Below are 223,507 nucleotides of genomic sequence, written 5' to 3'. Positions count from 1 at the left end.
ACGGCCGTCATCCGGCCGGCGCCCGAGGCACGGGACCAGAGCACGGCGGAATCGGAGGTGACGTCGCCGGTGGCGATGCCGCTGGGTAGGGTGAGCCGGTTGCGGACCAGCGCGACGCCGGCGGGAGACTGGGTGGCTGCCGAAGCGTTGGCGGCGGGAACGGAGGCCAGCGCGGCGGCGAGGACGGAACTCTTGACGACGGTGCGGCGGGAAACCCCGGCCTGGGAAGATTCGCTCATGACCTCAGGTTTTCCCCGGCCGGCACACAGACTCCGACGCCTCGGTGAACGGGCGGTATACGACGCGCAAATTCCCCCGCGATGCGCCAAGCCGCGGCCGCACCCCGAATATCGCCGCGCCAGGGAATCTGCGCGTCACCACCGACTTGGCGCAGCGCACCTCTCCCCGAGGCCCGGGGCACCCCGCCCTATGGCTTCGCGAAGTCGCCGATCCGGCCCTCCCGCAGTGCCGCGCCTACGGCTGCGATGCCCCCGTAGTCGGGAAACAGCACGGACTGCCCGGCCACGAAACCGGAGCCCGCCGTCGGCAGCGTCATGGTGCCGATGGCGTTCACGTCAAGGTTCCGCAGGCTGTAGGCCAGGATGGCGGCCTGGACGGGGTCGAAGGCCTTGTCCACGGTGAGGCAGCAGGAGGCGAAATCGACCAGGGACCGCACCGCGTTCACGTCGTTGAGGGCACCGCCTGCGGTGAGGCGGGCCAGGATGGCGCGGAGCATGATCTGCTGGTCGCGGACGCGCTGGAAGTCGCCGTCGGCGAAGGCGTAGCGCTCGCGGGAAAACTCCAGCGCCGCCTGCCCGTCAAGGTGGTTCATACCGGCGGGGAAGACGTGCTGGGTCTCAATGCTGGACTGGAACGGGATGGGCACGTTGACGTCGATGCCGCCCAGGCCGTCCACCAGGATCTTGAACCCGCCGAAGTCCAGCATCAGGGTGTGGTCGATGGTGATCCCCAGCAGCTGCTGCACGGTGGCAGTCTCCATGTCGATGCCGCCATACTGCAGGGCGGCGTTGATCTTGGCGGCCCCGTAGCCGGGGATGTCCACCCAGTTGTCACGGTTGATGGAGATGAGGTAGAGGTTCCGCCGGTCGGCGGGGACGTGGACCACCATGAGGGAGTCCGCCCGCTGGTCCTGGGCTTCGCCGGTGGCTGCCGTATGGGCGGCGGCGTCGCGTGCCGGGGTGCCGCCGCGGATGTCACTGCCGATGACCAGGATGTTCATCGGGGCTGCAGGCAGGTCCGGGATAGGGGCAGGCGAGGGTGGGGGAGCAGGAGCAGGAGCGGGCGGGGGCGTTTCAGAGGGAGTCGGTGTAGGCGTTTCGCTGGGCGACTGTGTCTGGGTGGCCGCCGGCTGCGCTTCCTGGCCGGCGCGGTTCAGGCTGAAGATCGCGATTCCGGCCGCTACAACCAACGCCACCGCCACCAACACCGCGATCCAGCGGCGGCGGCCCAGGGCAACCAGCCAGGCGGGCCGGTGGGCGGATTGGCCGGCGGGCTGCGAACCGGAGTTGCCGGGACCGCCGGGGCCGGATGGATCAGAACCGCCTGGGATGCTCATGACGCCTCCACCTCACTGTGACTGGTGGGATCAGTGTCCGTCCGGCAGGGCCTCATTGGCTACATAGTTGTCCAAACTGTCACCTGCCGGCGCGTCGCCGGCTTGCGGCAGTGGGATCCGGGGTCCGCCGTTCCTTGTGTCCTACAGCTGGGCGGCGTCGGGGCTCACTGGTGCGTTCAGGCGGGCGTGGCGCAGGATGGAGACGATCGCGGGGGCCAGCTGGTCCTCCATCTCACGGTAGACCTCGGGCGAGCGGCGGTATGGGTCCACGATGTCATTTTCTGCGGGGTCGGCCGGAAGCGAGAGGTGCCGCACCCCGGCGGCCCGGGCGGGCAACCCCCGCCAAAAGGCGGCGTTGGCAGCAAGCCGGGACTCGTCGTCGGGCGCTGCTTCCTGGGGAGGCCCGGCTGGCTGGGTGTCAGCTTCGGCGGCCCGCTGGTCCAGGACGTTGAGCATCCGGGCGAACTCGCGGATGGTGAAGGTCCGCTTGAGCAGGGAGGCGTCCAGCTGCAGGACCTCGCCGCGGTGCCCGGAGGTCATGGTGAGCACCAGATCCACACCGCGCAGGATCTTGGGGGTGAGCTGCCGGGCAGCGAAGCCTTCGGGATTCCCGCCGAAGGTCCGCACGATGTCCGCCGAGATGGGCTGCATGGGCTGGCCCACCAGGGCGCGGGTGCCGGCACTGGAGACTTCGAAACCGCCGGGCACTACTTGGTCAAGCCCCGCCTGCAGCAGCCGTTCGGCCACGGGCGACCGGCAGATGTTGCCGGTGCAGACGGTCAGGATTCGTACTGGTGCGGAAGTGTCCAAGGAGATGTTCTCTTTTCCCAGCTGGCGGCGGATCCGTTCGGGCCCGTGCCTTTCAACTTAACACGCGACGGTGCGGCGGCGGCTCCCGGACCGGGTGCCGCCGCCGCACCGTTCACGTTTCCCGCCGGGCCGGCGGGCTGTCCCATGGCTAGAGCGAGGCCAGCAGCTGCTTCATCTGCGTGATCTCCGCCTGCTGCGCGTCCACGATCTCGTGGCCCAGCTTCACGGCTTCAGGTGACTTGCCGGCGCTGATCTCCTGCTGGGCCATGTCGATGGCGCCCTCGTGATGGCCGATCATCTGCTGCAGGAACAGCCGCGCAGCCTCGGCGCCGGTGGCGGACTTGAGCTTGTCGATGCCGGCGTCGTCCACCATGCCGGTCATGCCGTGGCCGGTGTGGTCGCTCATCGCGGCGGGCACGTTCCAGCCTTGGAGCCAGCCTGTCATCTGCTCGATCTCGGGGGCCTGGGCCGCCTTGATTTTGGTTGCCAGGGCGGTCACCTCTGCTGGAATGTCCTGCTTGTCCAGGATGATGCCGCTCATCTCCACCGCCTGTGCGTGGTGCGGGATCATCATCTGGGCAAACATGATGTCGGCCTGGTTATGGTTGGCATCCGCGGCGGGGCTCATGCCGGCGCCGGGCATGGTGCTGGACATCGGGCTGGCGCTGCCGTGGTCCATGGGCATGCTGTTGCCGGATCCGGCATTGGCTGCGCATCCTGCGAGGCCGAGCGAGGCAGCCAGGGCAGCAGCAATGGACAGGGTCTTGATGGTGGTGTTCATGGTTGTCTTTCAGGGAAGTAAATGGACGGGGCCGTAATGGGGTGGCTCGGTCCGGTTTACGTCCGGCTGATCGACAGGTCGCAGGGGGTGGGGCTGGGCGGCAGATAGCTGTAGCCGGCGCCGCGCTTGCCGGCGGCGGCCGGTACAGGCAGGTTGGCCAGGGATGCGTGGGGTGGGGAAATGGTGACCGGGCCGCTGGGCGCCGTGGGGACGCAGGGCGCCCCCGGTTCCTGGGCGGCCGGGCAGGAACCGCCGCAGCCGGCGGACCCAAGGACCGGTTCGTCCAGGGCAGGGTCCGGGGCCCGGGCTGTGGCATGGTGGCCTGCGTGGACGGCATGGACATCACCGGCAGAATGCGCGACGGCGGTGTGCCCGGCGATTGCCCCTCCGGACATTGATGCGTGGGAGGAATGCCCGGAGGTGAGCACGTGCATGCCCAGCAGCCCCGCGATGACGGCCAGAGTAGCTGCCAGCAGACAGGCGCGGCGAAGGAGGGACGCCACGGCGCGGGTGGTCACGGCGTCCCTCCTTTCACTGGGCCTGGCTGTCACTCGGCCTGGAATAATCAACGGACCTCGGACGGGTTCAGTTTCAGCCGCCGAAGGAGCTGGGCGTTCAGTGCCACCACAACGGTGGACGCAGACATCAGCACAGCACCCGCCGCGGGCGACAGCACCACACCGGCGAACGCCAGGACACCGGCGGCCAGCGGCACGGACAGGACGTTGTAACCGGTGGCCCACACCAGGTTCTGCCACATCTTCCGGTAGCTGGCCCGGGACAGGTCCACCATGGACAGCACGGCCCGTGGGTCGTTTCCCGCCAACACCACGCCGGCGGATTCCACTGCCACGTCGGTGCCGGCGCCGATGGCGATCCCCACCTCGGCGCGGGCCAGCGCGGGGGAGTCGTTGACGCCGTCGCCCACCATGGCCACCTTCAACCCGCGGCCCTGCAGCTCGGCCACTTTCTTGTCCTTGTCCGCGGGCAGGACCTCGGCGAACACTTCGTCGATGTCCAGGTCCGCGGCCACGGCCTGCGCCACCTGGTGCGCGTCGCCGGTTACCATGGCCACCTTGACGCCCCGCCGCTGCAGGGCTGACACGGCCTGCCGCGACTCCGGCCGCACCGCATCCTCCATGCTGACGGCACCCAGGACGTTGCCGTCGTCGACAACGTGGAGCACGGCGGCTCCGCGGTCCATCCACGCTTTGGTGCTCCCCGCCAGAGAAGCAGGTTCGACGACGCCGAGCTCGCGCAGCAGTGCCGGCCCGCCCACGTGCACCGTACGGCCGTCGACGCCGGCCCGGACGCCGCGGCCCGTCAGGGAGGTGAAGCCGGTGGCCTGAGGCAGCACCAGGTTCCGTGCCTTGGCAGCGCGCACGATGGCCCGCGCCACGGGGTGCTCACTGTCGGACTCCACGGCGGCGGCGAGGGCCAGCACCGTGTCGGCATCCGCTCCTTCAGCCACGGCGACGTCCTTCAGCTCCGGCTCGCCCGTGGTCAGGGTGCCGGTTTTGTCGAACAGGACCACGTCGATGGTGCGCATCCGCTCCAGCGCCATCCGGTTCTTGATCAGGACGCCGGCCCGCGCCGCCTGCTCCGTGGAGATGGCGATCACCAGCGGGATGGCGAGGCCAAGCGCGTGCGGGCAGGCGATGACCAGTACGGTGACGGTCCGGGTGACGGCGTCGGGAACGCTTCCCATCAGCGTCCAGGCGATGAAGGTCAGGACGCCGGCGCCGGCGGCAAAGTAGAAGAGGAAGGCTGCTGCACGGTCCGCCAGGGCCTGTGCGCGGGACGATGAAGCCTGTGCTTCCTCCACCAGCCGCTGGATCCCGGCCAGGGCGGTCTGGTCGCCCACGGCCGTGACCCGGACGCGGACGCTGCTGTCCGTGGCCACGGTTCCGGCCACCACGGGATCGCCCGCGCCGCGAGCCACGGTCTTGGATTCACCGGTGATCATGGACTCGTCGAACTCGGCCTGCCCGTCCACTACGTTGCCGTCAGCAGGCATGCGGGCGCCCGGACGGACCAGGACCAGGTCCCCGGGGTTGAGCTCGGAGACGGGGACGGTCTCGGTGCCGCTGTCATTGATGCGCTCGGCTTCGTCCGGCAGCAGCGCGGCGAGGGCATCAAGGGCGCCCTGCGCGGAACCAAGGGCGCGCATTTCGATCCAGTGCCCCAGCAGCATGATGGCCACCAGCAGGGCCAGCTCCCACCAGAAGTCCAGGTCGAAGCCACCGATTCCCAGGCTGGTGACCCATGACGCGGCGAAGGCCACCGTGATGGCCATGGCGATCAGCAGCATCATTCCGGGCGTACGGTCCTTGAGCTCCTGCAGGCCGCCCTTGAGGAACGGCTGTCCGCCGTACAGGAAAATTACGGTGCCCAGGACCGGGGGGATCCAGGCGGACCCGGGGAACTCGGGCGGCATGTAGCCCAGGAGGTGGGCCATCATGGGGCTGAAGTAGACCACGGGAATGGACAGGGCCAGCGTCAGCCAAAACCTGTTCTTGAACATGGCCGTGCTGTGCCCCGCGTGCTGGCCGTGGGTGTGGACCGTGTGGTCGTCGTCGTGCTGGCCGTGGCCGCCGTGCTGCGGGTGCCCGGTGTGTTCGGTATGCCCCGCGCTGTGTGCCGGGGGCTCCGTCAGCGTCCGGCTGGGCGGCTGGTGGTGGTCATGCCCGCCGCCCTGGTGGTGTACGTCGGGGTGGTCCTGCATATCGTGTTGATCCTGCATGGTTCCTCCTTGGAGGCAATCGCTGCCCGGCTCGACCCGGGGCTGCGGAAAATGTTCAGGCCGCGCGCGGGGCGCGGTCCATCTCAGGCCAGGACGTAACCGGCGTCAGCCACAGCGCGGCGGACGTCGGCTTCGGGTACCGGGCCTGTGACGGCAAGCCGGGAGCGGCCGCCAGGCACCAGGTCAACCGAGGCTGCGGTCACGCCCGGGAGAGCGGATACAGCAGTTTCGACAGACCGGACGCAGTGCCCGCAGGTCATGCCCTCCACCGCAAAGTCGCGGTGGGTGGAGGCATCGGCGTCGGCAATTCCGACGGCGGCGGGAGACTCCTGCGGGTCGGCTGCACGGAGGGTGCTGGCCGGCTCGGCTGGGGCGCAGCAGCTGCAGCCGGAAGATGCGAGGGGGAGTTGGGGGCGGTTCCCGCTGTTCATGTCAGTTCCAATCCGTTGAGGGAATCAAGGGGTGCTGGGGTTGAACGGCTGTGAAAGGCTGGTGCGGGTGCGCCGGCCGGGACATACCACTTCACTGACAACACCGCCAATATACCCCCTAGGGGTATCAAGGTCAAGCACTCTAACGCATCTCCACCGGGACTACCATGGGACCTCCCGCACTACCTTCTGTTGCGCAAGGAGACCATACTTGAAGGAGCGAGGACAGAGCCGGCCCGCTGGGGGCTGGCCATTGCGGGAGGTGCCCTGTGACGGAGCTCAGCGATCTGTACACGTATTCGAGTGCCCTCGGAGACAGCGAAAGCGATGCCGGGATCTTCAGGGTGGACTTGGAGCCTGCCGGTCCAACCTTCCAGTGGTCGGACGGGATGTTCCGGCTGCACGGTTACCAGCGCGGCGAGGTTGTGCCCACGCTGGAGCTGATCTTCGCCCACAAGCATCCCGACGACAGGGAACAGTGCGAGGAAATTGTGGGGCACGTTTCCACCACCGGCGGCTTCTTCTGCATGTATCACCGGATTGTGGACGCCCATGGGAAGACGCGGCGCGTGCTGACTGCCGGCGAGGCGGTCCTTGGTGACGACGGATCAGTGGTGGCGCTCGAGGGCGTGACGGTGGACCTCAGCCGCACGCTGCAGCGCGAAACCGAACAGACGGCGCGGGACGCCGTCGCGGGCGCTACGGCAACCCGGACCGTGATCGATCAGGCCCGCGGGATCCTCATGGGCCAGCTGAAACTCGGCTCCGATGACGCGTTCCAGATGCTGGTGAGCACCAGCAGCCACCGGAACGTCAAGCTGGTGGTGGTGGCGGCGGAACTGGTGCAGCTGGCCAACTCCCCGGAGGCCCGGATCTACCTGGACCGCGCGGTGCGGGCCATCCAAGTGCACGGCGCGGCGGACCACGCGGGAGGCCGCCGCGCCGGCTAGTGGTGCTCCACCCAGCACGCAAGGATGGTGGTGGAGAGTTGGTAGGCCAGGGCGTTGCGGCTCAGGGCGTCGGGACCGACCGCGGCCGGAAGCGCTGACGCGTCCACCTTCAGCACAAAGTTGTCCTTTTGGAACACGGCAGAGCCGGCTGCGGTTTCGTAGGCGGGGAAGCCCAGGTTGGCCAGACCCTCAATAGGCGTGACACCCGTGGCGAGGGCCTGCATGGCATCAAAGTAGGTCCGCGCCTTGGCCTGGTCAGGAGCTTCCTGCACGGAAATTGTCAGTGCGCCCTCCGGCAGGTGGTAGGTGCAGGTGAAAGTGCTGTTGGCCCAGTTGCTGACGGTGTGCGGTTTCTGCTTGAGGGACAGGATGGTGGTCAACCGGTCCATTGGCTCGTCCCCGCACACCATTTTCGCCGCTTCGCTCGGGGCTGCCGGACCGGCCTGCGGGGCGGCCGGGTCGGTGCCGTGGTGCCCGGCATGCCCGGCATTCGGGGTTTCCACGCTGGCGGCAGGGGACGCGGCCGGAGGGGCATCGCCGGTGGATCCTGCCGCCGCCGCACAACCGGAGAGCGCCAGGGACAGCGCCAGGGGCGCCAGCAGGGAAACGCGGTTCTTCATGGCCATCCGTCCTGGCCGCCCCGGTTGAGGCGACCGTTGTGTACTGTCCAATTAGGCTTTGAGCTTGGCGAAGACAACGTAGTTGTCATCGAAGAGGCCGGTGGCGGCGTCGTAGCCGTCGCAAGTAATCAGCCTCAATTCCGAACCGGGCGTGTTTCCGTAGACCTCCACGGTGGGGAAGTTGTCCTTGCCGTAAACGGCGCCCCGTTCAACAACGAAGGTGGCCGTACTGCCGTCCGCCCGTGTCACCTTGACCTCGGCTCCGGGTGTGAGGGTGCGGAGGTCGGCGAAGACCCCCTTGTGGCCGCCGAGGGCGTTCACATGGCCCAGCAGCACGGCGGGACCGCGCTCCCCAGGAGTGGGCGAGCCGTTGTACCAGCTGGCGGGGGCACCGTTGCCGGTATCCTCCGGAACCTCCAACGATCCGTTGGCACGCAGGCCAAGGCTCAGCAGTTCCGTGCGGAGGCCAATCACGGCAATGTCCAGGACGGCCGGTTCGGATCGGGGCAAGACCGGCGGTTCGGCCGCGGTTGGGGCGGTTGCCGCAGCCGGGCTGGAAGGCGAGGGTGTCTGCGGGTGGGCCGCCGCAGCGGACGGCGTTGGGGCGCTGGAGGAGGCGGTGGCAGTGGCAGCCGCAGGGCCGGCGTCGGACGTTCCTGGCGTGGTGCCGCACCCCGCCAGGGTGAGCAGGAGCAGAAGCCCGGCAGCCGCAGGGGCCCGAAGGCTCCTGCGGCTGCCGGAGTTCAGGAAGGACATGACAGGGTCAGCCGGACTCAGGCTGCAGAACCGGAACTGCGGCGACGAACCAGGTAGGCACCGCCCGCGGCTGCTGCCAGGACCAAGCCACCGCCCAAAGCGAGGACGCCGGAGTCGGTTCCGCCGGCCTGCTGGGCAACGCCGGTGTCAGCGCCACCGGCAGGCATCTTCATTTGGCCAGCCTTCAGCGTCCCGCACAATGCAGGGGAGGTGGCAGCGAGCGGGAGGCTCGGGACCAGGTCGGATTTGGCGGCCTGGGCGGCCGGGCTGAGGGTGGCGGGATCCAGCCCGTGGACAACCACGACGGCGGTACCGGCTTCCAGGGCGGCCTTGGTGTCGGCGTTGAGCTCGAAGGTGCGGTCAACGGTGTAGCTGGCTCCCTGGCCGGCCAGCTTGAGGTCCAGGCCGGCAGCAGGACTGGTGTCACCGCTGGTGGAGAGGGTGGTCACGATCCCGCCATAACTGGGCGCGCCCTCGGTGGTGGAAACCACTCCGTCACCGTCCTTGTCCGCCGACGGTGCGGGGCAGACGCCCTGGGCGCCGCCGTGGATGTGCTGGACGTGCGGGTAGGGGGCGTTGTTGAAGGTGGGAGCCAAGCCGGAGACCTTCAGGACGGCGTGCGCCTGGTTGCCGGTGACATCCACTGTGACAGTGCCCGAGGCCGAGCTGCCGTTGATCTGGGAAAGGGTGGACTGGTAGGTGTGGTCGGCTGCGGAGGCGGGACCGCCTGAGAGGGCCAGGGCGCCCAGGGCCAGGGTGGGAACCGCGAGGAAACGAAGTGTCTTGTTCATCGGAAAGCATTCTCCTCATGCGAGTGACGTAATGTCCCAGATGAGGGACATCAATGATTCGGTGCCACCAATACAGCCGGATGGGTATTTTTGTGAATTGCCCCACAAAATTTGTAAAGGCCCCCGGGGAGACGCGTTTGGGAGGGGGCGGCGCCGCCCGTAAAATAGACGAAGGTGCGCCGGGAAGTCTGGTCGGCATGACATTGTCGAACCCGGATTTAAGGACGCCTGCATGAATTCCAGCACGCCCGCCCCCAAGAAAAACTCGTTCTTCGGCTCCACGGTCTTCTCACGCGGCAGCTATGCGGAAGCGCTGCGCATCGGGGAGATCCTTCGCAAGGAAACGGTAGGCGGCGCCCTCCTGGTCATCGCCGCCGTCATCGCCCTCATCTGGGCCAACTCCCCGGCGTCGGACAGCTACTTTGCGCTCCGGGACTTCAAGGTGGGCTATGAGCCGTGGCACCTGGAACTGAGCCTGGGGGCGTGGGCGGCGGACGGCCTGCTGGCCATCTTCTTCTTCCTGGTCGGCCTGGAACTCAAGCGCGAGTTCGTGGCCGGTGACCTGCGCCAGATCAGCAAATCGATCGTTCCCGTGGCGGCCGCCGTAGGAGGCGTGGCGGTCCCGGCGGTGATCTACGCCGTCGTCAACCTTGCCAGCCCGGAGACGCTGCGCGGGTGGGCCATCCCCACCGCAACCGACATCGCGTTTGCCGTGGCCGTCCTGGCCATCATCGGCTCCCACCTGCCCAGCGCCCTGCGGATCTTCCTGCTGACGCTGGCTGTTGTGGACGACCTGATCGCCATCACCATCATCGCGTTCTTCTACTCCAGCGACATCCAGGTGGTGCCGCTGCTCCTGGCGCTCATCCCGCTGGCCCTTTACGCTTTCCTGGCGCAGAAGTTCCGCCGGTTCTTCGGCCTCCACGCGGCGGCCGCCTGGCTGCTCCTGCTTCCCCTGGGCGCCGTGACGTGGGCGCTGGTGCATGCGTCCGGCATCCACGCCACGGTGGCCGGTGTTTTGCTGGGCTTCGCCATTCCGGTGATCCGGTCTCAAGCATCCGGCGGACCCGAAGCCGGCCCCGGGCTGGCCGAGATCTTCGAGCACCGGTTCCGGCCCATTTCAGCCGGCGTGGCAGTACCCGTCTTCGCGTTCTTCTCCGCAGGTGTGGCCGTGGGCGGCTGGGCGGGCCTTGGCTCCGCCCTGACGGATCCCGTGGCGCTGGGCATCATCCTTGGCCTGGTCCTGGGCAAGCCGATCGGCATCCTGGCCACCACGTGGATCCTGACCAAAGCCACCAGGGCCACCCTGGACAGCTCCTTCAAATGGATCGACGTGTTCGGCGTTGCGCTGCTGGCAGGCATCGGCTTTACCGTGTCCCTGTTGGTGGCAGAACTCAGCTTCGGCAACGGCAGCGTGCACGACGACCACGCCAAGGTGGGCATCCTGGCCGCGTCACTGATCGCCGCACTGCTGGCAACGGCCGTGCTGCGCACGCGCAACCGCCAGTACCGGCTCGCCGAAGAGCTTGAGAAAGTCGATACGGACCACGACGGCGTCCCTGACGTCTACCAGGACCGCGCCTAAGCACTCTCCGCTAGGCGGTGGCGAGCGGCGCGGCCGGAGGCTCCGGTTTGGCTGGGACTTCCAGCTGGACCGGAGCCGGATCCACGTGGCGGATCTCCAGTGCCTCGGGGTCCAGCAGCTTCCGGGTGCCGGTCCGGGCATCCAGGATCCAGAAGAGTTCCAGGGCCGTGACGACGCCGGTAACCTTACCCTTGTGGAAGAGCCTGCCCCGGTGCCACGCCTCGATCTGGTCGCCAACGCGAAGCTGGGCCGTACGTACTCCTTGTGCCTCCATAATGGGCTGCCTCCTGCTGTTGTATCCCCGTAAGCACAGCCTGCCGGGGAGACATTGCCGGAGTGTTTCCGCAGGGTGATTTTTCTGTGTCGCCTGTGACGGATGGTGTTCAGTCGTCCATTGGGAAGGCGACGGCTTCGCCCACCACCCGCAGGCACAGCTCCATGCCGGGCCGGGCGATCGAGGCGTTCCAGTGCCGGATGGTGATTACTTCGCCGCCGCCGGGGTAGCGGTGGTCGGCGTGCTCCGCCACTTCCTTGGGCACGTTCAGCTTCAGCCGCACGGTGGTTTCGGGGCCGAAGTAATCCGTGTCCACCACCACGCCGCGGATGGGGCCGTCCTCGGCTATGCGGATTTGTTCCGGCCGCAGCATCAGCTGCACCCGGCCCTGGGCCGGTGGCCGGCGGACGGGGATGCCGCCCAACGAACAGGTGGCCAGGGAGCCCTCCAGCCAGGCGTCCAGGATGACGGCGTCGCCCAGGAACTCTGCGGTGGCCCGGTCCGCGGGGCGGGTGTACACCACGAAGGGATTGCCGATCTGCGCCAGCTTGCCGCCGCGCATCACGGCCACCTGGTCCGCGAAGGACAAAGCCTCGGCCTGGTCATGGGTGACCAGGATGGTGGTGACGCCGGCCTCGGCCAGGACCTTGGCCACGGCGCGGCGGGTGGCCACGCGCAGGCCCGCGTCCAGGGCGGAGAACGGCTCGTCCAGGAGCATCAGTTCGGGTTCGCGGGCAAGGGCCCGGGCCAGGGCAACGCGCTGTTGCTGTCCACCGGAGAGCTGGTGCGGCCGGCGCTTGGCCATGGAGGGATCCAGCGACACCATTTCCAGCAGCTCCGCCACCCGGGCGTTCACGGCGCGGCGTCCGCCGTCGAGCCTGGCCGGATTCAGGCCGAAGGCTATGTTCTGGCCGACGTTCAGGTGCGGGAACAGGGCGCCGTCCTGCGCCACGTAGCCGATCTGCCGCTTATGCGCCGGAAGCCACGCGCCGTCGCCGGCCACGGTGGTGCCGTTGAGCGAGATGGTGCCCGTGTCCGGGTGCTCGAACCCTGCGATCAGGCGCAGGAGGGTGGTCTTGCCGGAACCGGACGGACCCACGATCGCGGTGGTCCCGCCCTTGGCCACGGACAGGTTGACGCCCCTGAGGACCGCCTGGGATCCGAAGTTCTTGGTGACGTCCGTGATCTGCAGGTGGCTGTTGGTGGTGGCTGCCACCGAAGGGGCCACCCGAGGCTCTGGCAGCCTGCGGGTTGATGGTGCTGTCACTGTCCGGCTACTTTCTTGGACTGTTGGAAGAGGAGATAGGTCATGGGGGCGGAAAGCAGGATCATCAACAGCGCGTAAGGCGCGGCGCCGGCGTAGTCGATTTCGCTGCTCTTGCTCCAAAACTCCGTGGCAAGCGTCTTTGTCCCGTTAGGGGAGAGGAGCAAGGTGGCGGTGAGTTCGTTGGCAATGGCAAGGAACACCAGGGCAGCCCCGCCGGCGGCGGCCGGCGCGGTGAGCCGCAGGGTGACGCGGATGAACGCCAGAAGCGGCGGCTTGCCCAGCGCCTGGGCTGCCTCATCGAGTTCCTTGGGAGCCTGCGCCAGTCCCGCCCGCAGGTTCACCAAGGCGCGCGGGAGGAACAGGAGCACGTAGGCTGCCACCAGCACGCCGGCCGTCTGGTAGATCCCGGGCACCAGACGGATGCTGACGGTCACGAAGGCCAGGGCCACCACGATGCCGGGCATGGAACTGGTGACGTAGTTGGACAGTTCCAGGGACTTGCTGAACCAGCCGGGCTTCCGGACCGCCAGGTAGGCCATGGGGAAGGCAACCACGATGGTGGCCGCGGCGCCGGCCAGCCCGTACCCGAAGGTGGCAAAAAGCGCGGGAAGGAACTCGGCGGCGGTCCATACGTCGGCGCCGCCGGCCACGATCCACTTGAGCACGTAGTACAGGGGGAGGCCGAACGCCAGCGCCGTGAGTGCCAGCAGGAAGACCTGGCCCGGGACCTGGTAGGCGTGCAGGGGGAGGCGCAGCGCCCTGGCCTGCACGCCGGAGCCGATCCTGGCGTACCGGGCGGTGCCGCGGCTGCGGACCTCCGCCAGCAGCAGGAGCAGGCAGAAGAACACCAGCACGCTGGCCAGCATGTTCCCGGCGGCGCCGTTGAACGTGGACCGGTACTGGGTCATGATCGCCGTGGTGAAGGTATCGAAGCGGATCATGGCGAACGCGCCGTATTCGGCGAGCAGGTGCAGCCCCACCAGCAGCGCGCCGCCCGTGAGGGCGATCCGCAACTGGGGGAGCACCACCCGGAAGAAGGCGCGCCAGGCGCCCAGCCCCAATGCGGCTGCGGACTGTTCGATGGCCGGGTCCAGCCGGCTGAGGGTCGCGGCCGCCGGAATGTACACCAGCGGGAAGTAGGACAGGGTGGAGATCAGGATCCCCGAGCCCAGGCCGCCCAGCGACGGGATGGCAGACACCCACGCGTAGCTGTTCACGAACGCCGGGACGGCCAGTGGCGCGGCCAGCAGGACCGCCCAGATCCGGCGCCCGCGGAGGTTGGTCCGTTCCACCAGCCACGCCCCCGCCACACCAAGCAGCAGGCACAGCGGGATGGTGGCGGCCATGAGGAGCAGAGTGTTCATGAGCAGTTCGCCCACGCGGGGCCGCAGGATGAGGCCGACGGCGGTGTCCCACCCGGTTGCCACCGTCATGTAGGCCACGTACCCCAGCGGGACGAGGGAGAAGAGGGCGATCAGCACCGCCAGGACGGACACTGCGGAAACGCCGAAAGGCGGGCGGGGGCTGTTGCCCCGGCCCGCCGTCGTCGTGCTCCGCCTGGGGGGAGCCGATAGATCGGAGGTCACGGAATTAGAGTAGTCCGGCCTGGGTCATCAGATCGCTGACCTTCTGGGAGTTGAGCTTTGCGGCGTCCACCTTGGGGGCCTGCAGGTCCTTGATGGGAACCAGCTTGTCGTTGGCGGGCACGTCGGAGCCGATGGCGTACTCGAAGGACGTACCGTTCTTCAGGACTTCCTGGCCCTTCTTGCCCGTGATGAACTTCAGGAACGCCTGCGCAGCGGCAGCATTCTTGGAGGACTTGAGCACGCCGCCGCCGGAGACTGACAGGAACGCGCCCGGGTCCTGATTCTTGAAGTAGTACGGCGTGACGTTGTTGGAGTTCTCGCCGGTCTTGGCCTGGTCTCCGTAGTAGTAGTAGTGGTAGATCAGGGCGGCATCCACTTCACCGGCGTTGACGGCCTTCATGGCCGTGCTGTTGCCTTTATAGGCCTTGGAGTTGTCCTTCATGGCCTTCAGCCAATCCTCCGTGGCGGATTCGCCCTTGAGTTCCAGCAGGGCCGAGACGATGGCCTGGAAGTCGGCGCCGGTGGGCGAGGCAGCCCAGCGGCCCTTCCACTCCGGGCTGGCCAGGTCAAGCATGGACTTGGGCAGCTTGTCCTCGGTGACCTTGGACTTGTTGTAGACCAGCACGGTGGAGCGGGCCGCGATGCCCGTCCACTTCCCGGTGGACGGGGAGAACTCGGCAGGGACCTGGTCCAGGGTGTCCTTGTTGACATCGGCGAACAGGCCGGCGTTCTCCACCTGCGTCATCGCGGGGGAGTTCTCGGTCAGGAACACATCCGCGGGGGAGGCCTGGCCTTCCTGGATGATCTGGTTGGACATTTCCGTGTCATCGCCCTGGCGGAGGGTCACCTTGATGCCGGTTTCGGCGGTGAAGGCGTCCACCCATTCCTTGGTGAGGCTTTCGTGCTGGGCGTTGTAGACAGTGATCTCGCCGGAGGGTGCGCCGCCGGAGGCGGAGGAGCCGTTGCCTGCGGGGGTGCCGCCGCCGCAGGCGGTCAGGCCAAGAGCTGCGGTGGCGGCGAGTGCGATTCCTGCCAGCGCGCTGTTGCGGATCTTCATTGAGGCTGCTTTCGGTGGGGAAAAAGTCTGCTTGAACCTAAAGTCCTATTAGGAAACATGAATGTTGCCTATGTCTGAAAACTGTAGGGTAGGCAAACCTAAGCTCCAAGCCGAAAGGCGCTTTAAGTGACGAGGTTCACATCAATTACGAAACTGTGGCGTGACGTAATTCCCTGGGTCAGCGCCGGCTGCGCAGGGCCCGCAGCACTGCGGCCGCCCCAAGCATACTGAGGCCGGGAGCGCCAGGACCGTTGCCGGGCTGGAACTGAACACCCTGGCCGATGGCGTGTTCCATGACGGCATATGGGTGCTGATGGCTGCGGCGCCGGTCCTGGCCATCCGGGCCCGGAGGAACGGAACCCTGTCGCCAGGCTGCACCTTCCACCCTTGCCCTTGATCCGCGACGCGGAAGCTGGCCTGCGCTGCGCAAAAACATCTCCGCTGCCCGGATTTGGACAGCGCCGATGCCTATGTGCCTCGGGAAGTAATTGGCGCGTCGAAAAGAAATTGCCGCGACGACAAAGAACGGCGCCAACTCCCTGTCGGGTGCCGGTGCCGTTCTTTGATGGGTGGCCAGGGGCCTACTTGTTCGGGTTGGGATCGTGGAGGTCATGCTCGCCGATATCGGCGGCGCCCAGGAGGCCTTCCGCCGGGGCGTTCTCCGACGGATGCAGCCGGACGCTCAGCTCGGGGTGGTGCAGGTCCAGGGCGGGACGCTCCGAACGGATCCGGGGGAGCGAGCTGAAGTTGTGGCGCGGCGGCGGGCAGGACGTGGCCCATTCCAGCGAAGCGCCGAAGCCCCAGGGGTCGTCCACCGTGACCTTCTTTCCCGCACGCCAGGTGATGAACACATTCCAGAAGAACGGGATCAGGGAGGCGCCCAGCAGGTAGGAACCGATGGTGGAGAACTGGTTCATGAAGGTGAAGTTGTCCTCCGGCATGTAGTCCGCGTACCGCCGGGGCATGCCCAGGACACCCAGCCAGTGCTGGATCAGGAACGTGGCGTGGAAGCCAAGGAAGAGCATCCAGAAGTGGATCTTGCCCAGGCGTTCGTTGAGCATGGTGCCGGTGAACTTGGGCCACCAGAAGTAGAACCCGGCGAACATGGCGAACACCACCGTGCCGAACACCACGTAGTGGAAATGCGCCACCACGAAGTAGGTGTCCGATACGTGGAAGTCCAGCGGCGGGGACGCCAGGATGATGCCGGTCAGGCCGCCGAAGAGGAATGTGGCCAGGAACCCCATGCTCCACAGCATGGGCGTCTCGAACGTCAGCGATCCGCCCCACATGGTGCCGATCCAGTTGAAGAACTTCACGCCGGTGGGCACTGCGATGAGCATGGTCATGAAGGCGAAGAACGGCAGGAAGATGGCACCTGTGACGTACATATGGTGCGCCCACACGGTCACCGACAGGGCGGCGATGGCGATCGTGGCGTACACGATGCCCTTGTAGCCGAACAGCGGTTTGCGGCTGAAGACCGGGAAGATTTCCGAGACGATCCCAAAGAACGGCAGCGCGATGATGTACACCTCGGGGTGGCCGAAGAACCAGAACAGGTGCTGCCACAGGATGGCGCCGCCGTTGGCGGGATCGAAAATGTGCGCGCCGAACTTGCGGTCCGCGCCCAGGGCGAACAGTGCGGCGGCCAGCGGCGGGAAAGCCATGAGCACGAGGATGGCCGTGACCAGCGTGTTCCACGTGAAGATGGGCATCCGCCACATGGTCAGGCCCGGCGCCCGCATGCAGATGATGGTGGTGATGAAGTTGACCGAGCCCAGGATGGTGCCGAAGCCGGACAGCGCCAGGCCGAAGACCCACAGGTCACCGCCGATGCCGGGGGTGAACGTGGTGTTGGACAGCGGCGCGTAGGCGAACCAGCCGAAGGACGCCGCGCCCTGCGGTGTGATGAAGCCGGAAACGGCAATGGTGGAGCCGAACAGGAAGAACCAGAACGCCAGGGCGTTCAGGCGCGGGAAGGCAACGTCAGGGGCGCCGATCTGCAGCGGCATGATGACGTTGGCGAATCCGGCGAACAGCGGGGTGGCGAACATCAGCAGCATGATGGTGCCGTGCATGGTGAACAGCTGGTTGTACTGCTCTTTGGTCTGCAGGATCTGCATGCCGGGCTCGAACAGTTCGGCGCGGATCAGCAGTGCCATCACGCCGCCCGCACAGAAGAACACGAAGGACGAGATCAGGTACATGTAGCCGATGGTCTTGTGGTCAGTGGAGGTGATCCAGTTGACCACAATGGTGCCTTTGGGGCGCCGGACCACAGCCGGCGCCGCCGTGGCGGCCGTTCCACCCATTCTCTGGCCTGTGGTGGTCATTACGGTGCCGTCCTTTACTCTGCTGGTTCCAAAGCCTGCGGTGCCGGTGCCGATTGTGGCTGCCGGTCAAAATCGTTGCCCAGGCTTCCGGTGTTGCCCTTGGCCTTCAGGTCGGCCATGTGGGTGTCATACTCCTGCTGGCTCACCACCCGGACCTTGAAGAGCATCTCGGAGTGGTATTCACCGCACAGCTCCGCGCACTTGCCCATGTATTCGCCCGTGCGGGTGGGGGTGATGCTGATATAGGGGTTGTACTGTTCGTGGCCCGGGTAAAGGTCGCGCTTCTGCAGGAAGTCCACCACCCAGAAGGAATGCTGCACATCACGTGACTGGAGGTGCAGCTCCACCTTCTTGCCGACGGGCAGGTACAGCGTGGGCAGCCGGTCCGGGGCGCCGTAGTCGCCGTTCAGGTGGGCCTGCTGTCCGGCGTCCTCGTGGACCTGTTCCTTGACGTAGTTGAAATCCCACGACCACTGCTTGCCGAAGACGTCGATCACCACATCCGGGTCGGGGTAGCGTGCATCAATGGCGCGCTGGTCCCGGTCCGTGAACACGAACAGGACGCCGATGACAATCAGCGGAACCGCGAGGTAGAACACCTCGAGCGGAAGGTTGTAGCTCAGCTGGGCCGGGAAGCCCACTGTGTTCTTCCTGCGCCGGTACGCCACGATGACCCAGATCATCAGGCCCCAGGTAATGATGCCCACGATCAGCGCGGCGATCCAGGAGTTAACCCACAGGTCAGTGATGAGCGGCGTCTTGTCTGTGGTGTCCCGGGGGCCTGGAAGGAAGCCGCGGGTGACTTCGGCGGAGCAGGAGGCCAGTGCCGGCAGGGTCAAGAGGCCCGCGGCCAGTCCTGCGAAGCGCCGCGTTCTCTGGTTCGTGAACGTTTTTTTACCCACTTGTGGTCCCTCCGGCACGTTCCAGAAGCCCAACTGCATGAGCCCACCGCACCAGCAAAAAGCCCGGTGGGTTGTGTGCCCAACCCTACGCGGGGAGGATGCTGATGGGAAGGGTTCGGACTGCGTCGGCCAACGCGGGCGAGGAGCCGGGACTGATTGTGGCACGCCTAAGCCGGGACCGGCTGGCCCGGGTGCGCGCGCAGGTGCCGGTGCTCGAAAACCGCCGCTACGCCGTCGTACCTCTCCCTGACGCAAAGCGTTGAGCGAACCGGGCGCTGAGCGAGCCGGACGCGCGGCTGCCGGCGAAAGTTACCGGCTGCCCGCCCAGACCGATGCTGCCCCGGAGTGGCCTGTTGCGATGCTTTGGTACACCAGGAAGAATCCCGCCAGGACGCCCAGCACCGAGGTGGCGGGAAGCAGCCACCGCGCTTCCAGGAGACCGCGGAGGCCATGGAAGGCGGGGCGGCGGGTCAGGATCCCTGGGAAGGCTGCCACGATTTGTGCAGCCACCACCACCAGGAAAAACGCGGCGACGAAGCGCAGGAAGCTTCCCTGTTCGGCGTGCTCCTGGATCAGTTCTGAGACCGGCTGTGCCTTCTCCAGCTGTTCCCCGGCTTCCGCCGTAAGGACGGAGAGCGGGACCAGGACCAGGGCCAGGATCCCCAGCGGCCAGGCCAGGTAGCGCCTGGAGCGCCGGAGCAGCGCGAAGACTACGGCTGCGAGCCCGGCCAGCGGCGCCAGGACCACCACGCCGTGGATCAGCAGGATGTGGGCGGGAAGGCCTGCGATCTCCATCAGGCGATCCCGGTGGTGCCCAGCAGGCTGCCCACGGCAAACGTGAAAGCCATGGCGAGCGCGCCGCCCACCACCAGACGGATAGTGGCCTTGCGCTTGGAGCTTCCGCCGATCTTGGCGCTGATGGTGCCGGTCAGGGCCAGTGCCAGGATCACGGCAACGAAGGTGACCGGGATGCGCGCCTGTTCAGGCGGGAAGATGATGGCCAGCATCGGCAGGATCGCGCCGACGGTGAAGGCGATTGCGGAGGCGAAGGCGGCGTGCCAGGGGCTCACCACTTCCTCTTCGTCAATGTTCAGCTCGGCGGCCAGGTGGGCCTTCAGCGGGTCCTTTGCCGTCAGCTCCTCGGCAACCGTGCGGGCCGTGGCCTCGCTGAGTCCCTTGGCCTGGTAGATCCCGGCAAGTTCTTCCAGTTCGCCTTCGGGATCGTCCCGCAGCTCCTGGCGTTCCTTTTCAATCAGCGCCCGCTGGCTGTCACTCTGGCTGCTCACGGAAACGTATTCGCCCAGGGCCATGGACACCGCACCGCCCACCACCGCGGCAGTGCCTGCCACCAGGATGGGCGCAAGGTCGTTGGTGACGCCCGCGACGCCCACCACTGTTGCGGCGACGGAGACGATGCCGTCATTGGCACCGAGGACGCCGGCGCGCAGCCAGTTGAGGCGTGCTGCCACGCTGCTGTCGTGGGGTTCGCGGCTCAGCTTGAGAGTTTCAGACATGCTGGCAGTAAAGCACTGCACGGAAGCCCACGCCACGAAGGTTTGCATCCCCTAACCGCGTGGCGTGCCAGCAGGGCGCTGGTCAGCAGCAGCACCAGCTGCCAGCCGGGGATGAGGTACCCGTTTTCCTGCACTAAACCGCGGCCCGGGACCGCGGTGCTTTCAGCGGCGCCGGCTCAGGCCGGTTCAGGAGCGTCCTGGTCCGGTACCTCGATCTGGAACCCGCAGGCGCAGCGCAGCACCCTGGTGGCCAGGTACACGCCAAGGGCTTCCGGCAGTTGGCCAGAGGTGCCGTGGATGGTGCGCATTTCGGCGCCGCTGGCAGCCATGACCTGGCCGCAATGGATGTAGTGGCCGCCGCGGACCAGGACGTCGGGGGCGCGCCGGCGCCCGGAATGGACGCCCATCAGGCGACGGCGGGGTAGCTGCTGAGGATGTAATCGGCCGCCGCGGGGCCGGTCATCCGCAACCGGGAGTTCCGGACATCCACGCCGCAGCGCAGCATTCCGGCGCGGAAAGCCTGGTCCGGCTTCCGCGTCAGGCCGTGCAGCGCTGCCCAGCTAACGTACAGGCCATAGAGGCAGTCGGGACCCAAGGGGCGGTCACTGGAGGGTTCGGAGGTGGTTGCTTCGTGGAGGAATTGCTGGAACTGCGAGGACGCCATTGCGTTTCTTTTCCGCTTCTGCATAAATGCCACCGGTGGACTACAGCAGCTGCTCTTACCGGGCTTTGCAGAAGATCCGGGGAGAACGGGCCATGATTCCCGTCACAGTTTCCAATCTACGCGCGGGTAGGGAGGAAGTACAGCCGGGCAGCACAGCTGCACCCCTTCCCACGGATTGATAAGGCTGCTTATCATATTGTTTCCTTTCGACGGCAGATATGGAGAACAACGAATGAATGGTTCACTCCTGCACAGGGAACTGCCGTTTCCCGACCATGGGGCGGGGACCCGGCAGCCGTCCTCCGTCCCCGGACCGCCGGTGAACCCACCGTCCCAGGGCGATCCCACCAACCCGGCACAACCCCGCAAATGACCGGCGGAACGGGCAGGGACATGCAGGACACCCAGGGCGCCGGCGGCAGTCACGACGGCGCCCCGGACCTTCGTGCCTTTGTCCGTTCCAGGGAGGCGGAGCTGGAGCGGCGGCTGGCTGAGTGGGTGCGGATCCCGGGCATCCTGGGCGCTGCCGAACACAGTCAGGACCTGCTCGGGTCGGCCAACTGGCTGGCCGGCGAATTCCGCGAAGTGGGCTTCCCCGTGGTGGAGGTGCTGCCCACGGGGGAGTCCCACACGGTATATGCGGAGTGGTGCCAGGCTCCGGGAGCACCCACCGTGCTGGTCTACAGCCACCACGATGTCCGGGCTGTCCGGCCGGAGAACTGGGCGCTCACGGCACCGTTCGAACCCGTACTCCGCGAGGGCCGGCTGTACGGCAGGGGCAGTTCGGACGCCAAGGGCCAGATCCTGGCGCATCTCGAAGCTGTCCGCGCCCATCTGGCCGCCAGCGAGACCGGCGCCGGCGGGACCGATACCAGTCCAGACACGGTCGCCGGCCCGGACCCTGCCCCCAAGGTCAACCTGAAGTTCCTGGTGGAGGGGGAGGAGGAAGGCGGCTCGCCGAACCTGGCCAAACTGCTGGAGGACCACGTGGACCGGTTCGCCGCGGACCTGGTCCTGTTCTCCGACACTCTCCTCTGGGACGCCGCGCATCCCGCCGTCTGCGTGAGCCTGCGCGGCATGTTGAGCGCGCACCTGGAGGTGTACGGGCCGGAGCGCGACGTGCACAGTGGCGCCGTGTCCGGGAATGCACCCAACCCCGCTTTCGAGCTCGGCCGGCTGCTGGGACTCATGCACGACCAGGACGGCAGGGTTGCCGTCCCCGGATTCTATGACGACGTGGCGCCCCTTCCCGCCGACCTCCGCAACGCCCTCAAGGACCTGCCCTTCAGCGAGGAGGACTGGCTGGCCCGCTCCGAAACCGGTGCCATCACCGGTGAGAAGGGGTATACGGTGCTGGAGCGGCTGTGGCTGCGGCCCGCCGTCGAGGTCACCTCCATCATTGCCGGGGACCCGCTGGGCGTATCCCGTGCCGCCGTCCCGGCCGTTGCCTCCGCGGACCTCAGTTTCCGCACGGTTCCCGGCCAGCGGGCGGAGAAAATCGCCGGGCAGCTGCAGGAGTGGGTGGCCGCCACCATCGGGGACGCCTACAGCTTCAGCCTGATCCCGGACCTGGAAACAGCCCAGGAACCCTACCGCACGCCGGACCACCCCGCCGTCGCCGCGCTTGAAAAGGCCATGGCGGCGGGCTTCCGAGCCGACCGGACCGGCCGCATGGGCAACGCCGGCGGCGGCCCCGCCGAACTGCTCAGCCGGACCCTGGCCGCACCGGTGCTGTTCTTTGGCACCGGCCTGGTGGAGGATCACTGGCACGACAGCGACGAGAGCGCCGGCCTTGACGTCCTGATGAACGGGGCAGTCACGCTGGCCTGCTTCTGGGAGGCACTTGCAACGAAGCAAGGGATAGGGGACGACGACGATGGACACTTACGGCAATGACGGCACCGGCGGTGCGGGCGCGGGCAGGCGGACGTTCGGGATCGAAGAAGAGCTGCTGCTGGTAGACCCCGGCACCGGGGAAGCCGTACCGCTGGCGGGCGCCCTCCTGGACCTGTACGTGCGTCCGCTGGAGGTTGCGTCCGGGCCCGTCCTGACAGCCGAATTCCAGCAGGAAATGATCGAGGTGGTCACGCCGCCGCACGCCACCCTGGCAAGCCTCGAGCAGGACATCATCGCCGGCCGGGCCATCGCCCGCCAGGCCGCCGAGGACGTCGGTGTCAGGGTGGCTGCGCTGGGCACCTCGCCGCTGCCCGCCGACCCGCATCCGGTGCAGCTCCGGAGATTCCGGGCCATGGCCGAGGAGTACGGGCTGACGGCCAGGGAACAGCTCACCTGCGGATGCCACATCCACGTCTCGGTGGAGTCACCCGAGGAAGCCGTGGCCGTGCTGGACCGGATGCGCAACTGGCTGCCGGTACTCATCGCGCTCAGCGCCAACTCCCCGTTCTGGCATGGGGTAGACACCGGTTACGCCAGCTACCGCTCGCAGGTGTGGAACCGCTGGCCGTCCGCTGGGCCGCTGGAAATCCTGGGCAGCCCGGACGCTTACCACCAGCTGGTGCATGACATGGTGAGCACCGGCGTGGCCCTGGACGAGGGCATGATCTACTTCGACGCCCGCCTCTCGCGGCACTATCCCACGGTGGAGATCCGCCTGGCCGATGTGTGCCTCCGGCCGGGGAACACCGTCCTCCTCGCCGGCCTGGCCAGGGCGCTGGTGGAAACCGCCGCACGGGAATGGCGGGAGGGGATCGAGCCCGTGGCCGTCCCGTCGGCGCTGCTCCGGCTGGCGGCCTGGAAAGCCAGCCGGTGGGGCCTCCGGGGTGAGCTGCTGGATCCGCACACGCACCGCCCGGCGCCCGCACTCGGCGTCGTGAATTCCCTGCTGCACCACATTCATGGGGCGCTGAAGGACATGGGGGACCTGCACCGGGTGGAGGACCTGGTGGACCGGCTGCTTGCCGAGGGCACCGGCGCGGTCCGCCAGAAGGAGGTGTTGCACCGCACCGGGGACCTGGAACGCGTGGTGGAGGACGCTGCCAACTGCACCGTTTCCACGTCCTAGCCAAGGCCGGAGAAGCAGTCAGTACGTCGTCGCGTTGGGCAGGATCAGCGGCGGCAGCGGTGCCTGGTTGAAGTCGAAGGCCTTGGCAAGGTCGCCCAGTTGCGGGTTGTTCTCCCGGACATCGGGCCTGGCGTCCGGCCGTCCGTCCGTGGCGGGGTCGATGCGCTCGCCGCCCAGGAAGTCGTCCTCGATGAACTTGAAGTAGGCGTCGTGGCTGAGCACCTGGTGGTCGATGAACCCCTTCTTCGCATAGGGGCTGATCACCAGGCCTGGGACGCGCAGCCCGTAGCCGTTGTTGTCCACCACCGGCGGGGTCTCGTGGTCATAGAACCCGCCCCAGTCATCCCAGCTGAGGAAGATGGCGGTGCTGTCCCAGTCCGGGCCGCTCATCACCGCATTGATCAGCCCGGCCACGTAGGCCTGCCCGGTGCTGATCTTTGCCGGGGCGTGCTCGCTGACTTTGTCGGTGGGCGCCACCCAGGTGACGGCGGGCAGCGTGCCGTTCCTGGCGGCGTCGTAGAAACCGCTCAGCGGCTTGATGTTGCCCTGCTCGCCGTCCTCTTTCACGGTGTCGAAGTACAGCAGCGGGTTCCACAGGCCGGGGGTTTTGGCGTCCTGCTTCACGGGGTCGCAGGTGGCGGCGTCGTTGCGGCAGTCGGGTTCGGTGCCGTTGAACACGTAGTAGGCCCAGGGCACCTGGTGCTTGTGCAGCAGGAATGTCAGGTCCGTCCAGGCGTAGTCCGGCAGTTCCAGCTTCTTGGCGGCCTCGGTGAGCTTCTTCTTCAGGCCATCGGACACGGGGGCCGCATCCACCGCAGCCTGGCAGACGGCGTAGGAATCGGTGGGCTTGCAGCTGGTGCCGATGATCTGGTCAATTTGGGCGGCGAGGCCCGGGTCGATGCCGGCGGCTTCCAGCGCCTCCCGGCACGGGTCCAGGTCCATCCCGGCCTGGCACTTGCCGATCAGGGTGTCCTTGATGATCTGCGGCTCGGGTTCGGGGTCCGGGTCCTGCAGCGCATCTACGCATGACGACGGGTCCCCGGCCTTGCTGCACTTGGCTGACCATTCGGAGACCAGGTACAGGTGCGCCGGCAGGCTCCAGGAGGCGGCGGAGGCGAACAGATGGTCCTGGAGCGTGAAATTCTGCGCATAGGCCCAGTAGTTGGGCAGGTCCCGCCCGTCGTGGTAGCCCATGACGTCGGTGGGCATGGTGTTGCTGTACTGGCATTTGGTGCTGGTGGCGCCGCAGCCGGACAGGCCCTTCTCCGCCTGGGCCACGAACCCGTCCATGGCTCCGCCGTTGATGTCAGCGGTGGCGTCGGCGTGGCTGTGCGGGCCGCCGGCGTTGCTGTCCGCCGAGTTGTAGAAGGGCCTGGCGCAGCTGCCGTCCGCGGGGTCCGGGACGCACACCGTGGGTTTGCCGTCCTTCATGGGGATCCCGTCGGCTCCGGGATAGGTGCCGAAGTAGCTATCGAAGGACCTGTTTTCCTGGGTGATGATCACCACGTGCTTGATTTTCGAGATCCCTGCGGGGGCGCCGGTGGCTGGAGTGCCAACAGGTGCCTGGTCCGCCGGCGGTGCCGCGGGCGCGTTTGCGGCCGGCTCCTGCGCCGGCGCCATGCCTCGGAACGCGGTGGGAAGGACGACGGCGAGGATCACCAAAGCCAGCACTGCGGCACCTGCCAGCAGGGCCCGGCGTCGTCCGTTCTGCAAAAGCCGCACGTCAGGATTCCTTCCGGTAGACGTCGTCGCCGAAGGTCCTGACGCCGGGGTCGCCGGCAAGGCCGAGGCGGGGGAGGTGGAAGAAGTCCTCGATGCTGGCCAGCAGGCTGTAGTGGTTGTAGGCCCGGTCCGATGAGGCCCCAGCCTTGCCGAACGGGGACAGGACCAGCGCACCCACCTTGCCGCCCGCCGTGCCGCCGGCCGGAACAGCGCTGGCCGGTTCGGACGGTCCGGTCGAGTCGCCCTCCGCCTCATCGAAGGTGATCACCATCATGCCGTCCTGCTTGTACGCCGGGGACGACAGGATGGCCGGCACCTGCTCCTTGAGCCAGGCGTCCGCCGTCCCCAGGCCGCCCTCGGAGCCGTCGGCGCAGGTGCCGTCGTGCCCGTCATGGCACAGGTTGGGCGTGATGTAGGCAAGGTTCGGGGTGGTGTCGATGGATTTCAGGTCGTCCTTGAGGGCGGAGAAGTTGACCACGTTCCGGGCGCAGTCCGGGGAGGAGGTGATGGAACGGAAGTACATGAAGGGGTTGTGGTGCGTGGAGTATTGCTCTTCCGGGGTGGCCTTGATGTGGTTGTCGCCCTCGCCCAGGACCGGATGCTCGCACGGCTGCTGCATGTCCTCCATGTAGCCCTTCCAGGTTTTGCCCTGCGCGGCCAGCTGCCCGGCCACGGTCTGGGTGTCCTCCGGGTAGACGCAGCCGTCGCCCTGCAGCGTGCCGTCCGGGTCGGTGCCCGTGGCGTTGAACTCGGTGTAGGTATGGCAGTCCAGCACCGTGCTGTCGTTGGGCCGCTGGCCGGAGATCTGGGCCAGGTAGTTGGGCAATGAGTTGTGCGCTATGCCGTAGTAGTTCTTCAGCAGCACGCCCTTCTTCCGCAGTGTCCCGGAGAGGTACGGCGCGGGGGAGTTGTCACCCCAGACGCTGTCATACCCCTTGTTTTCCAGGTTGATCACGAAGATGTGCTGGGGTGTGCCGGCGGGCTTTGCGGCGTTTGCAGCGGAGCTTGGGGGCAGCGTGGGAGTTGCCGATGCGCTTGGGGAAGGCGAGGCAGCGCCGGAGGGGGTGGCAGTGCCGGACGGCGTGGCGGTTTGCGGAGCCGGGGCCGGCGTAGGCGCCTGGCAGGCCACCAGCGCGGACAGGAGCAGGGCCAGCAGGGGCAGCAAGGTGGGGAAACGACGCCGCACGGCAGCGGAGGAACGGACTGATCTTCTGTTCACGGGCGGCCTCCGCAGTCTGTTATTCACTTGCGCCCCAGCGTTGCGGCCACTCTTGCACACCGGAACCGCGTTTTGCAGGGGCAATTGCTGTGAGTTGGCAGTGAATCGGAGGTGAAGACCCTGCCTGCCCTGCCCTAGGTCTTTCTGCCCTACACCCGGAACAGTGGCAGGCGTTGACTTAAATCGCGGGAAACAAAGGCCCGCGGGGTGGAAGCGCACAGGGCGCAGCCGCCCCACACAGAAAGGAAAAGTCAGTGAAGAAGTGGTATCGGTGGCAGGACTACGTAACGGTTGCCGCCGGACTCTTTACCGCGGTGGCGGTCCTGTTCACGCGGCAGCAAAGCATGTCCACCACCCTCATGCTCGTCTTTGGCGGGCTCCTGGTGGTCAGCGGCATCATCAACCTGGCCATGCCGGGAACTCCGGCCATGGAATACGTGCAGGCCATCCTCGCAGCAGGACTGGTCCTCTCGCCATGGCTCGGAACGTACACGGGAGCGACGGGGGCTGCCTGGACGTCATGGATCGCAGGGGCAGTGGCACTGGTGGTAACAGCGGTGGCCATTAAGCCCAGCACCGACGTCCGCCGGACCTACCGCGTCTCGCATTAGTAAAAGGAATCCGCCATGACTGAGGTGCTGCGGTACGAAGTGGGATCCGGGACGGTGCTCGTTGAAGCGGCCGACGACAGCTACGGCGTGGACCGGCCGGCACGGAACGAGCAGGGAATCCTGGATACGGGCAGGCGCCTGGAAGATGCACTCGCCAGCGTCCGCCCGGCCGCCCGCGCAGCACTGGAGGCCATGGCGGAACTTACCCCCGAACAGATCGAAATCGAATTCGGCGTGAAACTCGCGGGGGACGCAGGGGCGGTGATCGCCAAGAGCAGTTCCGACGCCCACTTTGTCCTCCGCATGTCCTGGGCCCCTGCCGCGGCAGCGGCGCCCGGGGAAGAAATCATGCATGGCGGGTGACAGCTATGGTTGCGTTTCATGACAGGCCCGACGCCGGGCGGCGGCTGGGCAAACGGCTTGCAGGCCTGCGCGGACGGGACGTGGTGGTGCTGGGCCTGCCCCGCGGCGGTGTCCCGGTGGCGTTCGAGGTAGCCAAGGCCCTCGAAGCTCCGCTGGACGTCATTGTGGTGCGGAAGCTGGGGGTTCCGTTCCAGCCCGAAGTGGCCATGGGGGCCATCGGGGAGGGCGGGGTCCGCGTCCTGGATCCACGCACCATTTCCATGGCACGGGTTTCCCAGGAGGACCTGCAGCAGGTGGAACGGCAGGAACGCGCACTGCTGGAAAGCAGGGTGGCGCGGTTCCGGCAGGGACGCCCGCGCATCAACCTCGCCGGCCGCACGGTGATCATCGTGGATGACGGCATCGCCACCGGGTCCACCGCCAGGGCAGCCTGCCAGGTGGCCCGGCACCTAGGCGCGGCGAAAGTGATCCTTGCCGTTCCGGTGGCACCCGCCCGCGCCATCGTGGAGCTGAAGGAACCGGACGACGTCGTCTGCCTGCTCTCTCCCCAGGACTTCCAGGCCGTGGGCTACTACTACCACGACTTCTCGCCCACGGAGGATGGCGAGGTGGTGCAGCTGCTGGACGCCGCCGCCCTCCCGGCCCGCCACCGTACCGAGGAAGGCGGGGACGGCAGCCTGGAACAGGATGTGGAAATCCCGGCAGGACGGGTGGTGCTGCGCGGCAGCCTGTACCTTCCGGCCAGGTGCGACGGGACCGTTCTCTTCGCGCACGGCAGCGGCAGCAGCCGGCACAGCCCTCGCAACCGCTTCGTCGCCTCCGTGCTGCACGGGGCCGGCCTGGGCACCCTGCTCCTTGACCTGCTGACTCCGGAGGAAGAGGTCAACCGGGCCAACGTGTTCGACATCGGCCTGCTGGCGCACCGACTTTCCTCCGCAACCCATTGGCTGGAGGCCAGGCACGACGGCTCCGCCGGCCGGATCGGCTACTTCGGGGCCAGCACCGGTGCAGGTGCCGCGCTGTGGGCCGCCGCAGAGCCCGGGGCCCAGGTTGAAGCCGTGGTCTCCCGGGGTGGACGGCCGGACCTGGCCGGCCCGCGGCTGGCCGCCGTGAAGGCACCCACCCTCCTGATCGTCGGCGGTGCGGACACCCAGGTGCTGGCCCTCAACCGCCAGGCCATGGCCCAGATGCAGGCCCCCACCCGGCTGGAGATCGTCCCGGGCGCCACCCACTTGTTCGAAGAGCCCGGCGCCCTGGCCATGGCCGCCACCCTTGCCGCGGACTGGTTCCGGCAGTACCTCCTGCCCGCGCCGGTGGGGCGGTCCATGCCGGAGGCCAGGAATGAACGCTGACGGCCGATGGGCGGAGCGGGCGGCGGAACGGGCGGCTGAAACCGGCCAGATCCGCCGCCTTGCCCACCCCCTGGCCACAGCAGACGACCTTGAACCCCTGGTCCGCCTCGCTGCCCCCGCCAGGTTCGTGTGCCTGGGCGAGGCATCGCACGGCACCCGGGAGTACTACCACTGGCGGGCGCGGCTCAGCCGGCGGCTGATCGAGGAGTACGGTTTCACGTGGATCGGCGTGGAAGGGGACTGGCCGGACTGCTGGCGGATCAACCGCTGGGTCAGGGGAGAGGCCGGCCAGGACATGGATGCCCGCCGGCTGTTGTCCGGCTTTGAGCGCTGGCCCACGTGGATGTGGGCCAACCAGGAGGTGGCCGGGTTCCTCACCTGGCTGCGTGACTGGAACCTGGACCTTCCCGCACACCAGCGCACGGGCTTCTACGGCCTGGATGTCTACTCCCTGTGGGATTCGCTCCGGGAAATCTTCACCTGGCTGGAGGCCAACGCCGAGGAAGCCCTCCCGGCGGCACTGCAGGCCTGGCACTGCTTCATCCCGTACCGCGAGGACCCCCAGCGGTATGCCTTGAGCAGCCGGCTGGTGCCGCAGTCCTGCGAGGCGGACGTTGTAGCGCTGCTGGCTGAGGTCCGGCGGCGGACGCTGGGCCGGATGCAGGACGATCCCGCTGCCTTCGACGCCATCCAAAACGCCATCGTGGCCACCAACGCCGAGCGCTACTACCGGACCATGGTGCGCGGCGACCAGCAGTCCTGGAACATCCGGGATCACCACATGAGCGACACCATCGACCGGGTTGCGCGCCACCACGGACCGGCATCCAAGGGGCTGGTGTGGGCGCACAACACGCACGTGGGTGATGCCCGGGCCACGGACATGGCGCACGACGGCATGGTCAACATTGGGCAGCTGGTCCGCCAGCGGCACCCCGGGGAAGTGGTGCTGGCGGGCTTCGCGTCCTACGCCGGCTCCGTCACCGCCGCGGAGTCATGGGGCTCGCCGGAGTGGGTGATGGATGTTCCGGCCGCCGTGCACGGGAGCCATGAGGACCTCCTGAACGAGGCGCTGGGGGAACCGTCCGTCCTGGTGTTCGGGGCCGACAGGACGGGCCCCTGGCTCACGTCCTGGCGTGGACACCGCGCCATCGGGGTGGTGTACAACCCGCACCGGGAACGGGGCAATTACGTTCCCACGCGAATGGGGGAACGCTACGACGCCCTGTTCTGGCATCCCCGGACCGAGGCGCTCCGGCCGCTGCACCACGAGTACCAGCCCGGTGAACCCGAACTCGAAACCGAGCCCACGGGGTTCTAGCCATAAAGGAGCAGCATGACCACCGGAGTTGAAGGTTCCACGCGCTGGGCCGCCATCACCAAGGACGTGGCTGCCTTCCCGGTGCCACCGAACATGCCGGATTACGATGCCGCCCGGAACGATTTCACCTGGGACCAGGCGCGCCAGGCGCTGTCCGGGTTGCCCGGCGGCCGGGGGCTTAACATCGCGTACGAGGCCGTGGACCGCCACGTGGCAGAAGGCCGCGGCGACAGGGAGGCGCTGCGTTTCGTCAAGGCCGACGGCGGCACCCGGTCCTTAAGCTACGGGCACCTTGCGGAGCTCTCCGGAAGGTTCGCTGCAGTGCTGCAGGGCCTGGGCGTGGGGCGCGGCGAGCGGGTCTTCTCATTGCTGGGCCGCAGTCCGGATCTGTATGTCGCCGTCCTGGGCACCTTCAAGAACGGCAGCGTCTTTTGCCCGCTCTTTTCCGCCTTTGGCCCCGAGCCGGTGCGGCAGCGGCTGCACTTGGGTACCGGCAGGGCACTGGTGACCACCAGGGCGCTGTACCGCAAAAAGGTGGCGCCGGTGCGGGACGCCCTGCCCGAACTCCGCCACGTCCTGCTGGTGGACGCGGACGGCCGGCCGGAACCGGGGACCCTGGACCTGGCCGCACTTTTGGCCCAGGTTGACCCCATCGAGGAGATCGCGGACACGCAGCCCGCGGACATGGCCCTGCTGCACTTCACCAGCGGCACCACGGGCACGCCGAAGGGAGCCATCCACGTCCACGACGCCGTCGCCGCCCACTACGCCACCGGCCGCTTCGCGCTGGACCTGCACCCGGACGATATCTACTGGTGCACCGCGGATCCCGGCTGGGTGACCGGCATGTCCTACGGCATCATCGCGCCGCTGGTGCACGGGGTCACCGCCATCGTGGACCAGGAGGAGTTGGACGCCGACCGCTGGTACCGGATCCTTGCGGAGCAGCACGTCACCGTCTGGTACACCGCGCCCACGGCCCTGCGGATGCTCATGAAGGCCGGTGGCGAACGGGCTGCCGGTCATGACCTCTCCGCACTGCGCTTCATAGCCAGTGTGGGGGAGCCGCTGAACCCGGAGGCGGTGGTGTGGGGCCAGGATGTGCTGGGCCTGCCGGTGCATGACAACTGGTGGCAGACCGAGACCGGCGGGATCATGATTGCCAACTATCCGGCCATGGACATTCGGCCCGGCTCCATGGGCAGGCCGTTGCCCGGCATCGAGGCTGCCCTGGTGGCCCGCGACGCCGACGGCAAAGCCATCATCAAGGACGGCCAGGCCGTCCTCGTCGAAGAGCCGGACACCATGGGGGAGCTGGCGCTGCGCCCCGGCTGGCCCTCGATGTTCCGCGGCTACCTCAACGAGGAGGAGCGGTACCGGCGCTGCTTCGCCGGCGGCTGGTACCTCACCGGGGACCTGGCAAAGCGCGACGGCGACGGCTACTTCTGGTTCGTTGGCCGCGGCGACGACGTGATCAAGTCCTCCGGCCACCTGATCGGCCCCTTCGAGGTGGAAAGCTGCCTCATGGAACACCCGGCCGTGGCAGAAGCAGGGGTGATCGGCGTGCCGGATCCGGTGGCCGGGGAAGTGGTGAAGGCCTTCGTGGAACTCAGGGCCGGCCACGAACCCAGCGAGGAGCTGCAGCTGGACATCATCGGCTTCGCCCGGAGACGCCTGGGCGCCGCCGTCGCGCCCAGGCTGCTGGACTTCACCGCCACCTTGCCCAAGACCCGCAGCGGCAAGATTCTGCGCCGGCTCCTGAAAGCACGGGAACTGGGGCTGCCGGAAGGCGACACGTCCACGCTGGAATCCCCGGCGGGACCGGCAGCTACCCTGAAGGACCTGCCATGACCACCCTCAGGAACCAGGGCGTTCCGGATGCGGGGCACGCGATGCACCTCCTGCGGCAGATGCTGCGGGTGCGCCGCCTCGAGGAGAAATGCATCGAGCTGTACAGCGCGGCCAAGATCCGCGGGTTCCTGCACGTCTACATCGGCGAGGAAGCCGTGGCGGCCGGGGTGATGGAGACCCTGGCGCCGGAGGACGCCGTGGTGGCCACGTACCGCGAACACGGGCATGCCCTGCTGCGCGGTGTCTCCGCCGGTGCCATCCTTGCCGAGATGTACGGCCACGCCGAGGGCTGCTGCCGTGGGCGCGGCGGTTCCATGCACCTCTTCGACGCCGCCACCCGCTTCTACGGCGGCAACGCCATCGTGGCCGGCGGACTGCCGCTGGCCGTCGGCCTGGCGCTCGCGGACCGGATGGCCGGGCGCCAGCAGGTTACCGTCTGCTTCTTCGGCGAGGGCGCCGTTGCAGAAGGGGAGTTCCACGAGAGCATGAACCTGGCCGCGCTGTGGCAGCTGCCGGTGCTGTTCTGCTGCGAAAACAACCTCTACGCCATGGGAACCGCGCTGGGGCGCTCCGAATCGCAGACCGACATCGCGCTCAAGGCGGCGGCCTACGAAATACCGGCGTGGGCGGTGGACGGCATGGACGTGCTGGCCGTGGAGGAAGCCGCCCGGCGCGCGGTGGACGCGGTGCGGTCCGGCGGCGGCCCGCACTTCCTGGAACTGCGCACCTACCGCTTCCGCGCCCACTCCATGTTCGATCCCGAGCTCTACCGGGAGAAGTCCGAGGTGGCGCAGTGGATGGAACGGGACCCCATCAGCCTGCTGCAGGGCGCCATGCAGGCCGCCGGGCAGCTGCCGGACGATGAGTGGGCAGATCTGCAGGCGGACGTGGACGCGGAGATCAGCACCGCCGTCGGATTCGCCGAAAACGGGACGCCGGAACCGGTGTCCGAGCTTGCGCGGTTCGTGTACAGCGACCGGGCGGATGACGGAAGCGACGGCGGCACGGCAGGAAGCGGAGAAGGGTCAAGGAAAGGCGGGGCGGCAGGATGAAAACCACGTACCGGGAAGCCATGCGCGCGGCCCTCCGCGACGCGATGCAGCGCGATGAACGCGTGTTCCTGATGGGTGAGGACGTGGGCCGGTACGGCGGCAGCTTCGCCGTCAGCCTGGGCCTGCTGGAGGAATTCGGACCGGAGCGGATCCGCGATACCCCGCTCTCCGAATCCGGGTTCGTGGGTGCAGGCATCGGCGCGGCGTTGGGCGGCATGCGGCCCGTCGTCGAAATCATGACGGTCAACTTCAGCCTGCTGGCGCTGGACCAGATCATCAACAATGCCGCCACCCTGCTGCACATGTCCGGCGGCCAGTTCAACGTTCCCATCGTCATCCGGATGACCACCGGCGCGGGCCGGCAGCTGGGTGCCCAGCACTCGCACAGCCTGGAGGGCTGGTACGCGCACATCCCCGGGCTGCGGATCCTGGCCCCGGCCACCCTGGCGGACGCCCGCGGCATGCTGTGGACCGCACTGCAGGACCCGGACCCGGTGCTGATTTTCGAGCACGGCTCGCTGTACAACGTGGCCGGCGAGCTCGACGAGGACGCCGGGGCCGTCGGCATCGACAAGGCGGCGCTCCTGCGGCAGGCGGACGGAAGCGCGGACACGGTCACCCTCATCACCTACGGCGGCACGCTGCCCCTGGTGCTGGAGGCCGCGGACCAGCTGGCCGGCGAGGGTATCGGGACTGACGTGGTGGACCTGCGCACCCTCCGCCCGCTGGACACGCACACCCTCCTGGACAGTGTGGCCAGGACGCACCGGGCCGTGGTGGTGGACGAGGGGTGGCGCAGCGGCAGCATCTCTGCGGAGATCGCCGCCCGGATCAGCGAGCAGGCGTTCTTCGACCTGGACGCGCCGGTGGAGCGGGTGTGCAGCGAGGAGGTGCCCGTCCCGTACGCCAAGCACCTGGAGCAGGCGGCGCTGCCGTCGGTGGAGCGGGTCATGGCGGCCGCACGAAGGGCCGTGGGCGCCGGTGGCTGAGTTCCGGATGCCGTCCCTGGGCGCGGACATGGAGCACGGCAAGGTGGTGGAATGGCTGGTCAAGCCCGGGGACTATGTCCACAAGGGCGACCTGGTGGCGGCGGTGGACACGGACAAGACCGTGATGGACATCGAGTCCTTCCAGGAAGGTGTGGTGGCCGAATTCCTGGTGGACATCGGCGACACCGTGGACGTGGGCACCCCCATCGCCCGGATCACCGCCACCCCCGCCGAACTCCCGCAACCCCCGCTCACTTCCGGCCCCCTTTCCCCCGACGCCCGCTCACCTTTGGAAGCCCGGGAGCCAACGCCCGCTCCCCCCGGTACCGAGGCCGGGCACCCGGAGCCGGCCGCCAAGGCCGCCCCGCCGGTCCGGCACCTTGCGCACACGCTGGGGGTCGACGTCGGACGCATCACCGGGAGCGGGCCCGGCGGCGAGGTGGTGCGGGCCGACGTCGAACGCGCCGCGGCTGCGTCCGTCACCCCAGCGGCGCCAGAAGAACCCCCCACGCCTGAGGTGCCGGAGGCCCCGGCGCCCGCCGAAGCCAGGAGGGTCCGGTCATCGCCGCTGGCGCGGCGGCTGGCGGCCGAACTGGGCGTGAACCTGCAGGGCGTCAACGGGACCGGTCCCGGCGGTGCGGTGACGGAGGACGACGTCCTCTCCGCGGTCCCGCCCAGGGGACGGCCACCCCGCGAACAAATGGCGGAAAAGCCGTCGGAAGCACCGCCGTCGGAAGCCCAACTCCCGGAACCCACGCACGAAGCCGCGGAAGAGGCGCCACAGCGGAAACGCCCGACGGCGACCGGCGGCAAGGCGGAGAGCCTGCGGCAGGCGGTCGGCGCACTGATGTCCCGGTCCAAGAAGGAGATCCCGCACTACTATCTGTCCACCACGCTGGACCTGGCGGCTGCGATGGCCTGGATGCGGGCGGCGAACCAGCAGCGGCCGGTGACGTCGCGGCTGGTGCCGTCCGCCCTGCTGCTAAAGGCCACCGCGCTCGCGGCCAAGGAGGTGCCGGACATGAACGGCTTCTTCAGTAAGGGCGCGTTCCATCCCAGCAGTGAGGTGCACCTGGGCGTCGCCGTGGCGTTGCGGCACGGCGGGCTGGTGGCCCCGGCCCTGCACGACGCCGACACCCTCAGCCTGGACGAACTCATGGACCAGCTGCGCGACCTGGTCAGCCGGGCCAGGGCGGGCCGGCTGCAGCGGGCGGAGATGGCCGATCCCACCATCACGGTGACCAACCTGGGGGATCTGGGCGTCGAAAGCGTGTACGGGGTGATCTATCCGCCGCAGGTGGCCATGGTGGGGTTCGGGAAAGTCCTGGAGCAGCCGTGGGCGCACAACGGGATGCTCGGCATTCGGCACGCCGCCATCGCCACCCTCTCCGCTGACCACCGGGTGAGCGACGGGCTGCGCGGAGGCCGGTTCCTGGCCCGCATCGACGAACTGCTGCAGGCGCCGGAAAACCTGTGAAAGCTGCAAGCGAGGAGGAACGGTGAACGACCAGGCTGCGCGCCAGGCGGTGGAGGCGGCGATCGGGAAAGTAGCGCCCGACGTCGAGCCCGAAGACCTGGAGGGCGGCGCAAGGCTGCGCCAGGACCTGGAACTGGACTCGCTGGATTTCCTCCGCCTGGTGGAGGTCATCGCGGAAACCACCGGCGTGGACATTCCGGAGGCCGACTATCCTGCGGTGGCCACCGTGGACGGGCTGGTCACCTACGTCGCTGCACGCGGGTGACGCTGCGGTGGGAACCCCGGTGAAAGACCGCGGGCAGGACCCGGTGAAGCCACGGCGGCGACGGCGCTGGCCGCGCCGCCTGGGGATCGCGGCGCTGGTTGTCCTTGGGCTGGTCCTCGTTTCCACCGTTGCCAACCTGCTCCTGGAGCAGCGGGAGAAGGCAACCACGGCGCCCTACGGCGAGCGGGTGGCGGTGGCCGGCGGATCCCTGAATGTGGTCAGGGGCGGGAACGACGGCGGGACGGCCCAGGGCCAGCCCATTATCCTCCTCAGTGGGCTGGGGACCGCGGCCCCCGGACTGGACTTCGCGCCCTTGATCCGCGAGCTCAAGGGCTTAGACGTCATTGTGGTGGAAGGGTTTGGGTACGGCTACAGCGACATGGAGGCCAGTGCCCGGACCAACGAGCACATCAGCAACGAGCTGCACGAGGTGCTGGCCAAGCTCCAGGTCCGGCAGCCCTACATCCTGGCGGGCCATTCCATTGCCGGGTTCTACCTGCTGGATTACGCCAATCGGTACCGCTCAGAGGTTTCCGCGGTAGTGGGCATCGATGCCACCATTCCCAAGCCCGGCGACGGGCCCGTGGCGGAGCCGCAGCCGGGCATCAACTGGATCAAGCTGGTGGCAGCCACCGGGTTGGTCCGCATGGTTGCAGCGGTGGCCCCGGGCCTCGTGGACCCGGACAGCACCGCCTATACGGATGAGGAGCTGCATCGGATGCGCACCATGATGCTGTGGAACATCGGCAATCCTGCCGTGGCGGATGAAACTGCCCGCATCGCGAACAACGCCGCCGCCCTTAGGGGCGTCACCTATCCCGACGACCTGCCAGTCCTGGCCTTTGTTGCCGACGAAAAGAATGACAGGACTGCCACCAAGACCGCCGCCGCGGAGAACCTGCTGAAGAATGTCACCCGGCACCAGGTCCTGCCGCTGGAAGGCGGGCACTACCTGCACTGGACGCAGGCTCAGCGGATGGCAGAGGAGATCCGGCGGTTCGTTGCGCCGGCGGGCTGATTTACGCCCACTGCGCCTGTACCGCAGACGGCGGGCTGATTCGACGGGCAGGAGTGGCTTAAAATGCCTCCATGGAACGTGACGATGCGAGTAATTTCGAGCAGTTGCACGATCTTGTTGCCGACATGGACGACATCAGGGGACTCCTGGAGGGCATCACCGGTATCGCTGCGGCGGCAATGACCAGGACCGCGGGTACGCAGGTCGAATGTGCCGTCACCCTTTACCGGAGAAGGCGGCCCCCCACCATCGCGGGCAGCGATGATGAGGCAATCCTGCTGGACGGCCATGAGCAGCGCCTGGCAGACGGGCCATGTACTGATGCGCTGGAGAGCGGGGAACCTGCCCTCCTGGATGCCCCATCCGATGCACGGTGGCCGGCCTTCCGGAAGGAATTGGAAGCCACGAGCTTTGACAGCGTCCTTGGCGTTCCGCTCGATTTGGGCAGCGAAGCGTCGGCAGCCTTGAACTTCTTTGCCGCGGGTGCCGGAGTGTTCACCGGGGAAGTCTCGAAGGATGCCGGGGAGTTCGCCCAGGTAGCCGCCCGTGCGCTTCGGCTGGGGCTGAGGATTGCCGGGGCGGAACTGAAGGCAGTTGACCTTGAGGCAGCAATGAGCCACCGGACTGCCATAGACATGGCGCGGGGCATCATCATGGCCCAGAGCCGCTGCTCCGGAGAGGAAGCCTTCAATTTGCTCCGCGACGTCTCAAGCAGGCGCAACGAAAAGCTGTACGACGTCGCCCGCTCGGTCGTTGCCGGTATCGACGGCTCTGCCACAAGCACCTTCTTCGAGTCCTGAGCCTGCCCCTACCGCAGTGCGTGGTCGTTGCCGCGCATCCGGACGGCAACCACGACGCCGGACGCTGCGGTGAGAACCGCGACGGCGGCGATGGCTGTGGGGATGCCGTAGAGGTCGGCGAGGACACCGGACAGCAGGGCACCCACGGCGAATCCGCCGTCGCGCCATAGCCGGTACACACCCACGGAGCGGGCCCGCCAGGCCGGGTGGGCCACGTCGCCGATCGCGGCGAGCAGGGTGGGATAGACCAACGCGGTACCAAGGCCAAGGACGACGGCGGCGGCGAGCCAGGGCCCAAAGCCGTGCGCTGAGGCGATGATCCCCAGGGCGGCGGCCTGGACCAGCATCCCGGCGGCGATGAACCACTTGCGCCCCCACCGGTCGGACGCGGCGCCGGTGACGAGTTGGGCAGCGCCCCAGGCGGCGGGGTAGGCGGCGGCCAGGATGCCGATCTGGCCAAGGCTCAGCCCGGCACCTGCGAACAGGACAGGGAAGAGCCCCCAGGCCAGGCCGTCGTTGAGGTTGTTCACCAGGCCGGCCTGGCTTGCTGCGGAAAGTGAGCGGTCCTTGAAGCTGGTGAGGGCGAAGACCTGGCCGGTGGTGAGGCCGGCATGGGTATTGCCCTGGCTGCTGACGTGCTGGGAGGCCTCGGTCCTGGCGTGGTGGTGGGTTTCCTTGACGGCCAGGACCGTCAGTCCCAGGCCGAGGGCAATGTACGCGGCGCCCAGCAGGAAGGGGGCGGGGCGCAGGCCGAAAGCGGTGGCCAGGTAGCCGCTGGCCAATGCCGTGACGGCCACGCCAAGGTAGCCCGCGGCCTCGTTGAAGCCCATGGCCAGGCCGCGCTGCTTTGGCCCCACCAGGTCCATTTTCATGATTACTGCCGTGGACCAGGTGAGGCCCTGGCTGATCCCGAGCAGCACATTGGCCGCTACGATCCAGCCCCACGACGGGCCGAAGATGAGCATGAGCGGCACCGGTACCGCTGCCAGCCAGCCGGCGATGAGGACCGGTTTGCGGCCGTACCGGTCGGAGAGTGTGCCGGCGAAGTAGTTCATCGCGGCCTTGGACAGGCCGAAGGCCAGGATGTAGGTCAGCGCGCCGGTGTAGAGGTCGAGGTGGAATTCCTGCGAGGCCAGCAGGGGCAGGACCGTGCGCTCCTGGCCCAGGGTGCCGCCTACCAGCGCGTTGACGGCCACCAGCAGCATGAACTGCGCCAGGTTCTGCCGCAGGCCCAGCGCCGCGGCGGGCAAACCGGGGATGTGGAGGGCGGGTGTTCTGCCGCGCATTGCGGGTGCTCCGTTCGGTTGATGGCAAAAAAGTGGCCCGGGCGTGTGGGGGCACGCCCGGGCCGGGTCCGGATGCGCTGGGGACGCAACCAGACCGGAACCCGGGCAGGAGGGGGGTCCTGCCCGGGTGGTCTTCGGTGGGTTGGCTAGACGGCGGGAACGCTGTTCTGCTTGGCGTTCCAGGCGGCGTAGCTGCCGTCGAGTTCCACGACGTCGTACCCGGCACGGCGCAGGGCGCTGGCCGCTACGGAGTTCCGTACGCCGGACTGGCAGTAGGACACGATGGTGCCGCCGGTCGGCAGCTCATCGAGGTGCCACATGACGCGGCCGCCGCTGAGCTGGTAGGAGCCCGGGACGTGCCCGGCCTTGTGCTCGGTCTTGTTGCGGACGTCCAGGACCATGGCGGCGTCGAAGCCCTCGAGGTCCTCGGGCTGGATCAGCTTGGGGGTGAAGGTGGGCAGTCCCTCGATGCTGGTCAGGTAGCCTGCCACGTTGTCGATGCCCACGCGGACCAGGTGGTCCCACATGTCCTGCGCCTGCTCCTGGTCCTTGGCCAGGAGCACCAGCGGGTTCTTGTCCGTTTCCGGGTTGACCACCCAGGCGCCGTAGCTGGCAACGGACTTGCCGGCCGGAACGTTCAGGGAGCCGACGACGGTGCCTTCGTGGACCTCGGAGTTGGAGCGGGTGTCGATGAAGGTCAGGGTGTCTTCCGCCAGGCCTTCAGCCACGAGGGCGGTTTCCAGTTCCTGCAGCGGTGCACGCTCGCCCATGACGTCGGGGCCTACGCGGTTTTCGCGCTTCATGCGACCGAAGTAGGCGTGGGCGTCGGGCTGGCCGTCGAGGAGTTCGTCGATGAAGCCCTGTTCGTCGTTGGCGGCGAGGTAGGGGCCCCACCAGGCGTAGAGGCGTTCGTAGCCGACGGTGGAGGACGGGATGGCACCCAGGGCCTTGCCGCAGGCGCTGCCGGCGCCGTGGGCGGGGTGGACCTGGACGTAGTCCGGCAGGGTGAGGAACTTGTCGCGCAGGCTGGCGAACAGCTGCTTGGCGCCCTCGAAGCGGGTGTCGACGCCGCCGGCGGCTTCATCCAGCAGGTCCGGGCGCCCCAGGTCGCCGGAGAAGACAAAGTCCCCGGAGAGCAGGTAGCCGGGCTTGTCGCTGAACGCGCCGTCGGTGACCAGGAAGGACAGGTGCTCGGGGGTGTGGCCCGGGGTGTGCACTGCCTTGATGCTGATGTTGCCCAAGGCGATGGTGTCGCCGTTGTAGAGCCGCTCGCCGTCGAACTCGTACTGCCAGTCCGGGCCGCCTTCGCCGGAGACGTAGATCTTGGCACCGGTGGCGGCGGCCAGCTCGCGGGTGCCGGAGAGGTAGTCGGCGTGGATGTGGGTCTCGGTGACGGCCACGATCTTCATGCCGTTCTTCGCGGCCAGGTCCTGGTAGACGGCGATGTCGCGGCGGCCGTCCACCACGATCGCTTCACCCTTGGCCTGGCAGCCGATCAGGTAGCTGGCCTGGGCGAGGTCTTCGTCGTAAATGCGCTCGATAAGCATGTGGTGCTCTCCTTCGGTTTGAAAGGGGATTGGGGGTTTGTTCTGCATCCAGTATAGATACCCCCGGGGGTATACTGCAAGTGGGCTGCGGCCTAGGTGGTTTCCCTGTGGAATGGCCTGCGGAAGCGGTGCAGGATTCCTGCCGCCATACCGGATTTGGGTGCTGGAGGCTGATCTTCGGGGGGTGGTTGATAGCTGACTGGGTGGCCTGCCCGGTACCACTCGGTGATCCCGCCGGCCACGTTGACCACGGTGTATCCGCGGTCGGTGAGGATCCGTGCGGCCTGGCTGCTGCGTTTTCCTGACCCGCACATCAGGTGGATCGTGTTGTTTGGCAGGTCGCTAAGCCGGGAGGCCAGCTCGTCCAGGGGAATGTTCAGGCATCCCGGGACGTGCGCGGTGGCGTGCTCCTCCCGGCTCCGGACGTCCACCAGTGTGGCCCGGGGCCACACCGCGGCGAGTTCGTCCGCCGTGATGCTGCGAAACGTTCGCTGGTCCGGCATGGACTTAGGCGTGCTGGTGTCCGGCTTCAGCCCGAAGCTTGTCCATGTCCAGGTTCTTCACAGCCTGGATGACCTCCTCGAGGCCGGTGGCGTTGAGGGCTCCGGGCTGGGAGAAGACCAGGGTCTTGTCCTTGAAGGCCATCAGTGTGGGGATCGAGGTGATGTTTGCCGCGGCGGCCAGTGCCTGTTCGGCTTCGGTGTCCACCTTGGCGAAGGTGATTTCCGGGTGCCGTTCTGCGGCGGCGCCGTAGGTGGGGGCGAACATGCGGCAGGGGCCGCACCAGGCTGCCCAGAAGTCGACGAAGACAATGCTGTTGTCTTCCAGGGTCTGGGCGAAGGATTGCTGGGTGATGTCGATGGTTGCCATGGTCTGTCGTGTCCTTTCGGGCGGAAGTTTGGTGGGTGTCCCTGTGGGGGCCTAGGTGGTGGGGAGTCCGGCGCGGGTCCAGGCGGTCATGCCGCCGGCCATGGTGTCTGCCTTGTAGCCAACGCCGTTGAGGGCATCGGCGACGGCGGCGCTGCGGTTGCCGCTGCGGCAGACGGCGATCACGGGGACGGCCGGGTCAAGCTCGCCCAGGCGGGCCTGCAGTTGGCCCATCGGGATGTGCAGGGCGCCGGGGATCATGCCCTCGGCGACTTCAAAGTCCTCGCGGACGTCCAGGATGCGCGCCGTGGAGCGGCGCTGGTCGGTCTCGGTGATGGTGATTTCAGCCATGGGGGTTCTCCTTTGAAATGGGTTGCGGCTGGTGGGGTGGGGTTGGACTAGCGGACGGCTTCGCCGGCCTGGCGCCAGGCGGCCATGCCGCCGCGCACCGAGTAGGCGTCATATCCCTTGGCGGCCAGGAGCCTGGCTGCCGAGGCGGAGCGGACGCCGGAGGCGCAGACGGCAATCACCGGGCGGGCCTTTTGGATGCCGGCAGTGCTGGTCTGCAGCCGATCCAGGGGAACGTGTTTGGCCTGGGGTGCGCGGCCGGTGCGCCACTCCTGGGCGGACCTCACATCGATCAGCGTGGCGCCGGAGCCCAGGAGTTCCTTGGCCTGCGCCACGGAGATCGTCTTGTAGGGCTTGCTAAAGGCCTTCTTGAATGAGTCGAGAAGTCCCATGGTGTTCTCCTGTTGGTAAGGGTCAGGCGGTGACCGTGCCGGCGGTGACCCACGCCGCGACGGCGAAGATGAGTACCGCGAATGAGATGCGGATGTGCTTGTCGTGCAGGCGGCGGGCCAGCCGGGCGGCGAATACGGAACCCAGGATGGCCGGTACCGCGAATGCCAGGGTGGTAGCCCAGTCGATGGTGTAGCCGGCCGCGTGCGCGCTGAACCCGGCGGCCGAGTTGATGACGATGATCGCCAGGGAGGTTCCCACGGCCTGCTTCATCCGCAGGCCCAGGAAGATGGTGAGCGCGGGGGTGATCAGGAAGCCGCCGCCCACGCCGAGCAGTCCGGTGAGGAACCCGACCAGCAGTCCGACGCCTACGGCCTTCGGGGCGCAGGACCGGAAGGCCCGGTTTGGTCCAACGCTGCAGGATCCCTCGGTTTCCCGGGGCTTTTTGAGCATCCGGATGCCCGCCACCACCATGATCACGGCGAATGCGAGCATCAGGATGTTGGGATCCAGCAGCTTGCCCACGGCCGCCCCGGCCCAGGCAGCCGGGATGCCGGCGGCACCCACCAGGGCGATCACGGGCCAGTTCAGGCCCTCCCGGAGGCGGGGGAGCAGGGCCGCCAGTGAGGAGATGCCCACCACCAGCAGTGAGGTCGGGATGGCCTGGGCGGGGCTCATGCCCACGCCGTACACCAGCGCTGGAACGGCGATGATTGACCCGCCGCCGCCCACTACGCCCAGTACGACGCCGACGACGAGCCCCAGTCCCAGGGCCGCGATCATGCCGCAGCGCCCTTTTCAGCCGTCTGCACGGGAAGCTGCAGGATGGCGCTTTCGCGGGTGGGTTCCTTGGCGGCCTTGTTCCACGGCATGACGGACAGGGCCTTGCCCATGGCACAGGTGTTGGTCGCGGCCGAGAAGGTCAGCCCGGTGCCGATGGCACCTGCCAGCATGCGGACCTTGGGGGAGACGAACTTGCCGCCGGCCAGGCCAAGCATCACCAGGGAGCCGGCGGCCAGGCGGACCTGCCGTTCCAGGTCCCAGCGGTCCTTGCCCTTGACTACGTCGCCGCCGGCGGCAGCGAAGCCGGGAACTCCGCCGGTGAGGACGTAGGCGGTGTCCAGGCCAACGGTGGCCATGCGCTGGCGGGCCTGCTCGGCGCGGACGCCGGACTGGCAGACCAGGACAACGCGGCTGCCCAGCCGGGCAGCGAGTTCATCGGTGTGCTCGGAGAGCAGGGGCAGCGGAACGTTGTAGGAGCCGCGGATGTGCATGGACTCGAACTCTGCGGCAGAGCGAACGTCGATCACCACGAGGTCCTGGTGCTCCTTGATCCAGGACTGGAGTGCTTCGGGGGCGAGTGCGGTGACGGCGGTTGCTTTGGAAGGGGAAGTCATAAGTGGCCTCTCGGAAGGGGTCGGGTGGATACCCCACCGAGTATTACAGATACCCCCGGGGGTAGTCAAAACACCCTCAGGGGTATACAGTTAAGGCCAAGCCCCTCATCAATGGAGACCCCTAATGGAACTGAACCCCACCGAACTCACGCCCGTGATCAACCGCCTCAAGCGTGCCCAGGGCCAGCTCGCCGCCGTCACCCGGATGCTCGAGGAAGGCCGCGACTGCAAGGACGTCGTCACCCAGCTGGCTGCCGTATCCAAGGCCCTCGACCGCGCAGGCTTCGCCATCATCGCCACCGGGCTGGAGCAGTGCATCGTCCAGAAGGACGAAACCATGGACCGGAAGGACCTGGAGAAGCTTTTCCTCTCCCTGGCATAAGTCAACGCCCCATCAGCGGACCGGCAGCAACCTCAAGGAGCATCATGACCTACACCCTGGCCACCACCGTCTCCCTTCCCTGGGCCGAAGCCGTGGAACGCACCCGCGAAGCCCTTGCCGCGCAGGGGTTCGGAATCCTGACGGAAATCAACGTCCGGTCCACCTTCGAAGCCAAGCTTGGCGCTGAAGCCGCGGACGCCGTCGGGGATTACGTCATCCTTGGTGCCTGCAACCCGGCCCTTGCCAGCCGGGCCCTGGCCGCCGAACCGGAAATGGGTGCCCTGCTGCCCTGCAACGTCGTGGTGCGACGCAACAGCTCGGCGGACGCGACCATCGTGGAGGCGATCGATCCTCAGACCATGGTGCAGCTCAGCAGCGCACCTTCCGTCAAAGAAGTGGCGGATGACGCCGGCACCCGCCTGCGCAAGGCCCTTGCCAGTTTGAGTGGCGCAACGGAGTAGGCGCTCCGCACCTGAAGCCACAACGCTGGGCCCCGCCGTAACGGCGGGGCCCAGCGTTTCTTGCTTTAAAAGCCGTGGGCTGTCTCCCAGCCCTCAGCCCAATGACGCGGGGAGGTCGGCGCAGGCCTGCTCGCAGCGGCGGCCAGCCGTAGTCCCGGCAGTACCCATGTGATCTATTGCTAAGTAGACTGACTATTTTGGTCGCGAAAATCAAGGGAGCCCCGCTGATGTCCACCCTGTCCGCTCTTGCCCTCGTCTGCACCCTCACACCCTCCCCGGAACCGTCCAGCAGTGAACTGATGGCCCAGCACATCCTTGACGAATTGGAAGGCCATGGGGTCGCCACCGAGTCACTGCGCATCGTGGACCATGACGTGAAGCGCGGCGTGCAGGTGGACATGGGCAACGGCGACGAATGGCCCGCAATCCACGAAAAGATCTTGGCCGCGGACATCCTGGTCCTCTCCACCCCCATCTGGATGGGCCACCCCTGCAGCGTTGCCCAGCAGGTCATGGAGCGGCTGGACGCCGACCTGGCAGAAACGGACGACGACGGCCGGCCGGTCATGTACGGCAAGGTCGCCACGGTTGCCGTGGTGGGAAACGAGGATGGGGCCCACAAGACCATCGCCGACATGATGCAGGGATTGAACGACGTCGGCTTCACCCTTCCGGCCCAGGGCGGCACGTACTGGGTGGGGGAGGCCATGCAGACCGTGGACTTCAAGGACCTTGAGAAGGTGCCGGACCCGGTGGCTTCCACCAACGCGGGGCTTGCCCGCAATGCCGTGCACCTGGCCAGGTTCCTGCGGTCCAACCAGTACCCGGCCAAGTAGCAGGCAGCCCAGCGCTGGGGCTGCCTGTCCGAACAGGAAAGGAACATCATGTCCGAACCATTGGTCATCGTTTTTGACGTCAACGAGACCCTCTCCGACATGGCCCCGCTGGGCGAGGCATTCGCCCAGGTTGGTGCGCCCCGCGGATTGGCCAAACTCTGGTTCGCCACGCTCCTGCGCGACGGCTTCGCCCTCACCGCCAGTGGGGGCAGGGAATCCTTCGCCACCATCGGCGCCGATGCCCTCCGCACCCTGCTGGGAGCCGAAGGAGTCTCCGGGAACCTGGACACCGCTGTCGAACGCGTCATGGCTGCCATGCAGAACCTCTCCCTTCACCCGGACGTCCCGGACGGCATCCGCGCCCTCGCCGCAGCCGGGCACCGGCTGGTCACCCTGACCAACGGCGCCGCCGCCAACACGGACAAACTGCTGGTTGCCGGCGGCGTCAGGGACAAATTCGAGCAGCTTCTCTCCGTGGAGGGTGCCCCTGCCTGGAAGCCGGCCAGGCCCGCATACGATTACGCGGCAACGGCGGCGGGAACCGCTCCTTCGGGAATGCTGCTGGTGGCCGTGCACCCCTGGGACATCCATGGGGCAGCCAAAGCCGGTATGCGGACCGCGTGGATCAACCGGACCGGTGCCCGCTACCCCTCCTATTTCCAGTCCCCGGACATCACCATCCCGGCCCTCACCGGGCTGCCCGCGGTGCTCGCCGCGTAAACGGCAGGGCCTCGCAGTTACCGTCATCCCCACCCCAGAAAACGGAGACCAACTTATGGCCCAGCCCGTTGACCGCCGCACCGTTGACGTGGACGGCGTCCCGCTGTCCTACCTCGCCGCGGGGAATGAGTCCGCCCCGCCGCTGATCCTGCTGCACGGCACCTTCTGGAGCCGTGTGTGGCAGCCCGTCCTGCCGGCGCTCGGTGAACACAGCCGCTGCTACGCGCTGGACTTTCCGGGCTTCGGCCGGAGCGGGGGAGAACTGGACGTAGAGCAGGCCACAGTCCCGGCACTGGCGCGGACCGTGCTCAGGGCTGCGGATGCCCTGGGCATAGGCGGGTTTGACGTTGCGGCCCACGACATCGGCGGCGGCGTGGCCCAGCAGCTCGCGGCCACCAGCGGGAGGGTGCGGAAGATGGTGCTGATGAACGCGGTCATGTTCGACTCGTGGCCGGTTCCCGCCGTCGAGCGTTTCCGGGATCCCGACGTGCGGGCAAACACCACGGAAGAGGACCTCCTCGCCGCCCGCCGCAAGTCCACCCAGGGCTGCGCCATCCGCACCTTGGGCGAGGAGGAACTGGCGGACTACCTTTCACCCTGGCAGTCTCCGGCCCGCGCGCGTTCCTGGATGGCCATGGCGGCAGCCGCCGATCCGCGCTACACGCTGGACCTGGTGCCGGCCCTCAAGGAAGCTGCCATCCCCACCCGCCTGGTGTGGGGCCGGGACGACGACTTCCAGAAGATCGGGTTTGCCCGCAGGTACGTGGAAGAGATCGCCAACGCGGACCTGGTGGAGGTGAACGGCAAGCACATCCCCACCGAAGATTCACCGGATGCCGTTGCCAAAGCGATGGTGGAGCACCTGGCGACGGGACGGTAGGTATCGCCTGGCCCGGGCCTGCGGAGCCACAAGTGCAGCTGGCGGTCCCCGGCGGAGTGCCTGTAGTCTCTGTTCACGGTGATGGATCCCGCCGGAACACTTCGCAGGACGCTGTGTTCGAACCGCCCCCTGGCTGATGGTTCCTACCTTTGCTGATACGAAGGTAGGCGAGCCATGCCCGCATCCCGGCCCGGTTTTCCTGCCCCATGCGACAGGAGCGCACATGAGTGACCCGGAGACACCGTCCAACCCTTCGAGCAAAAGCAATGCTTTCCATCCGCGGAAGCTGAGCGGGCCGGTGCTGATGGGGGTTGTCCCGGGCCAGCCGCTGGCCGTGGCACACCGCGCCGCGGAACTGGCCTACAGCCTGGGCGTGAAACTGATCTGCGCCTACGTTGACGTCACCACCTACCTCGCCGAGGAACCCGACGGGCGGGTCGAGGCGCTGCCGATCGACCCCGACGGTATTGACGATGACATCGAAGGCATCAGCGCCGGCCTCTCCGGGCACCTCGCGGACGCCCTTCGCGGGGCGGGGATCGACTGCTCCTTCGTGACCCTGGCCGGGGACCCCGCCAGGGCGCTGGGACGGCTGGCGGAATCCACGGACGCCTCGGTCATCGTCGTCGGTACCCGCGAACGCGGGTTTGGCGCCCGCTTCGAGGAACTCCTGGTCGGCTCCGTCGCCGTCCACCTCACGCACCGCCAGCACCGCCCCGTCCTGGTGGTCCCGCTCGCCCCCCACACCAAGCACCACCCGAAGGAGGGCCGATGACGGAACCGCGCATTCCCGGGACCCCAGCATCGTCCCGCACCCCGGAGGCACCTGCAGGGGAGGAGGATCTACTTCCGGCAGGCAGTGGCACGGGGGATCAATCCGCCGCGGATATCGACCCCGATGCGGGGACCCTCGGGGAAGTCCGTGCCCATCGCCCGGTCCACCTGCATCCCGGATATGTGCTGGTGGTGATCGCCGGGGGCGTGTTTGGCGCCCTGGCCCGCTACGGGCTCAGCATGCTGTTGCCCGCACCGGGCGGATGGCCGCTGCCCACCCTCGTCATCAACCTGGCCGGGGCCCTCCTGCTCGGTGCCCTGCTCGAAGCGCTGGTGCGCCGCGGCCCCGATGCAGGAACGCGCAGGATCATCCGCCTGCTCGCCGGGACCGGGTTCATGGGGGCGTTCACCACCTACAGCACGCTCGCCCTGGAAACCAACACCCTCCTGGGCGCCGGACGGGTCGCCGACGGGCTGCTCTACCTCGCTGCCACCCTGATCGGCGGGGCCGGGGCAACAGTGGCAGGAATCTGGTTGGCCGCCGGCCGCCACGCCCGGGCAACCACACGGCAGACCGCCCGGCAGGAGGCGGGCCGGTGAATCCGCTGGTTATTGTCCTGCTGGGTTTGGCCGGCGGCTTGGGCGCCGGGACCCGCTTCGTCGTGGACGGCCTTGTCCGCTCCAAACTGCGCACCGCCCTGCCGGTCGGGACCATCGCCATCAACCTCACCGGGTCCTTCCTCCTGGGCCTGGTCGCGGGGGCCGTCATCGCCCATGCCGCACCCGTGGAGCTGCAGGCCATTGCCGGAACCGGGTTCCTGGGCGGCTACACCACCTTCAGCACCGCCAGTTTCGAAACCGTCCGGCTCATCCAGTCCGGCCGCACCGGCCTGGCCCTGCTCAACGGAATCGGGACTGCGGCAGCGGCTGTGGGCGCCGCTGCGGCTGGCCTCGCCCTGGCCAGTCTGTTGTAGGCAACGGCGGCAGGTCACCCGGCAGCTTTACCGGGCGGCGTCCAACAGCACCGCCCGGCGGTGGCTTTCCAACTGGACCACGTCCCGGGCAAAGGAAAAGGCGAGCAGGCCGAGGGCCAGGGCCGGCGCGGCAACTGCCGCAGCCGGAGGCATCCCGGGGAGCAGCGCCACCAGCAATGCAAACGGCTGGCACGCCCCGATCGCCTTGCGGGTCAAGCTCGGCGGCAGCGTGGCGCGGAGGTGCGGCCGGAAGAAGCCTGCCACCGTGAACGCGTAGTACATGGCTCCGATGGCCAGCGTCCACGGACCCACGACGGCGGTAGCTGCTACCGACAGCACCAGGACCAGGGCAGCGTCCGTGGCGCCGTCAAAGCGGGCCCCTTCCGCCGACGAGGTGCCGGTGCGCCGGGCCACCGCACCATCGACCCCATCCAGGAGGAACGCGGCACCACCCAGCATGGGCAGGAGCAGATCGGTGCGGGCCCCGGAAAAGAGCTGCGCCGCCGCCAGCGCGGCGCAGAGGGCAATGAGGACGGCGCGCAACAGGGTAACGCGGTCCGCCGGGGTTGAGAAGCGCGGGAGGCGCCGCAGGATGGAGCCGACGGCGGCCCCGGCCACCACCGCGCCGGCGCACAACCCGGCCAGCTGGGCCACCAGCCCGGACGGGGTCAAAGCGAGCAGCCACAGTGCCGCCAACCCGTACGCGGTGAGGGTGGCCAGCGCGTCCGGCACTGCCCGTTCAGCTGCGCTCATCGGCACCTCCCCTCGCATGCTAACAACGGCTGCGGTGATCCTCATCGCCGGCGACGCCCGGCCGGAACCCTGGTGCCGTCGTCGTACCTTGCCTTGCGTCGGGTCCGGACCAAGCCGGCGAGCGCCAGCAGGGCCCCGGCGCCTTCGGCCACGGCGCTGAGGGTCTTGGAAAAGAACCAGACGGGGTCGTACATGGCGGGGATGGGCCCGAACGCCGGGATGTCCACATACCGGTAGAGCACGACGGCGGCGAATGCGCTGAGTGCCACCACCAGCGCCAGGGCGTAGGCGGCCCTGCTGCCGCGGACCAGGACATACAGGCCCACCACCAGCGCAGCTGCCGCTTCGAGCAGGAAAAGGGTGCCTTGGCTGACGGTCCCAGGCTGGGCGTACGGGTAGCCCGGGGCAAGGAAGAAATGGACGCCGGCATCGATGAACAGCACCATTGCGGTCAATAGTCGTAGAGCCACGCTTATGTATACGCCGGAAATTCGCGTCAGGTTCATCCGGCCCTGTTATACCTGCGGGTTTTGTGGGGAATATTTAGGGGCGTCTGGAATATTGCGCCTTTAGCGGGCACCTGCGCCTGCGCCTACGAGTAAGGAGAACAGCGATGACCCTTCCCAAGGAACTTACGCCGGGAACGTGGACCCTGGACATGGCCCACAGCGAGATCGGCTTCAGCGTCCGCCATGCCGGGATCAGCAAGGTCCGGGGCCGCTTCACCGAGGCGTCGGCGGAGGCTCGCGTGGGTGAATCCCTGGCAGACTCGTCCGTGCACGCCACGGTCTCCACCGCCAGCTTCGACTCCGGCGACGCCAACCGTGACGGACATGTGCGCGGGGCCGACTTCTTCGACGTGGAGCAGTACCCGGAAATGACATTCCGCGGCACCTCCATCGAAGGCGACGGCGAGGACTACACCCTGACCGGGGACCTCACCATCAAGGGCGTCACCCGGCCCGTCGAACTTGAGGTGGAGTTCACCGGCGTCGCCGTGGATCCCTTCGGCGCCACCCGCGCCGGCTTCTCCGCCGAAACCGAGATCAGCCGCAAGGAGTTCGGGCTGACCTGGAACGCGGCCCTGGAGGCCGGCGGGGTGCTGGTGAGCGACAAGGTGAAGATCAACCTCGAAGCAGCGCTGGTCAAGCAGGGCTAGCAGCACCCCCGACCCCCAAATACATTTTCGACGCGCTGAAGTACTTTCGATGCGCACAAACGATGCCGCTACCGGAATATCGGTAGCGGCATCGTTTGTGCGGAGCGGTAATGAACCTGCGCAGCGCCTGCCGCCCGGATTGTGGGCAAATTCCCAGCCGGCTTTCCATCACTGCCAAGCGGCGATGTGGGAGGGTGTAGCCACCCATCGGCGCTGAAGGCCCTTCCGGCTGCGGATCTGCCGCGTGCGCGCCGTCCGGAACGCCGGAGCGACAGGAGGGCGCCATGCGCACCAGCAGGGAAAACAGGATCCCGGGCGGCCCGTGCTGCAGTGATTAGGCTTACCGGCTCCAAGTGGCGGCCGCTGGCCGCAATGCTGGTTGGCGTGGGGGGACTCCCGGCCGCGGCCGCCTGGCTGGTGGTCGGGATGCTGCTGACCTACGTCCTGGCGGGAGGCGGGTCCACGGCCGGTCCGGAGGAACGCGCTGCCGCCGGAATCAGCAAAATCAAGCATGTAGTGATCATCACCCAGGAGAACCGCTCCTTCGACACCTACTTTGGCACCTTCCCCGGCGCGGACGGCATCCCCATGCAAAACGGGAAACCGGCGGTATGCCTTCCGGACCCGGCCCACGGCGGCTGCGTCAAGCCCTTCTACAACCCAAATGACAGCAACGCCGGTGCCCCGCACAGCCACAACGACGAAGTGGCCGACCTCAACAACGGGGCCATGGACGGGTTCGTGGCCCAGGCGGAAAAGGGCCTCGCCGGGTGCACGGCCACGCAGGCCAACTGCCGCTACAAGACCGCCGCAACCGACGTGATGGGCTACCACGACCAGCGGGACCTGCCCAACTACTGGGACTACGCCAGGAACTTCACCCTCCAGGACCACATGTTCGCCGCCGCATCCGCCTGGAGCCTGCCGGCCCACCTCTACTTGGTTTCCGAATGGTCCGCCAAGTGCACCAAAGCCGGGGACCCGTCGTCGTGCTCCAACGCCCTCCAGAACCCTGACTCAGGCCCGGACCCGGAAATCATCAACAACACCCTGATCGGCAAATGCCAGGCAGCCGCGGACCTGGCCCCCTGCAGGGAAGCCCTGGCAAGTGCGGGGGTCAGTGCCGGGCTGGCCGCAGAACTGGACCAGCTCATCAGCACCAGCTGCAAACCTACGGACACCTACCCTGCCTGCCAGGCCGCCGTCGACGCCGCCAATGTTCCGGACGGGCTGAAGCAGCAGCTGTCCCAGGCCGCCAAGCACCTCCAACAGCCCGACTATGCGTGGACGGACCTGACCTACCTGCTCCACCAGCAGCACATACCCTGGGCCTACTACGTGTTCAACGGCACCGAACCGGACTGCCGCAATGACGCCGCCACCTGCGCCCCCATCAAACAGGACGCGAAGACCCCCGGCCTGTGGAACCCGCTGCTGTACTTCGACACCGTCAAACAGGACGGCGAACTGGGCAACATCCAGCCCCTCACAAACTTCTATGACGCGGCGCGGCAGGGTACGCTGCCCGCCGTCACGTGGATCGCTCCCACGGACAAGGTCAGTGAACATGCACCGGCAAAGATCAGCGCCGGCCAGGCCTACGTGACGGGACTGATCAACGCCATCATGAGCGGACCCGACTGGGACAGCACTGCCATCTTCCTCAACTGGGATGACTGGGGCGGGTTCTACGATCACGTGGCACCACCGGCGGCGGATGCCAACGGCTACGGGTTCCGGGTGCCAAGCCTGGTCATCAGTCCGTACGCCAAACAGGGCTACATCGACCACCAGACACTGAGCCAGGACGCCTACCTCAAATTCATCGAGGACGACTTCCTCCACGGCCAGCGGCTGGACCCGGCCACCGATGGCCGTCCCGACCCGCGACCGGACGTGCGGGAGAACAGCCCGCTGCTGGGCGACCTGACCAAGGCCTTCGATTTCAACCAGGCGCCCCTGCCGCCACACATCCTGGCCAACGCCACCACGTACTAGCGCGGCAACTGTCTCCGCCTCTTGGCTGCCCCGTGCCTTAGCTGTTCCCGCCCAGGTGGACTGTGACCATGGTGCCCGCGCCGGGAACCGGGCCGATCTCAAGCCGCCCGCCGTTCGCGGTGGCGATGCGGGCAGCGGTGGCCAGGCCCAGTCCGGTGCCCGGCGGGTCATCCTCCCGGTACAGGCGGACCAGCGGATCGAGGACGCGTTTGCGGTCGGCCTCGCTGATGCCCTTGCCGTTGTCGACCACCCGCAGGGTTGCCCCGTCCTCGGAGCGGCCGCCGGTCACGCGGATGACCGGCGGGATTCCCGGCCGGCTGTAGGTGATGGCGTTGTGGACCAGGTTCTGCAGCAGCACGCGCATCTGGACGGCGTCCGCGGTGAAGGCCAGGTCATCGCACTCCACCGAGGCGCCATATGCTTCGATGCTGGCTGCCAGGTCCTGGACCACATCCCGCACCAGGTCCGCCAGGGACACCTCGGCTGGCCGGACGTCCCCGCCGATCGTGGCGTAGGACAGGACGTCCTTCACCATGGACAACATGCGCTGGCCGGAGCTGGCCACGGTGTCCAGGTACCCGGCGATGGCCGGGTCATCAAGTTCCCCTGCTTCGTCCCTGGCCAGTTCCACGAATCCCAGGACCGAGGTCAGGGGGTTGCGCAGGTCGTGGCTGATCCGGCCCGCGAACTCAGCCAGGAGGGCATTGCTGCGGTGGGCCTCGGCCAGGGCGTCGGCGAGCTGCCGGGCACGGTGTTCCAGCTGCAGGGCGTCCACCACCTCGGCGGCGAGGATTTCCAGGCCTTTGAGCTGCCGGTCGCTCAGCTGTCCGGTCTCCCGGGCGCCCGCGCAGAGCGTGCCCAGGACAAAGCCGTCCTCGGCCACCAGGGGGATGGACGCGTAGAACCTGATTTCGCCCCGCCTGCCGTCCACGAACGGGTTGGTGTTGTAGCGGGGATCAAGTGAGGCGTCCTCCAGCACGGTGGGAGTCCCGCTGAGGAAACCGACGGCGCACATCGAATCTTCCCGCGAGCACAGGTACGGCTCCATGCCGGCAGTGGCCACCTGGTACTGCAGGTCCTGGGTGATGATGTTGATGGCCGTCACCGGCTGCCCGCAGACCGTCCTGGCCAGTTCCACCAGGTTCTGCAGGCGTTCGGAGGGGAGGGGGACCGCGATGTCCAGGTCCGGCCCCGGCACGGGGAGTCCTGTCCTGGCCAGGATCGCGTCCCTGGCCAGCTCGCTTACCATCACAGGCGGGAACCTTGCGCACACATCGCACCATCATGGCAGATCGCGGTACCCGTGCGTCCACCCTGCAACCGCGTCCGGTTACAGCGGCTCGGGCCGCACCTTCACGTTGCCCAGCGAACGGATCAGCGCCACGGCGGTGATGGACCCGGCCGCCATGATGGACGCCAGCACCACCACCTGGAACCGGCCCGCCTCCAGGGGCGAGGCGCCGCCGAAGATGGCGCCCACGAACGCGCCGGGCAGTGTCACAAGCCCTGTGGTCTTGGTCTGGTCCGTGGAGGGGATCAAGGCCGAGTGCACGGCCTGCCGGGCCTGGATCAGGGTGGCCTGCCGGGGCGTTGCGCCCAGCGCCAGCCAGCCCTCCACCTGGTCCCACTGCTCCAGGACGGCCTCGAAGAACCGGCGCCCCGCAAGGGTGGCGATGGTCATGGAGTTGCCGATCACGATTCCGCCCACCGCCAGCGCATACCGCGGCGAGAACTCGATGGCGCCCGTTCCAAACACGATGGCCACCGTCACCAGGATGCCCGCGGCCATCGTGGCAGCCACCAGGGCAAAGCGCCGCCAAGACCAGGTGAGCCGCCGCGCCGCCGTCACGGACGCCACGCTGAACATGACCAACAGGGCCGCCCCCACCCACAGCGGGTTGGTGATGACGCCGCCCAGCACCAGGCTGATCACCGCCAGCTGGGCCGCGCCACGGAGGATGGCCAGGGCAGGGGAGAGGTACGACGGCGTCCGCGCGCCCCACAGGATGCCCACCGTGAGTGCCGCCAGGACGGCAATGGCCGCCAGGGTGGGCAGCAGCGCGGCGAGGGTGGGCATGCCGCCAGCTTAGCGAAGCACGGGGCCGGCCACGGGAGGCCGGCCCCCGGGGAGCGCCCTAGGAGTCGCTGCTCGGGATTTCGGAGCTGCCGCCGTGAACCCGGCGTCAAGGAATCATTAAGAAATGCCGTTTTGGCACTCCGGGCGTTTTGGCCGGTGCTAGCTTCGCAGGTGGTCGCGGTGCAAAGGGCAGCGCGGAAAGGCAGACATGACCACGTTAAGCAGGCCCCCGGCGGATCCTTCCGCGCCCCACGTGCGCGGCAGGAAGGCATTCCAGGGCTGGCTGCTGTTCGGGCTCCAGGACAGCAAGGGAGCCCACCCCGGACCGGGCGGCGTGCCCACGCAGCACGAGAAAAAGCACAGCTGGTGGCAGGTCATGTGCCTGACGGGTGTGGACTACTTCTCCACCCTGGGCTACCAGCCGGCCATCGCCGCCCTCGCCGCAGGGGTCATCTCGCCGCTGGCCACCCTGGTGCTGGTGGCGGTGACCCTGCTGGGCGCTCTGCCCGTGTACCGCAGGGTCGCCGGTGAAAGCCCCCGCGGTGAAGGCTCCATCGCCATGCTCGAGCGGCTGCTGCCGCGATGGGGCGGCAAGCTCCTGGTGCTGGTGCTCCTGGGGTTCGCGGCCACTGACTTCATGATCACCATGACCCTTTCGGCAGCCGATGCCACCGCGCACCTGCTGGGCAACCCGGTGGCTCCCGGGTGGCTCCAGGGTCAGAACGTTCCCGTCACGCTCTTCCTGCTGGCCTTGCTGGCAGCAGTGTTCCTGCGCGGGTTCAAGGAAGCCATCGGCATCGCCGTCGTCCTGGTGGTGTTCTACCTGGGCCTGAACGCCATTGTGGTGGCTGTTACGTTCGCGCAGGTACTCTCGCATCCGGCAGCCGCGGGGGACTGGTGGACCAACCTTTGGGTGTCGCACGGAAATCCGGTGATGGCCGTGGCCATCGCCCTGCTCGTGTTCCCCAAACTTGCCTTGGGCCTGTCCGGCTTCGAAACCGGCGTCGCCGTGATGCCGCAGGTAAGGGGCAAAGCGGACGACACCGAGGAGAACCCGGCCGGCCGCATCCGGGGCACCCGCCGCATGCTCACCACCGCGGCAGTGATCATGAGCGCCTTCCTGCTGACCACCAGCTTCATCACGGTGGTCCTGATTCCGGAACAGGAATTCCAGCCCGGCGGCCAGGCGAACGGCCGGGCCCTGGCCTACCTGGCGCACGAATACCTCGGCGTGGGGTTCGGCAGCGTTTATGACATCAGCACCATCGCCATCCTCTGGTTTGCCGGTGCGTCGGCGATGGCCGGCCTGCTGAACCTCGTGCCCCGCTACCTGCCGCGGTACGGCATGGCTCCGGCCTGGGCCAAGGCCGTCCGGCCTTTGGTGCTCGTCTTCACCCTGGTCGGCTTCCTGATCACCTTCATCTTCAAGGCCGACGTCGATGCCCAGGGTGGTGCCTACGCCACCGGTGTGCTGGTGCTGATGACCTCCGCCGCCGTGGCCGTCACGCTGTCCGCGCGCCGGCGCAGGCAGCGGAACCTCTCCGTGGGCTTCGGCGCCATTTCCGTGGTGTTCGCGTATACCACGGTGGCCAACATCTTCGAACGGCCCGAGGGCATCCGGATCGCCGCCATCTTCATCCTGGGCATCATTGTCATCTCACTGCTGTCCAGGGTCCGCCGCTCCTTTGAACTCCACGCCACCCGGGTGCACCTGGACCAGCAGGCCCTCGAGTTCATGTCCAGCACCCTGGACGGACCCATCGCGATCATTGCGCACGAGCCGCTGCGGATGACCGCGGAGGCCTACCGGGACAAACTCGAGTCGGCCATCGAGGTCAGCCACCTCCCACTGGCCGGCGACGCCCTGTTCCTCGAGGTGGTGGTGGATGATTCCTCCGACTTCGAAACCGAACTGCACGTCCGGGGCGTGAACCGGCACGGTTACCACATCCTCGAAGTCCACGGGCCGGTGGTCCCCAACACCATAGCCTCCGTCCTGCTCCACATCAGGGACGTCACCGGGCTCATGCCGCACATCTACTTCCGTTGGACCGAGGGCAACCCCATCACCAACCTGGTGCGGTTCCTGTTCCTGGGCGAAGGCGAGATTGCGCCGGTGACCAGGGAAGTCCTGCGCGAGGCCGTCCCGGATGTCACCCAGCGCCCGTGGGTGCACGTCGGCTGACCGTGGCCGCAACCCGGGCGGCGTCCGCCAGCGTGGCCGGGACGTTCGCATGGAAGGCTGCCTCGGCGTCGTCCTCCCACACGCCGGTGGCGAGCACCACCACGTGCACCATGTCGCCGTAGGAATCGTTGCAGGCCAGGATGTCGCCGGGAACTTTGTGTCCCGGCGTGCCGGATGAGGGCGCGGGCTGGAAGATGATCCACCACGGTTCGCCGTTCTGGTCGGGGAACAGGTAGCCGGCGGGGTGGAGGGCGCGGCCGTTCACCCCGCGGCCGCCGTAGCCCTCCACGGACCCGGCCGTCGCAGCAAACTTGACCCTGCGGCGGTCCTCAGGGCTTTCATCCCATCGCATCTGCGCTCCCTGCCTTCACCAAACGCCTATGACTCCATCAAAGAACCCGGAAGCCGCAACCGGGACGGGCAGGCCGTTTTATTAACGAAACCTTGACGCCCGTCCGATGCGGTCGGGAGGGGCTCGGCCCGGCACCATAATGGGACGCATGGACAGTCCCGTCACCATCCGCCCCATGCGCCCCGACGACTGGGATGCCGTCCACGCGATCTACGCCGCCGGCATCGCCACGGGCGAGGCGACCTTTGAGAGCGAGCCGCCCACCTGGGAAGCGTTCGACGGCGTGCGGTTGCCTTCGCACCGTATCGTCGCCGAGGATGCGGGGAGCGTTTTGGGCTGGGCCGCGGTTTCCCGGGTCTCGTCGCGCGAGGTGTACCGGGGCCTGGTGGAGCACTCCATTTATGTCGCGCCGCAGGCACAGGGCCGCGGCGTGGGCCGGCTGCTCCTGAACGCCCTGGTGGAGTCGACGGAAGCCGCAGGCATCTGGACCATCCAGTCGAGCATCTTCCCCGAGAACATTGCGAGCCTTGCCCTGCACCGGAAGCTGGGCTTCCGGGTGGTGGGAACGCGGGAGCGGATTGCCCGGATCAGCCACGGCCCCAAGGCGGGCCACTGGCAGGACACGCTGCTCCTGGAACGCCGCAGCCACGTGGCCGGGACCGAGTAGAAGAACCTCCCGGCGCCGGGTCCGCGCGTGCGGCCGGTGCCTAGACTGGACATATGCGGGTAGTGAACCCCGGAGGCCCAGGATGAACCTGCAGGCGATGTTCGTGGGTGCCCTGCTGTCCGCCCTCGTGGCGCTGGTCCTGCTCCTGCTGGTGCGGCGGGAACGGCGCGCGGGCGTTGTGGCCACGGCAGCAGCGGCTGCCCTCCTGATGCCGATGGCCTGGAACTCCATCCTGAATTGGACCGGAGCGATCGGCCTGTTCTCGCATGATCTGCCGTTCCCGCCGTTCCCCATCAGCTGGCAGGACACGGGAACCGGAGTGTTCACCCTCGCCGGCGCAGCCATCGCCCTGATGGCGGGGCCCTGCAGGCGCGATGCGGCCCGGAGTGTGGCAGGGACGGCGGCCCTTACCGCGCTGGCCGCCCTGCTGGTGGACGTGTACCTCTACTAAAGGCCCCTGAGCAGCCGCGGCAGCGGGGAAACCTGCCCCGCAGCTACCGTGAGGGCAGCGTCAGGATCTCGGCGCCGTCGTCGGTAATGGCGATGGTGTGCTCCGTGTGGGCCGTCCGGCAGCCTGTGGCGCTCCGGAGCGTCCAGCCGTCGTCGTCCGTCACCAGCTCCGCCGTGTCCGCCATGATCCACGGCTCCAGCGCCAGCAGCAGCCCGGGCCGCAGCTTGAAGCCGCGGCCCGGACGGCCCATGTTGGGCACGTGCGGGTCCTGGTGCATGGTGGATCCGATGCCGTGCCCGCCGAACTGCGTGTTGATGGGGTACCCCGCGTCGGTAAGGACGCGGCCGATTGCGTAGGAGATGTCGCCAATCTTGGCATTCGGCCCGGCGGCGGCTATCCCCGCGGCCAGGGCGCGCTCGGTGGTTTCGATCATCGCCACGCTCTCGGCCGGCTGCGCGTCCCCCACCAGGAAGCTGATGGCGGCGTCGGCGGCAACCCCGTTCTTGACGACGGCGAGGTCAAGGGTGAGGAGGTCGCCGTCGGCCAGTTCGTAGTTGTGGGGCAGCCCATGCAGCACGGCATCGTTGACGCCCGTGCAGATGTAGTGGCCGAAGGGCCCGCGGCCGAACGACGGCGCATAGTCGACGTAGCAGGACTCCGCCCCGGCCTCGGTGATCATTTCCTTGGTCCACTGGTCGATGTCCAGCAGGTTGGTGCCCACGGTGGCGCGGTTCTTCATGGCCTGCAGGATGTCCGCCACCAGGGCTCCGGTCTCCCGTGCGCGGCCCACTTCGGCGGGGTTCAGGATTTCGATCATTGCGGCGCCCTTCGTCTGCGGCCAAAAGCTCTAGGGGTCATCCTATTTGCCGTTGCTCCGGGGATTGCAAGGGAGGGGAGGAAGGCGGCGGGATTTGTGTGGATTGCCAAAGACATAGATGAGTGTAAATATTTATGTGTGTCTATGTCTTTGGAGCTGACCCCGGTCCAGGCCGTCGCCTGCTGCGCGCCGCTGGCCAGGGAGCCGTTGTCCGAGCAGGAAGCGGAAGGAATTGCTCCGCTGTTGAAGGCGCTGGCCGATCCGGTCCGGCTGCGGCTGATGTCCATGGTTGCCTCGCATGAGGGCGGCGAAGCGTGCGTCTGCGACCTGAACGACGCCTTCGAGCTGTCCCAGCCCACCATCAGCCACCATCTGAAGATTCTTCACGAGGTGGGTTTGCTGGACCGGGAAAAGCGCGGGGTGTGGGTTTACTACCGCGCCCGGACAGAGGCTTTGCAGAACCTGGCCGCACTGATCGGCGGGCAGGCCAAGTGACGGTCATGCGCCGCCGCGCCGCCGCAGAATTCATCGGCACCGCGTTCCTGGTCATGGCCGTGGTGGGCTCGGGCGTGATGGCGTCCAGGCTGTCCCCGGACGACGCCGGCCTGCAGCTCCTGCAGAACAGCCTCGCCACAGGTGCCGCGCTGGTGGCGCTGATCGTGGCACTGCAGCCGGTGTCGGCGTCGTTCAATCCGGTGGTGACCCTGGTGGAACGCGCGCTGGGCATGATTGACACCGGGACGGCCGCGACCCTGATCGTTGGGCAGGTCCTGGGCGGACTGGCCGGCACCGTCGCCGCGAACCTGATGTTCGGGCTGGACGCGGTGTCCTGGTCCACGCACCAACGCACCGGGCCCTCGCTCTGGCTGGCCGAAGTCATCGCCACTGTGGGGCTGCTGCTGGTCATCTTCGGCACCGTACGCTCCGGCCGGGCGGACCGGGTGGCGTTCGCCGTTGGCGGTTACATCACGGCCGCGTACTGGTTTACCAGCTCCACCAGCTTCGCCAACCCCGCGGTGACCATCGCCCGGACCGTCACGGACACCTTCGCCGGCATCGCACCGCCGTCGGCCCCTGCCTTCATCCTGGCCCAACTGCTCGGCGCTGCGCTGGGGTACTTCCTGGTCCGCTTCCTCTACCCAACCCTCGCAACTTCCGCCGTCGCCACGGCTGACCGAAAGGTGTTCTCATGAGCCGCAAGCCCTCCGTCCTGTTCGTCTGTGTCCACAACGCGGGCCGCTCCCAGATGGCCGCCGCGTTCCTCACGTCGCTCTCGGACGGCGCCATCGAGGTCCGCTCCGCCGGCTCCCAGCCGGCGGAGAACGTCAACCCCGCCGCCGTCCAGGCCATGGCCGAGGTAGGCATCGACATGTCCGCCGAGATCCCCAAGATCCTCACCACCGAGGCCGTGCAGGACTCCGACGTGGTGATCACCATGGGCTGCGGTGACGAGTGCCCCTACTTCCCGGGCAAGCGCTACGAGGACTGGGTCCTGGAGGACCCAGCCGGCAAGGGCGTCGACTCGGTCCGGCCCATCCGAGACGAGATCAAGGGCCGCGTCGAAGCCCTGATCGCCTCCCTGATCCCCGCGCAGAGCTGAACTGGAGCACGCCATGACATCGTCGGAATCCCTGCCGGTCGCCGTAATCGGCGCCGGACCCGTCGGCCTGGCCGCGGCCGCGCACCTGCTGGAACGCGGGCTGGAGCCGCTGGTCTTCGAGGCCGGTCCCGCCGTGGGGGCTGCCATCCGGCAATGGGGCCACGTCCGCGTGTTCTCCACCTGGAAGTACAACCTGGACCCCGCCTCCGTGCGGCTGCTGGAACGCAACGGCTGGGAGGCGCCCCGCCCCACCGCACTGCCCTACGGCACTCAAATCGTCTCCGAGTATCTGGAACCCCTGGCCGCCACGCCGGAGCTCAAGGACCGGATCCGGACCGGCTCCCGCGTTGTCGCCGTCACCCGGCAGGGCATGGACAAGGGCCGCAGCCAGGGCCGAGACCAGGCGCCGTTCCTCCTGCGCATAGAGCACGACGGCGGCCAGGTCACCGAGGTGCTGGCCCACGCCGTTGTTGATACGTCCGGAACGTGGAGCACTCCCGCGCCGCTGGGATCATCCGGGCTGGCAGTTCCGGGCGAGGCAGAGGCGCGTGCCGCCGGGCTGGTCACCGGTCCGCTGCCGGACGTTGCCGCCGGTGGCTTTGCCGGCCGGCGCACGCTGGTCATCGGTTCCGGGCACTCGGCCGCCAACATGGTCCTGGACCTGGCACGGGTGGCCCGCGCCAACCCCGGGACCGAAGTTTTCTGGGCCATCCGCTCCGCCACCCCGGCCCGGGCCTACGGAGGCGGCGACGCCGACCAACTGCCAGCCCGCGGCCAGCTCGGCGCCAGGCTCCGCACCGCCGTCCAAAGCGGGTCTGTCCAGCTTCTGACCAACTTCCACACGGCGTCCCTCGACGTGCATGGTGACTCCGTCGCCGTGCACGCCGTCGATGGCCGCAGCGTTGAGGCGGACCAGGTCGTTCCCGCCACCGGGTTCCGGCCGGACCTGGCCATGTTGTCTGAGCTCCGGCTGGACCTGGACCCGGCGGTTGATGCCCCCAAGGCCCTTGGCCCGCTGATCGATCCGGACTTCCACAGCTGCGGCACGGTTCCCGCGCACGGCGCCCGGATCCTTGAGCAACCGGAAAAGGATTTTTACCTTGCGGGCATGAAGTCCTACGGGCGTGCGCCCACGTTCCTCATGGCCACCGGGTATGAGCAGGTCCGCTCCATCGCCGCAGCCCTCGCCGGAGACACCGAGGCCGCGGACGCCGTGGAACTTGAACTGCCGGAAACCGGTGTGTGCTCCACCAGCGTTCCCAACGACTTAGACGATGCCGGGGATGGCTGCTGCACGGCTCCGGCGCCTGTGCCCGTAACCATCGGGTTCGCCACGGGCCTCCAGCACGGCCGCAGCAGCGAAACCATCTCGGGGTAGGTGCGGCCTGTGTCCTGAGGCAGTTCAAACGGAAAATCCCCGCCTCGCGGACTATTCCCCCACGCGTGGACCGGGGATTTGTCCGGGAAACGGGGATAAGTGGCGTCCACTTATGAAACCGAAGGGTCGCCCCAGTTGATGCCGATGGAACGGCCGCGGGCAAAATGGGCGTTCGCGATCTCATTGACTTCGCGGAGGCTCTTCCCCGGATGGGCCAACCGGATCCACTCGTAGTCCCATTCCTGCAGGTCCCGTTCGCGTCCGGCCCGTTTTTGGTTCCGCATGTGGGCTGTGAGGTCGTCGCCGCCAACAACCGGGCGGGGCGGGGCCACGACGGGCTGCGGCCGGGGCGGGGGGATCGGGGCCGGGCGTGCCGGGGCCTTCGCAGTGCGGACCAGCACCGCCGTCACTGCGACCAGGCCAAGGCTGATGAGAATGACCCACCAGAATTTGATGATGAGGGCTATGACGATCAGGACCAGGAAGGGGGCACACCCGATCGTGCCGCCACCCTTGCTGCCCGAGCGACGCCTCTTTGCTGCCATGGTGTTTCCCCTTATGACGTGATGAAGCGTTAAACCACTCTGGCACCGGGCAGGAGCCGTGTCATGAGTATTTACTACTCGAATTTGGGCCTGAACGGCCCCGGGCATTTGACCGCTGAGGTGTCCCTTCAGGAATGATCGATGACTACGGTCAGGCATATCAGTGCCGGTGCATGACCGGAATACCGGAAGGGGCGATTGATGGGCGCATGGGGCTACTTGCCGTTTGAAAACGACGACGCGCTGGACTGGCTCGACGAGCTCGACGGCGGCGGAGCGGAGGTGGTACGCCAGGCGCTGTCGAGGGCGGGTGACAGGTACGTCGAAGCGCCGGACGGGGCGGTGGCGCTGGCGGCCGCCGAGGTCACTTCGGCCAGCCAGGGCAACCCGTTGGGGGAACTGCCGGAGAACGTCACTGACTGGGTGACCGCCCACGCGGCCGCAATCACCGCCGAGGACGTGGAGATGGCTCTCGAGGCTGTCGAACGGGTCGCGGGGGAGAGGTCCGAACTGGCAGAGCTGTGGGAGGACGCCGACGAACCCAAATGGCGCGAATCGCTCGAGGACCTCATGGAGCGGCTGCGAAGCGCCCTGCGGTAGGCCCGGCCAGATGCTGGCAGGTCACAGCGGGATCCGCGCTGCCTCATCCTGGGGGCCGCCCTGCGGACCCTGGACTCTGTCGTCGGCGACAGCCGGTTGCCGTCGGGCCTTCGCCAGGGACACCAGCAAAGTGATGGTGGTGCCCAGCCAGGCAAGCCCGGTGAGGATCACCAGGACGATCGCAGCCAAGGGGTGCATGGCGAAAGCCTACGACCGTGCCGTTGGAAGTTCCGGGCGCAACTCCGCAACGCCCGGACGCGGAAACGCGAAAAAGGCGCGCCCCTGTTCGCTGGGCGCGCCCTTCTCGTGGTGCCTGTCAGTACTTGGATGCGGCTTTGCTGGCTAAAGTCTGTGCCCGCTCAGGGCTTGCGGCCAGGGAGAACGAGGAGGGCGTCGCCGACGGGGCGCTCTCCGGTGGCGTCGGACGGCGAGTTCACAACCTGGCCGCCCTGGGCCATGGTGGTTGACCCGCCGCCGTCGAGATTGATGGCGTTGACCATTCCCAGGGAACGGGCAACGTCGGCGGCTTCCTTGATGCTCAGGCCCAGCGACGTGGTCTGGCGGCCGTCTGCAGTGACGATCAGGGTCCGGCCCTGCGCGTCCACACCGGCGATCGTGCGGGGGTTGCGCTTGTGGACCCAGCCGTAAAAGAAGCTGTTGCTGTCGTTGGTGCGGGCCATGCCGTCGCGCTTCGCGGTGACGTTCAGCTGGCCGTTTTCAACCAGCGTCGGTCCGCCGTTAACCACGTCCGTGCCGGCATGCGGCTGCAGGGTCTTGCCGCTCCCGTCGAGCAGGTCCGTGTTGACCTTCAGCTTGGCACCCGGGGCAGCCAGGGCGGCGAGCTTATCCGCATCCGCTCCAATCGCCTGGAGGGTTTGGCCGCCGGCCGGGACGGTGGCGCCGCGGGTATGGTTGACCGCGGTGACAGTGCCCTGGGCGTCCAGGAGGACTTCGAGTCCCGGCCCGGACGGCGTGGTGGGGCCGTATTCGGGGGTGAAGGCGATGATTTCGTCCGCGTCCGTGCAGGTGAAGTCGTGCAGCGGCAGGTTGGTGGGGGTGTCGTCGGTGCCGCCGCAGTTGCGGATGAGCCCGGGGACCCGGTTGATTCCGTCCAGGGGAAGCTCTCCCGCCTGGCCCGCGCCGGTGACCGTGCCGTGCCAGTGCAGGCGCTGGACGGACGTCTTGTTTTTATCGATGACCAGGGAGGGCCGGTCGCCCACGGGTTCGCTGAGGACCTTGCCGTCGTGGACTGCGGCGCCGGCAGGGTCGCCCGGCGCGCCGGCGGCGGGGTCCATGACAAAGTAGCCGCCGTTCGTCGCGGCCAGGGCACCTGCGGCGGCAGCGAGTGAGCTGGTGGTTTCGCGGTCCTCGAGGTTCGGGCCGAACGAGGAGGTCAGGTTGCCCCGGAATTCCTTCGGATCGATGGTGAGCACCTGCAGGTTCCAGGGGCCGCGGTCATCCTCGCTGGAGCCGGCGTCACCGTCCCAGCCGGTGTAGATCACGGAGGACTTGTAGCCCGCCGCCTTGATCCGGTCCACAGTGGTGGTTCCGTCGGCCTTGGTGGAGAAGTTCCCGGCCCGTACCCGGTAGCCGAGGTCGCCGCCGGCGTCGGCCAGCTGGGGTGACTGGACGTGCTCCACCCGTGCAGGAACGCCGGCCGCGGTGAGCTTGTCGGCAACCAGTTGGGCCTGCGCCTGGCTGGAGAGGGCGGACGCAGGAGCATCCGGGTCCGGCGATGTGGACGGGACGGCCACTTCGGCGGTCCAGAAGAAGTCCTGGTTGGGAGTGCCCCGGCTGATGGCGGTCCGGGTCAGGCCAGGGGCCAGGGTGGTCACGGTGCGGGTCTCGGGCTGGTCTGCTGCGCCGAGGTCGAGATGGGCGGACTGCGATGGTGCGGCAGCCTGCTGGTCCGCGACAGGAGCGGTGGGTGCCGCCGTGGAGGCGCCGGCCGGGGCCAGGAAGGCAACAGGGAGGGATACCGCCAGCGCGGTGATAACCGCGCGATGGTGACGATGATTGGGGTTGATCATGGTTACCCACGCTAGGGCGGTGCGGAGCCGGCGGGGGCACCCACACGCCGTTGTTCAGCCCGCCTTCGGGAACTGTTCATCCCACGTTGCATGTGGCGGTCAATGGTTGCCCGGGATAACCAAATGGTTGCCCGAAATAACCAATTTCGTCACGTGCATTTAAGCTCGGGTCCCTAAGTTTTCTGGTGTGAAAACACCCTCAAAAACCGTCCGTAAATCAGTCGCCGAAAACCAGGAAAGCACCTCGCGGCTGGGAAATGTGTCCGCCTTCGTGCGCGGCCACAAGCCGCTGGCAATTGTGGCCGCGAGCTGCACTCTCGCCGTTCTCGGCGGCGCTGGCATCGCGACCGCCTCAACGCTTCCTTTCGGCCAGCAGCAGGTCGGTTCCCAGACCGACAAGGGGGAGCAGGTCGCCTCGAACCAGGTGATCAAACCCATCGGGGACCGCCTGATGACCCCTTTCGGCAAAATCATGGGGTCGACCGTCAGCCCCGATGGCCGATACCTGGTTGGCACCAGCGCGGACCGCTCGGTTGACCTCCAGGTCTTTGACCTCACCACCTACAAGCCCGTCGCCGCGGCCGGCACCCAGGCGGCCACAGCTTTTGCAGCCGCGGCAGGCAATGCAGGCTACGCGAACATGGCATACCAGCACATCACGGACGGATCGGTGGGCCAGGACGGCCCGGTCTTCTCGCCCGACGGCAAGTTCCTCTTTGAGCCCGTCGCAACCGGCATTGTCCGCTACCCCTTCAATCCGGACGGCTCACTCGGTGCCGGGACGAAGATCAGCATTCCGACCGTGGGCGACAAGCAGGCCCTGACGGCCGGCATGGCGTTCTCCCCCGACGGCTCGACCCTGTACGCGGCCGTGAACGGCCAGAACGCGGTCGTCGCGATCGACCCGGCCGCCGGAACCATCAAGCAGACCTTCGGCACCGGTATTGCCCCGCGCCAGCTGAAGTTCGTCGGCACCCGCCTTTACGTCTCAAACGAAGGGGGCCGCCAGGCACTCCCGGGTGAGCCGACCATGAACTCCTACGGCACCGACGTCCCGGCCGATACCAACCTCGGCACCTCCACGACCGGCACCCTTAGCATCATCGACACCGCCAACGCCGCTGCGCCGGTTTCCTCCCTCGACGTCCAGCTGCACCCGACCGCGATGTTCCTGGACGGGGCCACCCTGTATGTGGCGAACACCAACAGCGACACCGTCTCCGTCGTGGACACTGCCAGCAACAAGGTCCTCCAAACCATCGCCACCCAGCCCTGGGCCTCGTCTCAGGTGGGCTACGAACCCACCGGCATCAGCATGCAGGGCGACCATCTCCTGGTCTCGCTCGGCCGCGCCAACGCGATCGCGGTCTACAAGGTCAACAAGCAGGACCCGAAGGACCCTGCCAGCTACATTGGCCTGCTACCGACGGACTACTACCCTGGCAGCGTCACCGCGGTGAACGGCCAGATTGTGGTCACCAATATCCGCGGCATCGATGCGCGGGGCCCGGAAGTGACCATCAACGAGGGTCCGAACACTACGGCTGCGACCGGTCACGGCACGCACTCCACCACGGCCTCGCTCACCAAATTCACCCTCCCCAGCGATGAGCAGATCCAGCAGTACACCGAGACTGTGTTCGAGCAGAACGGCTGGGATGGCAGCTCGGTCAAGGAAGCGACGGCTGCTGAGGCCGCCAAGATCCCGGCGGTCGCCGTGCCCAAACGGATTGGGGAGCCGTCGAGCATCAAGCACGTGTTCCTGATCGTGAAGGAAAACCGCACCTACGACCAGGTGTACGGCGACATGAAGCAGGGCAACGGCGACGCATCGCTTGCCCAGTTCGGCGCGAAGGTCACGCCCAACCAGCACGCGCTGGCAAGCCAGTTCGGCCTTTATGACAACACGTACGACATTGGCACCAACTCGGCCGAGGGCCACAACTGGATGATGCAGGGCGATAACCCGGCCTACACCGAGACCAGCGCCGGGGAGTACAAGCGCTCCTACGATACCGAGGACGATGTCCTGGGCCACCAGCGTTCCGGCTTCCTGTGGACCGCGATCAAGGACGCGGGCAACACCGCCAGGAACTATGGCGAGTTCGACTCCGAGGAAGGCAAGCCTGCAGGGGCCACCTGGCAGCAGTACTACTGCGCGGCCACGGGCACCATGGCCGGGGGTGACCCGGCCCAGCTCTTCACCCCGGCCCTGCAGATGCACGCCAGCTCCGCCATCCCGTCCCTCAATGAGATTACGGACCCGAACGCGGCCCCGTTCGACACCGCGGTACCTGACATCTACCGCTACGAGACCTGGAAGCAGGACTTTGAGAAGAACGGCCCGAAGAACTTCCAAATGACGTGGCTCTCCAGTGACCACACCGGCGGCACCGCCGACCCCGAGGCCCAGGTTGCCGACAACGACCTGGCCGTGGGCAAGATCGTCGATGAGATCTCGCACTCCGAATACTGGAAGGACTCCGCAATCTTCATTGCCGAGGACGACAGCCAGAACGGCACCGACCACATCGACGGCCACCGCGCCCCCGTCCAGGTCATCAGCCCGTACGCGGTGCACGGTAAGACGGTCAGCACGTTCTACTCCCAGATCAACATGGTCCGTACCATCGAGCAGATCCTCGGTGCACAGCCGCTGAACCAGAAGGTGGCGGCGGCCACCCCGATGTTCGACGCATTCACCAACAAGGCTGACTTCACCCCGTACAGCGCGGTCCCGAACCAGGTGCCGCTCACCGAGGGCGTCAAGACCGCCCCCGCCTGCGGCCCGGACGCCCTGGGCCAGACCGGAGCTGCGGCCGCAGCAGTCAATGACGCAGCAGCCAAAGCCACCGCTGTCCCTGCCCCGATGAAGGAAACCGCGGAAAAGTGGGACGACTGGTCCGAGAAGCAGCACCTGACAGGCAACGGCGCGAAGGAAGACTTCGCGGACCCCAACCTGTTCAACCGCTGGACCTGGTACCAAACCCACAAATGGGAGAGCCCCTACCCGGGCGACGAGAAGATCTACGGTCCTGACGAGGTGCCCGGTATCCCCGCCGGTTCAACCAACCACGAGGACGACTGATAAGGCGTTGACCGGGACGTCGGGCGCCAGCCGCTGACATCCACAAGAGCGGGCTGGGCGGAAATCGCCGAGCCCGCTCTTGTGTCGCACAAACGGTCAGTCCGTGATGTCGGTGCCGGTGCTCAGCTCCTGCCACTGGTTCAGCTCGGCCCGCTGGGCCTCCGCCACCTTGCCGAAAGCGCCGAACGCGTCCGTGCCCAGGACCAGCAGTCCCGGCGGGTTGGGGGATTCGACGACGGCGATGATCGCCCTGGCTGCCTTGTCCGGGTCGCCGGGCTGGGTGCCGTGCGCCGTGTCGTGTTCCTTGCGGCGCTTGCCGGCGGTGTCAGCGTAGTCATCGATCGCCGAAGCGGACTGCGTGAGTGAGCGGCCGGCGAAGTCGGTGCGGAAGCCGCCGGGCTCGATGGCGGTGACGTTGATGCCCAGCGGCTTCAACTCCTGGCGCAGCGATCCGGACATGCCCTCCAGTGCGGCCTTGGTGGCTGCGTAGTAGCCGGAGCCGGGCGGCGTGATTCGGGCGCCGATGGAGGAGATGTTCAGGATGGAGCCGGCCTTGTTGGTGCGCATGCCCGGCAAAACCGCCTTGACCATGTCCACCGCGCCGAAAAAGTTCGTGTCGAACAAACGCCGGATGTCGCCGTCGTCCGCTTCCTCAACGGCGGCCCGGTAGCCGTAGCCGGCGTTGTTTACCAGCACGTCGATGCTGCCGAACTTCTCCTCCGCCTGCTTCACCGCGGCGGCGATCTGCGCCTTGTCCGTGACGTCGAGGGCCAGGGGGAGCGCGGTGTCCGGGAAGCCGGCGGTGATGTCCTGGACCGCGTCGACGTTCCGGGCGGTGACGACGGCGTTGTGCCCGGACGCGAGCACGGCTTCGGCGAGTGCGCGGCCAAGTCCGGTGGAGCAGCCTGTGATGAGCCATGTTGCCATTGTTATTTCCTTTCGTAGGGTGACGTCCTTGCGCTTAAGCCCGGTGCCGCCGTCGTGCGTTAGCTGTCAGTTCGTGGGCGCCGTAGCTGTTGTCGTCGGGGTTGACGGTGACGCCGGGGGCGACGAGCTGGTCGATGCGGTCCAGGACCTCGGGGGCCAGGACGGTGTCCGCGGCCGGGAGGTAGGACTCCAACTGCTCCATGGTGCGCGGACCCACGATGGCCGAGGTGACGCCGGGGTGGTTGATCACGAACGCGATGGCCATCTCGATGAGCGTGACCCCTGCCCATTCGGCCACCTGCGCCAGCTCCTCCACGATGTCCAGCTTGCGCTGGTTGGCGGGATGGCTCATGTCGAAGCGGGCACTCGGCCGGGCGTTTGAGGTGGGCCGGGACGCCGAGTCCTTCCGCCACCGGCCCGAAAGCCAGCCGCCGGCCAGCGGGCTGTACGTGAGCGTGCCCATCCCGTGCCGCTGCACCGTGGGAAGGACGTCCTCCTCGATGCCGCGGACCAGGATGGAGTAGGGCGGCTGCTCGGTGACGAACCGCTCCAGGTTGCGCTCGCGGGACGCCCACTGCGCCTCCACGATCTGGGAGCCGGAGTAGGACGAGGAACCGATGTAGCGGATCTTGCCCTGGCGGACCAGGTCGGTGAGCGCGCCCAGGGTCTCCTCCACGTCCGTGTCCGGGCTGGGCCGGTGCACCTGGTAGAGATCGATGTAGTCGGTGTTCAGCCGGTGCAGCGAGTTCTCCACCTCGCGCATGATCCAGCGCCGGGAGCCGCCGCGCTGGTTGGGGTCCTTCTGGTCCATGGGCATGAAGAACTTGGTGGCCAGGAAGACGTCGTCACGCCTTCCTGCGATTGCCTCACCAACAATTTCCTCGGAGGCTCCGCCGGAGTACACGTCCGCGGTGTCGATGAAGTTGATGCCGGCGTCCAGGGCGCGGTGGATGATGCGGGTGGCATCTGCACGGTCGTCGTTGCCCCAGGGGCCGAACATCATGGCGCCGAGGCAGAGGGGGCTGACCTGCACGCCGGTGCGGCCGAGCGGGCGGTATTCCATTGCTTCTCCTTACGCTTCCGGGATGACCATGGCGAACCGCTCCGGGCGGGCCACATCCGGGTCCGGGCCGCTGCGGACTCCGGAGTCCAGGGCATCGATGCTGCCGAGTTCCTCTGCGGACAGCTCGAAGTCGAACACGTCGAAGTTCTCGGCGATGCGTGTGGGATTTGTGGACTTGGGGATGGCCGAGCGGCCCTGCTGCAGGTGCCAGCGCAGCATCACCTGGGCGGGCGTCTTGCCGTGGGCTTCCGCGACGCCGGCAATCACCGGGTCCCGCATGACGTTCTTCCGGTTCTCGCCCCAGCCGGGGTAGAAGGTGATGCCGCCGATGGGCGACCATGCCTGGGTAAGGATGCGGTGGTCCTCATCAATGGTCTGGACAGCCGGCTGCTGGAAATATGGGTGGAGCTCGATCTGGTTGACGGCCGGGACCACGTCCGTTTCCGCCAGCAGCTGCTGCAGGTGGTGCGGCATGAAGTTGCTGACGCCGATGGCCCGCACGCGTCCGTCCTTGAGCAGGGTTTCCAGGGCCTTGTACGCGGCGATGGTCTTCTCGAACCGATCCGGGGCGGGCTGGTGAAGGATGAGCAGGTCCAGCTGCTCCACCCCCAGCTTGCCCACGGCCTTGTCCCACGCGTGCAGCGCCTGGTCGTAGCCGTAGTCGCTGACCCACACCTTGGTTTCGATGAAAACGGCGTCGCGCGCCAGGGCCGACCGCCGGATGCCTTCGCCCACTTCGCGCTCGTTGCCATACGCGGCGGCGGTGTCGATGTGCCGGTAGCCAACCTCGAGCGCGGTCTGGACGGCCGCCGTCGTCTCTTCCGGGGGACTTTGGAAAACGCCCAGGCCGAGCGCTGGCATGGTGAGGCCGTTGTTGAGTTTGAGTTCCATGCCATCACGCTATGTGGATGGCCGCGATTGTGGGAGGGCTTGCCAGTCCCTCCTTCCCAGGTTGGGGCACGCGTACCGTGGAGGCATGACCAACAGCGATGACGTGCGGAAGTTCCTCACCTCCCGCCGCGCCCGCCTCACCCCGGAGGATGCCGGGCTGCCCGCGTACGGCGGAAACCGGCGGGTGGCGGGGCTGCGCCGGGAGGAAGTGGCGATGCTCGCCGGGCTGAGCGTCGACTACTACATCCGGCTGGAGCGCGGAAACCTGTCCGGCGCGTCGGACAGCGTCCTGGAGGCCCTGGCGCGGGCCCTGCAGTTGGACGACGCCGAGACCGCCCACCTTTTCGACCTTGCCCGCGCGTCCACTTCGGCGCCGCGGGTGCGGCGCAGGCGCAGTCCCTTGACGGTGCGTCCCAGCGTGCAGCGGGTCATCGACGCGATTACGACGGCGCCGGCCTGGGTCCGGAACGACCGCGGCGATGTGCTGGCCTCCAATGAGCTGGGCCGGGCCCTGTATTTGGAGATGATGGCGGAGCTGGTCACACCGCCGAACAGCGCACGGTTCACGTTCCTGAACCCGAAGGCGCGGGAGTTCTTCCGGGACTGGGAACGGAGCGCGGACGACATCGTGGCTGTGCTGCGGTCCACGGCCGGGAGGAACCCGTATGACAAGGACCTCTCGGACCTGATCGGCGAGCTCTCAACCCGCAGCGAGGAGTTCCGCATCCGCTGGGCCCGGCATGACGTGAAGTATCACCGCACCGGCCGCAAACGCCTGCACCACTCCATCGTGGGGGACCTGGACCTCACATACGAGGCGATGGAGCTCCCCGCGGACCCGGGGTTGCGGATCAACATCTATACGGCCGAGCCGGGCACGCCGTCCGAGGATGCGCTGAAGGTGCTGGCCAGTTGGGCCGCCACGCAGCGGGCTGTTGCTGAGGTCCCGGTGCAGGAGGGCACCTGAGCCGCGTCCGGCGCTGCGCCGCGGAAGAGCGGTTTTCGAGGCGCATCTTCCTTTTCGCTGCGCAGATTCCTTTGCGCAGCCTAAATCCGGGCCGCGAATAGGAATCTGCGCGTCACGGGCGGCTTTGCGCGTCGGTAGGCGACCCGGCGGTTTCATGTTGAGGCTGAGGACAAGAACCGCGCCGAGTTTGACGTCGGTCATGGGGTTTTCCAGATGCGGGCTCAGGAACGCGCCGGTGGCGAGCAGGCCAGCCAGGCCGCCCCAGATCAGCGGAGTGGCATATTGGTTACCGAGGCGCATGTTCCCTGGCGCTGCTCACATAAGTGGGGCGAAAGGGAATTCGCGCGTCACCGGAAGTTTTGCGCGTCGAAACTGTCCGCCCCCTACGGCAGCGCCGGGTCCTCCGCCAGCCACGCCATTGCCTCATCCATGGACGTGAAGTATCGGGTGGGGTGCACCGGTTTGTGCCGGCCGGTGTAGAAGCTGGCGAGGGTATGGTCCACGGGGGAGGTGCCCACCACGGCTGCGCGTGTCAGGGGCCACCTACCGGCGAAGGCCTTCAGGGCTCCCTGCTCAATCCACTCCACACCGGTTATTTCCACCAGCATCGGCAGGGCGCGGCCGCCGCTAAGGGCCCTGGCGCGCTCCATCAGCGCCACAGCGTCGCGCTCCGTGACCACATCCCCGTGCCCCCACTTCAGGTGCAGCAGGTCCCCGGAAAGCTCGATGGTCCCGGTGATGTCTTCCATGCCTACTACTTTGCTGCTCATTCACGGCGTACAGCAACACGGCAGCGCAAACCAGGCCCCGGAAGCGGATGGGGAAGGGGACGGCCTTGGCCCCTCCCCATCCACTCCGCACCAGGAACCCCCCAATATCGGGGAGCATTGCTCCGGGCTTCCTGGTGCCTTCCCCCGGCCGGGTGGTCGGACGGTAAATTGACGGATAGACATTTTCGTCAATTGTGATGGAAGTGTGGCCCGTGCTCCGGGGAGAGGTCAAGGGACCTTAGTCCCGGGTGGGCCAGGTTGCCTTGACCGAATCAGGCTCGCGGCCCGTGCTGGTCCTGCAGCTCGCGTGCGGCAGCGGCCCGAAGGGTGAGGTTGGACTTGTGTGCCGTCATGATGAGCAGCTTTGCAGCCTCGTCCAGGGTGCATCCGCATCGCGCAGCTATTGCTTCGCACGCGTCGGCAATCACCGCGCGTGAGGCCAGGGTGTGTTCCAGCTCCGCAAACTGCTCGTCGGAGAAGGTTGCCGGGCCCGTAGCGGCGGCAGCGCGCGGGGCAGCTTGCGGCGCGACTGTTCCATACGTCCGACGCGGTGTGTAGCGCGTCCGCGCCACAGCAGCCGCCACCTGTGCCTGCAGCACAGATCGCGCGGCGGCCAGAAGGTTCGCCACCTCGGGGCAGGCCAGCCGGTACATCAGCCTCCCCTCGGAACGCTGGCATTCGATCAGCCGCTGGCTCCGCATTTGGGCCAGGTGGCGCGACAGGTGCGAGGCCTTCTCCCCGGTACCCTCGCACAGTTCCGGGATGGACGACTCGCCATGGGACAGCAGGTCCAAAACCTGCGCCCTTACCGGATGGGCAACAGCCTTGAAAACCTCTGCGAGAGCCAGCATCGACGGCCGTGCCCCGTCTGCATCAGGCACTTGTTTCGTCACGGTTTCCCACCCTTGCCTTGTCCGGGCCCCGCCAGGGAGACACGCCAATGTGTTGACGCCTAAGATCGTCCCCCGCAACCGGGCGTCAGTGCAACGGGTTCGGGCTGCCAAAATGACAGCCAAGAATGTACGACGGCGGCCCGCACCAAAAGGAGCGGGCCGCCGGTCATGCAGGGGGAGGCTATGCGGTGGTCAGCACCGTCTTCAGCCAGCCTTCCTCGCGCCGGTCGAAGTTCAGGTAGGCATCCACCACATCGCTGATCGGTTCGTGCTGGGTGATGAACGTGGTGGGGTCGAAGACGCCGGACGCCACCAGGTCCACCAGCGGCGGCGTGACCGAGCGGTGGTCGCAGTTGCCCATCCGGATGGTCAGGTTCTTGTTCATCGCCTGGCCAATGGGATACGTCATCATCGCCGGGCTGTACACGCCGATGATCCCGATCCGGCCGTACTTCCGCACCGTCTCGATGCTCCACTGCGAAACCTGCGACGGCGCGTTCCCCGGCACCCAGTTATCGCCCTGCACGTTCGTGGAAGGGGCAACCTCGGCCACTTCCTGCGCGAACTGTTCCGCCTGCTCCTCGCCCTTGGCGGCTGCGGGCCCGGCCCAGGGCCGCTGCGCATCGACGCCCACGGCATCGATCACCGCGTCCACGCCGATTCCCTGCGTTGCCTCCTGCAGGGCCTCCACCGGGTCTTCGCTGTTGAAGTTGATGACGTCCGCGTTCTGGTCGAGCGCTTGGACCAGCCGGGTCTCGATCCCATCCACCGCGAACACCCGCGACGCACCCTGCCGGAAAGCTGACGCAATCGCCAGCTGCCCCACAACGCCCGCGCCGTACACGGCCACCGTGTCGCCGCGCTGGATGCCGGCCAGTTGCGCGCCGAACCAGGCCGTGGGGAAGATGTCCGAGAGCAGGATGGCCTGCTCGTCGCTGACGTTGTCCGGCAGCCTGGTCAAGGTGTTCGAGGCCCACGGAATCCGCGCGTACTCCGCCTGCAGCCCGTTAATTGGTCCAGTGGTCTCGGGGCCGCCGAAGAAGCAGGTCCCCGCCTGCGGGCCGTTCGGGTTGGCAACGTCGCACTGCGCCGTATGCCCGGCGCGGCACTGCCAGCACACGCCGCAGGACATCGTGGAGGACACAATAACGCGGTCCCCGGGCGCGAACCGCCGCACCGCCTTGCCTACGGCCGTCACCTCACCCACAGCCTCGTGCCCCAGGATGGTGCCTTCCTTCATGCCGGACATGGTGCCGCGGATGAAGTGCAGGTCCGTGCCGCAGATTGCGCTGCGGGTGATGCGCACAATGGCATCGTTCGGATCGAGAATGGTGGGATCGTCCACGCTGTCCAGGCGGATATCGCCTTCGCCGTGCCATACAAGAGCTTTCATGATGGGACTCCTTTTACGCGTTCAAACCGCCGAATAGGGTTCTGGTCACCGGGCACTGCATACCTCAAGCTGCAAGATAGTAAGCCTACTGCCTATTTTTCCGTTGGGCGAGGCCGCCCGTCCAGCCGAGCGATCGCGCATCCCTGTTTCCGCTGCGCATGTTCCTTCTCGCGCCCAGCATTTAGGCCGCGAAAAGGAATATGTCGGCGTGGATTTCGTATTTCCGAGTAGGCTCGGTTGGACCAACGCCTGAGGGGGCAGACGCATGGGAGTTGAGCCAGAGGATGACCGCGGCGAACGGGTTGCCGCGTGGGTGGCACGGGACGAACGCGTTGACAAGGTGTTCGGGTCGTTGGCAAGTACCGTTGCGGCCCTCCTGGTCATGGCGCCCTCGGTGTACAGGCTCTTCAATGGCCCGCTGCAGTGGTATGACGTCGTCTCTGTGATCGTAGGTGCCGAGTTGATCACCTTTCACGCGGTGCGGCTGGTCCGGCTCCGGCGCACCGCTGCCCAGGTTCCGGCCCGGCGCGCAAATTCCTAAGCGCTACCCAAATAAGTGCCGCGCCGTGGAGGGGGCGTGTCACGGGAGGTTTTGCGCGTCGAAAACAGCGGAACGCGTACGACGCCGGGCCACACCTGCCGCCGCAAGCTTCCGTTCCAGCGTTCCGGCCGCAGCGAGGTCCGCCCAATCCCACCGCTCGACGCGGAATCCCAAAGACCGGAGCCGGTTTTCGCGATTCTTCTCAGCCAGGACCGCCTCGGATGTGGTCCTGCCTTTGAGGAACTCGGGTTTGACGTACTTCTCCTCGCCGTCGAACTCACCAACGATCCCCGAGTCCTTCCAGTAGAAATCCGAGTACCCCACCAGTCCGGCGGCGTCCGTGAAGCGCTGCTGGAGGACCGGGGGTTCGAAGCCGGCCACGTGGATCAGGGCGCGGCTCCAGGACTCGCCCGCTGAAGCAGATGCGGGATCGGCAAAGGCGATAGCGGCGCGGATCCTGCGCGCCGCTGCCCTGGAATAGATCTGACTGATGCCCGCCTCCAGTTCGGCCTTGGTCAGGGCAGGCAATTGACGGGCCGGGTCCGGCCGCAGCACATGATCCAGCGGTGCGATGGCTTCGGCGAAGGGGTTGAAGGCCGCCAGGTCCAGGACGGTCCGGACGCGGTCGGTGACCAGGAGCCCCTCCAGCTTGACCACCCTCAGGCCTGCCCGGGCAGCGAAGTGGCGGCTGACTCCGGCACGTGACCTCCCGCCGTCGTTCTTCAACGTGAGGGCCTGCACGGGGTGGTCCTGCCCGATGAACGGGATGTCCCACACGCTCGCCGAGGAGTGCCGGGCGAAAATTGTGGGCTTCTCAAAGGTTTCACCGGCGGCCTGCACCCGGACGCGGTACTGCTTCCAGGGCTTCATGGCCCGCCACGTGGGCCCGTCGACATACACGCCGTGCCGGACCCGCACCAGGGCGCCGGACCGGACGCGCTTGGCCAGATCGTTGGCGCTGAGCCCGTGGAGGATGCGGTCCCGGGACAGCAGGAACGGCGGGAGATCGGTCATCTACCCAAAGTGCCGGGTGGGAACCCTGCCGGGAAGCGAAGTCTGCGGCTATGTGGAAAAGCGCCGGCGCGCGGGTGCCAAGAGCCTCCGCCACGTGGCGACGCGCATCCCTGTTTCCGCTGCGCACGTTCCTCTTCGCACCCCATATGTGGGCCGCGTTAAGTAGCCTCCGCGTCGAAAAAGCACACGCGCGTCGAGAAACGCAGCCCGCAGCGCCAGCTTCAGGCAGAAAAGTACGACGCCGGTACGCACCAAACCGGCCTGCCACCTTGTGCAGGTGGGCAGGCCGCTTTGGCCAGGTCGGGGGCTACCGCTCCGCACGTGCGTCCGGTTCATCACCCGGCTTGCGCGTGGGCTCCACGCTGCCGCCCTTCCCGTAGTCCCCTTTGGGGTACCGGCCGGTTTCGGATGCCGCGGACCGTCCGGGGACCGGCCCGGCCTCGCCGTAGTCGGCCTTCACGTAGCGGCCGGCCCCCACGGTCCTGTCGCCCAGGGGTTCGGGGAGTCCGCCTTCAGCGCCCGCCCCGCCGTAGTCCCCTTCGACGTACTGGCCTTCTTCATCCTCCGCATGGCGGCCGCGTTGCGCACCGGCCTTGCCAAAGTCGCCCTTGACGTACCGTCCGCGCAGCTCCCGTTCCTCGGGCATCTCGTCCGGAGTCGGGGTGTTTTCGATGCTGCTGTTGTCGTTCATGGTCTTGCCTTTCCGAACGAACTCCACGTCCCTGTGACGGCAACCTGGTCCTGTCCGGGTGTCTCTTCCCTGGCGGAATCCAGCCCACCCCTGCTCGAAGGAGGGCGGCATGGCTGGCGTCAGAAGTGCCGCCCGGCGGAGCGGGCCGTCGGTCTGTTGCCTAGGGACACTTTCGGCGTAGCATAAAAGTACTCGCGTTGTCAATTGGTCCTGAGGTGAGGCCAATAAACCAAGAAAATCGCAAAGAAGGTACTGCGATGAGTGATGTCACTCCACTGAGAAATGCGGTCCGCAATGGCAGCGGGCTCAAGCGATTGGGTGGAACCTGGGGCGAGCTGCTTGCGGAGTTCCTGGGCACGTTCGTGCTGATCGCGTTCGGCGACGGCGTGGTGGCCATGGCGGTCGCCGCGTTGCCCGGATCGGGCCGTGCCCAAACATCCACCACCATCTTCATGGCCGCGGGCGACTGGTTGCTCATTGCCTGGGGATGGGCCCTGGCCGTGGCGCTGGCCGTGTACGTGGCCGGCGGCGTCAGCGGCGCCCACATCAACCCGGCCGTGACGATTGCCTTTGCGGTCCGCCGCAAGTTCCCGTGGCGCAAAGTGGGCCCGTACATCGTGGCCCAGGTGGTGGGGGCTTTCGCCGGCGCGGCGCTGGTGTACCTGCTGTACTACAACGCCATCGACGCCTACAACAAAGCCGTGGGCACGGGCCGGGGCGACGCGAAGGGCCTGGCCACCTACTCCATCTTCGCCACGTTCCCGGCGCCCTACTTCAACGGAAACGCCGTCGGACCACTGGTTGACCAGATCGTGGGCACGGCGTTCCTGGTGATGTTCGTCGTGGCCATCATCGACATGCGCAACACGGCCGTCCAGGCCAACCTGGGCCCGTTCATGATCGGGCTCGCGGTGGCCGCCATCGGCATCTCCCTCGGCGCCAACGCCGGCTACGCCATCAACCCGGCCCGTGATTTCGGCCCGCGCCTCTTCGCGTGGATGGCCGGATGGGGCCAAACGGCGCTGCCTGGCACAGTGGACGGGGCGTTCAGTTGGTACTTCTGGGTGCCCATTGTCGGCCCGGTGGTCGGCGGCGTGATCGGCGTGCTGATCTACGACTGGTTCATCGGCGACGTCCTCGACGCCCGCGCACGGACGCAGGAATCCACGCCTCCGGGCCGCGCCGGCGGCGAAACGCCTCCCGCCACCGGGGCTGCCACTTCCGTGCCGGAGACACGGACCACCCCGAAGCGCAGGGCCGCCTGAAGCGCAGTTAGCACAGGCAGGGAAAGCACGACGGCGGCGCCTCCTGAGTGCCCGCGCTGGCGACGCGCATGTTCCCCACCGATGCGCATATTCCCTTTCGCGACCCGTATATGGGCCGCGAAAGGGAATATCCGCGTCGAAAGCGCATGTCCGCGTCGAGAACGAAAAGCGCGGGCCAAGCCAACAGGGATCAGGCCAAAGGCAGCGCCAGTTCCATCGTGGTCCCGTCCGGGCCGGTGCGGGCCACCTTCACGGTACCGCCGGCCGCGGACGCGATCTCGCGGACCAGGGCCAGCCCGATCCCGAAGCTCCGCCGGCCCTGCGAATCACCAGGCGCGGAGGCGCGGACAAAGCGGTCGAAGATCCGGTCCGGGTCCACCCCGCTAATGCCGGATCCCGAGTCGGCCACACGGACCAGCGCCCGGGAACCTTCAACAACAGCGGTGATGCTGATGCTCCCGCCCGCCGGTGTGTGCCCCAACGCGTTGTCGGCCAGGGCCAGTACGGCACGCCGGAACGAACTGGGATCGATCCGCACTAAAGCAGGCCCGCCGCCGTCGAAGGTTAATCGGACGCCCCGCTGGCGGGCAAGATCCTGAAGGCTCCCGGCAGCAGACTCGGCTGCCAGGGCCACGTCCACCGGCGCCACCTCCGGCCCGGAAACGGAACCGGTCGCGGCCAGGAGCAGCTCGTTCACGATCCCGGTCAGCGTGGACGTGTCCTCCCGGATCTTCGCCAGGGCGAGCGCAGGCTCAGACCCAGGTTCGGCTTTCCGCTGCGCCAGCTGGATGCGGGTGTCCAGGATGGCCAGGGGGGTGCGCAGTTCGTGGCTGGCGTCCTGGACGAACCGCCGCTGCCGGGCCAGCGCCTCGCCCAGCGGCCGGATGGCGCTGCGCGCGCTCAACCAGCCCACAAAGCCGGCCAGCACGATGCCCGCCAGGCCCGCCAGGATCATGCCCTCAATCAGGTCCCCGGAGTCGAGGTACGTGTACGGCCTTCCAGGTTCGGAAGCAGGCTGCACCGGATGCGCGAGCTTGTACATCAGAAAGGCGGTGGCCGCGGCCAGGAGGATCAGCACCAGCGCGGCAACCCCGGCGCTGATCCGCAGTGCTACCTTCAGGGACGCGCGGCGCAGGACCTCCCGGTCCGGGTCGCCGGAAGCGGCAGGGGAGCGTGAAACGGAACCAGTCATGACGGCTCACCAATCTGGTAGCCAACGCCGTGGACAGTGCGGATCACGGTCCTATCGATCTTGCGGCGCAGGTGGTGGACGTAGGTGTCGATCACGCCGGGCTGGTCCGTCTCCTGGAAATGCGCGGCGAGCAGCTCGTCCCGGGTAAACACCCGCTCCGGCTCCGCCGCCAGCGCGGCCAGCACCTCGGCCTCCTTCGCGGTCAACGTCACCAGATCGCCGTACAGGGAACGGACAGCGCGCGACGCCGGATGGAATTCCCAGCTGCCGATGCTCACCGGCCCAGCGGACGGACCCTGCCCAGCGGGCGGACCGTAGGTTCGCGTCAGTGCGCGCAGGCGCGCAGCCAGCTCGCCGCCGTCGAACGGTTTTGTCAGGTAATCATTGGCACCCGCGTCCAGGCCGCGGACCTTTTCATCCGTGTCGCCCAGCGCGGTCAGGACGAGGATGGGGGTGCCGATGCCCTTGGCCCGCAGGGCGGCGATGAGGCTGAGTCCGTCCATGACGGGCAGGCCGCGGTCTATCACCATCGCGGCCCACGGCTGCGTCAGCCCCAGGTGCAGGCCCTCCTGCCCGTTGGCCGCGAGCCGGACCGTGAAGTCCGGCTCCAGCAGCTCGGCAATCAGCGGACCCAGGACGGGATCGTCCTCCACCAGCAGCAGGGCCGGCCCCTCACCTGTCGTCATGCCGCCTATTCTTCCGCAGCCGCCTCAACGCCGTCGTCAACGCGGTCCGCAGCCGCCAGCTTTGCCTTCCGCCTGCGCTTCAAATACTCCACAATCCACGGCACCACGGAGACCAGGACCATCACCACGGCAATGACGTCGATGTTGTTGGCGATGATCGCGTAGTGTCCCAGCCACGTCCCCAGGAGGGTCACCGACGTCGCCCATGCCAGGGCGCCCGCCATGTTCCAGAGCGTGAACGCCTTGTATTCGTAGCGGGCAATACCGGCGGTGACCGGCGCGAAGGTGCGCACCATGGGCACAAAACGGGCCAGTACGACGGCGGCGCCTCCATGGCGGCGGAAGAACTCTTCCGTGACGGTCAGGTGCGCCGTTTTGAGGATGCGGGCATCGTCCTTGAACCAGCGGCGGCCGAATTTGCGCCCCAGCAGGTACCCCACCTGGTCGCCGCCGATCGCGGCCGCGGTGATCACGCCGATCAACAGGGGCAGTGCCAGGTTCAGCTGCTGGTGCAGGAGCCCGGCGGTGAAGAGGAGGGAATCGCCCGGCAGGAACGGGAACAGCACGCCGGATTCGATGAACACCATCGCGGCGATGACGCCCAGTGCGGCCGGGCCAAAGCCCTCAAGCAGCCCGGCGGGATCCAGCAGGGAGGGAGAACCCGCGGCCGCTGCCAGAGGTATCAGGACGCTGTGCATGTTGCTCCTTATGCCCGGTTGAAGGGGCGGAGGACCGTGGCCGGAACGCGTTCCACCAGGGCCGGGGCAAAGCGGTTCCAGAGCCCGGCGAGCAGGACGGCGGCGGCGCTGGCGGCAAAGAAGGAGGCCGCGACGTCGGTGGGATAGTGGACCCCCACGTACAGCCGGGACCAGGCGACGATCAGCGCCACGGCGGCCCCGGTTACGGCAACCGGCTTTGCCCAGCGGGTCCGGCGGGCCAGGAAATACAGCGCGAAGGCCAGGGCCACGGCGAAGCTGACGTGTCCGCTGGGGAAGCTGTTGGATCCGGTTTCCGGCGCCAGGGGGTCGAACAGCAGTGCGGGGTTGGGCCGCTGCCGGGCGAACAGGAGCTTGAAGGCTTCGCTCGCCACCCAGCCCGAGCACGCGGTCAGCCCGAACGCGACGGCGGTCACCAGGTCACGCCGGAACAGCCAGATGCCCAGGGCGGCCGCCACGATGAGCGCCAGGCCCACCACCGGGCCGAACAGCAGGTTGATCCCCATCGCCACCGCGGTCAGCATGGCAACATGGTGCAGGCTGAGGTTTTGGTCAACACCCAGTTCTGCGGTTGTGTCGCCGGGGACCAATTGCACGGTAAGGCCCAGCACCACGACGGCGGCGCACAGCACGATGCCCACCGGCAGCCAGTGTCGGGGCTGGGGGAGTGCCCGGAACTGGGTGCCGACGGCCGGGGGTGCCGTGGGCGTGGTGTGCTGGTTTAGGCGGTCGTCGTGGGCTGATCCGTGCATTTCTTCCTTGGGGTGGGGTGGCGGGGGGCCGCTGTTCGGCCCGTCCTTCCACTCTCCTCCAGGGGCTTTAAGAAAGGCTTAAGAAGTGCTGGTTCCTGGCTGGGGCAAGGGCGTACGACGGCGGTCCGCGCCTTTCGCGCGCGCCTTACGCCCGCGGCGTGCCGGGGTGGCGGGGTGCCGGCGACGAGCAAACCCGTTTCCGCTGCGCAAAATCCTTTTCGCGCGCCATATTTGGGCCGCGCAGGGGAGCATCCGCCTCGGCCACGACTATGCGCGTCCTAAGTGCATTGGGAGCGGATCCGATTGGGGGCTTTCAGCCCTAAGCTGCCGTGGCTGCCCGCCGCACACTGTTTCCAAAGGGTCCGGTCAGCAGGGATCGGGCCAGGCGCGGGAGGAATTCTGATGGACGTTCGGGTCGTGGAGTCGCTGGTCATGGCGGAGATTGGGGACGGCGTGCTTACCGCCCTGTATCCGGTGGAGCATTGCGCACGCTGGGAGTTCGGGCCCTGGGCTCCGCTCATGGCCTGGTTCAAGCAACGCCCGGGCCTTACACGGATCCTTGGCGTGGCGCAGGTGGCCGGTGCCCTGGCTGTGGCCGCCACATTGTCCAAGACCCCGGGGCGGGCCTGGAAGAAATGAATCCTGGCCGTGGTTAGTCTCCGGAACCCGCCCGACTGACGGACCGTCCCAAGGCGTGGACTGATGCTGGTGATCGCATCGGAGGTTGAGGTGCCGGGGCTGACGGGCCGGCAGGTCACCGACTTCATGTTGTCCTGCAACGATGAGCAGTACCAGGAGTGGTGGCCGGGCACCCACCTGCAGCTGCACGCAGTGGGGCATTCCGCGGGGACTGTGGGGGACACGGTTCTTATGGACGAGTTCATCGGCCGGCGGCGCCTGCGCCTGCGGGGGACCGTGGAAGCGGTGGAGCCCGGCCGACGGATCGTTTGGCGGCTCCGCAAAATCATTCCACTCCCGGCGCGGCTGTCCCTGGTACTGTCCCCGACGCCGGACGGGGTGATGATCCGGCACGCCATCACTGCTGGCTGGCAGCGGATCGGGAGGGTTCTGGACCCGCTCCTGCGGCTGTATTTCACGCCCCGGTTCACGGCCGACCTCGATGCACACGTCCACACCGAGTTTCCCCTGCTGCGGGACTACCTCCGGAAGCGCCCTGCAGCCAGCGGACGGGAGGGCCCGGCGGCGGCAGGTAACCAGGAGCCCAACTAACCCCTGTAGCGGCACGACAAACGGCATCTCCCGTTTTCGCTGCGCAGATTCCTTTTCGCAGCCCATATTTGGGACGCGCAGGGGAGTATCCGCGTCGGTAGTGACTATCCGCGTCGGAAGTGCGGGATGCGGCGGCGTGGGATCAGCAAACGTCCGACGGCGGCCCGCGCCTTCCGCCCCCGGCGTGCTGGCGACGCGCAAACTCGTTTTCGCTGCGCAGATTCCTTTTCGCGGCCCGCATTCGGGGTGCGCAGGGGAGCATCCGCCCCGGCAATGAACATCCGCGTCGAAAGTGCCAGGGCTGCAGCTGGGTAAGGAAACGTACGACGGCGGATGGCACCTTTCGCAGGACGTGAGCGGGCGTTGGCGGAAAGGTTGCCAGACGTGAGCTCGCGTTGGCGGAAAGGTTGCCAGACGTGAGCGGGCGTCGGAGGAAAGGTTGCCAAACGTGAGCGGGCGTTCAAAGAAGGGCGGCACGCTTGACGAGTTCCGGCGCGTCAACATATCCTGAACGAACGGTCGGTAAATAATTCCGAGCCGCCCATCAGGTCTTTGCATAGGAGCAACCATGGCAGCGCAGAACTTGCAGTCAGTGCCGGTCGAGCTAACGGCTGGAACCAGCGAAACAGCAGAGGCGGCAGGCCAGGCCCACTTCGACCGGATCATCGCCGAGGACTCGCGCATCGAGCCCCGCGACTGGATGCCCGCCGCCTACCGCAAGACCCTGCTGCGCCAGGTGAGCCAGCACGCGCACTCGGAAATCATCGGCATGCAGCCGGAGGCCAACTGGATCTCAAGGGCCCCCAGCCTGAAGCGCAAGGCCATCCTCATGGCCAAGGTCCAGGACGAGGCCGGCCACGGGCTCTACCTCTACTCGGCCGCCGAAACGCTGGGCCAGTCCCGGGACAAGATGATGGACGACCTCATCGCCGGCAAGGCCCGCTACTCCAGCATCTTCAACTACCCCGCGCTCACCTGGGCGGACATGGGTGCCATCGGCTGGCTGGTGGACGGCGCAGCCATCTGCAACCAGGTCCCGCTGTGCCGCGCGTCGTACGGCCCCTACGGCCGGGCCATGGTCCGCATCTGCAAGGAGGAGTCGTTCCACCAGCGCCAGGGTTTCGAGATCCTGCTGGAGCTCTCCAACGGCACCCCCGAGCAGAAGCAGATGGCCCAGGACGCCGTGAACCGCTGGTACGCCCCGGCCCTGATGATGTTCGGCCCGCCGGATGACGATTCACCCAACTCCAAGCAGTCCATGGCCTGGAACATCAAGCGGTTCAGCAATGACGAGCTCCGCAGCCGCTTCGTCGGCATGATGGTGGAGCAGGTCCGGGTCCTGGGCCTCACCCTCCCCGATGACCAGGTCCGCTTCAACGAGGACACCAGGAAGTGGGAGCACGGCCCCCTGGACTGGCATGAGTTCCAGGAAGTCCTGGCCGGCCGCGGTCCCTGCAACGCCCAGCGCCTTGAGCGCCGGAGGGCAGCGCACGACGACGGCGCCTGGGTCAGGGAAGCAGCCGCGGCTTACGCAGCAAAACAGTCAGCAAAGATGCAGAAGGAACACGCAGCATGAGCCCGCACGGCAACCCCGAAACCCCGGCCAGCTCGGCCACCGAGATCAACCGCGAGGCCCCCAAGGCAAGCCCGGTGGTTGAGCCCACCGAAGCCAAGGCCCCTACCGTTCAGGCAGCTCCGGCAGTCAATCACCACGACCGCTCCACCTGGGGCCTCTGGGAGGTCTTCGTCCGCTCCAGCCGCGGCCTGAGCCATGTCCACGCCGGCAGCCTGCACGCCCCGGACGCCGCCATGGCCCTCCGCAACGCGCGCGACCTCTACACCCGCCGCAATGAGGGCGTCTCCATCTGGGTTGTCCCGGCCGACGCCATCGCCGCCAGCGACCCCGATTCCAAGGGCTCCTTCTTCGAGTCGCCCCAGGGCAAGGACTACCGGCACGCCACGTACTACACCAAGAGCGAAGGGGTGAAGCACCTGTGAGCCCCCAGGCACCCGAAGCCGCCGCATCCACCACAGGGCACGGCGACATCTCCACCGGCGTGGCCGGCGGCGACTCCAACGCCTCTGCCACCCGGATCACGCCCGGCAACGCCCTCCGCCCGGAGGACATCGCCCTCGAGGTCAAGACCGGCCTCGCCAAGCCCACCGAGGATGTCGCGGAGTACGCACTGAGGCTCGGCGACGACGCCCTCATCCTCGCCCAGCGCCTGGGCCACTGGATCTCCCGCGCACCGGAGCTGGAGGAGGACATCGCCCTGGGCAACATCGCCCTGGACCAGCTGGGCCACGCCCGCAGCTTCCTCACCTACGCCGGCGCCGGGATGCCCAGTGAGGACGGCACGGCCAGGTCCGAGGATGACCTGGCCTACTTCCGCCGCGAGCACGAGTTCCGCAGCGTCCAGCTGTTCGAGCAGCCCAACGGGGACTTTGCGGCCACCATCGCCCGCCAGTTCGTGGTGAGCTACTACCAGTACGAGCTCTACCGCCGCCTCACCGAATCCACGGACGCCACCCTGGCCGCCATCGCCGCGAAGGCCGTGAAGGAGGTGGACTACCACCGTGACCACAGCACCCAATGGGTCCTGCGCCTGGCCGGCGGCACGGACGAGTCCCGCACCCGGATGATCCACGGCCTGCGCACCATGTGGCCGTACGTCAACGAACTGTTCCAGGACGACGAACTGACCGAAAAGCTCGCCCAGGCGGGCGCCGCCGTCGCGCCTTCCAGCCTGCGGGAGGACTTTGACCGCCTGATCGCGGACGTCCTCAAGGAAGCCGAGCTGGAGGTCCCGGACGTGCCACCAGCCCCGGGCGGCGGCCGGCAGGGCAGGCACTCGGAGTACCTCGGCTACATCCTCGCGGAGATGCAGGTGCTGGCCCGCGAGCATCCCGGGGCGAGCTGGTGACGATCGTGGACATCTACGTCAGCGACTTCGAGGCGAAGCGCACGACGCCGGCACAACCGTCGGGGGAGAAGCGCGCCTGGGACATCGCGGCCACCGTGGTGGACCCGGAGATCCCGGTGCTCACCATCGCGGACCTGGGGATCCTGCGGGACGTGCAGGTGACGGACACCGGACAAGTGAAGGTCACCATCACCCCCACGTACTCGGGCTGCCCGGCCATGGACGCCATCCGTGACGACCTCCACACCGCCTTCAAGAAGGAAGGCTACGCGGACGTGCACGTGGACCTGGTCTTGGCCCCGGCGTGGACCACGGACTGGATGACGGAGGCCGGCAAGCAGAAGCTGCAGGAGTACGGCATCGCCCCGCCCAGCGGCAACTCCCGCGCCGGCGGCCACTCCGGCCCCATCCGGCTGAGCCTGGCCGTGAAGTGCCCGCAGTGCAACAGCCTCAACACCAAGGAACTCACCCGCTTTGGTTCCACGTCCTGCAAGGCGCTGTATGTGTGCCAGGACTGCAAGGAACCGTTCGACTACTTCAAAGTCCTGTAAGGAACCACCATGACTGTTGTCCGCCAGACCGCCGCCGAAGAGGCTGAGGCGACCGGCCGCCGTCGTCCGTCCTTCCACACCCTCGAGGTGAAGGAGGTGCGCCGGCTCACCGACGATGCCATCGAGGTCAGCTTCCATGTGCCCGCCGAGCTCGCCGGCAAGTTCGACTACCTGCCCGGCCAGTACGTGGCCCTGCGCACCACGCTGCCGGACGAGACCGGCGAGCCGAAGGAAATCCGCCGCAGCTACTCCATCTGCGCCGAGCCGCGCAGCTTCCCGGACGGCACCAGCGAGATCCGTGTGGCCATCAAGAAGGACCTGGGCGGGCTGTTCTCCACCTGGGCCAACGCCGAGCTGAAGGCGGGGGACACCCTTGACGTGATGAGCCCCATGGGCGCGTTCGTGTCCAAGCACGGCCGGGACGGGCAGGCCGTGGAGCAGAACGTCATGAACTCCATGAACCACCCCGAGGAGCTCGCGGGGGAGCCGGGCAACTTCGTGGCCATCGCGGCTGGGTCGGGCATCACCCCGGTGATCGCCATCGCCCGCACGCTGCTGGCCGCCAACCCGGACACCCGGTTCGACCTGATCTACGCCAACAAGGCCGCCATGGACGTGATGTTCCTGGAGGAGCTGGCGGACCTGAAGGACAAGTACCCGCAGCGGCTGGCCATCCACCACGTGCTGAGCCGTGAGCAGCGGATCGCGCCGCTGCTCTCCGGCCGGATCGACGCGGAGAAGCTGCAGCAGCTGCTGGGCACCGCCCTGCACGCGGACGACGTGGACGAGTGGTTCCTGTGCGGGCCGTTCGAGCTGGTGCAGCTGTGCCGGGACACCCTGGCCGAGCGCGGGGTGAAGCCGGAGAACGTCCGGTTCGAGCTGTTCACGTCCGGCAAGCCGGACCGCCCGGAGGGGCAGGCCGGCCGTCCCGTCATCGTGGACGAGAGCCAGGAGACGTACAAGATCACGTTCAAGCTGGACGGCCTGCAGGGCGAGGTGGCCAGCCCCACGCACGCCCGCGAGTCGATCCTCAACGCTGCCCTGCGGGTGCGCCCGGACGTGCCGTTCGCGTGCGCCGGGGGAGTGTGCGGCACCTGCCGGGCCAAGGTGGTGACCGGCAGCGTGACCATGGACGAGAACTACGCGCTGGAGCAGGATGAGCTGGACAAGGGCTACGTCCTGACCTGCCAGAGCCACCCCACCAGCAAGGAAGTCACGGTCGACTTCGACGTCTAAGTCTTTTTTCACTAAGGAGCTTCATGATTTCCCTTTCCATCAGCAACGGCATCGCCGAGGTCGTGCTGGACGCGCCGCACAAGTTGAACTCACTGGATGAGCAGGCGCTGCGGGACTTAGCACAGGCGTACGACGACGCTGCTGCCGCCGCCTCACGCGGTGAGGTGCGGGCGCTGCTGCTGAGGGGAGAGGGCCGGGCCTTCTGCGCGGGCCGGGACATCGCCGGGGTCACCCCGGAGAGCGACGACGCCGCAGCGTACCTGGGCGGGCTGGTGGAGCCGTTGCTGAAGAAGATGGCCGAGTTTCCGGCGCCGACGTTCGCGGCCGCCCAGGGGGCGTGCCTGGGCGTGGGGCTGGGTCTGCTGCTGGCCACGGACGTGGTGTACGTGGCGGAGAACGCCAAGTTTGGTTCGCCGTTCGCCAAGCTGGGCGCCACGCTGGACTCGGGCGGGCACTGGTACTTCACGGAGCGGCTGGGCATGCACCGGACGCTGGACCTGATTTACACGGCGGATCTGATCTCCGGGGCTGAGGCCGTGGCGCAGGGCATGTTCAGCCGGGCCATGCCGGCTGACTCTTTGCTGGAGTCCACGCGGGCGATTGTCTCGCGGGTGGCTGCCGGCGCTACCGGTGCCTTTGTTGCCTCAAAGGAGCTGGTGGCCCACATCCGTGACCAGCGGCTGGGCCTGTGGCAGGCCATGCAGGAGGAGAACGACGAGCAGGCACGCCTCTGCAAAACCGAGGATTACGCGGAGGGTTTCCGGGCGTTCCAGGAGAAGCGCGAGCCGAAGTTCATGGGCGGAAAATTGCCTTTGTCCGCCGCTGATTTGTAAGGTTCAGCTATGACTAAGGGGAAAGCTATTACCAAAGCCGTCATTCCTGCTGCCGGATTGGGAACACGCTTCCTGCCCGCCACTAAGGCAATGCCGAAGGAAATGCTGCCGGTGGTTGACCGCCCGGCCATCCAGTATGTGGTTGAAGAAGCCATCGATGCGGGCCTTTCGGACCTGCTGATGATCACTGGCCGCAACAAGCGCGCTCTGGAGGACCACTTCGACCGCGAGCCCGGTCTGGAGGCTGCACTTGAGGCCAAGGGCGACAAGACCAAGCTCGGAATGGTGGAGTACGCCTCCAACCTCGGCCCCATCCACTACGTCCGCCAGGGCGAAGCCAAGGGCCTGGGCCATGCTGTGCTCTGCGCCCAGCAGCACGTGGGGGACGAGCCGTTCGCCGTGCTTTTGGGTGACGACCTCATCGACGAGGCCGAGGACCTTCTGAGCACCATGATGGAGGTGCAGCAGAAGACCGGCGGTTCCGTGATTGCACTGATCGAGGTTGATCCCTCACAGATCAGCGCCTACGGCTGCGCTGACGTCACCGCCGTGGAAGGCGAAGACTACGTCCGCGTCAACAGTCTGGTGGAGAAGCCGGCCGTCGCCGACGCGCCGTCCAACCTGGCGGTTATCGGGCGCTACGTTTTGCACCACAAAGTATTCAGCGTCCTGGAGAACACCGAGCCCGGCCGCGGCAACGAGATCCAGCTGACCGACGCCCTGCAGACGCTTGCCGCCGGCGAGGGCGAAGGCTCGGGCGTGTACGGCGTGGTCTTCAAGGGCCGGCGCTATGATACCGGTGACAAGCTGAGCTACCTGAAGGCCGTCATCACCCTCGCATCCGAGCGGGTGGAGTTCGGTGAGGACCTGAAGACCTGGATGAAGACCTTCGTGGGCTAATTCAGCTACTGGCGTTCTTGGGAGGTCCGCTGCCGAATGGCGGCGGGCCTCCCTTTTTCTTCGCCCACAGGGCCAGCACCGCCCCGATGACAGCCCCTGACGTGTTGGTCACGACATCTGACACGCTTGCAAAGCGAGCGTGAAGAAACAGGAGTTGTCCCAATTCGATGCAGCCCGAAATCAGGAGACCGAAACCACCAATTTGCCACCAGCGTTTTGATGGAAATGCTAAGGCGGCTACAAATCCGACGGGGGTAAAGAGAGCCACATTGGCGGCGGCCTCTATGAATGTGTAGTTGAACCAGCGGGGAATCCCATGGCGGTGGAGGAAGGTAAGGACGGACACGAGCTGCCCTGCTACTGGTTTGTCCACGGGCGATGGCCAGAAGGCAACAAGTGCCAGCGGTACGGCCATGGCCACAAGGACTAGCTGCCAGGGCCGCTGACGGTGCAGCAAGCTCAAGCCGGCCTCAGGCGGTCTGCGCAAGGGCGAATGCTGCAGTTCCGAGCGCAGATACAGCTAGAAGGAAAAGAAGTGCGTAGCGCGCCACCTGGGGCAGGGGGAGGGGGATGGAAAAGTCGTACACCCGTGGTTGTCTGCGCCAATGTCTCCCCATAGATCAAATTGATACCACATAAAACAAAAGGTGGGTGCTTCTCCGTTTTCGGAGAAGCACCCACCTTTCTGGTGCTATACAGTGCTGGTGTTATGCAGCAGCCTCTGACTTGTTGCGACGTACCAGGATTACGCCTGCTGCGCCCAGGCCCAGGGCACCAACGCCCGCCGCCCCCCAAAGAAGAAGACTTGCGTCTGCACCGGTGTTAGCGAGACCGCCCGTGTTGGCCAAAGGAGCGCCGCCGGCGGCGTTGCCACCGGTGTTAGCCAAAGAGGCTACAACGGTAACCGTGACGGGTCCAACGGTCACACCCGACGTGTTGCCCGTTGCCGTGAGCGTGTACGTACCAGCCTCGTTGATGGCGATCGGAAGAGCGAAAGCGCCCTGTGCGTCCGCAGTAGTGCTCAGGGTCTGTGCTTCCGTTACGACGCTGATGCGCGCGGCGACGGCGCGGCTACCCGCGATGTTCGCTCCATTTGACGCAGGAGCCTGTCCCGGCGTAACGCGGATGGTCAACGTTTCGCCGGCAAGGAAGCCCTGACCACGGAAAACGAAAGTTTCGCCCGGTCCAACGACACCATCCGAAACAGCGGCCTGCGGCGGAAGAGGCGGGTAGGTAGCAGCCATGGCTGGTGCTGATCCAATGAGCGCAATAGATCCAGCGAGCGCGAGTGCAGTGAGTGTCTTCTTCATGTGTCCCCCCGGAGACGTAAGTTTGATATACCCGAAATTTTGAGGAAGTCCCTCACTGCGCGAGACCTTGCGCAGAACCCGGATAAGTACCCCAAGGAAATGTATCATTTTGTGGGTGCTGGCAGCAACGGAGATTGTGTAGTCCCCGCAAACTCTTCCTAGGCGTGATCAATTTCCGCACTACGGACACTGCTGCGTTTGTAGCAGCCCTGTCACATCCTTGACATCCTGGATAGTGGGGGTAACAGCCAAAGTTGGTTCTGTATCTTGAACCACCTTCAAAAAAGTCATGTCAAGGGTGGTAGTTTCCCCAGCTGCAAGCCGTGCGGAGACGATTCCTACTGGTCGGCCCCTGTGCATATAGGAACCCAGGCCAATCTTGGTGCCATTTTGGGTGGCTGTGTCGACGTGCGCCTGAGCGGGGCCATAAACAACGACGTTAGTTTGGACAGAGCCTGCTGGGACGCCGAACCTACCCCCGCCAGTTATGGCTGCAGGCAAAGCGGACGCTGCGTCGGCAGGGGCCGTGTTGCTTAACTCGACTCTTACGTTGAACTCAGCGTATCCGTCACTGGTGCACGTTTTCGTGAGTTGCACCTTACGGCGCATGTAGAAGTCCATTTTGGCCCCAGTGCCATCATTGAAGTAAACACCAAATGACGCACCACCTTGGCTGGGCCCTGATATGGATCCTCCCAAGGGGATATCCATGAGAATGTCTTGCTCTTCTTTATGACTACTCCACACATGAAGCCGATTTTCTTCGTAGCCAGAAGAGAGCGACTTGAGGAGAGCTGGGCCGTTGACCTTGCCGGAGCTGAGCGCGTCAAAGACGGAGTGTGAAGCAGCGGCATAGTAGGCATCTTGAGACTCATTCGTCTCAAGGCGCTTGTACACCTCATTCAGAAGTGTCGGAACCACATTTTCTGAGGACAGTGTTGTTGGTAGGCCTCTGCCGGTCGCGGCGGGACTAACTCCAGACACTGGGATGGGTCCGGAAGCCTTAAGTAGGTGAGCCAGGACAATTGGATCCATTGCCACGACTCCGTCAATGTGACCCCCGTAGCGTCTTTCCCACATACCTTTTGCGGTGCTCGCTGCCGTCGGGAAGTCAGGAGTTAGGTTAACATCCCCGATAAAGGCTCCTAAGCGAGTTGAAAAGATATCCGTTTGCTCTTTATCAACCGAAAGCGGCGGGTTTGTGCGTCCAAAGGCTGACCCCGTAGATTCTGAGACGAGCTCAACCGATCCTTCATCTATACGTATGAGGGCCAGAACACCAGAAAGGCCGCCAGTAGCCCTGACCTCGGCATTGTTTTGTACTAGTACAAGGTAGTTCCGTGGTTCGTCTGAGCCGAGCATCGAGGGTAGCAAAGCTGACGCTTGGCTAAGCGCCTGCACTGAACGATTGAGCTCTGCCAATTCCTGGGTTGCACGAGCTAGGGGCGAGGCGACCTGGGGAAGCAAGTCTCTGGTCTCAATCGTACGTATGCGTTGATAGGTCAGATCTAGGGTACGTGCCGCAGCTTGCACGTTCGGCGCTGCTTGCCGCAGCGGTTCAATGTCAACGTGTCCATGCACTGGGCCGAGCGCAGCAAAATTGAGTGTCTTTGTGGTCTTAAAGAGAGACTGTCCTGAGCCTGCGGCTACTTCATCAGCCGCAACCGCAAGCTCGCTTACCACCGAGAAATTACGCCCGACTCCGGGGACTGTCGAGGCGATCTTCCACAGGGGATCGGTGCTCGCTTCCCTTGCCTTACCAGTGTGGGCAACAAGCGCTTCCAGGGTGGTCTGTGAACCGGACGTATTCTGTGACGCAATCTCCGTCTTTAGCTGAGGCATCAGCGCGACAGCAGAATTCAGCTCGTCGCCTATTAGTTCCGCCCGGCTTAGAAGCCATAGACTTCCTGCGGTTCCTGCTACCGCCACGACGCCGGCGATGGCGCAGATGCGTCGACCAAGCTTGCGCCTTCGGGAATGTTTTCGCTCTACGGGGCTTTCGTCAGCGCCATCTTTCGTCCTCAGTTCCGCTGCATTCCCAGAGTGGGCAGGGCCTTGCGCTGCGTCATTCGCCATTCCGGCTCCTGCTGCCCGCACTTCTGAGCTGCGATTCGCGACGTGGCTCCCCCTTCAGAATCCTTTCGAAATCATGATTTCCGCCAAGGGAACCGATTCCGGCTGCTGGTGTTGGGACGCCCGCGCTGCCGAGGCGGTCATTGCCGTAGTAGCTGTAGGCGTACGCATCGGGCCCCTTCGCAGGGAGCCGATTCAGCACCACGCCGAGCAGATCAGCGTCCACCATTTCCAGCGCGGCAAGTGATTTTTGAACATCTGTTGCTCTTACTTTCTGAGACCCGACAACAAGAACAACTCCCCCGACCTGTTGAGCCAAGACTGCGGCGTCCGTAACCGGCAGCAAGGGAGGAGCGTCGATGATCACAGCGTCGAAGCTTTCTTCAAGCCGCCCTACCAGCTGGTGCATTCTTTCTGACCCCAGGAGTTCGCTTGGGTTTGGCGGAACCTGTCCCGAAGCCAACACATAAAGCTTGTTTTCGCCCCATGGCTGTAGGACATCTTCTAGGTTCGCGTCTCCAATAAGAACAGTGGTAAGACCTACGTTCCGCTCCAGGCCCAAGTACTCTGCGACCATAGGACGCCTAAGATCAGCGTCTACAAGAGCGACGGTCTGTCCAGCCTGCGAGAGGGCGATAGCTAGGTTGGTAGCAGTTGTGCTTTTTCCCTCGCCGGGTAAGGACGAGGTCATAAGTACTGTCTTTGACTGGTTGCTAACATGAGCAAATTGAAGGTTGGTCCTGAGTTGACGGAAGGATTCGGCGCGGGGACTTTGCGGCGGAGCCTGAGTTAGCAGGGGTTTCTTCGTGGCGTCGGCGTCGAAGCTGATACCCCCAAGAATAGGGGCGTCGGTAATCTTATGAACATCAATTTCACCGCGGACGCGGGTATCCAAGACGGAACGCAGTGCAACATAGCCCAATCCGAGAGCAAAGCCTGCGAGCAAGCCGATAAGTACGTTCAGTCGGACGTTTGGAGAAACGGGTGAGCTAGCAGCTGTTGCCGGAGTAACTATCGACAACTTGACCGGGGAAACACCACCGGCTGCGGGCTTCTCAAGCACATCCACGGTATTGACCAGGCTGGCACTGACAGCCTGGGCAATCGCTGCAGCTCGTGTGGGGGACTCATCGGACACCGAGATGCTGATGAGAACCGTGTTGGCATCAGCGGTTGCCGAGATCTTTCCCGCCAGAGACGCAGGCGTGTCCGCTAGTCCGAGGCTGTCTATTACTGGCTGCAGAACCGCCGGAGTGGTGACTGTTTCTACATAGGATCGAACGCGAGCCTGCGTAAATACATTGCCTTGCTGCAACTCGGCGACGGACGAAGAATTCTGCAGCGCCACGAAGAGCTTGGTTTGTGACACGTATCTTGGCTTTACCAAGAGGGACGCAGCACCCGCTATTAGAACGCCAAGCAATATGGCAGCCACAATGACCAACCAGTTTCTTCGGAGCACGCGCAAATAGTCCTTCAGCTCCAAGACGAGCCCCCTCTTTAAGAATTTCCCTCGACACAGACCGCCTTAGCTTACCGGAGGCAACGGCTGCCCACCTATGGGCTGCGGGGCCGGCGGGGCTGCTTCTCAGTCATCCTAGACAAGCAGCGCAAAGTACTCGTCATCTTTGTCACTCGATCTTTCACTAGTTCGGGATCAGGTATCCTGAAGCGCGAAAGCTTCCACCCGCACGGCAAAACATGAAAACGTGGGCTGGATCGCATCGGAATGGGGGTCCGAAGAAATGACAAACGCGTTTCAGCGACGTTGAGTCCTGTGACAGGCAGCGGGCCTGACTCTGAGACCACGATGAAACCTAGCCTCTGGCCGGGCTGCAATTGCCGCCCTTGATGCTTCAGGGCTTCCAAACTCACCTGGCCATTAGGGCCGCCAACGAAACATATGGGGAAAGATGCAGTCCAACAAACCGAAGGCGCTCCGGCGCGGTGACGGGGGCGGCGCCGTTCGTCTTGCTCATCGCGTCCTTCAATTCTCAGTCGACGCTGAAGCGTGGGTAATCGCACTGACGTTTGCGGTTCTCTTTCGCTTCGATTTCGCGGCTGACAAGATCAGTTGGGTCGATCTTGGGGTGCTTGCCCTCCTCGCGGTGGTCCTGCAAGCATTGCTGGGATGGTCCTTTGCCCTTTATAGAGGGCGTCACCAGCAGGGAACATTCCACGAAGCACAGACTCTGCTTACGACTGTCCTGTCGGTTGCAGCCCTCTTGGTGATTGTTAATGCCTTCGTTTTGGGCCCGACAGGTCTCCCGCGGAGCGCTGCCCTAATCGCCCTGCCTATCGCATTTGTTATAATGGGCGGAAGCCGATATTTGCAGCGACTACTGGCAGAGCGCAAATTGATGCCTCGAGATGCTGCTGAACGAACTTTGGTTTATGGAGCCGGGCAGACAGGTGCCTATCTCGTTAGGCGAATGCTGACTGAGCCTACTTCTGAGTACCTTCCGGTGGGGCTTCTGGACGACGACCCGTACAAAAGGCACCTCCGGTTGTCGAATGTGCCAGTCATTGGACCGGGGGCCCAACTAGTCCAACTAGCTGAGCGAACACAGGCAACAGCTCTGGTCCTCTGTATAGCTCGGGCTGATGCTGACTTTATTCGAGACGTATCTGATCTGGCGGACAAGGCTGGGCTCCGTCTTATAGTCCTTCCTGTGCTGTCGCAAATACTCCAAGGAGGGATGAGCCTCCAGGACCTCCGCGACGTCGCGATTGAGGACCTCATTGGACGGCACCCAGTAGATACGGCGATTGAGGCGGTTGCCGGTTATATCGAGGGGAAAAGAGTCTTGGTCACGGGCGCCGGGGGTTCAATAGGCGCGGAGCTTTGCCGACAGCTCGCAAGATTCTCTCCGGACGAACTGATAATGCTCGATCGGGATGAGTCCGGGTTGCACGGGGTGCAGATGTCTATCTCAGGGCATGGACTCCTCGATAGCGACGACGTTGTCCTTGCTGATATTCGCGATGAAAAGGCCCTGCAGAGCATCTTTCAGCAGCGCCGGCCGCAAGTTGTCTTCCACGCCGCAGCCCTCAAACATCTCCCTATGCTTGAGCAGTATCCCGGAGAAGCTTGGAAAACAAACGTGCTCGGGACCCTGAACGTACTCAAAGCTGCAAGAGACGCAAATGTCGAGACATTTATTAACGTGTCCACGGACAAAGCCGCAAATCCCATCAGCGTTTTGGGGCATTCCAAGCGGGTTGCTGAAAAGCTTACGGCCTGGGCGGCCGCGAACTCAGCCGGGAACTATCTTTCAGTTCGTTTCGGAAATGTCATTGGTAGCAGAGGATCCATGCTGCCCACGTTTATCGCACAAATAGAATCCGGTGGTCCGGTTACCGTAACTGACCCGGGTGTGACTCGCTACTTCATGACTATTCCCGAAGCTTGCCAATTGGTTATCCAGGCTGGCGCAATAGGGCGGCCTGGTGAAGTTTTGATCCTCGATATGGGGCACCCAGTAAAGATCCTAGATATTGCCAAGCGCATGATCGCTAAGTCGGGAAGGTCAATTGATATCGTCTTCACGGGCTTGCGTGAGGGGGAGAAGCTTCACGAGGAGCTAATTGGCACATCAGAAAGCGACGAACGGCCGTTTCACCCGCAAATAACGCACAATCTTGTTCCTCCTATCGACCCCGAAAATCTCGAACATGAGAAATGGGTGCCTACAAGTTCACGACAACAGGACCCATCTAAGCCCTACACTGCTTCTGGATTGGGGGAGCGATGAGTTCGAGGATTTACATGTCTTCTCCCGATGTGGGCGAAACGGAAGAGTACTACATGTCGCGTGCCTTCCACTCTGGATGGATTGCGCCCTTAGGGCCTGATGTCGACAAGTTCGAATTAGAAGTTGCGGAGCGTGTGGGTAGGTCCCATGCTGTGGCGTTGAGCTCCGGCACTGCAGCACTGCATTTGGCGCTTCTGGCCCATGGCGTAGGGCCGGGCACTGTTTGTCTTACATCGACGATGACGTTCGCAGCTACAGCTAACGCAATAACCTACACAGGGGCAGCACCTGTCTTTATAGATTGTGATGCAGCTACCGGCAACATGGATCCAGCGCTTTTGGCGAAGGCTGCGGAAGATCTGACGGCGGGGGGCAAGACAATCTCGGCCGTTGTTCCAGTGGATTTGCTCGGCAAAGCCGTTGACTACGGAGCGATCAGCGCCATTGCATCCAAATACGATGTTCCAGTCGTTGCTGACGCTGCCGAGTCGATGGGTGCCCAGCATCAGGATAGGGCGGCAGGAGCTTGGGGCGATTCGGCGATCTTTTCATTCAACGGAAATAAGATCATGACTACGTCCGGCGGGGGCATGCTTCTTACGGACGATGAGCAGATCGCATCTCGGGCTCGGTATCTTGCCACTCAAGCGCGCCAGCCTGTGGCACATTACGAACATACTGAGGTGGGCTACAACTATCGCCTCAGTAATCTGCTGGCGGCGTTAGGGCGGGCACAATTAGCCCGACTGGACGACATGATCGAGCGCCGGAGGAATATCCGTACTTTTTATAAATCTCTGTTTGATCAGGTTCCCGGGGTTGAGATATTTGGTGCCCAAGATGACTTTCAAGACAACTGCTGGTTAACTTCCGTCCTAGTGGATCCTGCGTTGGCTGGCTTCGGTCCATCTGACTTGATTTCGGTGCTTTCTGAGCAGAACATCGAGAGTAGACCGCTGTGGAAGCCTATGCATCTTCAACCAGTTTTTGAGCGTAACCTTGCCTACACAAATGGTTCATCCGAATACTTGTTTGCGCATGGCGTAACGCTGCCGAGTGGATCTAGTCTGTCGCAGTCGGATCTGCAACGAGTACAAGATGTCATTCGCAAGTTCATTGCTTCGACTCGGTAAGCCTGGACTATTGGATGGGGAAGAGGCCAGCGGCTTGGCGATGACTAAGCAACCCAATGAGGACGTCGCCCATAGAGAGCCTCGCTTGCGGAGGATTTGGAAGAAGGGATCAACAACCTTCCAACTATTGGTGGTTCAACTTGTCACTGCTGGGACAGCCTTTGTTGTCAACATTTTCTCAGCCACTGTAATGCCGCCGGAGGGTAGAGGTTACCTTGCGCTACTCGTACAAATTACATATCTACTGACGGTTGCAGCTATGTTGGGCATTGAGCGTCCATACATAGCTGACAGACAAGCGGATTTCGGTGACGCACTGTACGAGCTGGTTCGGCTGCTTCGCCCAGGCTACCTTCTGGCAGTGCTGATTATTTCGGCCGTTGCCACATTTGCTGTGCCCGATAGCCAAGGACTGCTGGTTGCAGTGCTCTTGGTAGTGGTCTATTTGGTAGGGAACGTCTGTGCGCGACTCGTGCGAACAAGCTATATCGCCAGTGGGAGCGTTTCGCCGTTCCTAACAGTGTCTATCTCCACCCAAATTTTCCTTTTGGCCGCTTCGGCCTACTTACTATTCACGGCCAATAGCTCTCCGCAGCATTGGTTCCTCGCCTATGGTTTGTCTGGTTTGATTGCGCTCGTCGTTGTTGCTGTAGCTGTTGTAAAGAGGGCGCGTGCGGGGGTTAGACGTGCCGAAGAGCGCCGCATACGCAGAGAGGGGTTATACCTTCTACCGGCCTCTTTCGGCAACACCGCTATGCTACGTTCTGATCGTCTGCTCCTGCCGGCTCTGGCTTCGAACGCTCAGCTAGGCATTTACGTGGTGGTTGCGACGACTATGGAGCTCGCGTCGTGGCCAATTCAGAACTGGGTCGACGCGTCCTTGAATAAGTGGCGCAATGATGGTCGAAGCGCGATCGGCGGGCGCGGGTTGATGGTCAAGGCAGTGGCTGCCACCACTGTACTTTCAGTTCTTATGGGTATAGCAAGCTTAATTTTTATCGAGTATTTCCTGAACGACTCGTACGCGGACTCAAAGACGCTCATCGTCCCCCTCGGACTAGCTGCTGTCATATATTCAGCGAGCAGGGTGCAGCAAGGTTTGATGATTGCGAATGGTATGACCAAGTCTGTATCTTTCGCTGAGCTTATTGGGATGGCTGTTTCCGTCGGGGGATATGTCTTGCTTATCCCGCTATTAGGGGCTTTTGGAGCAGCAGCAGCTTCGGCAGTAGGCTACGGCACTTGTCTCATTGCGGGTCTTGTCCTGAGCCGTCGAGAGTTGGGCGCCATACGTACGCGGAAGTTGTGACCCTATGTGCATACAACATGTTTTTCGCGGCTAGTCCAGCGCTAGCCATATCAAGAGGAGTGAGCGTGACTGTAAAACGTCAGAAAGTTGTCGTCATCGGGCAGGGTTATGTTGGTCTTCCCGTCGCCATGAGATCTGTCCAGGTTGGGTATCAGGTCGTGGGCTTGGAAGTCGACAAGCGCCGGGTAGATGGCTTGATGTTAGGGGAGTCCTACGTTGAAGACGTCCCAAACACCGAGCTTGCGGAAGCAGTCCGGAGTGGGTCTTATCGCGCGTCATTGGATTATGTGGATGCCGCGGACTTCGACTACGCCGTAATCACTGTTCCTACGCCCCTCCGAGAGAGCATTCCTGACCTCAGCTTTATTGAGGAGGCAGCGCGATCCCTGGCCGCATACGTTAGTCCTGGATCGACTGTGATTCTCGAATCCACAACTTATCCTGGGACGACCGAGGAATTACTCGTACCTTTACTGGAGGCTGGGTCAGGGCTCTGCGCTGGCGAAGACTTTTATGTCGGATATAGCCCAGAGAGAATCGACCCCGGCAACAAGACTTGGGGGTTCGTAGAGACGCCCAAAATCGTGAGTGGCACGGGTGCCGAAGCACTTCGTCGAGTCAAGACGTTCTATGACTCAATAGTTGACACTACCGTGCCGGTATCGTCGCCAAAAGAAGCTGAGCTTGCCAAGCTTCTTGAGAACACCTTTCGCCATGTCAACATCGCTCTTGTAAACGAGATGGCGGTTTTTGCCAACCAGCTAGGCGTGAACATATGGGAAGCAATTGAAGCGGCAAGCAGCAAGCCGTTCGGCTTCATGAAGTTCACTCCGGGTCCAGGCGTTGGAGGTCATTGCCTTCCGGTTGACCCCAGCTACCTCTCCTGGCAGGTACGCAGGAAACTCGGCCAGAATTTCCGCTTTGTGGAGCTTGCCAACGACATAAATGACCATATGCCTGATTATGTGCTGCAGCGTCTGATGTTGATGTTGAACGATCGAAAGCGCGCCCTTTCGGGTTCCAAAATCCTTCTTGCCGGGCTGGCATACAAGAAGGATTCTGGTGACATCCGCGAATCTCCGGCACTCCGGCTCATTGAGCTTCTGCAAGGAGCGGGAGTGGAGGTATGGGGTATGGATACTCATGTCGAGAATTACCGCTGGCCAGATGGTGTCCAATCGGTCGAGGCGACCAGGGAAGTCTTCCAAGCCGCGACTGCCGTAGTTCTCGTAACAGACCATAGTGATATCGACTATGCGCTCATGGTCGAGTCCTCCGACCTGATCTTAGACACTCGCAATAAGTTGCGCGGCCCCAATGTCGAAACTCTTTAGCGCGAAGCACCACGCGTTCAGAGGAAGTATGCCATGAGAATTATCTATCTCCATCAATATTTCACTACTGCAGACTCAGCTGGCGGCACCCGGTCATACGAATTTGCTCGCCGCTTAGTCCGCGATGGCCACGAGGTCCATGTTGTCACTTCGGACCGCAACGCTTCAGTACCTTCAAGCACCTGGAACGTCCAGCCTATTGAGGGCATTTCGGTTCATGCAATAGGCCAGCCGTATAGCAATTCAATGAAACCGAGGCAGAGAGTCATAGCTTTCCTGAACTTTGCTATTCGTTCGGCATTGCGCGCCAGGTCTCTCCGAGGCGATCTCATTTTTGCGACCAGCACTCCGTTGACGATCGTTTTGCCGGCCTTGTACGCGATGCTGGGACGGCGCGTGCCGTTTGTTATGGAAGTTCGTGATCTTTGGCCGTCAGTGCCTATTGCGTTGGGTTATCTGCGCAATCCACTCTTTCGATTTCTTGCGGTTGTCCTCGAGCGCGTCGCCTATTCAAAGGCTACACACATAATTGCCTTGTCAGACGACATGGCTTCAGGAGTAGTTGCGACCGGAGTGCCTAGTAGCAAAGTATCCGTTGTTACCAACATGAGTGATGTCGATCGCTTTCGTCGAGGAGATTCCCAATCGTCTTGGTTCCTGGGTCGCTACCCTCAACTGGCTGGTCGCCCGTTTGTGGTTTACACGGGGACGTTTGGCCGGGTGAACGGCGTCGACTACATGGTTCGCTTGGCAGCCTCTTACAAGAAGGTGGATCCCAGACTTGCATTCGTAGCTATGGGTGAAGGCGCCGAGCTGAGCACTGTGATTGAACTCGCTCGCGAATTGGGGGTTCTTGACAAGAACTTCTTCGTGCTTGAACAGGTCCCGAAGAAGGATTTGCCGGAAGTACTTTCCGCTGCGTTGGCTTGTTCTTCTTGGGTGATACCCGTCAAGGAGCTGGAGGCCAATTCTGCTAACAAGCTATTCGACGCTTTTGCAGCCGGGCGCCCTATGCTGATCAATCATGGCGGATGGCAACAGAAGCTGCTCGAATCCACAGGCGCGGGTCTTTCTCTTGATGCGCATGATACTGAACTGGCAGCTCGACAGTTGCACAAACATGTCAGCGATAGCGGGTGGCTTGCATCAGCACGCTCTGCATCTGCAGAGCTAGGGCGCGAGCGATTCGGCCTACACCAGTTATACACAAAGTTTCGCAACGTATTAGAATGCGCCGTTGCTGTGAGTCCCTCATCTAGCACAGCAACCGACTCCGCTAGAGCGAGCCAGCTATGAAATTCTTTTGGGAACTCTAGGGTGAAAATTGTGAAAGGCTAGCGGAGTCTATGCGCGGGAACCATGAAGTGGGTAGCTTCTTCGAAGCGAGCAAGCCCTGCGACTATAAAGGCAGACCTGGGCGCATTCCGTGGGAGCAGCACGGGCCGGCGGTCTACCTCGAGACTGGGCGGCAAGCCCTTCGAAGCATCGTGGAAGATCTCTGTGGGAAAGGCGTGCACACCGTATATTTGCCCGGTTTCCTCTGTGACAGCATGCTTGACCCATTTCGGGAGAGTCCCCTAGACATCGTCTTTTTCTCAATGAAGCCGAACCTCCAGATCGATCCGATCGACCTTGCCCGCCTCGCGCAGAGTTCGGAGCGATGGGGGTATGCCGTGATGATTGCCCGCTATTTCGGCCATGCGCGCGATTCTACTTACATGACTGAGATTAAGAGATTACGGGAGATGGGCGTTCAGGTCGTGGAGGACCTGACTCACACAATTTTTGACGAAACTAAATCTGAGGCGAACTACACGTTCGCCAGTTTACGAAAGCTTCTGCCGCTGGCGACTGGGGCATTCGTAACCGGAGTTGAGTCGTTTCATGATCAATCGACGAAAGTACCAGCCAGATCAATTCACGAGGAAATCTGGCAGTGCATGGACGATAAGCGACTATTTATAGACGGGGAAGCTGACAGAGGTAATTTCTACGATAGGTACATGGCTGCCAACGAGGCCTTAGAACGTGTAATTGCACCGCGAGCAATGGATGCACGGTCCATGTTGCTTCTGTCGAATCTGCCCTACTCAGAATTTGCGCGAAAGCGAGAACGCAATTACGCCATTCTGAGCGAAGCAGTTGCGAGCATCGCCGATATTCGCGTGGTCAATGATATTGATATGATGACTCCAACGCATTTGGTGGTAGCGGAGGTGCGACCAAAGAACCTAAGACAGGCTTTGGCTCGTCGCGGGATCTACTGCCCAGTTCACTGGCCTCGACCCCGCATGCTTCCCGACAGGTTGTCATGGCCGTCGGGCCACTTTTCTATTCCCATAGATCAAAGATATGACAGTGATGATATGAAATACATCGCTACGACGCTTGAGGAGCTTTGTAGGTGAGGAAAGTTTTCCTATCTGCTGACCAGAATTCCCCGTCTAAGACATTTTATGCCGAAGAAGCTTATGGTCTTGCACTGGGGCAGAGCGCTGGTGCGACCTGGTCCGTGGCTGCCGATAAAGAAGGTCTTTGGTCATTACCTGTGATGCTAGCGCCTATCGAGGGATATGGATGGGAGGCGTCCAGCCCCTACGGCTACCCAGGAATATTTGCTGATCGCTCTCTGGGCAATAAGGAAATAGCTGAATTTTGGGCCGCCACTTTAGATGCGTTGCGGGAGAATGGTGTTGTATCTCTCTTTCTTCGCTTCCCACCGTACAGCTATCCGGGATTGGAGGTTGCGGCCTTTTCTGGGTTGCCTGGTTTGGAACTCAAGATCATTTCGCAGACGATCGAGGTACCAACTGACATCGATGCTGACGGGATTTGGACTGCGATGGCGGGCCGTGCACGAACCGCAGTGAGGAAGGCTGAAAAGCTTGGTATGACTGCTCAGGTTGTTGAAGCAGATGAAAGCAGTTTGGGTAGCCATTCTAGTTTTAGGCAACTTTACGGCGAAACCATGCGACGAATAGGTGCGGCGACTCATCATGTGTATGAATCTTCTTATTACTCCACCTTAGTGAGCCGTCTCAAAGAACGAATTTATGTCGTTGAAGTGAGGAACTCTGCCGGCCGGCCAGCCGCGTGTGCCATGATCCTTACAGATGACAGAGTTGTGCACTATCATCTTTCCGGTTCAAACCCACCTGACGCACGTAGCGGCGCCAACAATCTCTTGCTCTGGACTATTCTGAGATGGGCTTCTGACCGTGGTTACAAGTCTGTTCATCTCGGTGGAGGACTGACGGCTAACGACCCCCTATTCAAGTTCAAGGAATCATTCGGTGGACATTCCCGAGACTTCACCGTTGGTCGAGTAGTTGTAAACGCGGAGCTCTACAACATACTCTCTGAAAAACGCGCACAATCTCTTGGCATCAGTTTGACCGAACTTCGGACGCGCAGTTTCTTCCCAGTTTTCCGAGCGGAGTTGTAGTATGAAAAGAATCAGCAAAGATTATCTGAGCCGAAGAGTGAGGGTCGAGCGTGTTCTTGCTGCGTTCATTCTCGTAGGCGTTTCACCACTTTTCTTAATTTTATGCCTGCTCGTAAGAGTTAAGATGGGTTCGCCAGTGTTTTTCCGTCAGCAGCGAGTTGGTCGCTTCGGTAAGACCTTCGAAATTTTTAAGTTCCGGACGATGGTAACTGATGCTGAGCGACTAGGTGGAGGATACATACCAGCCGAATTGAACCTCGTTCCTCCATTCGGACAATTCATGAGATCGACAAGCTTGGATGAAATTCCGCAGTTAATAAACATTCTTCTAGGGCAGATGAGTTTTGTCGGACCTCGCCCCGCATTGCCGCAGCAGTACGCTCGCTATACCCCGGAGCAGGCTAGACGAGTACTAGTGCCTCAGGGCATCACGGGTCTGGCGCAAGTGACTTACCGGAACGATGCGCCTTGGAGTAAGCGGATTTGCAAGGACCTGGAGTACGTCGATTCGGTAAACTTGCGCATGGACTTGAATTTGGTTGGGAAGACACTGGTTAAAGTTGTTCGCTCCGAAGGAGTTATGAATAACCAGACTGCAGCCGACGTAGATGATTTACAACCCGCCACGGAAGATACAAAATGACGCGCACACCAATGATCAGCCTTAGACCGATTGAAAGATCTGATCTCGGATATCTTCGCCTGTTAGCAAATGATCCAGAAGTTCGCGACAATGTAGTTGGTTGGGACTGGCCTTTATCAGATGCGGGACAAGAGCAGTGGTTTGAGACTTTAGCGCGCAATGAATCCACGAAGCGATTTATTATCGAATCTGAATCTGGCGATGCCATCGGGCTCACGGGATTCTGGGATATAGACTGGCGTAATCGATCTGCGATGACGGCTATTAAATTGGGTGGGAGCAAGCAAGTTCGCGGACGCGGATATGGTGTTGCCGCAATCCGTGCAATTATGGACTTCGGTTTTGTGGATGCAGGCCTCCACCGGCTTCACGCGACCATTCTTGCGACTAACGAGCGGTCTCTTGCGGCTTATGTTCGGAAGTCTGGATGGACTCAAGAGGGAATACTTCGCCAGCATATCTGGAAAAACGGAGAGTATGTCGACTTGGTGCAAATTGGGATGTTGCGTTCGGAGTTCTTAGAACTTGTACGTCTTGAGTCGACAACAGCTGAGTGACGTAGTTGGATATTCCTCCTGGATAGGGCTTCTGCAAATTCACTTTGACTGAGTCGGCGCTGGTCCTGCTCCGTGTTTAGGCTGCTGCGACGTGATATAAATAACTGTGAAAATTTTTTTGCCTTGTGGGGAAGGTGCGATGCCCGTTGATTGTGCTCATCAATTCGTGGGCCAGTGTTCCGAATGTCTGACTAACTTCGGCTCGGAACTTGATTGCGAAAGGTCGTCGGGCGCGTCAGCAGTCCGCGCAGATCTTTCTGGTCTTCGGCACTCATCACACATCTTGTCGGGCTCGGGAAGTCGAGAAGCGGAATAGTTTATGTGTGGAATCGTGGGGTATGTAGGCCGTTCAGTTGACGGTGCAATTAATGGTCACAGTGCGTTGGACGTTGTCCTTGAGGGACTGCGCCGCCTGGAGTACCGCGGTTATGACTCTGCCGGTGTGGCTGTGGTGTCTGATGGCACCATCGAGGCCCGTAAGAAGTCCGGGAAGTTGAGCAACCTGATTGGTGAGCTGGAGGCCCGGCCGCTGCCGGAGACCCTCACCGGGATCGGGCACACCCGGTGGGCCACGCACGGCGGCCCGACGGACCGCAATGCGCACCCGCACCTGGCGGACGGCGGCAAGCTCGCCGTGATCCACAACGGCATCATCGAGAACTTCGCCGAACTCAAGCTGGAGCTGCTGGAGAAGGGCGTGACGTTCCTGTCCGAGACGGACACCGAGGTCGCTGCCGCGCTGCTGGCCGACATCCTGCGCAACCAACTGGGCGGGGACCCTGCCAACGGTGGCCTGACCCGGGCCATGGAGCTGGCCTGCCAGCGCCTGGAGGGTGCCTTCACCCTGCTCGCGGTGCACGCGGACCAGCCCGACGTCGTCGTGGCCGCCCGCCGCAACTCACCGCTGGTGGTGGGCCTGGGCGAGGGGGAGAACTTCCTGGGCTCGGACGTGTCCGGGTTCATCGATTACACCCGCCGCGCGGTGGAGCTGGGCCAGGACCAGATCGTCACCATCACCGCCGATTCCGTGGCGATCACCGATTTCTTCGGCAACCCGGCCTCCGGCAAGGAATACCACGTGGACTGGGACCCGGCCTCGGCGGAAAAGGGCGGCTTTTCCTCGTTCATGGAGAAGGAAATCCATGACCAGCCCGATGCGGTGGCGCAGACCCTGCTGGGCCGGTCTGACCTGGACGGCAAGCTGACCCTGGATGAGCTGCGGATCGATCCGGAGCTGTTGAAGCAGGTCAACAAGATCATCGTGCTGGCCTGCGGCACCGCCGCCTACGCCGGCACGGTGGCGAAGTACGCGATCGAGAACTGGTGCCGGATCCCCACCGAGGTGGAGCTCGCGCACGAGTTCCGCTACCGGGACCCGATCCTGGACGAGAACACCCTGGTGGTCTCCATCTCCCAGTCCGGGGAGACCATGGACACCCTGATGGCCGTCCGCTACGCCCGGGAACAGGGCGCGAAGACCATCTCGATCTGCAACACCAACGGCTCCACCATCCCGCGTGAATCCGACGCCGTGCTGTACACGCACGCCGGCCCGGAGATCGCGGTGGCCTCCACCAAGGCGTTCCTGGCCCAGATCACCGCCGCGTACCTGCTGGGCCTGTACCTGGCGCAGCTGCGGGGGAACATTTTCACCGGGCAGATCAAGGACGTCCTGGCGGACCTGAACAAGATCCCCGCCAAGATCCAGACGATCCTGGACAACGCCGGACCGCTGCGTGAACTGGCCCGGTCCATGGCGAACGAGAAGTCGGTGCTGTTCCTGGGCCGGCACGTGGGCTACCCCGTGGCCCTGGAGGGTGCGCTTAAGCTCAAGGAGATCGCGTACATCCACGCCGAGGGCTTTGCCGCCGGTGAGCTCAAGCACGGCCCCATCGCCCTGATCGATGAAGGCCAGCCGGTGTTCGTGGTGGTCCCGTCCCCGCGCGGGCGCGATTCGCTGCACTCCAAGGTGGTCTCCAACATCCAGGAAGTCCGTGCCCGCGGCGCCCGGACCCTGGTCATCGCCGAGGAAGGCGACGAAGCCGTCAAGGCCTACGCCGAGTACGTTTTCTACGTCCCGGAAACCCCAACCCTGCTCATGCCCCTGCTGACCACCGTCCCGCTGCAGATCTTCGCCGCGGAACTGGCAGCAGCCAAGGGCTACGACGTGGACCAGCCCCGCAACCTCGCCAAGAGCGTCACCGTCGAATAGGCGTGTAGGGCTGCAAGTGCTCTGGTGCATGGGGTGTAAGAGCACGCCGTACACAAGCGGTAAGTGCTAACCCGCCCGGGAAAACAGGTACCCAATACTCGTGTCGTCATCGTTTTTTTGCCATACCTTCTAGGGCATGCAAGCAAGCACCAACGGAACATGACCAGCTTTAGGAACGAGTAGCCTCATGAGTAAAAGCGCCGCAAGGCTACAACTCGCACTGTTCGGTATACGAGGTGGGCGGCCATGGGTGTCCGAGAGCGCCTTTGTCACTCGCCAAGATGACGGCCTGTTGGTCGAGGGTTGGGTCGGGTCGAGAGTCGTGTCCATTCTGGTTCGGCCACATACCAGTGGAGAAATGTCTGAAGTATGGGACAGACTCAACGATCTGGTCAGCGCGAGTTGACTATTCTCTGCCGTTGAGAAAAGTGAGGGAGCTAAATGGTTCCTTCTAGAACTTCCTAGGGTGATGCAAACACCTCCGGTATTTCTTGCACCAAGCGCGCAATTGGAGGCCCTACAGATAGAATCGAGGACCCGGACCACCCAATGCTTTGCTGGAGGTAAAAGAAACAATGTCGAAATGGCTCGAAGTAGGCAAGGACAATTACGTACTCGTTACGGAAGGATCCCTTCTTAATACGGGCTTGGTCGTCGGCTCTGAACGCGCCATGGTCATCGACACAGGGTGTGGTCCCCGCCAGGGACGTAAGATTCTTGACGCAGTTCGGGAAAAGACGGACCTGCCTCTAGTCGTCGTCAACACGCACGCTCACTACGACCACTTCTTTGGCAACGCCGTCTTCGCCGAAACCGGGGTGACGGAATTCTGGGCGCACCAGAGCGCTGCCGCCGAGATTGACCAGCATGGCGACGTTCAGCGCCGGTATGTCCGAAATCTGGAACCTGAGATGGCAGCCGGTGACGGTGAAAACGTAGAACTCGTAGTGCCCAACGCCATCGTCAAGGACCAGCCCGTCCTGGTTGACCTTGGCAGCCTTACAGCAACCCTGTTCTACCTGGGCCGCGGCCATACCGCCGGTGATCTCCTGGTGGGAACGCCCACCACTTTGTACGTAGGAGACCTTGTGGAACAGGGCGCCCACCCCTCGTTCGAGGACTCGTATCCGGAGGAGTGGGCCGACGTGCTCCGGCATATCTCGGCGCTGCGGCACCGCTACGAGTTCCTCATCCCGGGGCATGGGACTCCGTGCAGCGACCAGTTCGTCAAAACCATGGCCAACACCATGAGCACGGCGGTCAGGCAGGCGCGACAGTCGATCCGAGACACGCCCAACGACGCCACGAAAGCCATCCCTGTCCTCCCCTACGGCCCGGAGCAGTCGCGCTGGTTCATCAAGCGTCTCCAAGAGAACTGGCGAAGCAGCCTGAGCTCCTCGTAATACACACCTCTTCAAGGAAACGTGGGGCTTGCTTCCCTAGCCCTCACCACGGCAAAGGTCGGGAACTATTCGGAGTCTGTAAGTGCAGCAGAACATCCGCAGACGGAGGCATAGGTTCTGACTTGTTTGGCCCGTGCGCGCCGCGGCCCACTATCCGCGTGCTTCTGACGGCGATAGAAGGCTGAACCAGCGTTCCGGAGGGGCCAGGCAAAGGCGTGGCCAGATCAGCGCGAAAGTGAGTCTGAGCCGTATTTTGGGCCGCTTTTTCCGTTCATTCGAGACCCATCTACCAGGACTTTAGGATTCGGACTACTTGACGTGACTTGTCAATCGCTCCGTCACGTGCTTAGGTCATAAGCAGTAAGGGTGCTGATGACCTATGGAGATTCGTGTGGCATTGACTAACTGAGCGCGTTATTCATCACTCCGCTGGTTCCCTTCCCCGTGCTGCACTAGTTGCTGTGGCTCAAGCGCTGCGCAATCCGGATCCCCGTCCATGTAGCACCCCTAACCCCACCCAGAGGTAATCAACGCTGACTATGCCGTACGTCGATATCAACCCCCATAAAGCCCGTCCTAAGTGGGCGGGCTATGCCATCCTCGTCGCCCTTCTGGTGCTGACCGCGGCTGTGGTTTCAGCCGCACTAATCCACCGCTGACCGGCGGATGCTGGGGAGGGCCGCCTGTAGAACCCCCTAGACTTACTGATTGAACCAGTGCCGCAGAACCGTTTGCCGAAACGTCCGGGGGGACAGACATGCCAGATCCGGCTGATCAGACTGCAGGCGCCCCAGCAGAAGATGCAGGGCAGCCGCAGCTGCGCCGACGCCGCGACCTTCGTCGTGCCGACGGCTCAGTTCAGGATGCCTGGACAGGAACCATGCCAGCCGTAACGCCCAACACCCCCAGCTCCAGCGACGCCGGGAAGCCGGTTACGCGCCGTTCCTCCTGGGCGGAGGCAGCAGCGGCGGCCGACGCCACCAAGCCCTCGCGCGCACCTTCGGCTCCGGCCTCGCCTGTGTCTCCTTCCTCTTCTGGGACTCCTGCTCCGGCCCGGCCTGCCGCTGCACCCATTGCTTCCGTGCCTCCCGCTGGTTCCGGCTCGAGTGACATAGCTCCTGAAGCAGCCGTGCCCCCGTCGGCCCCTCCTGCCGAAACGCCCACTTTCCGCCGCAGCCGGCCCACCGTGGCCAACACGATCGCGGAGGCACCGATGCCGGACTTCATCAGCTCGCCCGGCCTGTTCGTCAAGGAACAGAAGCCCCGCCCGGTTGGTGGTTTCCGCGGCGCGCTGTACAACCTGACTGGCGGCGCTTGGAACCTGGGCCCCGGGCCGAAGCAGCGCCAAGAGGACGAGCTGGCCCGCCGCATCTCCCGGCAGCTCCAGGGCAGTTACAACACCGCGATCCTGAGCCTCAAGGGCGGCATTGGCAAGACCTCCACCACCGTCGGCGTGGGACTGACTCTGGCCGCATACCGCGGTGACGCGCCCTGCGCCATCGATGCGAACCCGGACTCAGGCGATCTGGTGGAACGCGCTCTGGGCGAGGGCATCTACCAGCAGTCCACGCCGCGGACCATTTCGGACCTGCTGGAGAACCTTGACTCCATCGATTCCCTGACGTCGCTGGCCCGCTACATGCACCACGCCGGCCGACTGCACCTCATTGCGGGGGAGCAGGACCCGGAGGTCTCAGACTCGCTGACGGCGGAGGAGTACCGCCGCATCCGCAAGCTCATCTCCAGCTACTACTCCGTGGTCCTGACTGACTGCGGCACCGGCGTGACGCACAACGCAATGAGCGGGATCCTGCAGTCGGCCGACAACCTGGTGATCGCCGCCGGCTACGCGGTGTCCGGCGCCAAGAGGGCCCGCAGCACCCTGCAATGGCTGGCAAGCCACGGCTACGAGGACCTGGCCCGCAACGCGATCGTGGTGATCACGGACAAGGACGAGGTCTCCTCCCGAGTGGACAAGGACGCCATCGAAGAGCATCTGGCCGGCATCTGCCGCGAACTCATCGCCGTGCCGCACGACCGTGGCGTGGCCGACGGGGATTTGGTGACCCTTGATGTGCTGAAGCCGGAGACGCGGCGGGCGTACAAGGAGATTGCTGCTGCGATTGTGGACGGGTACCGGTAAGCGAATTTCCTGCACGGCGCATAGACGATTCCTTTGACGGGTATCGCGCCTCAGGCTTCCGGTAGTCTCTTGGGGTGTCTCAGATCCTCACAAAGCCCTTGAAGCCAACGAAGTCGTTCTACGAACGGGTTGGCGCGCTGCTGCTCTTGTGTGTTTTCCTTGCTCTCTTGGCCGGAAGATTCACGCTGGGGCGAGTAGGCTCTGGCCTCCCCGACTTTGATCTGCGCCTCGGCTTTCTCTACCTACTGTTAACAGGGATTGCCGTCTGGATTGCAGGCGGGCACGGGTACTTTCCCAAACCACTGAAGGTAACCGGCGCCGGATTCTTCATAGCCTGGGCGTTTTGGCTCTTGTTCTCCAGCGTGTGGGCTCCGGACGGCGCCAGAGTAGGAGATGCCTTCCTCGACATTGTCCTCCTGATTGCCTTCACGCTAGTTGCTTGGGGCCTCATGAGCAGGCTCTCTGCCGAGAGCACAGCAAGGATCTGGAAGTGGATGCTGGTGGCCGCGGTGATTTACTTCGCTTTGGCAATGGCCGCGGGGCCTGGCGCCCAGGGCCGATACGCTGCGCCCGGCGGTGGTCCTAACGTTTTCGTCAGGGTCATGGTTCTAGGCGCCATTGCCGCCCTGTACTTCACTAGCACCAGGAAGAAGGCGATCTACTTGCTGCCGGTTCCGCTGTTTGCTGTGGGTGCTGCTTTGTCGGGCAGCCGGGGCGGGCTGCTTTCTGCCGCAGTGATTTTGCTCGTCTTCAGCATTCCCATTTGTCGGCAACTCGGGGCGAAGCGCGTAACAGGTCTGCTCGTCATCGGTGTCATCGGCGTTTGGATCTTCGCATCTACGAACCCGAAGATTGTCGCATTCGTGCAGGACCGCTTCCTGGAGCAGACGCTGGTGGAAGGTTACAGCTCAGGCCGGGACACCATCGCCGAAGACGCCCTTCGCCTCTTCGGACAGAGCCCGATTACAGGCGTCGGGCTGGACGGGTATTACGTACTCCAGGTTTCCCCCGAAACTTTTGAGTACCCGCATAACCTGGTGATCGCCACGATGGCTGAGACGGGGATTGTTGGCCTTGTATTCCTGCTTGGTGCGCTGGTTACGGTGTTCGCTGTGGTGGTGCGACACCGTCCAATCCCAGCCACCGTCCTTTACGCCGCCGGGGCAGGTTTCTACCAGTTTGTGGCTGGGTTGTTCTCAGGCGACTACTACGACACACGAATGATGTGGTTCTTCCTCGGGCTTGCCGCGGTTGAAGCGGGCCGCCGCAAAACTGGCGTTACCGCTTCCGGAGAAGGAACAGTAAGCCAACCTCGGAGACTCGGCATCGCAGCATCAGGAGCCAACCTTTACCGGTCCTATTAGCTTCCCAACTGGGCCAGCACGAACACGCTAACCTAGGCCGCTGCAATCGATGCAGAGCGGCTATCGCTTGTGGGGGCATCGTGGTCCACCCGGCTAGGAGGACATATCCATCGAGATCGCCGAACTCGGCGGCTTTCCGGACGGACGGTGGACGGGGCACCCTCGCCAATGATGCTGGCGGCCTGGGAGTCGAACTGCCGTCCGTCAGGTGGGAAGATACTGTCCCCGCGCCCTTGTTCACGGCACGGCTTGCCCCCTCCGCGTCCATAATGCCCTTGATCGCCAGGTTCACCTTAACCGGGAACGGAGCGTGGCAAGTCATCTCGGTTGGTGCCTAGGTTCTTACTGGACGCCATTCAGTTGTTCATCTAACCCATCCGCAGCGGACGGCCGCCAATCTGGTATTGACCGTGTGTCGTCTTCCACCCGGTCACCCCACCGCCCCAGCCGCACGGGCCGAGAGGGGTGGAGCAATCCGATGACGGCGGCGTAGCGGCTTGGACAGCTCCGGGTGCAGGTCTCGTTCGCGCTCGCAGGACAGCCTCGGGTTCAATGCCTTGTACATGGCCAGTTCCGCGAAGCGGCGTCACTCACGCTAAATTCTCTGTATTTTAAGAGCATTGCCGCCGGCCAGACGTCAGCGGGATCTAAGTGTACTTGCGCGGAATTTTCCTCACGTCACGCTGGACTCGCCTTCAGTGTCCCTCCGTCGGCAACGGTAAGCCGGTACCGCGTGCCGTCAGGCGACGTGAGAATAACACCGGTTCCCATAGTTGGCAGCACAATGTCACCGGCCGCTGAAACCCGTCCATCGGCGCGGACGTCGAAGTACGTTGCACCTCCGCGTATGCCCCGGAAAAACGAGCTAGCCGGCCGCTCGGTCTCGGCTTGAATGGTTACGGGCGTCCCGGTGGTGCTGGCAATATCGGCCACGACCAAGGCCGGCGTCTGATCTCCCGCATTCGTGACGCGCTCGAATCGCCACGAGCCTGTGGGCGAAGCCGTTGCTGACGCCGTCCTGCTGGGCACTGACGAGGTGTTGCCCCAGTGAGTGGTGCGTGTGCCTGCATCATTGACGGTGTACGGGCCGAATATCAGCGGTAAGAGGACTTGGAAGTCGCGGACGTTCGGGCTGGTGACGTTCCATGCCGTCGCGTTTCCCTCGAACCTTTCCCTCGAACCTCGCGAACGAGATCACACTGTTGTCCGCCATCGCTGCGGAAGTCGCTGTTACTCGCACGCCGCTACCGTTCGCCTCCAGCGTGCCGGCGACCCAGTTGGTGTTGTTCGAGTCGACGATGTCCAGGCCGATATCACAGGCGTTCGCCCGACAGCCAAAGAATTTGGTGGCATTGCTGCCCTTGGCTTCCACCTTGAATCCGATGCCGCAGGAAGAAGCTGTCACGTGTTCCATGTGGTTGTATACCGCGCCTCCCGAGATAGGGGAGTGGATACGAACACCAATACCGAACTGCCGAACCACGACATTCTTGAATGAGGCATCTGTAACGGAATCTAGAGAGATGCCTACCGTCCCGGTGGCCTTGCCGGGGCCCTGCAACTGAAGGCTTTCGAACTGCGGGTAGAACGACCGAACACCAGCGGTGCTCGGCGCGAATGCTGTGCCTGTCCCGGCGTATGTGAGTATGGTCAGGGACGATCCGGCCCCTTGCACAACAGTGCCGTACGGGTATGAGGCATCGTCCGGCAGCGAGAAGGAACCTACGCCCATGACGATTTTCGGGCGGCTTCCTCCGGCTGCTGCGATGGCGGCACTAACACTAGCCTTGGCCGATGCGAGTGTCAGGCCGTCATTGGTGTCCTTGCCGCGGGGAGTGACGAAGAAGGTGACCTCCGGGGCGGTCGGCCGTCCTACAAACGTCGCGGGAAGAACACCATTGGGATCTAAATCCGCGGTCTCGATGCCGCCCTTGATGGTCGCTGATAGGTCGGGCAACTGGCCGGAGGGGATCCTCGCTCCAGCGTCCAAGGTTCCAACCCCAGATGCTGCACCCTTTTCCGCCATCGGGACGTAATCGGCTGCAGAAGGTTTGCCTGTCGCCGCGTTCGCTGGAATAGGGCCTAGGGTTGCGACGGCCGACGCGACAGTGATTGCCGTTACGAGTGTGCCGAATCGGAGCAAACCGCGCCGCTTCATGGCGCCAGCTTCCCGTCCTCCAGTTTTTGTCATAGTGCCTTGACCTCCAGAAACCAACTGCAATGACAAGACGCTAATTTCCGATCCGGGGTCTGGGACACCGTGGGCAGTACTCAACTTATTCCTCGCTGAACAGGGCAAATACGCGCCCTCGTACTCGGTTTGGTCGCTGCCGATACTGGAGTGGGTTAATCTCAACGGCTGCCAAGGCACTCCGCAGCCACGGCGCGCTGTAGGCCACCACCGCGAAAATGCTTACCGCCAGCACAAGCCAGAACAGCGCACTGCCCAGCCGCCGTCAGGAACGGCGCGTTGATATCGGTCCCCTTCGGCAGCCCAGCAAATGCCCACAGCGGGAGTGAAGTGCGCCAGCGCAGCACCAGCCCGTACTAGAGTCGTTTACTGGGAGTAAATAAGGCTGGTGGCTAGTCCGATGACATCGTACGTTCCGAACGAGCTGCTGTCCCGCCTGGTGGGGCAGCGGCTGTACGCGGTGGAGTTCGTCCTCAACGACTACGTGCAGTTCCGCTTCGATAAAGACGAGGCCCCTGGCCACGTCACGTTCAACACCTACGTGTGGCCCGTTGTCCGGCAGGACGGGCGTGTCTGGCGCGAGCAGGAGCTGGGCTACGCCGATACCCTGCGCCGGCTGGCCCCCGGCACCGTGATCTCAACGACTGAAGAGACGGGCTCAGGCATCCACGTCGAGCTCGACACCGGCACCATCGTGATTCACCCTGCCAAGGAAGAGATCTTCGTCGAGATTGCCGAACTCAGCGGCTTCCCGGACGGGCGGTGGATGGCCTGGCGTCCCGGCGAGGACAGCTTCGAAGACCTGGCGTAGTACAGCATTCCCCAATACCGCGAAAGGCAGGGCCCAGCGCGGGCCCTGCCTTCAAGGTTTTCGTCTTAACCCCCGTGCACCGGAACCTGGACAAACCGTGACAGGTACTCCATTAGGTCGCGGATCCCAAAACTCCAGGCAGGGAGGTCCTCGGCGGTGCCCGTGGTGTTGATCAACGACCCCAGTTGGGCGCTGTGGATGGTGACCCGGTCTCCGTCCTTGTGCGTGAACCCCAGGCCCGGCGTATCGCGGTCCTGGCTGGGGGCAAAGAGCGTGCCGGTGAACAGGGCGAAGCCGTCCGGGTACTGGTGGTGCCTGCCGTAGGCGGCCCCCACCAGTTCCTCGAAGGGCCTGCTGATCCGGGACAGGCTGTTCTGCCCGTCCAGCCGGTAGCCGTCGGTTCCCTCCACGGTCAGGGTGATGTCCTCGCTCCGCAGCGACTCGAGGCTGAACCGGTCGTCGAAGAGGCGGATAAACGGGCCGATGGAACAGGACGCGTTGTTGTCCTTGGCCATGCCCAGCAGGAGTGCGCTGCGTCCCTCCACATCGCGCAGGTTCACGTCATTGCCCACGGTCGCCCCACGTACCTGGCCGCGGGAGTCCACGACCAGGACCAGTTCCGGCTCCGGGTTGTTCCAGCTCGAAAACGACGGGATGCCGATCCGGGCCCCAAACCCGACACTCGAGAGCACCGGGGCCTTGGTGAAGACTTCCGGGTCCGCGCCGAGCCCCACCTCCAGGTACTGGGACCACATCCCCTTGGCCGTCAACACCTCCTTGACCTGCCGGGCCTCCTCGGAGCCTGGACGCACGCTGGCAAGGTCTGAGCCAAGGACAGCCAGGACGGACTCACGGACGGCCGCGGCCTGGTGGAAGTCACCGCCGCACCGTTCCTCGATGACCCGCTCAATCATGCTGTCAACGAACGTCACGCCGCAGGCTTTGACCACCTGCAGGTCCACCGGGGCCAGGAGGTGCGGGCGTTCCGTGTCCTGCGCCAGGGACGCATCGATCAGGGCAGCGAGGTCCCAACTGGGCGACTCGCGGGTGGCAGTGATGAGCCCCGCCGGGTCATCCAGGTCCATAAGCTCGGAAACGGTACTTACGTGGGCAGTGTGGTCGAAGACGTCCTGTCCGCTGATGGAGACCACGCGCGGCCCACCGGTCTCCGGGTCCCACACGCGCCCCACCAAAAGGGCCTTGTCCGCATCCGCGGGCAGGACCTGGTCTGCACTAACAGTCGTCATCGTGTTTCAGCTTTCTGTGAGGCAGGCTGGTGGATTCCGTCCACCCGCCGCGTGATGTTCCAGGGGTTGTCATCCCGCAGGGCAGGCGGAAGCTGCTCCGGGGCGAAGGAGTCATAGGCAACCGGGCGCATGAACCGTCCGATGGCAGCCGTCCCCACGGAGGTGGTGGACGCGGCGGTGGTGGCGGGGTAGGGCCCACCATGCTGCTGCGCGTAGGTGACGCTGACTCCCGTCGGCCAGGCGTTCCACACCAACCGGCCGCTCCGTTCCCGCAGCACCGTCAGCAGGTCATCGAGCTTTTCCTCCGGCTCACCCTGGACAGTGGCCGTCAGCTGGCCCTCCAGCAGGGCGGCCAGTTCGGTGAGGTCTGTTCCGGGACGATACCGGATGAGCAGGGTGGCGGGGCCGAACATCTCCTGCTCCAGCAGCTCCGGCTGTGCCAGCACTGCCTCCGCGGTGGTGGCCAGCACGGTGGGCCGGGGAGCTTCGGCGTCGTCGCCCTTCACCAGCACGTCCACGCCCTCGGCGGACCGCACCTTGTCCAGCGCGGCGTCGAAACCCTCGCGGAGCTTCGGGCTCAGGAGCGGTGCCAGGCTCTTGGACTCAAGCTCCTGCTGCAGCAGGGCTGCCACCTCGTCCGTATCCTCCACCGGCGCGAACAGCAGCCCCGGCTTGGTGCAGAACTGCCCCATCCCGGCAGTGAAGGATGCGGCATAGCCCGAAAGGATCGCGTCCCGGCGCACGTCCCAGGCCTGCTCCGTGACGAATACGGGGTTGATGCTCCCCAGCTCGCCGTAGAAGGGGATGGGGGTGGGGCGGCGGCTGGCCCGGTCGAAAAGCGCCCGGCCGCCCGCAGTGGAGCCCGTGAAGCCAATCGCCTTGGTCAGCGGATGGTCAACGAGTGCCTCGGCTGCCTGGCGGCCCACCACGGCGGAGAAAAGTCCCTGCGGCGCTCCTGCCGAAGCAAGGGCCTCCTCGACGAGGGCCGCCGTGCGCAGCGCCAGCTGCAGGTGCCCTTCATGGATCTTGTGCACCACGGCGCAGCCGGCCGCGAGGGCGGAGGCGGTGTCCCCGCCCATCACGCTGAAGGCAAAGGGGAAGTTGGAGGCACCGAAGACGCCTACGACGCCGAGGGGCACGTTGACCCTCCGGAGGTCCGGACGGGGGCCCATTCCCCAGTCCTGGTCGGCGTGGTCAATGATGGCGCCCAGGTGCTCGCCGGCAAGGATTTCGCTGCGGAACAGGCGCAGCTGGAAGACCGAGCGCTTCAGTTCGAAACGCAGCCGGCCCTGGTCCAGGTGGGTTTCCTGCTCTCCGAGGCCAACGAGCTCATCCGCGTTGGCTTCGAGGGCGGCGGCGATGGCCTCCAGCCAGGACCCGCGGACCTGCGGTTCCACGTCCCGGGCCTGCTCGTAGGCCGCGTGCGCGGCCACTATTTGGTTCTCGACCTGCTCTGGGGTGGTGTGCATGTTGTTTCCTCCTGGAATCATCTTTAGTTCCAAATTCCTGCCTTGTCGAACAATGTGCGATATTTCGAACGGTGCGCGTAGACTGGAAGCCGCGCTAAGCCAACGCGCCCCCAACGAAAGGACTCCACGTGCCCCGCTTGACCCCCGCCGTCGTCAGGAGCCTCGACGTCCTGGAGCTTTTCATGGACGCCCGCCACGGGCTCTCCGCACCCGAGGTGGTGCAACGGACCGGCCTTCCCCGGACAACCGTCCACGAACTCCTCACCACCCTGACGGAGCGCAAATACCTCCGCCGGGACGATGCCACTGCCACCTACCACCTGGGGCTGAGCGTCTTCCGGCTGGGCAACGCGTTCGCCGAACGGCTGGACCTGCACGCCGTCGGGCTGCGCATCGCCCAGTCCGTGGGCAGGGAGTGCGACGAGACCGTCAATGTGGGAATGCTCGACGGCGCGGACGTGGTGTACATCTGCAAGGTGGACAGCACCCAGTCCGTGCGCATGGTCTCGCGCATGGGGGGCCGGCTTCCGGCAAGCTGCACCGCCGTGGGCAAGGCCCTCCTGGCGTACCTGCCGGACGCCGAACGCAAGCGCATCTTCACAAAGGGCCTTGCCAAACTGACCCCCAAAAGCATCACTGAACCCCACGCACTCGCCAACGTCCTGGACGAGATCCGTGCCTCCGGGCTGGCCTTCGAGTCCGGGGAGTCCACCCCGGACGTTTCCTGCGTGGCCGCGCCGGTCCGGGACCACACCGGCGCAGTGGTGGCGGCCCTGAGCATCTCCGTTCCGGACATGCGCTGGAACCAGCGCCCGGTGGAGGAATGGTCGGCGCTGGCGGCCGACGGCGCCGCCCGCCTGAGTGCCGAGCTCGGCTACCGCTGACGGCCGGGGGAGCGGGGCGCACCCCTGGCGGTCAGCCGGCCAGCGCCACATGATCGCCCGAAATGCCGGCCGTGGACTTGACGCCCAGCAGCTGCATGGACCGTACGTACTGGGAGCGCAGGATCTTCACGGCCTGGGCGGCGCCGCGCTCGCCGCCGGCCATCAGGCCGTAGAGGTAGGCCCGGCCCACCATCGCCGCATCCGCACCCAGGCCGACGGCGGCCAGGATGTCACTGCCGGACATGATGCCGCTGTCGATCAGCACCGTAGCGTCCGGGCCCAGGGCCTCGCGGACCCGGGGCAGGATCTTCAGGATGGTGGGCGAGCGGTCCAGTTGCCGCCCTCCGTGGTTGGACAGGACCACGCCGTCGCAGCCCAGCTCGAAAACTCGTTCCGCATCCTTGACGGTCTGGATGCCCTTGACCAGCAGCTTGTGCGGCCACACTTTACGCAGCCAGGCGATGTCCTCGAACGTCAGGGCGGGATCGAACACCTGGTCCGCCACCTCTGCCGAGTTCCCGCCGAAGCCCCGGAGTGACGCGAACTCGATGGGTGGGGTGGTGAGCTTGTCGAACCACCAGGACGGGTGCAGGGCCATGTCCGCAAAGGTCTTCGGCGACAACGTGGGCGGAATGGTCAGGCCGTCACGCAGCTCCCTGACGCGGGCGCCGCCAACCTGCGTGTCCACGGTGACCATCAGGACGTCGTAGCCGCTGGTGAGCACCCGCTCCAGCAGGCCCTCCGTCTTGCTCCGGTCCTTGGCGATGTAGAGCTGGAACCAGTTGTTCCCTTCGGGCACCGCCTTGGCGAGGTCCTCCACGGTGGTGGTGCCCACCGTGGAGAGGGTGTACGGGATGTTGTTCCGGGCTGCTACCCGCGCAACTGCCTTCTCGCCGTCGTTGTGCATCATCCGCGTGTAGCCGGTGGGCGCCAGGACCAGGGGGAAGTCGATGGTGCGGCCAAAAAGCTTCGTGGAAGGATCGGGATCCGAGACATCACGGAGGACTGCCGGTGAGAACTCCACGTCACGGTAGGCCTGCCGGCACCTGGCGATGGTGATCTCTTCTTCGGCGGCGCCGTCCGTGTAGTTGAAGACAGCTTTCGGCGTGGTCTTCCGGGCCATGGCGCGAAGGTCCGCGATGGTGAACGCCCGGGCAAGCCTTCGCTGCACGGGATCCAGCTCGAAGCTCCGGAACTGGACAAGTTCGCGGATCTCGGACCACTTGGGCAGTTGACGGTCCTCCATGGGGAGTAACCCCTTTCACGTTCGAAATTTAGTACAAAGGTCGGCAAGCTGGCACTGGTGAGTCTGGCAGTTTGGCGGTTGGGGCCCGCGGCCGCTGGCGGCTGCATCGCCGCTGGTGCAGGCATTACCATCCAAATTCCGGTTCAGCGCTTGACGGTCCGGGGTGGTATCCCTAGACTCCTTTGTGTTCCCGATCACCCTACCCCAGCGAATGCTTGATCGCCACATCGACCAACGTTCGAAATATCGAACACAGAACTTGCCAAGTTGCGAGACCCACAAAGCAGTGGGCTTTCGAAAGGACCCCCAATGTCAGCAGTCCCCAACGCCGCTGCGCCCAGCGGCGGACGGATCGTCCTGCGCTCCGCCCAGGACGTCACAGACCTCATCAACAGCGGTGCCCTCAAGACGGGCAAATCGTTCGCCATTACCCTCATCGCCCTGGGCGGCATCTTCCTGGACGCCTACGACTTCACCTCGGTGGCGTTCGGCCTTCCCTATATCTCGAAGGACTTCCACCTGACCCCCGAGATGCTGTCCGTGGTGTCCGCCTCGATCATGGTGGGCGCCCTCGTCGGATCAGTCTTCGGCGGGTACTTCGTGGACAAGCTGGGCCGGTTCAAGGTGTTCATGGCGGACATGGTCTTCTTCGTCGTCGCCGCCATCGCCTGCGCCGTCGCACCGGACGTCTGGACCCTCATCATTGCCCGCTTCATCATGGGCGTGGGCATCGGCGTCGACTTCCCCGTCGCGTTCAGCTTCCTGGCCGAATACGCTTCCCGGAAGAAGAAGGGCGGCACCGTCTCGCTCTGGCAGCCCATGTGGTACGCCGCCGTCGCCTCCACCTTCGCGCTGCTGATCCCCGTGTACTTCCTCTTCCAGGGCATGCAGTGGCCGGAAAACCAGATGTGGCGCATCGTTGTGGGCTTCGGTGCCGTCCCTGCCATCCTGATCATGATCTTCCGCCAGAAGTACATGGCGGAATCCCCCTCCTGGGCCGCGCAGAACCTGGGCCTGCATGAAGCAGCCAGGATCCTCAAGCGGACCTACAACGTGGACGCCGAAGTGGCGGAAGACGCCGTGGATCCCCGTGCCGAGCGCAAGCAGTTCCAGATGACCCTGACCCAGGCCTGGGGCAAGCTCGTGGGCAAGAAGTACCGCGGCCGTACCGGCCTGGCCCTGGTCATCAACGCCGGCCAGTCCATGGAGTACTACGCCGTCGGCTTCTTCGTGGGGCAGATCGTGCTGGCCATGCTGCACACCCAGAACGTCATGACCAACATCGTGTCCTCGCTGATCCTCAACCTGGCCTTCGGCGTCACCGGCGGCTTCATCGGTGCCCGCCTCTCCGGCAAGATCGGCCCGCGCAAGCTTTCACTCCTCGGGTTCTGCGGCACCTTCACCTGCATGATCATCGCCGGCAGCCTCAGCAACGTCGAAGGCGCCTGGTCCTTCATCGGCGCCCTGGTCATCGGCCTCCTGATCTTCTGCCACGCAGCAGGTCCCGGGGCCCAGGGCATGACCATGGCCACCATGTCGTATCCCACGTCCCTGCGCGGTGCCGGCACCGGCTTCACCCAGATCGGCATCCGCCTTGGAGCGATCGCCGGCCTGGTGTTCTGGCCCCTGGCCACCGCAGCCTGGGGAACCAAGGCGCTGCTGGTACTCGCCGTTGTGCCCGCCATCGCCATCGTGGTGATCCTGGTCAACAAGTGGGACCCGCACGGCCGCGACATCGACGCCGAAGACTACGAGGACGCGTCAGTGGCAGCCGTCAGCGCAAACCGCTGATCCCGGTGCCCGCAACCCCTACAAACCCTGAAGGACAACCATGAGTGCCATCACTGGCGTAATGCCGGTAGCGCCCACCATTTTCGCCGACAACGAGGAACTGGACCTTGACGGCCAGCGCAGGGTCCTGGATTACCTGGTGGACGGCAAGTCCGACGCCGTCTGCATCCTGGCCAACTACTCGGAACAGTTCTCCCTGACCGACGGGGAACGCGAGCAGGTGCTCCGGACCACCATGGAGCACCTGGACGGGCGGCTGCCGGTCTGCGTTACCACCAGCCACTTCAGCACGCGGATCGCCCGCGAACGCAGCCTGCGGGCCCAGGAGCTTGGCGCGGAAATGGTGATGCTCATGCCGCCGTTCTTCGGGGCCACCATGAAGGTGGACGACGACGCCGTGGTGGAGTACTTCAAGCGCGTGGCTGATGGCCTGGAGATCGACATCATGATCCAGGACGCGCCGATGAGCACCACACCGCTGTCCGTCGGCCTCCTGGCCCGGATCGCCAGGGAGGTGCCCCAGGTGAACTACGCCAAGATCGAGATGTCCCAGGCCGCGGACAAGCTCCGCGTCCTCGGCGCCGCGGCCGGGCCGTCGCTGCCCGGACTTTTCGACGGCGAGGAGGCCATCACGCTCATCCCGGACCTTGAAGCCGGGGCCCTGGGCACGATGAGCAGCTGCATGGTCCCAGACCAGCTGGGCCAGATCGTGCGGGATTTCCACGCCGGCGAACGGGACAAGGCGATCCACGCCTGGGAAGACCTGCTTCCGTTCATCCACTTCGAGAACCGGCAGTGCGGGCTGCGCGCCACTAAAGTCCTGATGAAGGAGGGCAACATCATTGCCAGCGACAGGACGCGCCATCCGGTAGGGGAGCTGAACCCGCACACCCGCGCGCAGCTGGTGGAGATGGCCAAGCGCAAAGACCCCCTGATCCTCCGCTGGGCGTGAGGATCAGGGGATGCAGGAAGAGAAAAGGACGGGCATGCCGCGCATACTAATAACCGACTACGAATTCGAGTCGATCAGCCAGGAGCAGGCCGTGGCAGACGCCAACGGTGTTGAACTGGTCCGGGCCAACTGCAGGACCGAGGACGACGTCCTGGCGGCTGCGGCCGATGTGGACGGACTCATCGTCCAGTACGCCCCCATCACCGAACGCGTCCTCAAAGGCCTGCCCCGCCTGAAAGCCGTCAGCCGGTACGGGGTAGGCGTGGACACCGTTGACGTCCCAGCCGCAACCGAATGCGGCGTGGTGGTGTCCAACGTGCCCGACTACGGTGTGGAGGACGTCAGCGACCACGCCATTGCCCTGGCCCTGACGCTGGCGCGCGGCATCCCGGACCTGGACAGGGGAGTCCGGGCCGGGGAAACCCGGCTCGACTCGGTCAAGCCGATCCGCCGCTTCTCCTCACAGACCTTCGGCGTGATCGGACTGGGCCTGATCGGGGCGGCCACCGCAGCCAAGGCCAAGGCTCTGGGCTACCGCGCCCTGGGCTACGATCCCCTCCACACTCCGGGGACCACCACCAAGGAGGGCATCGAGGTGGTGACCTTGGAGGAACTGCTGGCCGCGTCCGACGTCGTATCTTTGCACGTGCCGTTGAACAAGCACACGCACCATCTGATCAACGCACGCACGCTGGAACAGTTCAAGGCAGGGGCCACCATCATCAACACCTGCCGCGGCGGGGTTATTGACACTTCGGCCCTTGTTGACGCGCTGAAGAACGGAAAGCTGCAGGCAGCAGGCCTGGACGTCTTTGAGGAAGAACCCCTTCCCCTCAACAGTGCGTTGCTGGACCTTGAGCGCGTGGTGCTGACACCGCACACCGCCTGGTACACGGAGGAGTCCAGTGACGAGTTGAAACGGCGCACCGCGGAGAACGTGGTGGATGCCGTCCTGGGCCGCCGGCCCCGCAACATCGTCAACCCCGAGGTCCTCAACTAGCCACCCCCGGTGCCCGCCGGAGCGGGGCCAACAGTAAAGGCAGAAACATGAACACACCGATTGAACTGATCGCCAACCCGCGGCTTTCCGCGGACATGGGACTGCTGGTCCTGCATCCGGAGGACAACGTTGGCACTGCCCTGGGGACGGTTCCCGCCGGCGCCTCCGTCGCGGTTGCGGATGGTGAGGTGCTGTGCACGGATGAGATTCCCAATGGACACAAGGTGGCATTGCGGACCATCGAGGCTGATGAACCGGTCCGGAAATACGGGCAAATCATTGGCTTCGCGGGGCGCCAGATCCGGCAGGGCGAGCATGTCCACGTCCACAACGTGGCATACCGGGAGTTCGACCGGGCCGGCCAGGCGGGCACCGCGCTGCGGACCACCGAGTTTGTGCCCGAGGATCAGCGGGCAACTTTCCAGGGGTACCGGCGGAGCAACGGCTCCGTCGGTACCCGGAACTACATCGGCATCCTGACGTCCGTCAACTGTTCCGCGACGGCGGCGAAACTCATCGCCTCCCGGATCGAGAACAGCGGGGTCCTGGACCAGTACCCAAACGTGGACGGCGTGGTGGCCCTGACCCATTCGTCGGGGTGCGGCACCGGAGGCGACGGCAATTACGGCTTTGAGGTGCTGCGCCGGACCCTCCACGGGTACGCGAACCACCCCAACTTCGCCAGCATCCTGGTGCTGGGGCTGGGCTGCGAAGTCAACCAGATTGCCGGCCTCACCACCGGGTGGTCGCTGAGCCCTGACAAGTCGATTTCCAGCATGACCATCCAGGCGCAGGGCGGCACCAAGGCCACGGTGGCCGAAGGCGTGCGGCGCATCGAGGAACTGCTTCCCGAGATCAACAAGTCGCAGAGGACAACCGTGCCCGCCTCGGAACTCGTCCTCGCCATGGAGTGCGGCGGCTCGGACGCCTTCTCCGGCGTTACAGCGAATCCTGCCCTGGGCGCCGCCGCGGACCTGCTCATCAGGCACGGCGGCACCGCGGTATTCGGCGAAACCACGGAAATCTACGGCGCCGAACACCTGCTCACGTCCCGTGCCGAGTCCCAGCGTACGGCGGACAAGCTCATGGAACGCATCCGCTGGTGGGAACAGCACGTTAGCCAGGACGGGTCGTCGATCAACAACAATCCGTCTCCCGGGAACAAGGCCGGCGGCCTCACCACCATCCTGGAAAAGTCCCTGGGAGCCGTGGCGAAGGGCGGCACCACCAACCTGGTGGACGTCGTGGAGTACGCCGAACCGATCACCGCCCACGGCCTGGTCTTCATGGACACCCCGGGATACGACCCCGTCAACGCCACCGGCATGGTTGCCGGCGGCGCCCAGGTCCTGGCATTCACCACCGGCCGCGGTTCCGCCTTTGGCTGCAAGCCCACACCGAGCATCAAGCTCGCCACCAACACCCCGCTGTATGAACGCATGCGGGACGACATGGACGTGAACTGCGGGGCGGTGGCGGACGGGCAGTTGACCATCGAGGAGATGGGGCAGCAGATCTTCGACCTCATCCTGGCGGTGGCCTCGGGCCAGGAAACCAAGAGCGAGGAACTGGGCTACGGGGACAACGAGTTTGTCCCGTGGCAGCTGTCCACCGTTCTCTAGGCGCCGCTTAGCGCATCCTGCCTGTTACCGCACCGCCGCGTACCAGATCAGCAGCATGGTCACGAAGAATCCGGTGACGTAGTTCAGCCACAGGAACCGCTCCCAGCCGCGGTGGGCCTGCTCCGAATTTGCGTCTGTTACGGATGCGAAGGGGAGGATGCTCACCGCGTAGGGAAGTGCCAGCAGGGCCGCCAGCGGTCCCGGCCACGGCGTGAGCAGCAGCAGCACGCCGGCCAGCAGGTAGGCGGCAATCGCGAAGCGCACCGTGGCCCGGGCCCCGATCACGGTGGCTACGGAGCCGATGCCGCCGGCCCGGTCCGCCACCACGTCCTGCACTGCGCCGAACGCATGGCTGGCCACGCCCCACAGGAAGAACGCCCCCAGCAGCGCCCACAGGGCAGGAGTGAACTGCGCCTGCGCCAGCACCAGCCCGTACACCGCCGGGCTCACGAAGTGCGTGCTGGACGTGGCCGAGTCCAGGAACGGCCGCTCCTTGAACCGCAGCCCGGGCGCGCTGTATGCCACCACCGCGAAGATGCTGACCGCCAGCACCAGCCAGGACAGCGGATTGCCCAGCAGCACCAGCATCGCCAGGAACGGCACATTGGTGCCGATCGCCGCCCGCAGCGTAATGGCGTGCATGGTCCGGTCCAGCACCGCGCCCTCCACCCCGCCCTTGCGCGGGTTCCGGAGGTCCGATTCGTAGTCGAACACGTCATTGATGCCGTACATCGCCAGGTTGTACGGGACCAGGAAATACAGGGTCCCCACCACCCAGGCCACATCGATCTCCCGCGCCGTGAGCAGGTACGCCGCTGCAAACGGGTAGGCCGTGTTCACCCAGGACAGCGGCCGGGAGGACAGCAGGAGCATGCGCAGGGTCTTCATGGCCGCCTCCCCGCCTTGGACGTGGCCGATCTGCGCTCCAGCAGGATCCACAGCCCCGGCAGCAGCAGCACCGCGGCCACCGGATACGCGAAATCCTCCAGCGGGGCCAGCCCCACCTTCACCCCGGAAATCATCTCCGGCGCGTAGGTGAACAGCCCGAAGGCGATCATCAGGTTGTCGAACACCGCCGTCAGGACCAGTACGACGACGGCCGCCCCACCGGCCGCCGCCAGCGCCACCTTGCGTGAGCGGTGCTTGAGCCTGACGGCGGCGGCGGTGCCGGCGGCCAGGGCCGCGAGCAGGAACACCGCGTTGAGAGCCCAGTAGCTCATGACCGTTCCTCCACTTTCTCGGTGTGCGGCAGGCGGGCCGCGAGGAGCCGCCGGAACAGCTGGAACAGGTTCATCACCAGGTAGCAGAGGAACACCAAAAAGATGGGCTCCTCCAGCGGCAGCTCCGGGGCCAGCTCGATCCCGATCGTCTCGTTGTGCCCCCGAAAGAAGATGCCCAGCCCGATCCCGGACAGGTCCCACGCCAGGAAGAACACCAGCCCCGCCGCCAGCACCACGGCCGCGCGCCGCGCGTCCTGCCAGAAGAAAAGCCGCAGCCGCTGGTCCAGCAGCACCATGCAGCCCAGCGACACCAAAAGGAACGCCAGGTACGCAACCGCCGTCACGCCGTCGTACCTCTTGAAACTGATCCTTCCGCAACGCCTGCCGGACGCAGCGGTGCCGGCAGCGGACCGGTGCTGGTGTCCCCGCGCAGCCGCTTCACCACCAGCTCGGCGCTGATCAGGCACATGGGAATGCCGATCCCCGGGATGGTGGACGCCCCCGCGTAGTACAGCCCCTCCACCTTGCGGCTGACGTTGCCGGCCCGGAAGAACGCGCTCTGCTTCAGCGTGTGCGCCGGCCCCAGCGACGTGCCCTTCCACGAATGGTAATCCCGCTCAAAGTCAGCCGGCCCGTACATCCGCCGCACCACAATCCGCTCGGCCAGATCCGGGATGCCGGCCCACTCGCTGAGCTGCCCGATCACCGAGTCCGCCGCGCGCTCCAGCCGCTCATCGCCGCCGCCGCCCAACCCTGGATCCGGAGGAATGGGCACCAGCACGAATACGTTCTCGTGCCCGTCGGGCGCCACGTCCGGATCGGTGGCGCTGGGCTTGCACACGTACATCGACGCCGGCTCAGGGATGAAGGTCTCCTTGCCGAAGATCGCCTTGAAGTTCTCCTCCCAGTCCCTGGTGAAGAGGAGGGTGTGGTGCTCCAGCTGGGGCAGCCCGCCGCGCACACCGAGGTACAGCAGCAGGGCGCTGGGCCCCGCGGTGCGCTTTGACCAGTACCGTTCGGGATAGGTCTGCAGGTTCCTGGGGAGCAGGGCAGTTTCACTGTGGTGCAGGTCCGCGGCGGAAATGACGACGTCGGCCGGCAGGGTTTCTTCGGTTCCGTCGCCGTTGCGGAAGCGCACCCCGCGCACCGCGGCCGGGCGGCGCCGCGAGATGATGGGCGCGGTCTCGATTTGCAGGACCTCGGCGTTGGCCCGGATTTCCACGCCGGCGTCGCGGGCCTGCTTTTCCAGCGCCTCCACCAGTCGCGCGAAACCGCCCATGGGGTAGTGGACGCCCACGTCCAGGTCCAGGTGGCTCATCAGGTGGTACATGCTGGGCGCGGTAAAGGGTGAGGCACCCAGGAACACCGCCGGGTACTCCAGGATCTGCTGCAGGCTGGGGTTGCTGACGTAGCGGCGGGCGTAGCTGTGCAGCGGCTCCAGCAGCAGGCGGGCCAGCCGGGGGAGCCGGGTGAGGATTTCCGGCACCAGCAGCGGGGCGAACGACTGGAACGTGGGATACAGGAAGCGGCGCTTGGCCATGGTGTAGGTCTCGGCCGCGGAGTCCAGGTACTTCTCCAGCCGCGCACCGGCGCCGGGCTCCAGCCGCTCAAACAGCTCCACCACCCGTTGCCGCCCCGCCGGGACGTCCGCCGGTTCGCCGGCTCCTTCGGAGATGAGCCGGTAGCCCGGATCCAGCTTCACCAGGTCCAGCTGCTCGGCGGCGGAGGTGCCCAGGAGCTGGAAGTAGTGGTCGATCACCTCGGGCATCAGGTACCAGGAGGGCCCGGCGTCGAACCTGAAACCCTCTTCACTGAACGTGTACGCCCTGCCGCCCAGAACGTCCTGTTTCTCCAGGATGGTGACTCGGTGCCCCTCGGTGGCGAGCAGGGCCGCCGTCGCCAATCCGCTGATGCCGCCGCCGATCACCACCACCGTCCGCCCTGACGTCACCGGTTTCCCCCCGGTGCCGCTCACTGCGCCGCCACCCTGGCCGGACGCGGGCCCGCAGGTTCCAGCCCGCGCCTGCCGGTGAGCACGGCGGCGGCGATCTTCAGCTTCACGGGGGTGGGCACGCTGATCCTTGCCCGGATCAGGTCGGGTGCAGGCGTGACCCGGATCCGCTCGGCGAGTTCGGCGAAGAGCTCCTGGGCCAGGGCCACCGCCAGCCGGCAGGACGTGGGCAGGCTGCGCAGGACCGCGCGGGATTCCTGCAGGTCGTGGTCGATGTCCGCCAGCAGCCGGATCTTCTGCGCCTCATCGAAGTTGGCGGGGCTGACGCCGGGGAAGTAGCTGCGGCCCAGGGAGGTGAAGTCCTCGGCCAGGTCGCGCAGGAAGTTGATCTTCTGGAAGGCCGCGCCCAGGTGCCGGGCGCCGCGCTCCAGCCGGGCCCGTTCCTCTTCGCTGACCGGGTGCCGGTGCAGGAAGCACTTCAGGCACATCAGGCCCACTACTTCGGCGGACCCGTAGACGTACTCGTTGAACGATTCCTGGGTGTGTTCCGTCTGGTCCAGGTCGGCCCGCATCGAGGCGAAGAAGGGGCGGGTGAGGTCGGTGCCGATGCCGGTCCGGCGGGCGGTGTCCGCGAACGCGTGGATCACCAGGTTGGTGCTGTACCCGGTGGTCATGGCGTTCTCGGTTTCCTGCTCGAACGCGTCCAGCTGCCGCCGGCTCTCCTCCGGTGACAGGCCCGCGGCGGAGGTGACGCCGTCGACAATTTCATCCGCCACCCGTACCAGCGCGTACACGGAATCCACCTGGCGGCGCACGGCGTCGTCGAACAACCGGCACGCCAGCCCAAACGAACTCGAATAGGAGCGGAGCACCACGCCGGAGGACTTGAGGGCGGTGGCGGTGTAATCGGCCAGCGCGTCGCGGTCCCGCTTCATACGCCCATCCGATCGGTGACCAGGCGGGACAAGGGGGAGAGGCCGTCCCGCAGCGCCTGCGGCACGAACGGCTGGACCAGGACGTCCAGGGCCCGCTCCGTGAGGTCCGCGGCCAGCTTCAGGGTCTTGTCCCGTGCCCCGGACGCCACCAGGAGTTCACGGATCTCGGCCGCATCGGTGGCCGTGAGGTCATTGGACAGCAGCTCTTTGATCCTGGCCCATTGGGGCTGCTCTGCCGCGTAGGAGATCAGCGCGGTGCGCTTGCCCTCGCGCAGGTCGCCCCAGCCTGTCTTGCCGGTCCGTGATTCGTCACCGAACGCGCCCACCAGGTCGTCCGCCACCTGGTACGCGGTGCCGATGATGCGGCCGAACTCGCCCAGGGCCTCCACCAGCTCCTGGTCAGCGCCGGCCAGGACCGCTCCGGCGCGCAGCGGGGTGTCGAAGGAGTAGACGGCGGTTTTCAGCTTGGACATCTCCAGGACCTGGTCCACGGTCTGCGGCATGGGGTCCAGGGGCGCCAGCACGTCCAGGAGCTCGCCGGCCGCGGAGGCCACGACGGCCTCATCCAGCAGGTCGCCGAGGCGCTGCCGCGTGGCCGGGTCCGCGTTAACCTCCGCCAGGAACCGGTAGGCGTTGGCCAGGGCCAGGTCCCCGGCGATCACGGCCGCGGACGCGCCGGTGTGCTCCGCGCGCTCCGGGCTGCTGCCCTGGTCCGTTGCGAGGCTGCGGTAGGCACCGGCGAGGTTGGGAACCCCGCGGCGGGTGAAATCCTGGTCCACCACGTCGTCGTGGATGATCAGGGCCGTGTGCAGCAGCTCGTAGGACGCGGCCACGGTGGCTGCCGCAGTCCTGTCGGTGCCGCCCAGCAGCGAGTAGGTGGTCATCACCAGCCGGGGACGGAACCGCTTGCCGCCCACCGTGCAGGCCTCCAGGTGTTCCCACAGGCCGAGGTACTGCGGGTGCATGGCACCGGCCCGCACCTTGGCCCGGGCGAAGAACCCGTCCAGAACTTCATTGACCAGTTGGCCGTCATCTGTCTGCGCCAGCGTGGTCCCCATATCCATATGTAAAGTAAACACGGGCACCCATGGGAGGGCAATTGAAAGCGAATGCAGAGCAGGTGGTCCTGGCCGCCGACGACGGAACACCGGTCGGCGTCGAGGACAAGGCCACCGTCCACTCTTCCTCCACACCCCTGCACCTGGCCTTCTCGGCCCACGTGTACGACTCCGACGGCCGCATCCTCCTCACCCGCCGCGCCCTGTCCAAGCTGACCTGGCCCGGCGTCTGGACCAATTCCTTCTGCGGTCATCCTGCGCCCGGCGAGGAGCTTGAGGACGCCGTGCGGCGCCGCGGTGAGTACGAACTTGGGCTGACCCTCTCGGACATCGAACTGCGGGTTCCGGACTTCCGGTACCGGGCGGTGGATGCCTCCGGCGTGGTGGAAAACGAGATCTGCCCGGTGTTCACGGCACGCGCTGCGTCACCGCTTTCTCCCCGGGCCGACGAGGTCATGGAGTGGCAGTGGACCGATCCCGCGCTGATCACCGCCGCCGTGGCCGCCACCCCCTGGGCCTTCAGCCCGTGGGTAACCCTTCAGCTTCCGCTGCTGTACCCGGAGCGGTTCGGCGCCTAGGTTCCTTTTGTCACCGGGTGGATGACGGACGACGGCGGCGCTCCCGCCGGGCCTTCAACGTCACCTTCCAGCGCTCCCACGGCGGCAGCTGCCGCCAGTGGATGCCCAGCGTGTGGAAGGCGCGCTTGAACCGCAGCCGCGCGTCGGCGCCGCCGGCCAGTGCGCGGGCCGAAATGCCAACCTGCAGCGAGGGATCGTAGGCCGTGCGGCGGGTGGGGTCCAGCGCAAAGCCGAGGTCGACGTCGTCGTGCACTCCCGTGTCCAGCCGGTTCACTTTGCTGCGGGCCTGCTCCCAGTCCTGGTGGCGGAAGGCGCAGTTGGAGCCGAAGGGCGGCCAGTGGCCCATGGCCGCGCCCATGAGGACGAAGTAGGCCTGAATGTAGGCGATTCCGGCGAGCCGGCTGCGGATCCGGCCGGTGCCGTAGAAGACGCCCGGCCCCGTGAGAAGGGCCAAGTCCGGGTCCTGCTGGAAGCGCCGGCTTATGCGTTCCAGCCAGTCGGCCGGGGGAATGCTGTCCGCATCGCAGCGGACGATGACGTCTCCGCGGGCGGCGTCGTATCCAGCGGAAGCTGCGGCGGCAATACCGGGCACGTGTTCGTGGAGGACCCGGGCGCCGTGCTTTGTTGCGATCTTGGCGGTGTCATCGCTGGAGTTGTTGTCCACCACGATGATTTCCAGCGGAGCCATGGTCTGGGATTGCAGGGCCTGGAGGCAGTGTTCCAGGAACGGGCCGTCATCCTTGCACGGGATGACCACGGAGAGGGACGGCATCCCCCGATGCTAGCCGGTTTGCCGCTTACCGCGTTGTACGGCCGGACGTAAGCTGATGTGGTCAGGAGCAAGGCGAAGCCGCAGAGGAGTTCCGGCATGCTGAATGGGTCAAATTTCGGGGTCAACATCGGGGCCTTGGTGGCAGTGGGCGTTGCCCTGTACATCGTGCTGGTGGTTCGCCGTCGGAAGTGACAGCCCCGTGCGAGGGTCTCCCGGTTCCGCCACCTAGGATTGTCCCCATGAAGGCTGCCCGAGACGCGGACTCCGTTGCCCTGGTGATCAATGCCGGTGCCCGCCTCGCCGCGGCGGGGCCGGAGCCGGTGGTCGGCAAGCTGCAGAAAGCCGGCCTGCCGATCTCCGCCGTGCACCTTGTCCGCTCGGGCGCCGACCTGGCTTCCACACTCGACAGTGTTGCCGCCGACGGACATGACCTGGTGGTTGTCGGTGGCGGCGACGGCACCGTGTCCTTCGCCGCCGGGCGGTTTGCCGGAACCGGAATCGTGTTGGGCGTCCTTCCGCTGGGCACGGCCAACGATCTTGCCCGCACGCTGGAGATTCCCGCCAACCTTGACGCGGCGTGCGTCGCGCTCGCGGACGGGAAGGTGGTAGACATCGATCTTGGCCGGGCCAACGGTGAGCCCTTCCTTAATGTGGCCTCCGTCGGCCTGTCCGTGGGGGTGACCGAGAGCCTGAGCCCGCGGCTGAAGCGGCGGCTGGGTCCCTTGGCGTACGGTGTTGCCGCGGTCCGCGCGTATGCACGGCACAAGCACTTCCGCGCCCGGCTCGAGTTCCCCGAGGGGGACCATCAAGCGCTGGAGCTGGAGAACATGCTGCAGGTGGCGGTGGGCAACGGCCGGCATTACGGGGGCGGCAATGCGGTCTCGCCCACCGCGGGAATCGATGACCACACCCTGGACCTCTACGCCATCCCGGGGGCGCCGCTTCGGGAGCATGTGCGGATCGCCCGCCTGCTCAAGGACGGCAGCTTCGTTGAGCGCGACGGCGTGTACCACCTGACCACGCAACGCGTCCGGCTGGTGACAGAGCCGCCAATGCCGGTGAACCTCGACGGCGAGATCGCCACGGCCACGCCCGTGGACTTCACCATTGACCGCAACGCCGTGCACGTGGTGGTGCCGCAATACAGCACGGCGGCCCGACTCGACGGGTAGCTGGAGCCTCCGCGGCCGATGCGTGCCGCCGTCGTACTTCTTCGAGGGATGTGGGGGCCGACGGCTTTTTTCGGATCGACGCTGACCCGTTGCCTCCGCCGTCGGCCCCTGGCCTGTGTGGAATGGGGATTGGTTGCCTGGCGGCGCCGCTTCTTAGCGCCGCCAGGCTCTGAGACCATCGGTGTTATCCGATGCAGGCGCGGGTTGACTGGGCCCCAGTACCCAGGTGCATCAAGGTTGCTTCCCCGTCCTTCACGCATCACTTTGGAGGGAGGACCTCAAGGACCTGCAGAGATTCGGTCAAGATTGCATCAAGGTCGGCGCAAATTTCGCAGGTCCCGTGTACTGGGCCAGGGCCGCGAAACGCAGAAGCGCGGCGGGTCTGGCGAGAGACCTGCCGCGCTTCCATTGTTCGGTGACTGTTCCTACCGCGAGGTGTAGTCCTCAGCTGCCTTCCGCAGGCGGCTGTGGGCACCGCCGTAGGCCTGGGCGCCCTGCAGCGTCCACTTGGGAAGCTTGGCAACCATCGTGTAGTTCGGATCGCAGACGTTGGCCGCCGGGGCGAGGCCCATCTGGCTGACCAACTGGTACGAGTCCAGCATGTCCATGCCGGTAAGGTCCGAGGTCCAGGCGATGAGGTCTTTCTGGCTGATCCGGTACGCATCCTCCAAGGGGCGGGTGGAACCCGTGCTCATGATGTAGTCGTCGTTCTCCAGGCGGGGCCACGCTGCGGCGCCCTCCTTGATGAGGTCCACCGCGATCACCGAGTTCATTGCCGACTCCAGGCCGGTGCCGCAGACTTCGCCCTCGCCCTGGCGGGCATGGCCGTCACCCAGGGAGAGCATGGCCCCGGCCACGTTGACCGGCAGGTACAGCGTGGTCCCGGCGCGGGCTTCCGGGGTGTCCATGTTTCCGCCGTGCGTGGACGGCGTCATGACCAGCCGTACCTCGCCGCCGGCGGGAGCGACACCAACTGTGCCGTGCATGGGGTCCAGCGGCAGCTGCAGCCGGAAGTCCGAGTTCCGCGCCTTGAACGACGCGGTCCAACTCTCCAGGTCGATGTCATAGAACCAGACGCGTTCCTCCAGCGACTCATTGAGCATGGCTGTCTCACGCGTTCCCGTCAGGGCGCCGAACTGCGGCAGCACGCAGGACACCGCGTACTTCCTGGCCGGCACGATGGACACGAAGTGGACCGCGAGCATGTCACCCGGTTCCGCACCTTCCACCTGGATGGGCCCCGAGACCGGGTTCATCTCGTTGAAGGGCACCGCCTCGCTGGGCAGCTGGTCGGGGGAGGTGACTCGGCCGCCGAAGCAGTCCTCGGTACTGACCTCCACGATGTCGCCGGGCTTGATGCCGATCATCGGTTCCCGGCCGCCGAACACGTAGGAGTATTCGCCCGGCTGGGGCGCAAGTTTGTGGACAACCATCTTTTATGAACCTCCGCTGCTTCAGGTTCCCCTGCCGCCGTCGTAATTGGTACTTCCTTCTTACCCATCCGCCCGGTCTTACACAGGACGGCCGCAAGCAGCCACGACTCGCTTCCTCCTTTTCGCGGTGCGCCTTCCTTTTCGCACCCCAGATTCGGGCCGCGAAAAGGAATCTGCGCGTCGAAACCGCAGGTGCGCGTCGAAATCCGGGGTGCGGGCCGGCGCGCTGGTGCGTGCCGTCGTCGTACTTCCGCTCGGCACATGCCCGAGAAATCTGGTGCCGTTTGCGCCGGGGACATGAATAATACGGAGTGCTGGGAACAGCGGAAGTGCAGCGGCGTGCGCGTGGCTGCAACGACGGCGGCCGAAGGAACTGGACATGACGAGGTCACACCGGAGCGTACGGCACCAGCCCGAAACGAGCGTGGAGCTGAACCCGCTGTTCAGCCGACCCGGGGAAGCCACCATCTTTCCGCGGTTCACTATCCCGGACGGGGAATCCCTGCCCGCCACCGCCTACCAGGTGGTTCACGACGAGGTGATGCTGGACGGCAACTCGCGCCTGAACCTGGCCACGTTCGTGGGCACGTGGATGGAGAAGGAAGCCTCGCAGCTGTACGCCGAAACGTTCGACAAGAACATGATCGACAAGGACGAATACCCACAGACGGCACTGATCGAGACCCGGTGCTGGCGGATGCTCGCGGACCTGTGGAATGCACCGGATCCTGCCGCGGCCATCGGCACCTCCACTGTCGGGTCCTCCGAAGCATGCATGCTGGGCGGACTGGCGCTCAAACGCCGGTGGCAGCACCGCCGTCGCGCCGAGAAGAAGCCCACGGAGGCGCCCAACATTGTCCTCAGCTCCGCCATGCAGGTGTGCTGGGAGAAGTTCTGCAACTACTGGGACGTGGAAGCCCGCTACGTGCCCGTCTCCGCCGAACATCCCACGCTGGACGGTCACGACCTGGAACGGTACGTGGACGAAAACACCATCGGAGTAGTGGCCATCATGGGCGTCACCTACACCGGCGCCTACGAACCCGTGGAGCAGATCAGCGCCGCGCTTGACCGCGTCCAGGCTGACACCGGCCTGGACATCCCCATCCACGTGGACGGTGCCTCCGGGGCCATGGTGGCGCCCTTCCTCAATCCGGAGCTGGTGTGGGATTTCCGGCTCTCCAGGGTGGCCTCCATCAACACGTCCGGGCACAAGTACGGGCTGGTCTATCCGGGCCTGGGCTGGGTGGTGTGGCGGGACGAACAGTCCCTGCCCGAAGACCTCGTGTTCCACGTCAGCTACCTGGGCGGCGACATGCCCACCTTCGCCCTGAACTTCTCCCGGCCCGGCGCGCAGGTTCTGCTGCAGTACTACCTCTTCCTCCGGCTGGGCTTCGCCGGCTACAAGTCCGTCCAGGCAAGCTCCCGCGACGTTGCGCTGTACCTCTCGCACGAGATCGGGGCCATGGACGCCTTCACCCTGTGGAGCGACGGGTCCGACATCCCGGTCTTCGCCTGGCAACTCACCGACGGCCACACCAAGAACTGGAACCTGCACCACCTCTCCGAACGCCTGCGCATGAACGGCTGGCTGGTCCCGGCCTACCCGCTGCCGGAAGGGCTCGCCGACATCACGGTGCAGCGGATCGTGGTCCGCAACGGCTTCACCCGCGACCTGGCCGCCAGCTTCCTGACCGACTTCAACAAAGAAGTGGCCTACCTGGATGCCCTGACGGCGCCCATGCCCGACGGGCAACAGAAGGAAGCGTTCCACCACTAGCCCTTATTAAAGGAGTGCCACGTGTGCCGACTGTTCGGGCTGCACGCCGGGTCCCGGCCCGTCCGCGCCACCTTCTGGCTGCTGGACGCCCCGGACAGCCTGTCCGAGCAGAGCAGGAGGGAGCCCGACGGCGCGGGGATCGGAAGCTTTGATACCGACGGCGGCGCGCGGGTCAGCAAACGGCCGCTCGCCGCATGGGAGGACCACGCCTTTGCCCGCGAAGCGCGGCAGCTGCTGAGCACCACCTTCCTGGCCCATGTCCGCTACGCCAGCACCGGGGCGCACACCATGGTGAACACGCACCCGTTCGAACAGGACGGCCGGCTGTTCGCCCACAACGGCGCGTTCCACGGCCTGGACCGGCTGGATGCGCGCCTTGCAGAGCTTGGCGTGGCGGAGCTGGTGCAGGGCCAGACCGACAGTGAACGCCTCTTCGCCCTGATTACGGCCGAGACCCGCAGGGCCACCGGGGACGTGGCGGAGGGCATTGTCCGGGCGGTGGGGTGGATCGCCGCCGAGCTGCCCGTCTTGGCCCTGAACATCATTATCACGACGGCGACGGACCTTTGGGCGCTCCGCTACCCGGCAACCCACCCGTTGTACATCCTGGAAAGGGACCCGGCAGCCGAGCCCGCTCCGGCGGCACCGCTGGACGCGCGAAGCCACCGGATCCGTTCACGAAGCACGGAGCTCTCGGCGGTGCGCTCGGTTCTCTTTGCCACCGAACCGATGAACCACAACCCCGGCTGGCGCCCCCTGTCTCCGGGGGAGCTGGTGCACGTTGGCCCGGACCTGGCGGTGGCCTGCACCTTTCCGTTCCCGGACCAACCTGCGTACCCGCTCACGCTCGCCGACCTGGAACCGTCCGCGGCGGCGTCGCAAATGTCCTGACGGGGTTTAGGTGTTGGGGGTTGCAGCCTTCTTCGCCAGTGCTTCGGCCATCTTCTGGACCTTGGTGCCGTAACCGCCGTTGACCGCGGTGTCCTTGATTTTGTTCGCCTGGGCGTCCAGGTCAGCCGGGGCGGCGTTCTTGAGCGCCGTCAGGTCCGCCTGCAGGTTCGCGGGGAGCTTGGCGAACAGCTTCGGGTGGCCGATCAGCTGGCTGGCCACCTGCTGGAGCCCGGCGCCCGGGTTGCCGGAGCTGAACGCGGTGCGCAGCTCTTGGCGCAGGCCGGCCAGGCTGGTGGCGGCCTTCTCCGCCGCGTCGGCGCGCTTCTGGATCTCTGCGCCGTACCCGCCGGACAGGGCGGTGGTCTTGATCTTGTAGGCGTCCTTCACCCGATCGGCCTCAGGGGCGTCCTTGAGGGTGGTCACGTCCGCCTGGAGCGCAGCGGGGAGCTTTGCGAAAAGCTGCGGGTGGTTCACCAGGGCGGTGGCTGCCTTTGCCGCGCGGTCCCCGGCTGCCTGCGGGCTGTCCGCCTTCAGGCTAAGGAACGCCTCCAGGCCTCCCGAGCCCTTTGGCGTGTGGGCCTTGGCGGTGACCGCGGGGGAAGCTGTTGAAGTGGGAGTGGATGTGGGGGACGCGGACGCGGCACCGACGCCAGCAGCGGCCATGGCACCGGCGGCCAGGACTGCTGCCGCCCCAACTCCGATGCGGGCTTTGATTGACGGAATTGACGGCTTCACCACGTTGTGTCCTTCCCAACTTGCGCGTGCACGCCGGACCCAGTGACCGGCACGGTTCACTGTAGGAGCAAAGACTGGGGAAAAGCTGAAAAACACCTTGGTCCTTACCTCTGTCAGGGGTGCGGATTATGCTCGGACCATGGCGCATGTTTTTCTGACGAAGCCCCTTATGGGCGGTAAACAGGGGCTTTGGCAGCGGCGCATGTGGATGTGGATCGCTGCCGCCGGACTGGACGTGTACATTCTGGGTTTCGTCATCGGGCTGCAGCCGGCCGGCCCGCTCTGCGGCAGCCCCTTGGTTCCGAACAGCCGGGCAGCTGAACTGCTCGACCAGCAGCAGGGCGGCGGCGGGGCGGCGGCCGCCTGCTACCGTAGCATTGATGCCGATTCCGTCCCTGTGTGGGCCCTGCTTGCGCTGGGAATCGCTCTTGTCATCGCCGGGGTGGCGGCGCGAATAGTCACCATCCGGCGGTCCGCCGCCTGAACCGGCGCTGAAGGGGGCGCGGCGGGACCTGCCGCAGTGCCCGGGCATCTGTAAGGATGGCTTGGTGGCTCACCCGGGCGCGCTGATCCTGCCGAAAGGTCCATCATGGACATCGTTGAAGTGATTTTGAATGACCACCACGAGCAGCGGCGGCGGTTCGCCCTGCTCGACGAAATGCATGGGTGCGAACCCTCAGACCTGGAACCTGTGTGGAAACAGCTCCGCATCCTGCTGGAAGTACATGCCAAAGCAGAAGAGGAACTGTTTTATCCCGAACTCATGGAATTGGGGACTGGGGCAGGCGGAAAGGATTCCGCCGGGGATGAAACCGAAGACGCCATTCACGACCACAACGAGATCCGGGACGCCATCGGTGAAGTTACCCGCCACGCGGCCGGCACACCGCAGTGGTGGGACGCGATGGCAAAGCTCAATGAAGCCAACGGCGACCACATGGCAGAGGAGGAGCGTGAAGGCCTGACCGACTTCCGGCAGCACGCCTCCCTGGAACTGCGCCACCGGCTTGGACTGTCCTTCAGCATCTTCGAGTCAGCCCACGCCGGCGGCATCGAATCCCACGACATCGACCCCGATGAGTACGTCCAAGAACACGAATAGGGGCGGCTGCATCCAGTCGCACTGCTGTTAAAGCCGGTCACCCTGCAGCTGAACAGCTGCAGGGTGACCGGCTTTGTCCGTCCGGGCGTCGAACCAGCCTTGGTTCGGCTTACTGCTCGGGGTCGGAACTCTGGAGCCGGCGCCTGACGAAGATGGCCGTCACCACCAGCGCGAGGACCAGGACCGCGGCTATGCCGCCCACCAGGGCCCACGGCACCTGGCCAGACTGTGTGGCTGCCTGGGCGGGCGCCGCCGTCGTGGGCGCCGCACTGCTTGCGCCGGCACCGACTGCACTGCCCCCGGCGTTCGCACTGTTCGCGGTGAAGGTGAAGGTTCCCTCGATGGGGTGCCCGTCCGAGGAGACCACCCGCCACACCACGGTGTACTTGCCGGCCGGCGCTCCTGCCTTGACCGCCTGGGTGACGTGGTTGTCCACGATCTCCACCGCACCGTCCGCCTGATCCGTGCCTGCGGAGTCTTCCACCCGCACAATCGAATTGAGAGCAATCGGGGTGCGGTCGAAGGTCAGGCCGATCTTGGCCGGAACGCTTTGGACCGTGGCGCCGTCGGCCGGATCGCTGGATTCGAGGGCGTCGTGGGCCTGGGCCGCGGCCGCGGGAAGCACCAGGAACGCTGCCGTGGCGAGCGTGAGCAGGAGCCGTGCGGGCCAGCTCCGCCGGTTGTTATTTTCCGTTTTCAAGGCCAGCTCCTTTCACGCGCCGCCCGGCGAGGACAAGCCCCAAGGCAGTGGCACCGAGGACCAGTCCGGCAGCGCCCAGCACGATTCCCCAGACGGAAGCCGCATTACTGGACGCAGGGGAGACTTGGGCCGCTGGTTCCGCAGCCGGCGCTGCCGATGCGGCAGCCGCCGTCGTACTGTCCTCGACGGTGGTGGTGAAGGACGGGGCCGGATGTTTGGGCTCGGGCTGTCCCTCGGTCTTTTCCTGGTCCCAGTTCACTACGGAGCCGTCCGAGTAGGACTGCGCCGCCTTCAACGTCACGGTGGTCCCTTCGGCCGGGAGCCTACCCACGGACAGGGAGAACGACTGGTACTGGTTCTGAGCCAACTGGTGCGCCTCATCGGCCGTCCACACCACGGAACTCGGCGCCTTGGTCACCGTGGCACCGGCCACTGTTACGGGCTTGGGCAGGTCGCTGGTGATGACCTGGGCGCTCCAGCCCTCCACCGGCTTGACGGAAACGGAGGTGAAGGGGGTGTCCGCCGGCAGCTTCACCTCGAGCTTGGTGGTCTTCGCGGTGGGGGATTCGTTGGGCACATTGAACGTCAGGTGCGAGTAGCCGTTGGCGCCGGTATCGTCCGGGTCCACGCTGACGTGGGCGGATGCGGCGGTGGCCCCCGCGGCGATGATTCCCGCGGCTGTGGTGGCGGCGCCAAGGGACTTCAGGGTACGTCGAAGTGTTGTTTTCATTGCATGCTTTCCAGGAAATGGGCGTGCTGGCAGGACCCGGCGCGGCAATGGCCCGGGTCAGGATGTCACGTGCCGCTCAGGGAGCGGTGGGGACCAGCGGCGGCCCACGCCTGGCCGGAAGCCTGAGGTTCCGCCAGCGGGAAAGGACGACGACGGCGGGCGGCGCCGGTTGGAGCGGCCAGTCAGGGATGACCACCGGCGTGAGGATCCGGATGAGGGGACGGAGCCACGCGGCGAGGGCCCAGACAGCTGCCTCGCCCCGCGCCAGCACCAAAGCAGTGGCCAGTGTTGCCGCGGCGTGAAGGACCAGCATCAGCGTGCTGGGAACCGCGTAATCCGGGGTGAGTGCAGTTGCGGGCAGCACCGGCCCGGAGCCGTGCAGATGGCCGACGGCGACGTGCTGGGATCCTGCGGACACGGACAGGGCGCCAAAAGCCTCGTGAAGAATCAACTGGCTGGCCACCAGGAGCCCGGCCATGGCGGGCGCGGCCACTTTGAACCTGGCCAGGATCATGACCGGAGCCAGCACCAGCGCCACAAGCCCCAGGAAGATTACGGGCTGGGGCAGCGAGCCGCCGGCCATGACGTGGGCGCCGGCAGCCAAGGTGATCATCGCCGTCGTAACAGCCATGGCGCGGGGGAAGCGCAACGGGGCACTCATGCCATTCGCCACCCTTCCACCTCGATATTGCCGGTATCTACTTTAGGTTCGGCCCCGGCGTGCACGGTAATCGGGGGCCCTTTGCCGGGCAGTCCCGCCGGCCGTGACGCACACTGTGCTCCCCGTGCGCCATTCAGGAGTGCCCCAGACTTGAAGAGTAGGGTGAAAGCCGGTTGCCACCACTGCAGCAATTCGATGCGAGAACCGGAGACACGCATGCCCAAGGGAGTTCCTTCCCAATCCACGTCCCATCCGTCCGAGCGCCGGAACCCGTTGCGCGTCGCCGGGATCACGCTGGGCTGGTTTGTGGGCTTCCTTGCCGTCAGCGCCGTTTGCGGGGCCCTTGTTGCCGGCCTGATGATGCCGGCAGCAGCCGTGACGGAGACGGTGGTGGCGGGCGGATCCCAGGCGCTGACCACCAACCTCCCCAACGACGTGTTCTCCGCGCCCCCGGCACAGATGACGCGGGTGCTTGCCGCGGATGGATCCCAGATTGCCACCCTTTTCAACGAGAACCGGACCCGGATTCCCCTGGACCAGATGTCCCCCAACATCAAGAACGCGATCGTGGCGATCGAGGACTACCGGTTCTACCAGCACGGCGGCATTGATCCCGAAGGCATCTTCCGGGCACTGGCGGTGGACGCCGCCGGCGGGCACCAGGGCGCATCGACGCTGACCCAGCAGTACGTCACCAACATGCTCAACGAAAACCTGATCGCCCAGGGCAAGGACGCCCAGGTGGTGCTCAACGGGCAAAAAGGCGTGAACCAGAAGATCCAGGAGATGAAGCTCGCCATCGGCCTTGAGGAGAAGTACTCCAAGGACCAGATCCTGGCCGGATACCTGAACGTGGTGGGTTTCAACAGCAACGCGTACGGCATCCAGGCCGCCAGCCAGTACTTCTTCTCCGTTGACGCCAAGGACCTTACCCTGCCCCAGGCGGCACTGCTCGCCGGCCTGGTCAACGGCCCTTCACTGTTCGATCCCACCGTCCACCCCGAGGCCTCCAAGTCCCGGCGCGACCTGGTGCTGGACGCGATGCTGCAGCACGGCTACATCAACCAGCAGCAACACGACGACGCCGTCAACACGCCCATCCAGCTCAAGGTCAACCCACCGAAGCAGGGTTGCGCCTATGCTCCCCAGGCGCAGTACTTCTGCGACTACGTCATCCACCAGATCGAGAATGACCCGGCGTATGGCGCTACCCTGGACGACCGCGACCAGAAGATCATGGCCGGCGGCCTGACCATCAAGACCACCCTGGATCCCCGGCTGCAGGGGCCGGCCCAGGCCCAGGTGGACGCCACTGCCGGCGCGAACCCGGACAAGTGGGGCGCTTCGCTGGTAACGATCGAGCCGGGCACCGGAAAAGTCCTGTCCATGGCACAGAATTCACGAAAACTACCCGGCCAAGGCGCCGGATTCGTCTCCGACTACAACTTCAACGTGGACGGCAGCGACGCGGCCGGAAACAGCCTGGGTGGTGTGGGCGGCATGCAGCCCGGTTCCACCATGAAGCCGGTGACCCTGGCGGCGTGGCTTGGCGAGGGTAAGTCAACCAACCAGATCGTTGACGCCTCCAAGCGGCGCTACGGCATCTACTACCCGTGGAAGACAACTTGCCATCCTGTGCAGGGCTGGTTCGACAGCACCGTGCGGGACTCTTCGGACCTGCAGAACGATGAGCCTAACTGGTACCGGCCCATGACGGTTCGGGAAGGCATCTACCAGTCGATCAACACGGCCACGTTCGCCTCCCTCGCCGGGCTCAATGATTTCTGCGACGTCCAGCGCGCCGCAGACGCCATCGGCCTGCACCTGGGCAGCGGAAAAGACGAGAAGATCGACCTCTCAACCCTGGGAAACATTCTGGGCAGCCAGAACGTGGCACCCCTGACCATGGCGAACGCGTTCGCCACCTTCGCGGCCAACGGCACCTACTGCAGCCCCATTTCCATCACGGAAGTGGACGACGCCCTGGGCAAAAAGATCGGGGGACAAACATCCTCCTGCCAGGCCGGAGCGCTGAAACCCGATGTTGCCAAGGCTGTCACCAACGTCCTCCAGGACGTCCTCACCAAAGGCTCCGGCCTGCTGATTCCGCAGAAACTCGGGGTACCGGATGCTGCAAAGACCGGCACCAATGAATGGAACAACCAGACCTGGGTGGTGGGCTACACGAAAGGTCTGGCCACGGCATCCTTCTTCGGCGATCCCTTCAGTGGCGGCTCGGACCGGTTGGGCCGCAACATCACCGTCAACGGCAAGTTCTATCCGGCCGTGGACGGGGCATTCATCGCTGGTCCGCAATGGGCCCAGTACATGCAGGGCGTAGTGGGCCTTTACGACCACGGAAACTTCGACGCGCCGCCGCAGAACCTCATCAGCGACCCCGCAGGACAGCGGACCAAGAGCAACTGATGGAAGAAGCACGATCTCGAACCACCGTGCTCGACAGGACCTTCCGCATCTCGCTGCTCCTCAAAGGCCTGGACGGGGTCCTGGAACTGATCGGTGGGATCCTCCTTTTGCTGGTCACTCCAGCGCAGATCGGCGATGTGGCCCGGTTCCTTACCCAGCATGAACTCGCCCAGGATCCCCGGGACTTCGTGGCCAACAGCCTGCTGCACATGACCGCCAACCTTTCGGGGTCGGCGTCGTTGTTTGGCGCTGTCTACCTCCTTCTGCACGGCGTGGTGAAGATCGTCCTGGTGTGGGCCGTCCTGAAGGAAAAGCTGTGGGCCTACCCGTGGATGATCGCCTTCCTGCTGCTCTTCATCGCCTACCAGCTGTACCGGATCTCGGTGTCGTTCTCCTGGGGCATGGTGCTCCTCACCGCGTTCGACATCTTCATCGTGTGGATTACCTGGCGCGAGTACCGGATGCTGCGGTCCCAGGGCCGGACGCCTGAGGACGAAGCGGCAAGGCCGCGGTCGTCCCGCTGAGAGAGTGCGCTTTGCCGCAGGGCACGCCGGGAAAAACGGTCTCGCAGTCAGGACATGGTGGCCACGGCGAAAAGTCCGGCCACCCCGACGAGGTAGAGGACCAGGACGACCAAGGAATCGGCTCCCATGCCCAGACGCTTCTTTTTCGGGCGGAAGAGGAGGCCCAGCAGGTAGGCCAGGGTGAGCAGGATCGCCAGGGCGGTGAGGTAGATGTCGGTGGCCTGGGCCTGGGGCAGCACCGGTTTGCCGGTGATCAGGACTGCGACAAGGAAGAGGACGGGCAGGAACGCATTGCCGCCAAAGATGTCGCTGAAGGCCAGCTTGTAGTCGCCCTGCTTCACCGATGCCAGTCCGGTGGAAATTTCGGGCAGGGACGTGGCCAGGGCCAGGAAAGTCGCACCGAAGAGGACGCCAGAAAGCCCGATGTGCCCGGCGATCGCATCGCCGCTGCGCTCCAGCACCACGCCTGCGCCCAGGGTGGCCAGTGCCGCGACGGCGAAGATCAGGGCAGACTTGCCCGTGCTGATGTGCCGGTTCTTGTCGTTGGCCTTCTTCTTGGAATGGCCCTGGGGCTCGTCCTGCCCGCCGGGCGCGTCTCCTTGCTGATGCCAGGGAAGGCCTTTCTGGGACCGTTGGACCAGGATTAATCCGAGGATCCAGATCACGGCGATCAGCACAGCGGCCGGCGTCAGGCGCAGTCCCACCAGCGAGTTCGGCATCTGGCTGCCGGCGATCACTACGCCCAGGACTGCGATGACGGTGACCGCTTCGATGACGAGCGTCAGGGATGCCGCCTTGTAGCTGAGGGGGTCAGTGCCTCTTGTTCCGAATACGTCGAGGATGACCAGCACGACAGTCTGGATGGCGATGCCGCCCAGAATGTTGCCCACGGCCACCCCGATGTTGTTGGAAGCGGCCGCGCTGACCGTAATGGCGATCTCCGGCAGGTTCGTGGCAACGGCAAGCAGGATGAGGCCTCCCAGCGCCGACCCCAGGTGCAGCCGGTCATCAAGAACATCCGTCTGTTTGGAAAGCTGGATTCCCGCCACCCAGATCACCGCTGCGGCACCGGCGAAAATCAGTAACAGAACTGCCAGGGGCAGCGACTCCATGCCTCTCCCTTCCCGGGCGGCGCCCTGCCTCCCAAGGAAACAGATACCCATGGACGGGAACAGGAACTGCATTTGCAGCTGGGAATGCTCTGGGAATTGCGGCTGAGGCAGGTAATGCGCCCTACTCAAATGCAGTATCAATTACTGATCAAATCTTCGGAGCGGATGCCTAGCCTTCATCCATGCTGAGAATCGTGAAGCAGATCCTGCGATCCAAGCCAAAGTGCCGGTACTGCGGGCTGGCCCTGCCGGAATCTCCTACTGCGGCATTTTGCTCCCGCAATTGCTACGACAGCTATCAGTACTGGGGCGGTGCCTCCGCCCGCAGAGAGTGACGTCGCCGTCGACATTTGCAGTGGCCGCAGTCCACACTACTTCGCAAAACTACTAACCATGCTTACTATTGTGGGGCGCGGCTGTCCGCTGGGGGCAGAGCACCCGCGCTGCACCGGAGGTTTTTCAAGCATGGACAACGAAATGCGTCCCCTCACCGATGAAGAACTGATGTCCGAACAGGCCACCGCCCTGCCGGACAAGGAAGTGGCGTCCGTCCTGGACCTGAACGCGGACCTGGACCTGGGCATCAACGCCGCAGCACCTATCGACCTGGCTGTCGCCGCCAACGCCAATGTGGCAGCACCCATTGATGCCGCCGCCTCGGCCAACATCCTCTCCTACGGTTCGGACGCGCAGGCGCTGTCAAGCCAGGACGCCGCCATCGACCAGGGCATCACCGCCGATGCCAACGCCGACTCCACCCAGGACAGCCTGATCGGCCAGGGCGACGGCGCCACCGATATGGGTAGCGCCGACGCCGGAACCACGGATGGAACGTCCGGCGCAGTGTCAGATCCCACCAGTACCGGAGGGCTGACCGACGCAGCCGGCGCGCTGAACGGCAACCTGCTGAACGTCGATGTGAACCTGGATGCCGATGCCGCCATCGCCGCTCCCATCAACGGTGCCGTGGCCGCGAACGCCAACGTGGCTGCACCCATCGACGCCGCAGTGGCCGCCAACATCGGCTCCATCGACAGCCAGGCCTATGCCATCTCGGACCAGAGCGCCACCATCTCGCAGCACATCGACGGCGAGGCAAATGCCACCGCCGGCCAGCAGTCCGACCTGCAGCAGTAAGCAGACATGACCCAAACCCACGGCGGGCCGCCTCCCGAGGCGGGCCCGCCGTCGTCACGCGTCTCCGTTGCCCCGGATCCGTCGGGAAAGATGTCGACGGCTGCTGCCCACCTGCCCGCCCGGGCCGACGGCGTCCAGCTCCTGGGCACCGCGGAGGGGTCGGGCTACCGCGAACCGCCCGCCCTGGTGCGGCGAGCCGACGGCCAGACCCTCCAGCTGACCCGGCTGCTGTACTTGGTGCTGGAGGCGGCGGACGGGACCCGCGACCTGGACGGCATTGCCCGGCACGTCAGCGAAGGGTCCGGGCGGCTGGTCAGCGCTGACAACGTCCGTACCCTGATGGACTCGCAACTGCTGCCCCTGGGCCTGCTCCGGCTTGCCGACGGCACGCAGCCGGAAGTCAAGAAGTCCAACCCGCTCCTGGGCCTGCGCTTCCGCTACATCGTGTCCGACCCCGCCCGTACCCGCAGGATCACCGCACCGTTCGCGGTGCTGTTCCACCCACTGATCGTGGTGGCCGTGACGGCCGCGTTCCTGGCTGCATGCTGGTGGGTGCTCATGGTCAAAGGGCTCGGCTCAGCCACCCACGAGGCTTTCGAGCAGCCTGCCCTCCTGCTGCTGATCCTCGCCGTCACCATCCTGTCAGCCGGTTTCCATGAATTCGGCCATGCCGCCGCCACCCGCAAGGGCGGAGCCACACCCGGGGCCATAGGCGCCGGGCTCTACCTGCTGTGGCCAGCCTTCTTCACGGACGTCACCGACTCCTACCGCCTGGGCCGCGGCGGCCGGATCCGCACCGACCTGGGCGGGCTGTACTTCAACGCCATCGTGGCCGTGGCCATCATGGGACTGTGGTGGGCCACCGGCTTCGACGCGCTCCTGCTGGTGGTGGTCACGCAGATCCTGCAGATGGTCCGCCAGCTCATCCCGCTGGTCAAGTACGACGGCTACCACATCCTGGCAGACGCCACCGGCGTGCCCGACCTGTTCCAGCGCATCAAACCAACCCTCCTGGGAATCCTTCCCTGGCGGTGGGGAAGCCCGGAAAGCAAGGTGCTCAAGCCGTGGGCGCGGGCCGTGGTTACCGTCTGGGTGCTGGTGACCGTACCGGTGCTGCTATTCAGCATGGTGATGATGGTGCTGTCCCTGCCACGGTTGCTGGCCACCGGCTGGGCCAGTGTGGGCAAGCAGCAGGAAGCGCTGGCGGCGAGCCTTTCTTCCGGCGACTTACTGGGCGTGGCCGTTCGGGCCCTCGCCATTGTTGTGGTGGCGGTCCCGGTGCTGGGCGTGCTGTACATCGTGGTGCGGCTGCTGCGGCAGCTTGTCACGGGCCTGTGGCAAAAAACCAGTGGCAAGGCGGTGCAGCGGACGGCCGCCATGACCGCCGTCGCAGTCCTGCTGGCGGGGCTCGCTTGGGCATGGTGGCCCGACGGCGGGACGTACCGCCCGGTGCAGGCGTACGAACGAGGGACGCTGGGTGATGCAACGCGGGCCATCCTTCCCCACCGTGAGCGCGAGGCGTTGCGGGAGGGTGCTTCCGGGCAGACTGTTGCGCTGTGGCCCGCGGATGCTGTGAAACCCACGCGGGACAATCCCCAGCTGAGCATGGTGCTGGTGCCTGCCGACGCATCGCCGGCCAGTGCCTCGCCAGGCGGCAGCACCACTTCTGCTGCTGCTCCCTCCTGGGTGTTTCCGTTCGACAGGCCAGCCGCCCCGGCCGCCGACGGAAACCAGGCGCTCGCCGTCAACACCACCGACGGCTCCGTAAAGTACAGCGTGGCCTTCGCCCTGGTCTGGGCAGACGGCGGGGAGCCGGTCACCACCACCAACGAGGCATACGCTTTCGCCAACTGCTCGGGCTGCGCGGCAGTGGCCGTGGGCTTCCAGGTGGTCCTGGTGGTAGGTCAGACCGACGTGATCGTGCCGCAGAACCTTTCGGCGGCTGCCAACTACAACTGCCTGGACTGCCTCACCTATGCCCTGGCCAGCCAGCTGGTCCTCACGCTCGACGGGCCGTTGGACGGCGACAGCAAGCAGCAGCTTGAGGCGTTGTGGGCCCAAATCGCGGAGTATGGGCGGAACCTACAAAACGTTCCGCTGTCCGAGATCCAGGCCACGCTCAACGGGTACAAGGAGCAGATCACGGCCATCGTCAAAGGCTCTTCTGTTTCCGGAGGGACCTCCGTGGCGACGTCCCCTGCTACGGCTGGCCCCAGCGGTGGTCCGACCCCTGGCCCCACCTCGTCCGTTGCCCAGGATGGGCCGTCTGCACCTGCACCTGCACCTGTACCGGCTGCGACTGGGGTGGCCACGGCGCCGGCGGGGCCAGATCTGGGAGGCGGCCAACCGACGTCGTCCGTTGACTACGCAACGCCGGCACCCACTGTGGATTACGGGGGAGGGGAGACCCTGGAGCCCGCGCCTACGTCCAGCGCGGGGTAAAGGCCGGGGCACGCCGGCTTTGCCCCCGCCGACGGTCTCGCTCCTGGAATGGGTAGGCCGCTAGACCGAATGGGTGCGGGCAACCCTTATGGGAGGGTCCGCCGCGCGGGTAGGTTGGCTGCTGCCGGAGAGACGTGCCCTGCAGCTCATTTTTGGGATATCGGCCGGGAAGCCCCGGACCCGCCAGCCGTGTCTTGAAAACGGGCCACCCTGCAGTCGTCGGATGGCCTGCAGGGTGGCCTTTTCGCTGAAGCATGTGGTGGTGCGCCAGTTGTTCTCCGACCCGTAGCCGCCCACGGAGAGCTACCGCGTATCCACGTCTTCGAACACCAGGAACGTCTGCGTATCCAGCACGCCGGGCATGGTCTGCAGCTGGTCGAAGATAACCCGCCGAAGGTCGATGTTGTCCACGGCGCGGACCAGCAGGATCACATCGAAGTCCCCGCCCACCAGGGCGATGTGGTGCACCTCGGGGATGGCGCCCAGCTGGTCGCGGAGTTCGCGCCAGGAATCCTGCTTCAGCTTCAGCGTCACGTAGGCCGAGGACTTGAGCCCCGCCTTGATCGGATCCACAAGCGCCGTGAACCGGGTCAGCACGCCGTCGGACGTCAGCCGGGAAATCCGCGAGTACGCGTGCGCCCTGGAAATGTGGACGTTCTCGGCCACCTGCGTCACCGACATCCGCCCGTCGCGGGTCAGTTCGGCAATGATGCGCCGGTCAATGTCATCCAGCGGAACCTCGGCAGCGGCGTCCTTGCCCGGCATTTTGTCCACGGCCCCCATCGGTAATCCACGTCACAGTTACAAATCGTCTCCCATAATAGGCAGTTTGAAGCAGCTTCTCCACGATTTGCGCACCTTGTAGATACGAAACCTGCTGCAGGACCATACTGGGAGCGAATAGTGGCTACCGAAGGACGGACCAATGACGATCTCCGCAGACCACACCGCGCCGGACACCACCAGCCCGCAGGAAGCGCCGGACACCGCGCTGAATGAAGCTGTGAAGAAGTTCGGCATCACGGTGGAGGACTACATGCTCCCCGCCCGGCACCAGATCCAGATGGTGGACCCGGACGGCCGGCTCAAGCCCGAAGGCGAGCAGGGCACCCAGCCCGGCCACGAGTACCCCGTGCCCGGCGACAAGGAGCTGCTCGAAGCGTACGAACGCCTCGTCGTCGGCCGCCGCGTCAACGACCAGAACTCCGCGCTGGTCCGGCAGGGGCGCATGGCCGTCTACCCCTCCAGCCACGGCCAGGAAGCCTGCCAGGTGGCCGCCGCCCTGTGCCTGTCCGATGGTGACTGGATGTTCCCCACCTACCGGGACGCCGTCGCCGTGATGACCCGCGGCGTGGACCCCGTGCAGGTGATGACCATCTTCCGCGGCGACTGGCACGGCGGCTACGACCCCCTTGAGTACAAGGTGGGCATCCAGTGCACGCCGCTGACAACCCAGCTGCTGCACGCCGTCGGGGTTGCGCACGCCGCCAAGCTCCGCGGCGAGGACACCGTGGTGCTGGCCATGTGCGGCGACGGCGCCACCAGCGAAGGTGACTTCCACGAGGCGCTGAACTTCGCCGCCGTCTTCCACCTGCCCGTGATCTTCTTCGTGCAGAACAACAAGTACGCCATCTCGGTGCCGCTGGCGCACCAGTCGGTGGCGCCGTCGCTGGCGCACAAGGCCGTGGGCTACGGCATGGCGGGCGAACGGGTGGACGGCAACGACGTCGTGGCCCTCCTCGCCGTCCTGGACCGCGCCGTGAAGCTCGCCCGCGAAGGGTCCGGACCGCTGCTGGTGGAAGCCAACACCTACCGCATGCAGGCCCACACCAATGCCGACGACGACACCCGCTACCGGGAAAGCGCCGAGGTTGCGGAGTGGCGGGCCAAGGACCCGGTGAACAGGATGCGCACCTATCTGACGGACCGGGGGCTGTTGGACGACGACGGCGAGGCCCGGATCCGTGAGCATGCTGAGGCGGTTGCCGCGCAGCTGCGCGAAGGCCTCAGCGAGGACGTGCCGGTGGACCCGCAGGAGCTTTTCCGACACGTCTTTGAGCGGCAGACGCCGCAGCTGAAGGAACAGTCCGCCATGCTCGCCGACGAGCTGGCCCGCGACGCAGCAGCTACTGATTCGAAGGAGGCCGGCAAGTGAGCCCCACCATCACCACCTCATCCGAGGCCAACGGCAACGTTTCCGCCGCCACGGCCCGCGCCGCCGCCTCGGCTGCAGCGTCCGCCGAAGCCGCGGGGCCGCAGCCGGTCACCATGGCCAAGGCCCTTAACACCGCGCTCGCCGACGCGATGTCCGTCGATTCCTCCGTGCTGGTTTTCGGCGAGGACGTAGGGCTCCTGGGCGGTGTCTTCCGCATCACCGACGGCCTCACCGCCACGTTCGGCGAGCAGCGCTGCTTCGACACCCCGCTGGCCGAGTCCGGCATCGTCGGCATGGCCGTGGGCATGGCCATCAACGGGATGCGCCCCGTGATCGAGATGCAGTTCGACGCGTTCGCGTACCCGGCCTTCGAGCAGATCGTCAGCCACGTGGCCAAGATGCACAACCGCACCAAGGGCATGGTCAAGCTGCCCATGGTCATCCGCATCCCCTACGGCGGCGGCATCGGGGGAGTGGAGCACCACTGCGACTCCTCCGAGTCCTACTACGCCCACACCGCGGGCCTGAAGGTCTACACCCCGGCCACCGTGGCGGACGGCTACCGCATGCTCCGCGAGGCGATTGACTCCGACGATCCGGTTGTGTTCATGGAGCCAAAGAAGATGTACTGGACCAAGGATTCGGTGGACCTGGGCGAGCTGCGCCGGCTCCACGGCTCCCGTGCGGAAGGTACGACGGCGGGGCTTGGCTCCGGGGGGCGGGCCTCCGTCGCGCGTCCCGGCACCGACGCGACGCTGATTGCCTACGGTCCGTCCGTGCCCACCGCTTTGGCTGCCGCGGAGGCGGCTGCGCTGGAGGGGCGCTCGCTGGAAGTGATCGACGTGCGGACCATCGTCCCCTTCGACGACGAGACCGTGTCCGCTTCCGTCCGGAAGACCGGCCGGGCCGTGGTGATCGCCGAGGCCCACGGCTTCGCGTCCGTGTCCTCGGAGATCGTGGCCCGGGTGCAGGAGCGCTGCTTCCACTACCTGGCCGCCCCGATCCGCCGCGTGACCGGGTTCGACGTCCCGTATCCGGCGCCCAAACTCGAGAAGTACTACCTGCCCGGCGTGGACCGCATCCTCGACGCCGTTGACGACCTTCAGTGGGAGAACTGACCATGAGCGAACCACGCGTGTTTTTGTTGCCGGACCTGGGCGAGGGGCTCACTGAAGCGGAGCTCGTTTCCTGGCACGTTGCCGTTGGGGATGAGATTGCCGTTGACCAGCCGATCGCCGAGGTGGAGACCGCCAAGTCCGCCGTCGAGGTGCCGTCCCCCTATGCGGGGATCGTTGCCGAGCTGCACGGGCAGCCGGGGGAGACCCTCGACGTGGGGAAGCCGCTGATCTCGGTGACGCCTCTTGGTGCTGGGGCCGCCCCGGTGTCGGCCGGGACCGCCGCGGATGATGCCGCCCCCGCCCCTTCGCCGGCCCAGCCCGAGGTTGAGCCCGCGGAGACTGAGCTTGCCGAACCGAAGCCGTCCAACCCGGAGGCCGAGACCTATCGGGAGGAAGAAAAAGCCGGGTCAGGAAATGTGCTGATCGGGTACGGCACTCCAGGCGGGCACGGCGTTGCCCGGCGGACCCGTGCGCGGAAGTCCTCCGTGGCGGTGGATGAACGGACCGAAGCCCCCGCCGTTGAGCTGTCCAAGGAAGACGAGCTCACCCTCCTGCGCACTCGCGTGCCCGGCAAGCTTGGTGCCGTCATCTCGCCGCTGGTCCGCCGCATGGCACGGGAGCACGGCGTGGATCTGGGAGAGCTTTCCGGCTCCGGCGACAGCGGGCTGATCATGCGCCGCGACGTCGAAGCGGCGATGCGGACGGCGGTGCCCGCGGCTGAACCCGAGGCCGAGCCTGTCCAGGCGGCCCCGGAGCGTCCATCTCTTGAGCCGGCTGAAACTCCTGCCGGCTCAACCACCGACTCCCGCACCGGTCTCGCCATCTCGGCCCGCACGCCGGTCCGTGGTGTCCGGAAGGCGGTGGCCACCAACATGGTCCGCAGCCGCTCCGAGATCCCGGAGGCCACCGTCTGGGTGGATGTCGATGCCACCCCGCTCATGGAGCTGCGCGAGGGATTCAAGGTCAACGGCGCCGAGGTTCCCGGCCTGCTCGCGTTCATCGCCCGGTTCGTCACGGCGGGGCTGAAGAAGTACCCGGAACTGAACACACGGATCGAAACCGCGGACGATGGGTCCCAGGAGATTGTGTCCTTCGACGGGATCAACCTGGGCTTCGCGGCGCAGACCGACCGCGGCCTGATGGTCCCCTCCGTCCGCGGCGCCGAGAAGCTCAGCGCCCGCGAACTCGACGCCGAGATCCGCCGGCTCACGCAGGTTGCGCGGGAGGGCAAGGCGACGCCCACCGAGCTCGGCAGTGGCACGTTCACGCTGAACAACTACGGGGTGTTCGGCGTGGATGGTTCCGCGGCGATCATCAACCACCCGGAGGTGGCCATCCTCGGGGTGGGCCGGATCATCGACAAGCCGTGGGTGGTTGACGGCGAGCTGGCCGTCCGAAAGGTCACCGAACTGACCCTGACCTTCGACCACCGGGTCTGCGACGGCGGCACGGCCGGCGGCTTCCTCCGCTTCGTGGCCGATGCCATAGAAAACCCCACGGGACTGCTGGCGGACATCTAACCCCTCCTTCTCGACGGGTAAATATTCCTCCGAACCGAAAAGCGGCTGGCGCTGCCCACACCTGGGCAGCGCCAGCCGCTTTTCGCGTCGAAGCTTCTTTTGCGCGTCGCCATCTGCAGTGGGGCCTACCCCTTGCAGCAGCCGTACTTGACGCGGAAGTGAGTTCGATGGTTAGTTAGTTGAGTAATGAACCATATAACTATAAGCCGCTGCACCAGGAGGCCGCGTTGAAAGAGGACGGCACACCTCTCTTCGTGCAGATCGCCGGACAGGTTGAAGATTCGATTGTGGATGGATCTTTGGCCGAAGAAGCCCAGGCTCCCTCAACCAATGAGCTTGCATCCTTCTACCGCATGAATCCGGCGACGGCAGCGAAGGGGATCAACATGCTTGTCAGCAAAGGTGTGCTCTACAAGCGCAGGGGTGTGGGCATGTTCGTCGCCCCCGGCGCCCGGGAGCTCCTGCTCAAGGAACGCCGCAACGACTTCGCCCTGCGGTACGTTCAGCCCCTGCTCGCAGAGGCACGCCGGATCGGGCTGGGACCCGACGACGTGGCCGATCTTGTGCGCACCGGCGCAGGCGAGGCAGCCGCAGCCGCACCACCATCCCACGAGACCGACGGAAGGACGCCATGAGCGCCGTAATCGAGGTTCGGAACCTCACCAAGAGCTACAAGGACGCACTCGCGCTGGACAATGTGAGCTTCGACATTGAGCAGAACGCCATCTACGGGCTCCTGGGCCGCAACGGCGCCGGCAAAACCACCGCCATGTCCATCCTCACGGCACAGAACTTCCCCAGCAGTGGAGAAGTTCGCGTGTTCGGCGAGAACCCGTATGAGAACCCGAGGGTGCTGAGCCGGATGTGCTTTGTCCGGGAGAGCCAAAAATACCCGGACGATGCCTCCGCGCGCCACGCCCTCGCAGCGGCGCGGCTCTTCTTCCCCAACTGGGACCAGGGCTTGGCGGACGAACTCATTGACGACTTCCAGCTGCCCCTGAAACGGACCATCAAGAAGCTGTCGCGCGGGCAGCTCTCCGCCGTCGGCGTCATCATCGGGCTTGCCTCCCGTGCGGAAATTACCTTTTTCGACGAGCCGTACCTGGGGCTGGACGCCGTAGCGCGGCAGACGTTCTACGACCGTCTGCTGGCTGACTACGCGGAGCACCCCCGGACCATCCTCCTCTCCAGCCACCTCATCGACGAGGTATCAAACCTCATCGAACGCGTGCTCCTTATTGACGCGGGCCGCATCATCATGGACCAATCAGCCGAGGGCGCCCGTGCCATGGCCACCAACGTCGTGGGTGATGCGGGCGCGGTCGATCGGGCAGTTGGCGGACGCGAAGTCATCCACCGCGAGAGTCTGGGCCGGGTCGCCTCCGTGACCTTCCTTGGCCACTTGGATGCAACCGAAAGCGCCACGCTCGCGGCGGACGGCCTCGAACTGGCCCCCGTCTCCCTGCAGCAGCTCATTGTCCGCCTCACCCAGCAGCGGTCCGCCGGCATCCGCCCCGCGGACCCGGCCGCCCCGGAAGGAAGCCTCCGATGACCACCCTCAACCGCGCCGTGCAACGGTCCGTCCCGCGCAACCGCATGCTCAACGTGGTCCGTCTGCAATTCCTCAACAAGCGGACGTTCCTCTGGGTTCCGGTCCTGATACTGGGCGGTTCCTGGGTCCTGTCCATGCTCATCTTCTGGATCGTTGGCGGCGCAGGGCAGACCGGCGTGAAAGCCGGCGGTGGTGCGCAGGCTCCACTGTGGTATTTCCTCGCCATCGGTATCCAGGCAATGACCATGACGTTTCCGTTTTCCCAGGCGATGAGCCTGACACGGCGGGAGTTCTTCCTTGGCTCGCTGGCTGCCGCGGCTGTGAGCGCAACCGGGATGTCCGCAGTGTTTGTCCTGCTGGGCCTGCTGGAGCAGGCAACCGCCGGGTACGGCTTCAACGCCTACTTTTCCTACCTGGAGTGGGTATGGGCGGCAGGTCCGCTTGCGGCCGCCCTCACCTACTTTGTCTTGGCCGTGCTTTTCTTCGTGCTCGGGTTCTGGTTCGCCACGATCTTCAGGCGCTTTGGAGCGCTGGGGCTGGCCAGTGCGCTGCTGGGCACCGGCCTGGTGCTGGTGGGGCTCGTCGCCCTTGTGACCTTCCAGCAGGCGTGGCCGGTTGTGGCGCAATGGTTCGCAATCACCGGTTCGTTGGGCCTCACCTTGTGGGGGCTCCTACTGGCAGCGGTCCTTGCCGCTGGGTCCTACCTCACGCTCCGCAGGATGCCCGTTTAGCAGGAAGCATCGCGCTGGGTTGGAGTACGACGGCGGCGCGTGCCGCCGTCGTACTTTTCCCTGATCCCGCGGCCTGCCGTAATCTTGGAGTCCCCACCGGTCTCACATAAGGGTCAGAATCTTGGCTAATACCGCTCCTCAGGCACCCGCGCTCGGCGCGATCGAAAACCTCGCCTGGACTGCCCTCTCCGTCGGCGCCGCCGCCGTGCTGCTTCCGGTGATCGGACTGAAGGCGCTGTCAAAGGCCGTGTTTCCCAAGGCCTCTGCAGTACCCGGCGCCGACGAACGCCACTACCTGATCCAGTAACGGTGGCTGCGACGGGGCCGCGTGCCGCCGTCGTACCTGCTCAGCCGCCAAAGCGGAGCGTGAGCACCAAAACGATCAGCGCTACCACGCCGGCCAGCAGCATCGCCGCCCGGGGCTCCCCGAAGTTCAGCGTCCATCCAATGCCGAACCTGCGGGGAACCAGCAGCGCTGGGTCTTCGCGGTTGAAGTAGATCAGGCCGGCGCGCCAGAACTTGTCGTCGTCACGGTGCGTCAGTCCCGTGTCCTCCCCGTCCCCGCCGCGGTCCGCGTTGTTCCTGGCCAGGACCGTTACCGCTGCCACCACGGCGGCCAGGACGGGGACCACGATGACCAGCGGCGCCCACCGGGTCACAGTCCCGGTCCACATCAGCAGTGATGACGCCATAAGGCCGAGGTCGATCATGGCCACCAGTCCCAGCAGGGCCTTGGCTCCCAGCGACATGTAGTGCCGGGCCCAGCGTGAGGAGCCCTCAGGGCGGGCTGGGTCAAGATCCGCCCGGCTTCGGATGATGGCCGTCGCCAGGCCCGCGAGCAGCGCCGTCAGACCCAGCTGCAGGAAGACCAGCGAAAAGGCCGAGCCAACCGATTTGGCCTCCACCCGGTCGGCAGTTCCATTGCCGGCATAGTGCACCACGAGGGTCTGGGGCATGGAGGGATAGATCAGGATGCCGATGACCGCGGTGGCGGCAGTGATGAGTGCGGCGGGCGCCAGCCAGCGCCATGGGAACCGGGGCGGATTGGTCCTCAATTCGGTGTCCACCGCGACACCCTCGTGCAGGCCCTCGAACCAGCCGCCGTCGACCTTCGCTGCCCGGATCTCCTGGTGTGCCAGGAAGAAGCAGCCGTACCAGAGGCCCACGAGTACCAGCACAGACAATGGGAGCAGCAGCGGCTGACGTGTGAGTGCGAGGCTCCCCACGCCCACCACGCCAATGACACCCCCGCAGACCAGGACGCGCCGGCGGTAACGGCGCGCCTGCTCCGCCACCACGGGGTGGGTTGAGTACTGGGCCGGGATCCGCACCCCAAAAGGCACCGTGCCGCTGGTGACCGACGGCAGCACCAGTGCGAGCAGCAGCACCAGTCCCAGCAGGATGAAGCCCAGGATGATGGAAATGGTCATCGCTTGTCCTCCTGCTGCGGTTGGCCAAATGAAGCGAGGAGCGCTTGGCAGGTCTGGAGCACGTGTTCAGCCGGTACTCCGCGGGCAACGGCTTCGGCCAGAAGGGTCCGGGCCCTTGCCGTCCAGTCGGAGGGGAGCAGCTGGTCCGCCGCACTTGCGGTCACCACCGCTCCGGTCTTGCGGCTGAGACGGATCAGCCCTTCCTGCCGAAGGAGATCGTAGGCCTTGTTGACGGTATGGAAGTTGATGCCGAAATCGGCAGCCAGCGTTCGGGTGGGCGGCAGCGTACTGCCCTCTGTGAGCGCGCCGTGGGCGATCGCCTCGACGATCTGGTCCCGGATCTGCTGGTAGATGGGCACCTCAGCAGCCAGGTCTACGTTGAGGATCAACGCCTTCACCCCTTGCCTTTGTTCTATTAGTTATAGAACAACAGACGCACCAGTGCCAGAGGCAATTTGACGACGGCGGCCGGGCGCCGTCGTGCCCTAAATTTTTCCCTATTAGGGTCTTTACGCACTGGCCGCTCCTTATTAAAGTGGAACGCGTCATAGTCCGGATGGGCGCCGGGGGCGTCCGGGAAGGGGGATTGCGCATCACCGCTGACCGATACCAAACGACAAATGACCACTACGTTAAAGGCCCCTCCTAAGGAGGGGCCTTCCCTTTTGCCTGCACACGTGTGGCAGCGCCTACCCCGTCAGTTCACTTATCCGGCCCTGGAGAAACCGCCGTTCCACGTCGTTGTCGGTGAGGATCAGCGCCTCCCCAAACGCCACCCGGGCCTCCTCCAAACGGCCAAGCCGGGCCAGGAAATCACCGCGGGCGGCAGCCAGATAGGGGTAGCGTGCCAGCTGTGGTTCGGCGCCGAGCGCGTCCAGTTCCGCCAGCCCTTCAGCGGGGCCCGCGGCGAAACCGAGGGCAATGGCCCGGTTGAGCCGAACCACCGGGGAGGGCCACCTCTCCATGAGCAGGTCATACAGGCCCAGGATCTCGTGCCAGTCGGTGTCGGACCAGGACCCGCTCTCGTCATGCACCGCCGCAATGGCCGCCATAAGGGCAAAGCGGCCCGGAGGCCGAGCTGCCAGCGCCTCCCGCAGCAGCGCCACCCCTTCCTCGATAGCCTGCCGGTCCCACTTGGACCGGTCCTGGTTCTCGAGCAGAACGACGTCATGGTTTCCGTTGACCCGGGCGCCGGTGCGGGCCTCGGTGAGCAGGATCAGGGCAAGGAGCCCGGCAACATCGGAATCGTGGGGGAGCAGGACGCGCAGCATTTTCGCCAGCTCAAGGCCCCGCTCGGCGAGGTCCCGCCGCATCAGGTCTGCTCCCGACGGAGCCGTGTGCCCCGTGGTGTAGACGAGGTAAACAACCGACAGCACCCCGTCCAAGCGCTCCTGCAGCTCCGACGAGGCCGGCACGCGGTACGGGATATGCGCTGCAGTGATCTTCTTCTTCGCCCTGGTGATGCGGGCCGCCATGGTGGTTTCAGGGACCAGGAACGCCCGGGCCACCTCGGCCGTCGAAAGTCCGCACAGGAGCCGCAGGGTCAGGGCCACCTGGGCTTCGAACGCCAGGGCCGGATGGCAGCAGGTGAAGATGAGCCGGAGCCGGTCATCGGGGATGTCCCCGCCTTCGGCGACCATGTCCTCGACAACCCTGTCCTCAAGGCCGGCCTCGCCTGGGCCCAGCAGCTTGGGCAGCGCGCGCTCCGCGGTGGCTGCCCGCCGGCGAAGGTCCAGGGCCCGCCGTCGAGCCGCTACCGTGAGCCAGGCCCCCGGGTTGTGGGGAATTCCGCTCCCGCCCCATGTGGACAGCGCAGTGGCGTACGCGTCCTGCACCGCTTCCTCGGCGGTGTCGATGTCACCCGCAACCCGCATTGTGGCCGCCAGCACGAACGCCCACTCCCGGCGGTGGGCGTCCGCCACCGCCGCAGCAACCTCTGCGCTGGCGGCCCGAGGCATCAGTTGGCCACCCGAACCGGCCACACCTCAACTCCGACGCCGGCCGGAACTTCCTTGGCGATCTCCAGCGCCTCATCGAGGTCGGTTGCCTCGATCATGTAGTAGCCGCCCAGGGTTTCCTTCGACTCCACGAACGGGCCATCCGTCACCGCGAAACCGCTGGCCCCGTCGCGGCGGATCGAGGTCGCCGTGGAGGACGGATGCAGGGCGGCCCCGCCGAGCAGGGAAGAGGCGCGCCGGCGCTGGAACTCCTGGTAGCTGGCGCTGATCGATTCACCCTCGGCCTGCCTGGCCACTGCCTCGTCCTGGTAGATCAGGATCAGGTACTTGGACATGTCGTGCTCCCTTCCGGTGTGGTTAAGGGCTCTCCGTTGGAGAAGCTCCTACCCATACGTCGCACAGCGGAAGCGGAAATCGACAACGCAACGCAACTATTTTGGAAAGGACGGCTTCGGGGCAGAGGCTGGGTGCCGCCGTCGTACCCATTGCACAGCGCAACCCACGGCCGGCGCCGTCACCCCAGTGGCCAGGGCGGGACGGGCTCCTGGTACCTGGTGATGGCGGCCTTGGCCTGCTGGAAACGGGCCTCGCTGGACATCAGCAGGTCCTGTGACAGGAAGCTGAACCCGAAAAGGCCGTTCGCCTTGAGCTCGGCCATCTTGGAATCGGTAAAGAAACCTTTCATGTCGGCGTCGTATACCGCCAGCGAGTCGTTGTCCGGCTTGTAGTGCGCCAGTAGGGACAAACCGTTCCGTAGCCGTGCAGCGCCTTCACCATCCAGGTGGTCTGCTCCACATTCTCGTGAAGGCCCATCGCCTGGAACGACTGGAAGTCCGAATCATCCATCACGTCCTTGAAGAACGGCAGCATCGAGCGGCCGCCACCCCGGGCGGGGTCATCGAACGTGGCAGCCCAGCCGCCCCAGGTCAGGGCCACTTTGGAATTGGGTGCGTAGGTGTGGAAGGCATCCTTCGCCTCCAGGTATGCGTCCTTCAGCGCACGGTAATAAGCCTGTCCCGTGTCCCAATAATTGCCGTCTTCGCGGCACGGATAGGTCTGGAACTCGGTGAACATGGACACATACAGCGGCGGCCCGGACGCGGGTCCGCCGGTGTTCTTCGCCAGCTGCACCATGTCCGCCTGGAACTCCCGGGACAAGGGATAAGCCTCACCGCAGACCGGCCCGTACTTGGTCTGCACAATGCCGTCAGGGCTTCCCCCGGGGGTTCCCGGCCGCGGGTATCCGTCCCAGATGACCAGGTGCATTGCCTTCCCTGCAGCGTAGATCTGGGGTGTCACGGCGGTCCGGTAGATGTCAAAGAAGCCCATGTCAGTCCGGAAGTTGTACCAGCTGGTGATCATGTTGACCGGAGCCTCGTTGACCAAACGGTACTCAAGCGCCCTGTAGGCCTGCGGCCCCAGCCCGAAGAGGAGCCCGCCCTGGTTCGCAGCCGCCTGGACCGCAGCCGCTCGGTCCGCGGCCGCACGATCAGAGGCGGGTTGCCTCACTGCGGGCACGGGAAGGCTTCCGGCGAAGAGGATGCACGCGGCCAGCAGCACCGCCGGCAGTTGGTGGATCGTTGCCGGAGGCCCATACCGGGCACGGAAGTAAGAGCGGATGGATGCCATGACACCTCCAGCGGATGGAAGGCCTGCTCAGGATGTCGGCGGCGGAACGTGCGCCGGGCCAGGACTCCTTCCATTTCCAAAGTACCGCGCCCTAGGGGCCTTGCGGCAAGGCCCCTGGGGTACCGCATACTGGCCGTCGAAAAGGAAGGGGACGGTTGGGTATGCACGACGTAGTCATAGTGGGGAGCGGACCCACGGGGCTGATGCTGGCGGGTGAGCTGCGGCTGGCGGGGGTGGACGCGCTTGTCCTGGAGCGGCGCCCGTCCCAGGAGCTGGCCGGCTCGCGCGGCGGCGGAATCCATTCGCGCACCATTGAGCTGCTGGACCAGCGCGGCATCGCGGACCGGTTCCTCGCCGAGGGCAGGACGCTGCAGGCCGCCACGTTCGGCAGCACGCAGCTGGACCTGGGCGGCCTGCCCACACGCCACCCCTACACGCTGGCGCTGTTCCAGAACCACATCGAGCGGCTGCTCCTCGAGTGGGTGGAGGAGCTGGGCGTGCAGATCCGGCGCGGCGTGGAGGTCACCGGAGTTTCAGCGGACGACGGCGGCGCGCACGTAGAGCTGGCGGGGGAGGGTCCGGTGCCGGGTAGGTATGTCGTGGGTGCCGACGGCGGGCGCAGCGTGGTGCGGCGTTCGGCCGGCATCCCGTTGGTGGGCCCGGATGCGACCCGGAGCAGCCTCATCGCCGAGGTAAAGGTGGCGGGGGAGCCCGGCCAGCAGGGCAAGGTGGACGCCCGCGGCATCCATGGACTGTACCCGATGGGGGACGGCGTGGTCCGGGTGGTGGTCACCGAGGCTTCACTCGGCCCGGCTGCCGAGCCCACACTGGATGACCTGAAGCAGGCCCTGACCGATGTGTTCGGCACGGACTTCGGCGTACACAGCCCCATCTGGCTCTCGCGCTTCACCGACGCCACCCGGCAGGCGGAGTCCTACCGGAAAGGCCGGGTGGTGCTGGCCGGCGACGCTGCGCACGTCCACTCGCCCACCGGCGGCGTTGGCATCGGGCTTGGGCTGCAGGACGCCGTCAACCTCGGCTGGAAGCTGGGGGAGGTGGTGTTGGGGGCCTCGGGCGAGGACCTGCTGGACACCTACCACGCGGAGCGCCATCCTGCCGGGGCCCGGTCGCTCAAATACACCATGGCGCAGTCCCTCTTCCAAAAGGCCGATCCGCGGCAGGAGGCCCTGCGCGACCTGCTGGACGAGGTGCTCCGGGTTGACGCTGCGGGCGCCCCGATCGCGGCCCTGCTCACCGGGCTGGACGTCGCCTACGACCTTGGGCCTGGCCACCCGCTGCTCGGCCGGCGCATGCCGGACCTGGACATCACGACAGCTGACGGCCAGTCCCGGGTGTACCAGCTCCTGCACCAGGGCCGCCCGGTACTCCTTGAGCTTGGTGCCCCTGGGTTGGATCCGGGGGCATGGGCGGCTCGCGTACAGCATGTCAGGGCAACGTACGACGGCGAGTGGCAGCTTCCGGTGCTGGGCGCGGTGGATGCCCCGACGGCAGTCCTGGTCCGGCCTGACGGTTACGTCGCCTGGGTGGGCGAAGGGTCGGCGGACGGGCTCGCCGCCGCGCTAACAACCTGGTTTGGTGCGCGGCAGCGGTAGAACACCAGCCACCGGGCTGGGGGAGTGGCGAAAACTCATTTACTCCTTGGGGCCTGCGATGTTGACCAGCCACTGGATGCCGAACTTGTCGGTGCACATGCCAAAGGAGTCGCCCCAGATGGCCTTCTCCAGCGGCATTGTCACTGTGCCGCCGTCGGACAGCTTGTCCCAGTAGCCCCGCAGTTCGGCTTCATCGTCGCCGCTGAGGGAGACGCTGAACGTGTTCCCTGGGTTGTAGTCCATGCGCGCGGGAGTGTCCGATCCCATCAGGGTCAGCCCTGCCGGGCCATCAAGTTGTGCATGCATCACCAGGTTGTCTTCTGAGGGGTCCTGGCTTGCGTGGAAGTCGGCGAACGTACTCATGTTCAGCTCGCCGCCGAAGACGTTTTTGTAAAACTCCATCGCTTCGCGTGCGTTGCTGCGGAAGCTCAGGTACGGGTTGAGGCGCGTGGGCATGAGGGCTCCTTCTGGACGGACGTCGTTGTCTGCACGGTCATGCTAGCAGCGCTGGCCATTGCCGAGAAGGGGGTTCGCCGCGGAGTGGGACGGATGACTGGGAGTCCAGACAACACCAGGCAGATGGCCCGTGACCGGAAGGTGAACAGGCGTTCATCCGCAAGCCGGCGGGCGTTAATTACACAAAAGTAACTTTGGGGAGGTCTCGGCTAATACCAATTTGAGAGGCTCCCCAATGAGCTCGTCCCACGGACAACGATTCAGCAGAAAGCGGATGGCCGCCGCCACGGGCGCGGTGGCACTTACCGCCTGCACCCTGACCGCAGGCTTCGCCGGCCCCGCGGCCGCCGGTGATAACGGCAGCACAGCCACACCTATCAAGCACGTGGTGGTGATCTTCCAGGAGAACGTCTCCTTCGACCACTACTTCGCCACTTACCCCAAGGCGGCGAACACGGCAGGTGAAACCCAGCAGGGCAGCGGTACCCCGGCGTCCGCGTTCACCGCGGCCGAGGATACGCCCAAGGACATCAACACCTTGGCCAAGGCGGGCCTGCTGGCGCCGAACAATCCGAACTCTGTCCAACCTGCCCGGCTCTCGCCCATGCAGGCTGTCACCTGCGACCAGGACCACGGCTACGGCGCCGAGCAGAAGGCCTACAACGGCGGAGCCATGGACCAGTTCGTCCAGTTCACCAGCCGCGATGCCTGCGGCACCAACCAGTATGGCCGGCCCGGCCTGACCATGGATTACTACGATGGCAACACGGTCACCGGCATCTGGAACTATGCCCAGAACTACGCCATGAGCGACAACCACTTCAGCACCGCTTTCGGTCCTTCCACCCCCGGCGCCCTCAACCTGGTCTCCGGCCAGACCCACGGCGCCAAGGAGTTCACGGCTGCCGGAGCGCCGGTGGCAACGCCCGCTGCCGGAAGCAGCGCGGTCCGCCAGCCTGACGCAAACGGCGTTGGCACCGTGATCAACGACCCCGACCCTGTCTACGACGACTGCTCCAACAACAGCCACGCCAAGAGCAACAACCTCGCGGGCATGACCGGCACCAACATCGGTGACCTGCTCAATGCCAAGGGCACCTCCTGGGGCTGGTTCCAGGGCGGGTTCACACCCACTACGCCGGCGACAGGGACCGCGCCGGCCTCCTGCCTGTCCAGCCACACCAATGCGGCCGGTGCCTCCGTGGTGGATTACTCCCCGCACCACCAGCCGTTCCAGTACTACGCCTCCACGGCCAACCCGCACCACCTGGCCCCCGCGTCGGATGACGAAATCGGCCACAACGGCCAGGCCAACCACCAGTACGACCTGACCGACTTCGACAAAGTGGTCAACACCGACAACATGCCCGCGGTGTCCTTCCTGAAAGCCGGGATGTTCCAGGACGGCCACGCCGCCTACTCGGACCCCGTCGATGAGCAGAACTTCATCACGAAGACCGTGAACCAGATCCAGCAGTCCAGGAACTGGGAGGACACCGCCGTGGTCATCGCCTATGACGACTCCGACGGCTGGTACGACCACGTCGCCGCCCAGGTCAAGAACTCCTCCAACACAACGGACGACGCCGGGTGGTGCCAAAGTGCCGCGGCCGCGGGAGTGCCCATGGCGGGCGGCTACGCTGACCGCTGCGGGCCGGGCCCCCGGCAGCCGCTGGTTGTCATCTCGCCGTATGCGAAGAAGAACTTCGTGGACCACACGGAGACCGATCAGGCTTCGGTCCTGCGCTTCATCGAGGACAACTGGAACACCGGACAAATCGGTGACGCCTCAGCCGACGCCACGGCGGGATCGATCAGCAGCATGTTCAACTTTCACCACCTGCGGAACGACAAGGTGATGCTCGACGAGCAGACCGGAGCCGTTGCGTCCATTACCCATGCAGGCAATGACGCATCCGGCAAGGGCCGCGGTGCGCAATAAGTAGCGAAGCACAGTGAGCCCGGCGCACCTCCTTGGGGCGCCGGGCGCTGGTGTCCGGTGGTCAAGGGGCTTCCGGCGACAGATCCATTAATCAAGGGAAATTGATCAAAGATTGGGGATTTAGTCCCTTCTTCCCAGCCGCGGGAGAGGGCTAGGCTGGTTCCAGGTCAGGCAGACGGCCTCTGTGTTGCCGTCTTGAAACCGCTGACCACTGCCGCCCGCCATACAGGCCGGGGACCTGTTCAGTGACTGCTTCTCGACGCAACCACCCGTAAAGCTGACGCGGGTGTGGCTCAGGGAAATCCAGTATCGGGGGTGGACCACATCCGCGTCGTAAACTCCGGGAGCCAGCAACGTCGCTGGCTCCCGGTCTGGTTTTCCTGGAACTTCAGTCCTCGAAGTGCGCCTTGGCCTCTTCCGGCGCCGCAAACCGGTTCACGAGCGATTCGGCCAGCTCATTGAGCTTCTGATTCCGGGTATTGGAGGCGCTGCGGAGAATCTCGAAGGCCCTGTCCTTGCTGCACTTGTTCTCGGCCATGATGATTCCGCAGGCGAGATCTATTGCGGTCCTGGTGTCCATGGCGGATTTCATGTTCTCCGCACGCTGGTCCGCTGACGCGATCCGGACGGCCAGGCGCAGCGCCTTGCCTGCCATGTCGGCGAACCGCACTCCGTCTGCCACCGCCTGTTCATCGAATAGTCCACTGACGGGAGCGAAATAATCAAGCACCGCGCCGGCGTCGTTTTCCAAATTCATCGGGATGCCAAGTGATCCGCCGACGCCTGCCGAGGACAGCGCGCTGCAGTACTCGGGCCACCGTGGATCGGACGACACATCCCCGAGCAATATGGGCACGCCGCTCTGCAGGGCCTCGATGCAGGGCCCGTCGCCCAGGCTTTGCTCGATCCGGTCGAGCACCACGGCCCTCCCGCTGCTCCCACCGATGGTGGCCGTTCGTTTTCGCCGGTGCAGCGTCACGGCACACTCAGTGGGCACTCCAAGGGTGCTGCTCATGCTTGCGGCGGCAAGTGCGGTGAGGCCGTCCAGCACGGACTTGATGTCCTCCATGCCTGCAACAAGATCAACGAGCCCTTCGAGGTCATCTGCCATGTCCTGGTCAACCATGAGTTCACCCTAGAAGTGTCGGACGGCAGCCACAAGGTGCCTGTTTTCAGTTCTGTCGTCAGCGTTCTCCCAGCCGCCGTCCAGCGCAGTTATGGAAACGTTATATATGATTGCTTGGTGGTTTTGAGGTTAAGTAGCGGAAAGATGTCACTGCCAGATTGCCCGGCGGCGCCCGAAACGGGCCTCATCGCCGGACGGAAGCATGCCCTGGACGGCCTCCGGACCGTCGCCGTGGCGGGCGTCTTCTTCTTCCATACCGCCACCGAGTCGATGCCCGGCGGTTCCATCGGCGTGGACGTGTTCTTCACCCTCAGCGGCTTCGTGATCACGCTGCTGATCATGAAGGAATGGCTCGCCACCGGCCGGCTCCACCTTGGCATCTTCTACGCCAAACGTCTGGCCCGGCTCTGGCCGGCACTGTTGGCGCTCTGCGCGGTAATCCTCGCCGCCGGCTTCCTGTTTCCTGCCTCAGGCTGGGGTGGGCAGGCGGGGTTTGTCCTGCCCGCTGCCGCCTACGTGATGAACCTGGCGCACTTTGGCATGTTCGGGGACTCCATCGCCGGCGAAACCCTCGGCCCCACGTGGACCCTGGCCGTTGAGGAACAGTTCTACCTGGTGTGGCCGCTGCTCCTGCTGGTGATGCTTCGGTTCTGGAAGGTCCGCACCACAGCCTTCGCCACCGTGGCCCTGGCCGCCGCCTTCGTGCTGAACCGGTTCCTGCTGGTGAATGCCGGCGAACCATTGGACCGGATCTACAACGGGCCGGACACCCGGGCCGATGAGCTGCTGATCGGCTGCGCCCTCGCCCTGCTGTTCACCGCCGTCCGCCAGGGCTCGCGGCTGCACAATGCCTTGCTGTCGGTGTCCCGCTGGGCCGCGCCCCTGGCCGGCACCGCCCTCTTGGCCGCGCTGTTCCTGCTGAAGGAACCGGACGCCCCCGGCACTTGGTTCAACGTGTTCTGGACGGTTGGCCCCACCGCACTCGCACTGCTGTCCGCCGTGCTGGTCGGCTCCCTGGTCCTCCAGCCGGCCGGCTTCCTGTCACGCATCCTCAGCCACCCCTGGCTGGCCCGCCCCGGCCGCGACCTGTCCTATGGCATGTACCTCTGGCACCTGCCGGTCTACCTGCTGCTGATGCCGCTGATCCCGGCGTTGCCGCTCCGGATTGCCCTGACCGCAGCCCTCACCGTGCTGCTGGCCTACGCGTCCTTCCGCTGTGTTGAGCGCCCGCTGCGCCGCTGGGCGAACAAAAGGCTTGATCCCGCCGTCGTGCTCTCCACGGCCGAGGCGTCCAAGGCACCCGTGGCGGCGTCAGCGGGCTAAGCCGCGGCGCATGTGGTCATCCACAGTAAAAGCCTGATCTCCTTGTATGGCTTGAGGGCGGTGGCTAGCTTGGGAGTCCCCGGAAGGGGCGTCCGCCGCACCGCATGAAAGGCCATGACCGTTGGCTCCCTACACATTCCTGGCACTTGGCCCGGCCTCGGCAACGGCTGACGCCGCCTGGCTCAGCCACCCGATGATCAAGGCCATCTGCCAGTTCGAGGGTGCTGCGATCACCGGAAAGCGCTGGGGTTCAAGGGTCTTGGGCATTGGATTCGACGCGCTTGTGCTGGCACTGAAAACCCTCAACCCATCGGTCAAGGGGCCCTATTTCGCCACCAACCCCTGGATCGGGGCTGCGCTGCGGCTCACGGGCAGGAACGACTTCGTCGTCACCGGAATCTATGCAGAGCCCAGCAGCCTGAGCTGGAAAATCCTCCGCCGGCTCATTGGCAATGCACCTGTCATCAGCATGTCCGAGTCCGAGACCGGGCCCTGGAACGCGGACGGGGGCAAAGCGTGGTGCGTGTTGTACGGCAACTCCCTGGGGTACCCGCCCAGGAAACACTCCGACGTCTTCCACATCTTTGTTGGCGGCTCATCAGACCGAGACCCGCAGGCCATCAGCGCGCTCGAAGAGGAAGTGCTGGCCAGCACCACGCCCGTCCAACTGACCATTGCCACTGGAGGGCCCGCCGGTGAAACCCGCCGGGGCGCAAATGTGGTCACGCATCCCGGCTACGTGAGCCAAAAGGAGTTCGGGGAGCTGCTCTGCAGTGCATCGGTGGTCTTCCTTCCGCTGGCTCGGGGAACCCGGGCGGCAGGCCACATGGTTCTGGTGGGGGCAGTGGAGAGCGGCATCGCCGTGGCAGTCACTCCGAATGAGGGCATGAAGGAATACGTCATGGAGCCCGGAGTGGTCCTCTGCGACCCGGACCTGCCCATCCTTCCCCAGCTCCGCGACCTTGCGGACGCCACACGGGACAGGGAAGCGGACATCCGCGCGCTGTGGGAAGAGCGGCTAAGCCTTGACAGCTATATCGGGCGGATCATGGCGTTGCTGGAGCCAGTCCGCGCCTGAGTAGGTGGCTAGCGCCGTCCCCTCCACGTCAGTGCGGGATGCTTTCCTGATCCCGGTGGGCGGCGGGTTCGATCTGGAAGGTGGAGTGCTCCACGCTGACGTCGAAGTCCTGGGCCACACAGCGCTGCAGGTCCGCCAGGATTGTGGCCGAATGGCCGTCGCGCATGCACCCGTCCTGCACGGTGATGTGGGCGGACAGGACCGGCACGCCAGAGGCAACCAGCGAGGCATGCAGGTCGTGGACGTCGATGACATGCGGCAGCGCCAGGATGTGCCGGCGGACCTCGGCCAGGTCCAGGCCCGGGGGAGTACTCTCCATCAGCACGTTCACCGTGTCCCGCAGCAGCTTCAGCGTGCGCGGGATGATCAGCACACCGATGAGCAGGGATACGACGGCGTCTGCCCGGGTCCAGCCCGTCAGGGCAATGACCAGCGCGGCCACAATCACTGCAATGGAGCCGAGGGCATCGTTGAGCACCTCAAGGAACGCGGCTTTCATGTTGAAACTGTGGTGCCGGCCGGAGGCGAGCACCAGCAGTCCCACGGCATTGCCGGCGAGGCCGATCACGCCGAACCACAGCATCAGCGAGCCACCCACCTCCGGTGGTTCCAACAGGCGGCGAATGCCCTCGACGATGACAAACCCGCCCACCCCCAGCAGCAGGGCGGCCTGCCCGGCCGCTGCGAGGATTTCGGCGCGTTTGTAGCCCCACGTGCGCTTGAAGGTGGGCGGCTTCAGGGCCAGCGACGCCGCAATTACGGCGATGAGCAGCCCGGCGGAGTCGGTGAACATGTGTCCGGCGTCGGCCAGCAGTGCCAGGCTGCCGGTGAGGACCGTTCCCACGATCTCAGCCACCATCACCGCGAACGTGATGCCGAAAACCAGCAGCAGCTTGCCGCGCTGGCTGTGGGGATCCATGGTCCCGTGGCCGTGGTCATGGCCCATGGTCAGCCCTTCCTGATGGTCGGCAGGCCCAGCGGCTGGGCGGAGGCTGAATCAGGGGTGGAGGTGGCACAGCCTGGGCAGCAGTCGTCCTGTTCTTCGCCGGCGTCCGCCCGGTGCGGGACAGCACAGCAGGCGTCCCCGCGCCATGCGTTGATGCCTTCACGGGCGGCGATGCCCGCGATGACAAGTGCCGCGCCGGCATCGGCCCACCACCAGCCCAGGGTGCTGTTGAGGACCAGGCCCACCAGCAGCACAGCGGAGAGGTACGTGCACAGAAGCGTCTGCTTGGAGTCCGCCACGGCCGTCCTGGACCCGAGTTCGCGACCGGCCCGGCGCTGCGCCCAGGACAGGACGGGCATGATGACCAGGCTCAGCGCCGCGATCACGATGCCCGGCGCCGAGTGCTGCGCTTCCCCGCCACCGGCGAGGGACCGGACGGAATCCGCGGCCACGAACGCGGCCAGGGCGAAGAAGGAGACGGCAATAATCCGCAGCGTGAGGTGTTCACGCCGCTCCGGATCCTTGGCGGAGAACTGCCAGGACAGTGCCAGCGCGGACGCTACTTCGATTACGGAGTCCAGGCCGAAGCCGATCAGGGCGGCTGAATCGGCTGCGCCGCCGGCCCACAGCGCAGCGATGGCCTCGATGACGTTGTACGTGATGGTGGCGGCCGCGAACAGCCTGATCCGCCGGCTCAGTACCCGCCGACGCCCCGTGCCGGGCATGCTGGGGGCGGTCATGCCAGGCACTCTCCATCAGGCGCGCAGCAGGCAGGATCCACTGCAAGGACGACGCTCAGCAGGTCCCTGATGGCGTGTCCGATCCGCGCATCCGCCAGCTCATAGCGGCTCCGCCGCCCATCCGGTACAGCAACCACCAGGCCGCAGCCGCGCAGGCAGGTCAGGTGGTTGGACATGCTTTGCCGCGATACGGCAAGGCTGTCTGCCAGGTCCGACGGATAGGACGGCGCCTCCGCAAGAGCCAGCAGCACGCGGGCGCGGGTGGGGTCCGATACCGCGTAGCCGAAGCGGGCCAGCACCGGGGCATGGGTAAGGGTCTGCATGCTCCCAAAGTACAGCTGTGACTGTATTCAGGCAAAGCTGAATTCTCAGAGATGACAGTTAAGGGCAGTTCCGGTCGTTGGGATTGCCGCGAACTATCATCTCGCGGGCTGCTACCCCAGCGGGTTGGCCGACTGGCACTTCTGGTCGCTGCCGGTCTGCGCCACCACGCTTCCGGAAGAGTCAGCGGACGACGGCGGTGCGGCGGGTTTGCTGCCTGAGGCAAAGTCCGTGCCGGCGTACAGTTGCACGCCCTGGATATTGGCAACCTGCTGGACGCTGCTGGCCGGCAGGCCGAACAGCGCGGCAACGTCGGCTGCCACGTCCTCGAACCCGGCGGAGTAGTACACCATGGTCTGGCCCTGCGCCTGGGCCGGCAACTGGGTGAGTTTGGTGAACCCGGCGTCGGACAGCAGCCCGGCGATCGCCTTGCTGCGGCCCGTTACCCCGGTGCCGTTGGCGATGGAGACCGGCTGCAGCGACTTGTCATAGGCAGGTGCCGCGGGCGCCGCCGGCGTCTCGGGTGCTGCCGGGGCAGGCTGGCTCAGGTCCGGGCTGTTGCGCAGCGCCTTGAAGAAGTTGGACGCGGCGGGTTCATCCAGGGCCAGCCGGTTGGGGTCCTGCGGCGAGGGAACCGTGGGCGTGGTGATGAAGTTGATGTTGGCCGGATCGATGTTCTTCAGCCGGTTGGCGATGGTCAGCAGGGACGGGACCGAGGCCAGACCGGAGTCCACCGTCAGGTTCTTGGTGATGGTGTCGGCGATGGTCAGCACTTTTTGCGGATTGCCAAGGGTTCCCTCGGACTTGAGCTTGCGGCTGAGCGAGGCAAGGAAGCCCTGCTGCGCCTGGATGCGGCCCAGGTCCCCGCCGTTCGCGAACGCGTGCCGGGTACGAAGGAAGGCCAGCGCCTGGTCGCCCTGCACTTGCGAGGTTCCGGCTGGCAGGTTCAGGTGCGAATCGGGATCGCTGACGGCTTCGGTCACGCAGACCTCCACGCCGCCAACCGCATTGGACAGCTCCTTGACGGCGTTGAAGTCCGCCATCATGAAGTGATCCACCTCAAGGCCCGTCAGCTTGTTTACCGTATCCACGGCGCAGCCGATTCCGGCTTGGGCCATGGCGCTGTTGATCATGGCGCTCTTTTGCTCGGGATACGTCTGGTTGGTCTTGGAATCCGTGCACGCCGGAACATCGACCAGCAAGTCGCGCGGGAAGCTGACGACGTTGACGTGCTTGTTGTCCGCGGAGATGTCCAGCAGCATCATCACGTCAGACTGGCCGTAGCCGGAGGACTGGTCCGCGGTGCCGTACTGGCTGTTGCTGCCGCTCCGCGTGTCCGAGCCCAGCACCAGGATCTGCAGCCTGTCTGTGCTGTCATTCACGGCACCTTCGGTGCGCTCCCCGCCCGCGGACAGCTGCGAGGTGCTGATGTTGGACTGAAGGCGCCAGGCCCAGTAGCCGCCGAAGGCCAGGACGCCCAGAAGCAGGACAGACACCACTGCCGTGAGTGCCTTGACCCAGCGCGGGGCACGGCCAAGAGGCCGGCTGTGGCGCGAACTGGCGGCGTACAGCTCACCTTGCCCAGGGTAGGCAAGGGGGCTGGAGCTTTCCTGTTCCGGGCCGGGAGATTTTCTGGAACCGAACACGACAAAAGGACCTTCGGAAGGGGACAGGTTTCCGCTACCTTACAGGCCGAAGCTGGCAATTCGCCTAGAACCCTTGACTTGCCGGGTGTCCCCGCGGTCTCCAGTGCGGGGTGGGCGTACTCTTTCTTCTCGGCGGTACCCGCCCGGGCCATGGGCCCGGCCCTGTGGGATACCCCCGTATGCAGGCTGAGGAACGGACAGATGAGTACAGGACAAAAGCAGCGTGTAATGCGTCCTCCTGCCCGGCGCAGGCTGGGCAAACTGGCGGTGTGGCTGGAGGATGACTCGCCGGGCCGCCTGCGGCCGCTGATCCTGGCGGTGGTGCTAACGCTCTCTGCGATCGGACTCGTGGAGGTGGCATCGGCGTCGTCCGTGGAATCCGTGGCGGCAGGAAACAATCCGTACGATCTTCCCCTGAAGCAGGCCATGTGGACCGTGGCCGGCGTGGTGCTCATGCTGGTGCTGGCGCGGATGCCCGTGCGGCGGATCCGGTGGCTGGGCTGGCCGATGCTGATCGGTTCCCTGTTTGCCCTGGTACTGGTGTTCACGCCGCTTGGCATGACCGTGAACGGCAACCGGAACTGGATCAGCGTGGGTGGTTTCACCGCGCAGCCGTCCGAATTCGCCAAGCTCTCGCTGATTGTGTGGGGGGCCTGGATCCTGGACCGGAAGCAGGCCCTGCTGGGGCAGTGGAAGCACGCGGTCATGCCGCTGGCACCGGCCGGCGCACTGATTATGGGCATCGTGGCGCTGGGGCACGACCTGGGCACCACGTTGATCATCATGATGATCCTGGCTGCCACCATGTTCTACGGCGGCGTCCGGATGAAGGTGTTCTCCGTGGCCGGGCTCATCTGCGTGGCGGCAGCCCTGGTGCTTGCGGCCACCAGCGGCAACAGGATGGGCCGGATCTCCTCCTGGCTGGGCATGGGATCCGACGAGGACGCGCAGGGCATGGGCTACCAGGCGCAGCACGGCGCATACGCCCTGGCTTCGGGCAGCTGGTTCGGTGTGGGCCTGGGGCAGAGCCGGCAGAAGTGGAACTGGATCCCGGAAGCCCACAACGACTTCATCTTCTCCATCCTGGGGGAGGAACTCGGCCTGGCCGGAACGCTGCTGGTACTGGGCCTGTTCGCCACCCTGGCCATCGCCGTGTTCAAGACCATCGCCCGGACCACGGATACGTTCTCGCGGATCGTGGCCTGCAGCGTGATCACCTGGATCCTTGGGCAAGCAGTGATCAACATTTCCATGGTGAGCGGGCTGCTGCCCGTGATTGGTGTACCGCTGCCGTTCATCTCCTACGGCGGATCGGCGATGGTGTCCTCCCTGGCGGGAATCGGGGTGATCCTGGCGGTGACGCGTCCGGAAGGTACTGTTCCTCCCGCCGGCCGCAGTACCCGCCTGGGCCGGGCCCTCCGGCGCGGTGCCGGATCCAAGCGCGCTGCCCCTGAACGCTCCGGGTCAACCCGGGTTGGGTCTGACCGTGGCGGGTCGAATGGTTCGGTGAAGCAGGCCCGGGAGCATGCGCACCAACGGTAGCGCCGGGGGGACCCTTCCTGCAGCGGCCATGACCCCCATCCGCTTCATCGTGGCTTTCGGGATTGTCAGTGCGCTGATGGACATGGTGTACGAGGGCGCGCGCAGCGTCACCGGGCCGTTTCTTGGTGCGCTGGGGGCATCGGCGCTTCTGGTCAGTGTGGTCACCGGCGCCGGCGAGGCGGTGGCCCTGGTCCTCCGCCTGGTGTTCGGGCGCCTGGCTGACCGGCCCGCGCTGCGGTGGGCGCTCGCCATCAGTGGTTATGCCCTGACCGCGGTCTCCGTGCCCCTGCTCGGAATCACCGACGCACTCTGGATTGCCTGCCTGCTGGTCCTGGCCGAGCGTCTGGGCAAGGCCGTGAGGAGCCCGGCGAAGGACACCATGCTCGCGGAGGCCGGTTCCGCGCTGGGCAGGGGAAAAGCGTTCGCGCTGCATGAGGCGCTGGACCAGGTGGGCGCGTTGGTGGGGCCGCTGCTGGTGGGGATGGCCCTGGCGCTTTCCGGCAACTACGGGCCCGGGTTCCTGCTGCTGGCTGTGCCCGGGCTTGCGGCCATGCTGGTCTTGTTCTGGCTGAAACGCAGGGTTCCCGATCCTGCCGTTTACGAGCTCGCCGCTCTGCAGCCTAAGACACTGCAGCCTAATGCCCTGGAGCCGGCCGGTATGGAACCGGCTGCGGCGGAACCTCTTGATCGGGCGCGCCTTGACGTGGAACCCGGGGAAGCCACCACAGTTCCGGGCGGCACTGCCGGAATGCCGCGCCAGTACTGGCTCTACGCCGCCTTCAGCAGCCTGACGATGTTCGGCTACGCCACGTTCGGGCTGCTCTCATTCCACGTGGTGGCCACCGGGCTCCTGCCGCCGGCGCTGGTCCCGGTGCTCTACGCCGCGGCCATGGCGGTGGACGCCGTGGCCGCCCTGGTCTCCGGCTGGCTCTTTGACCGCGCGGGGCTGCGGGTCCTTCTGGTCCTGCCGGTGCTGGCCGCCGCAGTCCCGTGGCTTGGCTTCAGCAACAACACAGCACTCGCAGTGACAGGGGTGCTGGTGTGGGGGGCTGCGATGGGCGTGCAGGAAAGCACCATGCGCGCCGGCGTGGCGGGACTCGCTCCTGCAGCCCGGCGGGGGAGTGCCTACGGAATGTTCACCGCCTGCTACGGCCTGGCGTGGCTGGCCGGCAGCTTCCTGATCGGCCTGCTTTACGAACAGTCGATCTTCGCGCTTGCCGTCACCGTCACGGTGGTGCAGGCAGCCGCGTTGGTGATTTTCGCCGTCGTCCGTCCTTCCAGAACGGGGGAGTAGTTACTTAGGCGACCGCCCCCGCAGCTTCCGGGCACTCGGCGCAGCGGACGTCCGCAACCAGGGAGCCGGCGTCGTCCTTTTGGAAATGTGTGACGTGATTGGTGGTCCTGCCGCACGTGGGGCAGAAGCTCTGGCTTTGTTTAGTCCACATGCATGAATAATACGGAACACGGTTATAAAGAGAAGATCACGGGTCAAAGTTTGTGGATCCCCGCAGATTTCCTTAACCGGATCTTGACCAAACCTGCTGGCGATCCTTCATGGAACGCTGAGTTTCGCCCCGTAGCTTGGGCCCATCAGGCAGTTACAGGGAAGGAGCGCAGGACAATGACCATTACCGATTACTTCATGGCTCTTGGCGGCATGCTGGCTTCACTCGGGTGTGCAGGATTGGTGGCGGCAGGGGTTATCCGGGCACGGGCACGCCACTAGGGCCGCGGTCACCACGCCAAGCAACCAGGACCTTGTCGCAAAGGTTTGTACGCCAGTTTCTAGGCGATGGCCGGAGGCTCGAAGCGCGTGCCGGGCGCGCCGCTGGGCATGGCACGGAGGATGCTGTCCGCGACGCTGCGGACTTTGAGGTTGCGGTTCCGGGAGGTGCCGGCCAGCTTGCTGAAGGCCTCCGCGTAGGAGCAGCGGTTCTGCGCCATGAGTACGCCGCAGGCAACGTCGATGCTGGTCCTGCTCTCCAGGACCTGCTTCAGGTTATCGCCGGCACGGATGACTCCGTGGACGTCCAGTGCCAGCTTCAAGCTGTGCGATGCCACCTCGGCGAACCAGGCCGCCTCGTTGACAACCTTCGCGGTGAACCCGACGTTGGCCGGGGCCAGGAAGACCAAGGCGCCGGCTGAACCGGGCTTTAGATCCAGGGGGACGGCAAGGGCTGCGCCGAAACCGCTGTCCGCCAGACGCCTGCGGTAAGCCTGCCAGCGCACGCCGGCCTGGTTGATCACTGTTGGCGCAGCCAGTGCGGAACCCAACGCTGTGGGACCGTCCCCGTGCTCGTCCTCTGACGCTGCCAGGCCGGCCGCCACCGGTGAGCTTCCGGCCGAGGCGGGACAGGACCGCTGCCGGTGCAGCACTGCGGCGCACTCGATCGCCGCACCTGCCGCGGTACTGACCCAGTGGGCTGCGGCGTCGGCGAGCATCTGCAGGGACCTTTCCTCGCCGTCGGCCCCTGTTACCAAGTCCAGCAGGAACCCGTGCCGCTCGGGCCCTTTAATGTTTGCCGGGCCAACTGCCACCGACGCACCCCCATTCGATTACGCCCACCAGCTTCGGGTGCGGTGGGTTCATAGAAACCTATTAGGCTGCCGGGGCAGGGGCACGAGTAGCCGGTACTCTACTTTTCCGCCGGGGCTGCGAAGGTACTTGACTGGCTTTTCATCGTTGGGAAGATGGAGGTCGGCAAGTGGGCTACGATGGGTTTGTTAGACAGCCAAGCAAGTAGGATATCGAAGGAATTCGCATGAACCCGCATGGTGCAAGCGAAGGCTACTGGTACCCACTCGTGGAGGGCGCCCAGCCCAGAGCCGTTGACGTGATTAACGCCCTCCGGGAGTTCCGGACATCCGAAAGTGCAATGAGAAGGCGCACCCGTTCCTCGTTGGCAATGGGGGAGACCGACCTTCTGGCCCTGCGCTACCTGATCGACGCGGAAGCTGCCGGCATCGGAATCCGGCCCACAGAACTCGCCGCCCGCCTGGGGATCACCTCAGCGTCGATGACCAGCCTCGTCGACCGTTTGGTGGCCAGCGGCTACGTTGCGCGCGAACCCCACCCCACCGACAGGCGCGCCGTGATTCTCCGGCCAACCCCCGGAGCTGACGAAGAGGTGCGGCACAACCTCAACCAGATGCACAAGCGCATGCTGGAGGCCGCAGAATCACTGACTCCCGAGGAGATCAAGGCAGTAATGCACTTCCTGGAGCGCATGCGGGAAGCCGTGGACACTGTCAATGCCAAGCCTGGTGTTCCCAGGCGGTAGACAAGATCAGAATCCTAGTTAGACTAGCTACATACTTGTTTATCAATCGGATGGCGGATCGAATGACTGCAGTACTTGAACCTCAGGCGCCGGGACAATCGACCTTCATCGAGAACCGTGGTGAACGTCCGCAGGAGTCCGGGGTGCCCATCGTCCTGGACCACCCCACGGGACTGCCGGGCTCTTCCCCTGCCCCGGACCGCACAGTACATGACCTGCATGATCCGGCCGCGCCGTTCCACTGCGGCGCCGCAATGACGTCCACTCCGGTGCCCGTGCCGTCGCTGAGCTGGGCATCCACGGAACTCGACTCCAAGGAATGGACCTGCGCCTGCGGCTTCAAGGTGGACGTGGGCATCACCGCCGATTCCATGGAGGCTGTGCGGCTTGAATCGGCCATGCTGGAAAGCCTGCAGTGGGAGATGGACGCAGCACAGGAACGCTTCGAAAACGCGGTACGGACCGCTGCCCGGCGGGGCGCTGCCCCTGAGGCGCTTGGCAAAGCTGCCGGCCTCACTGCCGAGGAGCTCCAGGAAATCCTGGCCGGCGGCGTCCAACTGCTCTGACGCCTGGCGAAAGATCGGCAAACACTCCGCGGCCCCCGAAGCGCAGCCATCCGTATGTTCAGATGCAGCAGCGCTTCGGGTCGTTGGGAGTAATAAAGCAAATGCTGCCCGGCCGGCTCTGGCCCGAAAGGTGGGCGCGGCGAGCGGCCGGAGGGTTCTATGCGGCCAGGCGGACTGCCCGGGGGCGCGGATGTCGGCGCTCGGCCAGCACGCTAATGGTGCAGGGTGCCTGATCCGGATCGATCTTCGCGGGCAGGTGCCGGGTTTCGGAGGCTGCATGGAGCATGTCCAGCGCTTCCTCATCAACCAAGGCGCTGGAGACGTCGAGCTCCAGGTCCAGGCCTCCCTTAAGGGAGTTGGCACGCTTTGCCACTACGTAGAGGGCGTTGACGCTGTGGATGGTGATATGCCCCTTTGCAATCACCTGGGCCTTGCTGTGGTCCAGATCCACCCGGACCACGATGTTCAGCTTAGAGTTCAAGTTGTAAAGCCTTCCCCGGCATTGGCTGCGACGCTGCAGCTTCTTGCATGGCCTGTTTGCTTAAGCCTCAACTAGATTAGGCAACCAATGTGACCAGCGCAACACAGTGACGTTTATTACACCGCGCGTAGTTTGCTATCAGTTTGAGGAGCGCCCATGAGTACCGATCCCGCCGCCAAGCCTTCCGTTCTGTTTGTTTGTGTCCACAATGCAGGCCGCTCCCAGATGGCGGCCGCTTTCCTGGCTTCGCTGTCGCGGGGAGCAGTGGAGGTGCGTTCCGCCGGGTCCCAGCCCGCCGAGAAGGTGAACCCGTCCGCGGTGGAGGCCATGGCGGAGGTTGGCATCGACGTCTCCGCGGAGGTCCCGAAGATGCTTACCACCGAGGCAGTGAAAGAATCGGACGTGGTGATCACTATGGGATGCGGTGACGAGTGTCCGGTTTTCCCGGGCAAGCGTTACGAGGACTGGGAGCTGGAGGATCCGGCCGGCAAGGGCGTTGACTCCGTTCGTCCGATCCGTGATGAGATCAAGGCACGCATCGAAAAACTGATCACCGAACTCCTGCCCGCGCAGCACGCGGACGCCCAGTAGTACAGCCACCGAAGGACAAGCAATGAGCAAAGAACAGCTGATCATCATCGGCTCCGGCCCCTCCGGCTACACCGCCGCCATCTACGCCGCCCGCGCCGGCCTGAACCCCCTGGTGCTGGCCGGGTCCGTCACCGCCGGTGGCGCGCTGATGAACACCACCGAGGTGGAAAACTTCCCCGGCTTCCCGGGCGGTGTCCAGGGTCCGGAGCTGATGGACGGGCTGCAGCAGCAGGCGGAAAAGTTCGGCGCGCGCATTGAGTACGACGACGCCACGTCCGTTGACCTCAAAGGTCCGGTCAAGCGCGTGGTCACCGGCGGCGGGGAGACTTACGAGGCAAAGGCCGTCATCCTGGCCACCGGCTCCGCCTACAAGGAGCTCGGCCTGCCGGAGGAGAAGAAGTTCAGCGGCCACGGTGTTTCGTGGTGCGCCACCTGCGACGGGTTCTTCTTCCGTGAACAGGACATCATCGTGGTGGGCGGCGGCGACTCCGCCATGGAGGAAGCAACCTTCCTGACCCGCTTCGGCAAGTCCGTGACCGTCGTCGTGCGCAAGGGCGAACTCCGCGCCTCCCGCATCATGGCCCAGCGCGCCAAGGACAACCCCAAGATCAGCTTTGCCTGGAACTCAGCCGTCACGGCCATCCACGGCGACGGCAAGGTCACCGGCGTTACCCTCACGGACACCCGCACCGGGGAAACCCGGCAGCAGGACGCCACCGGCATCTTCGTGGCCATCGGCCACCTGCCCCGCACCGACCTCGTGGCCGGGCAGGTGGACTTGGACGAGGAAGGCTACATCAAGGTGGACTCGCCCACCACGTGCACCAACCTGCCCGGCGTCTTTGCCTGCGGTGACGCCGTGGACCACCGCTACCGCCAAGCCATCACGGCCGCCGGTACCGGCTGCGCCGCGGCCCTGGACGCGGAGCGCTTCCTCGCGGCGCTGGAGGACGCCGCCAGCATCGCCACCGCGCTGGTGGAGGAACCGACGCACAGCTAAGTTGTGGATTGGACGGGAAGGCTCCCTGGGTCAGACGACTTCGGGGAGCCTTCCCGTTAATACTGATACGGGAGCGGCCGACCAGCGCTCGCGTTCCGGCTCGTAGGAGACCACCATGGACACGTCGCTGCCGCGAGCCTCGTCGATGGCCAGCAGCAGGGCGTCCTCCATGTGCCTGGCGTATTCCAGCCGCTCGGGCAGGGAACCCTGCAGCCCGCCGTCGTCAATGAGCACGTGGCTCTTGCCGTCCACGATGACCTTCAATGAATACCCGCGGTCCTCCTGCCGGGACCCGCGGGTGGATGTAATCTCGGTGACTCGATCGGCCCGGACCAGCCCGTTGCCCAGCGTGCGGATCCACACTTCACCCATGAAATGACCTCCCCTTGGCTGTGGGCGCAGACCACCAGCGCCCCATACGGCGAACAGTACTCCGTCCCGGCATTTTTGTGACCCCTGCACTTTTCCGGGGTCTGCTGGGCGGAACATGACATGTCCTTTTCAGCTTCGTCAGTTATCTTGGGTGCCGTTCGCCCACGGTGCGAAGACCTGATATTGGGAGGAATGCATGTGGTCAAAGCTTGATACGTATCTTTATCCGCTGCAGCCCTCCGCGGAGTGTCCATCCGGGACCTTCAAAGTGCATGTCCCTTCCGGGAAAATGGAGTGGTCAGAGGGCATGTACGGCGTCCACGGGCTCAAACAGGGTGAGGTGGTACCCACCTTCGAACTCTTCATGGCGCACAAGCACCCGCTGGACCGGGAGGCCGTGCTCGCACTCTGGGCGGATCTCTCAAAGGAGGCGGCCAGGGGGCCCTGCTGCACCGGGTCCTTGACGTCCGCGGCAAGGAACGGCGCGTTTTTTCCGCCCTCCAGGCCGTTGCTGAGCCGTCCGGGCAGGGGGACTACGTCCGCGGCTTCATGGTGGACGTGACCCAGAGCCTGCGCATCGAATCCCAGCACGCGGCCGAGGACGCCATCGAGGGAGCCTACGGCCACAAGGCCCTGATCGAACAGGCCAAGGGCATTGTCATGGCGTTGCAGGGAGTGGACGGCCCTGCCGCATTCCAGGTCCTGGCCACCAGAAGCCAGCACGCCAACACCAAGCTGCACATCGTGGCCGAAGAACTGGTGAACGCGGCAGCGAACGGCAAGGCCGCCGGAGTCCTGGCCGCTTACTGACCTCCCCTAGGCCATCGACTGCTGGTTGACCCGCCGGTCCAAAGGCAGCTGGGACCTTCGGCACTTCCCGACATGCTGCTTGGGCGCGAACCTGAAGTCACGTCCATTGGCGCCCGCAGCCACATTTCCCGCATCGATTGCTGAGTAACTGCCGTTTTGGACGCTGAAAACGACAAGTACGGAGCAGTCGATTCCAGGGCAGGAGTGGTTCGGGCAATGGAGCGGACGCGGGACCGGAGCACCAGGGAGGGGCGCGGCATGGCGGCCAGGACTACGACCAGCCGGAGCGGCAACGTTGGCTCCGCCGTGATCAACGCCCTGCTGCTCTGGGGGATCAACGTCTGGCCGGGCTGGCAGGTGTTGCCTTTCCTCACCGGCGACATGACGCGTGTCCTTGGCCTCATCAATGCATCCCTGATCGCGGGCATCATCGTGAACCTGGTCTGCGCGGTGATCCATGCCCGGGCCCTCCTTTCGCTGGGGAACATCGTGGTCATGGGCATCGGGGTGGCGGCCATGCTGCGGATGTGGGAAGTCTTCCCCTTCGATTTCGGCACCAGTTGGTCGGGCTGGCCGGTGGTGGTGCGGGTGTTCCTGGTGCTCGGCATCGTGGGATCGATCATCGGCGCCATAGTTGAGGTAGTGAACTTCTTCCGGGCCCTGGCCGGGTTCGAGCCGCGCGCCCGTTGAACCCGCCCTCGGTGAAACGAAACCTCAGTCGAAGTGCGTAATGACGTTCGGGTCCTTGCCCACCGACGCCACGAGCAGGGCCGCCACATCCCGAAGCTTGCGGTTGCGGGTGTTGGAGGCGCTCCGCAGGACCTTGATGGCGGTGTCCTGGTTGCAGTTGTTCTGGGCCATGATGATTCCCGTTGCCAGGTCGATGATGGTCCGCGACTCAAGTGCTGCGGCCAGGTTGTCCCGGTCTTCTGCCAGTTGGGCCAGGCGCACGGCCAGACGCAGCGCCTTGGATGCCTGGCCCGCATGCACCTCCGCCTTGTGGATTGCTTCATCGCTGAACGCGTGTGTTTGGGCGGCGTAAAGATTGAGCGCTGCACTTGCCTCCCCTTCCAGGGGCAGCGGAACGGAGAGGATGGAGCGGATGCCTTCGTCCCAGGCCGTGGCGCAGTAATGGGGCCACCGGCTCTCCTCATGCAGCGTGGGTATATAGACGGTGTCCAGGTCCCTTAGGGCGGTCAGGCACGGTCCGTCGCCGTAGGCATACTGCAGCTCATCCATTGCCTTGACCCGGGGGTGGCTGGTGGCGACCGTGGCAGGTTTCTTCTTCCGCACCATGGTGACGCCGCAGAGCAGCCTGCTGTGGACGGAAAGCGCTGCGGCGGAGAGGGTCACGAGTTCATGGAGGAGATCCGCCATGTCCGGCGTCTTCAGGACAAGGTCCTGCAGACGCTCCACGATCCCTTCATCACGCGGAGTTCCGTGCATTCCCGCCATGTGGCATCACCCCGATGTGCTGCTTAGGGAGATTCTAGGGTGCAGGGCGGCGGGGGAAACCCCTGCCGGACCCCCCTTTCCAATGCGGGGGGAGCGCAACGGACGGCCATAGGATAAATCTGATGACTTCCCCGGATGACCCTGAGCCCTTCAGCCTGCGCAGTATCGCGGTTGCCGCATTCGGCCCCACGCTGCTTTTCGGGATCGGGCAAGGCGCCATCCTCCCGGTAGTGGCGTTGTCCGCCCGAAACCTGGGCGCATCGGTGGCAGTGGCGGCGCTGATCGTCACCCTGATCGGGCTGGGGTCCTGGTTCTTCAACCTGCCGGCGTCCCTGGTGACCCTCCGCTTCGGTGAACGCTGGTCGATTGTGGGCGCCGCCGTCGCTGCCGGCCTGGCGCTGGCAGCAGCCGCCGCCTCCTCCACTCTTGCCTCCAACGGGCTGTGGCTGCTCGCGGTGGCGATGGCCGTCGTCGGGATGGCCGGGGCGGTGTTCGGCCTGGCCCGGCAGAAGTACCTCACCGAGGCAGTGCCCGTGGCATTCCGCGCCCGGTCGCTGTCCACGCTGGGCGGCGTGAACCGCATCGGCGTATTCATCGGCCCGTTCGCGGGGGCCGCCGTGATGCAGTTCTTCGGCCTCGCCGGTGCCTACTGGGTGGGCGTGGTGGCCATGGCGGCCGCCGCGCTGCTGTCGCTCACCATTCCGGATCTGACGACGCCGGAGGTCCAATCAGGCGGCGAGCCCGGCCCCCAGCCCACGCTCCGGAGCGTGGCGGTCTCGCACGCGGGCGTGTTCCTTTCGCTGGGCGTGGGCATCCTGCTGCTCAGCGCGCTGCGGTCCTCCCGCCAGGTGGTGATTCCGCTCTGGTCTGACCACCTGGGGATGGACGCCACCTCGGCGTCCCTTATCTACGGGCTCTCCGGCGCGATAGACATGCTGGTGTTCTATCCCGCCGGGAAACTCATGGACCGCAAAGGCCGGCAGTGGGTGGCGATCCCGTCGACGCTGCTCATGGGAACCGCGCTGCTCCTGATCCCGCTCACCGGCTCCTTTGTGGGTCTGCTGCTGGCGGCGCTGCTGATCGGCTTCGGCAACGGCATCAGCTCCGGGCTGGTGATGACCCTGGGCGCCGACTTCTCGCCGGACCGTGGCCGGGGCCAGTTCCTGGGCCTCTGGCGGTTTATGGCTGACGCCGGATCCACCGGCGGCCCCGTCCTCCTCTCCGGGGTGACCGCGCTCGCCTCCCTGGGCCCGGGGATCTCAGCCACGGGCATCCTGGGGTTCGCGGCGGCGGCCGTGTTCGCCGTCGTGATTCCCCGCCTGAAGCACCGCCGCAACTACTGACCGTGTTTGCGGGCCTGTTTGGTGGGTAGCGCGGCCGGCGAGGCTATTCTCGACACATGAGTGATCCCGGCGCCGTTGCCCGCATCAGTCCACTGCAGAAGGCTGTGTGGTGGGCTCAGGACTATGTGTATGCCGCGGGCTGGCAGGTGCGCGGCTTCCTGTCGCGCGTGCAGCCGGCATCCTTCCGCAACGGGACCCGTGCGCCCGTGGTGATCATCCCCGGGGTGTACGAAAACTGGCAGTTCATGATGCCGGTCATCCAGGCCATCCACGATGCCGGTCATCCCGTCCACGTGGTCACTGTGCTTCAGCGGAACAAACTGAAGGTCCCGGAGGCCGCCAAGCTCGTGGCCCAGCACCTGGAGGAAGCCGGCCTGCGGGGCGCGATCCTGGTGGCGCACAGCAAGGGCGGGCTGATCGGCAAATACACCATGCTGTCCCTGGACCCCGAGCACCGGATCGACCGAATGATCTCCGTGTGCGCACCGTTTTCCGGCTCACGCTACGCCCGGTACATGCTGTTGCCCAGCCTTCGCATCTTTTCGCCGCGGAACGCCCTGACCCTCCAGATGTCCCGGGAGCTGGCCATCAACAGCCGGATCACTTCCATCTACGGGCCGTTCGATCCGCACATTCCGGAGGGGAGCGTCCTGCCCGGGGCAACCAACATCGAATTGCCGGTGGCCGGGCACTTCAAGATCCTGGGCGATCCCGGAACCGCCCGCATCATTGTGGAGCAGCTGAACCTTCCGGCCTGACGTTGTTGCGTGGCTGTGCTGCTGCTGCCTGCGGCGTGCTTGCAGCGATGTGCCGGCCGATGAAGGCGGCGTCCCTGCCCACCCCATGGACCATGGAGGACGCCAGCGACTGCTGGAAGATGGCGCCCAGGAAGTAGAGTCCCGCCTGCCCCTTGGCTACCCCGCGGTCCTGATCCGGTTCGCCGTCCGGGCCAAACACCGGGAGGTGGATCCACTCCAGATCAGGGCGGAAACCGGTGCACCAGATGACGTTGGCCACCTCGAGTGCCCGGCCGTCCGCGAGCAGTGGCAGGCCTTCTTTGACGCCTTCCGTCCTGCGAACGCGTTCGACGCCGGCACGCAGCAGGTCGCGGTTCTTCACCCTGACCAGGGGTCCGCTGTGCGCAAGGATTTGCGGGCGGGCCTTCCGGCCGGCAGGCGTGTTGAGGTTCAGGACGTGGGAAAACGCGAAGAAGACGGCGAGGGTGAGGGGGCGGGTGGCCAAGGCGTCGATGGGCCAGGGGATTTCGCCGGGGTGCCTGCCGGAGAGGTACGTCCTGCGGGTCGGGGCCAGCTCCAGGGCGATGTCCGCGCCGGAGTTGCCCGCGCCGACCACCAGGACCGGGCCTGGCGCGAGGTCCGCTGGGTTCTTGTAGCTACCCGCCGTGAGCTGCTTGATGTGCGGGCTGAGCTGCTGCGCGAAAGCCGGCACCTTGGGCTTCCGGTCCCAGCCCGGGGCGACCACTACGTTGTCGGCTTCGATGCGTTGGTTGTCCGTTTCGATGACGAAGCACTGTCCGGTGTGGCTGACGCCGGTGACCCGGACGTTGTTCCGGACCGGCAGTGCGAAGTGGTCCGCGTAGCCGCTGAGGTAGTCGGCGAACTCTTCCCGCGACGGGTAGGACCAGGACGGGGCGGGGTAGCGGCTGCCGGGAAGGGCGTCGTACCGGGCGGGGGTGAACAGCCGGAGCGAGTCCCAGCGGGTGCGCCAGCTGTCACCGGTCCTGGGATTCTCGTCGAGGATGACGTAGGGACGCTTCAGGCAGGACAGGTGGTAGCCCATGGCCAATCCGGCCTGGCCGCCGCCGACCACGACAGTGTCGAAGTGCTCTGACATGATGGCCTGCCCTTCCACCCCTTTGCCGCTTCTTTGCGATGCACTCTTGGCGGCCTGGGGCTTCCTGCTAGAATTCATCCGAAGCATACTCGGATGAATTAAGGCTAGGCCCGGCGATGAGTGAAGTCAATGCCCCTGCTCGCCGCTACCACTCGCCCCGGCGGAAGGAGCAGGCTGCGGCAACACGCGATGCCGTGCTCGCTGCAGCGCGTGAATTGTTTGTGGGGGAGGGGTACAGTTCCACCACTGTGGCGGGCATTGCGCGGAGGGCGGGCGTCGCCGTCGACACTGTCTACGCCACCATCGGACGCAAGCCGGACCTGCTGCGGGAAGTGGTGGAGACGGCCATCTCGGGGACCGGGCAGGCCGTTCCCGCCGAGAGCCGCGACTACGTCATTCGCTTGCGGGAAGCGGAACGCGCGGCCGACAAGATCTCGATCTATGCCAACGCCCTGGCCGGCATCCAGCCCCGGCTCGCACCCGTCTACGTGGCCCTGCGAGATGCTGCCGGGACCGACCCCGACTGCGCTGCGCTCTGGCGGGAGATCTCTGACCGCCGCGCAGCGAACATGCTGAAGTTTGTTGAGGACCTTGCGGCTACCGGGGGGCTGCGGACCGACCGGCCGGCCGCAGAACTGGCCGACGCCGTCTGGAGCATGAACGGGCCCGAGTACTGGGTGCTGCTGGTGGACCAGCGCGGATGGAGCCCGGGACAGTTCGCCGATTGGCTGACCGATGCCTGGTGCCGGTTGTTGCTGGCGGGGGACCAGGCTCGGGACCAGGCTACGGTGAGTGCCCGTTAGGAAGCGGCGGGGCCCAGGCGGCCCGTTGGGGCAGACTGTAGATCCTGGCGTGGTTCCTTCAGTTCGATGAAGAGGCAGTGGGTAGGTGTGGTGCCGGTATTCGTGCCGGAGTGTTCCTGCGCGTCGAGCCAGCGGGCCTGCCCTTCCCGCAGCTCCACATCTACCTCCCGGCCTCCTGATTGGAGCCGGCGGGCAAAGGAACTGAGTGTGACCATCACACTGTCCGGGTGGGAATGGGTGCCGGTGCTGTCCCCGGGGCCGTCACTGTACTCAAGGACGCGGACCCGGTGGTTCTCGAAAACCAGCCGGTAATGCTGCGGATTCACTGCAATGGGATCGGCCATGGGAAACCCCTGATATTCATGGGACGTTCGTACCATTACGGTACGTAGGTATCATAAGTCCTGTGTCCGCACGCCACAATGAGAATTATTTGGAGACCGGAAGGACCCGGCAGAAGTCGCGCACGCGCGAAGAGTTGGTGTCCGTCCTCCGGGACCTGCTGAAGGATGGGCGCGACCCGTCTGTTGCAGAAGTCGCTGCCATTGCCGGCATCTCCCGGACTACTGCCTACAGGTACTTTCCGGACAAGGAAGCCCTGCTGCACGCGGCCCTCCCCGAGACGGGGCTGGGGTCGCTGCTGGGGGAGGACCCGCCGTCGGACGTCCGCGCCCGCTTGGAGCGCACCCTGGACGCACATTTCGACTTCATCCGGGCCTGGGAACCGCAGCTGCGGGCATCGCTGCGGCTGTCCTTGACGCCGGGGACAGCGCGGCCCACGCTTCGCGGCGGCCGGGCTGTGGGCTGGTACCGCGATGCCCTCTCCCCGCTGGGAACCGCAGGCTCCGGGATCGACACCGGCGCCCTGGCTGTCCGGCTTCGTGCGGTTGCCGGCATTGAAGCCTACGTCTGGCTGCGGGACGTTGCGGGCCTCCGTACCGGCCAGGCATTTGACGTTATGCGCGCCAACGCCCTGGACATTCTTGACGCTGCGCTCGCCGGCGCGAAGTAAGCAGTGCAGTGCTTCAGGTGGCAATGCTCGGACTAAGGCACTTTTGATAGAAGTGCAGGTCAGACCCCTGTTGAACTTTCAAATAACTTGAGCTTTTGTTGACGCTATACCCCCTCACTTCCTGAGGTTGGCCCTGCAAAGTGGTCCTCAGTTAGACCACAGCACACCAACCAAGTCTGAGGGGACACATCATGAAGAACAGCACTCTGATCAAGGGAACCGCTGCTATCGCCGTCGGCGCCGCACTGCTGCTGGGCGGTGGCGGAACCCTGGCCGCATGGAACCAGGATGCCAGCGCCAACGCAGGCCAAATAGTCGCCGGTGATTTGGGCGTCACCGCTGTACCTGGTGTTTGGACGGACGCCTCCAAGCAGGAGATCAAAGACATCACGAAGTACCGGGTGGTCCCAGGGGATAAGCTGACGTTCACGCAGACTCTTTCCGTGAAGCTTCGAGGCGACAAGATGGCAGCCCAGATCAAGCTGAATGACGCAACTACCAGCACCTTCAGCAGCGCAAACGTAGCGATTGCTCCACTTACGATCACTGATTCCAAGGGCGCCGTCGTCAGCAAAGACACCATCATCAAGCCTGTTGCCGATGATACTCAGACAGTCACCGTCTCTACGACGTTCAATTTCTTGAGCACCACGCCGGGGGTCGAGAACGTCAATGCCACGTACGACCTCAGCAAGGTGTCCTACACGTTGCAGCAGGTCGTGACCGGAGTGAATGACGGACTGGTAGTTGCCCCGTAGCAGTAGGAATGGGCGGGTGGCCGATCCGCCACCCGCCTAAGTGACCAGGCGACAGGATCAAGACCAGGAGGGGACCATGCGCACCAAGCGCAGGCTGCAGGCGGCGGCGCTCACCGCCTTTGCAGTGGTCCTGGGACTGTTCACGGTGCAGGGATCGTACGCATTGTGGAGTGCAGCGGCATCCGCCTCCCCGGGATCCATCACCTCGGCGTCGTTTGATACGACGATGACCGCGGTCAACACAGGACAAACCACCACCATGACCCTCTCCAACGGGACGGCGGCCACCTTGACGCTGTCGCCCGCGGGGACACTTGGTCCGGGCACCTCGGTCTACGGGGGAGTGGTGGTCACCAACAACACCAACGCCGGTGGCCAGTTCAATACCGCCATCACAGCAGGCCAGCCGACAATCGCGAACGTCAGCGGTGGAACCCTTGCCAGCTATGTCCGCGTCAACGCCAAGACCGCCAGCTCCTCCACGGAGTGCAGCACCGCCATCGGCTTCGCGCCGATCAGCTCCGCCGGGCTGGTCTCGCCCACAGTGGCCAAAGGCGCCTCCACCGTCTTCTGTTTCCAGATCAGCCTGGATTCAAGCGCCCCAGCATCAGTGAAAGGACAAGCAGTGAACATCTCGCTCCTACTCACCGCACGTCAGCTATGCGGGGTGCCCAGTGGCTGCTGACCTGACCGAACGCCTGCTTGGCGGCCCTGCCGATCCTGTCGAGCCGCCTCCCGGAACTGTGGCGACCACCCGCATGCGTCGACGTGCTGGCCATGGTGCCTGGGCCGCCGTCGGACGCTTCCTGAGCATGGCCGCCATGCTGGTGGCGCTGTTCGCAGCCCTGGTCCTTATCGTGGTGCCGGTGGCCACGGGCTCGCAGACCTACACCATCCTGACCAAGTCCATGGCGCAGAAGTACCCGCCCGGCACGTTCATGGTGATGAAGCCCGTACCGTTCGACGAGCTCAAGTACGGCGACGTCATCACGTTCCAGCTTTACTCGGGCCGCCCGGACGTGGAAACGCACCGGATTGTCGGTTTCGGATCCACCCAGCAGGGCGAGAAGACGCTGATCACCAAGGGCGACAACAACGGCGCCAATGATGAGAATCCCGTTCGTGCCATCCAGGTCAAGGGCAAGCTGTTCTACGCAGTCCCGTATGTGGGTTACATGGCAAACTTCCTGGGGAACTCCGACCGGGAAACCTGGACGGTGATCGCCGCCGTGGCCCTGATCGGCTACGGAGCCATCACCGTGTACAAGTCGGTGCGCAAAACCCGGAAACCTGAAGACCTCGTAGGCGCAGAGGCGGCATAAATGGCACGGTTTCCGGACGTACCTGGTGCGGCGCTCGCCGTCGGGGCCTTCGTGCTGACTGTGCTGTTGGGGATCGGCGGAGCCTCGGCGTCGGCCCTGTGGCAGCAAAGCGCGACGGCGACCATGACAGTCACAGCGTCCGGCACCTGGCCGGTTACTCCGTTTTCACAGTTCACCTGTACCAATGACAGCCCACAGAAAGTAGCAACCCTCGCGGCTGTCGGGTCAAGGACTCCTACGGCGCTGACTTACGCAGCCCTCCAAGCCAACGGCACGTATGGGCCTTCCTACACCGAGTCTGTCGCCTTGGGAACAACAAGCACGGTCACGCTCACCATCACGTCTCAGATCGTGCTGGCCAACCGGACAACCACTCCTCTGACAATTCGTGTGACCGCAACCTATGCGGACCAGACCCAGACCAGTGCCACGGCAAAGGTGGCGTTGGAACAAGGCAACAACAGCGACAAGGTCACCTGCGTGTCCGCGACTCTGTGAGCAACTGCAAGCTCGGCGGAAGAAGGTGCCGCTGCAAACACCCCCAACGCAGCGGCGCCGCCTCCCGCCGAGCTGGCTTTCTTATCCGTGCGACGGGCATGTTCATTCCCGACGCGCGGCTGCTCCTGCGCTCCCGATATTTGGGCCGCGCTGGGGAAGATGCGCCTCGAGGATGGAGAGGCTTGTCGAGAAGGAAGATGCGCGTCGGAGCTGACTGCCGGCGTCGACAGGGAACAGCGGGACCGAAAGCCGTGAACGCGGAAGGTGCGGCTGGCCCCGAAGGTGCGTTCCGCCGTCGTACGTTCCCTCCGTGTCAGCCGGCTGGCAGGTGAAGCCGGTCCGTACACTGGCACCATGTCATGCCGTATCAGTGAGCTGGTCCTGAATTGCGCCGATCCCGAACTGCTCGCAAAGTTCTGGAGTGACGTGCTTGGTTACGTCGAGATTGACCGGGAGGACGGTGCGATTGAAATTGGACCGCCGGATGCCGGGTTCGGGGGAGCGCAGCCAACGATCTTCCTCAGTCCCAGCAGCAACCCGCGCGTGGGCAGGCTTCCACTGCACATAGACGTCAACCCGGTGGACCGGGACCAGGACGCCGAGCTGGAACGCCTGCTGGCGCTCGGTGCGCGGTCGGCGGATGTGGGGCAGACCGGCCAGGAGCAGTGGCACGTCCTGCAGGATCCTGAAGGAAACGAGTTCTGCCTGCTGCGCAAGCGGCTCAAGCCCTTGGACTAGAACCCAGGGGACGTCTGCGCCGGAAGGGTAGAGGGAGTGCCTGGCGGCGCCTACTTCAAAACGCCGCCCAGGCACCTGTAACTATTCACCGCACCGCTCAAGCTAAGGCCCTCGAAATCCTCAAGGTTTAGTCAAGAACTCCCCACAAAACCCTCTTTCGTGCTACCGCCATGCCCGGGCGTCAATCTTCCTTCCCCGAAGCCTTTCCTGCCGCACGAGTCCGGCATAGGGTTCTAGGACAGCCAGGTATCAAGCAGCAGGTGAACGGGCCGCACGATGTCCTGCACCTTGGGCAGGGGCTGGAAGAGGCACACCTTGAGCGAGTTGATAATGCTGGCCATGAGCGGGTTGGCGCGGGAAGTCCTCGCAGCGGTCCGGAGCAGCGGGGAGTACGACGTCCTGGGGATCCTGGATGACGACCCCGACCTGCTGGGCACCTCCATCGACGGCACCGTGGTGATGGGCGCAATCACCGATGCACCTGCGTTCAACCGGGCACTGTTCACCGTATGCCTTCCCGGCGGCCGTGAGCGGGAGGCGCTCGTCGAGAGGCTGTCCCTGCTCGGCGTGGACGAAGACCGGTACGCCACGGTGGTGGACCCCGGCGTCCGCGTGCCCCGGGATTCCCGGATTGGCCCCGGCAGCATCGTGATGCGCAATGCCACCATCGCGCCGCAGGCAAGCATTGGCGCCCACGCGCTCTTGAAGCCCCAAGTCAACGTGGGCTGCAGTGTCCGCGTAGGGGACTTCGCCACGCTGTCCCCACGAGCCTCGGTGGGGGAGGGCGCACGCATCGGCCGGGCGGCGGAGCTGGGCATGAGCGCAGGCGTTGGCGATGGGCTCAGTGTGGGGGATTATTCGCAGATTGAAATGGGCGCTGCAGTCCTGCAGCACGTGCCCGAGCGCGAAACCTGGAGCGGGGTCCCTGCACAAGGCACAAGGACCCGCACCTGACCGGAAACTACTGGGAACGCGAAACCCCTAAGCCCCGATCGGCACCCCCGGGTCTGGTCCCGCACGCCCCCAAGCGGGACCTGCACCCCTTATGGCCCGGGCACAAAGAGGGCTAAATTGTAGCTACCGATGCCGGTTCTAACAGGACCCATCGCCACGGGGGAACACATGGAACTTTTCAGCGACAAACCTGCGCTCGCTGCGGCGGCCCTTACCAGGCTGGTTGCTGCCGAAGCCAAAGCCAGGGGGCGGCCCGCCGGCAGCCTTCGTGCCTACCTGAGCGATCTGGTGGTGCGCAACGGCCCCAGCATCGTCGAGGAACTGGCCATCGAGCTTGCCCGCCAGCACCTGGGCACGTTGGAGAAACTGGCTAAGGCAACCGGCCGCCCCGCGGCCCGCTACCTTGACGACATCGAACTCGCCGCCGCAATGGATGAGAGCATGGGTCGCGATGCCAAGGACCTTGGTGACACCAATAACACGTGATTTTGACCTGGACGGTGATTAGCGGCGCTCCCGCTCCCGGCCCGCCTCAGTGCCCCGGACCAGCCCAGGATTTCCCCTTCCAAATAGCTCGCAGTAGGTGTCGTTTTGGGGCCCGAAAACGACAACAACTGCCAGCGAGATGGGCGAGTGCCACCCAGGGAGGGCTAGCGCCGTGGTGCGTCCCGCCGTCGTGCGGCAAACGCGAACAGGGACGTGGTGGCCACGGTGGCCAGGTACCCAGCGATGACAATCAGCGAGATGCCTGCCCAGAAGTAGTTGGTGGTGCTGGTCTCCTGCCAGGGGCTGGGGGCAATCCGGATCAGCGAATACACCGCAACGCCGGCTGAGGCCAGTCCGATCAGCACCGGCAGCGTCAGCCAGATCCGGGCCGAGCCGACGTGTTCGCCGAAGCCGTCCCACTCGTTCCAGGACCCGCGCCGGAGGATCAGCCAGCCTGCCGGAATCATGAACGCCCCCACCAGCAGGAACGCCGCCACCACGTCCGCGGGCCGGTGCCACTGATTAATCAGCGTGGACACGCCGGACGCGATGGCGAACGAACCGCCAATGAAACCCGCCATGGGCCGCCAGCGCGGGGACGCCATCAGGAACACTGCCGCCGCTGCTGAGGCGGCCAGGGTGGTGTGGCCGGACGGCAGCGAGTTCAGTTCCAGGGTCAGCACGCCCTTGTCCGGGCGCGGCGGCAGCAGGTCCTTCAAAACCTGGGTAGCCACGTTTGCGCTGATGCACGCGGCAACGGCGATCCCGGCCTCGGCCCAGTGCCGCCGGATCACCGTGACAAACAGGACCACGACGGCGGCCATCACCAGCGAGATGGTGGGCAGCCAGTCCAGGAACTTGGTGGCTGCCTTGCCGGCGGGGCCGTGGATTTCCACCGCTTCCACCAGCGCGGACTCGTCAATGAACTGGCCCGTTGTGGTCTGGACAAAGAAGTAATACGTGGCAATCAGCCCTGCGATGCACGCGGCAGTGGACAGCACGAACAGGAACGCCGCGCCGGGGGCAGGCCGGGTGGGAGTCCTGGTGGGCAGTTGCCGTGAAGAAGTCATCGCGGTTAAGGGTGACACAAAAAACTGGAAGACCGCTCAGTTGTTGGGCCCTGCGGGTTCGACGGGGCCCAACCGGGGGATGCTCGCCGCCGCCACCAACAGCGCCAGTGCGCCCAGCCCGAACGGCAGCGCCGTGGCAGTGGCGATGCCGCCCACCAGCAGGGGCCCACCGGCGTCGCCCAGTTCGCGCCCCAATTCGGCCGAGCCCATGGTCCGGCCCATCCGCTCGGGCGGTGTGGTGTCCGCCAGGTGCGCGAAGCCCAAGGGGGTCACAGCACCGATGCCTGTCCCAATGAAGGCCGCGGCGACGAAGATGGTGACCACTCCCGGGGCCGCCGCCACCAAACCGATGCCTGCGGCGATGAGCAGCAGGCCCGTCGTCGTGCCCCTGTTGTCGGTGACGGCGCTGCGGTCCCGCAGCCTCCCGATCCACGGTTGGGTGAGCACCGAGCCGAGCGCTACCATGCTGACCGCTGCCGTGCCGGCGAAGGCGTCCATGCCGTGCCGGGTGGCCAGCGCGGGGAGGAAGCCGACGGCGGCACCCAGCGCGCCCGTAGCAGCGGCCAGCACCAGCGTGGGCACCAGGAATCGGCGTTCACCCACCTGGCGGGCGAGGTCCATCAGCGTGTACCGCTTCCGGGGCAGCGGCGCCAGGTGCGGCACGGACACCAGGACCCATACAGCGGTCACGGCCGCCAGCGCGGACAGCGTTTCAAACAGCAGCGGAAAGCCGCCGGCCAGGATCAGGCCCGCGCCCAGCGGGGGGCCGATGATGTAGCCCAGGCTCTTCCAGGACCCGTACCGGCCAAAGTAGGTGCCCGCCTTTCCGCCCCGGGCCATCCGTGCCACCATGGCGGACGACGACGGCGAGAAGGCAGACGCCGCAGCGCCTTGTCCCAGCCGGGCGAGGGCAAGGATCAGCGGGTCCGCGGCTCCCAGGCCGATCAGGGACAGCGCGGCGAAAGCGAAGAGTCCGCCGATGATGACGGGCTTGGCGCCGATGCGGTCGCTGAGCGCGCCGAAGACCGGCTTGAGGAACACCTCGGCCACGTCGTAGAGGGCCAGCAGGATGCCCAGGTTCAGCAGCGTCAGGCCGATGTTGCCGCTCTCCGCACCGAGTCCGGCCGCGATGCTGTGGGCGCCGAAAGCGGTAACGAACCCCGCCGCGTAGAGAGGTGCCGTTGCCGGGCGGGTGGCCTCCCCAGTGGACAGGGGCTTTTCGGGGGTCATGCTTGGGACTTTAGTGCCTTCACAAACTTGTGAAAACTTCGAAGACTTTGAGCATGAACACCGTTGTCAAGACAGCGAACCTGCACAAGCACTTCGGCCGGGTCAGGGCCCTGGACGGTCTCGACCTCGAAGTCCAGGGGGGTGAAATCCACGGGTTCCTCGGCCCCAACGGCGCCGGGAAATCCACCACCCTGCGGATCCTCCTTGGCCTGGCGAGGGCAACCTCCGGCACCGCCACGGTCCTGGGCCTCGAACCCTGGAACCAGGCTGCCGAGCTGCACCGGCGGCTGGCCTACGTTCCCGGCGATGTCCGGCTCTGGCCCAACCTCTCCGGCGGCGAAACCATCGACCTGCTGTCCCGGCTACGGGGCGGCGCCGCAGACGGGGACGCGTACCGCCGCCGGAAGGACCGGCTGTGCCAGGTGTTCGACTTCGATCCGGGCAGGAAGGGGCGCGCGTACTCCAAGGGCAACCGGCAAAAAGTCGCCCTGATCGCCGCCCTCGCCACCGAGGCCGAGCTCTACCTGCTGGACGAGCCCACCAGCGGCCTTGACCCGCTCATGGAGGAGGTCTTCCGCAGGGAGCTGCTGGCCGCCGTCGACCGCGGGGCAACGGTGCTGCTGTCCAGCCATATCCTCTCTGAGGTGGAGGTGCTGTGCCACCGCGTCAGCATCATTCGTGCCGGCAAAATTGTCGACGGCGGCACGCTTGACTCCCTGCGGCACCTCACCAGGACCGAGGTTTCCTTCGCCGCGGACGGGGTGGATCCAGAGGCCTTGGCCCGGCTGGGCGCGGTGCATGACCTGGCGGTCGACGCCGGACGGGTCCGGTTCAGCGCCGACTCGGACCGGATCGCCGAGGTGCTTCCGGCGCTGGGCGCCCTGGGGGTGCAGGGCCTGACGATTGTTCCGCCGTCCCTGGAGGAGCTGTTCCTGCGGCACTACGGGGACAGATCCGCTGCACCGGAGCCTGATGTTCCGGCTTCCGCGGGCAACGGTTCGCGGCGGCATCTGCTGGGCGCCAGAGGACGGAGCTGACATGGGAATCCTCCTGGTCCTCTGGCGCCAGCGGCTGCGCCGGGACCGCTGGCAGCTCCTCAGCTGGGCGGTGGCCATCGGTGCCTTCGCCTTGTTCGCGGCAGCCGCCGTCACCCAGACCTACGGCAACGTGGCCAGCCGCACCGAGATCATGCAGGTGGCCATCGCCACCCCCGCCATCCTGATGCTCCGCGGCCTGCCCCGGGGCGCGGACCAGGGAGCGTTTACGTTCTTCCTGATCTATGCCTTCCTTGCCCTTTTGGCAGGCCTGATGAGCACGTTCCTCGCGGTGCGCCATACCCGTGCCGATGAGGAAACGGGCACAGCCGAGCTGGTCGCCGCAACGCCGGCCGGACGCCTGCTGCCTGACACAGCCACGCTGCTGCACGGCGTCACCGCGAACATCCTCGTGGCGCTCACGGTCTTCGCAGGGTTCGCCTCCCAGGGCCTGGACCTGCAAGGTTCCCTGACCGCCGGAGCCGCAACGGGCGCTGTCGGCCTCGCCTTCCTGGGCGTGGGGCTGCTGGTGGCCCAGTTTATGGGAACCTCACGCGGCGCGAACGGCGTCTCGGCCGCGCTGGTAGTGCTGGCCTACGTGCTCCGCGGAATCGGCGACGCCACCGGAACCCCCGGTGCCAGCGGGACCACAATGACCGAGGGGCCGGCCAGCTGGTTCTCACCCATCGGCTGGGGCCAGCAGACATACGCCTACTCCGGAAACCGCACCTGGCCGCTGCTGCTGCCGGCGGGGCTCGGCGCCGCCTGCCTCATCGCAGCCTGGCTGATCCTCCGCTCGCGGGACAGCGGGGCCAGCGTGTGGGGAACGCGCCCCGGACGTGTCGCTGCCCGGCCGGGGCTGCGGAGCCCGGTGGCCCTGGCGCTGCGGCTGCAGTCCGGGTCAATCTTTGGCTGGGCGCTCAGCGGGCTGGCCCTGGGCCTGCTGGCGGGCTCGCTCGGAAAGGCGATTGCCGCCGTCGACACCCCTGACACCAACATCACCGCCACGCTGCGCGCCATGCTCCAGTCCCAGGGCACCTCGCTCACCCAGCTCATGGTGTCGGTGCTCTTCTCGATGGGCGGGGTCCTGGCGGCGGCGTGTGCGCTCCAGGCCGTGATCAGGCTGCGGCAGGAGGAAGCGGCCGGGACGGCCGAACTCCTACTGTCCGCCCCGGTGGGCCGCGTCCGGTGGCTGGCCGGTTACCTGTTGCTGGGCGCGGCGGCCGTGGTGCTGGTGGTGGGCCTGGCGGGGGTTGGGGCGTGGGCGACGCTGGCCGGTTCCGGCGATACCTCCATGCCCGCCGATGCCCTCTGGCAAACCGCGCTGGCGCAGCTGCCGGCGGCCCTGATCTACCTTTCCGTCCCGGCGCTGGTTTTCGTCCTGTGGCCGGCAGCGACCACCGCCGCCAGCTGGGCGCTGCTGGCCCTGGGCGTGGTGCTCGGCATTCTTGGCGGCATGCTGGGCATCGACCAAAGCCTGCGCGACCTGTCGCCCTTCGCCCACACCCCGGTCCCGCACGGGGACGCCACGGACTGGAGCGGCGCATGGTGGATGCTGGCGGTCGCCGCGGCGGCGGCCATGCTGGCAGTTGCGGTGATGCGGCGGCGGGAGGTGGGCGCGGCATGAGCACTGACATCGGCGCATCGCTGCGGACCACTGAACTGACGGCCGCCGCTGCCGAGAGGACCGCAGCGGCCTTCGCTGCCGCCGGCTTCCCAAAGATGCCGGCCCGGACGTTGTTGGCGCTGGTGTCCTCGGAACAGGGAAGCCTCACCGCCGCAGAGCTGTCGGAGCGGCTGGGAGCCAGTGCCGCGGCAGTGTCGGGCGCGGTGCGGTACCTGCAAACCGTGGGCTTCGTGCACCGGGTCTCGCAGCCAGGAAGCCGCCGCGACCTCTACGCCCTCCATACGGATGAGTGGTACGTGGTGTCCATGCGGAACAGCCCGGTTTACGAGAAGCTGGCGGCCCTCACCGATGCCACGGCCGAAACCCTCCCCGAAGGATCGGCTGCACGGGCGCGGGTGGCGGAGATGGCCAGGTTCTACCGGTTCCTCAACTCGCGGATGCCGGGGCTGCTGGATGACTGGGAGCGCGAGCGGGAGGCCGGCAGTGACCATCATTGACAACGCTGTTTACGTCAACGGATTCCGCACCGAGGACCCGGAGGACCTGGACGAGACCTACTTCCTGCTCCGGCAGCGCGAAGGCATGGCGTGGATCGGACTGTACCGGCCGGATGCGGAGGAACTGCAGTCGGTGGGGGAGGAATTCGACCTCAACGCGCTGGCCATTGAGGACGCGTTGGCAGGGCACCAGCGGGCCAAGCTGGAGCACTACGGCGAGTGCCTGTTCCTGGTGCTCCGGCCCGCCAGGTACCGCGACGATGTGGAAAAGGTGGACTTCGGCGAGATCCACGTTTTTGTCGGTGACGAGTACGTGGTCACGGTCAGGCATGCCGAGTCCCCGGACCTGGCAAAGGTGCGCCGCCGCATGGAGTCCATGCCGGAGTTCCTTGCCCTCGGCCCGGACGCGGTGCTGTACGGAATCCTGGACCAGGTGGTGGACGAGTACGAGCCTGTGGCCGCCGGGCTGGAGAACGATATCGACGAAATCGAGGATGACCTTTTTGGTGCAGACCCCGAGGTTTCCCGCAGGATCTACGAGCTCTCCCGGCAGGTCATCACCTTCCAGCGGGCCACCAGTCCGCTGGTGGGAATCCTCCAGCAGCTGATGGCGGGCACCTCTGGCCGGCCGCTCGGAGTGGAGCTTCAAGACCACCTGCGCGACGTCCTGGACCACGTGTTGCGGCTGAATGAGCGCGTGGCATCCTTCCGAGCCCTGCTCCAGAACGCGCTCGCCGTCAACGCAGCCTTGGTGGCCCAGCGGCAGAACGACGAGATGCAGCGCATGACCGAGTCCAGCTTTGAACAGAACGAGCAGGTCAAACGGATTTCGTCCTGGGCGGCAATCTTGTTTGCCCCCACCCTGGTGGCGTCCATCTATGGCATGAATTTCGCCAATATGCCCGAGCTGGGCTGGACGTACGGCTACCCGTATGCGCTGGGGGTGATGGTGGCCATGGGACTGGTCCTCTACCTGGCGTTCAAACACAACAAGTGGATCTGAGCAGCCTTCCCTGAAAAGGTCCTTCCAGCTTCATGGCCTACCATGGCCTCAGAATCCTAAGCTTGCTTAGTAGTTGGCGGCTTAGTAGTCGATGGTGAGTGGAGAAGACAGGATGAGCAAGGCCGAAACAACCGGACGGCCCCAAACTGACGGCACGGCAACCGGCGCCAGGCGGCAGTCCCGCCTGCGCCGCTTCGGTTCGCTTCTGGGCCCCGGCCTGGTGACCGGTGCCGCGGACGATGATCCGTCAGGGATTGCCACCTATGCGAAGGCCGGTGCCACCTTTTCCAACGGCATGCTGTGGACCGCCCCCGTGGCGCTGCCCATGATGATGGCGGTCCAGGAGATCTGCGACCGGACCGCACTGGCTACCGGCGAGAGCCTCGGCTGGCTGGCCCGGCGCAAGTTCTCCCGCCGCCCGCGGGTGGTGATTGGAATACTGATCGTTGCCCTGCTGGTGGGCAACATCCTCAATGCGGCCGCGGACCTGATGGCGATCGGGCAGGGCATGCAGATGCTGGGCGCCGGCCCTGACCATCTCTGGAGCGCGCTGGCGGGAATCGGCATCGCGGTGGCGCTCATGAGCGGATCCTTCGCCGTCATTGCCAAGGTTTTCAAGTGGCTGTGCGTCACACTGCTGGCGTACGTCGCTGTCCTTTTCGTGGCCAACGTTGACTGGCCCGACGTCCTGGAGGGCATGCTGGGAATGAAGTTCAGCTTCGCCCCGCAGTACCTTGGCCTAATCGTGGCGGTGCTGGGCACCACCATCTCGCCGTACCTGTTCTTCTGGCAGAGCGCCCACAGGGTCGAGGAATTGCGCGCCGAGGACCGGGGCGGTGACCAGGCAGTAGGGCTCCGGGACCGCCCGGACACGGCTGCCGCCGCCCATACCCTCCGGAACGCGCGGGCGGACGTCTTCACCGGGATGGTCTTCTCCGTCCTGGTGATGTTCTCGATCATGGCGGCCACCGCGGCAACGCTGGGCAGGGACGGAACCGACGTCAACACCGCTGCCGACGTGGCCAAGGCCCTGGAGCCCGTCGTGGGACCGGCCGCCACCTTCCTGTTCGCTGCCGGGTTCATCGGCACCGGCATCCTGGGCGTGCCGGTCCTCGCTGCGTCAGGCGCCGCGGGACTGTCCGGCCTGCTCGGCAAGGACTGGGGCCTGGACCTCAGTCCACGACGCGCCCCATTGTTCTACGCACTGCTGGGGGTCGGCATCGTCGCTGGCGTACTCATCAGCTTCTTCTCCAACGACCCCATCGGGCTCCTGGTCTTCAGTGCCACCATCAACGGCATCGCCGCCGCACCATTCCTGGTGGTCACCATGCTGATCTCCCGCGACAAGGCCATCATGGGCGAGTACCGCAACGGCTGGCTTGCCGCCACGCTCGGCTGGTTCACGGCCGCGGTCATGCTGGTGGCCGGGGGCATCGGCGTCTGGACCACCCTGACCGGCGCCTGATCGAAGCGGCAGCCGCCTCCGCCGATGCCAAACCCAAGGGGAGCTGGCCACCCGACCGTACTGCCGCCGTCGTCCGCACCCTCAAAGCCTCCTGGCCATCCTGACCGCTCCAACGAAAGGAACAACAACGTGGACCACAACGAAGCTCCCTTGCTGGACGCCCTGGACCGCTACCACCGGCTTGACCGCTACGGTTTCACCCCTCCCGGCCACCGCCAGGGCCGCGGCGCGGATCCGCGCGTCCGGGAGGTCCTCGGCGGGGACACTTTCCGTTCTGACGTCCTGGCCTCGGGGGGCCTGGATGACCGATCGTCCTCGGGCGAGTACCTGAAAAAGGCCGAGCAGCTGATGGCGGATGCCGTGGGTGCGGAGCAGGCTTTCTTCTCCACCTGCGGAAGCTCCCTGTCGGTGAAGGCCGCCGTCCTGGCCGTTGCGGCGGGCAAGGGCGACCTGCTGGTGAGCCGCGACGCCCACAAGTCCATAACCGCCGGGCTGGTGTTTTCCGGGATCCAGCCGCGGTGGATCCGGCCCCGCTGGGACTCCAGGCTGCACCTGGCGCATCCGCCGTCAGCCGCGGATGTTGAGGAAATGTGGGAACGGTACCCGGACGCGGCAGGGGCACTGATCGTCAGTCCCACTCCCTACGGAACGTGCGCAGACATCGCCGCGATTGCCAAGGTCTGCCACGACCGGGGGAAGCCCCTGATCGTTGATGAGGCGTGGGGCGCGCACCTTCCCTTCCATGAGGGCCTTCCCACCTGGGCGATGAGTGCGGGCGCGGACGTCTGCGTGGTGTCCGTGCATAAGATGGGTGCCGGCTTTGAGCAGGGCTCGGTCTATCACATCCGGGGCGACCTGGTGGACCCCGCGCATCTCTCCGAATGCGCGGACCTGTTGATGACCACCAGCCCGAACGTCATCCTGTACTCGGCCATGGACGGCTGGCGCCGGCAGATGGTGCAGCACGGCGCCGAGCTCCTGGGCGACGCCCTGGACCTGGCCCGGCGGCTGCGGACAGAGATCGAGGCGCTGCCGGGAATCCGTGTGCTCGAGGACGAGCTCCTGGCCGCCGAATCCTCGCATGACCTGGACCGCATGCAGATCCTCATGGACGTGTCGGGGCTCGGCGTCAGCGGCTACCAGGCGGCCGACTGGCTGCGGGAGAACTGCCGGCTGGACATGGGGCTCAGCGACCACCGCCGCATCATGGCCACCCTGTCCATGGCCGACGACGATGCTTCCGCCCAGCGGCTCCTGGACGCGCTGCAGGCCCTCATTGAAGCAGCTCCAACGCTTCCTGCCCCTGCCCGGGTGGACCTGCCGTCGCCGTCGGGCCTGGAACTGGAGACGGTGCTGCTTCCGCGGGACGCCTTCTTTGGCCCCCGCGAGGACGTGCCCGCGCGCGAGGCCGTGGGACGGGTGGCGGCCGAGCAGATCACGCCGTATCCGCCGGGCATCCCGGTCATCGTGCCGGGTGAGCGCATCAACGAGGCCGTCGTGGAGTACTTGGAATCGGGGCTGAAGGCCGGCATGGTCCTGCCCGACCCCGCGGATCAGTCCCTTGGCACCATTCGGGTGGTGCGGGAATAGCCCTGGTGCCCTGCGTTTGCGGCGTACAGTGAACGGCATGCCCAACCCCGGCCTTCCGCCTGACTCTGCCCAGTTCCGCCTGGCCGTTCCGCCGCTTGAGGAGCTGCTGGCGGCCGCCCACGTGGTGAGCCTGCCCATGCGGGTGAAGTTCCGCGGCATCATGCAGCGCGAATCGCTCCTGCTCCGCGGGCCCGTGGGGTGGGGCGAGTTCTGCCCCTTCCCGGAGTACGGCGATGCCGAGGCCTCGCGCTGGCTGGCGGCCGCCATAGAGGCCGGATGGCAGGGGTTCCCGGCCCCCTTGCGCACCTCCATCCCGGTCAACGCCACGGTGCCCGCGGTTCCGGCGGACCGGGTGCCGGACGTGCTGGCCCGGTTTGGCCGGGTGGATGCAGTGAAGGTCAAGGTGGCTGAGCAGGGGCAGTCCTTGGACGACGACGTTGCCCGGCTTCAAGCCGTCCGCGCCGCCTTGCCGGACGCCGCCGTGCGCGTGGACGCCAACGGTGGGTGGGACGTGCCCGGCGCGTTGGAGGCACTGACCCGGCTGGCGCCCGTGGGGCTGGAGTACGCCGAGCAGCCGGTGCCGACCATCGATGGCCTGGCCGAGGTCCGGTCGCGGCTGCGGGATGCCGGCACGCCGGTGCTGATCGCGGCGGACGAGAGCGTCCGGAAGGAAACCGATCCCCTCCGCGTGGCCCGGGCCGGCGCGGCGGACCTGATCGTGGTCAAGGTGGCGCCGCTTGGGGGAGTGCGGCGGGCCCTGGACATCGTGGCACAGGCCGGGCTTCCCGCCGTCGTCAGTTCCGCGCTGGACACCTCCGTGGGCATCCGCGCCGGGCTGGCGCTCGCCGCCGCCCTGCCCGAGCTGCCCTACGCCTGTGGCCTGGGCACGGTGTCGCTTTTTGAATCGGACATCGCCCTGGATCCCTTGGTGGCCGACGACGGCGCCATCCGCCTCCGCGACGTGGCCGCCGACGCCGGGCTGCTTGAGCGGTTTGCGGCACCCGCGGAACGCCGGGACTGGTGGCTGGACCGGCTCCGCCGTGTCCACGCGCTCCTCACCCCATCGATTGCTCCGTAACTGCCGTTTTCAGGCCCCAAAACGACGATTACGGAGCAATGGATGAGGCGGTAGGGTGGCGTCGTGCGCGGGGTGAATCTAACGGTGCGGATCGGTTGGCTCTGCCTCGCTGCCGTCAGCCTGGGGATCCTGGTGTTCGGCATGGTGGTTGCCCTGTTTCCGCCGGACGGGGACGCCGGCCTGTACCGCGCGGACGGACTGGCCTCCGCGGGACTGGGCCTGTTCGGCATGGTGATCGTGCTGGTGCCGTACCGGCGGCGCGAACGGTGGGCCTGGTACGCGCTCTGGTTCTACCCCGTCTTTTGGATGCTGCATCTGGCCGGGAACCTTCCGCCGGGCAATGACCACATTCACCAAGTGGTTTTCATTGCTCTCTCGCTGATCGGGCTCCTGCTCCCGGTCCGCGCCTTCTTCCCGCTGCGGAGCACTCGATGAGGGATTCGGCAACGTTCCTGCAGGTCACGGGCGGTTAACCATAACTTCACCCAATTGATGGCTTCCGGTAGGAACCGGCTGGAAGGGTGATCGGGCACCCCAAAAGACATTCCTTGGAAGGTTCCCCATGTCTGAAACTGCCCGCAAGTTCACCCTGCTGCCTATGCTCGGCCATACCAAGGGCAAGCGCAGCCCCGTTACGTGCGCACTCAAGTGCGACAACGCCTGCGCCGGCGACGTCTGCAACACCAGCTCCAACAGCTACTTCCGGGACATCGCCTCCGCCACCCTGTCCCGCCGCGCCGCCCTGGGCCTGGGCGCCGCCGGTGCCCTCGCCGTCGCCCTCGGTTCAGCCGTGAGCTCCGCCGAACCTGCCTCTGCCGCGGGCCTGTCCAAGGCCGCCAAGGAAGGCTTCGGCAACTCCAAGCTGCAGTTCACCGCCATCAAGCCGGTCGATAAGGCAGTCGACGCGTTCACCGTGCCGGAGGGCTTCACCTGGCAGCCGATCATCCGCTGGGGCGACCCGCTGTTCAACGATTCCCCTGAGTTCGACCTGAACAACCAGACGGCCGCAGCCCAGGCCCGGCAGTTCGGCTACAACAACGACTACACGGACATCGTGGAGATTCCCGGCAGCAAGGGCCGCCGTGCGGTGCTGTTCACCAACCACGAGTACACCAACGAAAACATCATGGTGCCCGCCGGCTACGACCCGGTGGAAACCCGCGCCATCGGCCGCGCCGCCCACGGCCTGGCCGTGGTGGAACTCGAGCGCAAGAACACCACCAAGCCGTGGAGCTACGTGAAGGGCGCGCCGCTGAACCGCCGCTACCTCTCCGACACCACCTACGAACTGACCGGCCCGGTGGCCGGCTCGGCACTGGTCAAGACCGTGGCAGACCCGTCCGGCCGCGCCATCAAGGGCACGTTCGGCAACTGCTCCGGCGGCACCACCCCCTGGGGCACCATCCTCTCCGGCGAGGAGAACTTCAACGGCTACTTCGTCGCCGGGGGCACATCGGCCAGCGACAAGCGCTACGGCCTCACCGCCAAGCCCACCGCCCGCCACTGGGAACTGGACGACCCCCGCTTCGACACCCGCAACCCCGGCTACGAGAACGAGTCCAACCGCTTTGGCTGGATCGTCGAAGTTGACCCGTTCGACCCCACCTCCACCCCCAAGAAGCGCTCCGCCATGGGCCGTTTCAAGCACGAGGGCGCCAACGTGATTGTGGCCGAATCCGGCCACGTTGTGGCCTACATGGGCGACGACGAGAAGTTCGACTACCTCTACAAGTTCGTCTCCAAGGGCAAGTATGTTGAAGGCGACCGCCGCAACAACATGAACCTGCTCTCCGAGGGAGATCTCTACGTCGCCAGGTTCACCGGCAACTCGCCCGCCGCGGAAATCACCGGCACCGGCGCGCTTCCCTCCGACGGCGCGTTCGACGGCTCCGGCGAATGGCTGCCCCTGGTGGTGGATGGCAAGTCGGCTGTCCCCGGCATGTCCGTCGAAGAGGTCCTGGTGTACACGCGCCTGGCCGCAGACAAGGTGGGGCCCACCAAGATGGACCGCTGCGAGGACGTCCAGCCCAGCCTGCACACCGGCAAGGTGTACGTGGTCTGCACCAACAACTCGGACCGCGGCACCGGCACCAAGGAAGGTGCCACCGAGGTCAACCCGCGCACACAGAACCGTGACGGGCACATCGTTGAGATCACCGAAACCGGCGACCAGACGTCCACCAAGTTCAATTGGACCCTCCTCATGGTCTGTGGCGATCCCGCGCAGGGCGACGTCACCTACTTCTCCGGTTACCCGGCGGACAAGGTCTCGCCCATCTCCTGCCCGGACAACGTGGCCTTCGACTCCGTGGGCAACCTGTGGATCTCCACCGACGGCGCCCCCTCCGGCATCGGCTACAACGACGGCCTCTTCAAGGTCACCCTGGACGGTGCCGAGCGCGGCAAGGTGGAGCAGTTCCTGTCCGTTCCCCGCGACGCCGAAACCTGCGGCCCGGTCATCCACGACGACGAGCGAATGGTGTTTGTCTCCGTGCAGCACCCGGGTGAGGACGGCACCTTCGAGGCGCCCAACTCCTTCTTCCCGGACTACGTCCCGGCAGGCACGACGCCGGTACGCGGCAAGGTGCGCGCGCCCCGTCCCGCCGTGGTCCAGGTGTTCCGCGGCTAGTTCCCTTCGTTGCCCTATCACTTATGGTCCCCAAAACCCCGGTTTAGGGACCATAAGTGATAGGGCAACAGGGGTGAGGGCGGGCGTTGGAGGGTGGCAGACTGGTTGGGTGACTTCGTTGAACGAGCCTGCCCCCGACGCCGCTTCCAAAGAAATCCCCGCCGACTCCTCCGCGGGCGCGGATGGGTTGAGCGCGCTGGCTGCGGCGCGGATCGCCGTCGAGGTTTTGCTCGACGGCGGGGTGCGGCATGTGGTGGTGTCGCCGGGTTCGCGGTCGGCACCCATGGCGTACGCCCTGGCCGAGGCATCTGCGGCGGGCCGGGTGGACCTGCTGGTCCGGATCGATGAGCGGTCCGCCGGGTTCACGGCGCTGGGCCTGGCACTGTCCACCGGCTCGCCCGCAGCGGTCCTGACTACGTCTGGGACCGCCGTCGGAAACCTGATGCCGGCCGTGATGGAGGCCAACCATGCGGCCGTCCCGCTGATCGTTCTTTCAGCCGACCGGCCTGACGAGCTGCGTGGGACCGGCGCCAACCAGACCACGGTGCAGCCGGACCTCTTCGGGGAGCAGGTCCGGTTCGCCGCCGACGTTCCCGCCGGAAGCAACCCGCAGCGCGCCATCCAAACCGGGCTCTCCGCAGCAACCGGCGCGTTCCCGGAGCTGCCGCCCGGCCCGGTCCAGCTCAACCTCGCCTTCCGCGACCCCCTGGTTCCTGCTCCGGAAGAGGGGCTGCCCGAGGCAGTGGACCGGAAGCGCTACCGCGTGGGTACCGAACCCCTGGTTATGAACCTGCCCCCCGCTCCGGAGACCCTGTCCGAACAGCGCACGGTGGTGCTGGCAGGGCACGACGCCGGTCCGGTGGCAGAGGCGTTCGCCCGCGCCCACAACCTGCCGCTGCTGGCCGAGCCGTCCTCCAACTCACGGTTCGGCCCCAATGCGGTGGGCCCGTACCGGCTGCTGCTGGAGCACTACGGGCCCGGCTCGGCGCACCCCATCGAGCGCGTGGTGCTGTTCGGCCGCCCTACCCTTTCCCGCCCGGTGGCCGCTCTCCTGGCCCGGTCCGACGTCGAATCAGCCCTGTACCAGCCGGTTCCGGTTGCCTGGTACGAGCCCGGGCGCCGCACCGAGCTGCCGCTGGAAAACCTCGCGGACCTGTCTGATTTCGCGGGCCGCGGCGCACCTGAGTGGCTGGATACGTGGCTGCTCGCCGGCTCGGCCGCGCAGCACGCGCTGGACCAGGTGTTGTCCGCCGAGGCGGCCGCCACGGGTCCTTCCGTCGCCTCGCTGGTCTGGAAGAATGCCCGTGGCCAGCTGCTGCTCGGTTCCTCCAATGGCATCCGGGACGTGGACCTTGCGGGCCTGCCTGCCCCCGATCCCGCCGCCACCGTGTACGCCAACCGGGGCCTGGCCGGCATCGACGGCACCATTTCCACCGCCACCGGCATCGCGCTGGGCGGCCGGCAGGAAACCACTGCGCTGATGGGCGACGTCACGTTCCTGCACGACGCCGGCGGCCTCCTGCTCGGCGTGGGGGAAGAACAGCCGGACCTGCGCATTGTGGTCCTGAATGATTCCGGCGGCGCTATCTTCGGTCTGCTCGAACACGGGGGAGTGGAGGAAAGCGGCCGCTACGGAGACACCGTCGAACGGCTCTTCGGCACCCCGCACTCCGTGGACATCGCGGCTCTCGCTGCAGCGTACGGCGTCGGGCATTCACTGGTCAGTACGACGGCGGGACTCGCCGAAGCGCTTGACCGGCCTGTGCAGGGGCGCAGCATCGTGGAGGTCCGCACGGACCGCCGGCAGCTCCGGCAGCTCCACACCAGGATCAAGGACGCCGTGGCTGCCGCCGTCGAGGCAGTGCTGTCCGGGCAGTAGGCTTTCGACGCGCAAAGTACCCCAGGACGCGCAAATGCCCTGTCGCCGCCGGAATACCGGTAGTGACAGGGCATTTGCGCGTCGAAAATGAGCTCAGAGCACGCGGCCCAGGAACTCCTTGGTGCGCGCATGCTGCGGGTTGGCGATGATTTCACGGGGGTCGCCCGATTCCACCACCACGCCGCCGTCCATGAACGTCAGTGTGTCGCCCACCTCGCGGGCGAAGCCGATCTCGTGGGTCACCACGATCATGGTCATGCCCGACTTGGCCAGGTCCTTCATCACGTTCAGGACGTCGCCCACCAGCTCCGGATCGAGGGCCGACGTGGGCTCATCGAACAGCATGAGCTCCGGCTCCATGGCCAGTGCGCGGGCGATGGCAACGCGCTGCTGCTGGCCGCCGGAGAGCTGGGAGGGGTAGTGCCCGGCGCGGTCGCCCAGTCCCACCCGGTCCAGCAGCTCCAGTGCCCGCTTTTGGGCCTGCGCCTTGGACTGGCCCTTCACGTGGACCGGCGCTTCCATCACGTTCTGCAGCGCGGTCTTGTGCGGGAACAGGTTGAAGCGCTGGAACACCATGCCGATTTCGCGGCGCTGGGCGGCGATTTCCTTGGTCTTGAGGTCATGCAGCTTGCCGTTGACCTCGCGGTAGCCGATCAGCTGGCCGCCCACGGAAATCCGGCCTGCGCTGATGGATTCCAGGAGGTTCACGCAGCGGAGCATGGTGGATTTGCCGGAGCCCGAAGGCCCGATCACCACGGATACCTCGCCCTGGTTGACGGTCATGTCGATGCCCCGAAGCACATGGTGGTGGCCGTAGTACTTGTGCAGGCCTTCGATCTTGACCAGCGGCTTTTCTGCTGTGACGGTCATCGTGCACTCTCCTCAGGGAAGTCCGTCTTCATCGACCGCTGCGCGTCGGCGCCGGGACCCGCCGCTTTCGCAGCGGCAGGATTGACCGCCGCCGGGGCAGCGTTGTCCACACCCTTGCCGTAGTACGCCTCAAGGTAGTGCTGGCCCACCATGAGGATGCTGGTGACCAGGAGGTACCAGAACGCGGCAACGATCAGGAGCGGGATCGGGAGGTAGATGCGGTTGGCCAGGGCGTTGGTGGCAAACGTCAGGTCCAGGGTGAACGGAACAGCGAGGACCAGGGAGGTGGTCTTCAGCATGCCGATGGTTTCGTTGCCGGTAGGCGGCACGATGATCCGCATGGCCTGCGGCAGGATAATGCGCCACATGATCTTGCCCTTGGACATGCCCAGCGCCTCGGCGGCTTCCTGCTGGCCCTTGTCCACGGACTTGAGGCCGGCACGGAAGATCTCCGCCAGGTAGGCAGATTCGTTGAGGCCCAGGCCCAGGATCGCGGGGATCAGGCCCTTGCTGGGATCCGAGAGCGCGTAGCTGAAGAGCTCCGGCCCAAACGGGATACCCAGGGTGAAGGCCGGATAGAGAACCGTCACCAGACCCCAGAACACCAGCTGCGTGTAGACGGGGGTTCCACGGAAGAACCACACCCACACCCAGCTGGTCCAGCGGAACACCGGGTTGTCAGACTGCCGCATCACCGCGAGCAGGATGGCCAGGACGATGGCCAGAACCATCGACGCGACCGTCAGCAGGAGGGTCCAGCCCACACCTTGGACGACTTTCACGTCCAGGATGTAGGTGCCCACGATGTCCCAGCGGAAGTTGGGGTTGGTGAACAGGCTCTGCAGGAACGCCGCCACCAGGAGAAGGATGATGACGGCGCTGACCCACCGGCCGGGGTGGCGAACCGGCACTGACTTGTTCAGTACCGGTTCGTCCCGGTGTTGATGGTGTTCCATATGCACGCCTGACTTGTCGTCGGTAACGCGAAAACTCAAGACTTAACCGCCGGGTTGACCTCGGACTTCGTAATGGCACCCTCGGAGTTGCCCCAGCCGTCCAGGATCTTCTTGTAGGAGCCATCTTCCATCAGCTTGGTGACGGTCTTCTGGATGACCTCTGCCCAGGCGGTGTCGGCCTTGGCCACGGCGATGCCCTGCGGAGCGGAATCGTAGACGTCGCCCAGCTTCTCCAGCTGGCCGTTGGTCTGGGTCAGGGCGTAGCCGATGATGGGAGAGTCGGCGGCCATGGCGTCGATGCTGCCGTTGACCAGGCGCGTGGTGACGTCCGTCTGGTTCTTCAGGGTGACGATGTCGATGGGCTTCTTGCCGTCAGCCACGCACTTCTTGTTGCGGTCGGACAGGTCCGGGTCCTCCTGGACGGTGCCGGTCTGCACGCCGATGGACTTTCCGCACACATCATCCAGGGAGAACTTGTTGGGGTTGCCCTTCTTGACGGCCCACGCGGTGCCTGCGTTGAAGTAGCTGACCATGTTCACTGCGCCCAGTCGTTCCGGGTTGATGGTGAACGAGGAGATGCCCAGGTCGTACTTCGGGCCGAGGGCCGGAAGGATGCCGGTGAACTCCGCAGTCTGGACCTGCACCTTGAGGCCCAGGGTGGCGCCGATGGCCTTGGCGATGTCCACGTCGTACCCGACAGGAGTCTGGCCATCCGGACCAAGGAACTCGGCCGGAGCGTAGCTGGTGTCGGAGCCGACCGTGATGGTGCCCTTGGACTTGATGGCGTCCGGGACCATGGCGGCCAAGGCATCGTCCTTCTTGACCGTGCTGGGGTCGAAGCTGGTGCTGGCGCTGCCCGAAGAGGTGGCCGCGCTGGAGGGACCCGTTTCCGAGGCGTTCGTGCATGCTGAGAGGGCCAGGGCGCTGATGGCGATCATAGTGGCAGCGGTCAGCTTGGAGGTGCCCAGGAGGGTACGGGGAGTCTGCATTTCTTACCTTTTGTTGCAGGGGCTATGAGGTACTAACGCGGCTTATAGTGTAACGCTCAACAAGAGAGGTACGTCACACGCAACTAAGTTTCACTATTGGATAACTGTAGCGGGGGCAAAATCAAGCCTTCCAGAGCGGGAGCAGTCTGTCATTCCAGACTCCTACCCACGGCGTCAGTTGTTGATGCCCAACGACTCCAGCATCGGCCGGAATTTGGCCCACGTTTCGGCCAGTTCCGCCTGCGGCTGCGACCCGTCAACAATGCCGCAGCCGGCATACAGCCGCACCGTCTCGGGCGATTCAATGACGGCGCCGCGCAAGGCAATGCCCCATTCGCCGTTTCCGGCCGCATCAAGCCAGCCCACCGGTCCCGCATACGGGCCGCGGTCCAGGTGCTCGAGATTGCGGATCAGTTCACCCGCCACCAGGGTGGGGGTTCCGCAGACGGCGGCCGTGGGATGCAGGGCGTTGATCAGGGCCAGGCAGGTGGGAACATGGCCCTCCACCTCGGTGAGTTCCGCCTTGACGTCCGAGGCCAGGTGCCACACGTTGGGCAGCTCCAGGATGAACGGCTCATCGTGGGCATTCATGGCCTCGGAGAAGGGTGCCAGCTGCTTGGTCAGCGACTGGATGGCGATCTCATGTTCGTGCCGCTGCTTGTCGGAGCCGGCGAGCACCCGCGTCGCGTAGTCCATCGGGGAGCCGTCCTCGCCGTGCGCGTCGCGGCGGTCAAGGGTGCCGGCCAGCACGCGGGCCTGGGCGGTGCGGCCCTCCACCTGGATCAGCATCTCGGGCGTCGCCCCCACCAGCCCGTCCACCCCGTATGTCCAGCATTCGCGGTACCGGGCGGCGAGTTCGCGCAGGACGTCGGCGGCATGTACGCCGGAAGGAATAGTTGCCACCACGTCCCGTGCCAGCACCAGCTTCTCCAGGGCGCCCGTGCGGATTTCGGCAACCCCGGCGGCTACGGCATCCATCCAGGCTTCCTCGCTGAGCGAGCCGGTGTGCAGGGTTGCGCCGGCGGCGAGGGGGAGGGGGCGTACGACGGCGCCGCCCGCCGCGCCGGGCACGGCACCCAACGTTTCGTCCCCGTCGGAGTCCGCTGCCGCCGTCGTGCCTTCCGTGCCAGTGCGGGGAGCACTGCTGAGCCAGCGGTCCAGGGCGGCGAGGGCCGTCTCTTCGGTGAGCGGGCCGCCGTCGACCGTCAACTGGGTTAGCCACGCCTGGTTGTCCCGGACGCCCACCACGATTTCCGGCACGATCAGCCGGGACTCGTGGGCCGACGTCTTGGAGAAGGCGAAGGAGCCGAAAGCCACGGGGCCGGTGCCGGGCAACTCCACGGCGTCCGCGACCTCGGCCTCCAGGACCAGGTGCCGCCACCAGATGTCCGCCTCCAGGAAGCGGTCCGGGCCGGTCGCGGCGAAGCGCGCTATCTCGCCGAACCCCGCCAGGCCTGCTTCGCGGCGGGTCCAGCAGAGGACGTCGTCCCGTACCAGGAACGAAGGCAGCCCCCCGGGGAACGCTTTGCCATCCAGGGGGACTGTCAAGGTGCGGAACGTGCTCGTCATGATGAGACAACACTACTCCCGACGGTAATTCACAGTACTTCGCAGTAACTTTCCGCCCCTGACCGCGCCGAACCCGTGCTGGTCAGGACGGTCAGGAACATTTGAGACAATGTCATGGTGAACCGAGCATCCTTGGATAAGCGTCCGGACGAAGTAGCCACGATGTTTGACGACGTCGCACCGAAATACGACGTCGTCAACGATGTCCTGTCCATGGGGCAGACCCGCCGCTGGCGGAAGATCGTGGTGGACGCCATGGAAGTCTCCAAGGGCCAGCGGGTCCTGGACCTTGCGGCCGGAACCGGCACCTCCAGCGAGCCATATGCCGACGCCGGAATAGATGTAGTTGCCTGCGACTTCTCCCTCGGGATGCTGAAGGTGGGCAAGCGCCGCCGCCCTGACATCGACTTCGTGGCCGGCGACGCCACCAACCTGCCGTTCGCCGACAACACGTTTGACGCGAGCACAATCTCCTTCGGCCTCCGCAACGTGAACGAGCCCAAGAAGGCGCTGCAGGAGATGCTGCGCGTCACCAAGCCCGGCGGCCGCGTGGTCATCGCCGAGTTCTCGCAGCCTGTGGTTCCGCTGTGGCGCACTATGTACACCGAATACCTGATGCGCGCGCTGCCCGCGATCGCCACCAAGGTCGCCTCCAACCCGGATGCCTACGTCTACCTTGCCGAATCCATCCGCGCCTGGCCGGACCAGGACCACCTGGCCGCCTGGCTGCAGGAAAGCGGCTGGGAGAAAGTCACCTACCGCAACCTCACAGGCGGCATCGTTGCCGTGCACCGCGCGTTCAAGCCTGCCGACTCCTCGCCTGAGGGCGCTGCCGCCGCCATCGCCGCCCACAAGGGCCCGGTGGCCAAGCTGCGCCGCAACATCGTCCGCTGACCTGTGAAGGTACTGATAGTCGGCGCAGGGCCGGCCGGATCCACTGCCGCGTATTACTTGGCCAACGCCGGACTGGACGTTACGGTCCTGGAAAAGACTGCGTTTCCGCGTGAGAAGGTCTGCGGCGACGGCCTGACCCCCCGCGCGGTCCGCGAAATCCAGAAGCTCGGCCTGCCCCACCCCGAAGGTGAGGGCTGGCGCCGGAACAAGGGCCTGCGCCTGATTGCGGGCGGCCGCACCATCGAGCTGCCCTGGCCCGAGGTCTCCGACTTTCCGCAGTACGGGCTGATCCGCACCCGCCTTGGCTTCGACGAGGAACTGGCCCGGCATGCCGAGTCAGCAGGTGCCACCATCCTCGAGCGGCACAGCGTCACCGACGCCCTGGCCAACGACGGCGGCCGCGTCACCGGTGTCCGCGCAGCGCTCCTTGACGAGTCCGGACGCAAGACGGGGGAGACTCGCGACTTCAGCGCCGACGTCGTCCTCGCTGCCGACGGCAACTCAACCCGCACGTCCGTGTCCCTCGGAATCCAGAAGCGTGACGACCGTCCGCTCGGTGTCGCCGTCCGCACCTACTTCACCTCGCCGCGCACGGACGACGACTGGATGGAAGGCTGGCTGGAGCTTCCCGGCCGCGACGGCAAGCTGCTGCCCGGCTACGGCTGGGTGTTCGGCGTGGGCGACGGAACCTCCAACGTGGGCCTGGGCATCCTGAACTCATCCAAGGAGTTCGGCAAGCTGGACTACAAGCAGGTCCTGCGCGAGTGGACGGCCGGAATGCCCGCCGAGTGGGGCTTTACGCCGGAGAACCAGGTGGGGGAGATCCGCGGTGCGGCGCTGCCCATGGGCTTCAACCGTACCCCGCACTACTCGCCCGGCTTGTTGCTCCTGGGCGACGCCGGCGGCATGGTGTCCCCGTTCAATGGCGAAGGCATCTCCTACGCCATGGAGTCCGCCCGGTTTGCGGCGGAGTTCATCATCGACGCGTCCGCGCGCACGGCTGCTTCGGGCGGGACGTACGACGCCGATGCGCACCTTTCGCGGTACGCGGACTATGTGCGGGACCAGTGGGGCTCACACTTCACGCTTGGGCGGGCCTTCGCCGCCTTGATCGGCAAACCCGCCGTCATGAAGCTGGCGCTGCGGACCGGCATGCCAATTCCGGTGCTGATGCGGTTCGTGGTCCGGCTCCTTGCCAACCTCACAGACTCCTCCGCGAAGGGCTTCGAGGACCGGGTGATCCGCGTCCTGGAATCGCTGGTTCCGGCCACATCCAATACCCCACCAGCTTCGAACCAGCGGTATCCGCAACAAAAAGTTAGGGTTAACCCGTGACCAAATCCGCAGACCACAGCTGGACGCACGCCGGGCACGGCCTGCCGGACTCCGAACCCAGCCTCAACACCACCGCCATCGCCACCGGACTCCAGCTGCCGGCAGGCTTTGCAGCCATCGCGGGGGACGCCGAACTGGGCCCGGCCATCACCACCAACCTGGCCAAGGTGGAGAAGAAACTCCGTGAAGCCATCGCCAACTCGGACCCCCTCGCTGACGCAACGTCGCGCCACCTGGTGGAAGCCGGCGGCAAGCGTATCCGGCCGCTGCTGACCCTGCTCTGCGCCCACCTCGGGGACGCATCCCTGCCCGCTGTGGTGCAGGCCGCCGTCGTGGTTGAACTGACGCACTTGGCAACCCTGTACCACGACGACGTCATGGACTCCGCCCCGTTCCGGCGCGGGGCCCCCACGGCCCACGAGGTGTGGGGCAACTCCGTGGCCGTCCTCACCGGTGACCTGATCTTTGCCCGGGCCTCCATCCTGGTGTCCGAACTGGGCGGCCGGGCTCTCGGCATCCAGGCCCGGACTTTCGAGCGGCTGTGCCTTGGCCAGCTGCACGAGACCGTGGGCCCGCGGCCGGACGAGGACCCGATTGAGCATTACCTGTCCGTCATTGCGGACAAGACCGGTTCCCTGGTTGCCGCCTCCGGGCAGTTCGGTGCGATCTTCTCCGGGGCCGACGAGGCCTACGAAAACGTCCTGGTGGAGTACGGCGAGAAGGTGGGCGTGGCCTTCCAGCTGGCCGACGACGTCATCGATGTCACCGGGGTCAAGGTGAAGTCCGGCAAGTCCCCGGGAACGGACTTGCGCGAAGGGGTTCCCACCCTGCCCGTGCTGCTCCTGCGCAAGGCGGCCGCTGATGGCGACCAATCCGCCGTCGACCTCCTGAAACTGATTGACGGCGACCTGTCCTCTGACGAGGCCCTGGCCGCCGCTGTTGCCGGACTGCGGGAGCACCCCGTGACTGCCGAGTCCTGGGTGGTGGCGCGGCAATGGGCCAACGAGGCCATCGAAGCCCTGGCTCCGCTGCCTGAAGGCGTGGTCAAGGAATCGCTGTCCAACTTCGCGCTGGCCGTGGTGGACCGCGCCAGCTGATTTTCGTTCCTTGGGAGCCCGGTACCTCTGGTGATGCGCTGGAGGTGCCGGGCTTTTCCATGCCTCCAGCGTTAACGGGATAGCCCCGGTCCGCAGCAACCGAAGTCGCAGTGAACCGGGGCTATCTCTCCGTTCGCATCAGACCCGCCGGAGGCGTTTAGCGGATCCGTGAATAGCTTATGACAGGTTTGTCATAATGCGCAAGTCCTGTGTAACTGCACCTGTCAAAGACTTTTCCGAGCGCTCGCAGGTGTCCCTCGCGCAATTGCGTGACTTATGGCTGAACGGGCAGCCGTGCGCACCTCAAGGACGCGGGACTGCGTGCCTGCACGGCCCAAAAATCACGCAATTGCGCCAGCGGGCTTGGGGATGGTTATCCACATGAATGGAGTCCCCTGCTTTGTCGCAGGCTCCGCCTGGACACGATGAGGGATGGACATCTGTGACTACCTGGCCAGGCGCGCGGGAGCAGCCCGGTCACATGAACTACAAAAGGCTGGGTTTACGCGTGCCAGAGTGGGCCGCGCGGTGGCCTTGGGCCTGTTGGTGAGAGTCAGGCGGGGAGTCTACGCCCTGCCCGGCGACAATCGTGTTGCTGGGGTTTTGGCGGCGGGTGGTCGACTCACGTGTTTGTCCGCTGCTCCCGTCTACCGACTGTGGACCCTCAACGACCCGGCAGGCCTGCACCTAAGCCGGAGCCACCCCGTCCATACGTCCGGAGTCGTCGAGCACGGCCGGCCCAGGCATCCGCGGCATCCGTGGCTGCCAGTGCTGGGGCTGGCAGACGTGCTTCTGCATGCGCTGCACTGCCTGCCTGAGCTGGAGGCGCTCGTGATGGTGCAGTCGGCTGTGAGCGCCGGAGACGTCTCCCTCGATTTCCTCTACGGCCGCTGCCAGGGACGCCGCAATGGGCGTGCTCGGTCGGTTCTGGACCTGGTGATTCCCCGCGCGGACTCAGTGCTGGAGGTACTCGCAAATGTATATTTTGCCCGGGCCGGATTACGGGTTCGGCGGCATGTCTATATTCCCGGAGTTGGAGAGGTGGATTTCCTGGTCGAGGAGATCCTGGTAGTGGAGACGGATGGCTCAACCCACTTCGAGCCGAAATCCATCAAGCGGGACCAGCGGCGCAACAACCGAAGCATCATCGGGGGCTACTTGGTGTTGCGCTATTACTATGAGGACGTCATCCACCGGCCCGAGGCCATGGTCGCGGAGGTCCAGGCGGTGCTGCGGGCGTGGCGGAGGCCAACAGGCAGCGGGCGTGGCGACCAGTTTGCGTAATTTATGGGATGTTAACCGGCGAGTGCCCCTGCAAACGCAGGGGCACTCATCAAGGTCCGGTCCATAAGTGACGCATTTAGGTCAACGGAAGAAGCAGCTCCTACTCTTCCTCTTCGTCTTCCTCGAACGCCCACTCGAACATGTCGAAGACGAATTCTGAAAAGGTGCCTTCCTCGGACTTCCACTGGCCGCGGGCGTTGTTGCGGCGGTAGACGATGGGGTCTGGGACGCTGAGGTCGCCGATGCGGAAGCCCCAGGTGTACTCCTCGTCCTCGTCCTCAAGGAACATCAGGAAGCCCTCGTCATCGACTTCGAGCTCGTCCGGGTCCCAGAAGTAGTGGTAGGCCTCCATCAGGTCCTCGCAGCCGCCCAGGGCGAGGTAGAACTCGCGCAGGACCAGGGGGATCTGGAACTGGTGCTCGGCCAGGGCCTTGTCCAGCTCCTCGGGGGTCAGGCCGTCCTCTTCCTGCCATTCATCCTCGAGATACTTCGGAACAAGCGCTTTGAACTTCTCGAGGAACATGTCAGTCATGCTCATATCCTAGCCAATCCGGACCACCCCAAAATGACAGGCAGGAGAACTCTCACGGGCCCGAATCCGTCGTCCGCCGGTGCCACCCGCGCACGGCAAGGGGTGCCTGCCAGGAGCGCCGCCAGGCCAGGACGCGGAACGTGAAAACCAGCGCCGCAATGCCGGCTGCCGTCAGCACGTTGAACACGCCAAGCACCCACAGCACCGCGGTCAACGATGAACCCAGGAACGCCGGCAGCGCGTAGATGTCCTTCGGGTTAAAGAGCTCCGGCACCTCGTTGGCGGTGATGTCCCGCAGCAGGCCGCCGCCCACTGCCGTCGTCACCCCCAGCAGCACGGAAGCCACCGGGTTGAGGCCGGTGGCCAGTGCCTTGACCGTGCCGGTCATGCAGAAGAGGGCCAGGCCGGCGGCGTCGAACAGAATCAGCAGCGACGTGTATCGCTGGACACTGGAGAACAGGAAGAACACCAGCACCGTGGCCAGCAGCGGCGGCGCCAGGTAGGCCGGATTGGTGAAGGCCGCCGGAACGATGACAAGGATGACATCGCGGATCACGCCGCCGCCAAGTCCCACCAAGGAGGCCAACAGCAGCGACCCGACGATGTCGATCTGCTTCCGTGCCGCCAGCAGCGAGCCCGAGACGGCGAAGAAAAACACGCCCAGCAGATCCAGCCACACCGGGGAGTTGTCAAAGGCGAATGTCATGGGGCGTCCCGGTATTTCAAAGAGGGCGGACAGGGCGGCTCCAACGTTACGCTAGCCCCTATGAACAGCCCCATCATGATCGCCTGCGCCCATGGGACGTCCAACACACAGGGGGCCGCGGAGGTCAATGCCCTGCGCGCCGCCATCGCGGAACTGCGCCCCGGCCTTGATGTCCGCGAAGCTTACGTCGACGTCCAGCAGCCGGACCTGGTGGATGTGGTGGCGGGCCTGCCGGAGGGGGATCCGGCGGTGGTAGTTCCGCTGCTGCTGAGCGTCGGGTACCACGTCAAGGTGGACATCGCGCGGGCCGTGAAGAGCCGCCCGGGCAGTGCTGCGGCTGCCCCGCTGGGGCCCGATCCCCGTCTTGCCCAGTTGCTGGACCGGCGGCTGCGCGAGGCCGGAACCACGGACAACGACGTCATCGTCCTGGCCGCGGCAGGCTCGTCCAACCCCAACGCCGCCGTCAGCGTCGAAGAGTTGCTTGGCCAGTTGCAGCAGTTGCGGTCCAACCGGATGGTCGCCGCCTATGGTGCGTCCGCCCAGCCTTCCGTGCCCGACGCCGTCGCCATGCTTCGGGAGGAACTCGCCGGGGGTGCCGGGGCGGGGGAGTCCGCGGGAGCGGTCGACGTCGGCGGACGCGTGGTGATTGCCTCATACCTCCTGGCGCCGGGCTTCTTCCACGACCAGCTGGCCAAGGCGGGTGCCGACGTCGTCACCGAACCCCTGCTGCCGTCCCGCACGCTGGCGGAGATTGCGCTGGACAGGTACGACGCCGCCGTCGCGAAGATGCAGGAAGCCCCGGCGGAAGAGCCCGCGGCGCTCCCAACGGAAGCCTCAAACCATGCTCCCGCCGATGCACAGCAGGGTGGCCTGTTCAAGGCCGTTCGGCGTTTCGTGACGAAATATTTCCCTAGGTGACTCAGCGTTTCCGGGCCTTTGTGACGTAATTCGGGGGCGCCCTACAGTCGATGCATGACTGATACAGCTCTAGCCGGAGCGTCCGCGGACTCCGCTGCTGCCAAGCGCCCCGCCCGCCCGTCCCGCCCCGCTGCGAAGCCGCACGGACAGTGGAAGGTGGACGGCAAGACGCCGCTGAACGCCAACGAAACCTGGAAGCAGGAAGACGACGGCCTGAACGTCCGCGAGCGTATTGAGTCCATCTACGCCAAGGAAGGCTTCGACGCCATCCCCAGCCAGGACCTGCACGGCCGCTTCCGGTGGTGGGGCCTGTACACCCAGCGCAAGCAGGGGATCGACGGCGGCAAGACCGCCACGCTTGAGCCGCACGAGCTTGAGGACAAGTACTTCATGCTCCGGGTGCGGATCGACGGCGGTGCGCTCACCACCGAGCAGCTGCGCGTCATCGGCCAGATTTCGGTCGACTTTGCCCGCGATTCGGCTGACGTGACGGACCGCCAGAACATCCAGTTGCACTGGGTGGAGGTGGAGAACGTCCCCGAAATCTGGCGCCGCCTCGAAGCTGTTGGTCTGTCCACCACCGAGGCCTGCGGCGATGTGCCCCGCGTGATCCTGGGTTCGCCCGTGGCCGGCATCGCTAAGGACGAGATCATCGACCCCACCCCGCTCATCGCAGAGCTGGGGGAGCGGTTCATCGGCAACCCGATCGTGTCCAACCTGCCACGCAAGTACAAGACCGCCATCACCGGGCACCCCAGCCAGGACGTGGTCCACGAGATCAACGACATCGCACTGGTGGGTGTCCGCCACCCCGAGCTCGGTGCCGGCTATGACCTCTGGGTGGGCGGGGCGCTGTCCACCAACCCGATGCTCGGCAAGCGCCTGGGCGCCTTCGTCCAGCCGGACCAGGCCGCTGATGTGTGGCTGGGTGTCACCAGCATCTTCCGCGACTACGGGTACCGCCGCATGCGCACGAAGGCCCGCCTGAAGTTCCTGCTGGCCGACTGGGGCACGGAGAAGTTCCGCCAGGTCCTGGAGGATGAATACCTGGGCTACAAGCTGGCCGACGGTCCGGCAGCGCCCAAGCCCGCCACCCCCGGCGACCACGTGGGCGTGCACGAACAGAAGGACGGCAAGTTCTTCATCGGTGCCACCCCGCTGGGCGGCCGGCTCTCCGGTTCCGGCCTGGTCAAGCTCGCCGACACCCTGGAGGCCCGCGGCTCTTACCGGCTGCGCACCACGCCGCACCAGAAGCTCGTGGTGCTGGACGTCGAGAAGGAGCAGGTGGAGCCGCTCATCGCCGAACTGGACGCCCTGGGCCTGTCCGCCCGCCCGTCCGTGTTCCGCCGCGGAACCATCGCCTGCACCGGCATCGAGTACTGCAAGCTGGCCATCGTCGAAACCAAGATGACTGCGGCCAGCGCGGTCGCCGAGCTGGAACGCCGCCTGGCGGACCTCGCCGACTCGGGCCAGCTCCCCACGGCACTGTCCCTGCACATCAACGGCTGCCCCAACTCCTGCGCCCGCATCCAGACGGCGGACATCGGCCTCAAGGGCATGATACTGCCAACGCCCGACGGCGATCCCTCCCCGGGCTTCCAGGTCCACCTGGGCGGAGGGCTGGCCAACAACGACCGTGAGGAAGCCGGTCTGGGACGCACCGTCCGCGGCCTGAAGGTGTACGTCGACGACCTGCCCGATTACGTGGAGCGCGTGGTCCGCCGGTTCGTGGCCGACCGCGCCGAAGGCCAGACCTTCGCCGAATGGGCCCACGCAGCAGACGAGGAAGCACTGCAGTAATGGCAAAGCATCTCGCACCCGCGCCCGCCAAGCGCCCCACGGAAGAGCTCAAGGCCCTGGCCGAAGCCGGCGCCGCCGAGCTCGGCTGGGACGCCCCCGCCCGCGACGTGATCGCCTGGGTGGATCGGAACTTCGACCTGCCCGCGGTAGCCGTCGCCTGCTCCATGGCCGACGCCGTCCTGCCGGCCCTGGTCGCTGACCAGATGCCCGGCGTCGACGTCCTGTTCCTGGAGACCGGCTACCACTTCCCGGAAACCTACGCCACGCGCGACGAGGTGGCAGCAAACCTCCGCGTCAACGTGGTGGACGTGCTCCCGGAGACCACCGTGGAGCAGCAGGACCGGCTCCTTGGCAAGGACCTCTTCGCCCGCGACGCCGCCCAGTGCTGCGCCCTCCGCAAGGTGGCCCCGCTGCAGCGCACCCTGGCGGGCTACGAACTCTGGTTCACCGGCGTCCGCCGCGACGAGGCACCCACCCGCACCAACACCCCGCTGGTCACCTGGGACGAGAAGAACGGCCTCGTCAAGGTCAACCCCGTGGCCGCATGGACGTTCGACCAGCTGGTCCAGTACTCGGACGACAACCTTTTGCCCGTCAACCCGCTGCTTTCCCAGGGTTACCCCTCCATTGGCTGCCAGCCCTGCACCCGCAAGGTGGCGCCCGGCGAAGACCCCCGAGCCGGCCGCTGGGCAGGATCCGACAAGACAGAATGCGGACTTCACGTATGAGCACTTCACTTACCGAGGAGACCCAGGTGGCCGAGGCCGGCGTCTCAACCCGACTGTCCAGCCTGGACACCCTCGAATCCGAGGCCATCCACATCATCCGCGAGGTTGTCGCCGAGTTCGAGAAGCCGGCGCTGCTGTTCTCCGGCGGCAAGGACTCCGTGGTGATGCTGCACCTGGCCACCAAGGCGTTCTGGCCGGGAAAAGTTCCGTTCCCCGTGCTGCACGTGGACACCGGACACAACTTCCCCGAGGTCATCGACTTCCGCGACCGCACAGTTGAGCGGCTGGGCCTGAAGCTCGTTGTCGGTTCCGTGCAGGAGTTCATCGACCGCGGCGAACTCGCCGAGCGTGCCGACGGCACCCGCAACCCGCTGCAAACCGTCCCGCTGCTGGACGCCATCCAGCAGAACAAGTTCGACGCCGTGTTCGGCGGCGGCCGCCGCGATGAGGACAAGGCCCGCGCCAAGGAGCGCATCCTGAGCCTGCGCGACGAGTTCGGCCAGTGGGACCCGCGCAACCAGCGCCCCGAGCTGTGGAACCTGTACAACGGCCGCCACACCGTGGGCCAGCACGTCCGTGCGTTCCCCATCAGTAACTGGACGGAGCTGGACATCTGGCGCTACATCGAGCGCGAGAACATCGAGCTGCCCGGCCTGTACTACGCCCACGAGCGCGAGGTTTTCGCCCGCGACGGCATGTGGCGTGCGGTGGGCGAAGTGTCCCAGCCGCGTGAGGGCGAGGAAGTCATCACCAAGACCGTCCGCTACCGCACCGTGGGGGACATGTCCTGCACCGGCGCCGTGGAGTCCAACGCCTTCACGGTGTCCGACGTGGTGGTTGAAGTTGCGGCCTCCACCCTGACCGAACGTGGCGCCACCCGCGCAGATGACCGCATCTCCGAGGCCGCCATGGAAGACCGCAAGAAGGACGGGTACTTCTAATGACCACCGAAACTGTTTTGTCCGGCTCCGCCGGTGGCCTGGAAACAGCCCTGCCCACCACGCTCTTCCGCTTTGCCACGGCAGGATCAGTCGACGACGGCAAGTCCACTTTGGTGGGCCGCCTCCTTCATGATTCCAAGGCGATCCTCGCGGACACCCTCGACGCCGTCGCCCGCACCTCCGCGGACCGGGGCTTCGGTGGCGAAAAGGGCGGGATCGACCTGGCGCTGCTGACCGACGGCCTGCGTGCCGAGCGCGAACAGGGCATCACCATCGACGTGGCCTACCGCTACTTTGCCACCGACCAGCGCAGCTTCATCCTGGCCGACTGCCCCGGGCACGTGCAGTACACCAAGAACACGGTGACGGGCGCGTCCACTGCGGATGCCGTCGTCGTCCTCATTGACGCCCGCAAGGGTGTCCTGGAGCAGACCCGCCGGCACCTGTCCGTGCTGCAGCTGCTGCGCGTGGCGCACGTGATCGTGGCCGTGAACAAGATCGACCTGGTGGACTTCAGCGAGTCCATGTTCCGCGACATCGAAGCCGACGTGCAGCAGGTGGGCCGCGAACTGGGCCTGGGCCGGGATGAATTCAACGCAGGCGGCATCACGGATCTCACGGTCATCCCGGTGTCCGCGCTCGACGGCGACAACGTAGTGGAGCGCTCCGAGCGCACCCCCTGGTACACGGGGCCCGCGCTGCTGGAGGTCCTCGAAACCCTGCCCGCCGCCGACGAACTCGAAAGCCATCTGGAAAGCTTCCGCTTCCCCGTGCAGCTGGTCATCCGGCCGCAGGGCGCCCTGGCACCCGACGCCGTCGCCGCCGGACTGGATGCCGAGGCCTACCGTGACTACCGCGCGTACGCCGGCCAGATCACCGAAGGCTCGGTGAAGGTGGGGGACCCGGTCTCCGTGCTGACGCCGGGCCAGTCGCCCCGCACCACCACCGTGGTGGGCATCGACTTCGCCGGTGCATCCCTGGAGGAAGCCGCTGCCCCGCAGTCGGTGGCCATCCGGCTGGCCGACGAGTTCGACGTCGCCCGCGGCGACACCATCGCTGCTGCCGGCACGGTTCGGGAAGCCTCAGCCGACCTCTACGCGGCGCTTTGCTGGCTCTCGCCCAAGCCGCTGCGCGAAGGCCAGAAGGTTCTGGTCAAGCACGGCACCCGCACCGTCCAGGCGATGGTCCGCAGCGTCTCCGGCAAGCTGGACCTGTCCACCTTCAAGCTTGAGGGCGCTTCCAGCCTGGAGCTCAACGACATCGGCCACGCGCAGCTCCGGCTCGCCGCGCCGCTGCCGCTGGAGAACTACCTGCACCACCGCCGCACCGGCGCGTTCCTGGTGATCGACCCGCTGGACGGCAACACTCTGGCCGCGGGCCTGGTCAAGGACCACCCGGGCGACCACGAGGACGAGCGCTACAGCATCTAGTCCTCACCCGAATCGCCGGAACAGTGCCGGACCGCCGTATCGTTACGGCTATTCCGCACCGTTCCGGCGATTTCGCGCCTCTGCGGTAATCCGCACAATAGACCGCAGACGTTCCCACCCAACCTTTCGTGGCTGGGGGAGACATGGGAGGCTCAGGCATCGCTTCGCCGGTGCCGCGATTCCAGGCCCCGGCCTGTTTTCGTTGAGGGGGCACGAATGCCAGTTATCCATCGGTGGTCCACCAAAGCCG

226 protein-coding genes, 1 pseudogene and 1 riboswitch (2 of these 228 running past the window's edge) are annotated in these 223,507 nt (G+C 65.8%); of the genes and pseudogenes, 127 read left to right on the top strand and 100 right to left on the bottom strand.

Going from position 1 to position 223,507, the window contains the following annotated elements:
* From JCQ34_RS15370 to JCQ34_RS15340, 7 genes are all read right to left on the bottom strand, one after another.
* Positions 1-239: the start of an alkaline phosphatase D family protein gene (locus JCQ34_RS15370; RefSeq protein WP_286398824.1), read on the bottom strand. Its footprint begins 1,453 nt before the window's first position; 239 of the gene's 1,692 nt are visible here — the first part of the coding sequence; it begins with the start codon at positions 237-239; its stop codon lies beyond the left edge, outside the window.
* Between the two features lie 188 nt (positions 240-427).
* Positions 428-1,576, bottom strand: coding sequence for an LCP family protein (locus tag JCQ34_RS15365; RefSeq protein WP_286398822.1), 1,149 nt, complete (start codon positions 1,574-1,576; stop codon positions 428-430).
* Positions 1,577-1,717: 141 nt separating this feature from the next.
* A complete protein-coding gene (locus tag JCQ34_RS15360; RefSeq protein ID WP_286398820.1) occupies positions 1,718-2,386 on the bottom strand; it encodes a low molecular weight phosphatase family protein in 669 nt (222 codons plus the stop codon).
* Positions 2,387-2,534: 148 nt separating this feature from the next.
* Positions 2,535-3,167, bottom strand: coding sequence for a DUF305 domain-containing protein (locus JCQ34_RS15355; protein ID WP_286398817.1), 633 nt, complete (start codon positions 3,165-3,167; stop codon positions 2,535-2,537).
* Positions 3,168-3,223: 56 nt separating this feature from the next.
* Entirely contained in the window at positions 3,224-3,685 is a 462-nt protein-coding gene (locus tag JCQ34_RS15350) for a hypothetical protein (RefSeq protein ID WP_286398814.1), read from the bottom strand.
* 47 nt (positions 3,686-3,732) lie between these two features.
* On the bottom strand, positions 3,733-5,892 hold the full coding sequence (locus JCQ34_RS15345) for a heavy metal translocating P-type ATPase (RefSeq protein ID WP_286404578.1): 2,160 nt from the start codon (positions 5,890-5,892) through the stop codon (positions 3,733-3,735).
* A 101-nt stretch (positions 5,893-5,993) separates the two neighbouring features.
* Complete coding sequence (locus tag JCQ34_RS15340; protein WP_286398812.1) at positions 5,994-6,341, bottom strand: heavy-metal-associated domain-containing protein; 348 nt, start codon at positions 6,339-6,341, stop codon at positions 5,994-5,996.
* 269 nt (positions 6,342-6,610) lie between these two features.
* Here JCQ34_RS15340 and JCQ34_RS15335 point away from each other — a divergent pair, with 269 nt between their 5' ends.
* Entirely contained in the window at positions 6,611-7,291 is a 681-nt protein-coding gene (locus JCQ34_RS15335; RefSeq protein WP_286398809.1) for a PAS and ANTAR domain-containing protein, read from the top strand.
* On the opposite strand, the gene JCQ34_RS15330 is transcribed toward JCQ34_RS15335, so the two are convergent.
* The 3 genes from JCQ34_RS15330 to JCQ34_RS15320 are packed head-to-tail and all read right to left on the bottom strand — an operon-like array spanning position 7,288 to position 9,458.
* On the bottom strand, positions 7,288-7,911 hold the full coding sequence (locus JCQ34_RS15330; RefSeq protein ID WP_286398807.1) for a hypothetical protein: 624 nt from the start codon (positions 7,909-7,911) through the stop codon (positions 7,288-7,290). The genes JCQ34_RS15335 and JCQ34_RS15330 overlap by 4 nt on opposite strands.
* A 51-nt stretch (positions 7,912-7,962) precedes the next feature.
* Entirely contained in the window at positions 7,963-8,667 is a 705-nt protein-coding gene (locus JCQ34_RS15325) for a sortase domain-containing protein (RefSeq protein ID WP_286398805.1), read from the bottom strand.
* Positions 8,668-8,684: 17 nt separating this feature from the next.
* Complete coding sequence (locus JCQ34_RS15320; RefSeq protein WP_286398802.1) at positions 8,685-9,458, bottom strand: CHRD domain-containing protein; 774 nt, start codon at positions 9,456-9,458, stop codon at positions 8,685-8,687.
* A gap of 232 nt (positions 9,459-9,690) precedes the next feature.
* Between JCQ34_RS15320 and nhaA the strand changes: the two genes are divergently transcribed.
* Complete coding sequence (nhaA, locus tag JCQ34_RS15315) at positions 9,691-11,043, top strand: Na+/H+ antiporter NhaA (protein WP_286398799.1); 1,353 nt, start codon at positions 9,691-9,693, stop codon at positions 11,041-11,043.
* Positions 11,044-11,053: 10 nt separating this feature from the next.
* On the opposite strand, the gene JCQ34_RS15310 is transcribed toward nhaA, so the two are convergent.
* From JCQ34_RS15310 to ctaC, 6 genes are all read right to left on the bottom strand, one after another.
* Positions 11,054-11,317, bottom strand: coding sequence for a hypothetical protein (locus tag JCQ34_RS15310; protein ID WP_286398797.1), 264 nt, complete (start codon positions 11,315-11,317; stop codon positions 11,054-11,056).
* Positions 11,318-11,426: 109 nt separating this feature from the next.
* Positions 11,427-12,584, bottom strand: a complete 1,158-nt coding sequence (locus tag JCQ34_RS15305) for an ABC transporter ATP-binding protein (RefSeq protein WP_286398796.1) — start codon at positions 12,582-12,584, stop codon at positions 11,427-11,429.
* Complete coding sequence (locus JCQ34_RS15300) at positions 12,581-14,170, bottom strand: ABC transporter permease (RefSeq protein WP_286398795.1); 1,590 nt, start codon at positions 14,168-14,170, stop codon at positions 12,581-12,583. Before JCQ34_RS15300 ends, JCQ34_RS15305 begins: the two co-directional genes overlap by 4 nt.
* A gap of 4 nt (positions 14,171-14,174) precedes the next feature.
* On the bottom strand, positions 14,175-15,227 hold the full coding sequence (locus tag JCQ34_RS15295) for an iron ABC transporter substrate-binding protein (protein ID WP_286398793.1): 1,053 nt from the start codon (positions 15,225-15,227) through the stop codon (positions 14,175-14,177).
* A gap of 581 nt (positions 15,228-15,808) precedes the next feature.
* Positions 15,809-17,563 (bottom strand): aa3-type cytochrome oxidase subunit I, encoded by a 1,755-nt coding sequence (gene ctaD, locus JCQ34_RS15290; RefSeq protein WP_434738915.1) that lies wholly within the window; start codon positions 17,561-17,563, stop codon positions 15,809-15,811.
* Between the two features lie 14 nt (positions 17,564-17,577).
* Complete coding sequence (gene ctaC / locus JCQ34_RS15285) at positions 17,578-18,465, bottom strand: aa3-type cytochrome oxidase subunit II (protein WP_286398791.1); 888 nt, start codon at positions 18,463-18,465, stop codon at positions 17,578-17,580.
* A gap of 104 nt (positions 18,466-18,569) precedes the next feature.
* On the opposite strand from ctaC, the gene JCQ34_RS15280 reads away from it, so the two are divergent.
* Positions 18,570-18,728: a hypothetical protein gene (locus JCQ34_RS15280; protein ID WP_286398789.1), complete on the top strand. Its 159-nt coding sequence runs from the start codon at positions 18,570-18,572 to the stop codon at positions 18,726-18,728.
* 46 nt (positions 18,729-18,774) lie between these two features.
* Here the strand turns inward: JCQ34_RS15280 and JCQ34_RS15275 are convergent, their stop codons facing one another.
* The 4 genes from JCQ34_RS15275 to JCQ34_RS15260 all read right to left on the bottom strand — a co-directional run bounded on the left by JCQ34_RS15275 (position 18,775) and on the right by JCQ34_RS15260 (position 20,643).
* Positions 18,775-19,260 (bottom strand): hypothetical protein, encoded by a 486-nt coding sequence (locus JCQ34_RS15275; protein ID WP_350310794.1) that lies wholly within the window; start codon positions 19,258-19,260, stop codon positions 18,775-18,777.
* Complete coding sequence (locus tag JCQ34_RS15270) at positions 19,260-19,979, bottom strand: VIT1/CCC1 transporter family protein (protein WP_286398787.1); 720 nt, start codon at positions 19,977-19,979, stop codon at positions 19,260-19,262. The genes JCQ34_RS15275 and JCQ34_RS15270 overlap by 1 nt, the downstream gene beginning before the upstream one ends.
* A 176-nt stretch (positions 19,980-20,155) precedes the next feature.
* Positions 20,156-20,386, bottom strand: a complete 231-nt coding sequence (locus JCQ34_RS15265) for a hypothetical protein (protein WP_286398786.1) — start codon at positions 20,384-20,386, stop codon at positions 20,156-20,158.
* A complete protein-coding gene (locus tag JCQ34_RS15260) occupies positions 20,386-20,643 on the bottom strand; it encodes a hypothetical protein (protein WP_286398784.1) in 258 nt (85 codons plus the stop codon). The genes JCQ34_RS15265 and JCQ34_RS15260 overlap by 1 nt, the downstream gene beginning before the upstream one ends.
* A 393-nt stretch (positions 20,644-21,036) precedes the next feature.
* On the opposite strand from JCQ34_RS15260, the gene JCQ34_RS15255 reads away from it, so the two are divergent.
* Together JCQ34_RS15255 and JCQ34_RS15250 are read left to right on the top strand one after the other, a co-directional pair.
* Positions 21,037-22,539, top strand: a complete 1,503-nt coding sequence (locus JCQ34_RS15255; RefSeq protein ID WP_286398780.1) for a M20/M25/M40 family metallo-hydrolase — start codon at positions 21,037-21,039, stop codon at positions 22,537-22,539.
* Entirely contained in the window at positions 22,520-23,665 is a 1,146-nt protein-coding gene (locus tag JCQ34_RS15250; RefSeq protein WP_286398777.1) for a carboxylate-amine ligase, read from the top strand. The genes JCQ34_RS15255 and JCQ34_RS15250 overlap by 20 nt, the downstream gene beginning before the upstream one ends.
* A gap of 18 nt (positions 23,666-23,683) precedes the next feature.
* On the opposite strand, the gene JCQ34_RS15245 is transcribed toward JCQ34_RS15250, so the two are convergent.
* Both JCQ34_RS15245 and JCQ34_RS15240 read right to left on the bottom strand, forming a co-directional pair.
* Positions 23,684-25,387: an alkaline phosphatase family protein gene (locus JCQ34_RS15245; protein WP_286398774.1), complete on the bottom strand. Its 1,704-nt coding sequence runs from the start codon at positions 25,385-25,387 to the stop codon at positions 23,684-23,686.
* Between the two features lies 1 nt (position 25,388).
* The gene (locus JCQ34_RS15240; RefSeq protein ID WP_286398771.1) at positions 25,389-26,606 is read right to left on the bottom strand and encodes an alkaline phosphatase family protein; all 1,218 of its coding nucleotides are present in this window, start codon (positions 26,604-26,606) and stop codon (positions 25,389-25,391) included.
* A 254-nt stretch (positions 26,607-26,860) separates the two neighbouring features.
* On the opposite strand from JCQ34_RS15240, the gene JCQ34_RS15235 reads away from it, so the two are divergent.
* The 11 genes from JCQ34_RS15235 (at position 26,861) to JCQ34_RS15185 (ending at position 37,705) form a co-directional block, all read left to right on the top strand.
* Positions 26,861-27,217 carry an SPW repeat domain-containing protein gene (locus JCQ34_RS15235; protein ID WP_142132795.1) on the top strand — a complete coding sequence of 119 codons (357 nt, stop codon included), beginning with the start codon at positions 26,861-26,863 and terminating at the stop codon, positions 27,215-27,217.
* Positions 27,218-27,232: 15 nt separating this feature from the next.
* Positions 27,233-27,580 (top strand): CU044_2847 family protein, encoded by a 348-nt coding sequence (locus JCQ34_RS15230; protein ID WP_286398764.1) that lies wholly within the window; start codon positions 27,233-27,235, stop codon positions 27,578-27,580.
* A gap of 5 nt (positions 27,581-27,585) precedes the next feature.
* Positions 27,586-28,932 carry a phosphoribosyltransferase gene (locus JCQ34_RS15225; RefSeq protein WP_286398762.1) on the top strand — a complete coding sequence of 449 codons (1,347 nt, stop codon included), beginning with the start codon at positions 27,586-27,588 and terminating at the stop codon, positions 28,930-28,932.
* The gene (locus JCQ34_RS15220) at positions 28,922-30,253 is read left to right on the top strand and encodes an erythromycin esterase family protein (protein ID WP_286398760.1); all 1,332 of its coding nucleotides are present in this window, start codon (positions 28,922-28,924) and stop codon (positions 30,251-30,253) included. The genes JCQ34_RS15225 and JCQ34_RS15220 overlap by 11 nt, the downstream gene beginning before the upstream one ends.
* Before the next feature lie 15 nt (positions 30,254-30,268).
* Complete coding sequence (gene acsA / locus JCQ34_RS15215; RefSeq protein ID WP_286398757.1) at positions 30,269-32,104, top strand: acetate--CoA ligase; 1,836 nt, start codon at positions 30,269-30,271, stop codon at positions 32,102-32,104.
* Complete coding sequence (pdhA, locus tag JCQ34_RS15210; RefSeq protein WP_286398754.1) at positions 32,101-33,156, top strand: pyruvate dehydrogenase (acetyl-transferring) E1 component subunit alpha; 1,056 nt, start codon at positions 32,101-32,103, stop codon at positions 33,154-33,156. Before acsA ends, pdhA (JCQ34_RS15210) begins: the two co-directional genes overlap by 4 nt.
* Positions 33,153-34,145: an alpha-ketoacid dehydrogenase subunit beta gene (locus JCQ34_RS15205; RefSeq protein WP_286398752.1), complete on the top strand. Its 993-nt coding sequence runs from the start codon at positions 33,153-33,155 to the stop codon at positions 34,143-34,145. Before pdhA (JCQ34_RS15210) ends, JCQ34_RS15205 begins: the two co-directional genes overlap by 4 nt.
* Positions 34,138-35,622, top strand: coding sequence for a 2-oxo acid dehydrogenase subunit E2 (locus JCQ34_RS15200; RefSeq protein ID WP_286398751.1), 1,485 nt, complete (start codon positions 34,138-34,140; stop codon positions 35,620-35,622). The genes JCQ34_RS15205 and JCQ34_RS15200 overlap by 8 nt, the downstream gene beginning before the upstream one ends.
* Positions 35,623-35,644: 22 nt before the next feature.
* The gene (locus JCQ34_RS15195) at positions 35,645-35,887 is read left to right on the top strand and encodes an acyl carrier protein (RefSeq protein ID WP_286398748.1); all 243 of its coding nucleotides are present in this window, start codon (positions 35,645-35,647) and stop codon (positions 35,885-35,887) included.
* A 19-nt stretch (positions 35,888-35,906) separates the two neighbouring features.
* A complete protein-coding gene (locus tag JCQ34_RS15190) occupies positions 35,907-36,905 on the top strand; it encodes an alpha/beta fold hydrolase (RefSeq protein WP_286398745.1) in 999 nt (332 codons plus the stop codon).
* A 71-nt stretch (positions 36,906-36,976) separates the two neighbouring features.
* On the top strand, positions 36,977-37,705 hold the full coding sequence (locus JCQ34_RS15185; RefSeq protein WP_286398743.1) for a GAF and ANTAR domain-containing protein: 729 nt from the start codon (positions 36,977-36,979) through the stop codon (positions 37,703-37,705).
* Positions 37,706-37,713: 8 nt separating this feature from the next.
* Here JCQ34_RS15185 and JCQ34_RS15180 read toward each other — a convergent pair whose 3' ends face one another.
* From JCQ34_RS15180 to JCQ34_RS15145, 8 genes are all read right to left on the bottom strand, one after another.
* Entirely contained in the window at positions 37,714-38,991 is a 1,278-nt protein-coding gene (locus JCQ34_RS15180; RefSeq protein WP_286398741.1) for an MFS transporter, read from the bottom strand.
* A 146-nt stretch (positions 38,992-39,137) separates the two neighbouring features.
* The gene (locus tag JCQ34_RS15175) at positions 39,138-40,538 is read right to left on the bottom strand and encodes an MBL fold metallo-hydrolase (RefSeq protein WP_286398738.1); all 1,401 of its coding nucleotides are present in this window, start codon (positions 40,536-40,538) and stop codon (positions 39,138-39,140) included.
* A 92-nt stretch (positions 40,539-40,630) separates the two neighbouring features.
* Positions 40,631-41,041, bottom strand: a complete 411-nt coding sequence (locus tag JCQ34_RS15170; RefSeq protein ID WP_286398735.1) for a rhodanese-like domain-containing protein — start codon at positions 41,039-41,041, stop codon at positions 40,631-40,633.
* A gap of 4 nt (positions 41,042-41,045) precedes the next feature.
* On the bottom strand, positions 41,046-41,408 hold the full coding sequence (trxA, locus tag JCQ34_RS15165) for a thioredoxin (protein WP_286398732.1): 363 nt from the start codon (positions 41,406-41,408) through the stop codon (positions 41,046-41,048).
* A 51-nt stretch (positions 41,409-41,459) separates the two neighbouring features.
* Positions 41,460-41,756 (bottom strand): rhodanese-like domain-containing protein, encoded by a 297-nt coding sequence (locus JCQ34_RS15160; protein WP_286398729.1) that lies wholly within the window; start codon positions 41,754-41,756, stop codon positions 41,460-41,462.
* A 47-nt stretch (positions 41,757-41,803) separates the two neighbouring features.
* Positions 41,804-42,145, bottom strand: a complete 342-nt coding sequence (locus JCQ34_RS15155; RefSeq protein ID WP_286398726.1) for a rhodanese-like domain-containing protein — start codon at positions 42,143-42,145, stop codon at positions 41,804-41,806.
* Between the two features lie 22 nt (positions 42,146-42,167).
* Positions 42,168-42,926: a sulfite exporter TauE/SafE family protein gene (locus JCQ34_RS15150; protein ID WP_286398723.1), complete on the bottom strand. Its 759-nt coding sequence runs from the start codon at positions 42,924-42,926 to the stop codon at positions 42,168-42,170.
* Positions 42,923-43,540, bottom strand: a complete 618-nt coding sequence (locus JCQ34_RS15145) for a rhodanese-like domain-containing protein (protein WP_286398720.1) — start codon at positions 43,538-43,540, stop codon at positions 42,923-42,925. Before JCQ34_RS15145 ends, JCQ34_RS15150 begins: the two co-directional genes overlap by 4 nt.
* A gap of 124 nt (positions 43,541-43,664) precedes the next feature.
* Here JCQ34_RS15145 and JCQ34_RS15140 point away from each other — a divergent pair, with 124 nt between their 5' ends.
* From JCQ34_RS15140 to JCQ34_RS15105, 8 genes are all read left to right on the top strand, one after another.
* Positions 43,665-43,922 carry a metal-sensitive transcriptional regulator gene (locus tag JCQ34_RS15140; protein ID WP_043452296.1) on the top strand — a complete coding sequence of 86 codons (258 nt, stop codon included), beginning with the start codon at positions 43,665-43,667 and terminating at the stop codon, positions 43,920-43,922.
* Positions 43,923-43,966: 44 nt separating this feature from the next.
* The gene (locus JCQ34_RS15135; RefSeq protein ID WP_286398716.1) at positions 43,967-44,383 is read left to right on the top strand and encodes a DUF302 domain-containing protein; all 417 of its coding nucleotides are present in this window, start codon (positions 43,967-43,969) and stop codon (positions 44,381-44,383) included.
* A gap of 227 nt (positions 44,384-44,610) precedes the next feature.
* Positions 44,611-45,219: a flavodoxin family protein gene (locus tag JCQ34_RS15130; RefSeq protein ID WP_286404571.1), complete on the top strand. Its 609-nt coding sequence runs from the start codon at positions 44,611-44,613 to the stop codon at positions 45,217-45,219.
* Positions 45,220-45,267: 48 nt separating this feature from the next.
* Positions 45,268-45,939 carry a haloacid dehalogenase type II gene (locus tag JCQ34_RS15125; protein WP_286398714.1) on the top strand — a complete coding sequence of 224 codons (672 nt, stop codon included), beginning with the start codon at positions 45,268-45,270 and terminating at the stop codon, positions 45,937-45,939.
* A gap of 55 nt (positions 45,940-45,994) precedes the next feature.
* Positions 45,995-46,819: an alpha/beta fold hydrolase gene (locus tag JCQ34_RS15120; RefSeq protein ID WP_286398712.1), complete on the top strand. Its 825-nt coding sequence runs from the start codon at positions 45,995-45,997 to the stop codon at positions 46,817-46,819.
* 68 nt (positions 46,820-46,887) lie between these two features.
* Positions 46,888-46,972, top strand: a riboswitch (Fluoride riboswitch).
* A gap of 70 nt (positions 46,973-47,042) precedes the next feature.
* On the top strand, positions 47,043-47,594 hold the full coding sequence (locus JCQ34_RS15115) for a universal stress protein (protein ID WP_286398709.1): 552 nt from the start codon (positions 47,043-47,045) through the stop codon (positions 47,592-47,594).
* The gene (locus JCQ34_RS15110) at positions 47,591-48,193 is read left to right on the top strand and encodes a fluoride efflux transporter FluC (RefSeq protein ID WP_286398708.1); all 603 of its coding nucleotides are present in this window, start codon (positions 47,591-47,593) and stop codon (positions 48,191-48,193) included. Before JCQ34_RS15115 ends, JCQ34_RS15110 begins: the two co-directional genes overlap by 4 nt.
* A 5-nt stretch (positions 48,194-48,198) precedes the next feature.
* On the top strand, positions 48,199-48,567 hold the full coding sequence (locus JCQ34_RS15105) for a fluoride efflux transporter FluC (protein WP_434738953.1): 369 nt from the start codon (positions 48,199-48,201) through the stop codon (positions 48,565-48,567).
* A 27-nt stretch (positions 48,568-48,594) separates the two neighbouring features.
* On the opposite strand, the gene JCQ34_RS15100 is transcribed toward JCQ34_RS15105, so the two are convergent.
* Positions 48,595-49,320, bottom strand: coding sequence for a CDP-alcohol phosphatidyltransferase family protein (locus tag JCQ34_RS15100; protein ID WP_286398704.1), 726 nt, complete (start codon positions 49,318-49,320; stop codon positions 48,595-48,597).
* A gap of 41 nt (positions 49,321-49,361) precedes the next feature.
* Positions 49,362-49,790: a hypothetical protein gene (locus tag JCQ34_RS15095; protein ID WP_286398701.1), complete on the bottom strand. Its 429-nt coding sequence runs from the start codon at positions 49,788-49,790 to the stop codon at positions 49,362-49,364.
* Positions 49,791-49,933: 143 nt separating this feature from the next.
* Here JCQ34_RS15095 and JCQ34_RS15090 point away from each other — a divergent pair, with 143 nt between their 5' ends.
* Together JCQ34_RS15090 and JCQ34_RS15085 are read left to right on the top strand one after the other, a co-directional pair.
* Positions 49,934-50,479: a YceI family protein gene (locus JCQ34_RS15090; RefSeq protein WP_286398699.1), complete on the top strand. Its 546-nt coding sequence runs from the start codon at positions 49,934-49,936 to the stop codon at positions 50,477-50,479.
* Between the two features lie 384 nt (positions 50,480-50,863).
* Complete coding sequence (locus JCQ34_RS15085) at positions 50,864-52,477, top strand: alkaline phosphatase family protein (RefSeq protein ID WP_286398697.1); 1,614 nt, start codon at positions 50,864-50,866, stop codon at positions 52,475-52,477.
* A gap of 37 nt (positions 52,478-52,514) precedes the next feature.
* Here the strand turns inward: JCQ34_RS15085 and JCQ34_RS15080 are convergent, their stop codons facing one another.
* Positions 52,515-53,726, bottom strand: coding sequence for a sensor histidine kinase (locus JCQ34_RS15080; protein WP_286404570.1), 1,212 nt, complete (start codon positions 53,724-53,726; stop codon positions 52,515-52,517).
* An 81-nt stretch (positions 53,727-53,807) separates the two neighbouring features.
* Complete coding sequence (locus JCQ34_RS15075; RefSeq protein ID WP_286398695.1) at positions 53,808-54,554, bottom strand: ABC transporter permease; 747 nt, start codon at positions 54,552-54,554, stop codon at positions 53,808-53,810.
* Between the two features lie 208 nt (positions 54,555-54,762).
* Here JCQ34_RS15075 and JCQ34_RS15070 point away from each other — a divergent pair, with 208 nt between their 5' ends.
* A complete protein-coding gene (locus JCQ34_RS15070; RefSeq protein WP_286398693.1) occupies positions 54,763-56,739 on the top strand; it encodes an amino acid transporter in 1,977 nt (658 codons plus the stop codon).
* Here the strand turns inward: JCQ34_RS15070 and JCQ34_RS15065 are convergent.
* Entirely contained in the window at positions 56,708-57,091 is a 384-nt protein-coding gene (locus JCQ34_RS15065) for a hypothetical protein (RefSeq protein ID WP_286398690.1), read from the bottom strand. The two genes, JCQ34_RS15070 and JCQ34_RS15065, sit on opposite strands and share 32 nt — an antisense overlap.
* A 148-nt stretch (positions 57,092-57,239) precedes the next feature.
* Between JCQ34_RS15065 and JCQ34_RS15060 the strand changes: the two genes are divergently transcribed.
* Both JCQ34_RS15060 and JCQ34_RS15055 read left to right on the top strand, forming a co-directional pair.
* A complete protein-coding gene (locus JCQ34_RS15060) occupies positions 57,240-57,758 on the top strand; it encodes a GNAT family N-acetyltransferase (RefSeq protein ID WP_286398687.1) in 519 nt (172 codons plus the stop codon).
* Positions 57,759-57,840: 82 nt separating this feature from the next.
* Positions 57,841-58,209: a hypothetical protein gene (locus JCQ34_RS15055; RefSeq protein WP_286398685.1), complete on the top strand. Its 369-nt coding sequence runs from the start codon at positions 57,841-57,843 to the stop codon at positions 58,207-58,209.
* Positions 58,210-58,252: 43 nt separating this feature from the next.
* Here JCQ34_RS15055 and map read toward each other — a convergent pair whose 3' ends face one another.
* Positions 58,253-59,026, bottom strand: a complete 774-nt coding sequence (gene map / locus JCQ34_RS15050; protein WP_286398683.1) for a type I methionyl aminopeptidase — start codon at positions 59,024-59,026, stop codon at positions 58,253-58,255.
* Positions 59,027-59,170: 144 nt separating this feature from the next.
* Here map and JCQ34_RS15045 point away from each other — a divergent pair, with 144 nt between their 5' ends.
* Genes JCQ34_RS15045 through JCQ34_RS15030 form a run of 4 tightly spaced genes read left to right on the top strand, consistent with a single transcriptional unit; the run spans position 59,171 to position 62,004 of the window.
* Positions 59,171-59,521 (top strand): ArsR/SmtB family transcription factor, encoded by a 351-nt coding sequence (locus tag JCQ34_RS15045; protein WP_142135147.1) that lies wholly within the window; start codon positions 59,171-59,173, stop codon positions 59,519-59,521.
* Positions 59,518-60,219: an aquaporin gene (locus tag JCQ34_RS15040; protein ID WP_286398680.1), complete on the top strand. Its 702-nt coding sequence runs from the start codon at positions 59,518-59,520 to the stop codon at positions 60,217-60,219. Before JCQ34_RS15045 ends, JCQ34_RS15040 begins: the two co-directional genes overlap by 4 nt.
* Positions 60,216-60,626 (top strand): arsenate reductase ArsC, encoded by a 411-nt coding sequence (locus JCQ34_RS15035; protein WP_286398679.1) that lies wholly within the window; start codon positions 60,216-60,218, stop codon positions 60,624-60,626. Before JCQ34_RS15040 ends, JCQ34_RS15035 begins: the two co-directional genes overlap by 4 nt.
* 13 nt (positions 60,627-60,639) lie before the next feature.
* Positions 60,640-62,004 carry an FAD-dependent oxidoreductase gene (locus tag JCQ34_RS15030; RefSeq protein ID WP_286398677.1) on the top strand — a complete coding sequence of 455 codons (1,365 nt, stop codon included), beginning with the start codon at positions 60,640-60,642 and terminating at the stop codon, positions 62,002-62,004.
* Between the two features lie 110 nt (positions 62,005-62,114).
* Here JCQ34_RS15030 and JCQ34_RS15025 read toward each other — a convergent pair whose 3' ends face one another.
* On the bottom strand, positions 62,115-62,549 hold the full coding sequence (locus JCQ34_RS15025) for a hypothetical protein (RefSeq protein ID WP_286398675.1): 435 nt from the start codon (positions 62,547-62,549) through the stop codon (positions 62,115-62,117).
* Between the two features lie 201 nt (positions 62,550-62,750).
* Between JCQ34_RS15025 and JCQ34_RS15020 the strand changes: the two genes are divergently transcribed.
* Positions 62,751-63,149 (top strand): DUF4259 domain-containing protein, encoded by a 399-nt coding sequence (locus tag JCQ34_RS15020; RefSeq protein WP_286398673.1) that lies wholly within the window; start codon positions 62,751-62,753, stop codon positions 63,147-63,149.
* A gap of 21 nt (positions 63,150-63,170) precedes the next feature.
* On the opposite strand, the gene JCQ34_RS15015 is transcribed toward JCQ34_RS15020, so the two are convergent.
* Positions 63,171-63,347 (bottom strand): hypothetical protein, encoded by a 177-nt coding sequence (locus JCQ34_RS15015; protein ID WP_286398671.1) that lies wholly within the window; start codon positions 63,345-63,347, stop codon positions 63,171-63,173.
* A 161-nt stretch (positions 63,348-63,508) separates the two neighbouring features.
* Positions 63,509-65,179: a phosphodiester glycosidase family protein gene (locus JCQ34_RS15010; protein WP_286398669.1), complete on the bottom strand. Its 1,671-nt coding sequence runs from the start codon at positions 65,177-65,179 to the stop codon at positions 63,509-63,511.
* Positions 65,180-65,366: 187 nt separating this feature from the next.
* Here JCQ34_RS15010 and JCQ34_RS15005 point away from each other — a divergent pair, with 187 nt between their 5' ends.
* Positions 65,367-68,267 (top strand): alkaline phosphatase family protein, encoded by a 2,901-nt coding sequence (locus JCQ34_RS15005; RefSeq protein ID WP_286398668.1) that lies wholly within the window; start codon positions 65,367-65,369, stop codon positions 68,265-68,267.
* Positions 68,268-68,363: 96 nt separating this feature from the next.
* On the opposite strand, the gene JCQ34_RS15000 is transcribed toward JCQ34_RS15005, so the two are convergent.
* From JCQ34_RS15000 to JCQ34_RS14990, 3 genes are read right to left on the bottom strand one after another with little or no spacing between them, the layout of a single operon-like run.
* Positions 68,364-69,194, bottom strand: a complete 831-nt coding sequence (locus tag JCQ34_RS15000) for an oxidoreductase (RefSeq protein ID WP_286398666.1) — start codon at positions 69,192-69,194, stop codon at positions 68,364-68,366.
* A 34-nt stretch (positions 69,195-69,228) separates the two neighbouring features.
* Positions 69,229-70,257, bottom strand: coding sequence for an aldo/keto reductase (locus JCQ34_RS14995; protein WP_286398664.1), 1,029 nt, complete (start codon positions 70,255-70,257; stop codon positions 69,229-69,231).
* Positions 70,258-70,266: 9 nt separating this feature from the next.
* On the bottom strand, positions 70,267-71,148 hold the full coding sequence (locus JCQ34_RS14990) for an aldo/keto reductase (RefSeq protein WP_286398662.1): 882 nt from the start codon (positions 71,146-71,148) through the stop codon (positions 70,267-70,269).
* Between the two features lie 85 nt (positions 71,149-71,233).
* On the opposite strand from JCQ34_RS14990, the gene JCQ34_RS14985 reads away from it, so the two are divergent.
* Positions 71,234-72,115: a helix-turn-helix transcriptional regulator gene (locus tag JCQ34_RS14985; protein ID WP_286398661.1), complete on the top strand. Its 882-nt coding sequence runs from the start codon at positions 71,234-71,236 to the stop codon at positions 72,113-72,115.
* A 383-nt stretch (positions 72,116-72,498) separates the two neighbouring features.
* Here the strand turns inward: JCQ34_RS14985 and JCQ34_RS14980 are convergent, their stop codons facing one another.
* The 3 genes from JCQ34_RS14980 to JCQ34_RS14970 all read right to left on the bottom strand — a co-directional run bounded on the left by JCQ34_RS14980 (position 72,499) and on the right by JCQ34_RS14970 (position 75,171).
* On the bottom strand, positions 72,499-72,885 hold the full coding sequence (locus JCQ34_RS14980; protein ID WP_286398660.1) for a DUF7793 family protein: 387 nt from the start codon (positions 72,883-72,885) through the stop codon (positions 72,499-72,501).
* A gap of 272 nt (positions 72,886-73,157) precedes the next feature.
* Positions 73,158-73,778: a metalloregulator ArsR/SmtB family transcription factor gene (locus JCQ34_RS14975; protein WP_286398659.1), complete on the bottom strand. Its 621-nt coding sequence runs from the start codon at positions 73,776-73,778 to the stop codon at positions 73,158-73,160.
* A 181-nt stretch (positions 73,779-73,959) separates the two neighbouring features.
* Positions 73,960-75,171, bottom strand: a complete 1,212-nt coding sequence (locus JCQ34_RS14970) for an alcohol dehydrogenase catalytic domain-containing protein (protein ID WP_286398658.1) — start codon at positions 75,169-75,171, stop codon at positions 73,960-73,962.
* 265 nt (positions 75,172-75,436) lie between these two features.
* Here JCQ34_RS14970 and JCQ34_RS14965 point away from each other — a divergent pair, with 265 nt between their 5' ends.
* The gene (locus tag JCQ34_RS14965; protein WP_286398657.1) at positions 75,437-75,712 is read left to right on the top strand and encodes a hypothetical protein; all 276 of its coding nucleotides are present in this window, start codon (positions 75,437-75,439) and stop codon (positions 75,710-75,712) included.
* A gap of 39 nt (positions 75,713-75,751) precedes the next feature.
* On the opposite strand, the gene JCQ34_RS14960 is transcribed toward JCQ34_RS14965, so the two are convergent.
* Both JCQ34_RS14960 and JCQ34_RS14955 read right to left on the bottom strand, forming a co-directional pair.
* The gene (locus JCQ34_RS14960; protein WP_286398656.1) at positions 75,752-76,726 is read right to left on the bottom strand and encodes a type IV toxin-antitoxin system AbiEi family antitoxin domain-containing protein; all 975 of its coding nucleotides are present in this window, start codon (positions 76,724-76,726) and stop codon (positions 75,752-75,754) included.
* Between the two features lie 307 nt (positions 76,727-77,033).
* Positions 77,034-77,417 (bottom strand): hypothetical protein, encoded by a 384-nt coding sequence (locus JCQ34_RS14955; RefSeq protein WP_286398654.1) that lies wholly within the window; start codon positions 77,415-77,417, stop codon positions 77,034-77,036.
* A gap of 257 nt (positions 77,418-77,674) precedes the next feature.
* Between JCQ34_RS14955 and JCQ34_RS14950 the strand changes: the two genes are divergently transcribed.
* Complete coding sequence (locus JCQ34_RS14950; RefSeq protein WP_286398652.1) at positions 77,675-78,682, top strand: MIP/aquaporin family protein; 1,008 nt, start codon at positions 77,675-77,677, stop codon at positions 78,680-78,682.
* A gap of 190 nt (positions 78,683-78,872) precedes the next feature.
* Here the strand turns inward: JCQ34_RS14950 and JCQ34_RS14945 are convergent, their stop codons facing one another.
* Genes JCQ34_RS14945 through JCQ34_RS14930 form a run of 4 tightly spaced genes read right to left on the bottom strand, consistent with a single transcriptional unit; the run spans position 78,873 to position 82,028 of the window.
* Positions 78,873-79,874, bottom strand: a complete 1,002-nt coding sequence (locus tag JCQ34_RS14945) for a sensor histidine kinase (protein ID WP_286398650.1) — start codon at positions 79,872-79,874, stop codon at positions 78,873-78,875.
* Positions 79,871-80,560, bottom strand: a complete 690-nt coding sequence (locus JCQ34_RS14940; RefSeq protein ID WP_286398648.1) for a response regulator transcription factor — start codon at positions 80,558-80,560, stop codon at positions 79,871-79,873. Before JCQ34_RS14940 ends, JCQ34_RS14945 begins: the two co-directional genes overlap by 4 nt.
* A gap of 5 nt (positions 80,561-80,565) precedes the next feature.
* Positions 80,566-81,258: a DedA family protein gene (locus tag JCQ34_RS14935; RefSeq protein WP_286398646.1), complete on the bottom strand. Its 693-nt coding sequence runs from the start codon at positions 81,256-81,258 to the stop codon at positions 80,566-80,568.
* 8 nt (positions 81,259-81,266) lie between these two features.
* Complete coding sequence (locus JCQ34_RS14930) at positions 81,267-82,028, bottom strand: phosphatase PAP2 family protein (protein WP_286398644.1); 762 nt, start codon at positions 82,026-82,028, stop codon at positions 81,267-81,269.
* 402 nt (positions 82,029-82,430) lie between these two features.
* Here JCQ34_RS14930 and JCQ34_RS14925 point away from each other — a divergent pair, with 402 nt between their 5' ends.
* From JCQ34_RS14925 to galU, 9 genes are all read left to right on the top strand, one after another.
* Entirely contained in the window at positions 82,431-82,667 is a 237-nt protein-coding gene (locus tag JCQ34_RS14925) for a hypothetical protein (RefSeq protein WP_286398642.1), read from the top strand.
* 63 nt (positions 82,668-82,730) lie between these two features.
* Complete coding sequence (locus JCQ34_RS14920; RefSeq protein WP_286398640.1) at positions 82,731-83,258, top strand: hypothetical protein; 528 nt, start codon at positions 82,731-82,733, stop codon at positions 83,256-83,258.
* 568 nt (positions 83,259-83,826) lie between these two features.
* Positions 83,827-84,834: a 1,2-phenylacetyl-CoA epoxidase subunit PaaA gene (gene paaA / locus JCQ34_RS14915; protein ID WP_286398638.1), complete on the top strand. Its 1,008-nt coding sequence runs from the start codon at positions 83,827-83,829 to the stop codon at positions 84,832-84,834.
* Positions 84,831-85,256 (top strand): 1,2-phenylacetyl-CoA epoxidase subunit PaaB, encoded by a 426-nt coding sequence (gene paaB / locus JCQ34_RS14910; RefSeq protein WP_286398637.1) that lies wholly within the window; start codon positions 84,831-84,833, stop codon positions 85,254-85,256. The genes paaA and paaB overlap by 4 nt, the downstream gene beginning before the upstream one ends.
* Positions 85,253-86,182 (top strand): 1,2-phenylacetyl-CoA epoxidase subunit PaaC, encoded by a 930-nt coding sequence (gene paaC, locus JCQ34_RS14905; RefSeq protein ID WP_286398635.1) that lies wholly within the window; start codon positions 85,253-85,255, stop codon positions 86,180-86,182. Before paaB ends, paaC begins: the two co-directional genes overlap by 4 nt.
* A 2-nt stretch (positions 86,183-86,184) precedes the next feature.
* Complete coding sequence (paaD, locus tag JCQ34_RS14900) at positions 86,185-86,733, top strand: 1,2-phenylacetyl-CoA epoxidase subunit PaaD (protein WP_434738952.1); 549 nt, start codon at positions 86,185-86,187, stop codon at positions 86,731-86,733.
* Between the two features lie 9 nt (positions 86,734-86,742).
* Entirely contained in the window at positions 86,743-87,969 is a 1,227-nt protein-coding gene (paaE, locus tag JCQ34_RS14895; RefSeq protein ID WP_286398634.1) for a 1,2-phenylacetyl-CoA epoxidase subunit PaaE, read from the top strand.
* A 23-nt stretch (positions 87,970-87,992) separates the two neighbouring features.
* Positions 87,993-88,802, top strand: a complete 810-nt coding sequence (locus JCQ34_RS14890; protein WP_286398633.1) for an enoyl-CoA hydratase/isomerase family protein — start codon at positions 87,993-87,995, stop codon at positions 88,800-88,802.
* 9 nt (positions 88,803-88,811) lie between these two features.
* Positions 88,812-89,702, top strand: a complete 891-nt coding sequence (gene galU, locus JCQ34_RS14885) for a UTP--glucose-1-phosphate uridylyltransferase GalU (protein ID WP_286398631.1) — start codon at positions 88,812-88,814, stop codon at positions 89,700-89,702.
* Position 89,703: 1 nt separating this feature from the next.
* Here the strand turns inward: galU and JCQ34_RS14880 are convergent, their stop codons facing one another.
* The 4 genes from JCQ34_RS14880 to JCQ34_RS14865 all read right to left on the bottom strand — a co-directional run bounded on the left by JCQ34_RS14880 (position 89,704) and on the right by JCQ34_RS14865 (position 94,571).
* Positions 89,704-90,117 (bottom strand): VanZ family protein, encoded by a 414-nt coding sequence (locus tag JCQ34_RS14880; RefSeq protein ID WP_286398629.1) that lies wholly within the window; start codon positions 90,115-90,117, stop codon positions 89,704-89,706.
* A 292-nt stretch (positions 90,118-90,409) separates the two neighbouring features.
* Positions 90,410-91,012 carry an LPXTG cell wall anchor domain-containing protein gene (locus tag JCQ34_RS14875; RefSeq protein ID WP_286398627.1) on the bottom strand — a complete coding sequence of 201 codons (603 nt, stop codon included), beginning with the start codon at positions 91,010-91,012 and terminating at the stop codon, positions 90,410-90,412.
* Positions 91,013-91,192: 180 nt separating this feature from the next.
* Positions 91,193-93,088, bottom strand: coding sequence for a DUF4012 domain-containing protein (locus JCQ34_RS14870; protein WP_286398626.1), 1,896 nt, complete (start codon positions 93,086-93,088; stop codon positions 91,193-91,195).
* Positions 93,078-94,571: a polysaccharide biosynthesis tyrosine autokinase gene (locus JCQ34_RS14865; protein WP_286398624.1), complete on the bottom strand. Its 1,494-nt coding sequence runs from the start codon at positions 94,569-94,571 to the stop codon at positions 93,078-93,080. The genes JCQ34_RS14870 and JCQ34_RS14865 overlap by 11 nt, the downstream gene beginning before the upstream one ends.
* Before the next feature lie 427 nt (positions 94,572-94,998).
* On the opposite strand from JCQ34_RS14865, the pseudogene JCQ34_RS14860 reads away from it, so the two are divergent.
* From JCQ34_RS14860 to JCQ34_RS14805, 12 genes and pseudogenes are all read left to right on the top strand, one after another.
* A pseudogene (locus JCQ34_RS14860) lies at positions 94,999-95,709 on the top strand (nucleoside-diphosphate sugar epimerase/dehydratase); the annotation flags it as partial.
* A 75-nt stretch (positions 95,710-95,784) separates the two neighbouring features.
* Positions 95,785-96,840, top strand: coding sequence for a UDP-N-acetylglucosamine 4,6-dehydratase family protein (locus tag JCQ34_RS14855; protein WP_286404542.1), 1,056 nt, complete (start codon positions 95,785-95,787; stop codon positions 96,838-96,840).
* A 14-nt stretch (positions 96,841-96,854) separates the two neighbouring features.
* On the top strand, positions 96,855-97,973 hold the full coding sequence (locus tag JCQ34_RS14850) for a DegT/DnrJ/EryC1/StrS family aminotransferase (RefSeq protein WP_350310793.1): 1,119 nt from the start codon (positions 96,855-96,857) through the stop codon (positions 97,971-97,973).
* Positions 97,939-99,282: a lipopolysaccharide biosynthesis protein gene (locus tag JCQ34_RS14845; protein WP_286398620.1), complete on the top strand. Its 1,344-nt coding sequence runs from the start codon at positions 97,939-97,941 to the stop codon at positions 99,280-99,282. Before JCQ34_RS14850 ends, JCQ34_RS14845 begins: the two co-directional genes overlap by 35 nt.
* 65 nt (positions 99,283-99,347) lie before the next feature.
* The gene (locus JCQ34_RS14840) at positions 99,348-100,616 is read left to right on the top strand and encodes a nucleotide sugar dehydrogenase (protein ID WP_286398619.1); all 1,269 of its coding nucleotides are present in this window, start codon (positions 99,348-99,350) and stop codon (positions 100,614-100,616) included.
* 33 nt (positions 100,617-100,649) lie between these two features.
* Complete coding sequence (locus tag JCQ34_RS14835) at positions 100,650-101,912, top strand: glycosyltransferase family 4 protein (protein WP_286398618.1); 1,263 nt, start codon at positions 100,650-100,652, stop codon at positions 101,910-101,912.
* A 50-nt stretch (positions 101,913-101,962) separates the two neighbouring features.
* The gene (locus JCQ34_RS14830) at positions 101,963-103,024 is read left to right on the top strand and encodes a hypothetical protein (protein ID WP_286398617.1); all 1,062 of its coding nucleotides are present in this window, start codon (positions 101,963-101,965) and stop codon (positions 103,022-103,024) included.
* Complete coding sequence (locus JCQ34_RS14825; protein WP_286398616.1) at positions 103,021-104,061, top strand: GNAT family N-acetyltransferase; 1,041 nt, start codon at positions 103,021-103,023, stop codon at positions 104,059-104,061. The genes JCQ34_RS14830 and JCQ34_RS14825 overlap by 4 nt, the downstream gene beginning before the upstream one ends.
* Position 104,062: 1 nt before the next feature.
* Positions 104,063-104,704 carry a sugar transferase gene (locus tag JCQ34_RS14820; RefSeq protein ID WP_286398615.1) on the top strand — a complete coding sequence of 214 codons (642 nt, stop codon included), beginning with the start codon at positions 104,063-104,065 and terminating at the stop codon, positions 104,702-104,704.
* Entirely contained in the window at positions 104,701-105,261 is a 561-nt protein-coding gene (locus tag JCQ34_RS14815; RefSeq protein ID WP_286398614.1) for a GNAT family N-acetyltransferase, read from the top strand. The genes JCQ34_RS14820 and JCQ34_RS14815 overlap by 4 nt, the downstream gene beginning before the upstream one ends.
* A gap of 319 nt (positions 105,262-105,580) precedes the next feature.
* Positions 105,581-107,473 (top strand): glutamine--fructose-6-phosphate transaminase (isomerizing), encoded by a 1,893-nt coding sequence (gene glmS, locus JCQ34_RS14810; protein WP_286398613.1) that lies wholly within the window; start codon positions 105,581-105,583, stop codon positions 107,471-107,473.
* A gap of 575 nt (positions 107,474-108,048) precedes the next feature.
* Positions 108,049-108,876, top strand: coding sequence for an MBL fold metallo-hydrolase (locus JCQ34_RS14805; RefSeq protein WP_286398612.1), 828 nt, complete (start codon positions 108,049-108,051; stop codon positions 108,874-108,876).
* Positions 108,877-109,734: 858 nt separating this feature from the next.
* On the opposite strand, the gene JCQ34_RS14800 is transcribed toward JCQ34_RS14805, so the two are convergent.
* Positions 109,735-109,989, bottom strand: coding sequence for a hypothetical protein (locus JCQ34_RS14800; RefSeq protein WP_286398611.1), 255 nt, complete (start codon positions 109,987-109,989; stop codon positions 109,735-109,737).
* 73 nt (positions 109,990-110,062) lie between these two features.
* Here JCQ34_RS14800 and JCQ34_RS14795 point away from each other — a divergent pair, with 73 nt between their 5' ends.
* Together JCQ34_RS14795 and JCQ34_RS14790 are read left to right on the top strand one after the other, a co-directional pair.
* Positions 110,063-111,019: a MinD/ParA family ATP-binding protein gene (locus JCQ34_RS14795; RefSeq protein WP_286398610.1), complete on the top strand. Its 957-nt coding sequence runs from the start codon at positions 110,063-110,065 to the stop codon at positions 111,017-111,019.
* Positions 111,020-111,093: 74 nt separating this feature from the next.
* Positions 111,094-112,383 carry an O-antigen ligase family protein gene (locus JCQ34_RS14790; protein ID WP_286398609.1) on the top strand — a complete coding sequence of 430 codons (1,290 nt, stop codon included), beginning with the start codon at positions 111,094-111,096 and terminating at the stop codon, positions 112,381-112,383.
* Positions 112,384-113,452: 1,069 nt separating this feature from the next.
* On the opposite strand, the gene JCQ34_RS14785 is transcribed toward JCQ34_RS14790, so the two are convergent.
* Positions 113,453-114,541 (bottom strand): hypothetical protein, encoded by a 1,089-nt coding sequence (locus tag JCQ34_RS14785; RefSeq protein WP_286398608.1) that lies wholly within the window; start codon positions 114,539-114,541, stop codon positions 113,453-113,455.
* 433 nt (positions 114,542-114,974) lie between these two features.
* Between JCQ34_RS14785 and JCQ34_RS14780 the strand changes: the two genes are divergently transcribed.
* Positions 114,975-115,385, top strand: a complete 411-nt coding sequence (locus JCQ34_RS14780) for a hypothetical protein (RefSeq protein WP_286398607.1) — start codon at positions 114,975-114,977, stop codon at positions 115,383-115,385.
* Positions 115,386-115,450: 65 nt separating this feature from the next.
* On the opposite strand, the gene JCQ34_RS14775 is transcribed toward JCQ34_RS14780, so the two are convergent.
* Both JCQ34_RS14775 and JCQ34_RS14770 read right to left on the bottom strand, forming a co-directional pair.
* Positions 115,451-116,632 (bottom strand): fumarylacetoacetate hydrolase family protein, encoded by a 1,182-nt coding sequence (locus JCQ34_RS14775; protein WP_286398606.1) that lies wholly within the window; start codon positions 116,630-116,632, stop codon positions 115,451-115,453.
* Positions 116,629-118,101: an aldehyde dehydrogenase (NADP(+)) gene (locus tag JCQ34_RS14770; RefSeq protein WP_286398605.1), complete on the bottom strand. Its 1,473-nt coding sequence runs from the start codon at positions 118,099-118,101 to the stop codon at positions 116,629-116,631. The genes JCQ34_RS14775 and JCQ34_RS14770 overlap by 4 nt, the downstream gene beginning before the upstream one ends.
* Before the next feature lie 128 nt (positions 118,102-118,229).
* On the opposite strand from JCQ34_RS14770, the gene JCQ34_RS14765 reads away from it, so the two are divergent.
* Positions 118,230-118,985, top strand: coding sequence for an IclR family transcriptional regulator (locus JCQ34_RS14765; protein ID WP_286398604.1), 756 nt, complete (start codon positions 118,230-118,232; stop codon positions 118,983-118,985).
* Between the two features lie 31 nt (positions 118,986-119,016).
* Here the strand turns inward: JCQ34_RS14765 and JCQ34_RS14760 are convergent, their stop codons facing one another.
* The gene (locus JCQ34_RS14760) at positions 119,017-120,231 is read right to left on the bottom strand and encodes an alpha-hydroxy acid oxidase (RefSeq protein ID WP_286398603.1); all 1,215 of its coding nucleotides are present in this window, start codon (positions 120,229-120,231) and stop codon (positions 119,017-119,019) included.
* A 309-nt stretch (positions 120,232-120,540) separates the two neighbouring features.
* Here JCQ34_RS14760 and JCQ34_RS14755 point away from each other — a divergent pair, with 309 nt between their 5' ends.
* From JCQ34_RS14755 to JCQ34_RS14740, 4 genes are read left to right on the top strand one after another with little or no spacing between them, the layout of a single operon-like run.
* Positions 120,541-122,022, top strand: coding sequence for an MFS transporter (locus JCQ34_RS14755; RefSeq protein WP_286398601.1), 1,482 nt, complete (start codon positions 120,541-120,543; stop codon positions 122,020-122,022).
* 40 nt (positions 122,023-122,062) lie between these two features.
* Positions 122,063-122,974, top strand: a complete 912-nt coding sequence (locus JCQ34_RS14750; protein WP_286398600.1) for a dihydrodipicolinate synthase family protein — start codon at positions 122,063-122,065, stop codon at positions 122,972-122,974.
* A 34-nt stretch (positions 122,975-123,008) separates the two neighbouring features.
* Positions 123,009-123,974 carry a C-terminal binding protein gene (locus tag JCQ34_RS14745; protein WP_286398598.1) on the top strand — a complete coding sequence of 322 codons (966 nt, stop codon included), beginning with the start codon at positions 123,009-123,011 and terminating at the stop codon, positions 123,972-123,974.
* A gap of 47 nt (positions 123,975-124,021) precedes the next feature.
* The gene (locus JCQ34_RS14740; RefSeq protein WP_286398596.1) at positions 124,022-125,596 is read left to right on the top strand and encodes a UxaA family hydrolase; all 1,575 of its coding nucleotides are present in this window, start codon (positions 124,022-124,024) and stop codon (positions 125,594-125,596) included.
* 24 nt (positions 125,597-125,620) lie between these two features.
* Here JCQ34_RS14740 and JCQ34_RS14735 read toward each other — a convergent pair whose 3' ends face one another.
* The 6 genes from JCQ34_RS14735 to JCQ34_RS14710 are packed head-to-tail and all read right to left on the bottom strand — an operon-like array spanning position 125,621 to position 130,766.
* Positions 125,621-126,484: a prenyltransferase gene (locus tag JCQ34_RS14735; RefSeq protein ID WP_286398594.1), complete on the bottom strand. Its 864-nt coding sequence runs from the start codon at positions 126,482-126,484 to the stop codon at positions 125,621-125,623.
* A complete protein-coding gene (locus JCQ34_RS14730; RefSeq protein ID WP_286398593.1) occupies positions 126,481-126,816 on the bottom strand; it encodes a lycopene cyclase domain-containing protein in 336 nt (111 codons plus the stop codon). The genes JCQ34_RS14735 and JCQ34_RS14730 overlap by 4 nt, the downstream gene beginning before the upstream one ends.
* Positions 126,813-127,160 (bottom strand): lycopene cyclase domain-containing protein, encoded by a 348-nt coding sequence (locus JCQ34_RS14725; RefSeq protein WP_286398591.1) that lies wholly within the window; start codon positions 127,158-127,160, stop codon positions 126,813-126,815. Before JCQ34_RS14725 ends, JCQ34_RS14730 begins: the two co-directional genes overlap by 4 nt.
* Positions 127,157-128,791, bottom strand: a complete 1,635-nt coding sequence (gene crtI / locus JCQ34_RS14720) for a phytoene desaturase family protein (protein ID WP_286398590.1) — start codon at positions 128,789-128,791, stop codon at positions 127,157-127,159. Before crtI ends, JCQ34_RS14725 begins: the two co-directional genes overlap by 4 nt.
* A complete protein-coding gene (locus tag JCQ34_RS14715; protein WP_286398588.1) occupies positions 128,788-129,702 on the bottom strand; it encodes a phytoene/squalene synthase family protein in 915 nt (304 codons plus the stop codon). Before JCQ34_RS14715 ends, crtI begins: the two co-directional genes overlap by 4 nt.
* A complete protein-coding gene (locus tag JCQ34_RS14710; RefSeq protein WP_286398587.1) occupies positions 129,699-130,766 on the bottom strand; it encodes a polyprenyl synthetase family protein in 1,068 nt (355 codons plus the stop codon). Before JCQ34_RS14710 ends, JCQ34_RS14715 begins: the two co-directional genes overlap by 4 nt.
* Before the next feature lie 23 nt (positions 130,767-130,789).
* Here JCQ34_RS14710 and idi point away from each other — a divergent pair, with 23 nt between their 5' ends.
* The gene (gene idi, locus JCQ34_RS14705) at positions 130,790-131,338 is read left to right on the top strand and encodes an isopentenyl-diphosphate Delta-isomerase (RefSeq protein ID WP_434738914.1); all 549 of its coding nucleotides are present in this window, start codon (positions 130,790-130,792) and stop codon (positions 131,336-131,338) included.
* A gap of 10 nt (positions 131,339-131,348) precedes the next feature.
* Here idi and JCQ34_RS14700 read toward each other — a convergent pair whose 3' ends face one another.
* Positions 131,349-132,110: a glycosyltransferase family 2 protein gene (locus JCQ34_RS14700; protein WP_286398583.1), complete on the bottom strand. Its 762-nt coding sequence runs from the start codon at positions 132,108-132,110 to the stop codon at positions 131,349-131,351.
* A gap of 239 nt (positions 132,111-132,349) precedes the next feature.
* On the opposite strand from JCQ34_RS14700, the gene JCQ34_RS14695 reads away from it, so the two are divergent.
* Complete coding sequence (locus JCQ34_RS14695; RefSeq protein WP_286398581.1) at positions 132,350-133,282, top strand: lipid kinase; 933 nt, start codon at positions 132,350-132,352, stop codon at positions 133,280-133,282.
* 425 nt (positions 133,283-133,707) lie between these two features.
* On the opposite strand, the gene JCQ34_RS14690 is transcribed toward JCQ34_RS14695, so the two are convergent.
* Positions 133,708-134,715, bottom strand: a complete 1,008-nt coding sequence (locus JCQ34_RS14690; protein ID WP_286398579.1) for an acetamidase/formamidase family protein — start codon at positions 134,713-134,715, stop codon at positions 133,708-133,710.
* A 379-nt stretch (positions 134,716-135,094) separates the two neighbouring features.
* Here JCQ34_RS14690 and JCQ34_RS14685 point away from each other — a divergent pair, with 379 nt between their 5' ends.
* Together JCQ34_RS14685 and JCQ34_RS14680 are read left to right on the top strand one after the other, a co-directional pair.
* Positions 135,095-136,495 carry a glutamate decarboxylase gene (locus tag JCQ34_RS14685; protein WP_286398578.1) on the top strand — a complete coding sequence of 467 codons (1,401 nt, stop codon included), beginning with the start codon at positions 135,095-135,097 and terminating at the stop codon, positions 136,493-136,495.
* 21 nt (positions 136,496-136,516) lie between these two features.
* Positions 136,517-137,386 carry a class II glutamine amidotransferase gene (locus tag JCQ34_RS14680; protein ID WP_286398576.1) on the top strand — a complete coding sequence of 290 codons (870 nt, stop codon included), beginning with the start codon at positions 136,517-136,519 and terminating at the stop codon, positions 137,384-137,386.
* Between the two features lie 6 nt (positions 137,387-137,392).
* On the opposite strand, the gene JCQ34_RS14675 is transcribed toward JCQ34_RS14680, so the two are convergent.
* Positions 137,393-138,124: a hypothetical protein gene (locus tag JCQ34_RS14675; protein ID WP_286398574.1), complete on the bottom strand. Its 732-nt coding sequence runs from the start codon at positions 138,122-138,124 to the stop codon at positions 137,393-137,395.
* Between the two features lie 136 nt (positions 138,125-138,260).
* Between JCQ34_RS14675 and JCQ34_RS14670 the strand changes: the two genes are divergently transcribed.
* The gene (locus tag JCQ34_RS14670; RefSeq protein ID WP_286398573.1) at positions 138,261-138,605 is read left to right on the top strand and encodes a hypothetical protein; all 345 of its coding nucleotides are present in this window, start codon (positions 138,261-138,263) and stop codon (positions 138,603-138,605) included.
* A 105-nt stretch (positions 138,606-138,710) separates the two neighbouring features.
* Entirely contained in the window at positions 138,711-139,223 is a 513-nt protein-coding gene (locus JCQ34_RS14665) for a hemerythrin domain-containing protein (protein ID WP_286398571.1), read from the top strand.
* 109 nt (positions 139,224-139,332) lie between these two features.
* On the opposite strand, the gene JCQ34_RS14660 is transcribed toward JCQ34_RS14665, so the two are convergent.
* The 3 genes from JCQ34_RS14660 to JCQ34_RS14650 all read right to left on the bottom strand — a co-directional run bounded on the left by JCQ34_RS14660 (position 139,333) and on the right by JCQ34_RS14650 (position 141,314).
* Complete coding sequence (locus JCQ34_RS14660) at positions 139,333-139,923, bottom strand: copper resistance CopC family protein (RefSeq protein WP_286398570.1); 591 nt, start codon at positions 139,921-139,923, stop codon at positions 139,333-139,335.
* Positions 139,907-140,653 (bottom strand): YcnI family copper-binding membrane protein, encoded by a 747-nt coding sequence (locus tag JCQ34_RS14655; RefSeq protein WP_286398569.1) that lies wholly within the window; start codon positions 140,651-140,653, stop codon positions 139,907-139,909. The genes JCQ34_RS14660 and JCQ34_RS14655 overlap by 17 nt, the downstream gene beginning before the upstream one ends.
* A 76-nt stretch (positions 140,654-140,729) precedes the next feature.
* Positions 140,730-141,314, bottom strand: a complete 585-nt coding sequence (locus JCQ34_RS14650; protein ID WP_286398567.1) for a hypothetical protein — start codon at positions 141,312-141,314, stop codon at positions 140,730-140,732.
* A gap of 216 nt (positions 141,315-141,530) precedes the next feature.
* Here JCQ34_RS14650 and JCQ34_RS14645 point away from each other — a divergent pair, with 216 nt between their 5' ends.
* On the top strand, positions 141,531-143,741 hold the full coding sequence (locus JCQ34_RS14645; protein ID WP_286398565.1) for a transglycosylase domain-containing protein: 2,211 nt from the start codon (positions 141,531-141,533) through the stop codon (positions 143,739-143,741).
* The gene (locus tag JCQ34_RS14640; RefSeq protein ID WP_286398563.1) at positions 143,741-144,265 is read left to right on the top strand and encodes a DUF2127 domain-containing protein; all 525 of its coding nucleotides are present in this window, start codon (positions 143,741-143,743) and stop codon (positions 144,263-144,265) included. The genes JCQ34_RS14645 and JCQ34_RS14640 overlap by 1 nt, the downstream gene beginning before the upstream one ends.
* Before the next feature lie 47 nt (positions 144,266-144,312).
* Here JCQ34_RS14640 and JCQ34_RS14635 read toward each other — a convergent pair whose 3' ends face one another.
* Positions 144,313-145,377 carry a sodium:calcium antiporter gene (locus tag JCQ34_RS14635; protein ID WP_286398561.1) on the bottom strand — a complete coding sequence of 355 codons (1,065 nt, stop codon included), beginning with the start codon at positions 145,375-145,377 and terminating at the stop codon, positions 144,313-144,315.
* Between the two features lie 465 nt (positions 145,378-145,842).
* Between JCQ34_RS14635 and JCQ34_RS14630 the strand changes: the two genes are divergently transcribed.
* Together JCQ34_RS14630 and JCQ34_RS14625 are read left to right on the top strand one after the other, a co-directional pair.
* Positions 145,843-146,514, top strand: coding sequence for a peptidoglycan-binding protein (locus JCQ34_RS14630; protein ID WP_286398560.1), 672 nt, complete (start codon positions 145,843-145,845; stop codon positions 146,512-146,514).
* Between the two features lie 6 nt (positions 146,515-146,520).
* Entirely contained in the window at positions 146,521-148,956 is a 2,436-nt protein-coding gene (locus tag JCQ34_RS14625; protein ID WP_286398558.1) for a hypothetical protein, read from the top strand.
* 303 nt (positions 148,957-149,259) lie between these two features.
* Here the strand turns inward: JCQ34_RS14625 and JCQ34_RS14620 are convergent, their stop codons facing one another.
* A complete protein-coding gene (locus JCQ34_RS14620) occupies positions 149,260-149,721 on the bottom strand; it encodes an Lrp/AsnC family transcriptional regulator (RefSeq protein WP_286404540.1) in 462 nt (153 codons plus the stop codon).
* 160 nt (positions 149,722-149,881) lie between these two features.
* Between JCQ34_RS14620 and pdhA (JCQ34_RS14615) the strand changes: the two genes are divergently transcribed.
* The 7 genes from pdhA (JCQ34_RS14615) to JCQ34_RS14585 all read left to right on the top strand — a co-directional run bounded on the left by pdhA (JCQ34_RS14615) (position 149,882) and on the right by JCQ34_RS14585 (position 156,339).
* On the top strand, positions 149,882-151,111 hold the full coding sequence (gene pdhA / locus JCQ34_RS14615; protein WP_286398556.1) for a pyruvate dehydrogenase (acetyl-transferring) E1 component subunit alpha: 1,230 nt from the start codon (positions 149,882-149,884) through the stop codon (positions 151,109-151,111).
* Positions 151,108-152,229: an alpha-ketoacid dehydrogenase subunit beta gene (locus tag JCQ34_RS14610; protein ID WP_286398554.1), complete on the top strand. Its 1,122-nt coding sequence runs from the start codon at positions 151,108-151,110 to the stop codon at positions 152,227-152,229. Before pdhA (JCQ34_RS14615) ends, JCQ34_RS14610 begins: the two co-directional genes overlap by 4 nt.
* A 2-nt stretch (positions 152,230-152,231) precedes the next feature.
* A complete protein-coding gene (locus JCQ34_RS14605) occupies positions 152,232-153,749 on the top strand; it encodes a dihydrolipoamide acetyltransferase family protein (protein WP_286398552.1) in 1,518 nt (505 codons plus the stop codon).
* Positions 153,750-153,976: 227 nt separating this feature from the next.
* Positions 153,977-154,384 (top strand): GntR family transcriptional regulator, encoded by a 408-nt coding sequence (locus tag JCQ34_RS14600; RefSeq protein ID WP_286404539.1) that lies wholly within the window; start codon positions 153,977-153,979, stop codon positions 154,382-154,384.
* Positions 154,381-155,301: an ABC transporter ATP-binding protein gene (locus JCQ34_RS14595; protein WP_286398551.1), complete on the top strand. Its 921-nt coding sequence runs from the start codon at positions 154,381-154,383 to the stop codon at positions 155,299-155,301. The genes JCQ34_RS14600 and JCQ34_RS14595 overlap by 4 nt, the downstream gene beginning before the upstream one ends.
* Positions 155,298-156,032: a hypothetical protein gene (locus JCQ34_RS14590; RefSeq protein ID WP_286398549.1), complete on the top strand. Its 735-nt coding sequence runs from the start codon at positions 155,298-155,300 to the stop codon at positions 156,030-156,032. Before JCQ34_RS14595 ends, JCQ34_RS14590 begins: the two co-directional genes overlap by 4 nt.
* Positions 156,033-156,153: 121 nt before the next feature.
* Positions 156,154-156,339, top strand: coding sequence for a hypothetical protein (locus JCQ34_RS14585; protein ID WP_286398547.1), 186 nt, complete (start codon positions 156,154-156,156; stop codon positions 156,337-156,339).
* Between the two features lie 40 nt (positions 156,340-156,379).
* Here JCQ34_RS14585 and JCQ34_RS14580 read toward each other — a convergent pair whose 3' ends face one another.
* The 6 genes from JCQ34_RS14580 to JCQ34_RS14555 all read right to left on the bottom strand — a co-directional run bounded on the left by JCQ34_RS14580 (position 156,380) and on the right by JCQ34_RS14555 (position 161,049).
* Complete coding sequence (locus JCQ34_RS14580) at positions 156,380-157,462, bottom strand: DUF1648 domain-containing protein (RefSeq protein ID WP_286398545.1); 1,083 nt, start codon at positions 157,460-157,462, stop codon at positions 156,380-156,382.
* Entirely contained in the window at positions 157,459-157,860 is a 402-nt protein-coding gene (locus JCQ34_RS14575) for a GntR family transcriptional regulator (RefSeq protein WP_286398543.1), read from the bottom strand. The genes JCQ34_RS14580 and JCQ34_RS14575 overlap by 4 nt, the downstream gene beginning before the upstream one ends.
* Before the next feature lie 291 nt (positions 157,861-158,151).
* Positions 158,152-159,420 (bottom strand): RNA polymerase sigma factor, encoded by a 1,269-nt coding sequence (locus JCQ34_RS14570; RefSeq protein ID WP_286398542.1) that lies wholly within the window; start codon positions 159,418-159,420, stop codon positions 158,152-158,154.
* On the bottom strand, positions 159,420-159,755 hold the full coding sequence (locus JCQ34_RS14565) for a YciI family protein (protein WP_286398541.1): 336 nt from the start codon (positions 159,753-159,755) through the stop codon (positions 159,420-159,422). The genes JCQ34_RS14570 and JCQ34_RS14565 overlap by 1 nt, the downstream gene beginning before the upstream one ends.
* Positions 159,756-159,934: 179 nt before the next feature.
* Positions 159,935-160,105: a hypothetical protein gene (locus JCQ34_RS14560; protein ID WP_286398539.1), complete on the bottom strand. Its 171-nt coding sequence runs from the start codon at positions 160,103-160,105 to the stop codon at positions 159,935-159,937.
* On the bottom strand, positions 160,102-161,049 hold the full coding sequence (locus JCQ34_RS14555) for a hypothetical protein (RefSeq protein ID WP_286398537.1): 948 nt from the start codon (positions 161,047-161,049) through the stop codon (positions 160,102-160,104). The genes JCQ34_RS14560 and JCQ34_RS14555 overlap by 4 nt, the downstream gene beginning before the upstream one ends.
* 161 nt (positions 161,050-161,210) lie before the next feature.
* Between JCQ34_RS14555 and JCQ34_RS14550 the strand changes: the two genes are divergently transcribed.
* The gene (locus JCQ34_RS14550; RefSeq protein WP_286398535.1) at positions 161,211-162,662 is read left to right on the top strand and encodes an FAD-dependent monooxygenase; all 1,452 of its coding nucleotides are present in this window, start codon (positions 161,211-161,213) and stop codon (positions 162,660-162,662) included.
* A gap of 39 nt (positions 162,663-162,701) precedes the next feature.
* Here the strand turns inward: JCQ34_RS14550 and JCQ34_RS14545 are convergent, their stop codons facing one another.
* Complete coding sequence (locus JCQ34_RS14545) at positions 162,702-163,118, bottom strand: VOC family protein (protein ID WP_286398533.1); 417 nt, start codon at positions 163,116-163,118, stop codon at positions 162,702-162,704.
* A 235-nt stretch (positions 163,119-163,353) separates the two neighbouring features.
* Here JCQ34_RS14545 and JCQ34_RS14540 point away from each other — a divergent pair, with 235 nt between their 5' ends.
* Positions 163,354-165,060 (top strand): phospholipase C, encoded by a 1,707-nt coding sequence (locus JCQ34_RS14540; RefSeq protein WP_286398531.1) that lies wholly within the window; start codon positions 163,354-163,356, stop codon positions 165,058-165,060.
* Positions 165,061-165,448: 388 nt separating this feature from the next.
* On the opposite strand, the gene JCQ34_RS14535 is transcribed toward JCQ34_RS14540, so the two are convergent.
* Positions 165,449-166,186 (bottom strand): GAF and ANTAR domain-containing protein, encoded by a 738-nt coding sequence (locus JCQ34_RS14535; protein WP_286398529.1) that lies wholly within the window; start codon positions 166,184-166,186, stop codon positions 165,449-165,451.
* A gap of 144 nt (positions 166,187-166,330) precedes the next feature.
* Between JCQ34_RS14535 and JCQ34_RS14530 the strand changes: the two genes are divergently transcribed.
* Positions 166,331-167,509 carry an acyltransferase family protein gene (locus JCQ34_RS14530; protein WP_286398527.1) on the top strand — a complete coding sequence of 393 codons (1,179 nt, stop codon included), beginning with the start codon at positions 166,331-166,333 and terminating at the stop codon, positions 167,507-167,509.
* A 121-nt stretch (positions 167,510-167,630) separates the two neighbouring features.
* Positions 167,631-168,587 (top strand): glycosyltransferase, encoded by a 957-nt coding sequence (locus JCQ34_RS14525; RefSeq protein ID WP_286398525.1) that lies wholly within the window; start codon positions 167,631-167,633, stop codon positions 168,585-168,587.
* A gap of 28 nt (positions 168,588-168,615) precedes the next feature.
* On the opposite strand, the gene JCQ34_RS14520 is transcribed toward JCQ34_RS14525, so the two are convergent.
* The 4 genes from JCQ34_RS14520 to JCQ34_RS14505 all read right to left on the bottom strand — a co-directional run bounded on the left by JCQ34_RS14520 (position 168,616) and on the right by JCQ34_RS14505 (position 172,240).
* Entirely contained in the window at positions 168,616-169,533 is a 918-nt protein-coding gene (locus JCQ34_RS14520) for a cation diffusion facilitator family transporter (RefSeq protein WP_286398524.1), read from the bottom strand.
* Between the two features lie 2 nt (positions 169,534-169,535).
* Entirely contained in the window at positions 169,536-170,273 is a 738-nt protein-coding gene (locus JCQ34_RS14515; RefSeq protein ID WP_286398523.1) for a cation transporter, read from the bottom strand.
* Entirely contained in the window at positions 170,270-170,596 is a 327-nt protein-coding gene (locus JCQ34_RS14510; protein WP_286398521.1) for an ArsR/SmtB family transcription factor, read from the bottom strand. Before JCQ34_RS14510 ends, JCQ34_RS14515 begins: the two co-directional genes overlap by 4 nt.
* A gap of 111 nt (positions 170,597-170,707) precedes the next feature.
* Complete coding sequence (locus JCQ34_RS14505) at positions 170,708-172,240, bottom strand: LCP family protein (RefSeq protein ID WP_434738913.1); 1,533 nt, start codon at positions 172,238-172,240, stop codon at positions 170,708-170,710.
* Between the two features lie 228 nt (positions 172,241-172,468).
* Here JCQ34_RS14505 and ftsW point away from each other — a divergent pair, with 228 nt between their 5' ends.
* Both ftsW and JCQ34_RS14495 read left to right on the top strand, forming a co-directional pair.
* Positions 172,469-173,782 carry a putative lipid II flippase FtsW gene (gene ftsW, locus JCQ34_RS14500; RefSeq protein ID WP_286398519.1) on the top strand — a complete coding sequence of 438 codons (1,314 nt, stop codon included), beginning with the start codon at positions 172,469-172,471 and terminating at the stop codon, positions 173,780-173,782.
* Entirely contained in the window at positions 173,766-175,076 is a 1,311-nt protein-coding gene (locus tag JCQ34_RS14495) for an MFS transporter (RefSeq protein ID WP_286398517.1), read from the top strand. Before ftsW ends, JCQ34_RS14495 begins: the two co-directional genes overlap by 17 nt.
* 491 nt (positions 175,077-175,567) lie before the next feature.
* Here the strand turns inward: JCQ34_RS14495 and JCQ34_RS14490 are convergent, their stop codons facing one another.
* Entirely contained in the window at positions 175,568-176,320 is a 753-nt protein-coding gene (locus JCQ34_RS14490; protein WP_286398515.1) for an ANTAR domain-containing protein, read from the bottom strand.
* Between the two features lie 224 nt (positions 176,321-176,544).
* Between JCQ34_RS14490 and JCQ34_RS14485 the strand changes: the two genes are divergently transcribed.
* Both JCQ34_RS14485 and JCQ34_RS14480 read left to right on the top strand, forming a co-directional pair.
* Complete coding sequence (locus JCQ34_RS14485; protein WP_286398513.1) at positions 176,545-177,063, top strand: MarR family winged helix-turn-helix transcriptional regulator; 519 nt, start codon at positions 176,545-176,547, stop codon at positions 177,061-177,063.
* A 62-nt stretch (positions 177,064-177,125) separates the two neighbouring features.
* Positions 177,126-177,629, top strand: a complete 504-nt coding sequence (locus JCQ34_RS14480; protein WP_286398511.1) for a hypothetical protein — start codon at positions 177,126-177,128, stop codon at positions 177,627-177,629.
* Between the two features lie 157 nt (positions 177,630-177,786).
* On the opposite strand, the gene JCQ34_RS14475 is transcribed toward JCQ34_RS14480, so the two are convergent.
* On the bottom strand, positions 177,787-178,110 hold the full coding sequence (locus tag JCQ34_RS14475) for a hypothetical protein (RefSeq protein WP_286398509.1): 324 nt from the start codon (positions 178,108-178,110) through the stop codon (positions 177,787-177,789).
* Positions 178,111-178,266: 156 nt separating this feature from the next.
* Between JCQ34_RS14475 and JCQ34_RS14470 the strand changes: the two genes are divergently transcribed.
* Positions 178,267-178,701 (top strand): arsenate reductase ArsC, encoded by a 435-nt coding sequence (locus JCQ34_RS14470; protein WP_286398506.1) that lies wholly within the window; start codon positions 178,267-178,269, stop codon positions 178,699-178,701.
* A 22-nt stretch (positions 178,702-178,723) separates the two neighbouring features.
* Entirely contained in the window at positions 178,724-179,701 is a 978-nt protein-coding gene (trxB, locus tag JCQ34_RS14465) for a thioredoxin-disulfide reductase (protein WP_142132929.1), read from the top strand.
* 30 nt (positions 179,702-179,731) lie between these two features.
* Here the strand turns inward: trxB and JCQ34_RS14460 are convergent, their stop codons facing one another.
* Positions 179,732-180,073 carry a hypothetical protein gene (locus tag JCQ34_RS14460; RefSeq protein ID WP_286398504.1) on the bottom strand — a complete coding sequence of 114 codons (342 nt, stop codon included), beginning with the start codon at positions 180,071-180,073 and terminating at the stop codon, positions 179,732-179,734.
* 558 nt (positions 180,074-180,631) lie between these two features.
* On the opposite strand from JCQ34_RS14460, the gene JCQ34_RS14455 reads away from it, so the two are divergent.
* The gene (locus JCQ34_RS14455; RefSeq protein ID WP_286398502.1) at positions 180,632-180,883 is read left to right on the top strand and encodes an ANTAR domain-containing protein; all 252 of its coding nucleotides are present in this window, start codon (positions 180,632-180,634) and stop codon (positions 180,881-180,883) included.
* A gap of 258 nt (positions 180,884-181,141) precedes the next feature.
* Positions 181,142-181,573 carry a hypothetical protein gene (locus tag JCQ34_RS14450; RefSeq protein WP_286398500.1) on the top strand — a complete coding sequence of 144 codons (432 nt, stop codon included), beginning with the start codon at positions 181,142-181,144 and terminating at the stop codon, positions 181,571-181,573.
* A 24-nt stretch (positions 181,574-181,597) separates the two neighbouring features.
* On the opposite strand, the gene JCQ34_RS14445 is transcribed toward JCQ34_RS14450, so the two are convergent.
* Positions 181,598-182,299 (bottom strand): GAF and ANTAR domain-containing protein, encoded by a 702-nt coding sequence (locus JCQ34_RS14445; RefSeq protein ID WP_286398498.1) that lies wholly within the window; start codon positions 182,297-182,299, stop codon positions 181,598-181,600.
* Between the two features lie 161 nt (positions 182,300-182,460).
* Here JCQ34_RS14445 and JCQ34_RS14440 point away from each other — a divergent pair, with 161 nt between their 5' ends.
* Both JCQ34_RS14440 and JCQ34_RS14435 read left to right on the top strand, forming a co-directional pair.
* On the top strand, positions 182,461-183,681 hold the full coding sequence (locus tag JCQ34_RS14440) for an MFS transporter (protein WP_286398496.1): 1,221 nt from the start codon (positions 182,461-182,463) through the stop codon (positions 183,679-183,681).
* 56 nt (positions 183,682-183,737) lie between these two features.
* A complete protein-coding gene (locus tag JCQ34_RS14435) occupies positions 183,738-184,439 on the top strand; it encodes an esterase/lipase family protein (protein WP_286398494.1) in 702 nt (233 codons plus the stop codon).
* Here JCQ34_RS14435 and JCQ34_RS14430 read toward each other — a convergent pair.
* Positions 184,408-185,535 (bottom strand): flavin-containing monooxygenase, encoded by a 1,128-nt coding sequence (locus JCQ34_RS14430; protein WP_286398492.1) that lies wholly within the window; start codon positions 185,533-185,535, stop codon positions 184,408-184,410. The genes JCQ34_RS14435 and JCQ34_RS14430 overlap by 32 nt on opposite strands.
* 116 nt (positions 185,536-185,651) lie before the next feature.
* Here JCQ34_RS14430 and JCQ34_RS14425 point away from each other — a divergent pair, with 116 nt between their 5' ends.
* Positions 185,652-186,338 carry a TetR/AcrR family transcriptional regulator gene (locus tag JCQ34_RS14425; RefSeq protein ID WP_286398490.1) on the top strand — a complete coding sequence of 229 codons (687 nt, stop codon included), beginning with the start codon at positions 185,652-185,654 and terminating at the stop codon, positions 186,336-186,338.
* On the opposite strand, the gene JCQ34_RS14420 is transcribed toward JCQ34_RS14425, so the two are convergent.
* A complete protein-coding gene (locus tag JCQ34_RS14420; protein ID WP_286398488.1) occupies positions 186,335-186,682 on the bottom strand; it encodes a cupin domain-containing protein in 348 nt (115 codons plus the stop codon). The genes JCQ34_RS14425 and JCQ34_RS14420 overlap by 4 nt on opposite strands.
* Before the next feature lie 89 nt (positions 186,683-186,771).
* Between JCQ34_RS14420 and JCQ34_RS14415 the strand changes: the two genes are divergently transcribed.
* The 8 genes from JCQ34_RS14415 (at position 186,772) to JCQ34_RS14380 (ending at position 192,106) form a co-directional block, all read left to right on the top strand.
* On the top strand, positions 186,772-187,350 hold the full coding sequence (locus JCQ34_RS14415) for a TetR/AcrR family transcriptional regulator (protein WP_286398486.1): 579 nt from the start codon (positions 186,772-186,774) through the stop codon (positions 187,348-187,350).
* A 191-nt stretch (positions 187,351-187,541) separates the two neighbouring features.
* Positions 187,542-188,108 carry an alternate-type signal peptide domain-containing protein gene (locus JCQ34_RS14410; RefSeq protein ID WP_286398484.1) on the top strand — a complete coding sequence of 189 codons (567 nt, stop codon included), beginning with the start codon at positions 187,542-187,544 and terminating at the stop codon, positions 188,106-188,108.
* A gap of 76 nt (positions 188,109-188,184) precedes the next feature.
* Entirely contained in the window at positions 188,185-188,793 is a 609-nt protein-coding gene (locus JCQ34_RS14405) for a hypothetical protein (RefSeq protein ID WP_286398482.1), read from the top strand.
* The gene (locus tag JCQ34_RS14400) at positions 188,783-189,430 is read left to right on the top strand and encodes a signal peptidase I (protein ID WP_286398480.1); all 648 of its coding nucleotides are present in this window, start codon (positions 188,783-188,785) and stop codon (positions 189,428-189,430) included. Before JCQ34_RS14405 ends, JCQ34_RS14400 begins: the two co-directional genes overlap by 11 nt.
* Complete coding sequence (locus JCQ34_RS14395) at positions 189,431-189,928, top strand: hypothetical protein (RefSeq protein ID WP_286398479.1); 498 nt, start codon at positions 189,431-189,433, stop codon at positions 189,926-189,928.
* Positions 189,929-190,282: 354 nt separating this feature from the next.
* A complete protein-coding gene (locus JCQ34_RS14390; RefSeq protein ID WP_286398477.1) occupies positions 190,283-190,666 on the top strand; it encodes a VOC family protein in 384 nt (127 codons plus the stop codon).
* A 315-nt stretch (positions 190,667-190,981) separates the two neighbouring features.
* A complete protein-coding gene (locus JCQ34_RS14385) occupies positions 190,982-191,620 on the top strand; it encodes an acetyltransferase (RefSeq protein ID WP_286398475.1) in 639 nt (212 codons plus the stop codon).
* A 168-nt stretch (positions 191,621-191,788) separates the two neighbouring features.
* Positions 191,789-192,106, top strand: a complete 318-nt coding sequence (locus tag JCQ34_RS14380) for a hypothetical protein (RefSeq protein ID WP_286398474.1) — start codon at positions 191,789-191,791, stop codon at positions 192,104-192,106.
* A gap of 164 nt (positions 192,107-192,270) precedes the next feature.
* On the opposite strand, the gene JCQ34_RS14375 is transcribed toward JCQ34_RS14380, so the two are convergent.
* Positions 192,271-193,176 carry a phosphatase PAP2 family protein gene (locus tag JCQ34_RS14375; protein WP_286398473.1) on the bottom strand — a complete coding sequence of 302 codons (906 nt, stop codon included), beginning with the start codon at positions 193,174-193,176 and terminating at the stop codon, positions 192,271-192,273.
* 36 nt (positions 193,177-193,212) lie between these two features.
* Complete coding sequence (locus JCQ34_RS14370) at positions 193,213-194,406, bottom strand: MFS transporter (protein WP_286398472.1); 1,194 nt, start codon at positions 194,404-194,406, stop codon at positions 193,213-193,215.
* Between the two features lie 53 nt (positions 194,407-194,459).
* On the opposite strand from JCQ34_RS14370, the gene JCQ34_RS14365 reads away from it, so the two are divergent.
* The 10 genes from JCQ34_RS14365 to menD all read left to right on the top strand — a co-directional run bounded on the left by JCQ34_RS14365 (position 194,460) and on the right by menD (position 207,208).
* Entirely contained in the window at positions 194,460-195,443 is a 984-nt protein-coding gene (locus JCQ34_RS14365; RefSeq protein ID WP_286398470.1) for an ABC transporter ATP-binding protein, read from the top strand.
* A gap of 1 nt (position 195,444) precedes the next feature.
* Positions 195,445-197,067 carry an ABC transporter permease gene (locus tag JCQ34_RS14360; protein ID WP_286398468.1) on the top strand — a complete coding sequence of 541 codons (1,623 nt, stop codon included), beginning with the start codon at positions 195,445-195,447 and terminating at the stop codon, positions 197,065-197,067.
* Positions 197,064-197,564 (top strand): GbsR/MarR family transcriptional regulator, encoded by a 501-nt coding sequence (locus JCQ34_RS14355; RefSeq protein WP_286398466.1) that lies wholly within the window; start codon positions 197,064-197,066, stop codon positions 197,562-197,564. Before JCQ34_RS14360 ends, JCQ34_RS14355 begins: the two co-directional genes overlap by 4 nt.
* Positions 197,551-198,567, top strand: a complete 1,017-nt coding sequence (locus tag JCQ34_RS14350) for a magnesium and cobalt transport protein CorA (protein WP_286398464.1) — start codon at positions 197,551-197,553, stop codon at positions 198,565-198,567. Before JCQ34_RS14355 ends, JCQ34_RS14350 begins: the two co-directional genes overlap by 14 nt.
* Positions 198,568-198,679: 112 nt before the next feature.
* On the top strand, positions 198,680-200,032 hold the full coding sequence (locus tag JCQ34_RS14345; RefSeq protein WP_286398462.1) for an Nramp family divalent metal transporter: 1,353 nt from the start codon (positions 198,680-198,682) through the stop codon (positions 200,030-200,032).
* Between the two features lie 129 nt (positions 200,033-200,161).
* Positions 200,162-201,622, top strand: coding sequence for an aminotransferase class I/II-fold pyridoxal phosphate-dependent enzyme (locus JCQ34_RS14340; RefSeq protein WP_286398460.1), 1,461 nt, complete (start codon positions 200,162-200,164; stop codon positions 201,620-201,622).
* Between the two features lie 37 nt (positions 201,623-201,659).
* The gene (locus JCQ34_RS14335; protein ID WP_286398458.1) at positions 201,660-202,700 is read left to right on the top strand and encodes an o-succinylbenzoate synthase; all 1,041 of its coding nucleotides are present in this window, start codon (positions 201,660-201,662) and stop codon (positions 202,698-202,700) included.
* A gap of 63 nt (positions 202,701-202,763) precedes the next feature.
* Positions 202,764-203,135, top strand: coding sequence for a hypothetical protein (locus JCQ34_RS14330; protein ID WP_286398456.1), 372 nt, complete (start codon positions 202,764-202,766; stop codon positions 203,133-203,135).
* A 127-nt stretch (positions 203,136-203,262) separates the two neighbouring features.
* On the top strand, positions 203,263-205,329 hold the full coding sequence (locus JCQ34_RS14325; RefSeq protein WP_286398454.1) for a PhoX family protein: 2,067 nt from the start codon (positions 203,263-203,265) through the stop codon (positions 205,327-205,329).
* 109 nt (positions 205,330-205,438) lie between these two features.
* Positions 205,439-207,208 (top strand): 2-succinyl-5-enolpyruvyl-6-hydroxy-3-cyclohexene-1-carboxylic-acid synthase, encoded by a 1,770-nt coding sequence (menD, locus tag JCQ34_RS14320; protein ID WP_376976420.1) that lies wholly within the window; start codon positions 205,439-205,441, stop codon positions 207,206-207,208.
* A 93-nt stretch (positions 207,209-207,301) separates the two neighbouring features.
* Here the strand turns inward: menD and JCQ34_RS14315 are convergent, their stop codons facing one another.
* The 4 genes from JCQ34_RS14315 to JCQ34_RS14300 all read right to left on the bottom strand — a co-directional run bounded on the left by JCQ34_RS14315 (position 207,302) and on the right by JCQ34_RS14300 (position 211,592).
* Positions 207,302-208,078, bottom strand: a complete 777-nt coding sequence (locus JCQ34_RS14315; RefSeq protein WP_286398452.1) for an amino acid ABC transporter ATP-binding protein — start codon at positions 208,076-208,078, stop codon at positions 207,302-207,304.
* Complete coding sequence (locus tag JCQ34_RS14310; RefSeq protein ID WP_286398450.1) at positions 208,075-209,034, bottom strand: amino acid ABC transporter permease; 960 nt, start codon at positions 209,032-209,034, stop codon at positions 208,075-208,077. The genes JCQ34_RS14315 and JCQ34_RS14310 overlap by 4 nt, the downstream gene beginning before the upstream one ends.
* A 35-nt stretch (positions 209,035-209,069) precedes the next feature.
* Positions 209,070-210,023, bottom strand: a complete 954-nt coding sequence (locus JCQ34_RS14305; protein WP_286398448.1) for an ABC transporter substrate-binding protein — start codon at positions 210,021-210,023, stop codon at positions 209,070-209,072.
* 174 nt (positions 210,024-210,197) lie between these two features.
* Positions 210,198-211,592 (bottom strand): isochorismate synthase, encoded by a 1,395-nt coding sequence (locus JCQ34_RS14300; RefSeq protein WP_286398446.1) that lies wholly within the window; start codon positions 211,590-211,592, stop codon positions 210,198-210,200.
* Between the two features lie 117 nt (positions 211,593-211,709).
* Between JCQ34_RS14300 and JCQ34_RS14295 the strand changes: the two genes are divergently transcribed.
* The 4 genes from JCQ34_RS14295 (at position 211,710) to JCQ34_RS14280 (ending at position 216,202) form a co-directional block, all read left to right on the top strand.
* Positions 211,710-212,486 carry a demethylmenaquinone methyltransferase gene (locus JCQ34_RS14295; protein ID WP_286404532.1) on the top strand — a complete coding sequence of 259 codons (777 nt, stop codon included), beginning with the start codon at positions 211,710-211,712 and terminating at the stop codon, positions 212,484-212,486.
* A 3-nt stretch (positions 212,487-212,489) separates the two neighbouring features.
* On the top strand, positions 212,490-213,821 hold the full coding sequence (locus JCQ34_RS14290; protein ID WP_286398444.1) for a geranylgeranyl reductase family protein: 1,332 nt from the start codon (positions 212,490-212,492) through the stop codon (positions 213,819-213,821).
* Entirely contained in the window at positions 213,818-214,918 is a 1,101-nt protein-coding gene (locus JCQ34_RS14285; protein ID WP_286398442.1) for a polyprenyl synthetase family protein, read from the top strand. The genes JCQ34_RS14290 and JCQ34_RS14285 overlap by 4 nt, the downstream gene beginning before the upstream one ends.
* Before the next feature lie 432 nt (positions 214,919-215,350).
* Entirely contained in the window at positions 215,351-216,202 is an 852-nt protein-coding gene (locus JCQ34_RS14280; protein ID WP_286398440.1) for a type IV toxin-antitoxin system AbiEi family antitoxin domain-containing protein, read from the top strand.
* A 100-nt stretch (positions 216,203-216,302) separates the two neighbouring features.
* On the opposite strand, the gene JCQ34_RS14275 is transcribed toward JCQ34_RS14280, so the two are convergent.
* Entirely contained in the window at positions 216,303-216,734 is a 432-nt protein-coding gene (locus JCQ34_RS14275; protein WP_286398438.1) for a hypothetical protein, read from the bottom strand.
* A gap of 52 nt (positions 216,735-216,786) precedes the next feature.
* Positions 216,787-217,440 carry a trimeric intracellular cation channel family protein gene (locus JCQ34_RS14270; RefSeq protein WP_286398437.1) on the bottom strand — a complete coding sequence of 218 codons (654 nt, stop codon included), beginning with the start codon at positions 217,438-217,440 and terminating at the stop codon, positions 216,787-216,789.
* Between the two features lie 60 nt (positions 217,441-217,500).
* Between JCQ34_RS14270 and JCQ34_RS14265 the strand changes: the two genes are divergently transcribed.
* The 6 genes from JCQ34_RS14265 to JCQ34_RS14240 form a co-directional block, all read left to right on the top strand.
* Positions 217,501-218,358 carry a sirohydrochlorin chelatase gene (locus JCQ34_RS14265; RefSeq protein WP_286398436.1) on the top strand — a complete coding sequence of 286 codons (858 nt, stop codon included), beginning with the start codon at positions 217,501-217,503 and terminating at the stop codon, positions 218,356-218,358.
* A gap of 54 nt (positions 218,359-218,412) precedes the next feature.
* The gene (locus tag JCQ34_RS14260) at positions 218,413-220,158 is read left to right on the top strand and encodes a nitrite/sulfite reductase (RefSeq protein ID WP_286398434.1); all 1,746 of its coding nucleotides are present in this window, start codon (positions 218,413-218,415) and stop codon (positions 220,156-220,158) included.
* Entirely contained in the window at positions 220,158-220,886 is a 729-nt protein-coding gene (locus JCQ34_RS14255; protein ID WP_286398433.1) for a phosphoadenylyl-sulfate reductase, read from the top strand. Before JCQ34_RS14260 ends, JCQ34_RS14255 begins: the two co-directional genes overlap by 1 nt.
* Positions 220,883-221,827 carry a sulfate adenylyltransferase subunit CysD gene (gene cysD / locus JCQ34_RS14250; protein WP_286398432.1) on the top strand — a complete coding sequence of 315 codons (945 nt, stop codon included), beginning with the start codon at positions 220,883-220,885 and terminating at the stop codon, positions 221,825-221,827. Before JCQ34_RS14255 ends, cysD begins: the two co-directional genes overlap by 4 nt.
* Entirely contained in the window at positions 221,827-223,257 is a 1,431-nt protein-coding gene (locus JCQ34_RS14245) for a sulfate adenylyltransferase subunit 1 (RefSeq protein WP_286398431.1), read from the top strand. The genes cysD and JCQ34_RS14245 overlap by 1 nt, the downstream gene beginning before the upstream one ends.
* 216 nt (positions 223,258-223,473) lie before the next feature.
* Positions 223,474-223,507, top strand: the beginning of a protein-coding gene (locus tag JCQ34_RS14240) for a hypothetical protein (protein WP_286398429.1). It continues 740 nt past the right edge of the window; the window shows 34 of its 774 coding nt (coding positions 1-34); its start codon is at positions 223,474-223,476; its stop codon lies beyond the right edge, outside the window.

The sequence above is a fragment of the Pseudarthrobacter defluvii genome (assembly GCF_030323865.1).
In the GTDB taxonomy this organism is placed as follows: Bacteria; Actinomycetota; Actinomycetes; order Actinomycetales; family Micrococcaceae; genus Arthrobacter; species Arthrobacter sedimenti.
The sequence above is the reverse complement of the archived record's forward strand: the minus strand, read 5'-3'. Positions and strand labels throughout refer to the sequence as shown.

Coding starts and splice junctions, on each gene's coding strand:
- JCQ34_RS15365 (WP_286398822.1), bottom strand. CDS start 1,576: ATGAGCATCCCAGGCGGTTCTGATCCATCCGGCCCCGGCGGTCCCGGC.
- JCQ34_RS15355 (WP_286398817.1), bottom strand. CDS start 3,167: ATGAACACCACCATCAAGACCCTGTCCATTGCTGCTGCCCTGGCTGCC.
- JCQ34_RS15345 (WP_286404578.1), bottom strand. CDS start 5,892: ATGCAGGACCACCCCGACGTACACCACCAGGGCGGCGGGCATGACCAC.
- JCQ34_RS15340 (WP_286398812.1), bottom strand. CDS start 6,341: ATGAACAGCGGGAACCGCCCCCAACTCCCCCTCGCATCTTCCGGCTGC.
- JCQ34_RS15330 (WP_286398807.1), bottom strand. CDS start 7,911: ATGAAGAACCGCGTTTCCCTGCTGGCGCCCCTGGCGCTGTCCCTGGCG.
- JCQ34_RS15325 (WP_286398805.1), bottom strand. CDS start 8,667: ATGTCCTTCCTGAACTCCGGCAGCCGCAGGAGCCTTCGGGCCCCTGCG.
- JCQ34_RS15320 (WP_286398802.1), bottom strand. CDS start 9,458: ATGAACAAGACACTTCGTTTCCTCGCGGTTCCCACCCTGGCCCTGGGC.
- nhaA (WP_286398799.1), top strand. CDS start 9,691: ATGAATTCCAGCACGCCCGCCCCCAAGAAAAACTCGTTCTTCGGCTCC.
- JCQ34_RS15310 (WP_286398797.1), bottom strand. CDS start 11,317: ATGGAGGCACAAGGAGTACGTACGGCCCAGCTTCGCGTTGGCGACCAG.
- JCQ34_RS15295 (WP_286398793.1), bottom strand. CDS start 15,227: ATGAAGATCCGCAACAGCGCGCTGGCAGGAATCGCACTCGCCGCCACC.
- ctaD (WP_434738915.1), bottom strand. CDS start 17,563: ATGACCACCACAGGCCAGAGAATGGGTGGAACGGCCGCCACGGCGGCG.
- JCQ34_RS15280 (WP_286398789.1), top strand. CDS start 18,570: ATGGGAAGGGTTCGGACTGCGTCGGCCAACGCGGGCGAGGAGCCGGGA.
- JCQ34_RS15275 (WP_350310794.1), bottom strand. CDS start 19,260: ATGGAGATCGCAGGCCTTCCCGCCCACATCCTGCTGATCCACGGCGTG.
- JCQ34_RS15270 (WP_286398787.1), bottom strand. CDS start 19,979: ATGTCTGAAACTCTCAAGCTGAGCCGCGAACCCCACGACAGCAGCGTG.
- JCQ34_RS15265 (WP_286398786.1), bottom strand. CDS start 20,386: ATGGGCGTCCATTCCGGGCGCCGGCGCGCCCCCGACGTCCTGGTCCGC.
- JCQ34_RS15260 (WP_286398784.1), bottom strand. CDS start 20,643: ATGGCGTCCTCGCAGTTCCAGCAATTCCTCCACGAAGCAACCACCTCC.
- JCQ34_RS15255 (WP_286398780.1), top strand. CDS start 21,037: ATGCAGGACACCCAGGGCGCCGGCGGCAGTCACGACGGCGCCCCGGAC.
- JCQ34_RS15250 (WP_286398777.1), top strand. CDS start 22,520: ATGGACACTTACGGCAATGACGGCACCGGCGGTGCGGGCGCGGGCAGG.
- JCQ34_RS15230 (WP_286398764.1), top strand. CDS start 27,233: ATGACTGAGGTGCTGCGGTACGAAGTGGGATCCGGGACGGTGCTCGTT.
- JCQ34_RS15225 (WP_286398762.1), top strand. CDS start 27,586: ATGGTTGCGTTTCATGACAGGCCCGACGCCGGGCGGCGGCTGGGCAAA.
- JCQ34_RS15220 (WP_286398760.1), top strand. CDS start 28,922: ATGAACGCTGACGGCCGATGGGCGGAGCGGGCGGCGGAACGGGCGGCT.
- acsA (WP_286398757.1), top strand. CDS start 30,269: ATGACCACCGGAGTTGAAGGTTCCACGCGCTGGGCCGCCATCACCAAG.
- pdhA (WP_286398754.1), top strand. CDS start 32,101: ATGACCACCCTCAGGAACCAGGGCGTTCCGGATGCGGGGCACGCGATG.
- JCQ34_RS15205 (WP_286398752.1), top strand. CDS start 33,153: ATGAAAACCACGTACCGGGAAGCCATGCGCGCGGCCCTCCGCGACGCG.
- JCQ34_RS15185 (WP_286398743.1), top strand. CDS start 36,977: ATGGAACGTGACGATGCGAGTAATTTCGAGCAGTTGCACGATCTTGTT.
- JCQ34_RS15180 (WP_286398741.1), bottom strand. CDS start 38,991: ATGCGCGGCAGAACACCCGCCCTCCACATCCCCGGTTTGCCCGCCGCG.
- JCQ34_RS15175 (WP_286398738.1), bottom strand. CDS start 40,538: ATGCTTATCGAGCGCATTTACGACGAAGACCTCGCCCAGGCCAGCTAC.
- JCQ34_RS15170 (WP_286398735.1), bottom strand. CDS start 41,041: ATGCCGGACCAGCGAACGTTTCGCAGCATCACGGCGGACGAACTCGCC.
- trxA (WP_286398732.1), bottom strand. CDS start 41,408: ATGGCAACCATCGACATCACCCAGCAATCCTTCGCCCAGACCCTGGAA.
- JCQ34_RS15160 (WP_286398729.1), bottom strand. CDS start 41,756: ATGGCTGAAATCACCATCACCGAGACCGACCAGCGCCGCTCCACGGCG.
- JCQ34_RS15155 (WP_286398726.1), bottom strand. CDS start 42,145: ATGGGACTTCTCGACTCATTCAAGAAGGCCTTTAGCAAGCCCTACAAG.
- JCQ34_RS15150 (WP_286398723.1), bottom strand. CDS start 42,926: ATGATCGCGGCCCTGGGACTGGGGCTCGTCGTCGGCGTCGTACTGGGC.
- JCQ34_RS15145 (WP_286398720.1), bottom strand. CDS start 43,540: ATGACTTCCCCTTCCAAAGCAACCGCCGTCACCGCACTCGCCCCCGAA.
- JCQ34_RS15140 (WP_043452296.1), top strand. CDS start 43,665: ATGGAACTGAACCCCACCGAACTCACGCCCGTGATCAACCGCCTCAAG.
- JCQ34_RS15135 (WP_286398716.1), top strand. CDS start 43,967: ATGACCTACACCCTGGCCACCACCGTCTCCCTTCCCTGGGCCGAAGCC.
- JCQ34_RS15130 (WP_286404571.1), top strand. CDS start 44,611: ATGTCCACCCTGTCCGCTCTTGCCCTCGTCTGCACCCTCACACCCTCC.
- JCQ34_RS15125 (WP_286398714.1), top strand. CDS start 45,268: ATGTCCGAACCATTGGTCATCGTTTTTGACGTCAACGAGACCCTCTCC.
- JCQ34_RS15120 (WP_286398712.1), top strand. CDS start 45,995: ATGGCCCAGCCCGTTGACCGCCGCACCGTTGACGTGGACGGCGTCCCG.
- JCQ34_RS15115 (WP_286398709.1), top strand. CDS start 47,043: ATGAGTGACCCGGAGACACCGTCCAACCCTTCGAGCAAAAGCAATGCT.
- JCQ34_RS15110 (WP_286398708.1), top strand. CDS start 47,591: ATGACGGAACCGCGCATTCCCGGGACCCCAGCATCGTCCCGCACCCCG.
- JCQ34_RS15100 (WP_286398704.1), bottom strand. CDS start 49,320: ATGAGCGCAGCTGAACGGGCAGTGCCGGACGCGCTGGCCACCCTCACC.
- JCQ34_RS15090 (WP_286398699.1), top strand. CDS start 49,934: ATGACCCTTCCCAAGGAACTTACGCCGGGAACGTGGACCCTGGACATG.
- JCQ34_RS15080 (WP_286404570.1), bottom strand. CDS start 53,726: ATGGTAAGCGAGCTGGCCAGGGACGCGATCCTGGCCAGGACAGGACTC.
- JCQ34_RS15075 (WP_286398695.1), bottom strand. CDS start 54,554: ATGCCCACCCTCGCCGCGCTGCTGCCCACCCTGGCGGCCATTGCCGTC.
- JCQ34_RS15070 (WP_286398693.1), top strand. CDS start 54,763: ATGACCACGTTAAGCAGGCCCCCGGCGGATCCTTCCGCGCCCCACGTG.
- JCQ34_RS15065 (WP_286398690.1), bottom strand. CDS start 57,091: ATGCGATGGGATGAAAGCCCTGAGGACCGCCGCAGGGTCAAGTTTGCT.
- JCQ34_RS15060 (WP_286398687.1), top strand. CDS start 57,240: ATGGACAGTCCCGTCACCATCCGCCCCATGCGCCCCGACGACTGGGAT.
- JCQ34_RS15055 (WP_286398685.1), top strand. CDS start 57,841: ATGAACCTGCAGGCGATGTTCGTGGGTGCCCTGCTGTCCGCCCTCGTG.
- map (WP_286398683.1), bottom strand. CDS start 59,026: ATGATCGAAATCCTGAACCCCGCCGAAGTGGGCCGCGCACGGGAGACC.
- JCQ34_RS15045 (WP_142135147.1), top strand. CDS start 59,171: ATGTCTTTGGAGCTGACCCCGGTCCAGGCCGTCGCCTGCTGCGCGCCG.
- JCQ34_RS15035 (WP_286398679.1), top strand. CDS start 60,216: ATGAGCCGCAAGCCCTCCGTCCTGTTCGTCTGTGTCCACAACGCGGGC.
- JCQ34_RS15030 (WP_286398677.1), top strand. CDS start 60,640: ATGACATCGTCGGAATCCCTGCCGGTCGCCGTAATCGGCGCCGGACCC.
- JCQ34_RS15025 (WP_286398675.1), bottom strand. CDS start 62,549: ATGGCAGCAAAGAGGCGTCGCTCGGGCAGCAAGGGTGGCGGCACGATC.
- JCQ34_RS15020 (WP_286398673.1), top strand. CDS start 62,751: ATGGGCGCATGGGGCTACTTGCCGTTTGAAAACGACGACGCGCTGGAC.
- JCQ34_RS15015 (WP_286398671.1), bottom strand. CDS start 63,347: ATGCACCCCTTGGCTGCGATCGTCCTGGTGATCCTCACCGGGCTTGCC.
- JCQ34_RS15010 (WP_286398669.1), bottom strand. CDS start 65,179: ATGATCAACCCCAATCATCGTCACCATCGCGCGGTTATCACCGCGCTG.
- JCQ34_RS15000 (WP_286398666.1), bottom strand. CDS start 69,194: ATGGCAACATGGCTCATCACAGGCTGCTCCACCGGACTTGGCCGCGCA.
- JCQ34_RS14995 (WP_286398664.1), bottom strand. CDS start 70,257: ATGGAATACCGCCCGCTCGGCCGCACCGGCGTGCAGGTCAGCCCCCTC.
- JCQ34_RS14990 (WP_286398662.1), bottom strand. CDS start 71,148: ATGGAACTCAAACTCAACAACGGCCTCACCATGCCAGCGCTCGGCCTG.
- JCQ34_RS14985 (WP_286398661.1), top strand. CDS start 71,234: ATGACCAACAGCGATGACGTGCGGAAGTTCCTCACCTCCCGCCGCGCC.
- JCQ34_RS14980 (WP_286398660.1), bottom strand. CDS start 72,885: ATGAGCAGCAAAGTAGTAGGCATGGAAGACATCACCGGGACCATCGAG.
- JCQ34_RS14970 (WP_286398658.1), bottom strand. CDS start 75,171: ATGAAAGCTCTTGTATGGCACGGCGAAGGCGATATCCGCCTGGACAGC.
- JCQ34_RS14965 (WP_286398657.1), top strand. CDS start 75,437: ATGGGAGTTGAGCCAGAGGATGACCGCGGCGAACGGGTTGCCGCGTGG.
- JCQ34_RS14960 (WP_286398656.1), bottom strand. CDS start 76,726: ATGACCGATCTCCCGCCGTTCCTGCTGTCCCGGGACCGCATCCTCCAC.
- JCQ34_RS14955 (WP_286398654.1), bottom strand. CDS start 77,417: ATGAACGACAACAGCAGCATCGAAAACACCCCGACTCCGGACGAGATG.
- JCQ34_RS14950 (WP_286398652.1), top strand. CDS start 77,675: ATGAGTGATGTCACTCCACTGAGAAATGCGGTCCGCAATGGCAGCGGG.
- JCQ34_RS14945 (WP_286398650.1), bottom strand. CDS start 79,874: ATGACTGGTTCCGTTTCACGCTCCCCTGCCGCTTCCGGCGACCCGGAC.
- JCQ34_RS14940 (WP_286398648.1), bottom strand. CDS start 80,560: ATGACGACAGGTGAGGGGCCGGCCCTGCTGCTGGTGGAGGACGATCCC.
- JCQ34_RS14935 (WP_286398646.1), bottom strand. CDS start 81,258: ATGCACAGCGTCCTGATACCTCTGGCAGCGGCCGCGGGTTCTCCCTCC.
- JCQ34_RS14930 (WP_286398644.1), bottom strand. CDS start 82,028: ATGCACGGATCAGCCCACGACGACCGCCTAAACCAGCACACCACGCCC.
- JCQ34_RS14925 (WP_286398642.1), top strand. CDS start 82,431: ATGGACGTTCGGGTCGTGGAGTCGCTGGTCATGGCGGAGATTGGGGAC.
- JCQ34_RS14920 (WP_286398640.1), top strand. CDS start 82,731: ATGCTGGTGATCGCATCGGAGGTTGAGGTGCCGGGGCTGACGGGCCGG.
- paaA (WP_286398638.1), top strand. CDS start 83,827: ATGGCAGCGCAGAACTTGCAGTCAGTGCCGGTCGAGCTAACGGCTGGA.
- paaB (WP_286398637.1), top strand. CDS start 84,831: ATGAGCCCGCACGGCAACCCCGAAACCCCGGCCAGCTCGGCCACCGAG.
- paaE (WP_286398634.1), top strand. CDS start 86,743: ATGACTGTTGTCCGCCAGACCGCCGCCGAAGAGGCTGAGGCGACCGGC.
- JCQ34_RS14890 (WP_286398633.1), top strand. CDS start 87,993: ATGATTTCCCTTTCCATCAGCAACGGCATCGCCGAGGTCGTGCTGGAC.
- galU (WP_286398631.1), top strand. CDS start 88,812: ATGACTAAGGGGAAAGCTATTACCAAAGCCGTCATTCCTGCTGCCGGA.
- JCQ34_RS14880 (WP_286398629.1), bottom strand. CDS start 90,117: ATGGCCGTACCGCTGGCACTTGTTGCCTTCTGGCCATCGCCCGTGGAC.
- JCQ34_RS14875 (WP_286398627.1), bottom strand. CDS start 91,012: ATGAAGAAGACACTCACTGCACTCGCGCTCGCTGGATCTATTGCGCTC.
- JCQ34_RS14870 (WP_286398626.1), bottom strand. CDS start 93,088: ATGGCGAATGACGCAGCGCAAGGCCCTGCCCACTCTGGGAATGCAGCG.
- JCQ34_RS14855 (WP_286404542.1), top strand. CDS start 95,785: ATGAGCCTCCAGGACCTCCGCGACGTCGCGATTGAGGACCTCATTGGA.
- JCQ34_RS14850 (WP_350310793.1), top strand. CDS start 96,855: ATGTCTTCTCCCGATGTGGGCGAAACGGAAGAGTACTACATGTCGCGT.
- JCQ34_RS14845 (WP_286398620.1), top strand. CDS start 97,939: ATGTCATTCGCAAGTTCATTGCTTCGACTCGGTAAGCCTGGACTATTG.
- JCQ34_RS14835 (WP_286398618.1), top strand. CDS start 100,650: ATGAGAATTATCTATCTCCATCAATATTTCACTACTGCAGACTCAGCT.
- JCQ34_RS14830 (WP_286398617.1), top strand. CDS start 101,963: ATGCGCGGGAACCATGAAGTGGGTAGCTTCTTCGAAGCGAGCAAGCCC.
- JCQ34_RS14820 (WP_286398615.1), top strand. CDS start 104,063: ATGAAAAGAATCAGCAAAGATTATCTGAGCCGAAGAGTGAGGGTCGAG.
- JCQ34_RS14815 (WP_286398614.1), top strand. CDS start 104,701: ATGACGCGCACACCAATGATCAGCCTTAGACCGATTGAAAGATCTGAT.
- glmS (WP_286398613.1), top strand. CDS start 105,581: ATGTGTGGAATCGTGGGGTATGTAGGCCGTTCAGTTGACGGTGCAATT.
- JCQ34_RS14805 (WP_286398612.1), top strand. CDS start 108,049: ATGTCGAAATGGCTCGAAGTAGGCAAGGACAATTACGTACTCGTTACG.
- JCQ34_RS14800 (WP_286398611.1), bottom strand. CDS start 109,989: ATGTCACTCGAGCCGGAACCAGCGGGAGGCACGGAAGCAATGGGTGCA.
- JCQ34_RS14785 (WP_286398608.1), bottom strand. CDS start 114,541: ATGAAGCGGCGCGGTTTGCTCCGATTCGGCACACTCGTAACGGCAATC.
- JCQ34_RS14780 (WP_286398607.1), top strand. CDS start 114,975: ATGACATCGTACGTTCCGAACGAGCTGCTGTCCCGCCTGGTGGGGCAG.
- JCQ34_RS14775 (WP_286398606.1), bottom strand. CDS start 116,632: ATGACGACTGTTAGTGCAGACCAGGTCCTGCCCGCGGATGCGGACAAG.
- JCQ34_RS14770 (WP_286398605.1), bottom strand. CDS start 118,101: ATGCACACCACCCCAGAGCAGGTCGAGAACCAAATAGTGGCCGCGCAC.
- JCQ34_RS14760 (WP_286398603.1), bottom strand. CDS start 120,231: ATGGAGGACCGTCAACTGCCCAAGTGGTCCGAGATCCGCGAACTTGTC.
- JCQ34_RS14755 (WP_286398601.1), top strand. CDS start 120,541: ATGTCAGCAGTCCCCAACGCCGCTGCGCCCAGCGGCGGACGGATCGTC.
- JCQ34_RS14750 (WP_286398600.1), top strand. CDS start 122,063: ATGAGTGCCATCACTGGCGTAATGCCGGTAGCGCCCACCATTTTCGCC.
- JCQ34_RS14745 (WP_286398598.1), top strand. CDS start 123,009: ATGCCGCGCATACTAATAACCGACTACGAATTCGAGTCGATCAGCCAG.
- JCQ34_RS14740 (WP_286398596.1), top strand. CDS start 124,022: ATGAACACACCGATTGAACTGATCGCCAACCCGCGGCTTTCCGCGGAC.
- JCQ34_RS14735 (WP_286398594.1), bottom strand. CDS start 126,484: ATGAAGACCCTGCGCATGCTCCTGCTGTCCTCCCGGCCGCTGTCCTGG.
- JCQ34_RS14730 (WP_286398593.1), bottom strand. CDS start 126,816: ATGAGCTACTGGGCTCTCAACGCGGTGTTCCTGCTCGCGGCCCTGGCC.
- JCQ34_RS14715 (WP_286398588.1), bottom strand. CDS start 129,702: ATGAAGCGGGACCGCGACGCGCTGGCCGATTACACCGCCACCGCCCTC.
- JCQ34_RS14710 (WP_286398587.1), bottom strand. CDS start 130,766: ATGGATATGGGGACCACGCTGGCGCAGACAGATGACGGCCAACTGGTC.
- idi (WP_434738914.1), top strand. CDS start 130,790: ATGGGAGGGCAATTGAAAGCGAATGCAGAGCAGGTGGTCCTGGCCGCC.
- JCQ34_RS14700 (WP_286398583.1), bottom strand. CDS start 132,110: ATGCCGTCCCTCTCCGTGGTCATCCCGTGCAAGGATGACGGCCCGTTC.
- JCQ34_RS14695 (WP_286398581.1), top strand. CDS start 132,350: ATGAAGGCTGCCCGAGACGCGGACTCCGTTGCCCTGGTGATCAATGCC.
- JCQ34_RS14690 (WP_286398579.1), bottom strand. CDS start 134,715: ATGGTTGTCCACAAACTTGCGCCCCAGCCGGGCGAATACTCCTACGTG.
- JCQ34_RS14685 (WP_286398578.1), top strand. CDS start 135,095: ATGACGAGGTCACACCGGAGCGTACGGCACCAGCCCGAAACGAGCGTG.
- JCQ34_RS14670 (WP_286398573.1), top strand. CDS start 138,261: ATGGCGCATGTTTTTCTGACGAAGCCCCTTATGGGCGGTAAACAGGGG.
- JCQ34_RS14665 (WP_286398571.1), top strand. CDS start 138,711: ATGGACATCGTTGAAGTGATTTTGAATGACCACCACGAGCAGCGGCGG.
- JCQ34_RS14655 (WP_286398569.1), bottom strand. CDS start 140,653: ATGAAAACAACACTTCGACGTACCCTGAAGTCCCTTGGCGCCGCCACC.
- JCQ34_RS14650 (WP_286398567.1), bottom strand. CDS start 141,314: ATGAGTGCCCCGTTGCGCTTCCCCCGCGCCATGGCTGTTACGACGGCG.
- JCQ34_RS14645 (WP_286398565.1), top strand. CDS start 141,531: ATGCCCAAGGGAGTTCCTTCCCAATCCACGTCCCATCCGTCCGAGCGC.
- JCQ34_RS14640 (WP_286398563.1), top strand. CDS start 143,741: ATGGAAGAAGCACGATCTCGAACCACCGTGCTCGACAGGACCTTCCGC.
- JCQ34_RS14635 (WP_286398561.1), bottom strand. CDS start 145,377: ATGGAGTCGCTGCCCCTGGCAGTTCTGTTACTGATTTTCGCCGGTGCC.
- JCQ34_RS14630 (WP_286398560.1), top strand. CDS start 145,843: ATGGACAACGAAATGCGTCCCCTCACCGATGAAGAACTGATGTCCGAA.
- JCQ34_RS14625 (WP_286398558.1), top strand. CDS start 146,521: ATGACCCAAACCCACGGCGGGCCGCCTCCCGAGGCGGGCCCGCCGTCG.
- JCQ34_RS14620 (WP_286404540.1), bottom strand. CDS start 149,721: ATGCCGGGCAAGGACGCCGCTGCCGAGGTTCCGCTGGATGACATTGAC.
- pdhA (WP_286398556.1), top strand. CDS start 149,882: ATGACGATCTCCGCAGACCACACCGCGCCGGACACCACCAGCCCGCAG.
- JCQ34_RS14605 (WP_286398552.1), top strand. CDS start 152,232: ATGAGCGAACCACGCGTGTTTTTGTTGCCGGACCTGGGCGAGGGGCTC.
- JCQ34_RS14595 (WP_286398551.1), top strand. CDS start 154,381: ATGAGCGCCGTAATCGAGGTTCGGAACCTCACCAAGAGCTACAAGGAC.
- JCQ34_RS14590 (WP_286398549.1), top strand. CDS start 155,298: ATGACCACCCTCAACCGCGCCGTGCAACGGTCCGTCCCGCGCAACCGC.
- JCQ34_RS14580 (WP_286398545.1), bottom strand. CDS start 157,462: ATGACCATTTCCATCATCCTGGGCTTCATCCTGCTGGGACTGGTGCTG.
- JCQ34_RS14570 (WP_286398542.1), bottom strand. CDS start 159,420: ATGCCTCGGGCCGCCAGCGCAGAGGTTGCTGCGGCGGTGGCGGACGCC.
- JCQ34_RS14565 (WP_286398541.1), bottom strand. CDS start 159,755: ATGTCCAAGTACCTGATCCTGATCTACCAGGACGAGGCAGTGGCCAGG.
- JCQ34_RS14560 (WP_286398539.1), bottom strand. CDS start 160,105: ATGAAAGGTTTCTTTACCGATTCCAAGATGGCCGAGCTCAAGGCGAAC.
- JCQ34_RS14555 (WP_286398537.1), bottom strand. CDS start 161,049: ATGGCATCCATCCGCTCTTACTTCCGTGCCCGGTATGGGCCTCCGGCA.
- JCQ34_RS14550 (WP_286398535.1), top strand. CDS start 161,211: ATGCACGACGTAGTCATAGTGGGGAGCGGACCCACGGGGCTGATGCTG.
- JCQ34_RS14545 (WP_286398533.1), bottom strand. CDS start 163,118: ATGCCCACGCGCCTCAACCCGTACCTGAGCTTCCGCAGCAACGCACGC.
- JCQ34_RS14540 (WP_286398531.1), top strand. CDS start 163,354: ATGAGCTCGTCCCACGGACAACGATTCAGCAGAAAGCGGATGGCCGCC.
- JCQ34_RS14535 (WP_286398529.1), bottom strand. CDS start 166,186: ATGGTTGACCAGGACATGGCAGATGACCTCGAAGGGCTCGTTGATCTT.
- JCQ34_RS14530 (WP_286398527.1), top strand. CDS start 166,331: ATGTCACTGCCAGATTGCCCGGCGGCGCCCGAAACGGGCCTCATCGCC.
- JCQ34_RS14520 (WP_286398524.1), bottom strand. CDS start 169,533: ATGGGCCATGACCACGGCCACGGGACCATGGATCCCCACAGCCAGCGC.
- JCQ34_RS14515 (WP_286398523.1), bottom strand. CDS start 170,273: ATGACCGCCCCCAGCATGCCCGGCACGGGGCGTCGGCGGGTACTGAGC.
- JCQ34_RS14510 (WP_286398521.1), bottom strand. CDS start 170,596: ATGCAGACCCTTACCCATGCCCCGGTGCTGGCCCGCTTCGGCTACGCG.
- ftsW (WP_286398519.1), top strand. CDS start 172,469: ATGCGTCCTCCTGCCCGGCGCAGGCTGGGCAAACTGGCGGTGTGGCTG.
- JCQ34_RS14495 (WP_286398517.1), top strand. CDS start 173,766: ATGCGCACCAACGGTAGCGCCGGGGGGACCCTTCCTGCAGCGGCCATG.
- JCQ34_RS14485 (WP_286398513.1), top strand. CDS start 176,545: ATGAACCCGCATGGTGCAAGCGAAGGCTACTGGTACCCACTCGTGGAG.
- JCQ34_RS14480 (WP_286398511.1), top strand. CDS start 177,126: ATGACTGCAGTACTTGAACCTCAGGCGCCGGGACAATCGACCTTCATC.
- JCQ34_RS14470 (WP_286398506.1), top strand. CDS start 178,267: ATGAGTACCGATCCCGCCGCCAAGCCTTCCGTTCTGTTTGTTTGTGTC.
- trxB (WP_142132929.1), top strand. CDS start 178,724: ATGAGCAAAGAACAGCTGATCATCATCGGCTCCGGCCCCTCCGGCTAC.
- JCQ34_RS14460 (WP_286398504.1), bottom strand. CDS start 180,073: ATGGGTGAAGTGTGGATCCGCACGCTGGGCAACGGGCTGGTCCGGGCC.
- JCQ34_RS14450 (WP_286398500.1), top strand. CDS start 181,142: ATGGCGGCCAGGACTACGACCAGCCGGAGCGGCAACGTTGGCTCCGCC.
- JCQ34_RS14440 (WP_286398496.1), top strand. CDS start 182,461: ATGACTTCCCCGGATGACCCTGAGCCCTTCAGCCTGCGCAGTATCGCG.
- JCQ34_RS14435 (WP_286398494.1), top strand. CDS start 183,738: ATGAGTGATCCCGGCGCCGTTGCCCGCATCAGTCCACTGCAGAAGGCT.
- JCQ34_RS14430 (WP_286398492.1), bottom strand. CDS start 185,535: ATGTCAGAGCACTTCGACACTGTCGTGGTCGGCGGCGGCCAGGCCGGA.
- JCQ34_RS14425 (WP_286398490.1), top strand. CDS start 185,652: ATGAGTGAAGTCAATGCCCCTGCTCGCCGCTACCACTCGCCCCGGCGG.
- JCQ34_RS14420 (WP_286398488.1), bottom strand. CDS start 186,682: ATGGCCGATCCCATTGCAGTGAATCCGCAGCATTACCGGCTGGTTTTC.
- JCQ34_RS14410 (WP_286398484.1), top strand. CDS start 187,542: ATGAAGAACAGCACTCTGATCAAGGGAACCGCTGCTATCGCCGTCGGC.
- JCQ34_RS14405 (WP_286398482.1), top strand. CDS start 188,185: ATGCGCACCAAGCGCAGGCTGCAGGCGGCGGCGCTCACCGCCTTTGCA.
- JCQ34_RS14395 (WP_286398479.1), top strand. CDS start 189,431: ATGGCACGGTTTCCGGACGTACCTGGTGCGGCGCTCGCCGTCGGGGCC.
- JCQ34_RS14390 (WP_286398477.1), top strand. CDS start 190,283: ATGTCATGCCGTATCAGTGAGCTGGTCCTGAATTGCGCCGATCCCGAA.
- JCQ34_RS14380 (WP_286398474.1), top strand. CDS start 191,789: ATGGAACTTTTCAGCGACAAACCTGCGCTCGCTGCGGCGGCCCTTACC.
- JCQ34_RS14375 (WP_286398473.1), bottom strand. CDS start 193,176: ATGACTTCTTCACGGCAACTGCCCACCAGGACTCCCACCCGGCCTGCC.
- JCQ34_RS14370 (WP_286398472.1), bottom strand. CDS start 194,406: ATGACCCCCGAAAAGCCCCTGTCCACTGGGGAGGCCACCCGCCCGGCA.
- JCQ34_RS14365 (WP_286398470.1), top strand. CDS start 194,460: ATGAACACCGTTGTCAAGACAGCGAACCTGCACAAGCACTTCGGCCGG.
- JCQ34_RS14360 (WP_286398468.1), top strand. CDS start 195,445: ATGGGAATCCTCCTGGTCCTCTGGCGCCAGCGGCTGCGCCGGGACCGC.
- JCQ34_RS14355 (WP_286398466.1), top strand. CDS start 197,064: ATGAGCACTGACATCGGCGCATCGCTGCGGACCACTGAACTGACGGCC.
- JCQ34_RS14345 (WP_286398462.1), top strand. CDS start 198,680: ATGAGCAAGGCCGAAACAACCGGACGGCCCCAAACTGACGGCACGGCA.
- JCQ34_RS14335 (WP_286398458.1), top strand. CDS start 201,660: ATGCCCAACCCCGGCCTTCCGCCTGACTCTGCCCAGTTCCGCCTGGCC.
- JCQ34_RS14325 (WP_286398454.1), top strand. CDS start 203,263: ATGTCTGAAACTGCCCGCAAGTTCACCCTGCTGCCTATGCTCGGCCAT.
- JCQ34_RS14315 (WP_286398452.1), bottom strand. CDS start 208,078: ATGACCGTCACAGCAGAAAAGCCGCTGGTCAAGATCGAAGGCCTGCAC.
- JCQ34_RS14310 (WP_286398450.1), bottom strand. CDS start 209,034: ATGGAACACCATCAACACCGGGACGAACCGGTACTGAACAAGTCAGTG.
- JCQ34_RS14305 (WP_286398448.1), bottom strand. CDS start 210,023: ATGCAGACTCCCCGTACCCTCCTGGGCACCTCCAAGCTGACCGCTGCC.
- JCQ34_RS14300 (WP_286398446.1), bottom strand. CDS start 211,592: ATGACGAGCACGTTCCGCACCTTGACAGTCCCCCTGGATGGCAAAGCG.
- JCQ34_RS14280 (WP_286398440.1), top strand. CDS start 215,351: ATGGACATCTGTGACTACCTGGCCAGGCGCGCGGGAGCAGCCCGGTCA.
- JCQ34_RS14275 (WP_286398438.1), bottom strand. CDS start 216,734: ATGACTGACATGTTCCTCGAGAAGTTCAAAGCGCTTGTTCCGAAGTAT.
- JCQ34_RS14270 (WP_286398437.1), bottom strand. CDS start 217,440: ATGACATTCGCCTTTGACAACTCCCCGGTGTGGCTGGATCTGCTGGGC.
- JCQ34_RS14265 (WP_286398436.1), top strand. CDS start 217,501: ATGAACAGCCCCATCATGATCGCCTGCGCCCATGGGACGTCCAACACA.
- JCQ34_RS14260 (WP_286398434.1), top strand. CDS start 218,413: ATGACTGATACAGCTCTAGCCGGAGCGTCCGCGGACTCCGCTGCTGCC.
- JCQ34_RS14255 (WP_286398433.1), top strand. CDS start 220,158: ATGGCAAAGCATCTCGCACCCGCGCCCGCCAAGCGCCCCACGGAAGAG.
- cysD (WP_286398432.1), top strand. CDS start 220,883: ATGAGCACTTCACTTACCGAGGAGACCCAGGTGGCCGAGGCCGGCGTC.
- JCQ34_RS14245 (WP_286398431.1), top strand. CDS start 221,827: ATGACCACCGAAACTGTTTTGTCCGGCTCCGCCGGTGGCCTGGAAACA.